Genomic DNA, 230,686 nt, shown 5'->3' with positions numbered 1-230,686 from the left:
GCCGCCGGTATCGACTTCGGCGCGGCGGACGGCCCGGCCGATCTGATCTTCCTGATCGCGGCACCCGCCGGCGCCGACGACGCCCACCTGACGATCCTCTCCTCCCTCGCCCGTCAGCTGATGAACGCCGAGTTCACCTCCGCGCTGCGGGCGGCGGGCGACGCGGGGACGGCCGCGGCGCTGATCCGGGGGGATGCGACGCCGTCGGACCTGGAGGCGCGGAGCGCCGCCGCGGGCGCCGACGGCGCCCCGGACGCCGGGGGCGCGCCGGAAGCCGCCGCCGCTCAGGGCGCCGCGGGCGCCGCGGGCCCCTCCGAAGACACCGCCGCGGCGCCGGTGGCGGCCTCCGCCGGTGCCGCGGCGGGCAGTACGGCGCGCACACCGGACGCGAACGCTGAAGTCGCGGCCGCAGAGGACGTGAGCGCAGAGGACGTGAGCGCCGAGGAGGTGAGCGCCGAGGACGCGGGCGCCGAGGACGGGAGGGCCGCACGCGCGGACGTTCAGGACGCCGGCGGGCGCCCCTTCCGTGTCGTCGCCGTCACGTCCTGCCCGACCGGCATCGCCCACACCTACATGGCGGCCGAGTCCCTGGAGAGCGCAGGCCGCGAGGCGGGCGTCGAACTGGTCGTCGAGACGCAGGGCTCGGCCGGCTTCACCCGGCTGGACCGGGCGGTGATCGCGGCGGCGGACGGCGTGATCTTCGCCCACGATGTCGCCGTGCGCGACAAGGACCGCTTCGCCGGCAAGCCGATCGTCGACGTGGGCGTGAAGGCGGGCATCAACCGCCCCGCCGAACTCATCGCGGAGGTCCGGGACAAGGCGGCGCGCGGCGAGGTGAGCGCCCCGGCGCACGCGTCGGCCGGCACGCCGGTGGAGCGCGCTGGCGACTCCACCGAGGGCTACGGCACCAAGCTCCGCAAGTGGCTGATGTCCGGCGTCAGCTACATGGTCCCCTTCGTCGCCGCCGGCGGGCTGCTCATCGCCCTGGGCTTCGCGATCGGCGGCTGGCAGGTCAACAAGGCACCGTCGGTCATGGACCACTTCCTGTGGACGCAGACCGACAGCTGGGGCGCCCTGCTCTTCCAGATCGGCGGCGTCGCCTTCAAGTTCCTCGTCCCGGTCCTGGCCGGCTACATCGCCTACGGCATGGCCGACCGGCCCGGCCTCGTCCCCGGCTTCGTGGGCGGCGCGATCGCCCTGGACATCAACGCGGGCTTCCTCGGCGGCCTGGCGGCCGGTCTGATCGCCGGCGGCGTGGTGATGGCGGTCCAGCGGGTGCGGATACCCCCGGCGCTGCGCGGCATCATGCCCGTGGTGGTGATCCCGCTGATCTCCTCGGCGATCGTCGGCTTCCTGATGCTCGTCGTGATCGGCAAGCCCATCGCCTCCGCCCAGAAGGGCCTCACGGACTGGCTGGGCGGCCTCACCGGCGCCAACGCCGTCCTGCTGGGCGCCCTGCTCGGCCTGATGATGTGCTTCGACCTGGGCGGCCCGGTCAACAAGGTCGCCTACACCTTCGCCACCGCCGGCATCGCCGTCTCCGACCCCAGCGACTCCGCCATGAAGATCATGGCCGCGGTGATGGCGGCCGGCATGGTCCCGCCGCTGGCGATGGCCCTGGCCACCACCGTGCGCGGCAGGCTGTTCACCCCGGCCGAGCGTGAGAACGGCAAGGCCGCCTGGGTCCTGGGCGCGTCCTTCATCTCCGAGGGCGCGATCCCGTTCGCGGCGGCCGACCCGCTGCGGGTCATCCCGTCCTCCATGGTGGGCGGCGCGCTCACCGGCGCCCTGTCGATGGCCTTCGGCGCCACCCTGCGGGCCCCGCACGGCGGCATCTTCGTGGTCCCGCTGATCGGCAACCCCTTCCTCTACCTTGTCGCCATCGCGGCCGGCGTCTGCGCCACCACGGCCCTGGTGGTGCTCCTCAAAGGGATGCGCGGGCAGAGCCCCGTACCCACGGCCACCGACCCGGCCACCCCGGCGAAGGAGACCAGGCAGCCGATAGCGGCCTGACCACAGGACCACCACGGCGCCTTGTCCCTTTAGTTCGCTGTGAGTTGTTCACGCCACCTGCGAGATACGTCACGGTCCGGGACCGAAGTCCCGGACCGTGGTGTGTACTGGGGCCTATGCCTGAGCACGCCCCGACACTCCAGCTGATCGGCGTGGCCGTCCTCGCCGTGGCGGCCGTCGCGTGGACCGGCGTCCTGGTGCGCCTGCTGCGTCGTACGAGCCCCCAGGCCACCGCCCGGCGCCCCGCGGCGCCGCTCCCGGCCCTGCCGCGCCAGACTCGGGTCGGCCCCCCGCAGGAGTCCGTCGAGCTGACTCCCGCGGAACAGGACGCGTTCGCGGGCCTGGTACGACGACTCGCCAACGGCTGACGCCGAAGACGCTCGGCCGGCATCGGCGAGACGCGGGACGCCCCGGACCCGGCGGACACGGGACGTGCCCCGGCCCTGCCCGAGGGGTCACCCCTGCCGCGCCGCGCGCCGTTCCATCGCGTCCCGGGCCGCGTCCTCCGACAGGTACACCTCGCACATGTGCCGCCCGTCGGGCGTCGCCGTGTGCTCGACCTCCCACAAGGAGACCTCGCTGCCGTCCGGCAGCAGGAAGGCGTGCTGGTACAGCGTGTAGCTCAGCCCCGTCCGCCCGGCCCGCGCGGGCCGGCCGAACGCCTGCGTGATCTCGTACGCGGTGGCCGTCGCCAGCAGCGCCGCCGTCTCCGCGCCGGGACGGTCGGGGTTCTCCGCGCGGCGCAGCAGCCGGCGCCCGTGGTCCGCGGAGTCGTCGGAGACGAACACGTGCCGGGGCTCGGGGATCGCCCACAGCCGCATCAGCGAGGGCAGTTCGAAGTCCTGGGTGTCCGGGAGGAGCCCAAGCCGTCCCGTGGCGGTCTGCAGCTCCTCCTCGTCGGCGTACACCTCGTGCTCCGGGGCGCTGCCGGGCGCGGTGTTGTGCACGAGTTCCCACAGGGTGACCGCCGAGCCGTCGGCCAGCAGCCAGGTGTGCCGGTACGTCTCACGGTGCAGTCCCGCGCTGTGATAGGCGGAGTGCAGCGAACTGTCGTGCACCAGCACGCAGTCGAGGCGCCGTATCACTTCGTCAGGCAGCTCGAAGGAGTTCAGGGCACGGCCGAGGAGTCGCGCGAGATGCTCCTCCGGAGACTCGGGCGACTCGGCTGGTTCGTACGCTGCGGTCTCGTACGGAACGCTCAAGGCTTCTCCCGGCGTTGCTGCATGTCACCTTGTGGGTGCATACCGTAGCCCCTCGGTCGGACATCATGTCCGGGAACCGAGAAAACGTACGCCGGGAAAACGCGCGGGCCGCGCGAGAAGTTCCCGCGCGGCCCGTTCTCCTGTCAAAAGCCGCCGGTCAGGCGACACTTCCCGCGGTCCAGGCGCTCCACGACATGTTCCATCCGTTGAGGCCGTTGTCGGGGGCGACGGTCTTGTCGGGGGAGTTCTTCACGATCACGACGTCCCCGATGAGCGAGTTGTCGTAGAACCACTTGGCCGACGTGTCGCCCTGCGCTCCCTGCACGTCCGCGAGGCCGACGCAGCCGTGGCTGGTGCCCTCCCGTCCGAACGGCGGGTTGCCCTGGTTGTACCAGTAGTTTCCGTGGATGAACGTCCCGGACGACGTCAGCCGCATCGCGTGCGGCACGTCCGCGATGTCGTACTCGCCGCCGAAGCCGACCGTCGAGCCGTTCATGCGCGTCTGCACGAACTTCTCCGAGATCACCATCTGCCCGTTGTACGTGGTGTGCTGCGGGCTGCCCGCCGAGATCGGCACCGACTTGAGGGTCTTGCCGTCCCGCACGACCGTCATGGTCTGCGTATTGACGTCGACCGTGGAGACCTGCGACCGCCCGACGGTGAAGGAGACGGTCTTCTTCTGCACCCCGTAGGCGCCCTTCGCGCCCTCGACCCCGTCCAGGTCGATGTTCATCGTGACCTTGGAGCCGGCCTTCCAGTAGTCCTGCGGCCGGAAGTCCAGCCGCTGGTTGCCGAACCAGTGCCCGACCACCTGCTGGCCACTGCTGGTGTTGACCGTGATGTGCGACTGCACGGCCTTCTTGTCGGTGATCGCCTTGTCGAAGGTGAACGACACCGGCATGCCCACGCCGACCGTCGCGCCGTTGTCCGGCGTGTAGGTGCCGATGAAGCTGTTCGCCGAGGAGACGGTGGTGAAGATGGAATTCGCCGCCGCCGTGCGCCCCTCGGAGTCCTTCGCGGTCGCGGCTATCTGGTACTTCGTGCCCCGCTCCAGCTGCTCCTTCGGCTTCCAGGTGCTGCCGTCCGCGGATATCGCCCCGGGCACGGCCTGCCCCGACCCCGACTCGGTCATCTTCACCTCGGTCAGCTTGCCGTCGCTGACCTTCACCCCGGTGGCGTTGATGGACGCCCCGGTGGAACCGTCCTTGGCCGAGATCGCGATCTTCGCCGTCGACGTCTTCGGGGAGTTCTTGCCGCCCTTGCCGTCGTCGTTGTTCGCGTTGGCGCTGCCGCCACAGGCGGTCAGGGTGAGGGCGCCGACCATCAGGGCGGCACAGGCCCCCAGTGCGCGCCGCGCTGCAATGTCCGGCGTTGTCACGGGCTGCTCCAGGTTCGTGTGGTGTGGGTGATCCGTTCCGCTGCGTGAAGAAAGAGGGCGCGGACGCGGGAGAAGGTTCCCTGGAAGTCCGATGAACGCCATCACGTGACAGAACCGCGACAATCCACATCCGTCGGCGACCCGTCGCACCCGCACCCCTTCCCCAACCCCGCGCGGACGCACCGCCCCCGACCGCCGTGCCTACGGTCGGCTCGTCCCGTACAGCTCCTCGTACGACGGCCACGTCCCGCCCGGCCCGTCGGCCGGCTCCGCGGCGCGTACGGCCCGTACGATCGCCCGCGTCACCAGGTCCGCGCCGGCGGCCAGGATGTCGTTGAGCGCCAGGGGGTGTGAGTCGAGCGGGCGGGCGCCGGTCGCCAGCGCGAACACCGTGTCCCCGTCGTGCAGCAGGTGCACCGGCCGCACCGCGCGCGCGATCCCGTCGTGCGCCGTGCCGGCCAGCTTCTGCGCCTGCGCCTTGGACAGGCCGGCGTCCGTCGCGACCACCGCCAGCGTCGTGTTGAGCGGCGGCGGGGCGTTTCGGGTGGCCGCCTCGTCGAGGCGCCGGCACGCGGCCGCGTGCACGCGTTCCTCCGGGTACTCCACCCGCCCCTGCGACAACTCCCCGTACAGCACCCCCGTCTCGGGGGCCATCGCGGACCCCGCGGCGTTCGCGACCACCAGCGCCGCCACCGTGATCCCCGCGTCGAGCACCGTACTCGCGGTGCCCACCCCGCCCTTGAGCCGTCCGACGACGGCGCCCGTGCCGGCGCCCACGCAGCCCTCCGGTACCGGCGCGCCCGCCGCGCCCGCCGCCGCGGCCTCCACCGCGGCACGTCCCGTCGCCGCGTCGGGGCGCGCGCGGAAGTCCCCGCCGCGCCCCAGGTCGAAGACGCACGCGGCGGGCACCACCGGTACGACGTGCGCCGGATCCACTCCCACCGGCACGCCACGCCCGTGCTCCTCCAGCCAGGCCATCACCCCGGACGCCGCGTCGAGCCCGTACGCGCTGCCTCCGGTCAGCACGACCGCGTCGATCCTCTGCACGACGTTGCGCGGGTCTAGCGCGTCGGTCTCCTTGGTGCCGGGGCCGCCGCCGCGTACGTCCACGGCGGCGACGGCACCGCCCTCGGGCGCGAGCACGACCGTGGTGCCGGTGAGCCAGCCGTCGCCGCGGCGCGTGGCGTGCCCCACCCGCAGTCCGGCGACATCCGTCAATGCGTCAGCTGTCATGCACGTCAGTCTGGCCCAGCCCGGCGCTCCTCTTCGAAGGACTCAGCCGGCCGAGGCGGTGGCGCTCGCCGCGCGCTGCCGGCCGGCCATGCGCGCCGTCAAAATCACCCCGACCACCACCGCGGCCGCGGACACGAGTCCCGCCGCAAGCACCGCCCAGTCGCCGAGGAAGGTGCAGCAGATCACCAGCAGGGCCGTGACCGGCAGCACCAGTTGCTGGGCGAGGCCCACCTTGAAGTGGCGCGAGTGCAGGACCCACACGGTCAGCAGGTACAGAGCCGTCGGCAGGGTGACGGCGGCCGAGGCGGACAGGGTGGAGATGTGCGCCTTGCCGACCGCCTGTTCCACGGACACCTCCAGCCCCGCGCCGATCGCCGCCGCCGAGGCGAAGACCAGATAGTGGCCGTAGCCCCAGATGAACGCCCGCCCGCTGGTGCGCAGGTGACCGTGGATGGGGACCACGAAGTAGATCCACCACGCGGAGAAGACGATCAGCAGCCCGCCCGCCGCGATGGGCAGCAGTTCGGCCAGCGCGTCGTGCTCGTCCACGGCCGACTTCACGGCGACCGTGGCCGAGGCGATCGTCTCGCCGAGCACGATGATCGTGAACAGGCCGTAGCGTTCGGCGATGTGGTGCGGGTGCCAGGAGGTCTCGTGGTCCTTCTCGGCGTAGAGCGGCACGCACAGTTCCGCGACGGCCATCACGAGGAACACCCAGAGCCGCGCGGGCTCCGGCAGCACCACCAGCCCCAGCCAGCCCACCTGGCACAGCAGCACGCCGCGCGCGTACCGCAGTGCCGTGGTCCTCTCCGCGCCCGTGGCCGACCCCGCGACCCTCAGCCACTGCGCGGCCATGGCCAGCCGCATGATCACATAGCCGAGCCAGACCAGCAGGAAGTCGTGATCCGTGAAGGCCTTGGAGATGCCGGCCGCCAGGACCAGGACGCCGGCGATCTGCACCAGGGTGACGACCCGGTAGAGCACGTCGTCGTTGTCGTACGCCGAGGCGAACCAGCTGAAGTTCATCCACGCCCACCAGATGGCGAAGAAGGCCATCGCGTAGTTGAGGATGCCGTCGGCGGCGTGTCCCTCCGTGACGGCGTGCACCAGTTGCACGCCCGCCTGCGACACCGCCACGACGAAGCACAGATCGAAGAACAGCTCCAGCGGGGATGCGACGCGGTGCGCCTCGTCGCGCCCACGCGCGGTGAGCCGTCGGACGGGGCCTGAGGGCTGTGGCGCGCCCGAGGGGGCCGGCGCCTGACCGGAACTCGACGTCATGGTTCCCAGCACAGCAGAAAACCGCCACAAAATCTTGTGAACGGATTCACAAGGGTCCAGGGGGGTGAAGGGACCGGGTAAGACCCAGGTCAGACGGCCTTTGCCGGCGCTCGTACCGGTGAGGTCCCGCCCTTCCGGGGAACCGTCGGCCGGTGCCGGGGGAGAGCACTCCGCCTGGGCGCCGCGGCGCGAGCCGTACTCTGGGGGCATGAGCACCGCCCCCGAACCCGAGCCGCGCGCCCCGAAGCCCGCGCTGGTCTTCGACGACCCGCTGGACCAGCAGTCCTCGGACGACACCGACCGCGGGTGGGGCGACCGCGCGGACGGCGACAGCGCCGCCGACCTGAAGCGCTTCCTCGACGAGAAGCCGCCCCACCACCTCTGAGCCGTCCGCGCGAGCGCCGCTAGCGCTCGTCGTGCCCGGAGCCCCGCTGTGCGACCAGCGCGTCGCGGATCTCCTTGAGCACCTCCAGCTCGGTCACCTCGATGACCTCCTTGGTGCCCTCCCGCGCCGCCTTCCGCGCCGCCTGCCGGGCCAGGTACTTCGACATCGGCAGGACCATCAGGAAGTACACCACCGCCGCGGTGATCACGAAGGTGAGCGTGGCGCCCAGGACGGACCCCCACATGATCGGCACACCGCTCTTGACCGTGCCGTCCGCGGCCACCTCGCACGGGTCCTTCAGGCAGGAGCTGTAGTTGTCGAGGTTCTGCGTGCCGATCGCTCCGACCAGCGGGTTGATGATCCCCTTCACCAACGAGTTGACGATGTTCGTGAAGGCCGCGCCGATGACGACCGCGACCGCCAGATCGACGACGTTGCCGCGCATCAGGAAGGCCTTGAAGCCCTGCCAGACGCTCGCGTCCTTCTTCGCGTCCTTCTTCGCGCTCACCTGGGGGACTCTCCTCGCATGCACAGGGTGTGGAACAAAACGCTCCGCAACCTACGGCACGATGCGGCCGTTGTGTCCAATCCCGTAGCACGATCGAGGCACTTGACGGCAAGTCGCCGCGAGACCGCGTGAGTTGGTTCAGCACAGCGTCACCGCCAGGCGGGCTGTGGTACTCGCGCCGACCAGCCGGGCCGCCGTGGCCCGCGGCGCCGACAGCACCACCAGCGCCCCGCTGCCGGCCGCGGCGTCCAGCGGCTCCGGCACCTTCGTCACCCGCACGCCGCGCGCGAGGACCCGGGCGTCGCCGCCGGTGGACGGGTCCTCCGCGGCGATGACGTCGACGCGGTCACCGGGCCGGAGCAGCCGCACCGTGGCGGCGTCGGCGATGCGCACCGGCGCCGTCACCAGGTCGGCCGCCGCGGGCCGTCGTACGGGTTGCGCGATCCGGTGGCCCCGGGGCCGCTCCGCGCCGTGCGGTTCCGTCCCGCCGCGGGGTCCCGCGGCCACGAGCGCCGCCGCGGTCACCGCGAGGCCGGCCGCGATGGCCCGCCTGCGCCGCCGTACGAGCCGCTGGAGCCGGTACCGCCCGCCGCGCACCCGCACCGGATCGAACGGGGGTACCTCGCAGGTCGCCGGGGCGTCCGTGCCCGGCGGGCGCGGCAGACGGAAGGGAGGCGGAGGCTGGGGGCGAGCGGGCGGGCGAGGGGGAGGGGGGAGCGAGGAGGGGGCCGGGGCCGACGAGGGCGAAGGCATGGGAATCACCGCCTGCGACGAGGAATTCGGCTTGCGGTGCCACGATGGGGCCTCGCGCCGGATCCCGCCGGAGCCGGTGGATCACCGAGGGATTGTGGATAACTCGCTCACCCGAACGGGAAGTTCCGCAGGGTGTCCCACGCACCGCATCGCAGGGTGTCCCGTCCGGACTCCCCCCCCCCGAGGTTCCGGCCGAAGCGGCTCTCCTCCCCGCTCCGGCCCCTGATCAGCCCCGCCTGCGCCAAGGCAGCGAAGCCCCGGAACCGTACGGCCGCCGTTTGGGCCACAGCAGCCGGAGCCCCGGAACCGTAGGGCCGCCGCTTGGGCCACGGCAGCCGAAGCCCCATAGCCGTGCGACCTCCCCGGACGCGCCACGGCAGCCGGAGTCCCGGAACCGTACGGCCGCCCGCTTGCGCTACGGCAGTGGGAATCCCGGGTCCATCCCGCCGAGCGCGTTCGTGCAGAGGCAGTCCCGTGCTGCCGTCTCCGGCAGCGCGGCCACCGCGTCGAACAGCACGCCGCGCAGCCGGTCCACGTTGGCCGCGAAGACCCGGAGCACCTCCTCGTGCGAGACGCCCTCCCCGGTCTCGGCGCCCGCGTCGAGGTCGGTGACCAGGTTCAGCGACGTGTAGCAAAGCTCCAGCTCACGGGCGAGCGCCGCCTCCGGGTGGCCGGTCATGCCCACCACCGACCAGCCCTGCGCCTGGTGCCACAGCGACTCGGCGCGCGTCGAGAAACGCGGTCCCTCGACCACCACCAGCGTGCCGCCGTCCACCGGCTCCCAGTCCCGTCCGCGGGCGGCCTTCAGCGCGGCGGCCCGCCCGGCGGGGCAGTAGGGGTCGGCCACGGACACGTGCACGACGCTCGGCACGGTGCCGTCGGGCAGCGGCAGCCCGTCGAAGTACGTCTGCGCCCTGGACTTCGTGCGGTCCACCAGCTGGTCCGGCACGAGCAGGGTGCCCGGCCCGTACTCGGGTCGCAGTCCGCCCACCGCGCACGGGCCCAGGACCTGCCGCACTCCGACCGAGCGCAGGGCCCACAGGTTGGCGCGGTAGTTGATGCGGTGCGGCGGCAGATGGTGGCCACGGCCGTGCCGGGGCAGGAAGGCGACCCGCCGGCCGGCGACCTCACCGAGGAAGAGGGAGTCACTGGGCGCCCCGTACGGGGTGTCCACCTGGATCTCGGTCACGTCGTCGAGGAAGGAGTAGAAACCCGAACCGCCGATTACGCCGATCTCTGCGTTGGCCATGACCAGCACACTAGCGGGCCGCGAAACCGCTGCGGGAGCCGGTGCGGGAGAACGCCGAAGACCCTGCCGTCGTACGACGGCAGGGTCCGGGTGAGAGTTCTCAGGCGGCGGAGCTGCTGCTGGTGGCGCTGCTGCTGGCGGAGCTCGTCGAGGACGAGGACGTCGTCGAGGACGCCTTCGAGTCGGACGAGGAGCCGGCCGGCTTCGACGCCGGGGTGCTGCTCGACGTGGAACCGCGGGAATCGTTGCGGTAGAACCCCGAGCCCTTGAAGACGATGCCGACCGCGGAGAACACCTTCTTCAGGCGGCCCTGGCAGCTCGGGCATTCGGTCAGGGCGTCGTCGGTGAACTTCTGCACCGCCTCAAGGCCCTCGCCGCACTCGGTGCACTGGTACTGGTAGGTCGGCACTGTCTTCCTCCTGGCACTCTCACTCAATGAGTGCTAACGATGGTCCATAGTGACGTATTCCCGGGGATCAGTCCACCGTCACCGGGACGCGGTGACCGACGCCACGCGCGACCGTGCGGTTCCGCTGCTGCGCCACGAGCCGCGATCGCAGTGCCACCAGGGTCACCAGCGCGAGCACGGTGCCGGCCATCGGCACCAGGAACCCGGCGCCGTCCCACAGCCGGTCCTCCAGCTGCCCGGAGACCGTGACGGCGGCGGCCTGGCCGAGCGCGACCGCGCCGGTCAGCCAGGTGAAGGCCTCGGTGCGGGCGCCGGCCGGGACCAGGCCCTCGACCAGCGTGTAACCCGTGATCAGCGACGGCGCGATGCACATGCCGACCAGCAGGCCGAGAGCCGCGAGCAGCAGCACCGAGTGGGCCGTCCACAGGGCGGACGCCACCAGGGCGAGTGCCGCGTAGCCGACGACCAGGCGCTTCTGCGGGGCCACCTTCCAGGCGATGGCACCGCAGGCGATGCCGGACAGCATGTTCCCGGCGGCGAAGACGCCGTACAGGACGCCGTTCAGGCCGGGCTCGCCGATCGACTCCGTGAAGGCCGCGAGCGAGACCTGCATGCCGCCGAAGACCGAACCGATGCCCAGGAAGGTCACGACGAGCACGCGCACGCCCGGGACCCGCAGGGCCGAGGTGTGCTCCACGCGCGCGTGCCCGCTGCCGGGACCGACCGGCGGCTGCGTGCTCTTCTGCGCGGCGAACAGCAGACCGCCCACGAGGGTCAGCGCGCCCTCCGTGACCAGGCCCGCGGCCGGCGTCACGGTGGTGCACAGCGCGGTCGCCAGCAGCGGACCGAAGACGAAGGTCAGCTCGTCCGTGACCGACTCGAACGCCGCAGCGGTGGTCATCAGGGGCGAGCCCTGGAGCTTCACGCCCCAGCGCGCACGCACCATCGGGCCGACCTGCGGCACCGAGGCGCCGGTCGGGACGGCCGCCAGGAACAGCGCCCACAGGGGCGCGTGCGCCAGCGCGAGCGCGGTCAGGGACAGGCCGGAGACCGTGTGCACCAGGACGCCGGGGATCAGCACGGCGCGCTGGCCGTAGCGGTCGGCGAGGCGGCCGCTGTACGGGGCGAACAGCGCCATGGAGACGCCGGTGGCGGCCGCGGCGGCGCCCGCGGCGCCGTACGAGCCGGTGGTGTGCTGGACGAGCAGCACGATCGAGATGGTGAGCATCGCGAACGGCTGGCGCGCCGCGAAGCCGGGGAGCAGGAACGTCCAGGCGCCGCGGGTGCGCAGCAGCTGTCCGTATCCCGGGCGGGTCGATGCCGACGGGTTCTCCGCCGACTCGGTGGTGACCGTGGACGCCACGGCCCGTGCCTTTCTTCCACCTGGTAGCGCGCCCGTGCGGGGGCGCCGAGAGCTGTCCTCTTGCGCAGAACTGCGGTAGATACCGGTCGCTACAGAGGGCGTTCCGGCCGCCATACGGTCGCGCCAGCTCTGCATCAGGCAGAGTTGGTTCGATCAGGGTGCCTTGATACTACAGGGGCCAAGAGCTTGTGCACCTGTGAAAATGAGCACCGCCCGGCCTGTTCGCCTGTGATTGGCCCGGGTGTGAATCGTGCGAAATGCCCATGTAACGCGTACGTTCCCAGCTCGCGCACCCCTCGCCGAGACACGCCCCCGCGATGCCCGGCCGGCCACGCCCCCGCGCACCCCTCGCCGACCCACACCCCCGCGATGCCCGGCCCGGCCCCGTCCCCGCGACGTCCGGCCCGGCCCCGTCCCCGCGACGTCCGGCCCCGCCCGCGCGCACGGTCCCGCCCCCGGCCACCCGGTCTCAGCGCCCGCCGCCCGCCCCGTTCGTGCCGAGCCAGCCCGCCAGCTTGCCGCCGTGGGCCACCGCGCGCAGCCGGCGTTCGGCCGCGTCGCGCACCGGATCGGTGGCGACGACCAGCAGCTCGTCGCCGCGCCGCAGCACCGTCGAGGGCAGGGGCACGAACGATTCGTTCTCGCGGACGACCAGGGTGACGGCCGCACCGGGCGGCAGCCGCAGCTCGCTGACCTCCACGCCGTGCATCCGTGAGCCCTCGGGGATGGAGACGGACAGCAGGTGGCCGCGCAGCCGCTCCAGGGGTGCCGACTCGATGCCGAGGTCCGAGGCCTCGCCCTTCTCGCCCAGCCGCAGGGTGCGCGCCAGCCAGGGCAGGGTCGGCCCCTGGACGAGGGTGTAGACGACGACCAGGACGAAGACGATGTTGAAGATGCGGCGGCTGCCGGCGACGCCGTTCACCATGGGGATGGTCGCCAGGATGATGGGCACGGCGCCGCGCAGCCCGGCCCACGACATGAGGGTCTGCTCCTGCCAGGGCACCCGGAACGGCGCCAGGCTGAGCACCACGCTCAGCGGCCGGGCCACCATGGTCAGCGCCAGCCCGATGACCAGGGCGGGCCAGACGTCGTCGCCCAGCTCGTGCGGGGTGACCAGGAGGCCGAGCACGACGAACATGCCGATCTGCGCGATCCAGCCGAGCCCCTCGGCGAAGCCGCGGGTGGCGGGCCAGTGGGGGAGCCGGGCGTTGCCGAGCACCATCGAGGCCAGGTAGACGGCCAGGAAGCCGCTGCCGTGCGCCAGGGAGCCGGCGGCGTAGGCGGTGACGGCGATCGCGAGCACGGCGATCGGGTAGAGGCCGGACGCGGGCAGCGCCACGTGCTTGAGCCCCCAGGAGCCGAACCAGCCGACCGCGAGTCCCATGGCCGCACCGATGGCCAGCTCCAGGAGGATCTCGCCCAGCAGGACGTACCAGTGCTCCACCGGGCCGGCCGTGGAGAAGGCGACGACCAGGATGACCACGGGGGCGTCGTTGAAGCCGGATTCCGCCTCCAGCGTGCCCGTCACGCGCGCGGGGAGCGGGACCTTGCGGAGCACCGAGAAGACCGCCGCCGCGTCCGTCGAGGACACCACCGCGCCGATGATGAGCGCCTGCCGCCATTCCAGCCCGACCAGATAGTGCGCGCCCGCGGCGGTGACGCCCACGCTGATGGCGACGCCCACCGTGGCGAGCACCGCGGCGGACGCCAGGACCGGCCGGATCTCCTTCCACTTCGTGCCCAGGCCGCCCTCGGCGAGGATCACGACCAGGGCCGCGTATCCCATGACCTGGGTCACTTCGGCGCTGTTGAACTGGATGTCCCCGACGCCGTCCTGGCCCATGAGGATGCCGATCCCCAGGTACACGAGCAGGCTGGGGAGCCCGCTGCGCGAGGAGATCCGGACGGCCGCGACGGCGACGAGCAGGACGACGGAGCAGATGAGCAGCAGCTGGTTGAGGTGGTGAACAGTCAGCGGGCGTTCCTCCTCGGGTCTGAGCCGGGGATCTCCGGTTACTTCGTTACCTTACCTAACTCTTGACGCTTTCTTGACGTTCGTCAGGGCAAGATCGAACGCTCGTGCGCGCTGGTTCCCGACTCCGCGTCAAGCGGGAGAGGGCCCTGCGCCTATGGTTGCTCCAGCGCTCATTCAAAGTCACAGCCCGACCTGCCGCTCGCGTTAGGACAGCAAGGACAGCGATGCCCCCCAACACCACCGCCACAACGGGTGACACCGCCACCACGGGTGCCACGTCCGTCAAGTCCGGCAGGAAAAAGGGGCGCAAAGCCCGACTGATCGTGCTTGTACTGGTCCTCGCCATCATCGGCGGCATCGCCTACGGGGCGTACTGGTCGATCAGCACGGTCCGCGCCTCCTTCCCGCAGACCACCGGTTCCATCAAGCTCGACGGCCTGTCCGGACCGGTCGACGTCAAGCGGGACGGCTACGGCATTCCGCAGATCTACGCGTCGTCGGACGAGGACCTGTTCATGGCGCAGGGCTACGTCCAGGCGCAGGACCGGTTCTACGAGATGGACGTGCGCCGGCACATGACCGCCGGGCGCCTGTCGGAGATGTTCGGCAAGAGCCAGGTCGAGAACGACGAGTTCCTGCGCACCCTCGGCTGGGACCGGATCGCCCAGCAGGAGTACGACTCCAAGCTGTCGGACTCCACGAAGAAGTACCTCCAGGCCTACGCCAAGGGAGTCAATGCCTACCTCCAGGGCAAGGAAGGCAAGGACATCTCCCTGGAGTACGCGGCCCTGGGCTTCTCCAACGACTACAAGCCGGGCGAGTGGACCCCGGTCGACTCCGTCTCATGGCTGAAGGCGATGGCCTGGGACCTGCGCGGCAACATGCAGGACGAGATCGACCGCGCCCTGATGACGAGCCGGCTCGGCCCGCAGCAGATCCAGGACCTGTACCCGGCGTACCCCTACAGCCGCAACAAGCCGATCGTGCAGGACGGCCGGTACGACGAGCTGACCAAGGTCTTCCAGCAGGGCGCCGGCGCCGGCTCCACCCAGAGCACGGCCGGTGGCGCCAATACCACCCAGGGAACGACGGGCGGCACCACGGGCTCCTCCCAGGGCACGACGGGCACGACCGGCGCCTCGACGACGACCGGGACGAACCCGGGTCTCACGAGCCAGCTCGGCGGCCTCTACAAGGTCCTGGACGGCCTCCCCACGGCCGTCGGCGTGAACGGCCAGGGCATCGGCTCCAACTCCTGGGTGGTCGCCGGGAAGAACACCATCACCGGCAAGCCGCTGCTCGCCAACGACCCGCACCTGTCGGCGTCCCTGCCGTCCGTCTGGTACCAGATGGGCCTGCACTGCCGGACCGTCTCGAGCAAGTGCCAGTACGACGTCACCGGCTACACCTTTGCCGGTATGCCCGGTGTGATCATCGGCCACAACGCCAGGATCGCCTGGGGAATGACCAACTCCGGCGTCGACGTCACCGACCTCTACCTGGAGAAGGTCAGCGCGAACGGCTACCTGTACGACGGCAAGATCAAGCCCTTCAAGACCCGTGAGGAGACCATCCAGGTCGCCGGCGGCAAGGCCAAGACGATCGTCGTGCGCCAGACCCAGGACGGGATGCCGCTGCTGTCCGACCGGGACGACGAACTCGTCCAGGTCGGCAGGAAGGCCTCCGTGAACTCCGCCGCGCCCGACCGCGGTGACGGCTACGGCATCGCCCTGAGGTGGACCGCGCTCGACCCGGGCACCTCCATGGACGCCGTGTTCGCCCTCGACAAGGCCGGCGGCTGGAACGACTTCCGCGCGGCGGCGGCCCTGTTCGACGTGCCGTCGCAGAACCTGATCTACGCCAGCACGGACAACCACATCGGCTACACGCTGCCCGGCAAGATCCCCACGCGCTCCGCCAAGGACGCCGGCGCGCTCCCGGCGCCTGGCTGGGAGTCGAAGTACCGCTGGACGGGCTTCATCAAGAAGGACGAGCTGCCCTACGAGTACGACCCCGACCGCGGCTACATCGTCACCGCCAACCAGGCCGTGGTCGACCAGGCCGAGTACCCGTACACGCTCACCACCGACTGGGGCTACGGCACCCGCAGCCAGCGCATCACCGACCTGATCGAGTCCAAGATCAAGGGCGGCGGCAAGATCTCGACCGACGACATGCGGCAGATGCAGCTGGACAACAGCAGCGAGATCGCCAAGCTCCTGGTGCCCAAGCTGCTGAAGATCAACCTCGACGACCCGGAAGTCCGCCAGGCGCAGAAGCTGCTGGAGGGCTGGGACTACACCCAGGACGCCGACTCCGCGGCAGCCGCGTACTTCAACGCCGTGTGGCGCAACATCGTCAAGCTCGCCTTCGGCAACAAGCTGCCCAAGGAGGTGCGCGTCACGGGGCAGTGCCTGTGGGTCGACAAGATCGACAGCACCGGCCCGGTGGACGACGACACCAAGGTGCGCGAGTGCGGCCAGCGCGACGCCGACCAGGCGCAGCCGGACGGTGGCGACCGCTGGTTCGAGGTCGTGCGCACCCTGATGGACAAGCCCGACAGCGACTGGTGGAAGACCCCGAGGTCGGGCACCCGTCCCGCCGCGAACAACCGCGACCAGCTCTTCGCCCGGTCCATGATCGACGCCCGCTGGGAGCTGACCGCCAAGCTCGGCAAGGACATCGACACCTGGAGCTGGGGCCGGCTGCACCGGCTGTTCCTGAAGAACCAGACGCTCGGCACCGAGGGCCCCAAGGTCCTCCAGTACATCCTGAACCGCGGCCCCTGGAAGCTCAGCGGCGGCGAGGCGACGGTGAACGCGAGCGGCTGGAACGCCGCCGGCGGCTACAACGTCGTCTGGGTTCCGTCGATGCGGATGGTCGTCAACCTCGCCGACCTCGACAAGTCCAAGTGGATCAACCTGTCCGGCGCCTCCGGGCACGCGTTCAACGCGCACTACACGGACCAGACGGGCAAGTGGGCCAACGGCGAGCTGCTGCCCTGGTCGTTCTCGGGCAAGGCGGTGGACGGGAGCACGAGCGACACCCTCGTCCTCGAGCCCTGATCCTTCCCGGCACCTCCGGCGGCCCGGGACTCCGGACGGCCCACCACTGAAACGGCCCTCCACGCGCGCGTGGAGGGCCGTTTCGCATGCGGGGGCGCGAGCCGGGACGACGAAGGGTGCGGGGCTCCCGGTCAGGCCCCGGGGAAGCGGCGCACGGCGGAGGGTGTCACCACCGCGTGCACCGGCTTGTCGTGCGCCTCCGCCGGTACGCGCGCGACGACCTCGCTGTCGTACAGCAGCACCACGAGCCGGGGATGCGCGCCCGCGCGCTCCAGCCGGGCCAGCACACGGTCGTAGGACCCGCCCCCGCGGCCCAGGCGCATCCCGCGCGCGTCCACCGCGAGTCCGGGCAGCAGGACGACGTCCGCGGCCGTCACGGCGTCCGGGCCGAGGCGCGTGCCGGAGGGTTCGAAAAGCGCCATTTTTCTGGGGTGTTCGACCTTCGCGAGGGAGTCCGGGCCGGTGTACTCGCCCCAGTCCAGATCGTTGTCGGGCAGGAGGGCGGGCAGCAGGACGCGCACGCCCCGCGCGCGCAGCGCCTCCAGCAGCGCGAGCGTGCCCGGTTCGCTTCCCACCGAGACGTACGCCGCCACCGTGCGCCCATGCGCCAGCTCGGGCAGCTCCAAGGCGCGTTCCGCCAGCGCACGGCCCGCTTCGCGGACGTCATCCGCCGTCCACCTGCCCCTCACCCCGAGGAGCTGTTGTCGCAACATGCGCTTGTCAGGCTCGCCTGAACGTCCGACGTGTTCCACTGGTCGTTCTCGCACCCTTCTTAATGCAGGTCATATGAGGGTCAACCATCCGGAGCCACAGAAATGCAGCAAAGGCACCGGATATGGTGGCGGGCATGACTCAGTCCCACCCCAGGATCAGCAAGGCTGTCATTCCCGCAGCCGGTCTCGGCACCCGGTTCCTGCCGGCGACGAAGGCCACTCCCAAGGAGATGCTGCCCGTCGTCGACAAGCCGGCGATCCAGTACGTGGTCGAGGAGGCCGTGTCTGCGGGGCTCGATGACGTCCTTATGATCACCGGGCGCAACAAGCGGCCGCTCGAGGACCATTTCGACCGCAATTACGAGCTGGAATCGGCGCTCCAGAAGAAGGGTGACGCCGCCCGGCTCGCGAAAGTGCAGCAGTCGAGCGACCTGGCCACCATGCACTACGTGCGCCAGGGCGACCCCAGGGGACTCGGTCATGCCGTGCTGTGCGCCGCTCCGCACGTCGGCCACGAGCCGTTCGCCGTTCTTCTCGGAGACGACCTGATCGATCCGCGGGACCCGCTGCTGCGGCGCATGATCGAGGTGCAGGAGCAGCACGGCGGCAGCGTGGTCGCCCTCATGGAGGTCACGCCCGAGCAGATCCACCTCTACGGCTGCGCGGCGGTGGAGGCCACCGCCGACGGTGACGTGGTGAAGGTGACCGGACTGGTCGAGAAGCCGGACGCGGCGGACGCCCCGTCCAACTACGCGATCATCGGCCGTTATGTCCTCGACCCGCACATCTTCGGTGTCCTGCGCACCACCGAGCCGGGCCGCGGCGGCGAGATCCAGCTCACCGACGCCCTCCAGCAGCTCGCGCAGGACGAGAAGGTCGGCGGCCCCGTGCACGGCGTCGTCTTCAAGGGCCGCCGTTATGACACCGGAGACCGTGGCGACTATCTGCGTGCCATTGTCAGACTCGCGTGCGAACGTGAAGACCTGGGTCCTGACTTCCGGGCCTGGCTTCGCAGTTACGTAGCCGAGGAGATGCAGCAATCTTGAGCAGCGCCGTGACCCGCCCCGCCGGCCCGGACGACCTGTGGTCGGTGGACGACCACCTGGAGGACATCCTCTCGACCGTCCGCCCCCTCGAACCCATCGAGCTGCAACTGCTCGACGCCCAGGGCTGCGTCCTGGTCGACGACGTCACGGTGCCGGTGTCCCTGCCGCCGTTCGACAACAGCTCCATGGACGGGTACGCGGTGCGGGTCACGGACGTCGAGGGCGCCGGCGAGGAGTTCCCGGCCGTCCTGGAGGTCGTCGGGGACGTCGCGGCCGGCGCGGCCGATCCGGTGCGGGTCGGCCCCGGGCAGGCCGCGCGCATCATGACCGGCGCGCCGCTGCCGCCCGGCGCCGAGGCCGTCGTCCCCGTCGAGTGGACCGACGGCGGGCTCGGCGAGGGCCCGGTGAGCGGCATGCGGGCGCGCAGCCTGGCTCCCGAGGGAGCCGAGGGGCACGTGCACGTGTACCGCTCAGCCGAGGCGGGCGCGCACGTGCGGGCCAAGGGCAGCGACGTGCGGGCCGGCGACCGGGCCCTGGAGGCCGGGACGATCCTCGGCCCGCCCCAGATCGCGCTGCTCGCCGCGATCGGCCGCGGCACGGTACGCGTGCGTCCGCGCCCGCGCGTGGTCGTCCTGTCCACCGGCAGCGAGCTCGTGCAGCCCGGCGAGCAGCTGGCCACGGGCCAGATCTACGACTCCAACAGCTTCTCCCTCACCGCCGCCGCGCGGGACGCGGGCGCCATCGCCTACCGGGTGGGCGCCGTCGCCGACGACGCCGAGACCCTCCGCTCCACCATCGAGGACCAGCTCATCCGCGCGGACCTGCTGGTGACCACCGGCGGGGTCAGCGTGGGGGCGTACGACGTCGTCAAGGAGGCGCTGTCGTACGTCGGCGACGAGGACGTGGCGGGAAGCGGTGTCGACTTCCGCAAGCTCGCGATGCAGCCCGGCAAGCCCCAGGGCTTCGGTTCCATCGGGCCCGACCACACTCCGCTGCTGGCCCTGCCCGGCAACCCGGTGTCGTCGTACGTCTCCTTCGAGCTGTTCGTGCGCCCCGCCATCCGTGCCCTGATGGGCCTCACGGACCTGCACCGGCCCCGCGCGCGGGCCGCCCTGAAGGCGGACGAGGCACTCCGCTCGCCCAAGGGGCGCCGGCAGTTCCTGCGCGGGGCGTACACCGAGGGCGAGGTGACGCCCGTCGGCGGGACCGGTTCCCATCTGGTCGCGGCGCTGGCGCAGGCCGACGCGCTGATCGTCGTCCCCGAGGACGTGGAGTGCGTCGAGCCGGGCAGCGAGGTCGAGGTCGTGCTGCTCGGCTGACGCACGCGCGCGTACCCGTCCGCAGGACGATCCTGGTCCGCTGCGCGCGTCGGCTTGGCGGTAGCGTGTCGCGCACAGCAGGCCCGCGCTCCGCACCGCGGCGGGCCCGGACCGGGAGCGCCACACACCATGACTGTGCCTTCCCGGGGGGAGACCCCCGGACCCCCTGTGCAGGATCGGCTGACGCACATCGACGAGGCGGGCGCGGCCCGCATGGTCGACGTGTCCGGGAAGGACGTGACCGCGCGCACCGCCCGCGCCAGCGGACGCGTCCTCGTCTCGCCGCGCGTGGTCGAGCTGCTGCGCGGTGAGGGGATGCCCAAGGGGGACGCCCTCGCCACCGCGCGGATCGCCGGGATCATGGGTGCCAAGCGGACCCCGGATCTGATCCCGCTGTGCCACCCGTTGTCGGTGTCCGGTGTGAAACTGGATCTGTCGGTCGCGGACGACGCCGTGGAGATCCGGGCCACCGTGAAGACGACGGACCGCACGGGCGTCGAGATGGAGGCCCTCACCGCGGTGACGGTCGCCGCGCTCACCGTGATCGACATGGTCAAGGCGGTCGACAAGGGAGCGGTCATCACGGACGTACGGGTGGAGGAGAAGACGGGCGGCAAGTCGGGCGACTGGAGCCGGGCATGACACGGGACGACCCCCTGGGCGGCGCTCTGCCGGCGCCGTACGCCGCGCTGGTCGTCACCGCCTCCAACCGGGCCGCCGCCGGCGTCTACGAGGACAAGGGCGGCCCGCTGATCGTGAAGGGCCTGGAGAACCTCGGGTTCGCCGTGGACGGGCCGCGGGTGGTGCCGGACGGGGATCCGGTGGAAGCGGCGCTGCGGGCGGCCGTGGAGGCGGCCTACGACGTCGTGGTCACCACCGGTGGCACCGGCATCTCGCCCACCGACCGCACCCCCGAGGCGACCCGCGCGGTGCTCGACTACGAGGTGCCGGGCATCGCGGAGGCCGTGCGCGCGTACGGGCGGGAGAAGGTGCCGACCGCCGCGCTGTCGCGGGGCCTGGCGGGAGTGGCCGGCGGAACGCTGATCGTCAACCTGCCCGGGTCGAGCGGTGGGGTGCGGGACGGCCTCGCCGTGCTGGAGCCCCTGCTGATCCACGCCGTCGACCAGATCCGCGGCGGTGACCACCCCAGACCCGGCAGTGGGGGTGCGAGCTGAACAGCCTTTCCTGGCCCGTCGTGCTGGCGGACGGCGATGTCGTCCTCCGGCCGATAAAGCTGCGCGACCAGCGGGTCTGGCGCGAGGTGAACCGGCGCAACCGCGACTGGCTGCGTCCGTGGGAGGCGACCATCCCGCCGCCCACGCCGGCCGGGCCGATCGCGCACCGGCCGACCTACCGCCAGATGGTCCGGCATCTGCGGTCCGAGGCCCACGCGGGCCGGATGCTGCCGTTCGTCATCGAGTACCAGGGGCAGCTCGTCGGGCAGCTGACCGTGGCCGGGATCACCTGGGGCTCGATGTGCTCGGGGCACGTCGGCTACTGGGTGGACGAGGCGGTGGCCGGGCGCGGGGTGATGCCGGCGGCCGTCGCGCTCGTGGTGGACCACTGTTTCCGTACCGTCGGTCTGCACCGCATCGAGGTCTGCATTCGCCCCGAGAACCGGCCGAGCCGCCGGGTCGTGGAGAAACTCGGATTCCGCGAGGAGGGGCTCCGGCCGCGCTATCTCCACATCGACGGCGCCTGGCGCGACCATCTCGTCTTCGCGCTCACCGCGGAAGAGGTGCCCGACGGGTTGCTCGCGCGGTGGCACCGGGCACGCTCCCAGGGGGACCGGCACGCCGAGCGGCCGGCCGGTCCCGGAGACACGTCCGGAACCGCGGATCCGTCGCGGAATCCGCGGAACGCGCCGGGGAATCCCGTCGAGCGCCCGTAAATGGAATGCGTGTTCGAATTTGGTCGGCTGGTGACCGTCTCGGACCTCTTGAATTCGCCACTGTGTGGGTCCAGTGATCGCATCGGTCGAAAAAAATGCTGGAAATATCAGCCAGATCGTGCGACACACCGGCCCAATTGGCGGATGGCCTCACGCAAACCCCTCTACCGTGTGAGGCGTGAGCAGCAGCGGCCTCATCTACGCAGTCATTGTCGGGGCCTGGGCCGCCTACTTGGTGCCGATGTGGCTCCGTAGGCAGGACGAGCTGAACGAGGCCCGTCCGACGGAACGCTTCAGCACCGCCATCCGGCTGCTTTCCGGACGGGCGGGCATGGAGCGCCGGTACGCCAGGGACCTGCGGGCGCGCTCCGCCCAAGAGGGGGAGCCGGACGCCGGCGATCCGGACGCGGTCACCGACTCGGTGGACGTCCGGGCCTTCGCCGTGCCTCCGACCCGTCGTCAGGTCGGCACGGAGGCCGGGCCCGAGGTGCCCGGCAGTGCGGAACCGGTGCGCGACCAGAGCGCCACGCCGACCCCCAAGTCCACCTCCGCACCCGCACCGCAGCGTGAACCGGTGGCGCGGCGTGAGCCCTCGGCGCAGACGGCCGCGGCACGCGCCCGGCGCTCGAAGGTACTCGCACGCCGTCGGCGCACCACCGTGATGCTTTTCCTCGTCTTCACCCTCGGCGCGGTCGTCGCCGCCGTCGGCGGGCTCGCGTTCCTCTGGGTGCCCGGCGTGCCGGCGGTGACGCTCAGCGCCTACATCGCCTACCTGCGTGTGCAGGAGCGGCGCCGCTTCGCCTACCAGATGGACCGCCGGCGCGCCGAGGTCGCCGCCCAGCGCCTGCGCGAGCGCCAGCCGCGCCGACGCGCGTCCGCCGACGAGGGTGCGGGCGTCGACGAGGCGGACGAGGGCCAGGGCGCCGACACCGAGACCGGTCTGTCCACGCTCGCCGCCGACCGGCGCGCGCTCGTCGAGCAGACCGACCACGCCGAGTGGGTCGACCAGCAGCGGGAGCGGCGGCGGCGACCCGGTCACGGGGACAGCTGGGACCCGGTGCCGGTGCCGTTGCCGACGTACGTGACCGCGCCCGTCGCTCCGCGCGCCACCTCCGACGTGGATCTGGGGGCGCCCGACACGTGGAGTTCGGCGCGTTCCAGCGCGGTCGTGCCGGAACACGAGGCGGGCCATGCGCCGGAGGGCGAGGCGGGCGAGCCGGAGCCGGCGGCCGGGGACAAGCCGGCGGGCGGCCGCGGTGACGCGCTGCCTCGCGCACGGACGCGCTCGCGCGGTGGATCCGCCGGTGCGGCCTCGGCGCGCCGGGCGCGTGAGCGCGGACGCACACCGCTCTTCGACCAGTACGAGGAGGGGGACCGCCCCCGCGCGGCCAACGAATAGCCCCGTCCGCACGGTCGGCGAACGGGCCCCGTCCGCCGTCCCCGAGTCCGCCCGGCCCTGCCCGGCGCAGGCCCTCCCGGCCGGAGCCCCCGCCCCACCCGCTCCGGCCACCCCCGCCCTGACCAGTCAGGGAACGGATTTCCAAGCACCCCGATCGGGATGCTAAAGTTTCACTCGTTGCAAGGGCCTGTGGCGCAGTCCGGTAGCGCACCTCGTTCGCATCGAGGGGGCCAGGGGTTCAAATCCCCTCAGGTCCACGCACGACTGTTCCCGAGTCACATCGGGAATGGTGAACGAAGATCCCGCCGATCATCATGATCGGTCGGGATCTTCGTCGTTTACGGGGAAGGGCGGCGGAATGCGATGCCGCCCCCCAGACGGAAAGTGGCGTGGATCACATCACATGCCGCGGCCCTGTGTCCGCCGGGCATGATCTTGGTGCCGGCCGGTCGACCACGGGGGGATGACGGTGGAGATTCGCCATCTGGTGACGTTCCAGAAGGTCGCGGCGCTGCTGAGCTTCACGCGCGCCGCCGAGGAACTCAGCTACGCGCAGTCGAGCGTGACGACACAGATCCGCGCGCTGGAGACCTCGCTGGGAGTGGAGCTCTTCGACCGGCTCGGCGGGCGGATCCGGCTCACGCCCGCCGGGGAGAAGCTGCTGGAGTACGCGGAGCAGATCCTGGCGCTCGTCGAGGCGGCCCGCGCGGACGTGGCCGGCGGGGACGGCCCCTCGGGCACGCTGGCGATCGGCACGATGGAGAGCGTCACCTCGTACCGCATGCCGCCGCTGCTGGAGTTCTTCCACCACCGCTACCCGAAGGTGCAGCTCTCGCTGCGGCCGAGCCTGTGCGCCGAGACCCGGCACGCACTGCGCCAGGGCACCTTCGACATCGGCTTCCTCATGGAGCAGGAGACCCGGCATCCGGGGCTGGACTCGGTGGTGCTGGCCGAGGAACCGCTGGTGCTGGTCGCGGCTCCCGGCCATCCGCTGGCGCGGCGGCCGCAGCTCTCGCTGGACGATCTGCGGTCGGTGTCCGTCCTGGCGACCGAGGCCGGGTGCGCCTACCGCGACCTGTTCGAGGCGGAGCTGCGGGGGGTGGAGCACGCGCCGTTCCTGGAGTTCGGCACCATCGAGGCGATCAAGAAGGGCGTCGCGTCCGGGCTGGGTGTCTCGCTGCTTCCCACGGTCACCGTCGCCGCGGAGCTGGAGAAGGGCGAGATGACGGCGTTGCCGTGGGACGCCCCGTTCTCCGTCCGCACGCAGCTGGCGTGGCGCGGCGGCCGGCGGCTCTCCCGGGAGCTGAAGCTGTTCATCGACCAGGCGATGCGGTTGATGAGGGAGGACGCCGTACCGCCGGGCGCGCCACCGTCCTGAGCCGGCGGCGGCCGGTCAGCCGGCCGCGCACCGCCCGGCCTTGGCCTCCGGCCGGACCGCTGCGGCAGGTGCGGCAGGTGCGGCAGGTGTGGCAAGCGCGGTCGGGGCGGCGGCCGCGGTGGGTGCCGGTCCCCCTCGGCGGCCGGGGCGCCACCCCAGGTTGGTGCCCAGGGAGGCGGCCACGATCAGGGGGATGCCCAGGGCCTGGGTCCAGGTGACGTGGTGGCCGTAGACGGCCCAGTCGCAGATCAGTGCGGCGGCCGGGTACACGAAGGCCAGCACGGCGATCTTCGAGGTGGGCAGCTTCTGGTACGAGGAGTACATCAGGGCGTACATGACGCCGGTGTGGAGGAAGCCGAGGCCGGCGAGCCAGGCCCAGCCGGTGCCGAGGTGCGCGCTCTGGCCGAGCCGGGTGAAGGGCAGCAGCAGCGGGATGCCGAGCAGGACCTGCACCAGGGCGACGAGATGGGGCCGCACTCCGGTCACGCGCTTGGTGATGATCGTGGACAGCCCGTAGAAGAGGGCGGCCAGCAGGGCGTAGCCGAGGCCCACGAGGTAGGCGCTGTCACCGGAGAGGTCGGAGGCGGAGACGCCGGCGACCAGGACGAGCCCGAGGAAGGCGACGAGCAGCCAGCCCGCCTTCTGGCGCGTGATGCGGTCCTTGAAGAACAGGGCGCCGAGCAGGACCACGAAGAACGGCTGCGTGTGGTAGACGACCGTGGCCACCGAGATGGACGTCCTGCCGTACGCCTCGAAGAGGAACGCCCAGTTGAACACGATGAAAACGCCGCCTGCGGCGGCCAGGGCGAGCTTCCTCGCGGTGAAGCCGTGGTTCCTGAAGAAGCCGCGGAGCGCGCAGTAGACGCCGAGGAACAGGGCGCCGAACACGCACCGGTAGAAGACCACGTTGAACGGCGAGGCGCCGGACTCCACGACGAAGACGCCGATGGTGCCGGACAGCAGCATGGCCGCCGTCAGTTCGACCGCGCCGCGCGTCTCCCGGCGCGCGGGTGCCTCCGATGTGCTCATGCCACCCCTCCTGGGAGCCCGGTCCGCCGGCCGCCGTGCCGGCCGGCGCCAGACGAAGCTATGAGCTGGTACGGGGTCCGGTCCACGGCCTGCCGGGGAGTGAATCCGATGCCCCCATCGATGCTGTCGATGGGCCGCCCGAGCGGCGCCTTCGCCGGTGGGGGCGGGGACTCAGAGCCGCTTGGCGAAGCAGCGGCTCTCCTCGTACTCGCGGTAGTACCCGAACTTCCCGCACGGCGCGTAGCCGCACGAGGTGTACAGGGCGATGGCCTCCGGCTGCTTGGTGCCCGTCTCCAGGACCATGCGGATCCGGCCGGCCCGGCGGGCGTCCTCCTCCAGGGCGGCGAGGATGCGGCGCGCCAGGCCCCGGCCGCGCATTCCCTCCACGACGAACATGCGCTTGAGTTCGGCGTCGCCGTCCTCGTTGCCTTCGCCGTTGTCGTCCTGGCTGCGCCAGCCGCCGGTCGCCACCGGGCGGCCCTGCTCGTCGTACGCGATCAGGTACACGCCCCGGGGCGGGTCGAAGTCGGTGGCCGCCAGGGCCGTGGCGTCACCTCCGTCGCCGTAGCGCACGTGGTATTCGGCCTGGACCTCGTCGTTGAGCTTCAGGGCGTCCGGGTGATCGAAACGAACAGGTCGTATAATCATGCTGGGCATCGTACTTCTATGCAGAGGGATGGGGCTTTGCGGACCCCGACCAGTGTGCCGGTATCGTGCCCTGGTGCTGACTGTGACCTCGGTGAACGTGAACGGGCTGCGGGCCGCGGCGAAGAAGGGCTTCGTGGAGTGGCTCGCCGGGACCGACGCCGACGTCGTCTGCCTTCAGGAGGTGCGTGCCGAGCCGCACCAGCTGCCCGAGGAGGTCCGGCAGCCCGAGGGCTGGCACGTCGTGCACGCTCCGGCCGCCGCCAAGGGCCGTGCGGGCGTCTCCCTTTACACCAGGCGTGAGCCCGACCGCGTACGGATCGGCTTCGGCTCCGCCGAGTTCGACGGCGGCGGGCGCTATGTCGAGGCCGAGCTGCCCGGTGTCACCGTCGCCTCCCTCTACCTGCCCTCCGGCGAGGTCGGCACCGAGCGGCAGGACGAGAAGGTCCGTTTCATGGGCGAGTTCCTCGCCCACCTGAAGGAGCTGCGCGAGCGCGCCGCCGCCGACGGCCGCGAGGTCGTGGTCTGCGGTGACTGGAACATCGCCCACCAGCGGGCCGACCTCAAGAACTGGCGCGGCAACACCAAGAGCTCCGGCTTCCTGCCCGAGGAGCGGGACTGGCTCGGCCGGGTGTTCGCCGCCGACGAGGGCGGTTACGTCGACGTCGTCCGCGCCCTGCACCCGGACGCCGAGGGGCCGTACACCTGGTGGTCGTACCGTGGACGGGCCTTCGACAACGACACCGGCTGGCGCATCGACTACCACGTCGCCACGCCCGGCCTCGCCGGCAAGGCGGTCAAGGGCTTCGTGGAGCGCGCGGCCACGCACGCCGAGCGCTGGTCGGACCACGCGCCGGTGACCGTCGTCTACGACCTGTAGCGCCCTTGGTGCTCAGTCGCGTTTGCTCAGACGGCGGTCGAGCGCCAGGGAGAGTTCCGCCTCGACGACGCTGCGGGCCAGCGGGCGCAGGCGCTGGAGATCCTCCTCGGGGGCGTGGCGCAGGATGACGTCCGAGAAGAGCTGGGCCAGGGCCTCGGCGTGCTCGCGGACGCGGGCGGCGGCCGAGAGGACCTCGGCGAGCGGGATGCCCTCGCGGACCAGCGCGGAGGAGACGTCCAGCAGGCGCCGGCTGATGTGGACGATCTCGTCGCCGTCGGTGCCGATGTAGCCCAGTTCCATGGCGGCGGCGAGGTTCTCGGGCGTGACGTCGCCCTCGAAGCGGGCGGCGAGTTCCTCGGGCGTGAGGCGCACCGGCTCCTCCTCGGTGGGGGCGCCGACGCCGAGCAGGTCGGCGACGTCCCGGCCGTGGTCGAACGCCTCGGCGAGTTCGGCGATGCCGTTGAGCGTGTGGCCGCGCTCCAGCAGGGCGGCGATGGTGCGCAGCCGGGCCAGGTGGTGATCGTCGTACCAGGCTATGCGGCCCTCGCGGCGGGGTGGCGGGAGCAGCTTGCGCTCGCGGTAGAAGCGCAGGGTGCGCACGGTGATGCCGGCCAGCCGGGCCAGTTCCTCCATGCGGTACTCGCGCGGGGCGCCGGGGCGGGCCGGTTCCGGGTGTGTCCGCGGGCCGGCCGGCTCCGGTCGGGTCTCCGGGTGTTCTGCGTCCTCTGCCACGCCCGCAGCCTAAGGTGTACCGCCGGTAACTTCCTTCCCCCGCCCCCTACCGCTCGGTACGTGGCTGCTCTACAGTCCCATTGCGCCAGTGTTCACTGGCAGAGTTCCTAGGTGATGCGTGGAGGCTTCGGGATGGCCGAGCACGAGCATGTACGGGTGGCGGTGATCGGGTCCGGGTTCGGCGGGCTGGGGGCCGCCGTGCGGCTGCGCCGCGAGGGAATCACCGACTTCGTCGTCCTGGAGCGGGCCGACAGCGTCGGTGGTACCTGGCGGGACAACAGTTACCCGGGGTGCGCCTGTGACGTGCCCTCGCACCTCTACTCCTTCTCCTTCGCGCCCAACCCCGACTGGCCGCGCACGTTCTCCGGCCAGCGGCACATCCGCGCCTACCTGGAGCACGTCACCGACCTGTTCGGACTGCGCCCGCACATCCGCCTGGACTCCGAGGTCAAGCTGATGACCTGGGACAACGACAACCTGCGGTGGAACATCGAGACCACGCGCGGCTCCCTCAGCGCCGATGTCGTCGTCTCCGCCACCGGGCCGCTGTCCGACCCGAAGATCCCCGAGATCCCGGGGCTCGACTCCTTCCCGGGCAAGGTGTTCCACTCCGCCCGCTGGGACCACGACTACGACCTGCGCGGCAAGCGCGTCGCCATGGTCGGCACCGGCGCCTCCGCCATCCAGATCGTGCCCGCCATCCAGCCGCAGGTCGGCCGGCTCACCCTCTTCCAGCGCACGCCGCCGTGGGTGATGCCCCGGGTCGACCGTGCCATCAGCGGCGCCGAGCGCTGGCTGCACCGGCGGCTGCCCGTCACCGCGCAGGCCCGGCGCGGGCTGCTGTGGGGCATCCGGGAGCTCCAGGTCCAGGCGTTCACCAGGCACCCGGACGAACTCGGCCTCGTCGAGCGGCTCGCCAGGCGCAACATGACCCGCGCCGTCAAGGACCCCGTCCTGCGCGCCAAGCTCACCCCGGACTACCGCATCGGCTGCAAGCGGATCCTGCTGTCCAGCTCGTACTACCCGGCGCTGGCCCGGCCCAACGTGGACGTCGTCACCGGCGGGCTCAGCGAGGTCCGCGGGTCCACGCTCGTCGCCGCCGACGGCACGGAGGCCGAGGCCGACGCGATCATCTTCGGTACGGGCTTCCACGTCACGGACATGCCCATCGCCGAGCGGGTCGTCGGCAAGGAGGGCATCACGCTCGCGGAGTCCTGGAAGAACGGCATGCAGGCGCTGCGCGGCGCCGCGGCGGCGGGGTTCCCGAACTGGATGACGATCATCGGGCCCAACACCGGCCTCGGCAACTCCTCCATGATCCTCATGATCGAGTCCCAGCTGAACTACATGGCCGACTACCTGCGCCAGCTCGACGTCCTGGGGTGGTCCCCGGGCCCGCACGGCACCGGGGGAGGCCGCACCGCCCTGGACGCCCGGCCCGCCGCCGTCGAGTCCTGGAACCACAGGGTCCAGGAGCGCATGAAGCGGACCGTGTGGAACACCGGCGGCTGCACGAGCTGGTACCTGGACGCGAGCGGCCGCAACACCACCATCTGGCCCGGTACGACGACCGAGTTCCGGACCGCCACCCGGCGGGTGGACCTGGCGGAGTACGAGGTCATCCGGAAGCCGTCGGCGGAGAAGGTGGCGAAGGCGGGGGAGGCGGAGAAGGCGGCGAAGGGCGTCACGGACGCCACGGACGCCACGGACGTCAAGGGCGCCAAGGACGCCAAGGACGCCAAGGGCGTCGCGGATGCCGGGGCCGGGGAGGCCGGGGAGGCCGCCGTGGCGCTCAAGCGGAGCGGGGCCGGCGCATGAGCCGGCGCGCCTTTGGCACACCCGGCGCCTTGGGCGCCCGTATCGCCTCCGTCACCTCCGGCCCGTACGCCCCGCCGGCTCCCTCCCGCACACTCACCGCCGTCTCCGCCGACGGCGCCCGCCTGCACGTGGAGGAGCACGGCCCGCAGGACGCGCCCCCCGTCGTCCTCTCCCACGGCTGGACCTGCTCGACGGCGTTCTGGGCGGCCCAGATACGGGAGCTGGCGACCGATCACCGGGTGATCGCCTACGACCAGAGGGGGCACGGGCGCAGCCCCGCGAGCCCCGCGTGCACGACCCAGGCGCTGGCGGACGATCTCGAAGCGGTACTCGCCAAGACGCTGACGCGCGGGGAGAAGGCGCTGATCGTCGGCCACTCCATGGGCGGCATGACGGTCATGGCCGCGGCCGAGCGCCCCCGCCTCCGCGAACACGCGGCCGCCGTCCTGCTGTGCAGTACGGGCAGTTCGCGGCTGATCGCGGAGGCGCGCGTGGTGCCGCTGCGCGCCGGGAGCGTACGCAGCTGGATCACCGGGCACATCCTCGGTTCGCGCGCTCCTCTCGGACCGGTCACGCCGGTCACGAAGAGCATCCTCAAGTACGCCACCATGGGCGCCGGTTCCGGCCCGGACCAGGTGGAGGCATGCGCGCGGATCGTGCACGCCTGTCCGCGCGCCGTGCGCCACGCGTGGGGAGCCGTACTCGCGGCGCTCGACCTGGACCACGGCATACGGCGGTTGCACGCGCCCACCGCGGTGCTGCACGGCGCTTCCGACCGGCTCACGCCCTCTGTGCACGCCCATGCGCTGGCCGCCGCGCTGCCGCACTGCGTCGGCCTCACCGAGCTGACCGGCGTCGGCCACATGACCCCGATCGAGGCTCCCGAGCTGGTGACCGGCCGGATCCGGGAGCTCGTCACCACCTACGTCACCGGGACCGGTCCCGGTGACACGCACGAGCACGGTTCCATCCCCGCGCAGATCAAGGAGGGCGCATGAGCAGGGTCAGCCTCGAAGGACAGGTCGCCGTCGTCACGGGAGCGGCGCGCGGCGTCGGTGAGCTGCTGGCGCGCAAGCTGTCCGCGCGCGGGGCGAAGGTCGCGCTGGTCGGGCTGGAGGAGGAGGCGCTGAAGGAGGTCTCCGGACGCCTGCACAGCGAGAGCGCCTACTGGTACGCCGACGTGACCGACCACGAGACCATGGGCCGGGTCGCGCAGGAGGTGAAGGAACGCTTCGGGAAGGTCGACATCGTGGTCGCGAACGCCGGTGTGGCGACCGGCGGTCCCTTCGCCGACTCCGATCCGCAGGCCTGGCGGCGGGTGATCGAGGTGAACCTGATCGGTTCGGCGGTGACCGCGCGCGCGTTCCTGCCGGTGCTGGTCGAGAGCCGGGGGTACCTGCTCCAGGTCGCCTCGCTCGCCGCGATCACGCCTGCGCCGATGATGACGGCGTACTGCGCGTCCAAGTCGGGGGTGGAGGCGTACGCGCACAGTCTGCGCGCCGAGGTCGGCTACCAGGGCGTGCGCGTCGGCGTCGCGTACCTGTCCTGGACCGACACCGACATGGTGCGCGGCGCCGACCAGGACGACGTCATGCGGGAGCTGCGGCAGCGGCTGCCGTGGCCGTCGAACAAGACGTACCCGCTGGGGCCCGCGGTGGACCGGATCGTCGCCGGGATCGAGCGGCGTTCGGCGCACGTGTACGGGCAGTGGTGGCTGCGCGGCATGCAGGGCGTGCGCGGCTATCTGCCGGCGCTCATCGGGACGGTCGGGCAGCGCGAGATGAAGCGGTTCGCGCCGCGGCTCCAGGGAATGCGCTCCGGGCTCGTCGGCGCAGGTGGGGCGGCGGATGAGGCGGCGCGCGCCACGCACCGTAACTGATCGACATGCACTCCGTGTTGGGCCGTGTGAATCTGGTCGAGGCCCCAGCGAGGGGCCGAACCCCCCACCCACCACGGGAGTGAACCCACATGGGTATGAAGGACAAGTCGAGCCAGATGCAGAACCAGGCCAAGGGGAAGATGGACCAGGCCCGCGAGAAGGCCGGCCAGCGCGGTCAGCAGCCTGGCCAGCGCGGTCAGCAGAACCGCCAGGGCCAGCCGCAGCACGAGCGTGGCGGTCAGAACTTCCGTGACATCGAGGACACGGAGCAGCAGGTCGAGGACCGGTTCGACCGGGACTACGACGCCTAATCGCTGCGCTCGGCCTTGGCCGAATGACGTGGGGTGCCCCTCCTTGTGGGGGGCACCCTGCGTTTCTTGTTTTCTGGCGGTGGGGTTGTGGTGTGCCTTCTTTGGGGTGGTGGGGTTGTGTGTTGGGTGCGGGTGGGTGGGTTTTTTGCGCAGTTCCCCGCGCCCCTTGGGGGTGGTGCGGTTGTGGGTTTCGTGCGGGTGGGTGGGGGTTCTCGCGCAGTTCCCCGCGCCCCTTCGGCTGTCCTTCCCGCGCCCCTTTGGCTGTCCTTCCCGCGGTCCCTTGCCTATCGTTCCTCGCGGCCCATTTTCTGGCGTGCTCCTTGTTTCAGTGGGGTCTTGGGGGGAGCTTGGGGCGGGAGCGGTTGGGTACGTTGCTGTGGTCCGGGGGGGTTGCCGCGGGGGTGGACCGGAGGAGGTCCAGGGCCAGTCTGACGGCTTCGCCCAGTACGGGGTAGCGGCCCTCCGCCCAGTCCAGCGGCGTGCGCAGGACCTCGCGGTCGGGGGCGACGCCGTGGTTCTCGACGGACCAGCCGTACGCGTCGAACCAGGCCGCGTTCATCGGCACGGTGATGATCGTCCCGTCGCCGAGGCGGTGCCGCCCGGTCATGCCGACCACTCCGCCCCAGGTGCGCTGGCCGACGACCGGGCCGAGTTTCAGCAGCTTGAAGGCGGCGGTGATCATGTCACCGTCCGACGAGGTCGCCTCGTCGACCAGGGCCACCACGGGTCCACGGGGCGCGTTCGAGGCGTACGACACCGGTTGCGCGTCCCGGGTCAGGTCCCAGCCCAGGATCGTCCGGGTCAGTTTCTCGATGACGAGTTCGCTGATGTGCCCGCCCGCGTTGCCGCGCACGTCCACGATCAGCGCGGGCCGGGACACCTCCATGCGCAGGTCGCGGTTGAACTGGGCCCAGCCGGAGCCGCCCATGTCGGGGATGTGCAGATAGCCGCACTTGCCGCCGCTCAACTCCCGTACGACCTCGCGGCGTTTCGCCACCCAGTCCTGGTAGCGCAGGGGCCGTTCGTCGACGAGCGGGACGACGGCGACCCGCCGCGCCCGCCCGGAGTTGCCCTCGGGCGGCGTGAACGTCAGCTCCACGGTCGTACCGCCGGAGCCCGCGAGCAGCGGAGCGGGGCCGGCGACCGGGTCGACCGGGCGGCCGTCGACGTGGGTCAGGACGGCGCCCTCGCGGATTCCGGTGCCGGCCAGCGGTGAGCGGGCCTTGGAGTCGGAGGAGTCGCCGGGCAGGATGCGCTTGACCGTCCACCGGCCCTCGTGGTGCACGAAGTTGGCGCCGAGGAGGCCCTGCCAGCGGTGGTAGTGGGGCGGTCCCTCGTTGCGGCGGGCGGCGGTGACGTAGGCGTGGGAGGTGCCGAGTTCGCCGAGCACCTCGCGGAGCAGGTCGGCGAACTCGTCCGGCGAGGCCACCCGTTCGACCAGCGGACGGTACTGGTCGAGCACCACGTCCCAGTCGATGCCGCACATGCCCGGGTCCCAGAAGTAGGCGCGGATCAGGCGTCCCGCCTCGTCGTACGCCTGGCGCCACTCGGCGGGTGGATCCACCTCGTGCAGGATGCGGCGCAGGTCGATCCAGACGGACGTGTCGCTGTCGCCGATCTCGGTCGACGGCACCGCCCGCAGATCGCCCTCGTCCACCACGACCAGCCGGGTGCCGTCGCCGCTGACCGTGAACCAGTCCAGGTGGTCGACCAGTTCGGACTTCTTCGCCTTGGAGATGTTGAAGTACTCCAGGGTCGGACGTCCGCTGACGTCGGCCGGATTGACGAAGGTCTCGCCGAGCGCGCCGGAGATCGGCCAGCGCAGCCAGACCAGGCCGCCGCCCGCGACCGGGTGCAGCGCGGAGTACTTGGAGGCGATGACCGGGAACGGCGTGACCCGGTTCGCCAGCCCCTCCACCTCGACGGTCACCGTGCCGGCCTCGCCGGTCTCCTCGTCCTCCAGCGGGTCGAGCCCGCCGGCGGCCGGGCGGCCCTCCGGGCTGAGGGCGAAGGGGGAGGGGGTCGCCGAGGAGAGCGGCACGAGGTACGGGCGGCAGCCGAGCGGGAAGGAAAGGTCGCCGGTGTGGACGTCGTAGACCGGGTCGAAGCCGCGCCAGGAGAGGAAGGCGAGGTAGCGGCCGTCGCGGGTGAAGACCGGGTTCTCGTCCTCGAAACGGCCGTTGGTGACGTCCACGATCAGCCGGTCCTTGATGCGGGCCAGCTTGATCTGGCGCAGGGAGCGGCCGATGCCGGGGTGGGACCAGGCGAGCCAGGAGCCGTCGGGGGAGAAGGCGAGGTCGCGGACCGGGCCGTTGACGGACCGGATCAGCTCGGACACCCTGCCGCGCGACCCGACACCCGCCGCATCTCCACCGCCCGGCTCCGTGCCACCCGCGTCCGCCCCTGTGCCGCCCGGCTCCGAGCCGCCCGCGTCCGCCCCTGTGCCGCCCGGCTCCGAGCCGCCCGCGTCCGCCCCTGTGCCGCCCGGCTCCGAGCCGCCTGCGTCCGGCCCCGTGCCACCCGGCTCCGGCTCCGAGCCCCCCGCGTCCGGCCCTGTGCCACCCGGCTTCGGCTCCGTGCCGCCCGCGTCCGGGCCGGGGGTGCCGGGCGCGCCTGGGTTCGCGGCGTCGGTGCCGGCCGGCCCCGGCTCCTCGCCGGTGCCGCCGGACGCCTCGGCGGTCCCGGCCGTCGAATTCTCCGGACCCCCCGTGCCGGCCGGCCCCGGCTCCGCCGCTCCGGTCTCCCCCTCCGCCTCCCCTTCCGCCTCCCCTTCCTCCTCCGTCACGTCGATCAGCAGCAGCCGGCCGTCGTGCGAGGCGACGGCCAGTCGTTCGCCCAGTGGGTCGGAGACCATCTCCAGCACGCGGCCCAGCGTGCCGGAGGCCGGCCGGCGGGGTGCGCGGTCGCCGGTGGCGCGGGGGAGCTGGGCGATCTCGACGGCGTCCTCGCCCTCCGCGTCGGTGACGTACGCGATCTGCCCGGTGGAGCCCAGCATCTCCGGCAGCCGTACCCGGACGCCGGGCGTCTCGGAGATCGTCCGGGCCGGGCCGTCGCGGTGGGTGAGCCAGTACAGGCTGCCGCGGACGACGACCGCGCTGGCCCGGCCGGTCTCGTCCACCGAGACGCCGTCGACGTTCTGGGCGGCCGGCACCTGGTACGGGCGGCGGCCGGTACGCGGTCCGGAGAGCCGGACGTCGAGCCGGCGCGGTTCGCCGCCGGGGGAGAAGTCGTCCACCAGCCACAGGTCGCCCGCGCACTGGTAGACCACCCTGCTGCCGTCGCTGGAGGCGTGCCGGGCGTAGAAGGCGTCGTGGTCGCTGTGGCGGCGCAGGTCGGTGCCGTCGTGGGCGCAGGAGTAGAGGTTGCCGACGCCCTCGTGGTCGGAGAGGAAGGCGATCCGGCCGTCGATGAACATGGGGCAGGCCAGATGCCCGCCGATGTCCGGCAGGAGGCGCTGTCCGTGCAGCCACAGGCGGCCCATCGCGCCGCCGCGGTACCGCTTCCAGGAGGCCGGTTCGTGCGGCGGGGTACCGGTGAGCAGCAGGGTCTTGTGCTCGCCGCCGACGTCGGCGACCTGGATGTCGGCGACCGGGCCCCAGGGCAGCCGCCCGCCCGGGTCGGCGTCGGCGGAGACCTTGTAGGCCCAGGTGAAGTAGGAGAAGGGCTGGCCGTGGGAGGCCACGGCCAGGATGTCGCCCTCGGGGGTCCAGCCGCACACCTGGGTGTCGAGGCTGCCCCAGTACGTCAGCTGCCGCGCCGGGCCGCCGGCGTCGACGTCGACGAGGTGGATCTCCGGGGCGAGGCTGCGCCAGGTCGTGTAGGCGATCCGGTGGCCGTCCGGCGAGAAGCGCGGGTGGCCGGTCTTGGTGCGATCCGCGGTGAGCCGCCAGGCGCGGTCCGGGGCGTCGAGGCGGGCCAGCCAGAGGTCGTCCTCGGCCACGAAGCACAGCAGGTCGCCGCTGAGGTGGGGAAGGCGCAGATAGCTCACGTCCCCATGCTTTTCCGGGCAAACGGCGCCAGCAACTCGTGGCCGCCGGCAGCGGGGATCCACGCCGGCCTCGGGGACGGGGAGTCGGGGCGGTTCCGGGGTGGCGGCCGCGGGGTTTATGGGGCCTTCACCTTCGTGACCCAGCACACGTACGAAACGGTTTCGTTTCGCAGTGGGGCAGGGTATCTTCTTGGGTGTAAGAAGAAGGCTCCGGAGCGGGAAGGTGACGGGCATGACCGAGGCAGTCGCGGCTGCACGCCGCAGCCGGATCACGCCCGAGCGCGAGGCCGAACTGTACGAGGCCGTGCTCGACCTGCTCCGGGAGGTCGGCTACGACGCCCTGACCATGGACGCCGTGGCCGCCCGCACCCGGTCCAGCAAGGCCACGCTCTACCGCCAGTGGGGCGGCAAGGCCGAACTGGTCGCGAAGGCGGTCCGGCACAACAAGCGGGGCGGCACCGCCGACGAGGTCGACACCGGGTCGCTCAAGGGTGACCTGCACGCCCTCACCCAGAAGTCGGACGACTGTGAGATGGCGCAGAACGCCTCGCTGATGCGGGCCCTGGCCATGGCGGTCCACAGCAATCCGGATCTTCTGCAGGCGTTCCGGGAACACCTCATCGAGCCGGAGACGGCGGAGTTCCGGCGCGTGCTGCAACGCGCGATCGACCGTGGCGAGGTCCGTTCGGACAACCCCGCGATCGATTACGTGATGCACATGATGATCGGCGGTTTCGCCGCCCGCACGATGATCGACGACCAGCCGCCCACCCAGGCGTTCCTGCTGTCGTACATCGACGCCGTGGTCCTCCCCGCCCTCGGCGTCCCCACCAGCTGACACACCCTTCCCCAGCAAGCCCACCACCTGACGTCACCGCTCACGTCGTCGGGCTGATCACCCCTGCCCAGATGAACCCACGACCTGACCGGGAGTACGCCTCCGTGGCCACGTTCCTCTACAAACTCGGCCGGCTCGCCTTCCGGCGACGGCACTTCGTCGCCCTGATATGGGTCGCGCTGCTCACCCTCGCCGGGGTGGGCGCCGCCTCCGCGCCGGCCGCCGGCAACACGTCCTTCTCCATCCCGGGCACCGAGGCCCAGAAGGCCTTCGACCTGCTGGAACAGCGCTTCCCCGGGATGAGCGCCGACGGCGCCACCGCCCGGGTCGTCTTCAAAGCCCCCAGCGGCGAGAAGATGACGGCCGCCGACAACAAGGCGATCGTCGAAAAGGCCGTCAAGGAGCTGGGAAGCGGCTCCGAGGTCGTCTCCGTCGCCGACCCCTACACCGGGCACGCCGTCAGCAAGAACGGCACCGTCGCCTACGCCTCGGTGAAGTACAAGGTCTCCGGCATGGAGCTGGAGGACTCCACCCGGGACGCCCTGAAGGAGGCCGCGCAGCACGCGCGGGACGCCGGGCTGACCGTCGAGGTCGGCGGTGACGCGCTGACCGCGACGCCCGAGACCGGCTCCAGCGAGATCATCGGCATCGCGGTCGCCGCGGTCGTCCTCGTCATCACCTTCGGCTCGCTGCTCGCCGCCGGATTCCCGCTGCTGACCGCGATCATCGGTGTCGGTATCGGCGTCTCCACGATCACCGCGCTCGCCTCCGCCCTCGACCTGGGCTCGACGACCTCCACGCTCGCGTCGATGATCGGCCTCGCCGTCGGCATCGATTACGCCCTCTTCATCGTCTCCCGCTACCGCGCCGAACTCGCCGAGGGCCGCGACCGCGAGGATGCGGCCGGACGGGCCGTCGGCACGGCGGGCTCGGCGGTGGTCTTCGCCGGTCTGACCGTCGTCATCGCCCTGGTCGGCCTGTCCGTCGTCAACATCCCGATGCTGACCAAGATGGGCATCGCGGCGGCGGGAACGGTCGCCATCGCCGTACTGATCGCCCTGACGCTGATCCCGGCGCTGCTCGGCTACGCGGGCCGCAAGATCAAGCCGGCCGGCGAGAAGAGCAAGCTGCTCGGCGGCGGCCGCACGCCGAAGCAGCCGGGCCGCCCCAACATGGGCACTCGCTGGGCGAGCTTCGTCGTACGCCGTCCGGTCGCCGTCCTCCTGCTCGGCGTGGTCGGCCTCGGCGCGGCGGCGATCCCGGCCTCCTCCCTGGAACTCGGCCTCCCGGACGACGGCTCGCAGCCGGTCTCGACCACCCAGCGCCGCGCCTACGACCTCCTCTCGGAGGGCTTCGGGCCGGGCTTCAACGGGCCGCTGATGATCGTGGTGGACGCGAAGGGCAGCGCCCACCCCAAGGCCGCCTTCACCGAGGTCGGCGACGAGATCAAGAGCCTGAAGGACGTCGTCACGGTCACCCCGGCCGCGCCCAACAAGGCCGGCGACACCGCGACGATCACTGTCATCCCCGACTCCAAGCCGTCCTCGGCCACCACCGAGGACCTGGTCCACGCCATCCGTGACAAGGGCGCGGAGATCACCGCGAAGACCGACGCCGAGGTGCTGGTCACCGGCTCGACGGCGATGAACATCGACGTCTCGCAGAAGCTGAACGACGCGCTGCTGCCGTACCTGGCCCTGGTGGTCGGCCTGGCCTTCCTGCTGCTGATCGTGGTCTTCCGCTCGATCCTGGTCCCGCTGAAGGCGGCCCTCGGGTTCCTGCTGTCGGTGACGGCCGCGCTGGGCGCGGTGGTCGCGGTCTTCCAGTGGGGCTGGCTGTCCGGCCTGTTCGGCGTCGAGGAGACCGGTCCGGTCATGTCGATGATGCCGATCTTCATGGTGGGCGTCGTCTTCGGCCTCGCGATGGACTACGAGGTCTTCCTCGTCACCCGGATGCGGGAGGCGTACGTCCACGGCGAGAAGCCGAGCCAGGCCGTGGTGACCGGCTTCAGGTACGGCGCTCGGGTGGTGACGGCCGCGGCCGTGATCATGATGGCCGTCTTCTCCGGCTTCATCGGATCCAGCGAGGCGATGATCAAGATGATCGGCTTCGGTCTCGCCATCGCCGTGTTCTTCGACGCGTTCATCGTCCGCATGGCCATCGTCCCGGCGGTCCTCGCCCTGCTCGGCAAGCGGGCCTGGTGGCTGCCGAAGTGGCTGGACCGCGCGCTGCCCAACGTGGACGTCGAGGGCGAGGGGCTGCGTACGCTCGACGACCTCGACGAGGAGAAGGAGCTGGTACGCGCCTGACGTACCGCGCCTGACGCGTCGCGGCGGACGGAGAGCGGCCGGTGAGGGTGCCCGTGGGGACGGTGCAGCACCCTCACCGGCTTTCCGGCTGAAGGTCGCCCCGTCCGCCTGAGCCCTCTTCCTCACGCACGCCGTCAGGTGAGCCGGAGGCGGAACGTCGGGCAGACGTCGGGGTCGTCGTCCTCGTAGAGGTACGTCCGCTCGGAGTCCTTGGCGATCGACAGGCTGTCGAGGGTGTCGCCGTTCAGGAACGGTTCCGGTTCGGTGAGGGAGAGGCGGACCTGGCCGTACTCGCCGGGCCGGGAGCCTCCCACCACGTCCCAGGTGCCGGATCCGTCGAAGGTGGCGCCCAGTTCGCTCTCGTACCAGTCACCGGTCGGCCAGTGGTGGACGGTGACCGTCCCGCCGGTGCCCGTGTCCGACGCCTTGAGGGTGATCGTCGCGCCCTCGGCGTGCGCCTCTCCCGCATAGGTGCCGGCCAGTTCCCCGGACGTGGCGGACTTCGCCTGCCGGCCCATGCACGCCTCGACGGCGGTGGACGCGGAGGAACAGCCGGCCAGCGGGGTCAGGAGCGTCAGCATGGCCACGGCGGTCCACGCGCGTGCTGGTCCGCCTTCGTTCATGAGTGATCCTCCGAGGCCCGGCCGGCTCGCCGAGCGGACAGTGCGGGACGGTTCTCCGGCAAGACCCGGCACGTCATCATGACAGCGGACGATCACCGTCGGACGCCCGGGGCCCCGGCACGACGGCCTCCGGAGCCGGGTGGCGCGGGTGCGAAAACCTCGTGAGCGCGGCTCCGGCGATGCCGTAGCGTGCCCGCCATGACGACGACAGCCGACACCGACGCCGAAGAGTTCGGGGCCCACCCCCGGTTCGCCGAAGCGCTGCGGGCGCTGGGGCTGGAGGACGTGCTCGCCCGTACCCGGCGGTTCCCGGAGGCGACCCGGACCGCGGCCGAGGCCGCCGCCGCGATCGGGTGCGAGCTGAGCCAGATCTGCAAGTCCCTGATCTTCGCCGCCGACGGGGTGCCCGTGCTGGTCCTGATGGACGGCGCCTCCCGCGTGGACGTGGAGCGGGTGCGGGAGGAACTCGGCGCCCAGAAGGTCACCCGCGCCGACGCCGGCGTCGTCCGCGAGACCACCGGGTACGCCATCGGTGGCGTCCCGCCCTTCGGGCACCGCACGCGCACGCGTGTCCTCGCCGACCGCTCGCTGCTCGCGCACGAGCTGGTGTGGGCGGCGGCCGGAACGCCGTACACCGTCTTCCCGATCGAGCCCAGGGAACTGGTCGCGCTCGCGGGCGCGACGCCGGCGGACGTGCGCGAGCGGACCGCGTGACGCCTGTCGTCGCGACGGCCGTGCTGCTCGCCGCCGTCACCCATGCCAGCTGGAACGCCATCGCGCACCGCATCACCGACAAACTCGTCGGCTTCACGCTGATCTCCGGCGGCGGGCTGCTGATCGGGCTCGCGGCGACCCCGTTCGTCGCGTTCCCGGCGGCGGCCGCCTGGCCGTACCTGTTCGTCTCGGCGGCCGTGCACATCGTCTACTACGCCCTGCTGATGACCTCGTTCCGGCTGGGCGACTTCGGGCAGGCGTACCCCATCGCGCGCGGCAGCGCCCCGCTGGTGGTCACCGTGCTCGCCGCCGTCTTCGCGCACGAGGTGCCCGGCGCCTGGGCGGGCGCCGGCATCGCCGTGTCCTGCCTCGGCCTGACCGGAGTCAGCCTGTGGGGGCTGCGCGGCAGCCGGCCCGACTGGGCGGCGATCGGCGCCGCCCTGGCTACCGGCCTCACGATCGCCGCCTACACGGTCGTCGACGGGATGGGCGTACGGGCCGCGCACTCGCCCCTCGGGTACATCGCCTGGCTCATGGCCGTCCAGGGGGCCTTCGTGCCCGCGTTCCTGTTCGCACGCGCGCGGGGCGACACGGTACGGCTGCTCCGGCCGTACGCCGCCCTCGGCCTCGTCGGCGCCGCCCTGTCCGTCTCCGCGTACGCCCTGGTCCTGTGGGCCCAGACCCGCGCCGCGCTCGCACCGATCGCCGCGCTGCGCGAGTCGTCCATCATCGTCGGCGCGGCCATCGGTGCACTGTTCTTCAAGGAGCGCTTCGGCGCGCCCCGGATCGCGGCGGCGGGCCTGCTGGTCGTGGGGATCGGGCTGATGCTGCGCACGGGGTAGCGCGCGGCGGCCGTCTGCTGCGGGCCGTCGCCGTCCTGAGGCGCCGACATGACGGGCCGGGGTGCCTTGGCGCACCCTGGAAGCAGGGATTCTCGGAGGTGGTCGTGATGACGATGCACACCCCTGTCGGCTGGCATGTCGAGCTTGAGTTCAGGGAGGAGGACGACCTGCACACGCGCGCGGCGGCCCTGGTGCGGCTGCCCGACGGCACCGAGGTGCGGGCGCACGGCCGGGCCAGCAGGCACCAGGTCGACGCGAACCAGCCCCGGGTCGGCGAGGAGATCGCCGGTGCCCGCGCGCTCAACGAACTGGCCATGCAACTGCTGAGCAAGGCCCACGACGAGATCGACGCGGAGTCCGGACGGACCTCGCACCCGATCCACGTGTGACACGCCGGCGGGCACCGAGGGCGCCCGCGGATCAGGCGAGCGCCGTACGTACGGCTCGTACCAGCGCCTGCGCCCTCGGGTCCGCCGTCACGCTCTGCCGGAAGCCGTTGGTGACGTAGCCGAAGGCGATGCCGCTCTCCGGGTCGGCGAAGGCGAGGGCGCCACCGCGCCCCGGGTGGCCGAAGGAGCCCGGGGAGAGCAGCGGGGACGCGGCGCCGTGCAGCATGTAGCCGAGGCCGAAGCGGGTGTTGACCACCAGGACCCGGTCCGGCCCCGCGGACTGCTCGGCGCGGGCCAGTGCCGCGGTTTCGGGGGTGAACAGGCGGGTGCCGCCGTCCACCTCGCCGATGAGCGAGGCGTAGAAGCGGGCCAGCCCGTCGGCCGTGGCGATGCCGTTGGAGGCGGGCAGGGCGGCGGCGCGGTAGGCGGGGGCGTTCTCGTCGGGGAGCGGGGTGATCGCGGCGAACGCGCGGCGGGTGAGGGAGTCCGGGTCGGCGTAGGCATCGGCCACCGCGCGCTTGGGACGGGTCTTCAGCCCGCCCGCGGTCTGCGGCGCCGGTGCCGGGCCGACGCGGCCCACGCGCGCGTGCTCCGACTGCGGCAGGCCGAGCCACAGGTCCGCGCCGACGGGCCCGGCGATCTCGTCGGCTATCCACTCGCCGGGCGGCCGCCCGGTGACCCGGCGCAGCAGTTCCCCGGTGAGCCAGCTGTACGTCTGCGCGTGGTAGCCGTGGTCCGTGCCCGGCTCCCAGACCGGCGCCTGGCCGGCGACCGCCGCGGCGCCCAGGCCGGGATCGGCCGCCTCGGCCGGGGTCAGCGGGCGGTCCAGCACGGGCACGCCCGCGCGGTGCGCGAGCAGGTGCCGTACGCGCGTGTGCTCCTTGCCGGCCGCCTTGTACTCCGGCCAGTACACGCCGACCGGGGCGTCCAGGTCCAGCTCGCCGCGCTGGTGCAGGAGCAGCAGTGCGGCGGCGGCCACGCCCTTGGTGGCGGAGCGCACGATCTGCGCGGTCCCGGGCTCCCAGGGGGCCTCGCCGTCCACGTCCTTGGTGCCGGCCCACAGGTCCACGACCCGGTGCCCGTCGCGGTAGACGGCGACGGCCGCGCCCCGCTCCCCGAGCAGCGCGAAGTTCGCCGCGAACGCCTCCCCGACCGGCTCGAAGCCCTCGGCCACCGTGCCGTTCACGTCCACACTCACGCCCGGGTCCCTTCCCTCGCTTGCGACGACGAGTGAAACACAGGGATGCGGCCTTGGATTCCTTGGCCGGACAGTGATCTCGGCTACGGTCTGACGCCCACCCGGGCGCGGGGGCTCAGCCCAGCAGGATCGACACGTCGATGTTGCCGCGGGTGGCGTTCGAGTACGGGCACACCTCGTGGGCCGCGTCGACGAGCCCGGCCGCCACCTCCGGGTCCAGGATCGGCAGGGAGACGCTGAGGGCGACGGCGAGGCCGTAGCCGCGGTGCTTGTTCGGGCCGATGCCGACCTTCGCGGCCACGGTGGAGCCGGTGAGGTCGTAGCCCGCGCGGTTGCCGACCAGGATCAGCGCGTTGTGGAAACAGGCGCTGTAGCCGGCCGCGAACAGCTGCTCCGGGTTGGTGCCGTTGCCGTCGCCGCCCAGCTCAGGGGGCATCGCGACCTTCAGCTCCAGTTGGCCGTCCTGGCTGGTGACATAGCCGGCCCGGCCGCCGTGGGCGGTGGCCTCGGCGACGTACATGATCTTCGTCGGACGTGTGTCGACAGTGCCCTCGGTCATGGCCGGCCTCTCCCGAACAAGTGGTGCGCAAGTGTATTGTGCACAATGTACTGGCCGGTAGGTGGATCAGGGCAGGTGGGGGTGGATCCGGGGCGCCGCAGGAAGCGGCGCGCGGTACGACGGCCGCTACGACGGCTGCTACGGCGCCCGGTACGACGGCTGCTACGGCGCCCGGTACGACGGCCGAGACGGCACCCGGCGTCCGGCGCTCAGGATCAGCGGGCGCGCCTCGCCGCACTCTCCGCCCGCTCCGCGAGCTGCCGCAACTCCTCGCGCAACGCCACCACCTCCGTGGCGTCGAGCCCCGTCGCCGTGAGCAGCGCGCCGGGCACGCGCGCCGCGCGCTCCCGGAGTTCCTCACCGCGCCCGGTGCACGCCACCAGCACCGTGCGCTCGTCGTCCGCCGCGCGCTCCCTGCGCACCAGACCCGCCCCCGCCAGCCGTTTCAGCAACGGCGAGACGGTGCCGTAGTCCAGGCGGAGGGCGCGCGCCAGCTCCTTCACGCTGGTCTCCCCGCGCTCCCACAGCACCAGCAGCACGAGGTACTGCGGGTAGGTCAGCCCCAGGTCGTCCAGCAGCGGACGGTACGCGGCGGTCACGGCACGCTGCGCCGCGTACAGCGCGAAGCAGAGCTGGTCGTCCAGCAGCGGCGACCCGGCGCCCGCCCTGTCGTCTCGGTCGTGTTGACGCGTCACGCGCCCATTGTCACGGACGCGCCGGCTGCCCCGGAGCCCGCTCCACCGAGCGGGGATCGAAGCCGAACGGCAGCTCCAGCCGGTGCGCCCGCATCAGCTCCTCGTCGCAGAGCAGTTCGCCGGTCGGGCCGTCCGCCGCGATCACGCCGTCGCTGAGGACGAGCGAGCGCGGACACAGCTCCAGGGCGTACGGCAGGTCGTGCGTGACCATGAGGACCGTCACGTCGAGGGAGCGCAGGATGTCGGCGAGTTCGCGACGGGAGGCGGGGTCCAGGTTGGAGGACGGCTCGTCCAGGACCAGGATCTCCGGCTCCATGGCGAGCACGGTGGCCACCGCGACGCGACGGCGCTGCCCGAAGGAGAGGTGGTGCGGCGGCCGGTCCGCGAAGTCCTGCATCCCGACCCGCTCCAGGGCGGTGCGCACCCGCTCCTCCAGCGCGGCCCCCTTGACCCCGGCGGCGGCCGGACCGAAAGCCACGTCCTCCCGTACGGTCGGCATGAACAGCTGGTCGTCCGGGTCCTGGAAGACGATGCCGACCTTCTGCCGGATCGCGGCCATGTGCTGCTTGCCGACCGGCAGCCCGGCCACGGTCACCGTGCCGGTGCCGCCGCCCAGGATGCCGTTGAGGTGCAGCACCAGGGTCGTCTTGCCGGCGCCGTTGGGGCCGAGCAGGGCGACGCGTTCGCCGCGCGCGAGGGAGAAGTCCACACCGAACAGGGCCTGGTGGCCGTCCGGGTAGGCGAAGGCGAGGCCGGAGACCTCCAGCGAAGGCGCGGACGCAGCAGTACTCACAGGACCCATCCCAGCAGACAGACGACGAGAGCGGCACAGGGGAGTGCCAGGGCGTGCCGCCACTGCGCGCCCGACGCGGTCACCTCGTCGATGACCGGCATCGCGCCGGCGTAGCCCCGGCTCACCATGGCCAGGTGGACGCGCTCACCGCGCTCGTAGGAGCGGATGAACAGCGCGCCGGCGGACTTGGCGAGCACGCCCCAGTGCCGCACGCCCTTCGCCTGGAAGCCGCGCGACTCGCGGGCGATCCGCATCCGCCGCATCTCGTCGGTGATCACGTCACCGTAGCGGATCATGAAGGAGGCGATCTGCACGAGCAGCGGCGGCAGCTTCAGCCGCTGGAGCCCGAGCAGGAGTTCGCGCAGCTCGGTGGTGGCGGCCAGCAGCACGGAGGCGGCGACGCCGAGCGTGCCCTTGGCGAGCACGTTCCAGGCGCCCCACAGCCCGTTCACGCTCAGCGAGAGCCCCAGCACGTGCACCCGCTCGCCCTCCGCCACGAACGGCATGAGCACCGCGAACGCGACGAAGGGCACCTCGATCAGCAGCCGTCGGAGGAGGAAACCGGCGGGCACGCGCGCGTGGTACGCGACGGCCGCGAGCAGCACCCCGTACCCGGCGAACGCCCACATCGCCTCGCGCGGGGTCGACACGACGACCACCACGAACAGGAACGTGGCGGCGAGCTTGGTGTGCGGCGGCAGGGCGTGCACGGGCGAGTGCCCGTGCCGGTAGAGCCTGTGCGCGTGTCCGGCGCCCATGTCAGACGCCGGTGTTCACGGGGGAGGCGTCGGCGTCGCGCCGCCTGCGCAGCGCCCAGAACACCGCGCTGCCCGCGACGACGGTGACACCGACGCCGATCACGCCGGCGAGGCCGCCGGACAGCCGGGCGTCGGAGACGTCCTTGACGCCGTAGTCGGCCAGCGGCGAGTCGGCCGCGGCGTGCTCCTTCGCCTCCTTGTCGATCCCCTTGTCGTGTGCGACCTTCTCCAGGCCGTCGGGGCTGGCGGAGGCGTAGAAACTGACGAAGCCGGCGAGGACCAGGGAGGTGACGAGACCGGTCACCCACAGCGTGCGCCGCGACGTGCGCGCCGCCACGGGCGCGGTGGGCGCCGGGGCGTCCACCAGCGCGCCGTTCACCCGCAGCTGGAGCCGCTGGCGCAGGCCGCGCGCGCCGTGCACCAGGTCCGGGCGCACGGCGACGACGGCGCCGACCGTGAGCGCGGTGATGACCGCCTCGCCGATGCCGATCAGCACATGCACGCCGATCATCGCGGTCGCGACCTTGCCGATGGAGACGTCGGTGGTGCCGCCGATCGCGTAGATCAGCGTGAAGGCGACCGCTGCGGCCGGGACGGACACCAGGGCGGCGACGAAGGAGGCCACGGTCACCGAGCGCCGCTTGCGGGGCAGCACGGCGAGCAGGGCGCGGAAGACGGCGTACGACACGAGCGTGGTCACGATCGCCATGTCGGTGATGTTCACGCCGAGCGCGGTGAGGCCGCCGTCCGCGAACAGCACACCCTGCATGAGCAGCACGACCGACACGCACAGCACGGCCGTGTACGGGCCGACGAGTATCGCGGCGAGCGCGCCGCCCAGCAGATGGCCGCTGGTCCCGGCGGCGACCGGGAAGTTCAGCATCTGGACGGCGAAGATGAACGCCGCGACCAGGCCGGCCAGCGGCGCGGTGCGCTCGTCGAGTTCTTTGCGGGCGCCGCGCAGGCTCACCGCGAGGGCGCCGGCGGCGACCACTCCGGTGACCGCGGAGGTCGGGGCGTCTATGAATCCGTCAGGTACGTGCACCCGTCGATTTTAGGGCCTTGTTGCGAACGCTTTGCAAGAGAGACGGAGTCTCCAACTTTCGCCGGGCGCGTGCCGGAAAATGTGCGACTCTTGATGGAAAGCGGATGCACGACTTTCGCATAGGTCACGGTGCGTGAGAGGGCGGTCCGATGTCTGTAGTCGAGCAGTACGCGCGCGCTCATATCGTCACGGACGAGGAGGACCCGGGGGCCGTACCCGTCATGCTGCGGTACGACCCTGACAGTGATCCCCGGTCCGTCCGGATCGACCTGCCCGGACCGCACGAGTGGACCTTCTCCCGCGCGCTGCTCGAACAGGGGCTGCGGACGCCGGCCGAGAGCGGCGACGTCCGGGTGTGGCCCTGTGGCCGGGTGCAGGCCGTGGTCGAGTTCCACAGCGACCACGGTGTCGAAGTGGTGCAGTTCGAGTCGAAGGCGCTGGTCAGATTCCTGCGGCGGACGTACACCGTCGAGCCGGTGCGGACCTGATCGGCCCCGGCACCGTGAACCCGGCCGGCTCCCGGCTGCGGACCTGATCAGCCCCCGCAGGGTGAACCCGGCCGGCTCCCGGCTGCGGACCTCATCGGCAGCCGCGCCGCGGACCGGCTCGGCTCCCGCCGCGGACCCGATCAGCTCCCGCGCTTCAGCAGGGACGCCACGATGGGGCCGGCCGTGTCACCGCCGTGTCCGCCCGCCTGGACGACGCCGGCGGCGGCGAGGTCACCGCGGTAGGCCGTGAACCAGCCGTTCGGCTTCTTCTGCCCGTCGACCTCGGCCGAGCCGGTCTTCGCGCCGTAGTCCGGGCCGAGCCCCGACATGGCCTCCGCCGCCGTGCCGTACGCGGCCGTGTACCGCATCAGCTCGCGCAGCTGGGACAGCGTCTTGGCCGACATGGTGCGCGAGGCGGTGGCCAGCGTGCGGTGGTCGACGGAGGGCGCCACCAGGTACGGCTGGTGGAAGGTGCCCGACTGCACGGTCGACGCGACCGAGGCCATGTTCAGCGGGTTCATGCGCACCCCGCCCTGGCCGATCAGTGAGGCCGCCATCTGCGCCGCCGACTGCACCGGCACCGAGCCGTCGAAGGTGGGCACGCCGATCGCCCAGTTGTTCATCGACAGCCCGAAGACCTGCTGGGCCTGCTTGGTCAGGTCGTCGTCGTCCAGCTTCTTCGCCTGGCTGATGAACGCGGTGTTGCAGGAGCGGGCGAAGCTCGCCTTGAACGTGCCGCCCTTGATCTCGAAGTCGTCGTCGTTGTGGAACTTCCAGCCGCCGTAGGTGACCGTCTTCGGGCAGGGGTGCTGCTTGTCCACCGACGTCAGGCCCTTGTCGATCAGCAGCGACGACGTGATGACCTTCATCGTGGAGCCGGGCGCGAGGGAGCCCTGGAAGGCGGTGTTGAAGCCGTGCCCGCTGTTGGCGACCGCGAGGATCTCACCGGTCGAGGGCCGCATGACGACCACGGAGGCCCGCGCGCGCTTGGCCACCTGCTGCTCGGCCGCCGCCTGGAAAGAGGGGCTGAGCGTCGTCTTCACCGTGCCCGGGGTGCCCTTGCTCAGCTCCACCAGCGTCTTGTCGGACAGCTTGGCGGCCTTGGCCTCCTTGCCGCGCACCACGCGCAGCTCGACGCCCGCCGTGCCGCCCGCCTGCTTGCCGTACTTCTCCCGCAGCCCGTCCAGCACCGTGCCCAGGGACGGGTACTTCGCCGCCGTGATGCCGCCGCCGTCGCGGTCCAGCGCCTTGACGGGCGGGGTGCCGGACTCGCCGGTCACGAGCCTGTCACCGTCCCGCAGATCCGGGTGGACGACGGCCGGGCGCCAGTCGACCAGCGGCTCGCCGTCGCTCGCCCGGCGCACGACGGTGAGCGAACTGGTGTAGGTCAGCGGCTTGCTGAGGCCCTTGTAGGCCACCGTCGCCTTCACGGAGAACGGGACCTTGGCGCCCTTCGCCGGCTGCGGGGTGAAGGCGACGTCTTTGAGGTGGGCGCCCTTGGCGTAGCCGGTGAGCAGCTTGCCGGCCGCGGACGGCTCGTCGGTGGCGGCCGCCGCCTCGGTGACCTTGCCGTGCTGCCAGGCGGTGAGGAAGCGGGAGGAGGCCGTGCGGACCTCGGTCGCGGTGAGCGGGCCGGTCTTCACGCTCTTGTGACCGGCGGCGGAACCCTCGTCGGCCGCGGCTCCGCCGTCGTACAGCGCGTAGACGCCGAACCCGGCGCCGCCGACGACGACGGCGATCATCCCGCCGAGCACGGCGGGTCTGTTCTTCCGTCGCTCGGCGACGCGCCTTCTCTTGCCCACAGCCTCAGTTCCTCCGCGCCTTTCCCAGGGTCTTCGCAGCCCTCACACTCCCCAACGACTGCAATCACCTTAAAGTCCCCGTCTCCCCGGGTGATGTCAGCCCGCGTTCCGTAGCACGCTTGCGACAATCGGCCCGGCCGCGTCGATGCCGTGCCCGCCGTCCTGGACCAGGGCAGCCGCCGCCGCGTCGTTGCGGTAACCGGCGAACCAGCTGTCCGACCTGGCCTCCCCGTCGACCTCGGCCGAACCGGTCTTCGCGCCGACGTCTCCGCTCAGCCCGGCCATCACGCCCGCCGCGGTGCCGCTGCGCGCGGTGCGGTTCATCATGGCGCGCAGTTGCCGCACGGTCCCCGGCGACAGCCCACGCGCGCGTGCCGGTTCGCGGCCGTCCAGCTTCAACGGCACGACCACCGGCTGACGGAAGGCGCCGGTCATCGCGGTCGCCGTCACGGACGCCATGTTCAGCGGGCTCATCTGGACCTGGCCCTGACCGATCAGGGCCGCGGCCGTGTCGGGGCCGCCGGCGGCCGGCACCCGGCCGTCGAACGAGGGCACACCGATCTGCCAGTTGTTCCGCCCCAGGCCGAACCGGTCCTCGGCCTCCCGGGTGAGGGAGTCCACCTTCACCTCGTCCGCGAACTTGATGAAAGCCGTGTTGCAGGACCGGGCGAAGCTGTCGGCGAGGGTGGCGTGCCCGTCCGGCGCCAGGCCCTTGAGGTTGTGGAAGGTCTGGCCCTCCGACATGGCGTCAGGCGGGCAGGGCGCCGGTCCGTTCGCCGTGGTGAGGCCGCTGTCGATGAGGGTCGCGGCGCTGATGATCTTCATGGTGGAGCCGGGGGCGCGCTCCCCGAGGAGGGCCGCGTCGAAGGCGTCCCGGCGGTTGTTGGCGATGGCGAGGATCTCGCCGGTGCTCGGCTTGACGGCCACCACGGAGGACTCGGGGTACTTCATGACGGCCGTCTCGGCCGCCGCCTGGGCGCTCGCGCTGAGCGTCGTCGGGAGCTTGCCGGCCTTGCCCTTGACCAGGGTGAGGAGCGTGGTGTCCGCGGCCTGGCTGCCGTCCGCCGCCGCCTGATGGCGTATCACCAGTTCCACACCGGGCCGGCCGCCGGTCTTGTCGCCGTACCGTCTTCGCAGTTCGTCCAGGAGCGGGCCGAGGGAGGGGTACTTCCGGCGCGTCAGCACCTTGCCGTAGCGGTCCACGGCCTCGATCTCCGGAGCGGCCGACTCGCCGGTGGTGAGCGTGTCCCCCTTGCGCAGCCGCGGGTGGACGACGGAGGGCTGCCAGTCGACCAGCGCGCGGTGCGAGGTCTCACCGCGTACGACGGTCAGCGTGCTCCGGTAGGTGAGCGGGTGGGACGTGCCGTGGTACGACACCGCCGCCGTCACCGTGAAGGGCACCGTGTCGCCCGTGGCCCTGCCGGGCGTGATCCGCACCTCGCCGATGTGCGCGGCGTCGCCGTAGGCCGTCATCAGCTCCTGGGCGGCTTCCGGATAGTTCGTGTACGACGCCGCGGTCGCCGCGTCGCCCTTCTCCCAGGCGGCGAAGAACGCCCCCGTCGCCTCCTTCACCTCGGAGTCGTCGGGCGGCCCCGTCTTCACGGCCGCCGCGCCTCCCGCGCCGCCGTCGCCGCTCGTCGCGGACGCGAAGTTGTAGACCCCGTAACCGGCGCCGCCCAGCAGCGTGACGCACACGCCGCCTATGACGGTCGCCTTGACCCCGTTGCGCATGGCGCGGGTACCCCTCCCGTTCAGCCTGTTGAACGCGTTCAAAACCGGTGTGCGGGAGCACTGTAAGCGGTTGCGGCGCCCGTGCTGCTGATGTTGTCCAAACCGTGACTCGAGCGCGGGCGCCCGGCCGAAGGCCTGACGCCGCCAGGCTGGCGGCTCCACCGGCCGGCCTCGGCCGGTCGGCCGGCTTCCAGGGGACGTCGAGCAGTTCAGTATGTCTGCAGATCCTTCAAGGGGACCCCGGTCGAACAGCGGTCGGTGTGGACACGTCCGGCTCGGCGGACGATCTCCGGTTGCCTGCCCAGCGCCTGGAGGTCGGCGCGTGCCGCGACCGCGCGGCGCCGCACCTCGTCACACAGTGCCGCGTCCGGCTTGTCCACCCCGTCGGCCAGCTGCATCGCGCTCAGTGCCCAATAGGCGCGGGTGTAGTGGGGCGCCTCTTTCCGGATGTACCTGTTCCGTTTTCCTTCCGACCCGATGATGTCGAGCGCTGCCTGGTATTCGCTGTTCATCCTGTGCAGATCCAGGTTCTGAGCGGCGACATCGGCCAGTACCCGATGCGCCTGAAGCGCCTCCAGCGGGTCCACCATGCGCAGTCCGCCCGCCCCGTCCGGCTCCATTCGAGCGGACAGCTCCAGCGCCTTACGGCCCATACGCTCCGCAAGTTCGAGGTCGGTGGTCGAAAGCGTCAGGAACAGCCCTGTCAGCCGGTAGGTCGAGGCGCTCACATGGAGTTTGTCCTGGCCGTACTGCGCGATCAGGGCATCGACCTGGCTGGCGAGGATGACGATCTCGTTCCTCGGATCGGATTTACTCGTACGGACGAGTTCGCTCATCTTCACGACATAGTCCGAGATCGCGCTCCGAGCCGCGTCCTGCCGCTGTGTGTCGGCGATGCTCACCGACGCACGGACGCCGTAGAAGGCGGAAACGGCGGCGATGAGAGCGGAGAGCACCGAGACGACGGTGTTGGCGGCCCCTGTCCTCGGGGAGGGCCGCCCGGCCGCCGAGACCGTTCTCGCGGGGTGCCCGACCGGTCTGACCCGACGAAACACCTCGACCTCCCTCGTCCTCCGGCGCATGCACGGCCGCCCGAGTCCAACCGTGACGTGTCGGGCCCGGTCGGGCCAGCCCGAGACGGCCAGGAGAGGTCGCGGGCGGGACGACCACGAGACGATGACCAGGGCGGCCCGGCATCCTGCCGGGCCGCCCTGGCGCGTGTACCCGGCTAGACCCAGGTGTCCAGCCACATGCGTGAGCGCCAGGAGTCGATGGGGATCGCCTGGCCGGTGTACAGGGGCCAGAAGTAGATGAAGTTCCAGGCGATCAGCAGTACCAGGACGCCCGCCGCCGTCGCGCCGACCACCCGGCGGGTGTCGCTGGAGCCCGGCGGGCCGACGATCGCGCCGATCATCATCGCCACCGCCAGACAGAGGAACGGCAGGAAGACGACCGCGTAGAAGAGGAAGATCGTCCGCTCCTGGTACAGGAACCAGGGCAGGTAACCGGCCGCGATCCCGCACGCGATGGCACCGGCCCGCCAGTCGCGGCGGAACGCCCAGCGCCACAGGACGTAGCCGATCGCGAAGCAGGCCGCCCACCACAGCAGCGGCGTGCCGATCGCCAGCACCTCCCGGGCGCACTTCTGGCCCGCGTCCGCCGGGCAGCCGTCGGCGCCGGGGGAGGGGGACTCGTAGAAGTACGACACCGGGCGGCCCAGCACGATCCAGCTCCACGGGTTGGACTGGTACGTGTGCGGCTGGTCGAGGTGGACGTGGAACTTGTAGACCTCGTGCTCGTAGTGCCACAGGCTGCGCAGCCAGTCCGGCAGGAACGACCAGAGGCCGCCCTTGCCGTCGGTGGCCGCCCAGTCGCGGTAGTAGCCGCCCGTGCCGTCGGTCGGGGAGAGGATCCAGCCGGTCCAGGAGGCCACGTAGACCACCAGCGCCACCGGCACCGTCGCCACGAAGGCCAGGCCGGTGTCGTACTTGAGAGCGGCGACGTACGGGCGAGAGGCGCCGGCCACCTTGCGGGTGCCGACGTCCCACAGGACCGTCATCACACAGAACGCGGCCAGGACGTACAGGCCGTTCCACTTCGTGCCGACGGCCAGGCCCAGCATGACCCCGGCCGTCCAGCGCCAGGGACGCCACCCGAAGCGGAAGGCGTCGGCGACCTGCGCGTTCGGCCGGACCCTGCCGTCCTCACCCACGGGCAGCGCGGCGGCCAGTGCCTCCCGCGCCCGGTCCCGGTCCACCACCAGACAGCCGAACGCGGCCACCACGAAGAACATCAGCACGCCGTCGAGCAGCGAGGTCCGGCTCATCACGAAGTGCAGGCCGTCCACCGCCATCAGCGCGCCCGCGAGGCAGCCCAGGAACGTCGAGCGGAAGATGCGGCGCCCGATCCGGCACAGCATCAGCACGCTCAGCGTCCCGAGCAGCGCCGTCATGAAGCGCCAGCCGAACGGGTCGAACCCGAAGACCAGCTCGCCGAGCCCGATCACGTACTTGCCGACCGGCGGGTGCACCACGTACGCGGGGTCCGTGGGGACCGCCAGCGAGCCGTGCTGCTGGAGCACCAGGTCGTTGGCGCCCTTGCCGTACTTGTCCCAGCTGACCTCGAAACCGCGGTGGACGAGCGCCCAGGCGTCCTTGGCGTAGTACGTCTCGTCGAATATCACCGCGCGCGGGCTGCCGAGGTTCCAGAAGCGCAGCACGCCCGCCAGCAGTGTCACCAGGAGCGGGCCGCCCCAGCCCGACCACCGCGTGATCCGTTCGGCGAGGACCGGCGGCACGCCGAGCGCCCGCCACAGCCGGGGGCTCGGCTCCGCGTACGGCGGCACCAGCCGGTCGCGTACGTCGCCCGTGGGCGCGTCCTTGGCCGGTACGTACCCGAATCGGCGCAGCCGCTGCTGCCACGACGGCCGCCGGTCGTGCGGTGCCTGGCCCTGCCGGAGGTCCATGGAGGACGCGGTACTGGTCACCGCGCCATCGTAGGGAACCGTTCTGTGCGAGTCCCGTGCATGTGCGGTACCGGTCGGGAGACGGTCGGATTCCCCCGTTCGCGGGCACCCGGAACGGGCCCCGGAACTCCTGGGAGGATGGGGGCGTGACTGGAACCCTTGTCCTGGCAGGTACCCCCATCGGCGACATCGCGGACGCGCCGCCCCGGCTCGCCGAGGAGCTGGCCGGCGCCGACGTGGTCGCCGCCGAGGACACGCGGCGGCTGCGCCGGCTCACCCAGGCGCTGGGCGTCACGCCCAAGGGCCGCGTGATCTCGTACTTCGAGGGGAACGAGGCCGCCCGCACCCCCGAACTGGTCACGGAGCTGCTGGGCGGGGCGCGCGTGCTGCTGGTGACCGACGCCGGCATGCCCTCCGTCTCCGACCCGGGCTACCGGCTGGTCGCGGCGGCCGTCGAGCAGGACATCCGGGTCACCGCCGTGCCCGGGCCGTCCGCGGTGCTCACCGCGCTCGCCCTGTCCGGGCTGCCCGTCGACCGGTTCTGCTTCGAGGGCTTCCTGCCGCGCAAGGCGGGCGAGCGGCTCTCCCGGCTGCGCGAGGTCGAAGGCGAGCGGCGCACGCTCGTCTACTTCGAGGCCCCGCACCGGCTCGACGACACCCTCGCCGCCATGGCCGAGGTCTTCGGCGCGGACCGGCGGGCCGCCGTCTGCCGCGAGCTGACCAAGACCTACGAGGAGGTACGGCGCGGTCCGCTCGGCGAGCTGGCCCGGTGGGCCGCGGAGGGCGTGCGCGGGGAGATCACCGTCGTGGTCGAGGGCGCGCCCGAGGCCGGCCCCGAGGAACTGGACGCCACGGAGCTGGTGCGCCGGGTGCGGGTGCGGGAGGAGGCCGGGGAGCGCCGCAAGGAGGCCATCGCGGCCGTGGCGGCGGAGGCCGGGCTGCCGAAGCGGGTCGTCTTCGACGCCGTGGTCGCGGCCAAGCGCGCCGGTGACTGACGGGGGGCTGGCGCCCGGGTGGTGCCGTCGGGTAACGCCGCCTCGGTGGTGCCGTCGGGGTAACGCCGCCCGGGTGGTGCCGCCCGGGCGGTGCCGTCGGGGTGTCGTCCGGGCGGCGCCGCCGGGGCGCCCGCGCCGGGCCTTCGTCCGGGTTCCCGTCGGGGCTTCACGCCCCATGGGAGAGCAAAGCGTTGGCGTCGATGGCAAAGCTCAGCCGGCTCATTCGAGTCGCTTGGGCAAGCGACGACCAAATCGCCTCCAACACTCGACAGCCCTGGTGCATTCACGCCACGAGAGGCGTCCACTGGTCGAAGGGACGCACCCGTCCCTCGCCCCAGGGTCCCCCGGGGAATCCCCGGGCCGGGGCGCTTGTCCAGCGGACACGAGGAGCTGGCATGAGTGACATAGCAGGGCAGACCGGCCTCCGCGGTACGGCCACAGCCGTCGTTCACGAGTCGTATTCGTTCGCCTGCATGCGCTGCGGGCACGGCTGGGAGCAGTCGTACGCGATAGAGCACCACACGGACGCCGAGGGGGCGGAATTCGTGCTCTACGTGACCGACGGCCGGGTCGTGCCGTCCCCGCTGAGCCGGCCCAGCTGCCAGAACTGCGACGGCCACATCGTGCGGATCATGCGCGCGGGCCAGGTCTCCTCGGTGCGCGGCACGGGCGACCGCGGGCACCACCGGGTGCCGGCGGCCGGTCCGGTCGAGGCGCCGCAGGTGCCGGGCGCGCAGCCGCAGGGGGCGGCGGGCGGGGAACCGCGGGGGGCGGGCACGGAACCGCGGGTGGCGGGGCCGGCCAAGGAGCCGCACCACTGGCACCTGTCCGATCTCCTGCACCCTTTCCAGCGCAAGGCGGGCTGAACGGATCACCGGTCCGCGAAGGCATGCCCCTTTCGTAGGATCGGGGCATGCCTTCGAACGCCGGCCACCGCTCCAAGGGCGACGACAAGAACGCGGCCCCGCCGCTCCCGGCACCCCTGCGGGTGCCCGTCGCCGACTCCCACACCCACCTGGACATGCAGTCCGGCACGGTCGAGGAGGGCCTGGCGAAGGCCGCTTCGGTGGGCGTCACGACCGTCGTCCAGGTCGGCTGCGACATCGCGGGCTCGCGGTGGGCCGCCGAGACCGCCGCCGCTCATGAGAGCGTCCACGCCACCGTCGCCCTCCACCCCAACGAGGCCCCGCGCATCGTGCACGGCGATCCCGACGGCTGGTCCCGGCAGGGCGCCCGCGCACCGGGCGGCGACACGGCCCTGGACGAGGCGCTCGCCGAGATCGACCGGCTGGCCGGGCTGCCGCAGGTGAAGGGCGTCGGCGAGACGGGCCTGGACCACTTCCGCACCGGCCCCGAGGGCAAGGCCGCCCAGGAGCGGTCCTTCCGCGCCCACATCGAGATCGCAAAGCGGCACGGCAAGGCGCTCGTCATCCACGACCGCGACGCCCACGACGACGTGCTGCGGGTCCTGAAGGAGGAGGGCGCCCCCGAGCGCACCGTCTTCCACTGCTACTCCGGCGACGCCGAGATGGCCGCGATCTGCGCCCGCGAGGGCTACTTCATGTCCTTCGCCGGCAACGTCACCTTCAAGAACGCCCAGAATCTCCGGGACGCCCTGGCCGTCGCCCCGCTGGAACTGGTCCTCGTGGAGACCGACGCGCCCTTCCTGACCCCGGCGCCGTACCGCGGACGGCCCAACGCCCCGTATCTCATTCCGGTCACGGTCCGCGCGATGGCCGCCGTGCGCGGCATCGACGAGGACGCGCTGGCGACGGCGCTGGGCGCGAACACCGCGCGCGCCTTCGATTACTGAGAGTGTATTGATCGTAACCGGTCGATAACGTCCGGCGGGACCCGGCTGGGGTCCTGTCGCGACGGTGTGTAGTCGCGCCGCTTTGGAGAGTGACGAGGGCTCCGCTAGGTTCTGGCCCCGATCCGGACCCCTCTGGCTTTCTGGAGCGTGTCGGCGTGAGCAAATCGCAGTACCAGACCTTTCAGGCCTACGGCCCCTATGCGCCGCCGGGCGAGCACGGCGGCGCGTGGCCCGGCCTGCACGACGCGGAGACGGTGGGCTACGGGGTGGCGTCGTACGGCGCGGTGCCGGGCGAGGCGGCCCCGCACCCGCACGACGCGACGGTGCGGGAGACGGCGTACGAGGACACCTACCGGCCCGCCTACGAGACCAGGGCGCACCCGCAGGCACCGGCGCACCCCCGCCCGGACGGACCGGAGCGCACCCTCGTGGACGAGGCGCTGCACCCCCGCGTGGACGAGGCAGCGCCCGCCTGCGTGGACAAAGTGGTGTACACCCGCGTGACCGAGCCGATGCACGCCCGCGGGGACGAGCGGGTGCAGGCCCGCGGGGACGAGCGGGTGCACAACCGCGGGGACGAGGCGGTGCTGCCCCGGCAGAGCGGCGGCGCGCCCGCCGAGGGCGCGCGCGAGCATGATCCGGATCCCGCGGACGGCGGGCACGCCGTGACGGGAGAGGCGGACGGGCCGGGTGCGCGGGCCGGGCTGAAGGGGCGGGCCGCGCGCAGGCGCCGGGCGCGTTCCGCCGAGCGCCCGGAATCCGCCATGCGTCGCCTGCTGCCGCAGGCGCTGGTCGTGGCCTTCCTCGCCGGCGGCACCACCGCCTTCGTCGCCGAGGACAAGGCGGTCGAGCTGAACGTCGACGGCAGGCAGCGGACCCTGCACACCTTCGCCGACAACGTCGGCGAGCTGCTCTCCGAGGAGGGCGTGCGCACGGGGACGCACGACGTGATCGCGCCCGCCCCGGGCGCGGCGCTCGCCAGCGGCGACGCGGTCGCGGTGCGGTACGGGCGCCCCGTGCGGCTCACACTGGACGGCCGCCGGCACGAGGTGTGGACGACGGCGCCCACGGTGGAGGGCGCCCTCGACGAGCTGGGGGTGCGCGCCGAGGGCGCGTACCTGTCCGCCTCGCGCTCCCAGCACATCGGGCGCGCCGGGCTCGCGCTCGACGTGCGCACCGAGCGCGCGGTCACGGTCATGGCGGACGGCCGGACCCGCACCATCCGCACCAACGCGGCCACCGTCCGCGAGGTGGTCGAGGAGGCCGGGATCACCCTGCACGGCCAGGACACCGTCTCCGTCGCGCCGGACAGCTTCCCGCGCGACGGGCAGACGGTGACCGTGCTGCGGGTGAGCGGGCGGCGGGAGATCCGTGAGGAGCAGATCCCGTTCGCGGTCGAGCGGAGGGGGGACCCCTCGCTCTTCAAGGGAACCGAGGTCGTCGCCCGGCCCGGTCGGCCCGGGCTGCGCCGCACCACCTACTACCTGCGCACCGTCAACGGGGTCCGGCAGAAGCCGCGCCTCGAGAAGACCGAGGTGGTGCGCAAGCCGCGCAAGCAGGTGGTGAAGTTCGGCACCAAGCCGCGGCCCGTCTCCGTGCACGGCGCCGACCACCTGAACTGGCACGGGCTCGCCGTCTGCGAGTCCGGCGGCCGGCCGCACGCGGTCGACCCCTCGGGGACGTACGGCGGGCTGTACCAGTTCGACGCACGCACATGGCACAGCCTCGGCGGCAGGGGACGCCCCCAGGACGCCCCGGCGGACGAGCAGACGTACCGGGCGAAGAAGCTGTACCTGAGCCGAGGCGCAACCCCCTGGCCACACTGCGGCTCCCGGTTGAGGGGATAGCCGACGGACCACCGCCCCGGCCACAGGGCAACCGCCCCGGCCGCAGGGCCGACGGGCCACCGCCGCGCGGCCTGCGGGTCGTCACCGCAGCCTGCGGGCAGTCGTGCCGCTTGGGGCGGCACGGGTGGGCGCAGGCGGCACCCCGCCGGCGCGGGCAAGCGACCCCACCCCGGCCCGTCCCCCACCCCGGGCGGTTCCCCACTCCGCCCAGCCCCTGCCAGCCTGCCCTCCGTCCCCCCGGGCCAGTCCCTCCCCACCAGGGCCCAGCCCCACCCGGTGCCCCCACCCCGGGCACCTGGCAACCCGCCGCTCCCCGCCCCCGTACCCTTGTCCCGTGAGCAGCCCCACCCCCGACGCCCTCCTCGGCCCCGCCGACATCCGTGAGCTCGCGGCAGCGCTCGGTGTCCGCCCCACCAAGCAGCGCGGCCAGAACTTCGTGATCGACGCCAACACGGTCCGCCGTATCGTCCGCACCGCGGACGTGCGCCCCGACGACGTGGTCGTCGAGGTCGGCCCCGGACTCGGCTCGCTCACCCTCGCGCTGCTGGAGGCCGCCGACCGGGTCACCGCCGTCGAGATCGACGACACCCTGGCCGCCGCGCTGCCCACGACCATCGCCGCCCGCATGCCGGAACGGGCCGACCGGTTCGCGCTGGTCCACTCCGACGCCATGCACGTCGGCGAGCTGCCCGGCCCCCCGCCGACGGCCCTGGTGGCGAACCTGCCGTACAACGTCGCCGTACCCGTGCTGCTGCACATGCTCGACACCTTCCCGAGCATCGAGCGGACGCTCGTGATGGTGCAGTCCGAGGTCGCCGACCGGCTCGCCGCCGCGCCCGGCTCGAAGGTGTACGGCGTGCCGTCCGTCAAGGCCAACTGGTACGCGGAGGTCAAGCGGGCCGGCGCCATCGGCCGCAACGTCTTCTGGCCGGCGCCGAACGTCGACAGCGGGCTCGTCTCGCTCGTCCGGCGGACCGAGCCGGTCAAGACCACCGCCACCAAGCGCGAGGTCTTCGCGGCGATCGACGCGGCCTTCGCCCAGCGCCGCAAGACGCTGCGGGCGGCCCTCGCCGGCTGGGCCGGATCCGCGGCGGCCGCCGAGGCCGCCCTGGTCGCGGCCGGGGTCTCGCCGCAGGCGCGCGGGGAGTCGCTGACGGTCGAGGAGTTCGCCCGCATCGCCGAGCACAAGGACGCGTACGAGGGGACCGGCAAGTGAGCGTCACGGTAAGGGTTCCGGCCAAGGTCAACGTCCAGCTCGCCGTGGGCGCCGCGCGACCTGACGGGTTCCACGACCTGGCCAACGTCTTCCTCGCCGTCGGCCTGTACGACGAGGTCACCGTGACCCCGGCCGACGAGCTGCGGATCACCTGCGAGGGCCCGGACGCCGGCCAGGTCCCCCTGGACCGCGGCAACCTCGCGGCGCGCGCCGCGATCGCCCTCGCCGAGCGCCGGGGCATCGAACCGGCCGTGCACCTCCACATCACCAAGGACATCCCGGTCGCCGGCGGCATGGCGGGCGGCAGCGCGGACGGCGCGGGCGCGCTCCTCGCCTGCAACACGCTCTGGGGCACGGGCGCCTCCCGGGCCGAACTCCTCGCCATCTGCGCCGAGCTGGGCAGCGACGTGCCGTTCAGCCTGGTCGGCGGCGCGGCGCTGGGCGTCGGACGCGGCGAACTGCTGACGTCCCTGGAGGTCGGCGGCACCTTCCACTGGGTGTTCGCGATGGCCGGGCGCGGGCTGTCCACGCCGGCGGTCTTCCGCGAGTTCGACCGCCTCGCGGAGGGATGCGACATCCCCGAGCCGGTCGCCTCCCGGGAACTCCTCGACGCCCTCGCCAAGGGGGACCCCGACGCGCTCGCGGCCGCCGTCTCCAACGACCTCCAGCCCGCGGCCCTCTCCCTCTTCCCGGAGCTGTCCGACACCCTCGCCGCGGGACGCGCGGCCGGCGCCCTCACCGCGCTGGTCTCGGGTTCGGGCCCCACGACGGCGTTCCTCGCCCGCGACCCGGAGTCGGCCACGAAGATCGCCGACGTGCTCCGCGCCTCCGGCACCTGCCGCACGGTCCGCACGGCAACGGCCCCCGCCCCGGGCGCCACCGTGCTGACCACGTCGGCCACGGCGTAGCACACCGGCACCGGCCGCACCGGCCCCGGCGGAGCACGCCGGGTGACCCGGCCGAAGTCCACGCCATGTACGGGCTGGCCGACAAGGGCGACCCGCGCTGTGTGGAGGCGAGCCGCCGCATCCGGGCCGGTACACAGCGCCGGGGCGACGACTGGATGCTGGACGCCGCCGACCGCCACGAGGAGCGCAGGGCCAGGGCGGAGGAGGCTTCCTCCGGCGCGCACTAGGCTGGGAGGCGCCCGAACCCCGCGCACAGGAGTGAAATGGCCGTCAATCTGGTCAATGTCGAGAACGTCAGCAAGGTGTACGGCACCCGTGCCCTGCTGGACGGCGTCTCGCTCGGCGTGTCGGAAGGGGACCGGATCGGGGTCGTCGGGCGCAACGGCGACGGCAAGACCACCCTCATCCGCATGCTCGCCAAGCTGGAGGAGCCCGACACCGGACGGGTCACCCAGTCCGGCGGGCTGCGTCTCGGCGTGCTCACGCAGCACGACTCCCTCGACCCCGCCGCGACCGTCCGCCACGAGGTCATCGGTGACATGGCGGACCACGAGTGGGCCGGCAACGCCAAGGTCAGGGACGTGCTGACCGGGCTGTTCGGCGGGCTGGACCTGCCGGGCTTCCCGAAGGGGCTCGACACCGTCATCGGACCGCTGTCCGGTGGTGAGCGGCGCCGTATCGCGCTCGCCAAGCTGCTGATCGAGGAACAGGACCTGATCGTCCTGGACGAGCCCACCAACCACCTCGACGTCGAGGGCATCGCCTGGCTCGCGCAGCACCTCCAGAACCGGCGCTCGGCGCTGGTCTGCGTGACGCACGACCGGTGGTTCCTGGACCAGGTCTGCACCCGCATGTGGGACGTGCAGCGCGGCGACGTGTACGAGTACGAGGGCGGTTACTCCGACTACGTCTTCGCGCGTGCCGAGCGCGAGCGGATCGCGGCCACCGAGGAGGCCAAGCGGCAGAACCTGGTCAGGAAGGAGCTGGCCTGGCTGCGGCGCGGGGCGCCCGCGCGTACGTCCAAGCCGCGCTTCCGGGTCGAGGCCGCCAACGAGCTGATCGCGGACGTGCCGCCGCCCCGGGACAGCAGCGAGCTGATGAAGTTCGCCTCCTCGCGGCTCGGCAGGACCGTCTTCGACCTGGAGGACGTCACCGTCCAGGCCGGCCCCAAGGTGCTGCTGAAGCACGTCACCTGGCAGCTCGGGCCCGGCGACCGGATCGGCCTCGTCGGCGTCAACGGCGCCGGCAAGACCTCCCTGCTGCGCGCCATGGCCGCCGCGGCCCGCACCGAGGGCGAGGAGCAGCCCGCGGGCGGACGCATCGCCGTCGGCAGGACCGTCAAACTCGCCTACCTCTCCCAGGAGGTCGCCGAACTCGACCCGACCTGGCGGGTCCTGGAGGCCGTGCAGCGGGTCCGCGAGCGCGTCGACCTCGGCAAGGGGCGCGAGATGACGGCCGGGCAGCTGTGCGAGACGTTCGGCTTCAACAAGGACAAGCAGTGGACGCCGGTGGGCGACCTCTCCGGTGGCGAGCGGCGGCGGCTCCAGCTGCTGCGCCTGCTCATGGACGAGCCCAACGTCCTCTTCCTGGACGAGCCCACCAACGACCTCGACATCGAGACCCTCACCCAGCTCGAGGACGTCCTCGACGGCTGGCCCGGCTCGATGATCGTCATCTCCCACGACCGGTTCTTCGTGGAGCGCACGACGGACCGGGTGTTCGCCCTCCTCGGCGACGGCACGCTGCGGATGCTGCCGCGCGGCATCGACGAGTACCTGGAGCGGCGGCAACGCATGGAGGAGGCGGTCGCGGCACAGGCCGCCGCCGCCACGCCCAAGCCGGCCACCACGGAGAAGAGCGCCGCGGACCAGCGGGCCGCGAAGAAGGAACTCCAGAAGATCGAGCGCCAGTTGGACAAGGTCTCCGAGAAGGAGTCCAGGCTGCACGCCCGCATCGCCGAGAACGCCACCGACTTCGCCAAGGTGGCCGACCTGGACGTCCAGTTGCGTGACCTCGCCCAGGAACGCGAGGAACTGGAGCTGCGCTGGCTGGAGCTGGCGGAGGACGCGTGACACGGGAGCGCACACCGTCATGAGCGGCGGTGTGCGCTGCGTCGCGTGGCAGTGGTGAAGCACGCCTTCGGGCCCAGGGGAGCGCGCGCGGCGTGATCCGGCCGCGCGCGCGGCCGTTGCGCGCGCCGCGTGAAGGGGGCGTGAAGGCGCGTAACGGCGGCATCACGGGCCGGTTCTCCCTTGGGAACAGCGGCGGACGCGGGCCCGTGGGCTGTCGGTGCCGGGTGATAGAAAGAGCCGTCTGAGAACAGTCTGAGAACGACCTTGGGTCTGTCACGACCCCCAGGGCGTGGCTAGAAATCAGTGAACGAGGGGGAGAGCGCTGATGAATCAGCCGCCCGACCAGCCGCCGCAGGGCGGGTTCGGAGCACCGCAGGAACAGCCGCCGCAGCCCGGCGGCTTCGGCGCACCGCAGACGCCACCGGCGACCCCGCCGGCCCAGGGCGGCTTCGGCGCTCCGCAGACCCCGCCCGCCCCGGGCGGCTTCGGTGCTCCCCAAACCCCGTCGGCCCAGGGCGGCTTCGGCGCGCCCCAGCCGCCCGCCGGCCCCCCGCAGCAGCCGCAGCCGGGCTACGGCTATCCCCAGCAGCCGGGACCGTACGCGGGCACCCCCGGCACCCCGGGCCCCTACGGCCAGCCGCAGCAGCCGGGCCCGTACGGCGCCCCGCAGCCCGGCTACGGCCACCCGCAGCAGCCGCCGTACCCGGGCATGCCCGGCACCGCGCCCGGCGGTCCGGTCGGCGGCGGGCCGGCCTCCCGCAAGAAGACGGCGCTGATCGTCGGTGCCGCGGTGGCCGCGCTGGCCGTCATCGGCGGCACGGTGTTCGCGCTCACCGGCGGCGGTGACGACGACGGCGGCAAGAAGAAGCCCGTCGCCGCGCAGAGCGACGACCCCAAGCAGTCCTCCTCCGCCTCCGCCTCGCCGTCCGCCTCCGGCGGCGGTGAGGACCCGGAGAACCTCAACGGGGGCCGCCAGGCCGGTGAGGCCAAGGTGCTCTGGTACAAGCCGGCGCCCGACGCCCCGGCGTCCGGCGCCGACGCGCCCGGCATGTGGGTCTCCGGCGACACCGCGGTGAAGGCGGCCTACAAGCAGGTCTTCGCCTTCAACGCCGGTGACGGCGGCACCGCCTGGGGACCCCTCGCCTTCCCGCAGAAGATCTGCTCGGTCACCCCCCAGAAGTCGGCCGACGACAAGATCGTCGTGGCCTACATGAACGGCGACGGCGACCGCGCCAAGTGCAACCAGCTCCAGCAGATCGACCTGCGCACCGGCACGAAGGGCTGGAGCGGCGAGGTCGCCGACGGCGGCCTGTTCGACAGCGCGCTCACCGTCGAGCTGTCGGTGAGCGGCAAGACGCTGATGGTGGGCCGATCCCAGTCCGGCACGGCGTACGACATCGACAGCGGCAAGAAGCTGTACGACAAGAAGCGGTACGGCCAGGCATGCTTCCCGGCCGCCTTCGCGGGCGGCACCGGCCGGCTGATCCAGGTGGCCTCCTGCGGTGTCGGCTCGTCCGACGAGCACGAGGAGATCCAGGAGCTGGACCCGGCCACCGGCAAGGTGCGCTGGACCCAGAAGGTCAAGAAGGGCTGGGAGGTGAGCCGGACCTACTCGGTCGACCCGCTCGTCGTCTACCTGACCAACCGGGACAAGAAGACCTGGAACATCTCCACCTTCACCAAGGACGGCAAGTTCCGCTCGGAGGTCACGGTGGACGAGAAGTTCGCCCCCCGCTGCGGCTGGGCGATCCTCGAACGCGAGCTCCAGGGCTGCCAGGGTGTTGCGGTCGACGCCGACACGCTCTACCTGCCCACCGACTCCACCGTCAGCGCCAACGAGGTCGTCGCCATCAGCCTCTCCAACGGCAAGGAGAAGTGGCGGGTCAAGTCCCCGGGTGACCGGCCGATGTCCCCGGTCAAGGTCGAGGACGGCAAGCTCATCGCGTACGTGCAGCCGTCGTACGACACGGGCGGCCAGGTGGTGTCGGTTCCGGTCGCTGGATCCTCCCACCAGACCACCCGGCTGCTGCAGAACCCGCAGGGCGCCGCCGACGCCGAGAACGCCTTCTACGACGGTGTCGTCGACTGGTCCGGCGGACGGTTCTTCATCTCCTCGGGCCGGCTGTCCGGAGACGACGACTCGAAGGAAAAGCTGATCATGGCCTTCGGCAACTGAGCCCGGCACACCGTTCCGGCCTCGACCCGCCCCCAGCCCCGTCCCTTCCGCCGTCCGGCCCCCCGAGCGTCACCGAGGTACCTCCGCCATGACCCAGCCGCCCCCGCCGCCACCGAACCAGCCCCCCGGCCAGCCGCCGCAGCCGCCGGCCCAGCCCCCGCAGCCGGGCTACGGCTACCCCCAGACCCCGCCCGCGCAGCCGCCGGCCCAGCCCCCGCAGCCCGGTTACGGCTACCCCGGCCAGCAGCAGAACCCGTACGCCCAGCAGCCGCCGGCCCAGCCCCAGGCGTACCCCGGCCAGCAGCCGCCCGGGTACGGCGCCCAGCCGCACAACCCCTACGCCCAGCCCACGCAGCCCGTGCAGGGCGTGCAGCCGGGGTACGGCTATCCGGGCCAGGGGCAGCCGCCGACCGTGGTGGCGCAGCCCCAGCCGGGGACCGGCGGCGGGCGGAACAACACCGTGCTGTTCATCGTCGTCGCGGCGGTCGTCGCCATCGCGCTGATCGTCGGTGGCGGAATCTGGTACGCCAAGTCCTCCGGGGACGACGGCAAGCCGCACGACACCGCCTCCTCCAGCGGCGGCTCGAACGGCACGGGCGGCTCCGGGGGCCCGGCCGGCGGTGGCGGCAAGGAGAAGGTGCCGGACGACCCGGCCTCCAAGGTGCTCTTCCAGGTCCCGCTGCCCAAGGCGGAGGACACCGTCGTCACCTCGGGTTCGTGGCTGACGGACACGGTGTACGCCAAGAGCGGCATCGCGGAGATCGTCGGCTACGACCCGGCCAAGGGCTCCAAGCTGTGGACGATCAAGCTGCCCGGCCCCGTGTGCGCGGCCAGCGGCCATGTCGACGAGGACGGCCGGACGGCGATCGCCTTCCAGCCGAAGATGCCCGACAAGGGCCGCTCCGCCGGCTGTAGCCAGGTGGCGGCGATCGACCTCGCCGCGGGCAAGAAGCTGTGGACGAAGTCGGTCAACTCCGGTGACTTCCCGATCACCTTCCAGAATGTGACGGTCGCTCAGCACACCGTCGCGGTCGGCAGCCTGGAGGGCGGCGCCGCGTTCGACATCGAGTCGGGCAAGGTGCTGTGGCAGCCGAAGCAGGACGACACCTGCTTCGACGAGGGGTACGGCGGCGGCACCCGGCTCGTCGCGGTGCGGCGGTGCGGCTCGTACGACAACCGGCAGCTGCACATCCAGACCATCGACCCGGCGAGCGGGAAGGTGATCTCCGAGTACAAGATGCCCGACGGCATCGAGTACGCGGCCGTCGTCTCCGTCGACCCGCTGGTGGTCGGGGCCAGCAGCGACAACGTCTCGGACTACTTCTCCATCGACAACAAGACCGGTCAGCTGCTCGCCCGGATCCCCGCCCCGAAGGACACGTACGGGGGCCGCTGCAACGGCCTCACCCAGATCGACGGCTGCCGGCAGGTCGTCGCCGGCAACGGCCGGCTGTACCTGACGACCGAGGAGCACGACGGCAAGGCCGAGTACTCCAAGACCAACGAGATCGTCGCCTTCGACCTGAAGACCGGCAAGCCGACCGGGCAGCGCGCCGAGGCCGGCGACGGCTACACGCTCTCCCCGCTGCGCATGGACGGCGGCAACCTGCTCGCCTACAAGTCGCCGCCGTACAACAAGGGCGGCCAGATCGTCAGCATCGACGGCGGTTCGTTCAAGTCGGCGACGCTGCTGGAGAACCCGGGCACCCGCAATGTGCACGAGGGGGAGACCAGCCTGCTGCCGGAGTACGCGGAGCTGCTCTACGGCAACGGCCGCCTGTACATGTCGGCCGTGTACGCCCACAAGCCGAGTGCGTACTCCAAGGAGTACCTGGTGATGGCGTTCGGTACGGACGGCTGACCGGCCGCCGGCCCCGTCGCCGGTCTCGCCCGAATGAGTGACTTGCCGAGAAGTGCCCCGGATTTCATCGATCCGGGGCACTTCTCGTCGGGAGGGGCAGCGCGACGTCGAACAAGCGTGTAGCTTCCGGGGGCATGAAGGGCGGGGGTGCCGGGGGACTGGGGGGTTGCTCTATGGGAGTGCGGCTCATCGTCGTCGACGACCATCGCCTGCTCGCGGAGGCGTTGGCGTCGGCGCTGAAGCTGCGCGGGCACCGGGTGGTCGCCGCGGCGGCGCCGGCGGCGGGTGCGGCGGACCTGGTGATCGCGCGGGCGCCCGAGGTGTGCCTGCTGGGCACCGCGGCGCCGGCCGATCCGGGGGTCTTCGACCCGGTGGTGAAGATCAAGCGGGAGCGTCCGCAGGTGGCGGTACTGGTGCTGGGCCCGGTGCCGTCGCCGCGCGGGATCGCGGCGGCCTTCGCCGCGGGCGCGTCGGGGTACGTACGGCACGACGAGCGGATCGAGGGGGTCGAGCGGGCCATCATGAAGGCCCGGGCCGGGGAGTCGGCGGTGGCGCCGCAGCTGCTCCAGGGTGCCTTCGGTGAGCTGCTCAATCCCGCCGCGCAGCCCGATGACGAGGCCCAGCGGCTGCTGGAGATGCTGACGCCGCGTGAGGTGGAGGTGCTGGTCAGGGTGGCCGACGGGGAGGACACGCGGCTGATCGCGGCCGGGATGGGGATCGCCCCGAGCACGGCCCGCACGCATGTGCAGCGGGTGCTGATGAAGCTCGGGGTGGGATCGAGGCTGGAGGCGGCGGCGCTGGCCGCGCGGACGGGTCTGCTGGACCGGGCGGGTTCCCTCCGGGGGGTCGGCGGAGCCGAACCGGACCTGCCCTAGCCACCCGCCCCCACGGCCGCGCACGCACCTCGCGCCCCGAAGGGGCGCGGGGAACCGCGCGGCCGGGCCCGTGGCCGGGAGTGCGCCCGGCGCTGTTGTGGTGCGGGGGCGGGCGGCGTACCCGCCACTGCGTGCACGGGAGGCGCCCCCGAGGGGCGCGAGGAACCGCGCGGCCGGCCCTCGCGCACCCGCAGCCGGAAACGTCCCTGTCGGCCCCCTGCCCGCGGCGGCCTTGAGGCACCCGCGGCCGGGGAACGCCTCTGTCGGCCCCCTGCCCGTGGCGGTGGACGGCGTTCTACTGCTCCGGCTCCTCCGGCAGCCCCTCGGGCGGCAGCGGCGGCGGGGTGGGCCGCAGCTTCAGCCAGGCCAGGAAGAAGACGCCCAGGAGCAGCATGCCGATGCCGGTCCACAGGTTGATGTTGACGCCCTCGGCCTTGTCGATCGCGGCCTGGGAGTCGGTGATGCCGGTGATCGTGACGATGACGCCGTAGACCACGAACAGACCGCCGATGATGCGGCGCAGGTCGAAGATGCGGGCCGCGGTCGCCGACTTGGTCTCCAGCTCGGTGACCTCCCGCTGGAGGTCCTGCTCGGTGTAGTGCGGCCGGCGAGGCTGCTCAGGATGCTCGGTCATGGTTTCCTCGATCCTCCCGCGTCAGAACGAGAACGGGATGTAGCAGGCGGCGGCCAGGACGACCGCGCCCCAGCCCAGCAGGGCCGGCTTGCGGTACCACGCGTCGTCGCCTTCGGCGGGCGGCTCGGACATGCCGGGGGAGCGGGTGCCGTAGACCAGCCCCTGGAGTTCCTCCTCCGGCTTCGGCCGGGTGAACAGGGACACCGCGACCATCACGACCGCGCCGGCGACGAAGCCCGCGATGGCGGAGACGAAGTTGGCGCCCTGGTCGGTGGGGATGGAGATGATGCCCTTCTTGTAGAGGACGAAGTAGTTGACCATCGCGGTCACGGTCCCGGCGAGCAGGCCCCAGAAGCCGGACTTGGCGGAGGCGCGCTTCCAGAACATGCCGACGATGAAGACGACGAACATCGGCACGTTGAAGAAGGAGAACAGCGTCTGGAGGTAGCTCATGATGTTGGAGAACGAGGACGCCAGGAACGCCGTGCCGACGGAGGCGGCGACGCCGATCGCGGTGATCAGGCGGCCGAACCGCACGTAGTACCCGTCCTCACGGCCGCGCACCACGTACTTGGCCCAGATGTCGGTCGTGAACACGGTGTTGAAGGACGACACGTTCGCGGCCATGCCCGCCATGAAGGCCGCCAGCAGGCCGGTGACCGCGATGCCGAGGACGCCGTTGGGCAGCAGCTCCTGCATCAGGTAGGGGATGGCGTCGTTGTACTGGTAGCCGGAGCCCGCGGTGCCGAACTTCGGGACGATCGCGGCGGCGACCAGTCCCGGGATCATCACCAGGAACACGATGAAGATCTTCGGGTAGGCGGCGATCAGCGGGGTGCGCTGTCCGGCGGAGAGGTTCTTCGCGGACAGGGCGCGCTGCACCTCGGCGAAGTTGGTGGTCCAGTAGCCGAAGGAGAGCACGAAGCCGAGGCCGAGGACGATGGTGAGCCAGTTGGCGCCCAGCGGGTTGGCGTGGCCGATCCCGGTGCCGCCCCAGGCCGTGGTGAAGTCGGCGCCGTGGCTCGCGGTGAGCTTGTCCGTCAGGCCGCCCCAGCCGCCGACCTTCTTCAGGCCGAGCACGGTGATCGGGATGAGCGCGGCGAGGATGACGAAGAACTGGAGCACCTCGTTGTAGATCGCCGAGGACAGGCCGCCCAGGGTGATGTAGGCGAGCACGAAGGCGCCGGCGACGACGATGGCGACCCACTGCGGCCAGCCGAGCAGGGCCTCGACGACGATCGCGAGGGCGTAGAGGTTGACGCCCGCGATGAGGATCGCGGCGAACGCGAACAGGATCGAACTGAGCAGGTGGGCGGCCCGGTCGAAGCGCAGCAGCAGGAACTCGGGGACCGAGCGGACCTTGCTGCCGTAGTAGAAGGGCATCATCACCAGGCCCAGGAAGACCATGGCGGGGATGGCGCCGATCCAGTACCAGTGCACGGTGTAGGCGCCGTACTGGGCGCTGTTCGCGGCCATGCCCAGGATCTCGGTGGCCGCCAGGTTCGCCGAGATGAAGGCGAGGCCGGTGATCCAGGCGGGCAGCGAGCGTCCGGAGAGGAAGAAGTCGAGGCTGGTCTTCACGGACCGGCGGGCTGCGAAGCCGATGCCCAGGACGACGACGAAGTAGATCGCCAGGATCGTGTAGTCGAGCCAGTTGGTGGGGAGCCGTAGCTCCGCCGCCAGTTGGATGGGGCCGTATGTGGGGGTTTGCATGAAGAACTCGCTTCGTCGCGCGAACTGATCAGAGCGGAACCTACGCCTCGATGTTCAGTTATTGAACACTTCTGTTGGGGTTCTTTGTTTGATTGTGATGATCCGAGGTGTTGTCGGGTTGTGGTTTGTTATGTTTGATTGTGTTGAGTCATTGGATGCGGGACGTAGAGGAGCCCGGCGTGAAGAAGACCTCGACCCGGCTGGCCGACGGTCGTGAGCTGATCTACTACGACCTTCGCGACGACACCGTGCGCGACGCGGCCGACCGCCGCCCCCTGGACCGCACGGTCACCACGTCCGAGATCCGCCGCGACCCGCTGCTCGGCGACCGCGTCGCCGTCGCCTCGCACCGCCAGGGCCGCACCTACCACCCACCCGCCGACGAGTGCCCGCTGTGCCCGACGCGCGGCGACCGGCTCAGCGAGATCCCCGACTCCTCGTACGACGTCGTCGTCTTCGAGAACCGGTTCCCGTCCCTCGCCGGCGACTCCGGCCGCTGCGAGGTCGTCTGCTTCACCTCTGACCACGACGCCTCCTTCGCGGACCTGACCGCCGAGCAGGCGCGCCTTGTGCTGGACGCGTGGACGGACCGCACCTCGGAGCTGTCGCACCTGCCCTCCGTCGAGCAGGTGTTCTGTTTCGAGAACCGCGGTCCCGAGATCGGCGTGACCCTGGGGCACCCGCACGGACAGATCTACGCCTACCCCTTCACCACCCCGCGCACCGCCCTGATGCTCCGCTCGCTCGCCGCGCACCGGGCGGCGACCGGCGGGGAGAACCTGTTCGACGCCGTACTGGAGCGGGAACGCGCCGCTGAGCGGGTCGTCCTTGAGGGTGAACACTGGGTGGCCTTCGTGCCCTACGCGGCGCACTGGCCCTACGAGGTCCACCTGTACCCGAAGCGCCGCGTGCCCGACCTGACGGCGCTCGACGAGGCGGCACGCACAGAATTCCCCCAGATCTATCTGGAACTCTTGAGGCGCTTCGACCGGATCTTCGACGGGCGCGAGGGAGGGGAGGACTCCGTGGGCGAGCCCCCGACGCCGTACATCGCGGCCTGGCACCAGGCCCCGTTCGGCACGCTGGACGAGTTCGACGGCGTGACCCGCGAGGACTTCGCGCTCCACCTCGAGCTTTTCACCATTCGCCGCACTTCCGGCAAGCTGAAGTTTCTCGCTGGTTCCGAGTCCGGCATGAACGTGTTCATCAACGACGTGCCGCCGGAGCGCGCGGCCGAGCGACTGCGAGAGGTAGCGAGTTCATGAAGTACCTGGTGACGGGTGGCGCGGGATACGTCGGCAGTGTCGTGGCCCAGCATCTGCTGGAAGCCGGCCACGAGGTCACCGTCCTCGACAACCTCTCCACCGGTTTCCGCGAGGGCGTGCCCGCCGGCGCCGTGTTCGTCGAGGGCGACATCCGCGACGCCGCCAAGTGGCTCGACCCCTCCTTCGACGGCGTTCTGCACTTCGCCGCGTTCTCGCAGGTCGGCGAGTCGGTGGTGAAGCCCGAGAAGTACTGGGACAACAACGTCGGCGGCACCCTGGCCCTGCTCGCCGCGATGCGCGAGGCAGGGGTGCGCAAGCTGGTCTTCTCCTCCACCGCGGCCACCTACGGCGAGCCCGAGCAGGTCCCGATCCCGGAGAACGCGCCGACGAAGCCCACCAGCCCCTACGGCGCCTCCAAGCTCGCCGTCGACCACATGATCACCGGCCAGGCCGTCGCCCACGGCCTGGCCGCGGTGTCGCTGCGCTACTTCAACGTGGCCGGCGCGTACGGCGCGTACGGCGAGCGCCACGACCCCGAGTCGCACCTCATCCCGCTGGTCCTCCAGGTCGCCCAGGGCCGCCGCGACGCCATCTCGGTCTACGGCGACGACTACCCGACCCCGGACGGCACCTGCGTGCGCGACTACATCCACGTCGCGGACCTGGCGGACGCCCACCTGCTGGCCCTGCGGGCCGCCGCCCCGGGCGAGCACCTGATCTGCAACCTCGGCAACGGCAACGGCTTCTCCGTCCGCCAGGTCATCGAGACCGTCCGCGAGGTCACCGGCCACCCGATCCCCGAGGTGGTGGCCCCGCGCCGGGGCGGCGACCCCGCGGTCCTGGTCGCCTCCGCGGACACCGCCCGGGAGAGGCTGGGCTGGAACCCGGCCCGCGCGGACCTCGCGGGCATCGTCGCGGACGCGTGGGAGTTCACGCAGCGCATCGCAAAGGAGCACTAGTGGGGGCACAGCAGGTCGCGGAGCGCTTCGCCGAGCTGTACGGGGCGGAGCCCGAGGGCGTCTGGGCGGCACCGGGCCGCGTCAACCTCATCGGTGAGCACACCGACTACAACGACGGCTTCGTCATGCCTTTCGCGCTGCCGCACCAGGCACTCGCCGCGGTCTCCCGCCGCGCGGACGGCCTCCTGCGCCTGCACTCGGCGGACGTCGAGGGCGGGATCGTGGAACGGCGGCTGGACGACCTCGCCCCGCAGAGCGACGAGAGCTGGACGGCGTACCCGGCGGGCGTGGTCTGGGCGCTGCGCGAGGCGGGCCACGCGATCACCGGCGCCGACGTCCACCTCTCCTCCACCGTGCCGACGGGCGCGGGCCTGTCCTCGTCGGCCGCGCTGGAGGTCGTGATCGCCCTGGCGCTGGACGACCTGTACGGGCTGGGCCTGCGGCGCTGGAAGCTGGCGCGCCTGTGCCAGCGCGCCGAGAACGTCTACGTCGGCGCGCCGACCGGCATCATGGACCAGACGGCGTCGGCCTGCTGCGAACAGGGCCACGCCCTGTTCCTGGACACCCGCGACCTGTCCCAGCAGCAGATCCCCTTCGACCTCGCGGCCGAGGGACTGCGCCTGCTGGTGGTGGACACCCGGGTCGAGCACGCCCACAGCGGCGGCGAGTACGGCAAGCGCCGGGCCGGCTGCGAGAAGGGCGCGGCCCTGCTCGGCGTCGACGCCCTGCGGGACGTCCCGCACGCCGGCCTGGACGCGGCGCTCGCCCGCCTGGGCGACGACGAGGAGGTCGTCCGCCTGGTCCGCCACGTGGTGACGGAGGACCACCGGGTGGAACGCGTCGTCGGCCTGCTCCGCTCCGGCGAGACCCGCGCGATCGGCCCCGTCCTCACCGAGGGCCACGCCTCCCTGCGCGACGACTTCCGCATCTCCTGCCCGGAGCTGGACCTGGTCGTCGACACGGCCCTCGCCGCGGGCGCCCTGGGCGCCCGGATGACCGGCGGCGGCTTCGGCGGCTCGGCGATCGTCCTGGCGGAGGCGACGGACGTGGACAACCTCTCCAAGGCCGTCGAGGAAGCCTTCGCCGCGGCCGGCTACACGGCCCCCCGGGTCTTCGAGGCGGTCCCGTCGGCAGGCGCCCGCCGCCTGCGCTGACCCCCCACCGCACCCCGCACCGGCCCCGCACGCCTCCTGCGCGTGCGGGGCCGGCGTCCTACGCCCCTTGCGCGTGCGCCTCCTGCGAGTGTGGGGCCGGCGTCCTACGCCCCTTGCGCGTGCGCCCCCTGCGTGTGCGGGGCCGGCGCCGTACCTCCGGATTCCGCCGGCTCCCGCACCTGGTCGCACTCCCGGGCCTTGCCGCCCCCGGACCTCGTCGTACTCCCGGACCCAGCCGCCCTCCTGCCTTCACCCCCCTGTCCGAACTACGGGCGGCGAAAGGAGACTTGACGGGAACAGGTAATGTGCGGGGCCGGTGCCGGAGCGACTGCCGGTGCGCCGGAAATACGGGGAGGCCGTCCATGGCATGGCAGGAGTGGGAGCAGCTGAAGGCCCAGGCGGCCGATCGGCAATCGCCGCAGATGCGGCTCAACCAGCTGGCCGACCAGGGGGGAGGCGGCGGCAGCCCGCAGGGCGACCTCGTCGTGGGGCACAAGGACCTCGAAGCGGTCGGCACGGCGGCCCACGACCTGTTCAACGACTTCACGACCTACAGCGGGCACGCGCGCGTGGCCTCGGAGGCGGCGGCGGGCGGCCTCAAGGGCGAAGGCTTCGCCCTGGGAGCCGCGCTGGAACACGTGGCGGAGCGCTGGACCGAGCAGTCCAAGTCCCTGCTCGACGCCTGCGCCCACATCTCGAACCACCTGCGCTACACCAAGAACCAGCACGACGCCGACGACTCCTACATCGCCGGGGCGGTCAGCAGCATCGCCACGCTCGACAAGGGCTTCGACGACCGGAAGGGCCACTGACGGCGATGCACCTCGACGCACTGCGCCACGGAAACTTCGCCAAGCTCGGTGAGGCGGTCACCGACTGGGAGCAGATGACGAAGAAGCTCGCCGACCTGCGCGAGGACGCCGAGAACAAGCTGAAGGCCAAGGCGGACAAGGCCAAGTGGGCCGGGGTCAACGCCACCGTCAGCCGCGAGTTCATCACCCGGACCGTCGCGGAGTTCACGGACGCGCACACCCAGGCCGACTCCATCACGAAGATCCTCCGCGACACACGCGGGGAACTCGTCGGCTACCGCACCCAGGTGAACGATGCGATCAAGCGGGCGAACGACCACGATCTGACGGTCGTCGACAACCATGACGGCACCTTCTCCGTCATGGGGAACACCCGGCCCGACTGGGCGTCCGACCCCAGCGGGAAGACCGGCGCGACGGACCAGAAGGTCGTGGACGCCTTCGCCGAGGAGATCCAGGGCATCCTCGCCAAGGCGACGGAGAGCGACGACAGCGCCGCGGAGGTTCTGCGGCTCCTCGTCGACCAGGCCAAGTACGGCTTCGCCGACGCCTCCTACGCGGACCGGGACGAGGCGGCCAAGGCCGTCGCCGCCGCCGAGAAGCTGGCGAAGACGGCCAAGAAGCCGGCCGACATGTCCCTGGACGACATCAAGGCCTTCAACAGCGCCATGGCGAAGTACCACGACGACCCGTTGTTCGCGGAACAGTTCGCGAAGGGGCTGGGCGCCAAGGGGACGCTCCAGTTCTGGACCGAGATGAGCTTCTCCCACGCCGGCGCGCGGGGCTCGGAACTCGACGCGATGAAGGACCTCCAGACCAACCTCGGCCTGACCCTGGCCACGGCGTCGTTCTCGGACTCGGACGGCATGCGCGCCTGGAAGAAGGACCTCCTCGCCGAGACGAACACCAACTTCCTTCCCGACAAGGCGTTCAGCCCGGTCGGCGCCCTCGGCTACCAGGTGATCAGCAGCCTCATGCGCAAGGGGCAGTACGACACCGAGTTCCTCGACGACTACCGCCAGAAGCTGTTCAAGGCGGACAAGGGAGCGGGCGACACCAGCACCCACGAGCTGTGGGTGAAGGGCTACGACGCCCTGGATCTCGTCTTCGGCGACGGGAACGGCCGGGATCCGCTGGAGGGCCTGTTCGACGGCCTCTCCCACAACCCGGAGGCGGCCGAGCACGCCTTCGAGTCCAAATCGGACCTCGACCACATGCTCGGCACCACCAAGTTCACGGACCGGGGCGAAGCCCTGGGGCGGGCCCTGGAGAGCGCGGTCACGGGAGTCGCCGCCGGCGACACGACCGCGGCGGCCCCGCCGCACAGCACGGACCAGGTCAAGATCATGGCCAACATCATGCAGGCGGTGGCCAACCCCGACGGGGGCGCGGACCTGGTGAAGAAGGGCCTGGGCGAGAGCTTCGGGGACATGGCGGCGGCTTATATGCCGGAGATCAGCTGCGCCATCAAGGGACCGGAATCCGAAAGCGTCTTCCTCTCGGGCAGCGAGTCCCCAAGAGGTCTCCATCTCCCGGATGTCATGCGTTTCCTTTCGGCCACATCCGCGGATCCCGCCGGTCGCGCCGGGATCATCTTCGGAGAAAGTATCTACACCGGAAGTCTCCTGCAGACGCACCTTTCGAACCCCTCCCTGTTCGACGGCGATCACGAACAGGTGATCACCGATATCGCCAGGAACGCCGGAATCATCGAGGGCATCGTCGGTCATTCTGCGGCGAACTCGGAAGTCGGCAAGGCGGTCGAGGGTGAGACGGACTACAACAACGCCTTGAAGGCGAAGGGCGACTTCGCCAAGACCTGGGTCGGGATCGGCCTCATGGGCCTGAAAGTCCCCGAGCGGTACGGCGGCGAGCTGATGGGGTCCGTGATCGGGGGAGGGGCCGGAGCCGTTGCCGGTGCTGCCGTGGACCGCCTGATCGAGGGCCAGCAGCTGGAGGGCGCGAAGGACTCGGCGTTGTACTACTCCAGCAAGGACCTGTTCGCGATGCGGGACTCGGTCAGTCAGCAGACGATCTGGTCGGTGGACGACGCTCTGGCCCGCAACCACACGCACATGCCGAAGGACGAGATCAAGGGCGCGGTCGGGCAAGCCGTCATCGACGGCTGGAAAGACAGCGACTACTACCTGAAACGCACGAAGGAGGATTATGGCTGAGAGGGCTTCGCGGCGGACTCGGATGACCTACTCTGCAAAGGGTTTCGTCATTGCCGCGGCGATCCTCGTCCTGGTGTGCGGTGGCCTCTTTCTGTTCTTCGTAAAAGGGCTGTATCTGCTTCCGGACAAGGTGTGCGAATCGTCCGTGCAGCGAGATGTCGTCATCCGGACTCTGCCGCGGGCCCGAGCGGCGGACGAATGGGCGGATCACACGGGTGCAGGGCGTGACTTCACGTTCGGGTGCCGCATATCCACCAGTGGTGACTCGATGCTGACAGGGAAGGTCGAACTGCGCGAGTCGTCGAAAGCGGCATGGGAAGAGGGCTACAGCAGCCTCGCGGGCACCGACGTCGTACGGACCTCGGCGGGCCGCGTGGCAGCGCTGGCGCAGATCGACCCTGACCACGGCCTCGCTTCCTTGTACGTGCCCTGTGACCCGAAGGACCCGGGGAAAGCCGGTGCCTCCGGGCCGCGTGCCCTGATCGCGGAGGCCGGTGTGGTCGGGAAGAGCCGGGCTTCGGGAGCGGACCTGCGGCAGGCCCTGACCGACTTCGCCTATCAGCTCACCCGGCACGCCTACGACCTGGCCGAGTGCAAGGAGTCCCGCGACTTCCCCGAGAAGCTGCCCCGCTACGAAGATCACTGATGCAACACCAAGGAGCGCCCGTGGTGGAGAAGAGCCGAAGGAGCCGGACACTGGCCTCCTGGGAGACATGGAAGGTGCTTCTTCTCTTCTTCGTGGCGCTCGCGGTCTTCTGCGGAGCCGGCTGGGCCTTCCTGAACAAGGGCCTCTATCTGCTCCCGGACGAGATGTGCGACGGCACTCTCGCGCAGGGCACGGTCAAGCAGGTGCTGCCGAACGCGCAATCGGCTGGAAGCGACTCGGACCGTCAAGGCAAGGGGGACCGCCTTCGCGTCTGGTGCAAGGTCACCACCAGCAACGACTCGCTGCTCTCCGGTCGGGCGCGGGTCGAGCCGGTCTCCCGCCGGGACTGGCTCGCGGGCTACCGGGAGTCCGGGCAGCAGCAAGTGGTCCAGATATCCGTGGGCGAGATCGGAGCACTGGCCCAGCTCGACCCGGACACGGGCGCCTCATCGGTGTACGTGCCCTGCACGCCGCCCGAAGTTCCTTCCTGCAACGCCTCCCAGCCCTACGCCGTCGTCGGTGAGGCGTGGGTCCACGGACCTGCCAAGGCCAAGGGGGCACCGCTTCGGCAGGCCTTGACCGACTTCGCCTACCAGCTGACCCGGCACGCCTACGACCTGGCCGAGTGCAAGGAGTCCCGCGACCTCCCCGAGAAGCTGCCCCGCTACGGGGATCACCGGTGAACGGCGACGGGATCCGCGCCGCCCTCGGCCGCCCGCTTTGCCCGCCCCCGCCCGAGCCCCCTGCCGTCCCGCGGTGAAGGGTGTCAGGGCAGGTGCTTGGTCAGGATGTACTCGGTGATGCCCGGCGGGTAGTCGGGGATCACGCCCACCACCTCGTAGCCCTGCTTCTTGTAGAACTCCGGCGCCTGGAAGTCCCACGTCTCCAGGCGGGACGCCGTGCAGGCGCGGTCGGTGGCGGCGATGCGCTCCGCCTCGGCGAGCAGGCGCGCGCCCAGGCCCGCGCCGCGGTGGACGGCGTCCACCCACAGGTAGCCGACGTGCAGCCAGGTCGTCCAGGTGTGGCCGACCAGCCCGCCCGCCACCTCCCCGGCGGCGTCCAGCGCCCACACGTGGAGAGGGACCTCCCGTTCGCCGGGCGTGCCGCGCAGAGCCGCCAGCACCGGGGACGCCGCCGTGTTGGTGTCCCGCAGCCGCGACCGGAGCAGATCACGTCGGCCTTTGTCGACTTCCGCCTCAATACGAAACATGCGGCACACCATAAACGTGCCGGACGGCCAGTTCTGTAAATCTCCTTCCGCTCCGTGCTCTCATCCGTACTCTGAGGAACAGCACCGGTGGGGGCCGGTGCCGCTCAGGGGGCGAGACAGGCGGGTTCGACGCCCGCGGTGGGGGTAGCAGTCTCCGCAACGGCGGCGGCCGAGCGGTGCGCATCCTTGTCCGCGGGTGTCGTCCCCGTGTCGGTCGTCGTTCTCCGGACCTTTTCCGGGCATTTCCGGACCGGCCTATTCCGGAATTTTCCGGACCTTGGTATCCCCTGCTCCACGCGGAGCCTGGGGAAGGGGGTTTCGTGGTTCGCATCCGAGTCCTGGTCGTCGACGACCACCGCATCTTCGCCGAGTCGCTCGCCGCGGCCCTGGCCGCCGAGCCCGACGTCGACGTCTTCGCCGCCGGCAGCGGCCCGGCCGCGCTGCGCTGCCTGGAACGCGCGGCCGGCGAGGGCCGCCGCTACGACGTCCTCCTGGTCGACGCCGACCTGGGCGGCAACCTGCCCGGCACCCGCCCGGCCGTGCCGGTGCGGGAGGGCAACGAGGAGGGCCTGGTCGACGGGATCTCCCTCGTCGCCGGCGTCCGCACCGCCCAGCCCGCCGTACGGATCGTCGTCCTCGCCGAGAAGGACGACCCGCGCCGCGCGGCCCTCGCCCTCCAGGCCGGCGCCTCCGGCTGGGTCGCCAAGGACTGCTCGCTCTCCCGGCTGCTGACGGTGATCCGGGGAGTGCTGCGCGACGAGACCCATCTCCCGCCCGCGCTGCTCACCGGGGTGCTGAAGGAACTGACGGCCGCCCGCCGGCACCGCACCGAGAGCGAGCGGCTGGTGGAGTCCCTCACCCCGAGGGAGCGGGAGGTGCTGCGCTGCATGGTCGCCGGACTCGGCCGCAAGGCCGTCGCCGAGCGGCTCTTCCTCTCCCCGCACACCGTCCGCACCCATATGCAGAACGTCCTCGGCAAGCTGGGCGTCCACTCCACGCTGGCCGCCGTCGCGCTGGCCCGGCGGGCGGGTGTGGGCCCGGTGGACCTGGGAACGGCCGGGCGGATCGTGCCGGAAGAGACGACGAACAGCGCCTGACCTGCCCGGGTGAGACGAACAGTGCCTGATCAACCCGCCTGATCGGGGCCCGGCGCGGACCGGCGCGAGGCGCGGGACGCAGCCGACGCGAGAGCCTCGGGCGAGCGCGATGAGCGCGGGGTGCCGACGGGTGGCGACGCCGCCGGGGGCGCCATGGTTGTCGGGTGCCGTCGGGTGGCGACGCCCGGCGGGGGCGCGATGAGTGCGGGGTGCCGTCGGGTGGCGACGCCCGGCGGAAGCGCGATGAGTATGGGGTGCCGTCGGGTGGCGGCGCCCGGCGGGAGCGCCCCCTTTCGGGAGCGCGCGCAAGCCCCGCGTCCTCGGCGGGATCCGCCTGGTGGGCGGGGCGCCCTAACCGGGGATGTTGTCGAACGGAGCGGTCAGCTGGCGCAGCAGGCCGGCCAGTTCCGCGCGCTGGGCCCGGGACAGCTCGGCGAGGATCGCCCGCTCCTGCTCCAGCAGGCCCGCCAGCGCCTGGTCCGCGCGATCCCGGCCCACGTCGGTCAGCCGCACCAGTACACCCCGCCGGTCGCTGGGGTCGGGCAGCCGCTCCACCAGGCCCTTCTTCGCCAGCCGGTCGATCCGGTTGGTCATCGTGCCCGAAGTGACCAGTGTCTGCGTCAGCAGCTGGCCGGGGGAGAGCTGGTACGGCGTGCCCGCGCGCCGCAGCGCGGTCAGCACGTCGAACTCCCAGGGCTCCAGCTGATGCTCGGCGAAGGCGAGCCGGCGGGCGCGATCCAGATGCCGGGCGAGGCGGCTCACCCGGCTCAGCACTTCCAGCGGCTCCACGTCGAGGTCCGGACGCTCCCGGCGCCACGCTGCGACCAGCCGATCGACCTCGTCCTCCATGGAGATCAGTGTAGTGGTTGTGTCGACATGAAGTCTCTTGATGTCGAGTCTCTTGACATCGAGAGAAACGGGCGGGGACAGTGGAGGCATGACGCAGCCCACCTGGGACCCCGCCCAGTACCTTCGCCACGCCGGCCACCGGGCCCGCCCCTTCGCCGACCTCCTCGCCCGGATCCCGGACCGGATCCCGGACCGGATCCCGGACCGGATCCCGGACCGGATCCCGGACCGGACCGAGGACCGGACCGAGGGCCGGACCGCGGACCCGACCGCGGACCGGCCCCGCATCGCCGACCTCGGCTGCGGCCCCGGCAACGTCACCGTCCTCCTCGCCGACCGCTGGCCCACCGCCCACATCACCGGGTACGACAACTCCCCCGAGATGCTCGACAAGGCCCACGTCGACCACGAGGGACCCACCCCCCGAGGCGGCAGGCTGGACTTCGCCCACGCCGACCTGCGCACCTGGTCGCCCGAGGAGCCGTACGACCTGATCGTCTCCAACGCCACCCTCCAGTGGGTGCCGGGCCACGCCGACCGCTTCGAGGGCTGGACCGCCGCACTGCGACCCGGCGGCGTCTTCGCCTTCCAGGTCCCCGACAACATCGACGCCCCGCTGCACGCCCTGATGCGCGAACTCGCCGCCGGCCCCCGCTGGCGCGCCCGCCTCGCCGACGTCCTGCGCCACACCGACTCCGTGCACACCCCCGGCGCCTACCTGGACCGCCTCGCCCGCCTCGGCTGCACCGCCGACGTGTGGCAGACCACGTACTTCCACGTCCTGCAGGGCGAGGACCCGGTCCTCGACTGGGTGAAGGGCACCGGCCTGCGGCCCGCCCTGACCGCACTCGCCGACGACCCCGAAGCGCGCGACGCGTTCCTCACCGAATACCGGGACCTGCTGCGCAAGGCCTACCCCGGCGCGCCGTACGGCACCGTCATGCCGTTCCGCCGGCTGTTCGCCGTGGCCGTGAAGGAGGGATGAGAACGCTCGTCGCCCGCCCGGAACCGGCCGCGCGCGAGCCTCAGCTCTTGCGGTGGCCTATCAGCCGCGGCTTCTGCTCCAGCCCGTCCAGACCGTGCCACGCCAGATTCACCAGGTGCGCCGCCACCTCCGCCTTCTTCGGGCGGCGCACGTCCAGCCACCACTGACCGGTCAGCGCGACCATGCCGACCAGGGCCTGGGCGTAGAGCGGGGCGAGCTTCGGATCAAAACCCCGGCTCTTGAACTCACGGCCCAGGATGTCCTCCACCTGGGTGGCGATGTCCGAGATCAGCGACGCGAAGGACCCCGTGGACTGCGGGATGGGCGAGTCCCGGACCAGGATCCGGAAGCCGTCCGTGTACTCCTCGATGTAATCCAGCAGGGCGAACGCGGCCTGCTCGCACAGCTCGCGCGGATGACCGGCGGTCAGCGAGCCGGTCACCATGTCCAGCAGCCGCCGCATCTCGCGGTCCACCACCACCGCGTACAGCCCTTCCTTGCCGCCGAAGTGCTCGTACACCACCGGCTTGGACACCCCGGCCTTCGCCGCGATCTCCTCGACCGACGTGCCCTCGAAGCCCTTCGCCGCGAAAAGGGTGCGACCGATCTCCAGCAGCTGCTGGCGGCGCTCCGCACCGGTCATGCGGGTCCGGCGGGTCCGCCGCGGTTTGTCGTTGCTGGAAGTGCTGCTGGAGTCGGTCGCCACGGCGTCAATCATGCCGCCTCTGCGGTTTCCCTCCGGCGCCGGGAGCCGCCGTCCCCGGTGTTGCGCCGCGAATCGATACGGGAGCGTGACGGCCAGCGCACGTCGTACGCCCAGCCGAGCAGCTCGAACCAGCGGATGAAACGAGCCGACGAATCGATCTGGCCGCGCATCACGCCGTGCCGCGCCGAGGTCGGGTCGGCATGGTGCAGGTTGTGCCACGACTCGCCGCACGACAGGACCGCCAGCCACCACACGTTGCCGGAACGGTCCCGCGACTTGAACGGCCGCTTGCCCACCGCGTGACAGATCGAGTTGATCGACCACGTCACATGGTGCAACAGCGCCACCCGCACGAGTGAACCCCAGAAGAAGGCCGTGCACGCGCCCCACCACGACATCGTCACCAGACCGCCGATCAGCGCCGGCAACGCCAGCGAGAGGGCCGTCCAGAAGACGAACTGGCGGGAGATCGCACGGATCGCCGGATCCTTGATCAGATCCGGCGCGTACTTCTCCTGCGGGGTCTGCTCCTCATCGAACAGCCAGCCGATGTGCGCCCACCACAGGCCCTTCATCAGCGCCGGAACCGTCTCACCGAACCGCCACGGAGAATGCGGGTCACCCTCCGCGTCGGAGAACTTGTGGTGCTTGCGGTGATCGGCCACCCAGCGCACCAGGGGACCCTCGACCGCCAGCGAACCCATGATCGCCAGCGCGATCCGCAGCGGCCGCTTGGCCTTGAACGAACCATGGGTGAAGTACCGGTGGAAACCGATCGTGATGCCGTGGCACCCCAGGAAGTAGAAGAACACCAGCAGGCCCACGTCGAGCCAGCTCACCCCCCGGCCCCAGGCCAGCGGCACGGCCGCCACCAGCGCCAGGAAGGGCACGGTGATGAAGAGCAGCAGCGTGATCTGCTCGATCGACCGCTTCTGCTCACCGCCCAGCGTGGCGGAGGGAAGAGCTGCGTCGGTGGCCTTACGGGCTTCGTCGATCACATCGGAACTTGAGGTCATGCGCGTCCCCTGTGGGGTCGAAGGTCGAGGGTCGAGTCAGACGCCGGGGCCGCCGGCACCGAACGGGAACTCGACGCTCTTCCCTACGGTTCCGTAACCTACGGCGACGTAAGTATGGCAGCGTGACAGGCGGCGGCAAGAGCCCCAGACCCTGCGCGTCCACATCGCCACCTATCCTTGGACTCGGTCGGACAGCGCGGTCCGCTGAAGTTTCCTTCCCGGACGCTCCGGCCCGTATGCGGCGCCCGCCGCGCGGCAGCCGGCCGGGTTCCCCTCCAGACGAGCTTCAACACTGCAAGGAGCCGCACCTGTGAGCAGTGCCGACGACCAGACCACCACGATCAGCAGCGAGCTGCGCGCCGACATCCGCCGGCTGGGTGATCTCCTGGGGGAGACCCTCGTCCGGCAGGAGGGCCCCGAGCTCCTCGAACTGGTCGAGAAGGTCCGCCGCCTCACCCGCGAGGACGGCGACGCCGCCGCCGAGCTGCTGCGCGGCATCGAACTCGAGACCGCGGCCAAGCTGGTCCGCGCCTTCTCCACCTACTTCCACCTCGCCAACATCACCGAACAGGTGCACCGCGGACGCGAGCTGCGCGCCCGGCGCGCCGCCGAGGGCGGCCTCCTCGCCCGCACCGCCGACCGCCTCAAGGACGCCGACCCCGAGCACCTGCAGCAGACCGTCCGGCACCTCAACGTCCGCCCGGTCTTCACCGCCCACCCCACCGAGGCCGCACGCCGCTCGGTCCTCAACAAGCTCCGGCGCATCGCCGCGCTCCTGGACACCCCCGTCCTCGTCTCCGACCGCCGCCGCCACGACACCCGCCTCGCCGAGAACATCGACCTCGTCTGGCAGACCGACGAACTGCGCGTCGTACGCCCCGAGCCCGCCGACGAGGCCCGCAACGCCATCTACTACCTCGACGAACTCCACGCCGACGCCGTCGGCGACGTCCTCGAGGACCTCACCGCGGAACTGGAGCGCGTCGGCGTCAAGCTCCCCGACGACACCCGCCCCCTCACCTTCGGCACCTGGATCGGCGGCGACCGCGACGGCAACCCCAACGTCACTCCCCAGGTCACCTGGGACGTCCTCATCCTCCAGCACGAACACGGCATCAACGACGCCCTCCAGACCATCGACGAACTGCGCGGCCTGCTCTCCAACTCCATCCGCTACGCCGGAGCCACCCCCGAACTGCTGGAATCCCTCGAAGCCGACCTCGGCCGGCTCCCCGAGATCAGCCCCCGCTACAAGCGCCTCAACGCCGAAGAGCCCTACCGGCTCAAGGCCACCTGCATCCGGCAGAAGCTCGAGAACACCAAGCAGCGCCTCGCCACCGGCACCCCCCACGAGACCGGCCGCGACTACCTCGGCACCGGCGAACTGCTGAAGGACCTGCGGATCATCCAGGTCTCCCTGCGCGCACACCGCGGCGGCCTGCTCGCCGACGGCCGCCTGGCCCGCACCATCCGCACCCTCGCCGCCTTCGGCCTCCAGCTCGCCACCATGGACGTCCGCGAACACGCCGACGCCCACCACCACGCCCTCGGCCAGCTCTTCGACCGGCTCGGCGAGGAATCCTGGCGCTACGCCGACATGCCCCGCGAGTACCGCGCCAAGCTCCTCGCCAAGGAACTCCGCTCCCGCAGGCCCCTCGCCCCGACCCCGGCACCCGTCGACGCCGCCGGGCAGAAGACCCTCGGCGTCTTCGAGACCGTCAAGAAGGCCCTCGCGGTCTTCGGCCCCGAGGTCATCGAGTCCTACATCATCTCCATGTGCCAGGGCGCCGACGACGTCTTCGCCGCCACCGTCCTCGCCCGCGAGGCCGGCCTGATCGACCTGCACGCCGGCTGGGCGAAGATCGGCATCGTCCCCCTCCTGGAGACCACCGACGAACTCAAGGCCGCCGACACCATCCTCGAGGACATGCTCTCCGACCCGTCCTACCGGCGCCTGGTCGCGCTGCGCGGCGACGTCCAGGAGGTCATGCTCGGCTACTCCGACTCCTCCAAGTTCGGCGGCATCACCACCAGCCAGTGGGAGATCCACCGCGCCCAGCGCCGACTGCGCGACGTCGCCCACCGCTACGGCGTCCGCCTCCGCCTCTTCCACGGCCGCGGCGGCACCGTCGGCCGCGGCGGCGGCCCCTCCCACGACGCCATCCTCGCCCAGCCCTGGGGCACCCTGGAGGGCGAGATCAAGGTCACCGAACAGGGCGAGGTCATCTCCGACAAGTACCTCATCCCGTCGCTGGCCCGGGAGAACCTGGAACTGACCGTCGCCGCCACCCTCCAGGCCTCCGCCCTGCACACCGCCCCCCGCCAGTCCGACGAGGCCCTCGCCCGCTGGGACGCCGCCATGGACGTCGTCTCCGACGCCGCCCACGCCGCCTACCGCCGGCTCGTCGAGGACCCCGACCTGCCGACGTACTTCCTCGCCTCCACACCGGTCGACCAGCTCGCCGAGCTGCACCTGGGCTCACGGCCCTCCCGCCGCCCCGGCTCGGGCGTCTCGCTCGACGGCCTGCGCGCCATCCCGTGGGTGTTCGGCTGGACCCAGTCCCGGCAGATCGTCCCCGGCTGGTTCGGCGTGGGCTCGGGCCTCAAGGCGCTGCGCGACACCGGCCTGGACACCGTGCTCGGCGAGATGCACGAACAGTGGCACTTCTTCCGGAACTTCATCTCCAACGTCGAGATGACCCTCGCCAAGACCGACCTGCGCATCGCCCAGCACTACGTCGACACCCTCGTCCCCGACGAACTCAAGCACGTCTTCGACACCATCAAGGCCGAACACGAGCTGACGGTCCGCGAGGTCCTCAAGGTCACCGGCGAAACCGAACTCCTCGACGCCCAGCCCGACCTCAAGCAGACCTTCACCATCCGCGACGCCTACCTCGACCCGATCTCCTACCTCCAGGTCACCCTGCTCAAGCGGCAGCGCGACGCCGCCGCCGCGGGCACCGCCCCCGACCCGCTGCTCTCCCGCGCCCTGCTCCTCACCGTCAACGGCGTGGCGGCCGGCCTGCGCAACACCGGCTGACCCGCACAGACACAAGGTGCCCCCGAGGTCGTACGACCCCGGGGGCACCCTCGTCCCACGGCCACCACAAGCCCGGCTACTGCAACGCCACGAACGTCACCGTCAGCAGCCCCGCCCCCGCAAGCGCCAGCACCCACGCCGGCCGGACCAGCCGCATCCCACCCGCGACCACCACCGACGCCAGCAGCAGCGCCCCGCCCAGCGGCACCCACGCGAACAGGATCCCCGCCGGACCGGACCGCACCGCGTCCCCGCCACCGGGCTTCAGCACCACGTCGTACGTCGTCCCCGCACGCACCGCGACCGACTCCTCGATCTCCACCCGCGTACGGGCCCGCGCCCCCGACGACCCGGGCGTGAACGGCCCGCTGCACACATCCCCCGCGCACTCCGTCACCCGGACCGTGCCCCGCTCGCGCCCCTTGGTCAGCATCACGTGCTGTGCGGTCCCCCAGGAACCCCACACCCCGGCGAACACGATCAGCGCGGCGATCGCACCCATCGCCGCGACCCGCCCGAACCGCAGCGCGGACACGGACGCCTGACGGGCGGTACTGGCTGTGGCAGGCATGGCCGGGATCATTGGCCATACCCCTACCACCGGTCAACTCGCGGGGGCGTCCTGGGCGGACAAGTCAGGAGTTGTACGTGCTCTGCGCCCGCTCCAGCCCCTCGATCACCAGACACTCCACCGCATCCGCCGCACGGTCCACGAACCAGTCCAGCTCCTTGCGCTCGGTGGACGAGAAATCCTTCAACACGAAGTCGGCCACCTGCATCCGCCCCGGCGGCCGGCCGATCCCGAACCGCACCCGGTGATAATCCGGCCCCATCGCCTTCGACATCGACTTCAGACCGTTGTGCCCGTTGTCCCCGCCACCCAGCTTCAACCGCAACGTGCCGTAATCGATGTCCAGCTCGTCATGGACCGCCACGACATTCGCCACCGGCACCTTGTAGAAATCCTTCAGCGCGTTCACCGGACCGCCGGACAGATTCATGTACGACATCGGCTTCGCCACGATCACCCGACGGCTCGCCGGCCCGGCCGGACCGATCCGCCCCTCCAGCACCTGCGCCTGCGCCTTCCCCGCCCGCTTGAACTTCCCCCCGATCCGCTCCGCGAGCAGGTCGGCCACCATGAAGCCGACATTGTGCCGGTTCATGCCGTACTCCGGACCGGGATTGCCGAGCCCGACGATGAGCCAGGGGCCGGTGGCGGGAGTGGTCACGTCGATGTCTCCTCATGCAAGGCAACAGCCGCTGCTCCCCCCAAGGGAAGCAGCGGCTGAAGCCGTATGGCTACCGCTGTGGGCAATCGCTCCGCACGGCGATGGTGGTCCCCCCGCTCGGGCGAAGCCGAGACCGGGGAAAGGTGGGCGCAGCCCGCAGTGCCGGGCGCCTCGAAACACGCTCACGACAGCCGCGGCCGAGCCGCCGGCCGGACTCAGGCCTCGGCGGCCTCTTCACCCTCGGCGGCCTCTTCGCCCGCGGTCTCCTCCGCCTGCGCGGCCAGGACCTGAAGGACGACGGCGTCCTCCTCGACGGCCAGGGTCACGCCGCCCGGGAGCTTGATGTCCTTGGCGTGGACGGAGGCACCGGCCTCCAGGCCCTCGACGGAGACCGTGACGGACTCGGGGATGTGCGTGGCCTCGGCCTCGACCGGCAGCGCGTTCAGCACGTGCTCGAGCAGGTTGCCACCCGGGGCCAGCTCGCCCTCGGTGTGCACCGGAATCTCGACCGTGACCTTCTCGCCACGCTTGACCAGCAGCAGGTCGACGTGCTCCAGGAAGCCCTTCAGCGGGTCACGCTGCACGGCCTTCGGAATCGCCAGCTCGCTGGCCTTGCCGTCGATCTCCAGGGAGATCAGGACGTTCGGCGTACGCAGCGCCAGCAGCAGCTCGTGACCCGGCAGGGTCAGGTGCACCGGGTCGGTGCCGTGACCGTACAGAACGACCGGAACCTTGTTGTCACGGCGGATGCGACGAGCCGCACCCTTGCCGAACTCGGAACGGGTCTCGGCGGCGAGCTTCACCTCGGACATGTGGATCACTCCTCGTAGAAACTGGAACGGACGTGGTCACCCGGCCACGAACGGCCTGCTACGAAGAGCGCGTCGATAACGGACCGCCGCGTCCGCATGAACGAACACGGCCTCCCTCGCCGAGCAACTGCGCCAGTCTACTCAGAGGGGGAGGCCGCACTCAAAAGGATCAACGGCTAACGCCGGCGACGACCGAGCAGAAACCTCACTGCTCGTCGAAGAGGCTGGTCACCGAACCATCCTCGAACACCTCACGCACCGCACTCGCAATCGTCGGAGCGATCGACAGCACCTTGATCTTGTCCAGATCACGGCCCAGCTCCGCCGGCGTCGGCAGCGTGTTCGTGAACACGAACTCACTCACCCGGGAGTTCTTCAGCCGATCCGCGGCCGGACCCGAAAGCACACCATGCGTCGCCGTCACGATGACATCCTCCGCACCGTGCGCGAACAGCGCATCGGCCGCCGCACAGATCGTGCCACCCGTGTCGATCATGTCGTCCACGAGGACACACACCCGGCCCTTGACCTCACCCACCACCTCGTGGACGGTCACCTGGTTCGCCACGTCCTTGTCACGCCGCTTGTGCACGATCGCCAGCGGCGCACCGAGCCGGTCACACCACCGGTCCGCCACCCGCACCCGACCCGCATCCGGCGACACGACCGTCAGCTTCTCCCGGTCCACCTTGGCGCCCACGTAATCCGCCAGAAGCGGCAACGCGAACAGGTGATCCACCGGACCGTCGAAGAACCCCTGGATCTGGTCCGTGTGCAGATCCACGGTCAGGATCCGGTCCGCCCCCGCCGTCTTCATCAGATCCGCGATCAGACGCGCCGAAATCGGTTCACGACCCCGGTGCTTCTTGTCCTGCCGCGCGTAACCGTAGAACGGCACGATCACCGTGATGGAACGAGCCGACGCACGCTTCAGCGCGTCGATCATGATCAGCTGCTCCATGATCCACTTGTTGATCGGAGCCGTGTGGCTCTGGATCAGAAAGCAGTCCGCACCACGAGCCGACTCCTGGTAACGGACATAGATCTCACCGTTCGCGAAGTCGAAGGCCTTCGTCGGGACGACCCCGACACCCAGCTGCTGGGCGACCTCCTCGGCAAGCTCGGGGTGGGCGCGGCCGGAGAAGAACATCAACTTCTTCTCGCCGGTCGTCTTGATCCCGGTCACAGCACAGTCTCCTCAGAGGTTGTCTCAGCCAGCCGGCTGCTCGGCGACCTCTCGGCTGGGCATGAGAGGCCGAATCAGCTGGTAAGGGTGCGGGCGCACACGTGCGGATGTGCACTTATCACGGTACGCCGTGTTTGGCGCACCCGTTTCCGGTCAGTCCTCGCCATCACCCTGCCGGGACGCCGCCTCGGCAGCCTTCGCCGCCGCGCTCCCCGGACGCTTCCGGGCCACCCAACCCTCGATATTCCGCTGCTGACCACGGGCCACGGCCAGCGAACCAGGCGGCACATCCTTCGTGATCACGGACCCGGCCGCGGTGTAGGCGCCATCCCCCACCGTGACAGGAGCCACAAACATGTTGTCCGAACCGGTCCGGCAATGCGACCCCACCGTCGTGTGGTGCTTGTCCTGACCGTCATAGTTCACGAACACACTCGCCGCGCCGATGTTCGAGTACTCACCGATCGTCGCGTCCCCCACGTACGACAGATGAGGCACCTTCGTGCCCTCCCCGATCGAGGCGTTCTTCGTCTCCACGTACGTCCCGATCTTGCCCTTCGCACCCAGCCGGGTCCCCGGACGCAGATACGCGAACGGCCCCACACCGGCCCCCGGGCCCACCACGGCACCATCGGACACCGTGTTGTCCACCCGCGCCCCCGCACCCACCCGGGTGTCCTTCAGCCGGCTGTTCGGACCCACCTCCGCACCCTCACCGAGCTGCGTCGACCCGATGAGCAGCGTGTTCGGGTGCACGACGACGTCCCGCTCGAAGGTCACCGTCACATCCACCCAGGTCGACGCCGGGTCCACGACGGTCACACCGTCCAGCATCGCCCGCGTCAGCAGCCGGTCGTTCAGAATGCGCCGCGCCTCCGCGAGCTGCACCCGGTTGTTGATCCCGGCGATCTCACGGTGGTCGCCGGCCACCGAGGCCCCCACCCGGTGCCCGGCCTCCCGCAGGATCCCGAGCACGTCCGTGAGGTACTCCTCACCCTGGCTGTTGTCCGTCCGCACCTTCTTCAGCGCGTCCGCCAGCAGCTGCCCGTCGAACGCGAACACACCGCTGTTGATCTCACGGATCGACCGCTGGGCGTCGGTCGCGTCCTTGTGCTCCACGATCGCGGTGACGGCACCCGTCGCGTCGTCCCGCACGATCCGGCCGTAGCCGGTCGCGTCCGGCACCTCGGCGGTGAGCACGGTCACCGCGTTGCCGTCGGCGTGATGCGTCCCGGCGAGCCGCGCGAGGGTGTCGGCGGTCAGCAGGGGCGTGTCCCCGCAGACGACGACCACGGTCCCGTCCACGGCACCGCCCAGCTCCTCCAGGCCCATGCGCACGGCGTGGCCGGTCCCGTTCTGCTGGGCCTGCACGGCCGTCCGGACGCCGGGGTCGATCTCGGCCAGGTGTGCGGTGACCTGCTCACGGGCGTGGCCCACGACGACGACCAGGTTCGCGGGGTCCAACTCACGGGCCGCGGCCAGAACATGGCCGACCAGGGAACGGCCGCAGATGTCGTGCAGGACCTTGGGTGTGGCGGACTTCATACGGGTGCCCTCACCCGCTGCGAGAACGACGACGGCGGCCGGGCGGATGGCGCTCACGGGGTTGCCCTTCGGCTTTGATGAGTGGGGGTGACAGCCGCAGGATACCGGGGGGACATCCGGGGGATATGAGTGCGGGCCCTGACTGTGCGGTCAGGGCCCGAACCGAGCAGCTCCGCCAGCTGGACTCGAACCAGCACTACAGGGATTCAAAGTCCCGCGGGCTACCAATTACCCCATGGCGGATGGCTGCGTCAGACCTTACCGGAGGAGGGCCGTGCCGTGATCCCTGAGGCGGCGTCCACCATGCCTGCCCACCAGCCCTCGATGCGTCGGTACAGGTCTGCTCCCTGCAAGACGCTGATCACGAGACAGCCCCGGTAGTTCTCGCCCACATTCTTGCGGACGGTCTTCGGATTGTGCTTCTTGATGGTGGTCCGCTGGAACGCGTGTGCGTCGATGCCGACAAGGCCGGCCCAATAGTGCTTGGCGCCCTCCACGTCGCCCGTCGCATGGATCATGACGCGACACCGGAGGCGTTCGCGTTCCACGCCCAGCAGGTCGAGCCAGGCGAGGTAGATCCGGATCACTCCCGGGTCGCTGTTGACGAACTGTACGTTCTCCCGTCGGGCATACGGCTTGTCCTTGGCGCCCTCGGCCCAGTACAGAGCGACGCCCGTCATGAACAGCTCCCGTTCCGACATGACGCCGATCTCTTCGGCGGCGAGCGCCTTGGTCTTCCGGCGTTCCTCGTCCCGCACCGCCAGTTCGTGCTCCCAGCGCTTCAGGGCCGCCAGCTTCGCTTGTTCCGACGGGTCCCGCCGTTCGGGCCTCGGCAGGTCTCGCACCCACAGCGAGATGGAACTCTTCGAGCAGCCCAGCGCCACCTGGATCTGATCGTAGGTCCAGCCCTGCATTCGCAGTTCCCGCGCCTTGCACCGCAGGTCGTCTTTCGCGTTGGGGCGCTTCGTCCACTCCGGCGCCGGCTCCCCTTCGAGCAACCGGTTGAGGATGTCGTTGTTGTCGACGTGCAGCCGGTCGCGGATCTGCCGCCGGCTCAGTCCGTCCCGTCGCAGTGCGACCGCCTGTTCTCGCAGGCCCTCGAAGTCGGCGTATTTGCCATATGGATGTGCCATGTGCATACCGTCCGGCCGGAATGGTCGCTTCCGGAGTCGAACGGGAAGGGTTCACCAGTTCGAGCGACGCTGGACGGTTTCGAGGCCATTCGATTACGGAGTGTGGTGTGTGGAGGTAGGCGAAACTCACCGGAAAAGCCGCACCCGTCGCCCGTAGGCTGGGGGCATGACCACGACGGGGGAAGACCACGAAAGGGCTCTGACCGGCCCATGGTGGTGGACGAGGTGGCGCAGTGCGGTGCTCGACGGGAGTCTCGCGGCGTTGTCCGCCGTGGAGTGTGCCGCGGAGGGCATTCCGTTTGCCCGCGATGCCGGAATCCCGGCGTCCGTGGGGATCGTGTTCGGGTTGATCGCCGGTTCGGTGCTGCTGGTGCGCCGGAAGTGGCCGCTCGCCGTGGTATTGGTGGCGATCGCGATCACGCCCGCCGAGATGGGCTTCCTGATGGGTGTCGTCGGCCTGTACACGCTCGCCGCGTGCGAGCTGCCGCGGCGGGTCATCGGGTCGCTGGCGAGCATGTCGCTGCTGGGCACGGCGATCGTGACGTTCGTGCGGGTGCGGCAGGACATGGCGCGTGGGGACCTGACGCTGGGTGACTGGTTCGTGCCGTTCGCGGCGGCCGCGACGGCGTTGGGGCTGACGGCTCCACCGGTGCTGCTGGGGCTGTACGTGGGGGCGCGGCGGCGGTTGATGGAGAGTCTGCGGGAGCGGGCGGATTCGCTGGAGCGGGAGCTTCAGCTGCTTGCGGAGCGGGCGGAGGAGCGTGCGGAGTGGGCGCGTAACGAGGAGCGGACGCGGATCGCCCGGGAGATGCACGACGTGGTCGCGCATCGGGTGAGTCTGATGGTGGTGCATGCGGCGGCGTTGCAGGCGGTCGCGCGGAAGGATCCGGAGAAGGCGGTGCGCAACGCCGCGCTCGTGGGGGACATGGGGCGGCAGGCGTTGACCGAGTTGCGGGAGATGCTCGGTGTGCTGCGGGCGGGGGAGGGCGTGGAGCGGCGTGCCGCGGCGGTGCCGTTGGCGGCGGTCGGTGAGGCGGCCGCGGAGGCGGCGTCGAGGGTGGCGGCCGTGGAGGCGGGGGCGGCGGAGGGGCCGTGTCTGTCCGAGCTGGAGGAGTTGGTCGGGCAGTCGGCTGCCGCGGGGATGGTGGTGGATCTGTCGGTCGAGGGGGAGGTGCGGCCGTATGCGGCGGAGGTCGAGCAGACGGCGTACCGGGTGGTGCAGGAGGCGTTGACGAACGTCCACAAGCATGCGGCGGGTGCGAAGACGCGTGTGCGGTTGGCGCATCGGGTGTCGGAGATCGCGATGCAGGTGGAGAACGGGCCGCCGCCGGAGCCTGCGTCGGCGTCGGCGGCGGGTCTGCCGTCGGGTGGGAACGGCCTGGTGGGGATGCGGGAGCGGGTCGTGGCGCTGGGTGGTGTGTTCGTGTCGGGGCCGACGGATGCGGGCGGGTTCCGGGTGTCGGCGGTGATTCCGGCGGTGTAGGGCCGGCTGCCGGGTGTTCTCGGGTGTTCAGCTCGCGGTGAGGCGTGCCGGCTGGATGCCGTTGATCAGGGTGGACAGGGCGTGGTCGATGTCGGGGCCGACGTACCAGTCGCCGGTGTGGTCGATGGTGTAGACGCGGCCTTCGGCGTCGATGGCGAGGAGGGCGGCGGTGTCGGTTTCCTCGCCGAGGGGGCTCAGCTCGGTGCCGAGGGCGCGGCCGAGGTCGCCGAGGGTGCGGGCGAGGTGGAGGCCGTGCAGGGGGTCGACGTGGAGGGTGGCGGGGGCGATCTGGCGGCCGGGGCCGGTGGGGGTGATGCGGAGGCCGCCGAATTCGGCCCAGGCTTCGACGGCGGCGGGGAAGACGGTGTGCCGGTGGCCGGCGGGTGAGGTGTGTTCGCGCAGGGTGTCGGCCCAGATCTCGGCCTGTTTTATGTCCCAGCGTCCGGGTTGCCAGCCGGCGGTGCGCAGGGCGGCGTCGACGGGTACGGGGAAGCGGGTGGTGGTTCCCCCGGGTCGGGTGGGGCCGGGGTGGGGGGAGGGGGTGCGGTCGGGGTGCATCTGCCCTTCGTTCGTCGTGCGCGTGCGCGTGCGGGTGCTCGTGGTGCGTCGTGCGCGTGCGGGTGTTTGCGTGGTGGTGCCGGTGGTGCCGGTGGTTGACGGGTGCTGTCGGGGTTGACGGGCGTGGTCAGTCTCCGGTTGCGGCGGGGTCGACGATGCGGACGCCGAAATGGGCGCTGAGGGCGGTGCAGGCGCGGCAGGGGGTGGCGAAGCTGCCGTGGAGGGGGTCGCCGTCCTCGCGTATGCGGCGGGCGGTGAGTTTGGCGTGCTTGAGTGCTCTGCGGGCTTCGCCGTTGGTCATGGGTTTGCGGGCGGCGCGTTTGCTGCGGGCGGCGTCGGCGGTGGTGATGTGCCGGGAGATGAGGATGGTCTCGGCGCAGCGGCCGGTGAAGCGGTCGCGTTGAGTGCTGGTGAGGGTGTCGAGGAAGTCCTGGACGAGGTGGTGCAGGGCGGGGGGCTGGTCGCTGCGGGCGGCGGTGCCGGTGAGGGTGGCGCCGCGGACGGAGAGGGCGGCGGCGACGGTGGGCAGGATGCCGTCGCGGCGGTGGCGGAGGGCCGGGGCGGGGGGTGTGTCGGTGCCGCTCCAGTCGATGCGAGGGTCGCCGGCCCGCACGTCGGTACCTCCGGTCTGCAACGCGTTCATGATCGTTTTTCCTCCCCGGGCATCCCCCCGAAGGACACAGGGTGCCAAATGCCGTGGCTGGTGCGGAAGCTGGGGCGCTGCGACACGCCCGTTCCGGGCAGGCCGTGACGGTGGGGTGACGGCTGGTCACGGGGGTGTGGGGAGGTTCCGTAGCGTTCGCCGGGATCCTTCTGGTCCGGCCGGGAGGGCGGGGGTCGCGGGGATGTGGTGGGCCGGTGACCGGGGTTCGTGTACCGCATAGGCTGTCGGCATCCGCGATCGACACCGCCGTTCAGGCCAGAGAGAACGCCGCAGGGGGCAACCGCCATGACGACAGGTCGGCTCGGGCTGGGGGCGCCGCCCAGCCGCCAGGCCGGGGCACAAGCCGCGCCGCCGAATGCGGCCTACGCCGGGCAGGTCGTGCACTTTCCGGATCCGGTCCGGGCGGCACGTCACCCGAGAGGGGTACGGGTCGATGAGGGTGGTTATCCGGATTTCTCGCCGTACGCGCGCGTGGCGGTGGAGATCGCCGAGCCGCCGGAGGGTTTCGGTGTCGACGAGTTGCGGCTGACGGACTACGTGTCGGCGAACGCCGCGCTGGCGGCGGCGGGGCACGAGTTGTGGGACACGGTGCCGGATGTGGCGACGCCGCACGGCTGGACGTGGCATCACGTGGTGGGTACGCGGCGGCTGGAGCTGGTTCCGGTCGAGGTGAAGGCGTTGCTGCGGCATCACGGCGGGCTGGCGACGACGGTGGTGGACCATGCCAAGCGCGGTACGCGGCCGTTGCAGGAGTCGCGGCCGGCGCATTTCGGGCTGCCGAAGTCGGGTGTGGCGGTGACGGAGGCGCAGGTGCAGGGGGTCGAGGAGGAGCTCGGCTACCGGCTGCCGGGTGCCTATCGCTCGTTCCTGAAGGCGGCGGGCGGTTGTGCGCCGGTCGGCACGGCCCTGGACGCCGAGTTGGGGCTGCTGGTGGACCAGCCGTTCTTCACGGTGCGGGACGAGGCGGCGGTAAATGACCTGGTGTATGTGAACAAGTGTCTGCGCGACCATCTGACGAAGGACTACCTGGGTGTGGGTTTCGTGCAGGGCGGGCTGCTCGCGGTGAAGGTGAAGGGCGAGCGGATCGGCACGGTGTGGTTCTGCGCGTTCGACGATGTGCGGGACGTGGATCCGTCGTGGTCGCCTGCGGAGCGGGTGGAGCGTCTGCTGCTGCCGTGCGGTGACGACTTCGACGCCTTTCTGTCCCGGCTGGCGGGCAGTCCGCCGGAGTTGGAGACGGTGGCCAATCTGATGGTGGACGGCGGTTTCGCCCGTGTCGTCCCGGTGTCTTCCGGCTCGGCGTCTTCCGGCCCGGTGGGGGAGTGAGCTACAGGCGATGGTGACCTACGCGCAGGCGCAGGAGCGCGCCGAGGAGTGGATCAACGGTGACGTGCCCGCGTACCAGCACCGTGAGGTGCGGGTGCGTGAGTTCGAGCTGGGGTTCGTGGTGTGGGGTGAGGACCGGGCGGAGGGTCCGCGTTCGGACGCGGGCGGCCAGCGGCTCGTCATCGCCCGGGACAGCGGGGAGGCGACGCTGTGGCCGGCTCTGCCGGTGGGTGAGGTGATCCGCCGGTACGAGGAGGAGTACGGCGGGGCCGTCGAGCCGCAGGATGCGGTTCCGGCGCCTGCTCCTGCCCGTCTGGACCTCAATCAGACGTCGTTCCTGCTGACGCCTCCGGAGTGGTTGCAGGAGGCCGCGGACAAGCTGGGGCTGGGTGACCGGCGGCCGGAGGACACGGCGGCGGCTTCGACTGGGCCGGCTTCGGGGTCGGGTGTGGCGCCGGGGGCGGCGGCCGGTGCGGTGCAGGGCGCGGGGTCGGCCCCGGCTCCGGGTGCGGGGTCAGGTGTGGCGCCGGGTGCGGCTCAGGGTGCGGGTGCGGTTTCTGACGGGGGCTCGGCTTCGGGCGGTGGGCCTGCTTCCGGCGGAGGCCCGGCTTCTGTCGGTGGGCCGGCTTCGGGTGGTGGGCCTGCTTCCGGCGGGGGCTCGGCTTCTGTCGGTGGGCCGGCTTCGGGTGGTGGCGCGGCTGGTGCCGGTGGTGGCGCCGCGCAGTGGGGTCAGGCCGCTGCCGCTGGTACGGCGCCGGGTGGCGCCTCCTTCGGCGGAGGCGGGTTGGCCGAGACGCAGGCCGGTGTGCCCGCGGGTGCGGCAGGCGGGGCGCACGCTGGTGCTGGTGCTGGTGCTGGTGCTGGTGCTGGTGCTGGTGCGCCGGGCGCCTTCGGTGTGCCCGGGGCTTCCGGCACCGGCGGTGCGCCGGGCGGCGCGGGTGCCGGCGCCGCGCCGGGGGCGCCCGCTCCGGCGGACGTGCCTTCGGGCGCCACGCCCTGGGCCGGCACCGACACGAACGCGGAATCCGGTGAGGACGACCGCTCCGTGCCGCTGCCCGCGACGGTGTTCGCGCCGCCGCTCGGTGACCTGGACGATGTGGCGCGCCCGCCGGCGGTCGCGCCGGACGCTCCGACGGCGTTGATGTCGGGCGGTAGCGGGCTGCCCGCCACGGCGATCGCACCGGCGCTCGACGTGTCGGGCACGCCGGGCTTCACCCCGGGCGCGCAGGGCGGTGTGCCCGGAGCACACACGCCCGGAGCACACACGCCCGGAGCACACACGCCCGGTGCACCCGGCACGCCCGGTGCGCCCGGCACGCCCGGTGCGCCCGTTCCTGCGGGGACCCCGGGCGCCGGTCAGAGCAGCACGCCCCCACCGGGTGCGCCGGCCTACGGCCATCCGCACGCGCCGGCGGTCCCGGGCACACCTCCGGCGGGCGTCGCGCCCTACCCTCCGGCGCACGGCACTCCGCCCGCGCCTCCCGCGGCCCCCGGCCCGCCGGGTGCCCCGCAGGGCAGCACGCCGCCTCCGCCGGGAGTTCCCCAGGGCAGCACGCCTTTGCCGGGTGTTCCCCAGGGCGCCGTGCCCCCTCCGCCGGGTGCCCCGCACGGCAGCACGCCGCCTCCGCCGCCGGGTGCCTCGCAGGGTGGTACGCCGCCTCCGCCGCCGGGCGCTCCGTCGTACGGCTACCCGCAGGGGCCCGGTGCTCCGCAGGGTGCCCCCGGGTACGGCTATCCGCAGGGGCCGGACGGTGCGCCCAACGCGCCGCAGCCTCCGGCGGGCCCGGGTGCGCCCGGCGCGCGGCCGCTCGCGCCGGGCGCCGGTGACATCGCGGACGCCGCGACGAGCAAGGCGGCTCCGCCGCCGAGGAAGGCGCGCGGTGGTGTGGGTGCGCCGCCTCCGCCGCCGGGCGCTCCCGGCACGCCGGGCGCGCGTCCGGCGGGTGCGACCCCGTCGCCGGCACCGGGTGCGCCGGCGGGTGGATACGTGCCGACGCAACTCGTGTCGGCGCTCGGGCCGGAGGGCCTCGAGGTGCCGGGCGATGCGAACGCGCAGGCCGGTCCGGGCGGTACCGACGGGGTGCAGGCGCCGGGCGCGCCGAACGCTCCGGGCGCCGCCCATCCTCCTGCCGCGCCTCCGGGCGCTCCGGGCGGTACGCCGCCGGGCGGCGTGCACCACGCGGCCACGGTGCTGGCCGACCCGAGCCGGCTGGGCGGCGCGCCGCAGCCGCCGGGCGTCCCGGGTGTTCCCGGTGCGATGGGCGCGGCGGGCGCCCCGGGCATGCCGAACCCGCCCGGTGCCCCCGCGGCCCCGGGCGCCCCGGGCATGCCTCCCGCGCCGGGCGCCCCGCAGCCTCCCGGCGCTCCCGGAGCCCCGCAGCCTCCGGGCGTCCCCGGCGCTCCTGGAGCCCCCGGCGCCCCGCAGTCGCCGGGTGCCCCCGGCATGCCCGGTGCCCCTGGCGCGCCCGGTGTCCCGGGTGCCGCGGGCGGTGCTCGCGGGGCCGTGCATCATGCCGAGACCGTGCTGTCCGCTCCGCCGGTGGCCGGACCCGGCGCGCCCCCGCCGCCGCCCGCCCCCGGCGCGCTCGGCATGCCGGGCGGCCCGGGCATGCCCCCGGGCGTTCCGGGCGCCACGCCGCCGATGCCGGCCGGCGCGATGCCTCCGCCGGGCGCGCCCGTGCCGGGGCAGGGTCCGGCCTACGGGTATCCGCAGCAGGGCCAGCCGACGGTCGGCCCGGGCTATCAGGCCGTGCTGCGCTACCGCGCGCAGGACGGCTCCGAGCAGCAGCTGATCCGGCGTTCGGCGCCGGGCACGCCGCACCCGGAGTGGCAGATCTTCCACGAGCTGCGGGCCATGAACGTGCCGCCGGACCAGGTGCTGGAGCTGCACACGGAGCTGGAGTCGTGCGAGCTGCCGGGTGCCTACTGTGCGCGGATGATCCGCGAGCAGTGGCCGCAGGCGCGGATCACGAGCATCGCGCCGTACGGTACGGACCACGCGAGCCGGCAGCAGGGCATGCACCAGTTGCTGGCGCACCAGGGCGAGTTGCACCAGGTGGCGGACGGTCCCGCGCGGCCGGCGCCGGTGCGGGCTCCGCTGCCGCCGGTGCAGGCGGTGCCGCCGGTGCCGCCGGAGGGGATCGCGCAGGAGCTGGCGGCGGCGTTCGGGCCGGGCGTGTTCCGGTTCGAGCAGCAGGCGGTGTCCCGGCAGGGCGTGCCGCCGATCGTGGCGCACACGCTGGTCGTGGCCGGGCTGCCGCTGGACATGGGCCCGTTCTTCTGGGCGCAGGCCCAGCCGGGCCGCCCGGTGCCGACGCTGGCGGAGCTGGCGGCCGAGCGCGGGGTGCAGCCGGCGGCGGACGCGGGGTCGTACCTCGTCATGGGCACCGACTTCGGCAGGGCGCTCTGTGTGCAGTACGGGACGGCGAACATCGTGGCCGTCCCGGTGGAGGCGGGCCCGGGTGGTGCGCCGGTGCCCCCGCAGTTCGTGAACAGCGGGCTGCCGGAGTTCGTGCGGTGCCTGGCGCTGCTGGGCCGGATGTGGCGGCTGCGGTACGGGCTGAACCAGGAGCAGGCGGGCCGCTGGACGGTCGACTTCCAGGCGCAGCTGGCCGCGCTGGACCCGGCGGCGCTCGGTTCGCCGGAGAGCTGGTGGTCGGTGCTGCTGGAGCAGATGTGGGACGGATTGCTGTAGGACGCATCCGTCCCGGGGTGCTGTAGCGCGCGCGCCCCGCCCGGCCGGGCGGGGCGCGTCCTCGGGCCCTTCACGCGCGCGCGTGAAGGGCCCGAGGCGTTTCCCGCGTGCGCCAGGGAGTCCGGGCGTCTCCCGCGCGCGTGAAAGCGGAAGGTGAGGCGTCTCCCGCGCGCGTGCAGGTTGAGGCGTCTCCCGCGCGCGTGCAGGCTCGAGGTGTCTCCCGCGCGTGAAGGCTTCAGGCGTCTCCCCCGTGTGACGGGCCCGAGGTGTTTCCCGCGGGGTCCGGTCCGGCATCGGCCGGCCTCCCGTGTGCCGTCGGCGTGCCGGCCGCCGTCCGGGACACCGGCGTCACTCGTGCGGGGGGAGCGTTCCCAGGCGTCCGCGTCCGCCACGCCGATGGCGAGCTGCGACGTTCCGAACGTGACGCGACTGCGGAGTGTCGCGTTATGAACACTTAGTCCGATCCATCAAGATATGCGCGAAATCATCCTGTCGTGTATGTCCGGTGGAGAGGAGTCCCCAGGGTGAGCAGCGCATCGATGCCGCCGCACGGCTTCGTGACCGTCCGGGGGCGCGGCTACCGCCCCGACCAGGTCGACGCGTACTTGGAGGCGCTGTCCGAGAACCGGGACGCCGCCTGGGAACGTGCCGCCCGGCTGACCGTGCTCGCCAAGGAGATGGAGGCGGACGCCGTACGGTTGCGCGAGGCCGTCGCGGAGCTCCAGCCGCAGACGTACGAGACGCTCGGGGAGGGCGCGCGGCGTCTCTTCGAGGCCGTGCGGGAGGAGGCGGCGGACCTCCTGGAACGCACGCGGCGCGAAGCCCGGCAGCGGATCGCGCAGGCCGAGGAGGACGCCGAGCGCCTGCATCAGGAGGCGCGGGAGGCGGCGGCCGCCCTCCGCGCGGAGGCCGACGGACTCGCCCAGCAGACGCTCCTCGCCGCGCAGGCCGAGGCCGAGGCCGTCCGTGTCGGCGCCCGGCGCGCCATGAAGACGGGGCGCGGAGAGGCGCTCGCCGCGGTGCGCGAGGCGCGCCAGTGCGCCACCGGCATGCTCGCCGAGCAGTCCCGGGAGTACGCGGGGCGCTGGGCCGCGGCGGAACGCGAGGAGGCCGAGCAGGCGGCCGTGCTGGACGCCCGGCACGCCGAACGGGCGCGCCGCGCCGAGGCCGCGCTGGCCGAGGCCGAGCGCGAACGCGGCGAGGCCGAGGAGTTCACGCGTACCTCCCAGGAGGAGGCACGCGCGCGTGCCGCCGAGATCATCGCCGACGCGCGCGAGCAGGAGGAGCGCATCGCCCTGGAGACGGAACAGGTGCTGCGTGAGCACGGCGACACCTGGGACGAGGTGCAGGCCCACATGGACTCCGTGCGCGACAGCCTCATCTCGCTGACCGGCAGAGTGGCCATGGAGTAGCGCGGCGGACGCGGCGTCAGTTTCCCCTCGTCGCCGCCCCCGCCAGGATCCGTCCCTCCACCGCCTCGTACTGGCGCCGCTGCCGCTCCGCCTTCGCGCGGCCCGACAGCACGGTGCCCAGCCAGCCGAAGAAGAAGCCGGCCGGGATGGAGACGATGCCGGTGGTGGTGAACGGGAACCAGTTGAAGTCGGCGCCCGGGAACGCGGATACGGGCGATCCCGAGACGAGCTTGGTGCCCGGCATGAGCAGCAGGACGGTCACCGAGCCGCCGATCAGCGTGCCCAGCACCCCGCCGCGGGTGTAGCGGCGCCAGAAGAGGCCGTAGACCAGGGCGGGAGCGAGGGCGGAGGCGCCCAGGCAGAAGGAGAGCGTCACCAGCGGCTGAAGGCTGTAGTGCTGCACCATGGTGGCCAGCAGGATCGTCGGCACCCCTATGGCGAGTGCCGAGACGCGGGCCAGGACCATCTCGCGGCGGGCCGTCATCTCCCGGACCCGGGCCGCGAACACGTCGTGCGCGAGGGAGTTGGCGCACGCGAGGATCATCCCGGCCACGGAGGCGAGCAGGGTCAGGAAGACGGCGGTGGTGACCATGGTGAACAGGAAGGTCTCCGCCGTGGACACGCCGGCGCCGAACACCGCGCGCGAGCCCAGCAGATAGGCGGTGTTGCCCTGCGGATCGGCCGCGGAGATCGCCGTACGCCCGAGCAGTGCCGTGGCACCGAACCCCACCACCGTGATGACCAGCACGAACAGCGTGACGAGCGACACGGCCCAGGACAGGGAGCGGCGTACCTGGCGGGCGCTGGAGGCGGTGTACATGCGCATGGTGACGTGCGGCAGGCAGGCGCCGCCGAGCACGACGGTCAGTTCCGAGGCGATCATGTCGACGCGGGCGGCGGGGGTGGTGCCGAACTGGAGGCCGGAGCGGAGGAAGGCGGGCCCGGTGCCGCTCCGGTGCGCCGCTGCGGTGAACAGGCCGCCCGGGTCCCAGTCGAAGCGGCGCAGGACCAGGACGGCGACGACGGCGCCGGTGCCCACCAGCATCACGATCTTCAGGATCTGGATGAGCGCGGTGCCCTTCATGCCGCCGATCGCGGCGTAGGCGATCATCAGGGCGCCGAGGCCGACGACGCACCCCGTCTTGAGGGACTCGTTGGTGAAGCCGAGGATGAACGCCATCAGCTGCCCGGTACCGGCCAGCTGGACCAGCATCAGCGGCAGCAGTGCGGCGATGGTCACCGCGCAGGCCGTGGCGCGCACGCAGCGGCCCGGCAGCCGGCGGGCGAGCGCGTCGCCCATGGTGAACCGGCCCGCGTTCCGCAGAGGTTCGGCCAGCAGGAACATCAGCAGCATCAGCGACAGCGTCGTGCTGAGGGCGAGGACGACACCGTCGTAGCCGCACAGGGCGATCACTCCGCTGGTGCCGAGGACGGTGGCGGCGGAGATGTAGTCGCCGGCGATGGCGAGGCCGTTGCGCAGCGGGGACAGGGAGCCGTAGCCGGTGTAGAACTCGGCCAGGTCGTCCCGGTCGGGGCCGGTCATCACGCACAGCAGCAGGGTCACCGTGGCGACGGTGGAGAAGGCGACCAGGGACATGGCCTGGGCGGAGTCGCTGAAGCCGGCGAAGCCCGCGCCGGGCGGGGAGCCGGCGGCGCCGGTCAGCGCGCCGGTCATCGCACCGCTCCACGGCGCGCGTCCAGTTCGGTCTGCCTGCGGATGCGGTCGACGAGCGGGTCGACGTGCCGGCGCGCGGTGTGCTCGTACAGGGCGATCGCGAGCCAGGTGACGGGGAGCGTGAGGAGGGCGAGCAGCAGGCCGGCCGGGATGCCGTCGGCGACGGTGCTCGTCATGACGCCGGGCGCGTACGCGGACAGGACGAGGAAGAGCGTGAAGTAGCCCAGCGCGGTGAGCGTGGCGGTGCGCCGTTGCCAGCGGTAGGCCCTGCGCAGTACGCGCAGGTCGCTGTGGTGGCCGAGGGGTTCGCGGGGCGGCCGGCGGGCCGGGCGGAGGGGCTCGGGGGGTTCGGGGGGCTGCCAGGGGTAGGTCGGCTGCGGCGGGTGCGACCGGTAGGGCGGCTGCGACGAGTACGTCGAGTGCGGCGGCTGCAACGGCTGTGACGGGTACGGCTGGTGTGCCGGCTGCGACGGATACGTCGGGGAGGAGGGTCGCGAGGGCTGCGGAGGGGACGGCCGGTGGTGCGGGGACGACGGGCGCGGCGGGTCGTGGAACATCCCGGGGCTCCTTGCGTGGCTCGGGTCCGTGGCGGCGGACCGCAGGGAGGTGGGGAACTGAGCCATGCACGCTACTCGGGGAGCCCGGGGTGCGCGGCGTTTTCACCGAACTGGCCGGTCGGTATGCGCTTACTTGCGCGACAACGGGTCCGGCCTGGGGTGATACCCGCGTTAACCGACGGCTGCGCGCCTCAGCCGGGCGGTACGCCTCCCCGGGGTGATCGGCTCCGCGGCCCGCCGTTCCACTTCCACCGCACACCCCTCCCCGTGCTTCCCGCCGCAAGCCGCCCCAGTGTCCCCCTGCGCCCGGCTCCGGGACGACGGCTTCCCGCGGGGCCGCGGCTTGACCCTGACGCGACGGAAGGGTGGAGCCTTGCCGCACCGAAGGGTGGAGGCGACCCCGAGAACGGCTCCACCCGACGGTGGAGCACTCCTAGGGGTACCTCCGTACTACGGCTCGGGGAGGGTTCGTCCCGACGGAGGACGAGACCGGCCGGGCTCGCTCCTTAACCTGGCTTTACGTCGCTGAGGGGGGCGGCGGGCCGCGCCGGCGGGGGCGGGCCGCACCGGTGGGGGTGGGGTTAGCCCCCCGGAAAGACGGGGCTTCGCACCAGCGCGCGGCAGCCCCGCCGACCGCGAGACTCATCGACGTACCCAAGACGACGTCCCGGCGCACCGGGACACCACCATCACCACCATCGACTTGCCGACCGACATAGGAGACATACCGTGACTTCGGCTGTGACCATTCCCGGGCACGGGGGCGATTCAGAAGGCGCGGCGCGGAGCGCCTCGATGAGGGGCGGCGGCCGGGTGACGGGTGGGCGCACGGCCGTTGCCGCGCGGGCGCGGCAGGTCGTGAAGGCGTACGGGTCCGGCGAGACCCGGGTCGTCGCCCTGGACCACGTCGACGTGGACATCGCCCGCGGCCAGTTCACCGCCATCATGGGCCCCTCGGGGTCCGGCAAGTCCACGCTGATGCACTGCCTCGCCGGCCTCGACACCGTGACCGGTGGTCAGATCTACCTGGACGAGACCGAGATAACCGGCCTGAAGGACAAGAAGCTCACGCAGCTGCGCCGGGACCGGATCGGCTTCATCTTCCAGGCGTTCAACCTGCTGCCCACGCTGAACGCGATCGAGAACATCACGCTCCCCATGGACATCGCCGGCCGCAAGCCCGACCGGGCCTGGCTGGACCGGGTCGTGGAGACCGTCGGGCTCGCCGGCCGCCTCAAGCACCGGCCGACCCAGCTCTCCGGCGGCCAGCAGCAGCGTGTCGCCGTGGCCCGCGCGCTCGCCGCCCGCCCGGAGATCATCTTCGGTGACGAGCCGACCGGAAACCTCGACTCCCGCGCGGGAGCGGAGGTCCTGGGCTTCCTGCGCCGCTCGGTGGACGAACTCGGCCAGACCATCGTCATGGTCACCCACGACCCCGTGGCCGCCTCCTACGCCGACCGCGTCCTCTACCTCGCCGACGGCCGGATCGTCGACGAGATGTACCAGCCGACGGCCGATCAGGTCCTCGACCGCATGAAGGACTTCGACGCCCGGGGGCGCACGTCATGACCGTCCTGAAGACCTCACTGCGCAACTTCTTCGCGCACAAGGGGCGCATGGCGCTGTCGGCGACGGCGGTGCTGCTGTCGGTGGCGTTCGTGTGCGGCACGCTGGTGTTCACCGACACGATGAACACCACCTTCGACAAGCTGTTCCAGGCGACGTCCTCGGACGTGACGGTCAGCGCCAAGAACGCCTCCGACACCGGCGAGACCACCTCCCGCACCGGCAAGCCGCCGGTCGTGCCGGCCTCGGTCCTCGGTGCGGTCCGCAAGGCCGAGGGCGTGAAGTCGGCCGAGGGCACGGTGTTCTCCACCTCGGTGACCGTCGTCGACGGCGACAAGGACAAGCTGTCGCCCAGCAGCGGCGCGCCCACCATCGTCGGCAGCTGGAACGGCAACGACGCCCGCACCATGGAGATCACCTCCGGTACGGCCCCCAAGGGCCCGGACCAGGTGATGGTCGACATCGACACCGCCGACAAGCACCACCTGAAGCTCGGTGACGAGATCGGTGTGATCACGGCCGTCGACACGCACCACGCGCGCGTGTCCGGCATCGCCGCCTTCAAGGTCACCAACCCCGGCGCGGCGATCTTCTACCTGGACACGAAGACCGCCCAGCAGACCCTCGTCGGCCGGACCGGTGTCTACACCAACGTCAACGTCACCGCCGCCGCGGGCGTGACCGACGAGCAGCTGAAGCAGAACGTGACCGCCGCCCTCGGGCACGGCTACAAGGTGCAGACCGCCAAGGAGGTCGCCGAGGCCAACCAGAAGGACGTCCAGAGCTCCCTGGACGTCATGAAGTACGCGATGCTCGGCTTCGCCGGGATCGCCTTCCTGGTCGGCATCTTCCTCATCATCAACACCTTCTCCATGCTGGTCGCCCAGCGCACCCGCGAGATCGGCCTGATGCGCGCCATCGGCTCCTCGCGCAAGCAGATCAACCGGTCCGTGCTGATCGAGGCGCTGCTGCTCGGTGTGATCGGCTCCGCTCTCGGCGTGGGCGCCGGTGTCGGCATCGCGATCGGCCTGATGAAGCTCATGGGCCTGATGGGCATGCACCTGTCCACGGACGACCTGACCGTCGCCTGGACCACCCCCGCCCTCGGTCTGCTCCTCGGCGTGGTCGTCACCGTCCTCGCCGCCTACCTGCCCGCCCGGCGCGCCGGCAAGGTCTCCCCGATGGCCGCCCTGCGCGACGCGGGCGCCCCGGCCGACGCCAGGGCCGGTGCCGTCCGGGCCGTCATCGGTCTGCTCCTCACCGCGGCCGGCATCTGGAGCCTGTACGCCGCCGCCACCGCCGACAAGGCCAAGACCGGCTCCGGCTGGCTGGGCCTGGGCGTGGTGCTCACCCTGATCGGCTTCGTCGTCATCGGCCCGCTGCTCGCGGCCGGCCTGGTCCGTGTCCTCGGCGCGGTCATCCTGCGGATCTTCGGCCCCGTGGGCCGGATGGCCGAGCGCAACGCGCTGCGCAACCCGCGCCGCACCGGCGCCACCGGCGCCGCCCTGATGATCGGCCTGGCCCTGGTGGCCTGCCTGTCGGTGGTCGGCTCCTCCATGGTGGCCTCCGCCACCGACCAGCTCGACAAGACCGTGGGCGCCGACTTCATCATCATGGACGACAACGGCAAGGAGATAAACGCGCGGGCGGTCCACGCGATCAAGGGCGCGCCGGGTCTGGAGCGGGTCACCGAGTACAAGCTCCTGGACGCGACCCTGACCACCCCGGACGGCCGTGTCTCCGAGGGCGAGACGATCAACGCGGCCGACCCGACCTACCCGAAGGACCTGCGGACCGAGACGGTCGCCGGCAGCCTCGCCGACGCCTACGAGCCCGACTCGATGTCCGTCTTCGAGGGCTTCGCGAAGAAGCACCACCTGAAGCTCGGCTCCACGGTCGCGGTCGACTTCGCGGACGGCAGGACGGCCAAGCTGACGGTCCGGGCGATCACCAGCGACGACACCGTCATCGACAAGGGCGCGATGTACACGTCCATCGCCACCGCGGCCCGGTACGTGCCGGCCGACCGGATGCCGCTCGACGACCTGGTCTTCGCCACGGCCAAGGACGGGCAGGAAGCCGCCGCGTACAAGGCCCTCAAGGCCGCGCTGCACGACGACTTCCCGCAGTACACCGTGCGCGACCAGACCGACTACAAGCAGGAGCTGAAGGACCAGATCGGCCAGATGCTGAACCTGATCTACGGCCTGCTGGCGCTCGCGATCATCGTCGCGATCCTCGGTGTGGTGAACACCCTGGCGCTGTCCGTGGTCGAGCGGACCCGGGAGATCGGCCTCATGCGGGCCATCGGCCTCTCCCGCCGCCAGCTGCGCCGCATGATCCGCCTGGAGTCCGTGGTGATCGCCGTCTTCGGCGCCCTGCTGGGCCTCGGCCTCGGCATGGGCTGGGGCGCGACCGCCCAGAAGCTCCTCGCCCTGGAGGGCCTGAAGGTCCTGGAGATCCCCTGGCCGACGATCACCGGGGTCTTCATCGGCTCGGCCTTCGTGGGCCTGTTCGCCGCGCTGGTCCCGGCGTTCCGGGCAGGCCGGATGAACGTGCTGAACGCCATCGCGACGGATTAGCCGATCGCCATCGCGACGGATCAGCCGATCGCCATCGCGACGGATCAGCCGATCGCCGTCGCGACGGATCAGCCGAACGCCGTCGCGAGGGAGTGGCCGAACGTCATCGCGCGGACTGGCCGAGCGCCGTCGCGACGGAGCAGCCGCCCGGCCCGGGCCGAGGCCCGGGCCGGGCCGGGGCCCACCGCACACGGGGGTTGCGGGGGACGACCCGGCGCCAGGGAGTCTTGGGGGACTTCCTGGCGCCGGGTTCTTTGCTGCGTGTGCTGTGCGTGCCATGTGCGCCGTGTGTGCTGTGGGGGGGGCTCGGCGGTCCGAACGGGGTGCGGGCGGGCGCGGTTCCGGCGCCGGGGCGCGTGCAGCGGGGGCCCCGGTGGTTCACGTCGGGTGCCGGGTGGGCGCCGGTCCAGGGCGCAGCCCCGGAGGGGCGACGGCAGCGCAGGGCACCGAACGGCGGAGGTTGTCCACAGCCTCCGGCACCGCCCGGCCCGGCGTCGTAGGCTGGAGACCCCCGGCCCGCCACCCGCGTCGGGCTGTTCGCGTTGCCCACACCCGGACGGAAAGCCTCCTCCATGAGCCTGCACGGTCTGCTCGACGCCGTCATCAAGGACCCCGCCCTCGCGGAAGCGATCACGGCGGCGACGGACGGCAACCGCATGCACGTCGACCTCGTCGGCCCCCCGGCGGCCCGGCCCTTCGCCCTCGCCGCCCTGGCCCGCGAGGCGGGCCGACCGGTCCTGGCGGTGACCGCCACCGGCCGGGAGGCCGAGGACCTGGCCGCCGCCCTGCGCTCCCTGCTGCCCGAAGAGGGCGTCGTGGAGTACCCCTCCTGGGAGACCCTCCCGCACGAGCGGCTCAGCCCGCGCAGCGACACCGTGGGCCGCCGCCTCGCCGTCCTGCGCCGCCTCGCCCACCCCCGCCCCGACGACCCCGAGACCGGCCCCGTCTCCGTCGTCGTCGCGCCCGTGCGCTCCGTCCTCCAGCCGCAGGTCAAGGGCCTCGGTGACCTGGAACCGGTAGCCCTGAGGACCGGCCAGAGCGCCGATCTGAACGACGTCGTCGAAGCCCTCGCGGCCGCCGCCTACGCGCGCGTGGAGCTGGTCGAGAAGCGCGGCGAGTTCGCCGTGCGCGGCGGCATCCTGGACGTGTTCCCGCCCACCGAGGAACACCCCCTGCGCATCGAGTTCTGGGGCGACGACGTCGAGGAGATCCGCTACTTCAAGGTCGCCGACCAGCGCTCCCTCGAAGTCGCCGAGCACGGCCTGTGGGCCCCGCCCTGCCGCGAACTGCTGCTGACCGAGGACGTCCGCGCACGCGCGCGTGCCCTCGCCGAGGAGCACCCCGAACTCGGCGAACTGCTGAACAAGATCGCCGAGGGCATCGCCGTCGAGGGCATGGAATCCCTCGCCCCGGTCCTCGTCGACGACATGGAGCTGCTGCTCGACGTGCTGCCCAAGGGCGCGATGGCCGTCGTCTGCGACCCGGAGCGGGTCCGCACGCGCGCCGCCGACCTCGTGGCGACCTCGCAGGAGTTCCTCCAGGCATCCTGGGCCGCCACCGCCGGCGGCGGTGAGGCCCCGATCGACGTCGGCGCCGCCTCCCTGTGGTCCATCGCCGACGTCCGCGACCGCGCGCGCGAGCTGGACATGATGTGGTGGTCGGTGTCGCCGTTCGCGGCCGATCTCGAACTCGAGGCGGACACCCTCAAGCTCGGCATGCACGCCCCCGAGACCTACCGCGGCGACACCGCGCGTGCCCTCGCCGACACCAAGGGCTGGCTCGCCGACGGCTGGCGCACGGTGTTCGTCACCGAGGGCCACGGCCCCGCCGCACGCACGGTCGAGGTGCTCGGCGGCGAGGGCATCGCCGCCCGCCTGGACGTCGATCTCGGCGACCTGAGCCCGTCCGTCGTCCACGTCTCCTGCGGCTGCATCGACTACGGCTTCGTCGACCCGGCGCTCAAGCTCGCCGTCCTCACCGAGACCGACCTCACCGGCCAGAAGGCCGCCGGCCGCGACGGCGCCCGGATGCCGGCCCGCCGCCGCAAGACCATCGACCCGCTCACCCTGGAGCCGGGCGACTACATCGTCCACGAACAGCACGGCGTCGGCCGCTACATCGAGATGGTGCAGCGCACCGTGCAGGGCGCCACCCGCGAGTACCTGGTCGTCGAGTACGCGCCCGCCAAGCGCGGCCAGCCCGGCGACCGGCTGTACATCCCGACCGACCAGCTGGAGCAGATCACCAAGTACGTCGGCGGCGAGGCCCCCACCCTGCACCGGCTCGGCGGCGCGGACTGGACCAAGACCAAGGCCCGCGCGAAGAAGGCCGTCAAGGAGATCGCCGCCGACCTGATCAAGCTGTACAGCGCGCGCATGGCCGCCCCCGGCCACGCGTTCGGCGGCGACACGCCCTGGCAGCGCGAGCTGGAGGACGCCTTCCCCTACGCGGAGACCCCCGACCAGCTCACCACCATCGCCGAGGTCAAGGAGGACATGGAGAAGTCGGTCCCGATGGACCGCCTGATCTGCGGCGACGTCGGCTACGGCAAGACCGAGATCGCGGTACGCGCCGCCTTCAAGGCAGTACAGGACGGCAAGCAGGTCGCCGTCCTCGTGCCCACGACCCTGCTGGTGCAGCAGCACTTCGGCACGTTCTCCGAGCGGTACGGGCAGTTCCCGGTGAACGTGAAGGCGCTCTCCCGCTTCCAGACCGACACCGAGGCCAAGGCCGTCCTGGAGGGCCTGAAGGACGGCGCGGTCGACGTCGTCATCGGCACCCACCGCCTGTTCGCCTCGGAGACCAAGTTCAAGGACCTGGGACTGGTCATCGTCGACGAGGAGCAGCGCTTCGGCGTCGAGCACAAGGAGCAGCTGAAGAAGCTCCGCGCCAACGTCGACGTGCTGACCATGTCGGCCACCCCGATCCCGCGCACCCTGGAGATGGCGGTCACCGGCATCCGCGAGATGTCCACGATCACCACCCCGCCGGAGGAGCGGCACCCGGTGCTGACCTTCGTCGGTCCGTACGAGGAGAGGCAGATCGGCGCGGCCATCCGCCGCGAGCTGCTGCGCGAGGGCCAGGTCTTCTACATCCACAACCGGGTCGAGTCCATCGACCGCGCGGCGGCGAGACTGCGCGAGATCGTCCCCGAGGCGCGCATCGCCACGGCCCACGGCCAGATGTCGGAGTCGGCGCTGGAGCAGGTCGTCGTCGACTTCTGGGAGAAGAAGTTCGACGTACTGGTGTCGACCACGATCGTGGAGTCCGGCATCGACATCTCCAACGCCAACACCCTCATCGTCGAGCGCGGCGACAACTTCGGCCTCTCCCAGCTGCACCAGCTGCGCGGCCGCGTCGGCCGCGGCAGGGAGCGCGGTTACGCCTACTTCCTGTACCCGCCGGAGAAGCCGCTGACGGAGACCGCGCACGAGCGCCTGGCGACGATCGCCCAGCACACCGAGATGGGCGCCGGCATGTACGTCGCGATGAAGGACCTGGAGATCCGCGGCGCGGGCAACCTGCTCGGCGGCGAGCAGTCCGGGCACATCGCGGGCGTCGGCTTCGACCTGTACGTCCGCATGGTCGGCGAGGCGGTCGCCGACTACCGGCGCCAGCTGGAGACCGGCGGGGCCGAGGAGGAGCCGCCGCTCGAGGTCAAGATCGAGCTGCCCGTCGACGCGCACGTCCCGCACGACTACGCCCCCGGCGAGCGGCTGCGCCTCCAGGCCTACCGGGCCATCGCCTCCGCGAACTCCGAGGAGGACGTCAAGGCCGTCCGCGAGGAACTCACCGACCGCTACGGCAAGCTGCCCGAACCGGTGGAGAACCTGCTGCTGGTGGCCGGGTTGCGGATGCTCGCCCGCGCGTGCGGCGTCGGCGAGATCGTCCTTCAGGGCACCAACGTCCGCTTCGCCCCGGTGGAGTTGCGCGAATCGCAGGAGCTGCGGGTCAAGCGGCTCTACCCGGGCACGGTCATCAAGCCCGCCGTGCACCAGGTGCTGGTCCCGCGCCCGAAGACCGCGAAGGTCGGCGGCAAGCCGCTGGTCGGCCGCGAACTGCTGGCCTGGGTGGGCGAGTTCCTCACCTCGGTCCTGAGCTAGCGTCCGATGGGCGGGGGCAGGGAGAGCAACACGGGCAGGGGCAGGGGCAGGGGGCGGGACGCGCGTGCGGATCGGTGAGCTGGCCGCGGCGACCGGAACGACACCGCGCGCCCTGCGCCACTACGAGCAGCAGGGCCTGATCACGTCCGCGCGCGCCGCCAACGGCTACCGCGCGTACGACGCCCGTGCGGCGGTCCGTGTCCGCAACATCCGCCGGCTCCTGGAGGCGGGGCTGACCCTGGACGACGTACGGGTGTTCCTGCCCTGCCTGGACGGCGACGTGACCGCCGGCCCCGCCTCCGCCAAGGGGCTGGAGGTCGCCCGGGACCGGCTGGCCGTGCTGGACGCCCGCATCGCGTCCCAGACGGCGGTCCGGGACCGACTGGCGGCCGCACTGAGCCAGGCGGACAGGACTGCCTGACGGCCCCGGGACCCTCGGCCCTCCGGGCCCCGCCCAAACGCACCGGAACTTCCGGGCTTCGGCCCTCGGTTGACCCCGCTCTGGTATGCCCGGGCTCCGGTCGTCGGTTTGCCCCGCTCCGGTACTCCGGGCTCGGGTCTACGAGGTTTGCCGGTCTCGTGCCGGTCACCGGTGGCACCCTCCGGCGTGTGCACCGGAGGTGTCGGTCGCCGGTGGCACGCTCCGGCGTCTGTGCACCGGAAGGTCGGTCACCGGTGGCACGCCCCGGCGGGGGGCGGTTCCGGGAGGCCGGCGGTCAGGCAACGACCGCGCCGCCGTCCACCGGCAGCACCACCCCCGTCACGAACGACGCCTGCGGCGAGGCGAGTCCGGTGATGGCCCAGGCGACCTCCTCGGGGCGGCCGATCCGGCCGAGCGGGGTGTGGTCGAGCTGCCACTTGCGCAGGCCGTCCAGTTGCTCGGCGGTGAGCCCGGAGTGGTCGGCGATCGGTGTCTCGATCGCGCCCGGGGCCACCGCGACCACCCGGATGCCGTGCGGCGCCAGTTCCACCGCCCAACTGCGGGTCAGCACCTCCAGCGCCGCCTTGCCCGCCGCGTACAGGGAGTTGCCGGGCCAGCCCCGCTGGCCCACCGAGGTCGTCACGTTCACCACGACGCCCCGGCTCTCCTCCAGCGCGGGCAGCGCGGCCTGGGTGAGCAGCACGGGCGCGAGCAGGTTGGTATCCAGCAGCGGCCGTACCGACGCGCGCGTGTAGCCGCGCAGGGAGTCGGTGGTGACGACGGCCGCGTTGTTGACGAGCACGTCGAGCCGGCCGTACCACTCCAGTGCGGCCCGTACGACCTGCGGGGGCCCGTCCTCGGCGGTGAGGTCCGCGGTCAGCGGCGTGATCCCGGGGTGCCCTTCGGCGGTCTCGACCAGGGGTGCGGCCCGGCGGCCGACGGCGACGACCCGGGCGCCCTCGGCGGCGAACGCGCGGGCGGTGGCCCGTCCGATACCGGTGCCGGCGCCGGTCACGAGGACGGTACGGGGCCCCCGGGAGGAGCCGGTCTGGGAGGAGCTGGTCTGGGGAGGGCTGGTCCGGGAGGAGCCGGTCCGGGAAGGGCTGGTCCGGGGGCGGTCGGTCTCAGAGAGGCCGGCTTGGGAGGGGCTGTTCTCGCTCATGCCGGGATCGTCGGACCCTGCCGCCAGTGACAAGGTCAAGTCCGCCCACAGGTCTAGGGGCTCGCGGGCTCGCAGACTCACGGGCGCGCAGACTTACGGGCCCGCGGACTCACGGGCTCGCAGACTCACGGGCCCGCAGGTGATGGTTTCCCGGGGCCAGGGGGGCTGCGGAGGCGGCGCGCGGGGCGGCCTCCCACCTTTCGTGCCCCCCTGCGCGGCCTCATATCCCCTCCGATGCGCCTGCCTTGCCCCGTAAACAACCCTTTGCGCTCTATCTGCCCGCCGACAGAGGGAAGTTACGGTGGAGAGTGGAACACTCCGCTCGCACGTGAGGGGCGGGCCGGGCGAGCAAGGAGGACGTACCGTGACGCGTCTGAGGGACGGAGCTGCCACCGCCGTGGCCGTGCTGGTCACCGTGACCGGATGCACGGCCGACCAGACCGAGGGGACCTCCGGCCCGCAGCGGACCGGAAGCGGGGGCGCGGCCCTGGCCGCCGCCGGCTCACTGACCGTCAAGGGGCGCGCGTCGAAGACCGGTTACTCCCGTGACCGCTTCGGATCCGCCTGGGCGGACACCGACTCCAACTCCTGTGACACCCGCGACGACATACTCAAACGCGATCTGAAGCAGGTGAAGTTCACCGGCGGCACCTGCAAGGTCTCGTACGGCCTGCTGAAGCCCGACCCCTACTCCGGCAAGGAGATCACCTACCGGCGAGGCCGCAGCCAGGTCGACATCGACCACGTCGTCGCCCTCTCCGACGCCTGGCAGAAGGGGGCCAAGTACTGGGACCCCAGCAAGCGCATAGCCCTGGCCAACGACCCGCTCAACCTCATCGCGGTCGACGCGAGCACCAACCGAGGCAAGGGTGACGGCGACGCGGCCACCTGGCTCCCGCCCGACAAGGCGTACCGCTGCACCTATGTCGCCGCCCAGGTCGCGGTCAAGAAGAAGTACGGCCTGTGGGTCACCGCCGCCGAGCAGTCGGCCATGAAGAAGGTCCTCGCCGCCTGCCCGGCCCAGAAGCTCCCCACCGGCGGCAGCCCGACCAAGGCACCCGAGCGTTTCCGGGCCCGCTGACCTGCTCGTACGAGCAGGCGACACCCTGGGTAAATCGCTACCGGGCCCGGTGTGTTCCGCCTACCGTGACCGTCATGGACATCAGGGTGAGCAGCCTCGCCGAGCGGCCCGACCGGCTGCCGGCGGTGCTCGGCATGGTCGACACATGGCCGGAGTTCGTCACCAACGACCCCGTGGGCAACACCCACTACGGTCGCATCCCCACCGAACTGCCGGACTACGCGCTGTTCGCCGAGGACGAGCACGGCCAGGTCGTCGCGCACGCCTACAGCGTGCCGTTCGCCCTCGACGTGGAGGGCCGGCGCACCCTGCCGGCCCGGGGCTGGGACCAGGTCCTCGCGTGGGCCTTCGCCGACCTGCGCCGCGGCACCCGCCCGGACACCGTGAGCGCCATCTCGGTCACCATCGCCCCGCACGCCCAGGGCCACGGCCTGTCCGGCGTCATGCTCTCGGCGATGCGGGACAACGCCCGCGCCCGCGGCTTCCGCGAGGTCGTCGCCCCCGTCCGCCCGAACGCCAAGCACCGTGAACCGCGCACCCCGATGACCGAGTACGCCCACCGGGTCCGCGCCGACGGACTGCCCGAGGACCCGTGGCTGCGCGTCCACGCCCGGGCCGGCGCCACCATCGACTCCATCGCCACGGCCTCCATGACCGTGACCGGCTCGCTGGAGGAGTGGCGGCGCTGGACCGGGCTGCCCTTCGACACCGCGGGCGAGGTCGAGGTGCCCGGCGCGCTGGCCCCGGTCCGCTGCGAACCGGACCGCGGGTACGCCGTCTACGTCGAACCCAACGTGTGGATGCGGCGCCCCCTCTGACCCCGCGCCGGCCCCGGCCCGGCGTCAGCTGCCCGGCGCGTCCAGGTCGCAGAAGCCCGCGATCTCCTTGGCGTCCTGCCCCTTCCCGGACATCTTGGTCCACGTCCCGGCCGGCATCGCCACGGCCGCGTCCGTGTCGGCCTTCGACTCGCCCTCGCTCTAGGCCCGCAGGAAGGCCTCGTCGTACTTCATGCAGACGGTGCCGCCGGTCCTGACGAGTTCGGTCCGGTGCGGCGGGTGCGGTGCGCCGGGGTGCGGGGACGCGTGACGGCGCGGGTGGCGGGGCGGCGTCGGCGGCCGGCCCGGGGCCGGCGCGGGGCGGTCCCGCGCCGGGGACGAGCGGACGGGTCAGGCCTTCTTCCAGTCGCCGCAGTCGTTCGTCTTGAAGTAGGCGTCCGACGGGCTGATGGTGACGACGGCCGTGCCGCTGACGTTGTTGTTGGCGATGATCGAGTTCAGCCCGTGGTCGGCGTCCTTCGTGCGCTCCCAGTAGCAGGAGTCGTCGGCGTTCCCGGTCGACTTGTAGGTGCCCGGCGCGATGTCCGTACCGACCTTGAACATGCCTCCGTCGCCGTCCATCGAGGACGCGGGCGTGCCCTTCGCCTTCGGGTCCACGGCCTCCCAGTCCTTGCAGCCGCTGGACTTGAAGATCTTGTCGCTGGCCTTGACGGTCACGTAGCTCGTGCCGCTGACGTTGTCGTTGGCCAGCAGGGAGTCCATCTCGCCCGAGGCGTCCTTGGCACGTTCCCAGTAGCACATGTCGTCGGTGTTGCCGGCCGTGCGGTACGTCCCCGGCTTCACGTCCGAGCCGACCTGGTACTCGCCGTCGCCCGCGATGGCGGCCTTCTTCTCCTCGGCCGCCTTGCCGCTCCCCGAGTCCTTCTTGGTGCCGGACTTGTGCTGGGCCGACGCCGAAGAGCCCTTGCCGCCGCCGCCGGAACCGCCGTCCTTGCCGTCGCTGCCGGCGTTCGCGGACACGGCCCCGATGACGACGATTCCCACGACGGCACCGAGCGCGACCTTGGCCTTCATACCCATGACGAAACCCTCCCCGAATGCGGCGGCCTCCCCCTCGGTGGCCGCTCGTTCGCTGGGTCAATAAGAGCAGAGCCTGTGAACCGAGTCAACACAGTTCACGCATTAAGATCAGTACACGCTCGAGAATCCATGAGTCCTGTGCACGCCGGTATGCTCGGTGCACACACGGGACGAGGGGAGCGGGGCCGGTGCAGGACAACGCGACAGAGGTGACCGCGGCCGGAATCGCGCGGCTCGCCGGAGTGGGCCGTGCCGCTGTCAGTAACTGGCGGCGCCGGCACGCCGACTTCCCCAAGCCGGTGGGCGGCACGGAGAGCAGCCCGTCGTTCGCGCTCGCCGAGGTCGAGGCCTGGCTGCGCAAGCAGGGCAAACTCGCCGAGGTCCCGCTGCGCGAACGCGTCTGGCAGCAGCTCGCCGGCCACCCGGAAGGCCCGCTGACCGCCCTGGTCCACACCGGCTGCGTGCTGCTGCTGATCCATGAGCGGCCCACCGTCTGGCTGGACGCGAGCGCCGGCTCCGACGCACGGCTGGCCGCGATGCTGCCGGGCGCGCTGGACCAGGTGCTGACGCCGCGCTTCGGCGGTGCGCCGGGCGGCACGGTGCCCGACGGTCCGTCCCGGCGTGCCGTGGGGGCTGTGAACGGACCGCTTCCCGTGAACACGGGTGGCGAAGGCGGCAGTGTGAATCCGACGCCTCAGACGCCGGGTGTGAATTCCGCGGCCGACGTCACCGGTGTGAACGCGGCACTCACGGCGCCTGCTGTGAACTCCTCACCGACCTCACCGCCTGTGAACACCCCGCCAGCTGTTCACACCGCACCGACCATTCACGACGCATCGGCCGCCGCCCACCCCACCGCAGCCGCAGTCACCCCCCAATCCTCCGGGACCACACAGAACGCATCGACCGGACAGGCCGCCCATGCCGTCGATGCCGCCCATGCCGCTGCGGCCACCCCGGCGGCATCGGCGGCAGCGGCGGCCTCGTCCCCTTCGGTCACCCCCGCCACCCCCACTCCCGCGGTCCCCACCCCCACCGGCCCCCAGCTCCTGCCCTCCGCCCCCCTCCTGCGCGGCGCCGCCGAGCTGGCCGCCGAGGCCGGAGCCCGGCAGACGTTCGAGTTCCTGCTGGGCCGGCACCTGGACGCCAACCCCCGCCAGTACACGCTCACCCCGGCCGACCTCGCCGGTCTCATGGCCGACCTGGCCGGCCCGGCCCGTACCATCCTGGACCCGGCCTGCGGCACCGGCGCCCTGCTGCGCGCCGTGGACGCCCGCCCCGAGCAGGAGCTGTACGCCCAGGACGGCGCCCCGGAACTCGCCGCGCTCAGCGCGCTGCGGCTCGCGCTGCACAGCAGGGCCACCGTGCGCGCCGCCGCCGGCGACACGCTGCGCGCCGACGCGCACCCGGGGCTGCGCGCCGACGCGGTGCTGTGCCATCCGCCGTTCAACGAGCGCAACTGGGGCCACGACGAACTCGCCTACGACCCGCGCTGGGAGTACGGCTTCCCCGCGCGCACCGAGTCCGAGCTGGCCTGGGTGCAGCACGCGCTGGCCCGGCTGGCCGACGGCGGCACCGCCGTGCTGCTCATGCCGCCGGCCACCGCGTCCCGCCGTTCCGGGCGCCGGATCCGTGCCGACCTGCTGCGCCGGGGCGCGCTCCGGGCCGTCGTCGCGCTGCCGGTCGGCGCGGCACCGCCGTACAACATCCCGCTGCACCTGTGGGTGCTGCGCCGGCCGGACCGCGCGCCGGCCACGCCCGAGGTGCTGCTCGTGGACACGGGGCGGTTCGCCGGGGAGGGGCGGGGCGGTCCGGACTGGGCCGCGGTGCGGGAGGCCGTGCTGGACGCCTGGCGTTCCTTCGCGCGCGAGGGGCGGCTGGCGGAGCGGCCGGGGCTCGCCCGTTCGCTGCCGGTCATCGAACTCCTCGACGACGATGTGGACCTCGCTCCCGCCCGTCATCTGCCGCCGGCCGCGGTCGCCGACGGCGCGGAGCAGCTGACGCAGGTGCGCGAGCGCCTGGGCGCGACCCTGCGGCTGACCGCCGACCTCACCCCGCCCCCCGCCGACCCGGCACCGCCCGTGCGCTGGCCGCTGACCACCGTCGGTGAACTCGCGCGCGGGGGCGCGCTGGTGATGCGCACCGGCGGAAACGGCGGCCACGCGCGCGTGCCGGTGCTCACCGACCACGACGTGCTGGCCGGAACGGCACCTTCGGGCACGCTGCCCGAGAGCGAGGAGGAGGCCGTCCTGACCGAGCCGGGCGATGTCGTCGTACCGGTGCTCGGCGGGGGCTCGGTGGCGCGCGTCATCGACGACGCGACGGGAGGCGCCGCCCTGGGGCGCAACCTCGTGCTTCTGCGCCCCGATCGCACGGCCCTCGACCCGTGGTTCCTCGCCGGGTTCCTGCGCGGTACCGCCAACAACCGGCAGGCCAGCAGTTACGCCTCCACGGCGACCCGGCTGGACGTGCGCCGCCTCCAGTTGCCCCGGCTCCCGCTGGAGGAACAGCGGCGCTACGGCGCGCGCTTCCGAGCACTCGACGAGTTCGAGCGGGCGCTCAGGCAAGCGAGCCGGCTCGGGGAGCAGCTCGTGCGCGGGATGTACGACGGGCTCACCGACGGCACGGTCGCGCCCGACTGACCTGGTTGGTCCCGCTGATCCTTTTGATCCCGTTCCGGTCACCGGACAACGGTTCGGTACAACCCGGACCGCGTGTCCCCGCCGGGCCATATGCTCGAAGCGACATTCGCACACCCGGCGTTGTCCGCCCCCGCGGACCGCGCCGGGCGGGCACGTACGCCCATTTCAGGCATCGGGAGCAGCCATGCAAGGCCACGGCTACGGACAGCCGGTGAAGCAGCCGCCGCACACGGCGTGGCTGGTTTTCCTGCGTGTGCTGTTCGTGGCGCTCGGATTCCTCACCATCGGGTTCATGGCCTGGGCGATGATGCTGCGGCTGGCGGTCGTCACGCGCCGGTCGCGGGACTGGGGGCTGTTCGTGGCGGTGCTGGCCGCCGACATCCTCAGCATCACGCTGGTGGCGGTCGAACCGGGCGACGAGATCCACACCACGGGCGGCTGGCTGGGCCTCCTGCTGCTGCTCTGCACGCTCGTGGGCACGATCGCGTACTACCTCGCCGCGGACACCCGCCACTACCTGTTGCAGCAGCAGGCGTACCGGGCGCAGCACCCGGCCCCGGCGTACGGCTACCCGGCGCCCGTGAACCCGTACGGCGCGACGACCGTGCCGATCCCGCCGGCCACGCACGGGACACCCACCGTGCCGCCGACGCCCCCGGTCACGCCGCACACGCCGCCCCCGATGACGCACACGACCGGGCCCCAGCCCCCGCTGACCACCCCGCCGCCGCAGCGTCCCGCGCCCGCCCGGATCGACCAGGTGCGGGCCGAGCTGGACGAGTTGAGCGACTACCTGCGCAGGCAGGACGGCCACGAGGGCGGACGGTGACCGTGGCGACAGGACGTGTCGTCGCCGGCCGGTACGAACTGTCCACCCTCATCGGGCAGGGCGGCATGGGCCAGGTGTGGACGGCGTACGACCGGCGGCTGGACCGGCGCGTGGCGGTGAAGCTGCTGCGCCCCGACAAGGTGGCGGGCCAGGAGGCGGACGAGCTGCGCCGCCGCTTCATGCGCGAGTGCCGGGTGACCGCGCAGGTGGACCACCCCGGCCTGGTGACGGTGCACGACGCGGGCAGCGAGGGCGAGGAGCTGTTCCTCGTCATGCAGTACGTGGACGGCGCCGATCTCTCCGACCACCTCGCCGAGCACGACCCGTACCCCTGGCAGTGGACGGTCGCGGTGGCCGCGCAACTGTGCGCGGTGCTGAGCGCCGTGCACGCCGTGCCGATCGTGCACCGCGACCTCAAGCCGCGCAACGTGATGGTGAAGCAGGACGGCACGATCACCGTCCTCGACCTGGGCGTGGCCTCGGTGATGGACACCGACACCACCCGCCTCACCCACACCGGCTCCCCGATCGGCTCACCCGCCTACATGGCGCCCGAGCAGGCGATGGGCGGCGCGGTCGGCCCGTACACCGACCTGTACGCGCTCGGCGTGCTGATGCACGAACTGCTCAGCGGCGAGGTGCCGTTCGCCGGCTCGACGGCGCTCGGGGTGCTGCACCGGCACCTGTACGAGCCGCCGCTGCCCGTGCGCCGGCTCCGCCCCGAGGTGCCCGAGGCGCTCGAAGTCCTGGTGCTGCGGCTGCTGTCCAAGGACCCGCAGCACCGGCCGGCGTCCGCGCAGGAGGTGTACGAGGACCTGGCGCGGCTGCTGCCCGCGCGCGGCACACCCACCGGGGCGCCGCTGGATCCCACACGCCCGTTCCTGCGTCCGCACGCCCCCTGGCCGGACCGCGCGCGGACCCCCGCGCCCCAGCCCGCTCCCGTGGCACCGGCACCGCCGGTGGCCGAGAAGCCCGATGTGGCCGCCGCCGTGGACGAGGTCAAGCGCCTGCTGGGCGAGGGCCGCATCACGCAGGCCGTGGACATCCTGGGCGCGATCCTGCCCGCTGCCGCCGAACAGCACGGCGAGCAGTCCCCGGTCGTGCGCACCCTGCGCAAGCAGTACGCGGCCACCCTCATGGACGACGGCCAGTACCGGCGCGCGCTGCCCGAACTGCGCCGTCTCGCCGACGAACGCGCCGCCGAGGCAGGGCACGCCGACCCGCAGTCGCTGCGCTACCGCTACGAGGCCGCGCAGTGCCTGGAGCAGCTGGGCGAACCGGCGGCGGCGCTCGCCGAGTACCGCGCGCTGCTGCCGTACTACGAGAACCAGTACGTCTCCGGGGACCCGCGGCTCGCCCACGAGGTCCGCCGCCGCATCGGCCATCTGCTGCTCGCCCTCGGCGACCGGCCGGCGGCCCACGACACGCTCGCGCGGCTGGTCGTGGACGTCGAGCGGCTGCACGGACCCGGTGATCCGCTGGCCGTGGAGGTCCGGCGGACCCTTCAGTGGCTGGGGCAGGTGCGCGGCTAGATTTTGCCGGGCCCTGGGAGATTCTTGTGTGTTACAAGGGCTTGTGTTTCCCGGCGGCAGGCCCGGCGCTCGATACCTTGCGCACGTTTTCGGCAAGCACGTTGTCGCCGAGTGTGCCCTTGCCGCACACGCTTTCGTCAGGCACGCACGCGCGTGGAACCGCCGTGCACGATCAGGGGTGGGATGCATGGCCGGTCATCGGCAGTCGAAGAAGCGCAGGTACGTGACCTGGGCGGTGGCCGGCACGGCCGTCGTCGCCGGGGCCGGCATCGCCGCGCAGACCTCCATGGCCGCCACTGCCTGGCCCGCGCAGAAGACCTTCACCGGCCGCGCGTTCGACACCTGCACCGCGCCCTCGCTGTCCGCCATGAAGGCCTGGCACACCGGCTACTACGGCGCCGCCGCCGTCTACGTGGGCGGCAAGAACCGCGGCTGCGCCCAGCCCAACCTCACCGCCTCCTGGGTAAAGTCGGTCAACTCCCTCGGCTGGAAGCTCATCCCGATCTACGTCGGCGCCCAGCCGCCCTGCCAGACCAGCCGCAGCCCCGAGAAGCTGACCGCCTCCACGGCCGCCTCCCTCGGCGCGAGCGACGCCAAGGACGCGGTCGCCAAGGCATCGGCGCTCGGCATGAAGGCAGGCAGCCCCGTCTACCTCGACATGGAGCCGTACGACATCACGAACAAGGCGTGCAACGACGCCGTGCTCACGTATGTGCGCTCGTTCATGAAGACGCTGCGCGGCAAGACCTACCGCGGCGGCTACTACGGCTTCACCAGCTCCAGCGCCAAGGCGATCGCCACCGCGCCGAACAAGACGGACCTGCCGGGCAACCTCTGGTACGCGCTGTGGGACAAGCAGTACACGACGACCGCGGACTGGCCGTGGGGCCCCACCCAGTTCACCGGCCACAGCCGCGCCCACCAGTACATGGTCAACAGCAAGGAGACGCGCGGCGGGGTCACGCTGACCGTCGACCGGGACGCCTGGGACGCGCCGGTGGCCGTCGTCGGCTGACCCGGCGGCCCTCCGGCGCGGCGCGGCGGTGCCCGAAGCGCGCGTGAATCGTTGGTCGAATGGGTTGGCCGGAGCCTGCCCACTGCCTACCATCGATCACCGCAAGACTTTGTGCACCGTCGCACAATCTCCCCCTGGAGGTCTCCTTGCACCGCCGCCGTCGCACCGCGCTCGTCCTCGCCGCCGCGATCGCCGCCGCGGCACCCCTGCTGACCGCCTGCGGAAACGATGCGCACCCGGGTGCCGCGGCCGTCGTCGGCGGGCAGCGGATCACCGTCGCCCAGCTGGAGAGCCGGGTCGACGAGGTCCGCCAGGCGCAGCGGGCCGCGGTGCCGGACGATACGCAGTACCAGCAGGTCGTCTCCTCCACGAGCAGCCTCACCCGCGACACCCTGCACAACATGGTGCTCGACCAGGTGCTGCATCGTGCCGCCCGGGACCAGGGCGTGACGGTCACCCGCAAGGAGATCCAGCGGATGCGGACGGACCTGGAGCGGCAGGCCGGCGGCAGCAAGGGCCTGGAGACGGCCTGGCTGCAGAAGTACGGCATCGCCCCGGGCCACCTCGACGACAACCTGCGCCTCCAGCTGGAGGCGCAGAAGCTCGCCGCGAAGCTCGGCACCGACACCAGCCAGCCCGCTTTCTGGCAGGCCCTGTCCAAGGCGTCCGGGGAACTCCACGTGGACCTCAACCCGCGCTACGGCTCCTGGGACGTGCAGAAGAGCAGCCGGGTGGACGCCAAGACGCCGTGGGTGCGTGAGGTCACGACGGCGGGCGACGAGCTGACGGCGTAGCCCGGCCGACGGCGCGGGCCCGCTCGCGCACCGGGGCCGGAACGGTACGGCACCGGACGGCCGCCCACACCGGACCGTCGGCCGACACCGGACCGTCGGTCCACAGCGCACTGTCGGTCCACAGCGGACCGTCGGCGTACACCGGACCATCGGTCCACAGCGCACTGTCGGCTCACACCGGACCGTCGGCCGACAGCGCACTGTCGGCCCACAGCGCACTGTCGGCCCACAGCGGACCGTCGGTCCGCACCGCGCTGTCGGTCATACGATCACACGATCCCCTCGGCCCTGTGGATAACGTGATCCGCTCTCCCGTGCCGTGGGCTACGTTCGGATCGTGAACGAAACCAGCCCCGCAGCCCGTCCCCACGCCGGCCCGGAAGCCGCCCCCGGCCGCATCGTCCTGCTCACGACCAGCCACCGCGTCGCTCCCGGCCTGCTGTCCTGGCCCGCCTGGCAGGCCCTGCGAGGCGCCGACGCCGTGCTGTGCGCGGACGGCGCGCATCCGCAGCTGCCGTACCTGCGTGAGGCCGGGATAGCGGTGGCGGAGACGTCCCCCACCGCGCAGGAGCTGGTCGACGCCTGCGCCGGCGGACGGACGGTGGTGGTCGTGGCGACCGGTGAGGGCGAGCCGGCGCTCACCGACGGCCTCGCCCGGCTGGCCGGCTCCGGCCGGGTCGCCATGCCGGAGCTGGAGCTGCTCCCCGCCTCCTACGACCTGCCCGGCGCCCGTCTGCTGGACCTCGTCCAGGTCATGGACCGTATCCGCGCCGAGTGCCCGTGGTCCTCCCGGCAGACCCACGAGGGACTGGCGAAGTACGGCATCGAGGAGGCGTACGAGCTGGTCGAGGCGATCGAGGCCGGCGACCGCCCCGAGCTGCGCGAAGAGCTGGGCGACGTCCTCCTCCAGGTCGTCTTCCACTCCCGGATCGCCGAGGAGCACCCGGACACGCCGTTCTCCATCGACGACGTCGCAGGCGGCATCGTCGCCAAGCTCATCCGCCGGCACCCGCACATCTTCGGCGACGAGCGGGCCGAGACCCCGGAGGACGTCAAGGAGCACTGGCTGCGCACCAAGGCGGAGGAGAAGAAGCGCACCTCGGTCACGGACGGCGTCCCGCTCGGCCAGCCGGGCCTCGCCCTGGCCGCCAAACTCGCCTCCCGCGTCCGTACCGCGGGCCTGAAGGTCCCCCTGCCCGAGGGGGAGGGCATCGGATACGAACTCCTCGCGCTGGCGGCCCGCGCCGAGGCGGACGGCGTCGACCCGGAGGCGGCGCTGCGGGCGGCGGCACGGGTGTACCGGGACGCGATCAGGGCGGCCGAGGACCCGCGGACGACGGCCGAGGACCCGCGGACGGCGGACGGCGAGGAGGAGGACGAAGGGTAGGCGGATCGCCTTACGGCATCTCCGAATCCCCTTTCGTGTCAGTACCGTTGAAGCACGGCGTGGTCACGAGGGGCGGGGGGCGTGCGTGAGGCGGGGGACGGATCTGGCGGGCGTCGGGGCCGAAGTGCTCGCGGCTGGGCTCGGCACCGACGAGTGGGACCGGGTCCGGAGACGCTTCTCGCGCTGGTTCACGGGCCAGCGGGCTCCCATCTACGGATGGGAACTGCTCCAGGTCGGGAAGACCTCCCCCGGTTCCCGGGAGCCGCTTCAGGCGGTCTGGGCTCCACGGCTGCGCACCACTCTCGCCGACGCGGTGGACAAGAACGCCGCGGCCTGGCAACTGCGGGAACTGATCCGCGAGCTGACTCCCCTCCTGGACGGGCCGCCGGGCCCCGCGCCGGCCCCCGCCCTGGCGGAGGAAGCTGGACCAGCCCCCGCCGGGTACCTGGTGGAGGATGCCGGACCGACCCCCGCCGGGTACCTGGGCGAGGACGCCGGACCGACCCCCGCCGGGTACCTGGGCGAAGACGCCTGGCCTGACTCCGTGCGGCACGTGGCGGAGGGACCCGGGCCGGCTCCCGTCCGGCACGTGGCGGAGGATGCCGGACCGACCCCCGTCGGGTACCTGGCGGAGGATGCCGGACCGACCCCCGTCGGGTACCTGGTGGAGGATGCCGGACCGACCTCCGTCGGGTACCTGGTGGAGGATGCCGGACCGACCTCCGTCGGGTACCTGGTGGAGGATGCCGGACCGACCCCCGTCGGGTACCAGGGCGAGGACGCCTGGCCCGACCGCGTCCAGCTCGTGGCGGAGGAACCTGGGCCGGCTCCCGCCCGGCACCCGGTGGAGGCTCCCGAGACCGGTGCCGCCCCGTACCCGAGGGAGGTTCGCGAGCCCCGGCCCGAGTTGGAGCCTCGGCCCGAGTTGGGGCTCCGGCCCGAATTGGGGCCCGGGCCCGAGTTGGGGCCTCGGCCCGAGTTGGGGCCCGGGCCCGAGTTGGGGCCCCGGCCCGACTTTGAGCCCCGGCCCGAGTTCGGGCCCGGTCCGGAGGCGCCCTCGCGTGCGATGGCGGCTCCCTCCCCGGAGGGGCCTGCGCCGGTCATCGGGGACCATGTCGATTTCCGGCAGGCGGACATCCACGGACCGGTCATCGGAGTCCAGATCCAGCACGCCTACGGTGCCCGGCCGCCGATCGCCCCACCCGGCCCGGAGGAGTGGCCGGCGGCCACCGCACTGGAGCCGCTCGCGCACGGGGTGTGGCCGGCCCGCCGGATGAAGGGGTGCCCGCCGCTGCCGCCCTACGTCCCGCGGGAGGCGGACGAAGCGCTGCTCGCCGCCCTGGCCTCCGCGGCGGCGGACGGCGGCCTCGTGGTGGTGCTGGGGGAGCCGTTCGCGGGCAAGTCGCGCACGGCGCTCGCGATGCTGGCGGCCGCGCTCCCGACGGCTCGGGTGTACGCACCGGACGCCGGTGCGGACCTGCGCGGCCTGCCCGACATGCTGCGCGGAGCCGCGGAGCCCCGCGTGCTGTGGCTGGACGACCTCGACGGCCACCTCGGCGAGGGCGGCCTGGAGCCGAGGCTGCTGGCGCGGCTGGCCGGGCTGAGGGCGGTCGTACTCGCCACTCTGCGCGAGGACGCCTACGACGAGTACCGGCAGACCCCACGCGGCCGGGTGCTGGACCTGGGGCAGATCGTGGAGCTGCCGCGGGAATGGACGGACGCGGAGCGGGCGCGCGCCGCCGAGCCGGCGGACCCGCGGCTCAGGGAGGCCGCCGGGCTCAGCGGACCGGAAGGGATCGCGACCCACCTCGCCGTGGAACCGCGGCTGTGGGCGGACTTCCGGCGCTCCGGGCGCAAGCACCCGCGCGGACAGGCGCTGGTGCGGGCGGCGATCGATCTGGCGCGGTGCGGGCTGCGGGGACCGCTGTCCCAGGATCTGCTCGTGGAGGTCGCCGAGGGCTACGGGCCGCCGGCCGGGACGGAGCCGGAGACCGTCGAGGAGGCGCTGGAGTGGGCCGCCCGGGAGCGGCACGGGGTGCTGCCGTTGCTGCGGCGCGAGGGGCCGCGGGCCTGGGCGGCGGCGGGCCCGCTGGTGAGCGCGGCCCGGTACGACGAGAAGTTCCCGCCGGTGGACGGCGCGCTGTGGCAGCGGGCGTTGGACGTCGCGCGGACAGGAGAGGGGTACGACGTCGAGCTGGTGTCCACGCTGGCGGGCGCCGCGTTCGAACGGGCGGTCGAGGGCGGGGACAGAACGGCGATGTACCGGCTGGGGCTGCTGGAGGAGTCCCTGGGGCGCCACGAGGAGGCCGAGAGCTGGTTCTTGCGGGCGGCCGAGGCCGGAGTGCCGGAGGCGGCCGGACACCTGGGCCGGCTGCTCGCGGAGCGTGGGCGGAGCGGGGAGGCGGAGCCACTCCTGGAGCAGGCCGCGCAGGCGGGGGACCGCGACGCGGCGACGCTGCTCGCCGAGGTGCTGGTGGGCCGGGCCGAGCGCTGGCTGCTCACGGCACAGCGGCCGAGGGGGGCGCACCTGCTGGCGGACCTGCGGTTCTGTGTGGCGGACCCGGAACTGACCTTTGGCCGCTACGACTTCGCCGCCTCCCGGGGGTACCCAGGCGTCGCGCGCGGCCTCGGGATGTACCACCTCGTGGTGAACGAGCGCGTGCTGGCCGAGGTGTGGCTGGAGCGCGCGGCGCATGCCGGTGACGAGACGGCGGCCGGGATCCTGGAGGCGCTCCAGGCCGCGCCGCCGCCGCTGAGCGAGGCCGAGGAGTACTTCGCCCAGTTCGCCGCATCGGAAGGCTATCCACTGGACTTCGCCCATCACGGAGTCGTCCTGGAGAGGCTGCACCGTCCGGAGGAAGCCGTGGAGCAGTACCGGACCGCCTACGAGAACGGCGACCCCTACGGCGCCTACCGGCTCGGTGCCCTGCTCGACCGGCAGGGCAGGCCGGAAGAGGCCCGGCAGTGGTACTGCAAGGCGGCCGACCTGGGGCACTACGCCGCCCGCAAGGCCCTCGGCGAGCTGCCCGACGGTCCGGATACCGTCGAGGAGTGACCGACCAGCCCCACCCCGACGGACCTCACCCCGACCGGCCCGCGCCCGACGAGCCGCAGCCCGCCCCGGCCCAGTCCCGGCCCGCGCCCGATGAGCCCCGGCCCGCGCCCGACGAGTCGCAGCCCGCGCCCGACGAGCCGCAGCCCGCGCCCGACGAGCCGCAGCCCGCGTCCGGCGAGCCCCGGCCCGCCCCGCACCAGCCCTGCGCCCCCGACGAGCCCCGGCCCGCGCCCGACGAGTCCCAGCCCGCACTCGATGAGCCCCGGCCCGCCCCGGACCAGCCGGTCCCCGCCCTCTTCACGTGGGAGTTCGCCGCCGACCCCTACCCCGCCTACGCCTGGCTGCGCGAGCACGCCCCCGTGCACTGGACGCGGCTGCCGAGCGGTGTCGAGGCCTGGCTGGTCACCCGGTACGCCGACGCCCGGCAGGCCCTGGCCGACCAGCGGCTGAGCAAGAACCCGGCCCATCACGACGAGCCCGCGCACGCCAAGGGCAAGACCGGCATCCCCGGCGAGCGCAAGGCCGAGCTGATGACGCATCTGCTGAACATCGACCCACCGGACCACACCCGGCTGCGCCGCCTGGTCAGCAAGGCGTTCACACCGCGCCGGGTCGCCGAGTTCGCCCCCCGGGTGCAGGAGCTGACCGACCACCTCATCGACCGGTTCGCGAAGACCGGCTCCGCCGACCTCATCCACGAGTTCGCCTTCCCGCTGCCCATCTACGCCATCTGCGACCTGCTCGGCGTCCCGCGCGAGGACCAGGACGACTTCCGGGACTGGGCGGGCATGATGATCCGGCACGGCGGAGGGCCCCGGGGCGGGGTCGCCCGGTCGGTGAAGAAGATGCGCGGCTATCTCGCCGAGCTGATCCACAGGAAGCGCGAGGCGCTGCCCGCCGCGCCCGCGCCCGGCGAAGACCTGATCTCCGGCCTCATCCGCGCCTCCGACCACGGCGAGCACCTCACCGAGAACGAGGCCGCCGCCATGGCCTTCATCCTCCTGTTCGCCGGCTTCGAGACGACCGTCAACCTCATCGGCAACGGCACCTACGCCCTGCTCACCCACCCCGAGCAGCGCCGGCGGCTGGAGGAGTCCCTGGCGCGCGGGGAGACGGACCTGCTGGCGACCGGCGTGGAGGAACTGCTGCGCTACGACGGTCCGGTGGAGCTGGCCACCTGGCGGTTCGCCACGCAGCCGCTGACCATCGGCGGGCAGGACATCGCGCCGGGCGATCCGGTGCTCGTCGTGCTCGCCGCCGCAGACCGGGACCCGGCACGGTTCGCCGAGCCGGACGTGCTGGACCTCGGCCGCCGCGACAACCAGCACCTCGGTTACGGCCACGGAATCCACTACTGCCTCGGCGCGCCGCTCGCCCGGCTCGAGGGCCAGACCGCGCTCGCGACCCTGCTCACCCGCCTGCCCGACCTGCGGCTCGCCGCGGACCCGGCCGAGCTGCGCTGGCGCGGCGGACTCATCATGCGGGGACTGCGCACCCTGCCAGTGGAGTTCACGCCCACGGTCTGAGCGCGGTTCCCGGTTCCGGCCCGCCGCCCGAGCACGGCCGCTGGTTCACGCTCACGGCTCGAGCGGTTCCGGTGGAGTTCACGCTCACGGTTCGAGCGCGGTTCCCGGTTCCGGCCCGCCGCCCGAGCACGGCCGCTGGTTCACGCTCACGGCTCGAGCGGTTCCGGTGGAGTTCACGCTCACGGTTCGAGCGCGGTTCCCGGTTCCCGCCCACCGCCCGAGCACGGTCCCTGGTTCATGCCCGCCGCCCGGGCACAGCCCTGGAGCATGTCCACCGCCTGCTGGAGAACACCGCACAGCCCCTCCAAGGAAGATGACAAGCGTTCAACTCTGTGATCTTCACGTGATCTGTGCGGCATGAACTTGTGACAAGTGATCGTATGCCTATACGTTCACCCATCAGCGCGGCGGGCGGAAACATCCGCCGTGCCGCTCCTGCTGTCGCTCGAAAGGCTTCCGCATGCTCTCCGGGAACGGTCGACACCGTCGCCCCCGCCAGGCCCCAGCCCTCCTCGTCGCAGCCGGAGTGACCGGCTCCGCCATCGCCATCCCGCTCCTCGGCGCGGCGAGCGCCAACGCGGCCGACGGTACGACGTGGGACAAGGTGGCCGAGTGCGAGAGCGGCGGCTCCTGGAGCGCCGACACCGGCAACGGGTACTACGGCGGCCTGCAGATCTCGCAGGACGACTGGGGCAGGTACGGCGGCACCCAGTACGCGGACAGCGCCGACCAGGCCAGCCGCCAGCAGCAGATCTCCGTCGCCGAGAAGATCCTCGCCGACCGGGGCACCACCCCCTGGGCCACCTGCGCCCTGCTGTCCGGGCTGACCGAGGACTCGGGCTCGGCGGACGTCGACACGGGTGTCGGCGGCTCCGAGGACGGCGACGGCTCGGGCAACTCGCAGGAACAGAACGACAACAACGGAAAGTCCGACACCTCCGACACATCGGACTCGTCCGGTCTGCCGGATTCTTCACCCTCCACCGGCACCGACGGCGACGCCGACTCCGGCTCCCATGCCGGATCTTCCTCGGACAAGAACGGCAAATCCACCCCGAAGCCGGGCAAGGATGCCGACAAAGGCGCCGACTCCACCGAGACCAACACCCCCAAGTCCGACAAGTCCCCCTCGCAGGACACCGGAACTCCGCGGGAGACCGGCAGTACTCCCACGGCCACCCCGGACACCGCGACCGAGGACAACGCGCAGCAGGCGGCCGGTTCTTGGAGCCTGGTCGACACCGGGACCCTCGGCAACGGCGGACGCCACCGGGGCGCGAGCGCGGACGAAAGCATCACAAGCGGTCAGAACGCCACTAGTGCCGGCCGGCACGCCTCCCGCGAACCGGGCACCTACACCGTCCGCGAAGGCGACTCCCTCGTCTCCATCGCCGACTCCCTTGAGGTCGACGGCGGGTGGCACGCGCTGTACGCCCGGAACGAGAAGGCCATCGGCTCCGACCCGAACCGCATCACTGCGGGTCAGACCCTGGAAGTCGGGGGCGAAACGGGCGGGAAGTAGCGGGAGTTGACGTCCCACTTAACGCCCTAATGTCCGGTTTGGCGAAAGTGTGGGATGAGTCTCAGAAGCCCTGATCGTCTTTGAAATTCCGCCGATCGCGTGTCTACGGTCGAGGCCGCTCGTCACCGCGAGCCCCGGCATCCGCCACGCCGAATCCTGCCAGTGGTTGCCCGGGAACAGTCGTCGCGTCAAGCGCCGTAGGCAGGAGCGGGGGACCCAAGGTAAGTGCCGGGGCCAGCAGTTGAGGCTGGTACCGGCTGGGGGTGAAGCCGCATCTCGCGCAAGCGGGAGATGCGGCCGGGCAACTCAACCGGCCCGAACCCGACAGCTCACCTCGTAGGCGTCGGTGAGGGGATCGATCCATGCTGTTTACCGGCAAGGGCAAGCACCGTCGTCCGTCCAAGGCCGTCCGCGCCGTCGCGCTGGCCGGTGTCACCGGCGCCGCCGTCGCCGCCCCGCTCATGGCGGCCGGCAGCGCCTCCGCCGCCACCTCCGCCGAGTGGGACACGGTCGCCCAGTGTGAGTCCGGTGGCAACTGGGCCATCAACACCGGCAACGGCTACTACGGCGGTCTCCAGTTCTCCGCCTCCACCTGGGCCGCGTACGGCGGCACGCAGTACGCCGCCACCGCCGACAAGGCCACCAAGGGGCAGCAGATCTCCGTCGCCGAGAAGGTCCTCGCCGCGCAGGGCAAGGGCGCCTGGCCGGTCTGCGGCACGGGCCTGTCGAACACCCCCAACGGCGGCTCCGCCCCGAGCACCTCCTCGGGCTCGACCGCGGGCGGCACCACCACCCGCTCCACGGACCAGCAGGCCGCCTCCCGCTCCGCCGAGCGCCCCGCCGCGTCCACGAGCAAGAGCAAGAGCAAGACCGTCACCACCCCGACCGGCAAGAAGGTCGAAAAGGGCGACGGCGAGTACAAGGTGGTCACCGGCGACACCCTCGGCACCATCGCCGAGAAGCACCACGTCCAGGGCGGCTGGCAGAAGCTGTTCGAGCTGAACAAGGACATCGTCGAGGACGCCGACCTCATCTACCCGGGTCAGCAGCTGCACCTGAAGTGACATCCGGCCCCGGCCGGACCACTGGGCCCGCACGGCGGTGCGGGCCACCCCGAAGGCCCCCGTGAGGGTCACCCCCCGTCCCCACGGGCCCCCCGCCCCGGTGCGTGTTCCCCCGTACGCACCGGGGCGGGGCTTTTTTGCGCCCATCGGCACCCGAGTCCGCCGAAGCCTTTGTTTCGAGCAGAAACAAAAGGTACGGTCGGCTTGTCCACGGGGCGGTCGGTCGGTGGCCGACGCCCCCGGGACGGTTAGGCTCTAGTCGCAAGGCACACCAGCCCCGCACTTCCAGCGTCACATCCAAGAAGGAGATGCTCGTGCCGTCCATCGACGTCGTCGTAGCCCGGGAAATCCTGGACTCCCGAGGCAACCCCACGGTCGAGGTCGAGGTCGGCCTCGACGACGGCAGCACGGGTCGTGCCGCCGTCCCGTCCGGCGCCTCGACGGGCGCCTTCGAGGCCATCGAGCTGCGCGACGGTGACCCCAACCGCTACCTGGGCAAGGGCGTCGAGAAGGCCGTCCTCGCCGTCATCGAGCAGATCGGCCCGGAGCTGGTCGGCTACGACGCCACCGAGCAGCGCCTGATCGACCAGGCCATGTTCGACCTGGACGCGACCGACAACAAGGGCTCCCTCGGCGCCAACGCCATCCTCGGTGTCTCGCTCGCCGTCGCCCACGCCGCCTCCGAGGCCAGCGACCTCCCCCTGTTCCGCTACCTGGGCGGCCCGAACGCGCACCTGCTGCCGGTGCCGATGATGAACATCCTGAACGGCGGCTCGCACGCCGACTCCAACGTGGACATCCAGGAGTTCATGATCGCCCCGATCGGCGCGGAGTCCTTCTCCGAGGCCCTGCGCTGGGGTGCCGAGGTCTACCACACCCTGAAGAAGGTCCTGAAGAACAAGGGCCTGTCCACCGGCCTCGGTGACGAGGGCGGCTTCGCCCCGAACCTCGGCTCCAACCGTGAGGCCCTCGACCTCATCCTCGAAGCGATCAAGGAAGCCGGCTACGCGCCCGGCGAGCAGATCGCCCTCGCGCTCGACGTGGCCGCCTCCGAGTTCTACAAGGACGGCAAGTACCTCTTCGAGGGCAAGGAGCGCTCCGCCGCCGAGATGACGGAGTACTACGAGGAGCTCGTCGCGGCCTACCCGCTCGTCTCCATCGAGGACCCGCTGTTCGAGGACGACTGGGCCGGCTGGAAGATCATCACCGACCGTCTCGGCGACAAGGTCCAGCTGGTCGGCGACGACCTGTTCGTCACCAACCCCGAGCGCCTCGCCCGCGGCATCGAGGAGGGCACCGCCAACGCCCTGCTCGTCAAGGTCAACCAGATCGGCTCGCTGACCGAGACCCTGGACGCCGTCGAGCTGGCCCAGCGCAACGGCTTCAAGTGCATGATGTCCCACCGCTCCGGCGAGACCGAGGACGTCACCATCGCCGACCTGGCCGTCGCCACCAACTGCGGCCAGATCAAGACCGGTGCCCCGGCCCGCTCCGAGCGTGTCGCCAAGTACAACCAGCTGCTGCGCATCGAGGAGATCCTCGACGACGCCGCGGTGTACGCCGGCCGCAGCGCCTTCCCGCGCTTCAAGGGCTGAACACCGCGCCCGTCCGCCCCGCGGAGCACCGGGCACGGCAAGGGCTGACCCTCACCGGGCTACCGCTCAGCCAGTCGTACGTACGTCCCCGTACTCGGTCCCGTACCGTGTGCGGGGACGTACGCACGTGTGAAGCCCGGACACAAGGGGAGGCGGGAGATGGCCGTGAAGGACCGGGACCGGTTCTCCACCGCGACCAGGCTCAGGCTGCTCGGCGAGCAGACCGCGGCCCGCGTCTACCGCTCCCAGACCAAACGGCAGGCCCGCCGCTCCCGGCTCACCGGCCGCGCGGCGCTGCTCGCCCTGGTGGTGTGCACGATGGTCGTCGCGCTCGCCTACCCGATGCGGCAGTACGTCTCCCAGCGCGCCGAGATCGCCGAGCAGCAACGCCAGCAGGAGCAGGCCCGCAAACGCGTCGAGCAGCTGCGCGACCTCAAGGCGCGCTGGCAGGACGACTCCTACGCCGAGCAGCAGATCCGGCGCAGGCTGCACTACGTGATGCCCGGTGAGACCGGGTACGTGGTCGTCGACCCGGGCGCGGCCAAGCAGTCCCGCGCCGACCTCCGGGCCGCCCACCGGCCCTGGTACGCGAACGTCTGGGACGGCGTCGACAAGTCCGACGCCTCCGACCAGTGACCGGCCCGCCGGGCCGGTAACCGACAGAAAGCCAGTCTGAGAGCAGTCATGGAAACGCCTCCGCCGCCCACTCCGCGCACCGAGCCCACCGACGCGGACGTAGAGGCCTTCAAGCAGCAGCTGGGCCGCCCGCCGCGGGGCCTGCGGGCCATCGCGCACCGCTGCCCGTGCGGCCAGCCGGACGTCGTGGAGACGGCGCCGCGCCTGCCCGACGGCACGCCCTTCCCGACGCTGTACTACCTGACGTGCCCGAAGGCGTCCTCCGCCATCGGCACGCTGGAGGCGAACGGCGTGATGAAGGAGATGACCGAACGGCTCCAGCAGGACCCCGAGCTGGCCGCCGCCTACCGGGCCGCGCACGAGGACTACATCCGCCGCCGGGACGAGATCGAGGAGCTGTCGGGCTTCCCGAGCGCGGGCGGCATGCCGGACCGGGTGAAGTGCCTGCACGTGCTCGTCGCCCACTCCCTGGCCGCGGGCCCGGGCGTGAACCCGCTCGGCGACGAGGCCCTGGCGATGCTGCCGGAGTGGTGGCGCAAGGGCACCTGCGTGACCCCGTCCGGGCCGCCCGCCGGCGACGGCTGGCAGGTGGAGACGGCCGAGGACGGCACGGGCCACTTCGCGGCCCGGCCCATCGAGGAGGACGAGCAGTGACCCGCGTCGCCGCCATCGACTGCGGCACCAACTCCATCCGGCTGCTGATCGCCGACGCCGACCCGGCGACGGGCGAACTGACCGAGCTGGACCGCCGGATGACGATCGTGCGGCTCGGCCAGGGGGTCGACCGCACCGGCCGGCTCGCCCCCGAGGCGCTGGAGCGCACCTTCGCCGCGTGCCGCGAATACGCGGCCGTCATCAAGGAGTACGGCGCCGAACGCCTCCGCTTCGTCGCCACCTCCGCCTCCCGGGACGCCGAGAACCGGGACGACTTCGTGCGCGGCGTGCTGGACATCCTCGGAGTGGAGCCCGAGGTCATCACCGGTGACCAGGAGGCCGAGTTCTCCTTCACCGGCGCCACGAGGGAACTCGCGGGCCGCACCGACCTCACCCGGCCCTACCTGGTCGTGGACATCGGCGGCGGCTCGACCGAGTTCGTCGTCGGCGACGACCACGTACGCGCGGCCCGGTCCGTGGACGTCGGCTGCGTGCGGATGACGGAGCGGCACCTGGTGCACGAGGGCAAGGTGAGCGACCCCCCGGCCGCGGAGCGGATCGCCGCCATAAGGGCCGACATCGAGGCCGCCCTGGACCTCGCCGAGGAGACCGTCCCGCTGCGCGAGGCGCACACCCTGGTGGGCCTGGCCGGATCCGTCACCACGGTGTCCGCCATCGCCCAGGAGCTGCCCGAGTACGACTCCGCGCGCGTCCACCACTCCCGGGTCTCCCGGGACCGCGTGCGCGAGATCACCGAGTGGCTGCTGCGCTCCACGCACGCCGAGCGCGCCGCGGTCCCGTCCATGCACCCCGGCCGGGTCGACGTCATCGGCGCGGGCGCCCTCGTCCTGCTCGCGATCATGGAGCGGACCGGCGCCGAGGAGGTCGTGGTGAGCGAGCACGACATCCTCGACGGCATCGCGTGGTCGGTGGCGTAGCGCGGGGCGTGACGCGGTGGCGTGTCGCGGTGGTGTAGGTCTCTTTTGTTACTCACCGGTAGCCATCTGCTGAGCAGGTTGGATAACGTCTGAGCGGTGTCGAGGGCCCCCTTGAGGGGCCCTCACCCATGCCCGAACGGAAACCTTCGTGAAGTTCTTCACAAGGAATTCCCCCGCGCCGGCCCCCGGAGGCGGGTTCATTGCCCCTCCCGGGGGGTCAAAGGCCGTTTGAACACGTTCAGATGAACGGCGCGGGAAGGGCGTGGAGGGGGTTGTTCCGAGGGTGTCACGGCACCCTCACGAGGACCCTGCGAGCCCGGAGAGGCAGCTCACGCGGCATTGACAACGGGGCGAACCGCCCCGCGGTTCCCCCCGGCCCGCATGACCTGCGTCACGCGGGCCGCGGAGTTTAACACAGGCCCTGTCGATGCTTGTGAAGGGGCGCACGAGCGACCCCCGCACGGCGGGTGGATACTCGATGGCATGAGCACCACGGAGCGTCCCAGGATCCTCGTAGTAGGCGGTGGGTACGTAGGCCTGTACGCAGCTCGGCGCATCCTCAAGAAGATGCGCTACGGCGAGGCGACCGTCACGGTCGTCGACCCCCGGTCGTACATGACCTACCAGCCCTTCCTCCCCGAAGCCGCCGCCGGCAACATCTCCCCCCGGCACGTCGTCGTCCCGCTGCGACGCGTCCTGCCGAAGGCGGAGGTCCTCACCGGTCGGGTCACCACCATCGACCAGGACCGCAAGGTCGCCACGATCGCCCCCCTGGTGGGCGAGGCGTACGAGCTGCCCTTCGACTACCTCGTCATCGCGATGGGCGCGGTCTCCCGCACCTTCCCGATCCCCGGCCTCGCCGAGCAGGGCATCGGCATGAAGGGCATCGAGGAGTCCATCGGCCTGCGCAACCACGTCCTCGAGCAGCTGGACAAGGCCGACTCCACGACCGACGAGGAGATCCGCCGCAAGGCGCTCACCTTCGTCTTCATCGGCGGTGGCTTCGCGGGCGCGGAGACCATCGGCGAGGTCGAGGACATGGCCCGGGACGCGGCCAAGTACTACAAGAACGTGTCCCGCGAGGACATGCGCTTCATCCTCGTCGACGCCGCCGACAAGATCCTGCCCGAGGTCGGCCCCAAGCTCGGCCAGTACGGCAAGGAGCACCTGGAGAGCCGCGGCGTGGAGATCTACCTCTCCACCTCGATGGACTCCTGCGTCGACGGTCACGTGGTGCTGAAGAACGGCCTCGAGGTCGACTCCAACACGATCGTCTGGACGGCCGGCGTCAAGCCGAACCCGGCCCTCGCCCGCTTCGGTCTGCCCCTCGGCCCCCGCGGCCACGTGGACTGCGAGCCGACCCTCCAGGTCAAGGGCACGGACTACATCTGGGCCGCCGGTGACAACGCACAGGTCCCGGACCTCGTCGGCCGCAAGGCGGGCAACGAGAACGCCTGGTGCCCGCCGAACGCCCAGCACGCGCTGCGCCAGGCCAAGGTCCTCGGCGACAACGTGATCTCCGGTATGCGGGGCTTCCCGCAGAAGGAGTACGAGCACGCCAACAAGGGTGCGGTGGCCGGTCTCGGTCTCCACAAGGGCGTGGCGATGATCGTCATGGGCAAGGTGAAGATCAAGCTCAAGGGCCGCCTCGCCTGGTACATGCACCGTGGATACCACGGCATGGCGATGCCGACCTTCAACCGCAAGATCCGCGTCTTCGCCGACTGGACCCTGGGCATGTTCCTCAAGCGCGAGGTCGTCTCCCTCGGCGCCATGGAGAACCCCCGCGAGGAGTTCTACGAGGCCGCCAAGCCGGCGCCGGTCGCCGCCGCGAAGACCGAGGAGAAGGCCAAGGCCTCCTGACCCCACCGGTCGCCTCAACGATCGAAGGACCTCCCGCCATCCGTGGTGCGGGAGGTCCTTCGGCGTTCCCGGGCAGCGGTCCAATGGCCCATACAGCTGCTTTGCCCACCCATAACTCCATTGCGGGACTGTGCTGAGCGCCGTGCGGTGTTTACGTGGTAACCGGCATCCGGGATCGTCGTCTTGGAGGTGTGCGCCATGGCCGACGCCGCGTCGCGGCTGAGGAGTCTTGCCGAACAGATGCTGGGAGTCCCGCTCCCCGTGCGGGTGAGGGCCTGGGACGGATCGCAGGCCGGGCCGCCGGACGCGCCGGCGCTCGTCCTGCGCAACCGCCGTGCCCTGCGCCGCATCCTCTTCAAACCGGGCGAGCTGGGCCTCGCCCGTGCCTGGGTCTCCGGCGACCTGGACATCGAGGGCGACCTGTACGCCGTCCTCGACGCGATGGCGGGCCTGGTCTGGGAGCGCGGGGAGGACGCCCGCGGCCTCGTCCGGGCCGTGCGCGACCCCGCCGTCCGGACCGCCGCCCGCGACCTGCTGAAGCTGGCCGGTCCGCCCGTCCCGCCCGCCCCGCCGCGCGAGGAGGTCCGCAGACCCCGCCGGCACCTGCACACCCGCCGCTCGGACCGACGGGCCATCAGCCACCACTACGACGTCGGCAACGACTTCTACGAGATCGTCCTCGGCCCCTCCATGGTGTACTCGTGCGCCTACTGGGAGGAGGCCGGCACCCTGGAGTCCGCCCAGCGCGACAAGCTGGAACTGATCTGCGCCAAGCTCGGCCTGAAGGAGGGTCAGCGGCTGCTGGACGTCGGCTGCGGCTGGGGCTCCATGGCCATCCACGCGGCCCGCGAGCACGGCGTGGGCGTCGTCGGGGTCACGCTGTCCCAGGAACAGGCGGCGTACGCCCGCAAGCGCGTCGCCGACGAGGGGCTGACCGACCGGGTGGAGATCAGGGTCCAGGACTACCGGGACGTCGCGGACGGCCCCTTCGACGCGATCTCCTCCATCGGGATGGCCGAACACGTCGGCGCCGACCGCTACCTGGAGTACGCCCGCCGGCTGTACACCCTGCTGGGTCCCGGCGGCCGGCTGCTCAACCACCAGATCGCCCGCCGCCCGCAGCCGGACGAGTCGGACTACCGCGTGGACGAGTTCATCGACGCCTACGTCTTCCCCGACGGTGAACTCGCCCCCGTCGGCACCACCGTCACCCAGCTGGAGCGGGCCGGGTTCGAGGTCCGGGACGTGGAGCCCATCCGCGAGCACTACGCCCGCACCCTGCGCCGCTGGGTGGCCAACCTGGAGGCCGACTGGGACCGAGCCATCCGGCTCACCAGCCCCGGCCGCGCCCGGGTCTGGCGGCTGTACATGGCCGCCTGCGCGCTCGCCTTCGAACACAACCGCATCGGCGTCAACCAGGTCCTGGCGGTCCGCACTCCCGAGTCCGGCGCCTCCGGCCTCCCGCTGCGGACCCGCACCTGGCACGCCTGACCGTCGTCGCCGCACGGACACGACAAGAGGGGCCCCGCCGCCGCGGGGCCCCTCCGGTGTGCCGTACGGCTACTCGGCCTTGATGGCCGCCAGCATGTTCAGCCGGGCCGCGCGGCGGGCCGGCCACAGGGCGGCCAGGACGCCCACCGTGCCCGCCAGCAGCAGGAAGACAGCCATCCGGCCCCAGGGCAGGACCAGTTCGTACGTCGGCATCTTCGTGCCCAGCAGCTCACCGGCCGCCCAGCCGAAGAACACGCCCAGCCCGATGCCCAGCACACCGCCGAACAGGGAGATCACCAGGGACTCCAGGCGGACCATCCGCTTGATCGCCCGGCGGTCCAGGCCGATCGCGCGGAGCATGCCGATCTCCTGCGCACGCTCGAAGACGGACATCGCCAGGGTGTTGATGACGCCGAGCACGGCCACGATCACCGCCATGCCGAGCAGGCCGTAGACCATGTTCAGCATCAGCGTGAACATCTTCGCGATCTCGTTGGAGATGTCCTGCTTGTCCTGGACCTTGACCGCCGGGTTGTGGCCGAGCACCTTCTCCAGGGTGTCCTTGGCGGAGTCCGTGGCGCCGTGCGCGGTCTTGACCATGACCTGCATGTCGGCCGGGTCGGCCAGGTGCGGGGTGAGGACCTTGTTGTCGAGGATGATCCCGTTGAACATGTCGTTGCCCTCGTAGACCCCCGCGACCGTCAGCCGCCGCGCCTTGCCGTCCTCGAAGTGCGCGGTGAACCGCGAACCGGCCTTCCAGCCGTAGTCCTCGGCCCGGTCCTCGTCGACGACGACCCGGTCACCGCCCACCGCGAAGGATCCGTCGGTCACCTTCAGGTCCGTCAGCTCGCCGATGGCCCTGCCGTCGACGCCGGTCAGGAACTCCGTGCCGCCGTCGACGCGGGACTCCCCGTTGCGCAGCGGGCTGCTCGCGGTGACACCGTCGGCGGTGGCGATCTTCTGAGCCACATCGGGGGAGAGCGGACCGCGGTTGGCCATCGAGACGACGTAGTCGGCGCGGATCGCGGAGCTGGCCATCTTGTCGATCGAGGTCTGGAGGCTGCCCGCCATCACCGTCATGCCGGTGATCAGGGTCAGCCCGATCATCAGCGCGGAGGCGGTGGCCGCGGTACGGCGCGGGTTGCGCACCGAGTTCTGGCGGGCCAGCTTGCCCGACACCCCGAAGGCGCGCAGCACCGGCGCGGCGGCGGCGATCAGCGGACGGGACAGCAGCGGGGTCAGCACGAACACGCCGATGATGAGCAGGACCGCGCCGATGCCCATCGCGGCCTGGCCGGAGTCGGCGTTCATCCCGGTGCCCGCGAGGACCACGGCGACGCCCGCCGCCGCGAACAGCGAGCCCAGCGTGTTGCGCAGCACCAGCGACTTGGTGGTGGCCTTGGCGTGCACGCTGCTCATCGCCGCCACCGGCGGGATCTTCGCGGCCCGGCGGCCGGGCAGCCACGCGGCCAGCATGGTGATGAGGATGCCGACCGCCAGCGCGGTGGCCACCGTGCCGGGGCTGATCACCAGCGGTCCGTCGGGCAGGCTCGCACCGAAGGAGCCCAGCAGGGAACGCAGACCCGCGCCGATGCCGATACCGGCGGCCAGACCGGTCACGCCGGCGACCGCGCCGACCGCGAACGCCTCGATGAGCACCAACCGGGTGACCTGGCGGCGGGAGGCGCCGACCGCCCGCAGCAGGGCGAGTTCCCGGGTGCGCTGGGCGACCAGCATGGTGAAGGTGTTGGCGATGATGAACGTGCCGACGAACAGGGCGATGCCGGCGAAGACCAGCAGGGCCTGCTTGAGACCGCTCATCGACGAGGCGATCATCCGCGCCTGGTCGTCGGCGAGCTGCCGGCCCGTGGTGGTCTCCACGAGCTTCGCGGGCAGGGCCTTGTCCAGCTCGGCCTTGAGCGCCGCCTGGCCGGTGCCGGCCGCGGCCCGCACGTCGATCTCGTCGTACGTGCCCTTCTTGCCGAACAGGGCCTGCGCGGTCGGCGTGTCGAACAGGGTGAGGCTGCCGCCCGCGGCGACGTTGCCGTCGTCGGTGGTGAAGATGCCGCTGACGGTCGGGGTGAGGACCGGGCCGTCGACGGAGAGGCGCACGGTGTCGCCGACCTTGTAACCGGCCCGCCGCGCGGTCTCGGAGTCGATCAGCACCTCGCCCTTGCCGTGCGGGGCGTGGCCGCCGACCAGCGGGTAGCGGGGGTCCTTCGCACCCCAGTAGTTGCCGCCGGCGGACTGCCAGTCGCCGCCGACGAGCTTGCCGTCCTTGTCGGCGACGGCGGTGAAGCCGCTGACCACACCGGTGGCCGAGGCGGCACCGGGGACCCTGGCGGCCCGGTCGAGCAGGGCCTGGGTCAGCTCGGGGGCCTTGCCGACCTCGTCGCCCTCTGAGTCCTGGTACTCGGGCCGTACGGCGACGTCGACCCGTTCGAAGCCCTTGGCGGAGCTCTTCTGGTAGGCGTCGGAGATGGTGTTGGTGAAGACCAGCGTCCCGGAGACGAACGCCACGCCGAGCATGACGGCGAGCACGGTCATCAGCAGCCGGGTCTTGTGCGCGAGAACGTTGCGCAGGGCGGTGCGGAACATCAGCTGGTACGGCCCTTCGCGTCGAACTGCTTCATGAGGTCGAGCACGGAGTCGGCGGTGGGGCCGTACATCTCGTCGACGATCCGGCCGTCCGCGAGGAAGACGACGCGGTCCGCGTACGCGGCGGCCACCGGGTCATGAGTGACCATCACGACCGTCTGGCCCAGTTCCCGCACCGAGTTGCGCAGGAAGCCCAGCACCTCGGCGCCCGAGCGGGAGTCGAGGTTCCCTGTAGGTTCGTCGCCGAAGATGATGTCGGGCTTGGAGGCCAGGGCGCGGGCGACGGCGACTCGCTGCTGCTGGCCGCCGGAGAGCTGGGACGGCCGGTGGCTCAGCCGCCCGGACAGCCCGACCATCTGGATCACCGTGTCCAGCCACTGCTTGTCGGGCTTGCGGCCCGCTATGTCCATCGGGAGGGTGATGTTCTCCAGCGCAGTCAGCGTCGGCAGCAGGTTGAACGCCTGGAAGATGAAGCCGATCTTGTCCCGGCGCAACTTGGTGAGCTGCTTGTCCTTCAGCTTGCCCAGCTCCGTGTCGCCGATGCGCACCGAACCGGAGGAGAACGTGTCCAGCCCGGCCACGCAGTGCATCAGCGTGGACTTGCCGGAGCCGGACGGCCCCATGATCGCGGTGAACTCGGCCTGCCGGAAGTCGACCGAGACCCGGTCCAGGGCGACCACCCGGGTCTCACCCTGCCCGTAGATCTTCGACAGCTCCGTGGCGCGTGCGGCCACGGCGGTGGTCCGGCCGGCGGTGGGTGTGGTGGTCACGGGAGGGTGCTCCTGTCGGGACGACGTGTGTTCCTGGGGACTTCTCCATCGTCCCGGCGCGTGCCGCGCGTGTAGTCAGTCGCTGTTCCGGTTCCGAGGGGCGACTGGGGTCGGACGGGAGACCGTCGTGTCATACCTGGGGAGGACGGCCGACCCCGAGAGGGCGGCCGCGGCGCCGGACGGCGCATGGCGCGTCAAGAACCGGTGGACCGCCCTCGTTCGGGCGGTGAAATTCCGTCATTTCACGTACGCGCGCACTTCCGCCCCGTCAGGCTATTGGCAAGTGCGGATGGCGCGTTCCGCGGGCTGATGCACCCTCAGACGTCAATAAAATAAGACAACATCGGTTCACCCGCCCGCTGTTCGGGGGGTGGGTCCCGATAGGCTCGGAACCTCGTTGCGGAGCCCATGGCCTGCCCGGATGGTGGAATGCAGACACGGCGAGCTTAAACCTCGCTGCCCCTTCGCGGGCGTGCCGGTTCAAGTCCGGCTCCGGGCACTTCCACCTCTGAGGACGCGTCTGACGCGACCGCTCCACGAGGCCCCTTCGTCTTCACCTCTTGGACACTCCGTGAGCGCACGATGGTCCCGGGTGCCCGGGTATGGCGTACGCCCCAGGGGGAGGTGCCGCCGGCGTTTGGCCGGCCGCTGCGCCTCGTGTCGCCGAGGCGTGAGAGGAGCCCCACGGCGTCCGAGGACCAGGAGCTGACCGCGGCAGCGGCTTCCTGTACGAGGCGGGGACGCTCAAGAGCCCAGTACGCGAGATTCGCCGTCTCGCCCGCGTCGTCGTCCCGCAGCGCGCTGTGGATGAAGGGGTGCGCCCGGACGACCGGCTCGCGGCCTGGCCGGACAACCGCTCCGTGGCCGCCACAGGTTTTCCGCTCGGTTAGCCGCCCGTCCATGGCCGGGAATCGGACACACGCGTAGCGTGTTGCGCAGCAAGGCAGGGGAAAGATCCTCCTCAAGTATCATGGTCGATCCTTTGCCAATCCATTACCCTTGAGGCCAAGGCTGCACGCGGCAGTCATGGAGGAGTGAAATGAGGAGCAGTAACCCGGTCTTCTCGCGACGGGGGTTCAGCCGCGACAACGGCTACGCCGGCTTCAACACCGCACCGCAGGCCGGGTCCGCACAGGGCAACCCGTACGCGCAGAACCCGTACGCGCAGAACCCCTACGCACAGAACCCGTACGCGCAGGCGGACGTCCAGGCCGGCGCCCCGCCGCAGGCCCCGGCCACCACCGGCCGGATGACCATGGACGACGTCGTCGTCCGCTCGGCCATCACGCTCGGCACGGTCGCCGTCGGCGCCGTCCTCGCCTGGACGCTGCTGCCGGTCTCCGGCACCAGCTACGGCCTGGCCGTCGGCGCCGCCCTGATCGCGTTCGTGCTGGCGATGGTGCAGAACTTCAAGCGCACCCCGTCGCCCGCGCTGATCCTCGGGTACGCCGCCTTCGAGGGCGTCTTCCTCGGCGTCTTCAGCGAGATGTTCAACAGCCGGTGGAGCGGCGCGCCGTTCCAGGCGGTGCTCGGCACCATGGCGGTCTCGGGCGCGACCCTGCTGGTCTACAAGGCCGGCTGGATCCGCGTCACCGCCCGCTACGCCCGCATCGGCATCGCCATCGCGATGGCCTTCCTGGTGGTCATGGCGGTCAACCTGCTGCTGGTCGTGTTCGGCGTCGCCGACGACGGCGGACTGCGCAGCTTCGGACCGCTCGGCGCGCTCGTCGGCATCATCGCGATCCTGCTCGGCGCGTTCTTCCTGACCCTCGACTTCAAGCAGATCGAGGACGGCATCGCCTACGGCGCCCCGCGCAACGAGTCCTGGCTCGCCGCGTTCGGCCTCACCATGACCCTGGTGTGGATCTACGTCGAGATGCTGCGACTGGTCGCGATCTTCAGCAGCAGCGACTGACGCACGACACCGCCGGATACGGCAGGGCCCCGGGCAACGTGCCCGGGGCCCTTCGGCGTTCAGAGCAGCTTGCGCGCTGCCCTCCTCAGGTCGTACTCGTGGACGATCGCCTTGGCGTGGCCGTACGCCAGGTCGTACTCGTGCCGGAGCCAGCTGACCTTCTCCTCGAAGCGGAACAGTGCGGGGCCTTCTTCGACGGTGCGCAACCAGTCGGAGACCTCACGACCGGTGCAGTGCGGGATGCGGGCGAGCAGATTGCGGTGGGTCTCCTCGGAGAAGACGTGGGACATCGGCGCCTCCGAACGCAAAGGGGATGTAAGCCGGTCCTTCAGGTCACCGTGCCTGAGCGTTCGCGTATTGGCAACAGTGCGGCGCGTTACGCTCGGCAGGTGGTTGATACGACGCCCTTGACCCAAGCAGTGGATCACTTCGCCGACAGGCTGCGCGCGGCGCCGCAGAGCCGGCTCCAGCGCGGTGCCGCGGCGGAGGCCCTCGCGCTGGCCAACGAGTTGGCCCGCCGGGCCCAGGCCGTCGAGGAGCCCGGGACCGAGCCCCGGCGGATGCCGGACGCGGGGATGTTCGCCGCGGCCGACCAGATCCTGGTGGCCGCGCACGACTTGTCGCTCGTGCTGCGGAGCGACGACGAGGTCGCCGAAGCGGTACGGGTGGTCGAGGAGGCGCGGGCGAGAGCGGGGGTCTGAGGGCCCTGCCCTGCCCGTTCGAAGCGCCGGTCGGAGCCCGGTCCCGAAAGGCCGTCAGAAGGACGCGATGACCCTGTCGGCCAGGATGTAGACCATGTCCTCGCCGCAGGCGAACGTCAGCGTGTACGCACCGGAGATGCCCGAGCCGCCCAGGAGGTACGGGGACTCGCCCGACTCCAGCGCCGCGGCCAGGCGCTCCGCCGTCTCGCGGTGGCCCGGGGTCATGCACAGGGTGGTGCCGTCGGCGAAGACGTAGACGTCGAGCGTGCCCAGCGGGCCGGGACGGACGTCGGCGAGCTCGACCTGCTCGGCGGCCAGCTGCTCCAGGGTGGTCACGGTGCGCTCGTGGTCGTTCACGGCCGGCGACTGGACGGGAACGAAGTCCGGGTGCGAGGGGTGGCGGCGGCGGGCCGCGGCCAGTTCCGGGGACTCGCTGGGAGTGCCCCCCTGGACGAAGTCCTTGGGCGAGAACTCCTCGGCGTCGCCGGCCGGCTCGGACACCGGCTCCAGGCCCGCGAAGTCCGCCTGCCGGGGCAGGAACAGATCGGCCTCGGGCAGACCGAACAGCGACGGTGCCTCGGAGGCGTCACGGGCCTCCTGCGCCGCCCAGAAGGCGCGCGCCTCGGCCAGCTCGCGCTCCCGCTCCTCGGCGAGCGCCTCGGCCACGGCGGCGCGTATCTGGTCGGCGTCGGCGGCGCTACGGGCGTGCGGCAGCAGGGCACGCGTCGCGGCCGCCTGCTCCACGCCGAGCCGGTGCTGGAGCTCCGTGAGCTGACGGCGCAGCTTCAGGACGGTACGCAGGACGGCGACGCCCACGGCGCCGGTGGCTGCCGTGGTGAGCAGCAGGGCGATCGGCATGGCGCTCACTGACATACTCCCGGTTCAAGTCGACCCCCGACTTCCTACATCAGCTTGAAGGGCGGACTATCCAGCTGTCAGTGCGTAACGTCACGAAACGGACGGAACTTTCGGTTCGACGTTTCGTCGTGCGCCGTGCTGACCCGCGCTGACCTGCACTGATGTGGCAGGCGAGCGAGATAGGTCACATCCTGGGGGAGATTGGATCACGGAAAGGCCCAAAACCTTGGTGTTTCCCAGGTTCTGGGCCCTTCTGCGACGTAACGTGCATGGCCCGCTACGGACGGTGTGTCAGCTGAGGCGCTCGATGACCATCGCCATGCCCTGGCCGCCGCCGACGCACATCGTCTCCAGGCCGAACTGCTTGTCGTGGAACTGGAGGGAGTTGATGAGCGTGCCGGTGATGCGGGCGCCGGTCATGCCGAAGGGGTGGCCGACGGCGATGGCGCCGCCGTTGACGTTCAGCTTGTCGAGGTCGATGCCGAGGTCCCGGTAGGAGGGGATCACCTGGGCGGCGAAGGCCTCGTTGATCTCGACCAGGTCGATGTCGTCGATGGTCAGGCCGGCGCGGCGCAGGGCCTGCTGGGAGGCCTCGACCGGGCCGAGGCCCATGATCTCGGGGGACAGGCCGGAGACGCCGGTGGACACGATCCGGGCGAGCGGGGTCAGGCCCAGCTCGCGGGCCTTGGTGTCGCTCATGATGACGACCGCGGCGGCGCCGTCGTTCAGCGGGCAGCAGTTGCCGGCCGTGACCAGGCCGTCGGGGCGGAAGACGGGCTTGAGGCCGGAGACGCCCTCCAGGGTGACGCCGGCGCGCGGGCCGTCGTCCTTGCCGACCACCGTGCCGTCGGGGAGGGTCACCGGGGTGATCTCCCGCTCCCAGAAGCCGTTCTTGTTGGCTTCCTCGGCGAGGTTCTGCGAGCGGACGCCGAACTCGTCCATGTCCTGGCGGGTGACGCCCTTCCAGCGGGCCAGGTTCTCCGCCGTCTGCCCCATCGCGATGTACGCGTCCGGCACCAGGCCGTCCTCGCGCGGGTCGTGCCAGGTGGTGCCCTCCTGCTCGGCGACCGCGGCGGTACGGGCCTCGGCCTCGGCGAAGAACGGGTTGTGCGTGTCCGGCAGGCTGTCGGAGTTGCCCTTGGCGAACCGCGACACCATCTCGACACCGGCCGAGATGAAGACGTCGCCCTCGCCGGCCTTGATGGCGTGCAGGGCCATGCGGCTCGTCTGGAGCGAGGAGGAGCAGTAGCGGGTGATCGTGCAGCCCGGCAGGTGGTCCATGCCCATCTGCACGGCGACGATCCGGCCGAGGTTGTTGCCCTGCTCGCCGCCCGGCAGACCACAGCCGAGCATCAGGTCGTCGATGTCCCGCGGGTCCAGCTCCGGGACCTTGGCGAGGGCCGCCTGGATGATCGTGGCGGTCAGGTCGTCGGGGCGCAGGTCCTTGAGGGAGCCCTTGAAGGCGCGGCCGATCGGGGAACGGGCGGTCGAGACGATGACGGCTTCGGGCATCACGGCTCCAGTGGCGGAAATTTTCGGGCAGGGCAGGTGGGAAGTTACCCGGCCGTAGTCGAGAGGTCACCGGTGTCGCGGTGTGACACTGGCCGCAATTTACTAAGCGCTTGCTTGCCCGGCTCGGCCTTCCAGGGGCTCCACCCCTCGAAGCCCCAGACCTTCCGCCTACCCGCCACCCGCCACGACCGGCCGAAACTCCGGATGAAGCCCCCTCTGCCCGGCTTCCGCCCAAGCCGCCCCTACTCGGCGCCTCCCCAGCCGCCCGAGGTGTCCGGCCCCAGCCTCCGGCCGCCCGAGCCGGCCCCGCCCCCTCCCGGTCGGCCGCTGCGGCCCTCTCGCCGTTCGGCCGGCCGGGGCGGGTGGGCGGGTCAGAGCGACGGGGTCGCCGGCTCGGCCTCCGGCACCCGGCGGCGGCGCCGGCGCTTGAGCAGCGCCCACGGCCCGCGCGGCCCCGTCGGCATCGCCGCGGTGACCTCCGTGCCCGCCTCCGACGCCGCCTCGGCCGCGGCGCGGGCGACCGGCAGGAACCCCTCGCGGCGCGAGACGTCCGGCCGCTCCTCGTCCGCCGGCCACAGGCCCAGCGCGGCGCACACCGTGGGCAGCACGGCCATCGCCGCCGTGGCGTAGCCCTCGGCCGAGGGGTGGTAGTTGTCCGGCCCGAACAGCTCACGCGGATTCGCCTCGAACTCCGGGCCGAGCAGGTCGCCCAGCGACACCGTGCGGCCGCCCTGCTCCACCACCCCGATCGTCTGGGCCGCCGCCAGCTGCCGGGACGCCCGGCGGGCCAGCCACCGCAGCGGCTGCTGCACCGGCTCGATCGTGCCGAGGTCGGGACAGGTGCCGACCACCACCTCGGCGCCCGCCGTGCGCAGCCGCCGCACCGCCGTCGCCAGGTGCCGCACCGAACGGGTCGGCGGCATCCGGTGGGTCACGTCGTTCGCGCCGACCATGATCACGCAGATGTCGGGGACCGGTAAGACCGCGGACAGCACCAGGGCCACCTGGCGGTCCAGGTCGTCGGACTGCGCGCCGGGCAGCGCCACGTTCCGCAGCTCCACCGGGCGCTCGGCCACCGCCGCCAGCCCGGACGCCAGCAGCGCCCCCGGCGTCTGGCCCGACCGGTGCACGCCCTGCCCCGCCGCCGTGGAGTCGCCGAGCATGGTCAGCCGGAGGGGCTGTCCGCCGGGGATGTCGTACGCGTGTCCGTACACCCCGTCGGCCATCGGCACCCGGCCGCTGCTGCCGTTGCCCACATGCCGTCGCGCCAGCCGCACCTCCGCCAGCACCAGTCCGACCGCCGCCGCGCCGACCAGACCGACCCCGCCACCGCCGTACGCCGCCCCGGCCGCGATCCGCCGGGCCACCCTCGCCCTCGACATGCTCGTCATGCGTCGCCGCCACCTCCTCGTAGCCGTACAACCACTCCTTGCCCCGTACAGGCCGTGTGCCAATCTCGACGCTGAGTGAAGGGCCCTCCTCGCCACACAGCTGGCCTTAGGCTGGCGGCACCACTACGAACACATCTTTTTGCAGCGACCGGAGACAACGGTGCGATTCCACGACTCGATGATCAGCCTCGTCGGCGACACCCCGCTGGTGCGGCTCAACAACGTGACCAAGGGCATCCAGGCGACCGTCCTGGCCAAGGTGGAGTACTTCAACCCCGGCGGTTCCGTGAAGGACCGCATCGCCCTGCGCATGATCGAGGCCGCCGAACAGAGCGGGGAGCTCAAGCCGGGCGGCACGATCGTCGAGCCGACGAGCGGGAACACGGGTGTCGGTCTTGCCATCGTGGCCCAGCAGAAGGGCTACAAGTGCATCTTCGTGTGCCCCGACAAGGTGAGCACCGACAAGATCAACGTGCTGCGCGCGTACGGCGCCGAGGTCGTCGTGTGCCCGACCGCCGTGGACCCCGAGCACCCCGACTCGTACTACAACGTCTCCGACCGGCTCGTCCGTGAGACCCCGGGTGCCTGGAAGCCCGACCAGTACTCCAACCCCAACAACCCGCTCTCGCACTATCACTCGACCGGCCCCGAGCTGTGGGAGCAGACCGAGGGGAAGATCACCCACTTCGTCGCGGGCGTGGGCACCGGCGGCACCATCTCCGGCACCGGCAATTACCTCAAGGAGGCCAGCCAGGGGAAGGTCAAGGTCATCGGCGCCGACCCCGAGGGCTCGGTGTACTCGGGCGGGTCGGGGCGGCCGTACCTGATCGAGGGCGTCGGCGAGGACTTCTGGCCGACCGCCTACGACCGCACCGTCGCGGACGAGATCGTCGCCGTCTCCGACAAGGACGCCTTCCAGATGACCCGCCGCCTGGCCAAGGAGGAGGGCCTGCTGGTGGGCGGCTCCTGCGGCATGGCCGTCGTGGCCGCGCTGGAGGTCGCCGAGCGGCTCGGCCCGGACGACGTCGTGGTCGTCCTGCTGCCGGACAGCGGCCGCGGCTACCTCAGCAAGATCTTCAACGACGAGTGGATGGCCGACTACGGCTTCCTGGAGGACGAGGGCCCCAGCGCCCGCGTCGCCGACGTCCTGAACGACAAGGTGGCCGGCGCCATCCCCTCCCTGGTGCACATGCACCCCGAGGAGACCGTCGGCCAGGCCATCGAGGTGCTGCGCGAGTACGGCGTCTCGCAGATGCCGGTCGTCAAGCCGGGCGCCGGCCACCCGGACGTGATGGCCGCCGAGGTCGTCGGCTCCGTGGTGGAACGGGAGCTGCTCGACGCCCTGTTCAGCAAGCGGGCCTCGCTCGAGGACCCGCTGGAGAAGCACATGTGCGCCCCGCTGCCGCAGGTCGGCTCCGGCGAGCCGGTCGGCGACCTGATGCAGGTGCTGGGCACGGCGGACGCGGCGATCGTCCTGGTCGAGGGCAAGCCGACCGGCGTGGTCAGCCGTCAGGACCTGCTGGCGTTCCTGGCCAAGGGCGGCAACAAGTAGCGAACGGCCGCTCAACCGCTCGTGCCCGCGGTGGACTTGCGAGGAGACGCGGTTCGCGGAAGTGGAACGAGCGTGTCATGTGCGCGCAGCACACGCTTAACACGGGTCCGGCACATTAGTGGGTGTCGGCAGGGCGATGGGGGTTCCTCCCAGGCATCAAGCACTGGGGGAGGCTCCCCGTCCGGGCCGGCGCCGTACGGCGCCAAGGACCTCCGGAGCGGCTCCCGGACCTCCATGGACGCCACGGACGCGCAAGCCCGGCCCTGACCCGGCCCGCGTCCCGCGCGGGGACCGCCGTCGTCCCGCCCCCCGGCAACGGGGGTGCGGCGGTCCCCGCGGATCTCTTTTCCGCCGCTTCGCGGCCGGGGCGGCCCCGGTGGCGATCGGCGCGCTGTCGCCGGCGGAGGTCGCGGACGTCGTCGCCTACGCCGCGAGCCGGCCCCGGAACGTCAACCTCCGCCAGATCGTGGTGCTGCCGACCCGGCAGGCGTGAGTCCCGGACGGCCGGTCCGCTCCGTCGTCCTCCCGGTCAGCCGTCCTCGGCGGACCGGCCCGGGCCGCCGCGCCCGAGCAGTTCGGGGTTGAGGCGGACGGCCTGCACCGCGTTGACGCCGATGATGCCGATCCAGGTGACCACCATCCCGGCCAGCCCGGCGAGGGCGCCGGCGATCGCGGACAGCGGGATCGCCATGACCAGCGTGATCAGGGCGAAGCCGTAGCGCTCGGCCCAGGAGTCGGCCGACTTCGGCCGGCGGGACTCGCGTGCCGCCACCATCTGCCGCTCGGCCAGCTGCCGCCGCACCCGGCGGTCCACCGCGTCACCGATCCGGTGTTCGACCTTCTCCAGGAAGGAGTCCACCAGGGCGGAGTCGTAGTCGTCGCCCAGTTCCCTGCGGGCCCGCACGGTCGCGGCGAGGTCCTTCCTGAGGTCGGGATCCTTCCCGAGGTCGACGTCGTCACGCGGTTCGAGAGTGTTCATGCCGGTCAGCCTAGGGAGCGCCCGTCCGCGCCGCACTGGGGTCAGCCCCCCTTTCCGGGGCCGGACAGCCACCGGGTTCCGGAGCCGGGGCAAGCCATCGAGTCCGGGATCGGACAGCCACCGCGGCCCGGGGCCGGGGCACCTGCCGGGTTTGGGGCCGGGGCAGACACCGCGTGCGGGCTGGGGCGCCTGCCGGGTTTGGGGCCGGGGCAGCCGCCGCGTGCGGGCCGGGGCAGCCTCCGAGGCCGGCGCGGCCAGCCGGTTCGGTGGCGCGGGCAGGGGCGGGGCGACGTCGGTGGAGCGCCGTTCCGCCGGCCGGGCCATGCGTTGTGCCTCCGCCGGGCTGTATAACGGTATGCAGCGACACATTGTCTGAATAGGCCGCCGGTGTCTGCCGACGCCTCGGCGCTGTACTCTCCCGGGGCGTCGAGGAGATCTGGAGGGGGAGTACGTCATGAGCGCGAACGACAGCCCTGCGAACCGGTTGCAGGCGCTCTTCGAGGGTCACCGGCTCACGCCGACCCAGCGTCGCATCGCGCACAGCATGGTGCGCCGGGCCGCCGACGTGCCCTTCCTCTCCAGCGTGGAGCTGGCCGAACTGGCCGGGGTCAGCCAGCCGTCGGTGACCCGGTTCGCGGTCGCCCTCGGTTTCGACGGCTATCCCGCGCTGCGCAAGCACCTGCGCGAGGTCGTCCCGGCCGAACCGGCCGCCGAGGCCGGTGCCTACAACGAGTACCAGCAGGCCGTCGAGGCCGAGATCGAGAACCTCAGGCACCTGGCCGAGCTGCTCGCGGACCCACGCCCGGTCAAGCGGGCCGGCCGGATCCTCGCCGCCTCCCGCCCGCTGCCGGTGCTCGGGCTGCGCGCCGCCGCCTCCCAGGCGTACGGCTTCGCCTACTTCGCCGCCAAGGTCCACCCGGACGTCCGGCTGCTGCACGAGGGCGGCACGATGATCCAGGACCGCGTGGACGCCGCGGTCCGGGCCGGCGCCACCGCCCTGCTGTGCTTCGCGCTGCCCCGGCATCCGCGGGAGGTCGTGGACACCCTCGCCTACGCCAAGGACGCGGGCCTGACCGTGGTCACGGTCGCCGACTCGGCGTTCGCGCCGGTCGCCAAGCACTCCGACCTGCTGCTGCCCGCCGCGGTCGGCACCGGGCTCGCGTTCGACACCGCCTGCGCCCCGATGCTGCTCGGCCGGGTGCTGCTGGAGGCGCTCTGCGACGACCTGCCGGACGCCCAGGCCCGGCTGGAGGAGTTCGACGCCCGGGCGGCGACCCGCGGTCTCTTCGTCGAGTGACGGTCCCCGAGCTGTCCGTCGAGTGACGGTCCCCGAGCTGTCCGTCGAGTGACGGTCCCTGAGCTGTCCGTCGAGAGACCTGTCCCCGAGTTGTCCCGTCGAGTGACCGGTCCCCGCCGTTCCCAGGGGCTTCGCCGTACGGCGGCCCTCGCCGCTCGCGGGTTCCGCGGCGGGTGAACGGTTCCCGCCACTCGCGGGCCGTTCGTCGGATGACCCGTCCCCGGCGCTCTCAGATTCGTCTCACGTTTCGCCGCTAGCGTCCCGCGGGACGGATGCGCTGTGGAGACACGTGACACGGGAGGCCGACGTGACGCGCGGAGGACAGGGACTGGCTCGGGTGGCCGTCGTCGTACGGGCGGGTGCCGCCCCGCTGTGGTGGCTCGGAGTGGCCGCCGCGGGGATCGGTGCCGCACCGGAGGGACTGACCGGGCGCCGGATCGGCGTGCTGGCCGGGGCGGCGCTGTTCCTGATCGGCGCGGCCGGCGTGGCGCTGGTCCGCCGGGGCCGGTACGCCGCACTCGCCCGCGGGGCGGCCCGCGCGGGCAAGTACGACGTGCTCCAGGACCGGGCGGTGACCGTCCGCACCTGGCGCCGGGGTCACCGCTGGTGGCTGCTGCTGGGCTGGGCGGTCGCGTTCGGCTCCGCCTTCGCGGTGCCCGCGGCCGGCGGCATGCTGCTGGCCGGGCTCGGCGCCGGGCTGCGGCTGAAGGCCGCCTGGCTCGGGCGGCTGGAGCGGGACGGCGAGACGCTGCTGTGGGTGCGCGTCGACTGGCTCGACCGGCGCGGCGGGCGCCCGGCGGGCAGGGCCGTGAAGGGCCTGCGCGGTACGGGTGTCGCGGCCGGCGACGCGGCCCCGGGCGGGGCGCGCCGCCGAACCGCGGCCGTGGTCTGAGCCTCCGTCAGACCTCCAGGTCCTCCTCGATCTTCTTCAGCTGGTGCCGGGCCATCGCCAGGTTGGCCCGGTTCGAGTCCAGCGCGAGGTACAGGAACAGCCCGTTGCCGCCGCGGCTCTTGAGCAGGCGGATCAGGTGGTACTGGTCGGACAGGCTGATGAGGATGTCCTCGATGTCGCCCTTGAGACCCAGCATCTCCATCGTGCGCATCTTGGCGCGGATCACGTCGGTGTTGCCGGCGGCGGCCACGTTCAGGTCGAAGCTCTTGCTGCCGCCCATCGTGCCCAGCGCCATCCCGCTGGTGTAGTCGACCAGCGCGACGCCGGTGGCGCCCTCGATGGAGGTGAGGGCTTCCTTCAGTGCGGTTTCGGTGTTGGCCATGGTGATCCTCTCAACTGTCTGACGTGGTGCGTGTTTCGGCGGTCGTGGTGCGTGGCGCGCGTGCGGTGCGGGTCCGTGCGGGTGGGATCCGGGCGGCCGTGGGTACGGCCCGGGCGGCGGCCTCGGCGGCGTCCAGCAGCTCCCCGATGCGGGCGCCGGAGCGGCGGCCCTCCAGGTGCAGCCGGCCGACGTTGACCCGGTCCTGGGCGAGCAGCGTCAGGACAGCGGTGCGGCCTGCCGCGTAGGTGGCGATGTAGCCGCGCTCGCCGCGCACCAGCAGCTCCCGGAAGCCGCCGTTGCCGGTGGCGTCGGCGACGCGTACGGCGACGCCGAGTGCCGCGGCGGTGAGCGCGGACAGGCCCTCCGGGTCGACGCCGGGGGTGTCGTGGGCGACGACGAGCCCGTCGACGCCCGCCGCGAGCGCGCCGGTGAGCTGGGGTACCCGAGTGCGCAGCCGGCGCAGCTCGTCCAGGACGGTCTGCAGGTCGTCTTCGGCCACCATCAGGTGTCTCCTCTCGGCGGCGGGTTGCCGTTCAAAGCGCCTCCAGCGCATCCCTGAGCCTCTTCAGCAGCGCGATGTCGGGGTCGGTGGTGACCGGGTGGGGCGGGAGCGGTGCGGTGACCGGTGGCGCCGGTGCCGTCGGCGAGACGTGCCCGGCCGCGGTGAGCCGGCGCACGTCCACCAGCGTGTGGAACGCCTGCCGGCCCAGGTTCCGGGCGATGTCGGCGGCGGTGCGCAGGCCGTCCACGCGGTCCAGGACGGCCCGCTGCCGGGGCGCGACCGGTGCGGCCGGGGCACGGCCCGCTGCCGGGGTGCGGCCCGCGGCCGGGTCGGCGCGGATCAGCGGGGCGCTGTCGGCGGCCGGGTCGGGCCACAGCCGGTGCAGCAGCAGGCGGCGGCGCAGCGTCTCCCGCTCCAGCGCGACGACCGGGACCGAGGGCAGCGGGCCGAGCCGGGGCGCGGAGTCGTACCGGAAGCGGCCCGGGGTGCTGCTCGGTGCCAGTGCGAAGTACCCGGCGTCGTACAGCGCGTCCAGGTGGCACAGCTCCAGCGCGCCGGTGGGCAGCACCCCCGAGTCCAGCAGGAGTTCGGCCGCGTGCAGGGGGCCCGGGGTCCGGGCCGCGGCCCGCTGCCAGGCGGCGCCCGCGAGGGTGCCGTGGGCGGTGAGGAGTACGTCCAGGCCGGGGGCGTGGGGGCTCTCCGCGTGCACCACCCGCCCCTCGGCGAGGTACAGGACGCCGTGTTCGCGGACCAGGACGCCGGTGGCCCGCTCCTCGGCGAGCCGGGTCAGCATCGGGGACAGGGCGCGCGTGTTCTGCTTGTCCCGCACGGGCAGGGCCGGCGGAGTGGTTCTGACCATGGTCATCCCAGCACCAGCCGGGAAGCCATCTCGCCGAGCCGGATGCGGGCGAGCGCGAGGTTGCCCTCCTCGCGGCCGAGCCACAGGTGCAGGAACACGCTGCTGTCGAAGGACGTGTCCACGAACCGCAGCAGGTGGTAGCTGTCACCGTTGCTGATGATCACGTCCTCCAGCGGTGGCGGTTCATCGCCGTGTGCGGCGAAGGTGCCGTGTTCGGCGGCTATCCGGGCCAGTTCGGCGGCCTCGGCGGCGGTCGTCTCGTGATCGCCGCCGGGGGCGTCCCCGACCGTGCCGAGGGCCAGTCCGCTGGTCCAGTCCACCAGTGAGGCCCCCCGGGCACCGGGCAGCCTCATCGCTTCCAGTAGGCACTCGTCGATTCCGGGCACCGTGGCTCCCCTCCCGCCTGGGACTCCGGCTGAGTGACGTTGACACTACGCAACGTGTGCGCGGGGAGTGAGGCCTTTGGCATTTTCCGGTGGAACGTGCTTCCGGCGTACTAGTGTTGGTCAACTGAGGTGTGTCCAACCGCCGTTGAACCATTTGTTCGAGGGGCGGCCGGAGTGCGTCAACGGCGCTCAGGCGCCCGCAGGGTGGTGAGTGCGGACGTGTGCGCCCCGCCGGATTCCGCCACCACCTCGGCGACGGTCTGCGCCTCCCGCACGGTCGCGAAGACCGTGCCGCCGTCGCCGTCCGGCGCGTAGCCGTGGATGCCCGGCCGGGCGAGGGAGTTGTAGGCGTAGTGGTGGGCGAAGTAGTACGCGCCGGTGTCCAGCGCCGCCGCGTAGTCGCCCTGCTCCAGTGGCGGCAGCGCGCGCCCCTCGGCGAGCAGGTCGCCGGAGAAGCAGGCCGGCCCGGCGATGTCCTGCTCCACCTCCGGGCCCGCCTTCGGCCGCCCCGTGGCGTCGTACGCGGCGATCCGCAGCGGCCAGGTGCCCGGGGCGTACACGGTCCGCGTCGCCACCTGCACCCCCGCGTGCGTCACCGCGATCCGCCGCCCGCCCGCGGTCTTGGCGTACTCCACCCGGGCCACCACCGTTCCGTGCTTGGCCAGCAGCGACCGCCCGAACTCGGTCACCAGCCCGTACCGCCCGTCGAACAGCCCCGGCACCCGCCCGGCCAGCAGCCGGGCGTACTGCGCGTACGACGGTGTCGTCCCCTCCGACGCGAGGTTCACCGGCAGCCCGCCGCCGATGTCGACCGTGTCGACCTGCCGCCGTCCGGCGGCGGCGTTGATCTCCTCCGCGAGCGCGTACACCTCGGCCACTCCCTGGGCCAGCAGCGACAGCGGGATGCCCTGCGAGCCGGTGTGCGCGTGCAGCCGGGTCAGCCACGGCCGCTGCGTGTACGCCCGGACGACCCAGGCGCGCGCCCCCTCGTCCCGCAGCGCCACCCCGAACTTCGAGGTCCGCGTCGCCGTCGAGGTCGCCCCGATCGTGCCGCCGCCGATCTGCGGATTGACCCGGAGGCCGAGCGGGGACCGGGTGGGCGCGGACCCGACCAGGGCGTCCAGGCGGTCCAGCTCCTGCGGGTTGTCCGCGTTCACGGCGATACCGAGGGCCAGCGCCTCGCGCAGTTCCGCCGGGGTCTTCGCGGGCGAGTCCAGCACCGTCCGGGCGGGCGGCACCCCGGCGGTCCGGGCCAGCGCCAGCTCGCCGGGGCTCGCCACCTCCGCGCCGATGCCCGCCTCGTGCAGCAGCCGCACCACGGGCACCAGCGGGGTCGCCTTCACCGCGAAGGCGTGCAGCACCGGGGTGCCGGGTGCCGTGACCGCGTCGAAGGCCGCCCGCAGGTCCGCCGCCGCCCGCTGGATGCCGACGACGTCCAGCAGTCCCACCACGGCCGCGTCCGTCCCGAGCAGCCCCTGCTCGACCGCGGCCCGCACCGCCCGGTCGCGGCGGGCGGCACGCTCCCGTGCCTCGCGATCCATGTCGTGTTCCACGGCTTCCCCGTCCCGTGTCGGCTACCGGTGCCTCCAGCCAAACACCCGCGACGCCCGGATGGAGCCGCCCCGGCGTATTGACTAGCTCTATTCAGCGAGTCAGGATGTGAATAGACGTAGGCATGGAGGAGGCAGACGATGTCGGGACCCCGCCCCGTACGAGCACCGCGCGGCACGGAACTGAGCACCCTGGGATGGCAGCAGGAAGCCGCCCTGCGGATGCTCCAGAACAACCTCGACCCCGAGGTCGCCGAGCACCCCGACAAGCTCGTCGTCTACGGCGGCACCGGCAAGGCCGCCCGTGACTGGCGTTCCTTCGACGCCATGGTCCGCACCCTGCGCACCCTCAAGCAGGACGAGACCATGCTGGTCCAGTCCGGCCGCCCGGTCGGCGTGATGCAGACCCACGAGTGGGCCCCGCGCGTCCTGATCGCCAACTCCAACCTGGTCGGCGACTGGGCCAACTGGGAGGAGTTCCGCCGTCTGGAGCAGCTCGGCCTGACCATGTACGGCCAGATGACCGCGGGCTCCTGGATCTACATCGGCACCCAGGGCATCCTCCAGGGCACCTACGAGACCTTCGCCGCGGTCGCCGCGAAGAAGTTCGACGGCACCCTCGCCGGCACGATCACGCTCACCGCCGGCCTCGGCGGCATGGGCGGCGCCCAGCCGCTGGCCGTCACCATGAACGACGGCGTCGCGATCTGCATCGACTGCGACCCGCGCGCCATCGAGCGCCGCATCGAGCACCGCTACCTGGACGTGAAGGCCGACAGCCTGGAGCACGCCCTCCAGCTGGCCACCGAGGCCCGCGACCAGCGCAAGCCGCTCTCCATCGGTGTGCTGGGCAACGCGGCCGAGCTGGTCCCGCAGCTGCTGGCGATGGGCGCCCCCATCGACATCGTCACCGACCAGACCTCCGCCCACGACCCGCTGTCCTACCTCCCGGTCGGCGTCGCCTTCGAGGACATGGCCGACGCCGCCGCCAAGGACCCGGCCGGCTTCACCACCCGCGCCCGCGAGTCCATGGCGAAGCACGTGGAGGCCATGGTCGGCTTCATGGACGCCGGCGCCGAGGTCTTCGACTACGGCAACTCCATCCGCGGCGAGGCCCAGCTGGCCGGCTACAGCCGGGCGTTCGCCTTCCCCGGCTTCGTGCCCGCCTACATCCGCCCCCTCTTCTGCGAGGGCAAGGGCCCCTTCCGCTGGGCGGCCCTGTCCGGCGACCCGGCCGACATCGCGAAGACCGACAAGGCGATGCTGGAGCTGTTCCCGGAGAACGAGTCCCTGGCCCGCTGGATCAAGATGGCCGGCGAGCGGGTCCACTTCCAGGGCCTGCCGGCACGCATCTGCTGGCTCGGCTACGGCGAGCGCGACAAGGCCGGCGAACGCTTCAACGACATGGTGGCCTCCGGCGAGCTGGCGGCTCCGCTGGCCATCGGCCGCGACCACCTCGACTGCGGCTCCGTCGCCTCGCCCTACCGCGAGACCGAGGCCATGCTCGACGGGTCCGACGCGATCGCCGACTGGCCGCTGCTGAACGCCATGGTCAACGTGGCCTCCGGCGCGTCCTGGGTCTCCATCCACCACGGTGGCGGCGTCGGCATGGGCCGCTCCATCCACGCCGGCCAGGTGACGGTGGCCGACGGCACGAAGCTGGCCGGCGAGAAGATCCGGCGCGTCCTGACCAACGACCCCGGTATGGGTGTCATCCGGCACGTGGACGCCGGCTACGACATCGCGGAGTCGGTCGCGCAGGAGCGCGGGGTCCGGGTGCCGATGCGCGAGGGTGACCAGGCGTGACCTTCCACAGCATGTGGGCGGAGCTGCTGCCGATCGGCCGCAGCTCCGCCTCCGGCGGCTACCGCCGCTTCGCCTGGACCGCGGCCGACGCCGACTGCCGGGCCTGGTTCCGGGAGCAGGCCGAGGCACGGGGGCTGGCGTACGAGGTCGACCGCAACGGCAACCAGTGGGCCTGGCTCGGGGACCCGGCCGCAGGGAACGCCGTCGTCACCGGGTCCCACCTGGACTCCGTCCCGGACGGCGGGGCCTTCGACGGGCCCCTCGGGGTCGTGTCGTCCTTCGCCGCCCTGGACGAACTGCGCGGCAGGGGAGTGCAGTTCGACAAGCCGCTCGCCCTCGTCAACTTCGGGGACGAGGAGGGCGCCCGGTTCGGTCTCGCCTGTGTCGGCTCCCGGCTCACCGCGGGGCAGCTGACCGTCGAGCAGGCCCACCGGCTCACCGACGGCGACGGAGTCACCCTCCCCGAGGCCATGGAGGCGGCCGGATACGACCCCGAGGCCATCGGGCCCGACCCCGAGCGGCTGGCCCGGATCGGCGCCTTCGTGGAGCTGCACGTCGAACAGGGCCGCGCGCTGGACCTGTCCGGCGACCGGGTGGGTGTCGCCAGCGCCATCTGGCCGCACGGGCGGTGGCGGTTCGACTTCCGCGGGGAGGCCAACCACGCGGGCACCACCCGGCTGGCCGACCGCCGCGACCCGATGCTGTCGTACGCCGAGACCGTGCTCGCCGCCCGCCGCGAGGCCGAACTCGTCGGCGCCGTCGCCACCTTCGGCAAGATCTCCGTCGAGCCGAACGGCGTCAACGCCATCCCCTCCCTGGTGCGCGGCTGGCTCGACTCGCGCGCCGCCGACCAGGACACCCTGGACACCGTCGTCGGCGGCATCGAGAAGGCGGCCCGCGAGTACGCGGACGTCCACGGCATCGACCTCGACGTCGTCCGGGAGTCCTTCACCCCGGTCGTCGAGTTCGACCACGCCCTGCGGGACGAACTCGGCCGCATCCTGGGCAAGGACACCGGTCTGAAGGTGCCGGTCCTCGGCACCGGTGCGGGACACGACGCCGGGATCCTCTCCGGGCACATCCCGACCGCCATGCTGTTCGTACGCAACCCCACCGGGGTCTCGCACTCCCCGGCCGAGTTCGCGGCCGAGGACGACTGCGTGGCCGGGGTGCGCGCACTCGCCGACGTACTGGAAGGGCTGGCTTGCAGGTGACCACGCGGACCTACTGGCTGGAGCACGCCTGGCTCGGCACCCACGTCGAGCCGGGAGTCGTGGTCGAGGCCGCGGACGGCCGGATCAGCGCCGTCCGCACCGACTCGCCCGCCCCGCCGCCCGGCGCGGAGGTGCTGCGCGGGCTCACCCTGCCGGGCCTCGCGAACGCCCACTCGCACGCCTTCCACCGGGCGCTGCGCGGCACCGTCCAGGTCGGCTCCGGGACCTTCTGGACCTGGCGCGAGGTGATGTACTCCGTCGCCGACCGGCTGACCCCGGAGACCTACCACGCCCTGGCGCGCGCGGTGTACGCCGAGATGGCGCTCGCCGGCATCACCTGTGTCGGCGAGTTCCACTACGTGCACCACGCCCCCGGCGGCACCCCCTACGCCGACCCCAACGCCATGGGCGAGGCGCTGATCAGCGCCGCCGCCGAGGCCGGCATCCGGATCACCCTCCTCGACACCTGCTACCTCTCCTCGGGCTTCGGGGCGCCGCCCGGCGCCGAGCAGCTGCGGTTCTCCGACGGCGGCGCGGAGGCCTGGGCCGAACGCTGTGCAGTTCTCAAGGAACGGGACCACGCGCGGATCGGTGCGGCGATCCACTCCGTACGGGCGGTGCCCGCCGAGCAGCTGGGGACCGTGGCGCGCTGGGCCGAGGAGCGGCGGGCCCCGCTGCACGTGCACCTGTCGGAGCAGACCGCCGAGAACGACGCCTGCCTCGCCGCCCACGGCCGCACCCCCACCCGGCTGCTCGCCGACCACGGTGTCCTCGGGCCGCGCACCACCGGCGTGCACAACACCCACCTCACCGACGAGGACATCGCCCTGCTCGGCGACGCCGGCGCCGGCACCTGCATGTGCCCCACCACCGAGCGGGACCTGGCCGACGGCATCGGTCCGGCCGTCGCCCTCCAGCGGGCCGGCTCCCCGCTCTCCCTCGGCTCCGACAGCCACGCCGTCATCGACCTGCTGGAAGAGGCGCGCGCGATGGAGCTGAACGAGCGGCTGCGCACCCGCACCCGGGGCCACTGGACGGCCGCGGCACTCCTGCGGGCCGCCACCGCCGACGGTCACGCCGCCCTCGGCTGGGCGGAGGCCGGCACCATCGAGCCGGGCGCGCTCGCCGATCTGACGACGGTCGCCCTGGACTCGGTCAGGACGGCCGGGCCGCTGCCCAGGCTGGGCGCCGAGACGGCCGTATTCGCGGCGAGCGCGGCGGACGTACGGCACACGGTCGTGGGCGGCCGGCACGTCGTACGCGACGGGGCGCACACGCTCGTGCCGGATGTGCCGCAGGCGCTGGCCGCCGCCGTCGAAGCCCTGCGGGGCTGAGGAACGCCGACCCCCACGAGGACGACATCATGAGCAGCAGCACCGTCATCACCAACATCGCCACCCTGGTCACCAACGACCCCTCCCTCGGCGACGGTTCCCCCCTCGGTCTGATCCAGGACGCGGCCGTCGTCATCGACGGTGACCGCATCGCGTGGACCGGTGAGTCAAGCAAAGCACCCGCCACTGACAACCGGGTCGACGCGGCCGGCCGGGCGGTGCTGCCGGGCTTCGTGGACTCCCACTCGCACCTGGTCTTCGCGGGCGACCGGACGCAGGAGTTCAACGCCCGTATGTCCGGCCGCTCCTACACGGCGGGCGGCATCCGCACCACGGTCGCGGCCACCCGGGCCGCGAGCGACGCGGAACTGGAGGCGAACCTCACCCGGTACCTCGACGAGGCCCTGCGCCAGGGCACGACGACGTTCGAGACGAAGTCGGGCTACGGCCTCACGGTCGAGGACGAGTCCCGCGCGCTGCGCCTCGCGGCGAAGCACACCGACGAGGTGACGTACCTCGGCGCGCACATCGTCTCCCCGGACTACGCCGACGACCCGGCGGCCTACGTCGCCCTGGTCACCGGCGAGATGCTGGACGCCTGCGCGCCGCACGCCCGCTGGATCGACGTGTTCTGCGAGAAGGGCGCCTTCGACGGCGACCAGGCCCGCGCGATCCTGACGGCCGGCAAGGCCAAGGGCCTGTACCCGCGCGTCCACGCCAACCAGCTCTCCTACGGCCCCGGCGTGCAGCTGGCCGTCGAGCTGGACGCGGCCAGCGCCGACCACTGCACCCACCTCACGGACGCGGACGTCGACGCCCTCGCGAGCGGCCGTACCGTCGCGACCCTGCTGCCCGGCGCCGAGTTCTCCACCCGCGCCGAGTGGCCGGACGCCCGCCGCCTGCTCGACGCGGGGGTCACGGTCGCCCTGTCCACGGACTGCAACCCGGGCTCGTCCTTCACGTCGTCCGTGCCCTTCTGTATCGCGCTGGCCGTGCGCGACATGCGGATGACGCCCGACGAGGCGGTCTGGTCGGCCACGGCGGGCGGTGCGGCCGCCCTGCGCCGCACCGACATCGGCCGTGTCACCCCGGGCGCCCGCGCCGACCTGACCCTGCTGGACGCCCCGAGCCATGTCCACCTGGCCTACCGGCCGGGAGTGCCGCTGGTCAGCGGGGTGTGGCGCAGGGGCGTACGCGTCGTCTGACGGGCTGTCCGCGTCGCCCGACCGGCTGCCCGCGCCGCCCGACCGGCTGCCCGCGTCGCCCGACCGGCGGTCGGCAAGCCGGGCCGGCGGTCGGCAAGCCGGGCCGCCGGTCGGGAAGCACGGCCGGGCCCGGTGTGCCGCACGGCGCCGTCGGCCGGCGCGGTGCGCCGGTCAGGCGGGCTCCGCCGCGGAACCACCGGAAACGCTCCCGACCGCGCCGCCCGCTCCCGTCCCGGCGTCCGCTCCCGTCCCGGCGGTTGTCCCGCTGTCCGCTCCTGCTCCGGCGGCTGTCCCGCCGTCCGCTCCCGTCCCGGCGGCTTTCCCGCTGTCTGCTCGTGCTCCGGCGGGCGTCCCGCTGTCCGCTCGTGTTCCGGCGGCTGTCCCGCCGTCCGCTCCAGTCCCGGCGGCCGCTCCGCCGTCCACCGCCCGCCACCGCTGGTCCATCGCCGTCCATCGCCCGCCACCGCTGGTCCCGTCGCGGTCCCCGCCCGCCACCGTTGGTCCCGTCGCGGTCGGTCGGACTGTCACCGTTGGTCCCCTCGCGGTCGGTCGGACTGCCGCCGTTGGTCCCGTCGCGGTCCCTGCCCGCCACCGACCGTCCCGTCGTGGTCGGTCGGTGCCGCCGCCGTTGGTCTCGTCGCCGACAGGCGGCCGCCACCCGCTGGGTCGCCGTCAGCCCGCCCGCCACCTCTGGTCCCGTCCGCCGTTCAGCGGCCGCAGGGCCACCCCGTACGAGCCGTACGGGGTCACCGCCGTCTCGATGGCGATGTACGGGCGGATCGTGCCGTCGGGATCGACGGTGAAGCGGAGGTTGTCGCCGTTGCGGCCGTAGACCGCGTCGCACTCCCAGATGCCCACACCCCGGTCGACCGAGCCCCGGCTGTCCAGGCAGAAGTCGTCGTCGGCCGCGGAACGGAGCACACCCAGCCAGGGGTCGACGCGCCAGCGCTGCGTGGGGGAGGAGGAACAGGGGGCGGTGAGCACGTCGTTGCCCTCGAACAGGTCGCCGTCGCGGATGTCCAGGCACCGGTCCGTGGCGAGGTTGACCACCTGGGCGAAGGCGGTGCCCGGCGGGGCGGGCGGGGGCGTCGGGCGGGGCGTCTCGCGGCGGGGCGACGGGGACGGCCGGTGTGAAGCGGGCGTGGGAGACGGGGACTTGGCGGTGGAGGCCGGGGAGGCGGAGGGAGAGGGAGAAGGCGACGAGGACGTGGACGGTGACGGGGACGGGGAGGGGGACGGGGTGACGGAGACCGTGGCCGTCACCGTCACCGGAGGGGGCGCGGGGGTCGCAGCCGTCGGCTCCTGGTCGTCGGCGTGCCCCGGGGCGAGCAGGAAGACCAGGAGCGGGGTCAGGGCCACGCCCAGGGCCACCGAGGTCAGCAGGACGCGCCGCCAGGCCGGCCAACTCGCCTTCTCCGCCAGGGCGGGCAGGGGCGCGGGCGGCTCCTCCTGGCGCAGGTACGCCGATCCGGACCACGGCAGCAGGCCGTCGGCCAGGGTCTGGCGCGGCGCATCCCGCAGGGCCCGCAGGTCTTCGAACGCGGCCGTGCAGTGCGGGCAGCGCGCCATGTGGGCGTCCAGGTCGGCGCTGTAGCGCGGGGCGTCCGGCCGTACCGCCTGCTCGATCAGCCGCCGGAAGTCCGCGCAGCGGGGGTCGTCCGAGGCGGCCAGCCGGTGCTGGAGGCAGGCCCGGGCGAGGGCTTTGACGGCCTGGGGGGTGCCGTAGGAGACGTCCGCGCGGCTCAGGCCGAGGAAGGCGGCGGTGCGCTCCGCGGGTTCCGCGTCCAGGACGCCGTACCAGAGCAGTCCCTGGGTGTGGGACGGCAGCGACTGGAACGCCGGCAGGAGGGGCGGGGTCGGGCCCTCGGGCCGGCCGGCCGTGCTCAGCACCAGCAGCAGTCCCGGGTCGACGCCCGCGGAGCGTTCGTCGCGCGCGCGGTCCGCCGCCAGCCGGGCGGTGAGCAGCAGCAGCCGGTGCCGCAGGGGGACGGCGGGGTCGATGCCGCGGGCGGCCTCGCGGGCCGCGGTGGTGATCGCCTCCGCCGCCAGCAGGCGGGCCACGGCCTCGCTCGCCGCGCACAGCCGGGCGTAGGCGAGGACCGACGGCTGGTGCCTGCGGCGCAGCTCCTGGAGCGCCGGGTACGCCGTGGGGCCCGCGGTCCGCAGCAGTTCCGTCAGCCGTGCGTCCGGGGTGTCCTCGTGACCCCCGCCCGCCTCGGCCTCGTCCCCGTCAGCCATGCAGCACCCTCCGTCTTGCGAACACGTCCGGCCCACCGGCCAGTTAGGGGGGACATAGTGGTGGAGGTGCCGGGCCCTGGAAAGGCGTTTCCCACGGTAACCGCATAACGGTTGGGGCGCCGGGTACCCACCAGCCGGTGTGGTGGGTCCCGGGCGCGGCGAAGCGGCCCGGCGCTGTCGCCGGGCCGCTTCCCGCAGGCCGTTCCCGTGGTCCGCCGTGACGGCCCGTCACGGCGGTGAGCCGTCGGGGTCCGTCGCCACGGACCGGGTCTCCGGGCCGTCGGCGTGGACCGGTTCTCCGGGCCGTTGTCACGGTCCGGGCCTCCGGGCCGTTGTCGTGGACCGGGTCTCCGCACCGCTGTCACGGTCCGGGTCCCCGGACCGCCGTCACGGTCCGGTTCTCCGCACCGTTGTCACGGTCCGGACGGAGGTCACTCGTCCAGGGCCAGCCCCTTGCGCAGCCGGACCAGCGTGCGCGACAGCAGCCGGGACACGTGCATCTGGGAGATGCCCAGCTCCTCGCCGATCTCCGACTGGGTCATGTTCGCCACGAAGCGCAGCGAGAGGATCTTCCGGTCCCGGGAGGGGAGTTCGGCGATCAGCGGCTTCAGCGACTCGATGTACTCGATGCCTTCGAGCCCGTGGTCCTCGTATCCGATGCGGTCCGCGAGCGCGCCCTCGGAGTCGTCCTCCTCGGGCTGGGCGTCCAGTGAGGAGGCGGTGTACGCGTTCGAGGCGGCCATGCCCTCGACGACCTCGTCGTTGGAGATGCCGAGGCGCTCGGCGAGTTCCGTGACCGTGGGGGCGCGGTCCAGCTTCTGAGCCAGCTCGTCGCCCGCCTTGGCGAGGTCGAGCCGCAGCTCCTGGAGCCTGCGCGGGACGCGCACGGACCACGAGGTGTCACGGAAGAACCGCTTGATCTCGCCGATGATGGTCGGCATCGCGAAAGTGGGGAACTCCACACCACGCGAGAGTTCGAAGCGGTCGATCGCCTTGATCAGGCCGATGGTGCCGACCTGGATGATGTCCTCCATCGGCTCGCTGCGGGAGCGGAAACGGGAGGCGGCGAACTTGACGAGCGCGAGGTTCAGCTCGACGAGGGTGTTGCGGACGTACGAGTACTCGTGCGTCCCCTCCTCCAGCGACTCGAGCCGCTCGAAGAGTGTCTTGGACAGGGCCCGCGCGTCGACCGGGCCGATCTCGTCGTACGGGGGGATCTCCGGGAGACCCTCGATGGGGTCGAGGAGATCGATGGGATGATCCAGTTGATCCGGTGGGGGTGTCGACGTCGCGATCGGGGTATGCGATGCGTCGAGCCGGGGTGACATGGGTGTCCTCCATCGTTCTCGGCATATGGCTGCCGAAGCCAATACGTGCACTGCGGTGTGCGGGCGCCTCCGAAGCCGGCGTGTCGGGATGTGTGTCCTTACTAGCCCTACCCGTTGCACCGAGCGGGTCGCAAGTGCGTTCTGTGCCTCTATGTCCGATTGTGTGCGGATGTTCGGGTGTCGGAGTGCGCATGGAAGGCGTAATGTTCGAGGGCATCAGCAGCCACGACCTCGGGAGAGAGACGGCATGGACCACGGGACGGTCGGCAGCGCACAGTCGGGCCGGCTTCTGGTGGAGGTTCGGGAAGAGGGCTCCAGCGCCGTTGTGACTCCGGCGGGTGAGCTCGATCACCACACCGCCGATCTTTTGCGCGAGCCCCTCGACGACCTTCTGGCCAAGGGCTTCTCGCGCCTCGTAGTGGACTGCTCACGCCTGGAGTTCTGCGACTCCACGGGGCTGAACGTCCTCCTCGGTGCCCGTCTGAAGGCGGACGCGGCCGGCGGCGGGGTCCACCTGGCCGGCATGCTGCCGGTGGTGGCCCGCGTGTTCGAGATCACAGGGGCCGAGGCGGTCTTCACCGTCCACGACTCCGTGGAGGCGGCCCTGGCCGACGGTGCGGACTGATCCGCCGCTCCCTCCCGCCCGGCCCGGTCCCGCACCGGACCCCGTCGGCGTTGTGTGTGTGACGCCGAACACGGGGGTGTTCAGCCGGATCGGTCGGGCAGGAGAGGGCAGAAGAAGGCAGGAGGCGTTCTGCCGGCCGTCGGCCGCCGGATCCCGCGGGGGACCGGTGGGCGGCCCGGACGGGGCGCACGGACGAACGACCTGGACAGAACGCGCGTCCGGCGGACGGGTACGGGATCCCGGCCGGCCGACGGGCGGACGGCGCCCGACCGGCGGCCGGACGCCGTGACGACCGGCCGGTGCGGACGACGCCCGGCCCTCGACCGGACTGCTGCCGGACTGTCGACCGGACTTTTGAATCATGAACTGGTGAATCGGTGAGGTGAAGCGCTGATGAGCACCACCCGGCCATACTCGCCGGGCGACCGCGGCCCGGAGCCCAGCGGCGCTTCCGGGGCGTCCGAGGGGGCTGAGCCGGCCGTCGGCGCAGCCACGGGGGCAGCCGCGCCGTCCGTGCCGACCGGGGGCGCACCGCAGGCCCAAGGACGGCAGGTGCGCACACTCCGGCTGGAGGGTGAGAGCGGGGTGGTCCCGCTCGCCCGCGACTTCAGCCGGCAGGCGCTGTACGCGTGGGGCTGGCTGCCGGCCGCCACCGCTGATCAGCGGGCCGCCGCCGAGGACGTGCTGCTCGTCGTCTCCGAACTGGTCACCAACGCCTGCCTGCACGCCGAGGGCCCCGACGAACTGCTGCTCGCCTGCGACAACAAGGTGATCCGGATCGAGGTGTCCGACCGGGGCACCGGCCAGCCGGCCCCGCGCAACCCGCACCGCGCCGGGCGTCCCGGCGGCCACGGCATGTTCATCGTGCAGCGGCTGTGCCTGGACTGGGGCGTGGTCCGCGTCACTGGCGCACCGGGCAAGACGGTGTGGGCGGAGCTGGGCGCGCCCGCCTGACCGCCCCGGCGGCCCCCGGGCCCCCGTCTCCACTCCGACACCCCGTCACGCACGCCGGACCGCCACAACTCCGGCGTGTGACGCGTCTTCCTTCCTCGCGACCCCGGGCGTACCTTGACGGCCGAATCTGATACGCCGTCAGGAATGAATGGGGTGGACCGAACGTGTCGTACCCGAAACGAACCGCCGCGCTCGCGTCCGCCGCGGCCCTGGCCGGCTCGGCGGTGCTGCTGGCCGCACCGGCTGCCCACGCCGACGTCGTCGACGTCAACTACCGCTGCCAGACGCCCATCGGCGTCAAGAGCGCCGTCTCGCCGATCGACATCAAGGGCGTCAAGAGCGGCAGCGGCTACCGGATCACCATGTCCTGGCAGAAGGGCGTCTCCTCCAGCCCGGTCGAACTGGGCAAGGGGGCGATGAGCCCGAGCGCCACCATCAGGCTGGGCGGCGCCGACAGCGGCGCGCTCGCGGTCAGCGGCCCCGCCAACTCCACTGCCATCCCCGCCAACACACCCATCAAGATCAGTGACTTGAGCGGCACCTACACGCCGAAGAAGAGCGGCAAGGTGACCTTCACCGCGGGCACGCTCACCATCAAGGCGCTCGGTACGACGACGACCTGCACGCCGACCAACAGCCCCAAGGCGTCCCTGACCCTGGACGTGACGGCGGCCGGCGGTTCCACCGGCGACACCTCCGGCTCCGGCGGTTCCGGTTCGGGTTCCGGCGGCGGCTCCGGTTCCGGCGGTTCCGGTTCCACCGCCGGCTCCGGCGACTCGTCCACCGGCGGGCAGCTCCCGCAGACCGGCCCCGAGGACTCCGCGGTCGCCCTCGGCACGCTCGGCGGCACGGTCCTCCTCGCCGGCGCGGCGGGCGCCCTGTGGCTGACCCGCCGAAGCCAGACCGCCCGCCGCTGACCCCGCCCGCCGTCGACCCCGCCCGCCGTCGACCGCCGGCCGCCGCCGAGCGGCCCACCGCCGGGCGCGGCCTGCTACTGACCGACCGCCGCTGACCGACCGCTGCTGACCGGCCCCCTGTCCGGCGCCGCCCGCCCAGCGGCCCCCTGTCCGGTGCCGCCCGCTGAACCGTCCGGCCACCACCGCTGGAGCCGCCCATGCCGCCCGCCGCACGCGCCCTCGGCCCGCCGCCGCGCACCCCCCGCACCCCCGGCACCCGACGCACTCCGAGCGGCACCCCGCGCACCCCCCTCGCGCTCGTCACCCTGCTGACCGCCGCCCAGCTGGCCGTCGCTCCCTCCGCCGTCGCGCAGCCCGCTGGCGCGTTGGCCGGTGGGTGGGGGCTTGCGCCGTTGGGGGGTGGGCGTCCTGCGTTCTACGCCGAGGGCACTGCGGGGGCGGTCCTGCGGGACACGGTGGCCGTGACCAACCGGGGCCGCGCCCCGGTCTCGGTCCGGCTGCGCGGCTCCGGCGTCCCGGCGGTGTTCGCCCGCAGCGGCCTGCGGATCCCGGCCCGCACCCGCGCCGAGGTGCCCTTCACGGTGACGGTGCCCCGGGACGCCGGGCCCGGCGACCGTACCGGCGCGATCGTCGCGCGGGACGCGCACGGCCGTACCGCGACCGTGCCGGTCCGGCTGCGCGTCGGCGGCCCCGCGCTTGCCGCGCTGACCGTCGAGCACCTCGCCGTACACCCGGACCGGATCACGTACGAGCTGGTCAACCGCGGTACGACCGTCCTCGTGCCGAGGCTCGCGGTGCGCGCCGACGGCGTCTTCGGCCGGGTCCTGGACCGCGCTCCGCGCACCCTGCCGGTCCGGCTGCCGCCCGGCGCCCGGCGCACGCTCAGCGAGCCGTGGCCCGGCCGGCCGGTGCTGGACGAGGTGCGGGTACGGCTGACGGTGACCGCGGCGGGCGGGGCGCGCGACACGGCGGACACGTCGGCCGCGTTCGTACCGTGGGGCGCGGTGACCGGCGGCTCGGCGGCGGTGGCCGCCGGTGCGGCCGTACTGCTCCGGCGGCGGCGCGGGCACCGGACGCCGACCGCGCCCCCGCCCGCCGCGGCCGAGCCGACGGGAGCGGTGTCGTGAGGCGGATCGCGCTGCCGGCGGTCGCCGCGCTGCTGCTGGCCCTGGCCCTGACCCTGGCAGCACCGGCCGGCCCGGCCGGTGCGGCGGACGGACCCGCCGTGAGACTGTCGGCGACCCAGGCCGGCACCGGCGGCTCGGTCACCGTAAACGGCACCGGCTGGCGGCCCCGCACGCTGCTGATGATGCTGGTGTGCGGGCGGGCCACCCCGGACCGGGGCGTCATCGGCGGCACCAACTCATGCGCCAACGGCGACGGCCGGGCGGTCACCACCGACGGCGACGGCCGCTTCAGCCGGCGACTGCCGGTCACCGAACCGCCCGTGCCCTGCCCCTGCGTGGTCCACGTGGCCACCGTCACCGGCGCCAGGGCCGAGGCGGACACCGTTCTGGAGGTCGCCGGACACCCCGTGGCCCCGCTGCCCGCCGAACGCTCCGCCGGCCGGCTGGCCGTGCTCTCCGACACCCGACTGACCGGATCGGGCGGCCTGCTGACCTGGTTCGGGGCACCGCCGGACCGCACCCTGGTCTTCACCGTCGGCAACACCGGCACCGGCGCGATCGAGAACCCGGTGTTCCAGGTCGGCACCGCGCACGGCGTCTTCGCCCCCGAGTGGGACGAGCGGCAGTGGCACGGCACCCTGGCGCCCGGCAAGAAGGCGCAGATCAGGCTGCCGGTCGAGCTGTCGGCCGGGGCGCACGGCGACTACACCGTGACGCTGAAGTACGCCGGCCGGGTACTCGCCGAGCAGCCGTGGGGCGTGGGCCGGCCATGGGGTGTGACGCTGTTCTGGATCCTGCTCTGCCTGGTCGTCCCGGCCGCGCTGTTCCGTATCGGCATGGGCGTGGTGAACCGGGTCCGGCCACGCCGTCCGGGCCGCGCCGGCCACCGGCGACGCCTGCCCCGGCCCGCCGCCCCGTCGCGCCCGCCCCGGCCCGCCGCCCTGTCGCGCCTGCCCCGGGCCGCCGCGCTCCTGCCCCTGCCGCGCTCCCGCACCTCCGGGCCCCCGACCCCGCCGGCCGGCCCGGCCGACCCGACTCCGACCCTGCCGTGGTTCACCCCGGACTCCGCTCCGGACGGCCCGGCCGGCCGGTCCTCCGCACCGCACGACGACAGCCCGACGAGTCCTACGACTCCCACCACGAAGGGACCCACGTGAGCATGCGAAGGAGAGGCACAACGGCCGGGAGCACGGGCGCCCTGCTGGTGCTCTGTGCGGGGTGCGTCCTGCTGGGCCCGGCGGTGGCCCCCGCCCAGGCGGCCGAGGTGTCGTACGCCACCCACTGCGTGCCGCCCGCGGGCATCGACCCCGTCGACGGCACCACGAAGGTCGAGATCACCGCGCCGGCCACGGCGAAGGTGGGCGACACGGTGGACATCGGGTGGAAGTTCGTCCAGGCCGCGTCCAAGAACCCGGACATCATCGACCTGCCCGCGAACTCCGTCCAGCCGTCCGGCGTGCTGAAGGCCGCCGGTGCGCAGACCGCCGACGTCGCGCTGCGGGGCCCCAGGGAGAACCCCGCGATCCCCAAGGGCGGCGCCATGGTGCTCTCCGACATGAAGGGCACCCTGAAGCTGACCGCCGCGGGCGAGGTGACACTGACCCCGGACGCGTACACCGTGAACGCGATGTCGACCGACACCAAGTGCACACCCAAGGAGACCGTGCAGAAGGCGGCGACGATCCAGGTGACGGCGGGCGGCGGCGGCACGTCCAGCGCGACGCCCACCCACTCCGCGACACCCACCGGGCCGGCCACCCCCACGCACACGGCCACCGCCACCGCCACGCCGACGGCGACCGGCGGCACCGGGCAGACCGACTTCACCGGCAAGGAGGTGCAGGTCCCGTACGCCTGCAAGACCCCGATCGGCGACAAGAGCGCCACCTCGCCGGTGCAGATCAACGCGAGGAAGAGCGGCGGGAGCTACGCCCTCACCGTGCAGTTCAAGAAGTCGGTCATGGACAGCCCCGCCGAGATCCCGAAGGACTCCGTGAAGCCGTCCATGGAGGTGGTGCTGGGCGGCGCCGACAAGGGCACCGTGCATGTGGAGGGGCCGACCAACGCGAGCCCCGTCAAGGCCGGCGACCCGATCGAGATCCCCGACCTCACCGGCACCTACAAGCCCGGGGCGAGCGGCTCCTCGACGTTGTCGCCGGGCGTGCTGACGGTCAAGGCGCTCGGGACGACCACGACCTGCACGCCGAAGAAGACCGAGGTCTCGCTGACCCTGGACACCACCGGGCAGCCCGGCGGGGCGGCCGGCGGTACGTCGACGTCGGGCGGCTCCTCGACGTCGGGCGGCTCCTCGGCGTCGGGCGGCTCCGCGGGCGCGGCCGCGACCGGCGACGACGGCGGCCTGGCCGAGACCGGCGCGTCCGACCACGGCGCGCTCAAGGCCCTGGGCCTGGTGGCGGGCACCGCCATCCTGCTGGGCGGCGCGGTGTTCACGTTCCTGCCGGGACGCCGAACACGCCGGTGAGTCATGTCCCGCCGCGACGCCGAATAAGCCGGTGACTCCTGTCCCGCCGTGACTCCGAATACGCCGGTGACTCCTCTCCCGCCGCGACGCCGAGCGGCCCCGACACCACCGGCCGGCGGTGCCGGACCCGGGCGAGGACCGTGCCGGATCCGGGTGAGGACCGTGCCGGCTCCGGGGAGGACCGTGCCGGACCCGGCGAGGACCGTGCCGGACAACGCGGAGGGCCACCGCACCCCAGGGGTGCGGAGGCCCTCTACCGACCGGGTCCCGTCGACTAGTTGACGTTGCCCATCATCTGCTTGACCTTGTTGCGGTACATCCACACCGCGACACCGGCGACCACGGCGAGCCCGGCCTCCAGGGCGACGAAGCCCATCTTGTCGAGGTTGACGCCCCCGACGGCCGGGTTCGACAGCAGGGCGGTGACGGAGTCGCCCGCGGTCACCGCGAGGAACCAGACGCCCATCATCTGGGAGGCGTACTTCTTCGGCGCCATCTTCGTGGTCACGGACAGACCCACCGGGGACAGCGTCAGCTCACCGACGGTCTGCACGAAGTAGATCGCGACCAGCCACATCGCCGCGGCCTTGTGACCGCCCTCGGCGATCGACAGCGGGGCGAGGAAGACGAAGAAGGACGCGCCGACCAGCACCAGGCCGGAGGAGAACTTCACGATCGTGCTCGGCTCCTTGCCGCGCCGGTTCAGCCACAGCCACAGCCAGGCGAAGACCGGCGCCAGGGCCATGATCATGACCGGGTTGACCGACTGGTACCAGGAGACCGGGAACTCCCAGCCGAAGACCGAGTTCTTGGCGCTCTTCTCGGCGAACAGCGACAGGGTCGAACCACCCTGGTCGTAGATCATCCAGAAGACGGCGGCGGCGACGAAGAACCAGATGTACGCCGACACCTTCGAACGCTCGGCGGTGTCCAGGTCCTTGTCCCGGCGGATGCGGGCGATGACCAGGATCGGCACGATCAGACCGATGAGGGTGAGCGGGATCAGCGCCCAGTTCAGGGTGAAGTGACCGGTGCCACCGACGATGCCGTAGAAGACCACGGCGACGGCCAGCCAGATCAGGCCCTTGCGCAGCGTGGCGGACTTCTCCTCGGCCGACAGCGGGGTCGGGACCTCGCTGCTCTTCGGGTTCAGGTGGCGGCCGCCCAGCAGGTACTGGACCAGACCCAGCGCCATGCCCAGCGCGGCCAGCGCGAAGCCCAGGTGCCAGTTGACGTTCTCACCGACGGTGCCGATCACCAGCGGGGCGACGAAGGCACCGAGGTTGATGCCGATGTAGAAGAGCGTGAAGCCACCGTCGCGGCGCGGGTCCTCCGGGCCGTCGTAGAGGTGGCCGACCATCGTGGAGATGTTGGCCTTCAGCAGACCCGAACCGATGGCGACGAGAACCAGGCCGACGTAGAAGCTCGCGGCGGCGGGCAGCGCCAGGCACAGGTGGCCCAGCATGATGATCATGCCCGAGACGGCGACCGTCTTGCGGGGGCCGAGTACACGGTCGGCGAACCAGCCGCCGGGCAGCGCGAGCAGGTACACGAGAGACAGGTACACCGCGTAGATCGCGCTGGCCGTGCCCGCGCTCAGGTGCAGGCCACCCGGGGCCACCAGGTACAGCGGGAGCAGAGCCCTCATGCCGTAGTAGGAGAAACGCTCCCACATCTCGGTCATGAAGAGGGTGGCCAGTCCGCGGGGGTGGCCGAAGAAGGTCTTCTCGGAACCGGGGGTGCCCGGGCGGACCGAGTCCTTCGTCAGGCTGGACGCCATGGTCGTTCCTTGCTCGTCGGGACGCGCGGCTGGAGCGTTGCGCGCCCGGTGGGGGTGCGGCCGGCACCGGCAGGTCGGACGTCCACCCCCACGCCCAGGGGGAGTCCGCTCCGGATCACGGAGTGGCGGACGGCGACCACCGGGATCCACGCCCCACGACGCGTCGTCGCGTCCGGAGCCCGGCCAGAGGTCATTCCTTTCAAGGCTGATCTTGATCAGCCCGCACGCAAAAGAGACCTTCAGCGTCCAATGCCCGCCAAAGGTCCCCGGTGTGTACTACAGGCGTTCAGGTCACCATACGGCAGGACACTGCCGGATATGGAAGGACTTGAGACCGGGATCACAGGTGTCGCGGGAACCGCACGCCCGGGTTCGAAGGTCCCTTCTACGATCGCATCCCCAGGTCAATGGTTCGTACCAGCGAGACGCGAAGGTAAGAATCCGCGGAACCGATCACACCTCGGCACCGCACGCGGGCGGTCTACCATCACCTCATGACCCGTGTACTGCTCGCCGAGGACGACGCGTCCATCTCGGAGCCGCTGGCCCGCGCCCTGCGCCGCGAAGGTTACGAGGTCGAGGTGCGCGAGGACGGCCCCGCCGCGCTCGACGCCGGAATGCAGGGCGGTGTCGATCTGGTCGTGCTGGACCTGGGCCTGCCCGGAATGGACGGCCTGGAGGTCGCCCGCCGGCTGCGCGCCGACGGCCACACCGTGCCGATCCTCATCCTGACCGCGCGGGCCGACGAGGTGGACACCGTCGTCGGTCTGGACGCGGGCGCCGACGACTACGTCACCAAGCCCTTCCGGCTCGCCGAACTGCTCGCCCGGGTACGGGCGCTGCTGCGGCGCGGCGCCGCCGAGCCGCAGCAGCCGCCGGCCACGCACGGCGTGCGGATCGACGTCGAGTCCCACCGGGCCTGGATGGGCGACGAGGAACTCCAGCTGACCGCCAAGGAGTTCGACCTGCTCCGGGTGCTGGTGCGGGACGCCGGCCGCGTGGTCACCCGGGACCAGCTGATGCGTGAGGTCTGGGACACCACGTGGTGGTCGTCGACCAAGACCCTCGACATGCACATCTCCTGGCTGCGGAAGAAGCTCGGCGACGACGCGGCGAACCCGCGGTACATCGCCACGGTGCGCGGGGTCGGCTTCCGATTCGAGAAGAGCTGAGCCCGGTCCTCAGCGATCACCACGGGTAACGGAGCATGCGCCGACGTCTCATCCAGTCCACCCTCGCCGTCGTCCTCGTGGTGATCGCCGTCTTCGGGATCTCCCTGGTGATCGTCGAGACACGGACGATCAGCAACAGCGCCCAGGAGCGGGTGGAGTCCGAGGCGGTCCGGCTGGCCAGCATCGTGGACAGCCGGATCCTCGCCGCGGAGAACGTGAACGCGGACGTGCTCCGCAATCCCGTCAGCAAGGACCAGTACGCGGTCATCAGCATGCCCGGCAGGGCGCCCATCGAGATCGGCAGCAAGCCCGAGGGCGACACCATCCACTCCACGCAGCACGGCGAGGAGGGCGAGACGGTCACCGTGCAGGAGCCCCGCTCCGCCGTGACCCGCGAGGTCGGCCGGACCCTGCTGATCATCGGGCTGGTCGCGCTGCTCGCCGTGGTGGCGGCGGTGCTGCTCGCCGTACGGCAGGCCAACCGGCTCGCCTCCCCGCTGACCGACCTGGCCGAGACCGCCGAGCGCCTCGGCTCCGGCGACCCCCGCCCGCGGCACAAGCGGTACGGCGTCCCCGAGCTGGACCGGGTCGCCGATGTGCTGGACTCCTCCGCCGAGCGGATCGGCCGCATGCTGACCGCCGAGCGGCGCCTCGCGGCCGACGCCTCCCACCAGCTCCGCACACCGCTCACCGCGCTGTCCATGCGGCTGGAGGAGATCACCCTCACCGACGACCCGGACACGGTGAAGGAGGAGGCCACCATCGCGCTGACGCAGGTGGAGCGGCTGACCGACGTGGTGGAGCGGCTGCTGACCAACTCGCGCGACCCGCGCACCGGCTCCGCGGTCTCCTTCGAGCTGGACGAGGTCATCCAGCAGCAGCTCGCCGAGTGGCGGCCCGCCTACCGCAGCTCCGGCCGGGCCATCGTCAGCTCCGGCAAGCGGCACCTGACGGCGGTGGGCACGCCGGGCGCGGTCGCCCAGGTGCTGGCCGCCCTGATCGAGAACTCGCTCATGCACGGCGGCGGCACCGTCGCCCTGCGCACCCGGGTCACCGGCAACCAGGCCGTGATCGAGGTCACCGACGAGGGGCCGGGAGTACCGGCCGACCTCGGCGCGCGGATCTTCGAGCGCACGATCAGCGGACGGAACTCCACGGGCATCGGTCTGGCCGTCGCCCGGGACCTCGCGGAGGCCGACGGCGGCCGCCTGGAGCTGCTCCAGGCACAGCCCCCGGTGTTCGGCCTGTTCCTCTCGCGCACGCCCCCGGCCCGGAAGGCGGACGAGGACCGGCCGACGGTCCGCTGAGCGCCCGCCGGGGGGCGGGGCAGCCCTCCGAAGGGGCGCTGGAAACGGCGCGAAGGAGCGCGGGGAACGGCGCGAAGGGGGTGCGGGTCAGCGCCCCGAAGGGGGCGCGGGGAACGGCGCGACCGGCCACGACGCCGCCGCAGACGACCGACCGCGGAACGACCCGGCGGTCCGCTTCCCTACGGCACGCGCTGGCTCGGCGCCGGCCGCCCCGACTCCTGCTTGAGAATCGATTCCGCGCTCGCCACGGTCTCCCGGGCCGGCAGCGTACGGAACACCCAGGTGCGGTACGACCAGAACCGGAACAGGGTCGCGACGCCGATGCCGACGAACTTGAAGACGTTGCTCTGGAGCGGGCTGTCCCAGCCGAAACCGTAGGTCGCCAGGTACAGCACGCCGTTCTCGATCACCAGGCCCACGGCGCTGAACAGCAGGAACAGCGTGAGTTCCTTGGTGCGCCCGCCCTTGTCGCGGTCCCGGTACGTCCAGTACCGGAAGCCGACGTAGTTGAAGACGATCGCCACGACCGTCGCGATGATGCTGGCGCGCACCACCGGCAGGTCCGAGACGTGCCGGACCAGGTTGAACACACCGAGATTGACCAGGACGCCCGCGCCGCCGACGGCGCCGAACTTGACCACCTCGCGTACGAGCCGTTGCAGCCCCGAGGAACGAGGTTCCATGGCTGTGCAACTCCCGTCGGTAGGTTTCGTCAACCCCGCCATGCTAGCCGGGCGGGCGCGCCGCTGCCTGTGGACCTGGCCACTGCCCGGAAACAGGTCGGAAAGAGGGGGGAAAGTGCCGGGTAAGAGATCGTGAGAGGGACGCGATCCGGACGCCCCGGTGTGGCCGATACGCTAGGGGTGTGACGTTCCCGGTAGTCGGCATGGTCGGCGGGGGGCAGCTCGCGCGTATGACGCACGAAGCGGGCATCCCGTTGGGCATCAGGTTCAAGCTTCTCAGTGACACCCCTCAGGATTCCGCGGCGCAGGTCGTGAGCGATGTCGTCATCGGCGACTATCGCGATCTCGACACGCTGCGTGAGTTCGCGCGCGGTTGCGATGTGATCACCTTCGATCACGAACATGTACCCACCGAGCACCTCAGGGCCCTCGAGGCGGACGGCATTCCCGTGCGTCCGGGACCCGACGCGTTGGTGCACGCCCAGGACAAGGGCGTGATGCGCGCGAGACTCGACGCGATCGGCATCCCGTGCCCCCGGCACCGGATCGTGAGCGACCCAGAGGACGTCGCGCGGTTCGCGGCCGAGGGGGACGGCTTCCCGGTCGTCCTCAAGACGGTCCGCGGCGGCTACGACGGCAAGGGCGTGTGGGTCGTGGCGAGCGTCGAGGAGGCCGCCGACCCGTTCCGGGCCGGTGTCCCGGTCCTCGCCGAGGAGAAGGTCGACTACGTCCGCGAACTCGCCGCCAACGTCGTCCGCTCCCCGCACGGCCAGGCCGTCGCCTACCCGGTGGTGGAGTCGCAGCAGGTGGGCGGCGTCTGCGACACCGTGATAGCCCCCGCGCCCGACCTGGACGAGGACCTCGCCCTGCACGCCGAGCGGATGGCCCTGACCATCGCCAAGGAGCTGGGCGTCGTCGGACACCTCGCCGTCGAGCTGTTCCAGACCCGCGACGGCCGCGTCCTCGTCAACGAACTGGCGATGCGCCCGCACAACTCGGGCCACTGGACCCAGGACGGCGCGATCACCTCGCAGTTCGCCAACCACGTCCGCGCGGTCCTCGACCTGCCGCTGGGCGACCCGCGCCCGCGCGCCAAGTGGACCGTGATGGTCAACGTCCTGGGCGGCGACTACCCGGACATGTACTCCGCGTACTTGCACTGCATGGCCCGCGACCCCAAGCTCAAGATCCACATGTATGGCAAGGACGTGAAGCCCGGCCGCAAGGTCGGACACGTCAACACCTACGGCGACGACCTGGACGACGTGCTGGAGCGCGCACGTCACGCAGCCGGATACCTGAGAGGCACGATCACCGAATGAGCCCTGTTGTTGGCATCGTCATGGGGTCGGACTCCGACTGGCCCGTCATGGAGGCCGCGGCCAAGGCCCTGGACGAGTTCGAGATCGCCTACGAGGTCGACGTCGTCTCCGCGCACCGCATGCCCCGCGAGATGATCGCGTACGGCGAGCAGGCGGCCGACCGCGGCCTGAAGGTGATCATCGCGGGCGCGGGCGGCGCCGCCCACCTGCCCGGCATGCTCGCCTCCGTCACCCCGCTGCCGGTCATCGGCGTGCCCGTGCCGCTGAAGTACCTCGACGGCATGGACTCGCTGATGTCCATCGTGCAGATGCCGGCCGGCGTCCCCGTCGCCACGGTCTCCGTCGCCGGTGCCCGCAACGCCGGTCTGCTCGCCGCCCGGATCCTCGCCGCGCACGACGAGGAACTGCTGCACAAGATGCGCGACTTCCAGCAGGACCTCAACGACCAGGCCACCGAGAAGGGCAAGCGGCTGCGCGCCAAGGTCGAGGGCGCCGGCGGCTTCGGCTTCGGGAAGTGACCGCCGTGGCCGCGCTGGACGAAGCACGCGCGCTGCTGCGCGAGTTCCCCGTGGTCGACGGGCACAACGACCTGCCCTGGGCACTGCGCAAGCACGCCGGCTACGACCTCGACGCCCTGGACATCGCCGGCGACCAGCACGAGCACCTGCACACCGACCTGCCCCGGCTGCGCGAGGGCGGGGTCGGCGCCCAGTACTGGTCGGTGTACGTGCCGAGCGAGCAGCCGGAGCCGGTCGCGGCCACGCTGGAGCAGATCGACTGCGTCCGCCGGCTGCTGGCCCGCTACCCGGCACAGCTGGCGCCCGCGCTGACCGCCGCGGACATGGAGGCGGCGCGCCGGGACGGCCGTATCGCCTCGCTGATGGGGGCCGAGGGCGGCCACTCCATCGCCAACTCGCTGGGCACCCTGCGCGGCCTGTACGCGCTCGGCGTGCGCTACATGACGCTCACCCACAACTCCAACGTGGACTGGGCCGACTCCGCGACCGACGAGCCGAACGTGGGCGGCCTGTCCGCCTTCGGCCGCGAGGTCGTCCGGGAGATGAACCGCCTCGGCATGCTCGTCGACCTCTCGCACGTGGCGGCGACGACGATGCGGGACGCGCTGGACGCCGCCTCCGCCCCGGTGATCTTCTCCCACTCCTCCGCCCGGGCGGTGTGCGACCACCCGCGCAACATCCCCGACGACGTGCTGGAGCGGCTGCCCGCCAACGGCGGCGTGGCCATGGTGACCTTCGTACCGAAGTTCGTGCTCCAGGCGGCGGTGGAGTGGACGGCCGCGGCCGACGAGAACATGCGCGCCCACGGCCTGCACCACCTGGACACCAGCCCCGAGGCCATGAAGATCCACCGGGCCTTCGAGGAACGTACCCCGCGCCCGGTCGCCACGGTGTCGACGGTGGCCGACCACCTGGACCACATGCGCGAGGCGGCCGGCATCGACCACCTGGGCATAGGCGGCGACTACGACGGCACCGCGTTCACCCCGGACGGCCTGGACGACGTCTCCGGTTACCCGAACCTGCTCGCCGAGCTGCTGGACCGCGGCTGGTCCAAGGCCGACCTGGCCAAGCTGACCTGGCAGAACGCGGTGCGGGTGCTGGGCGCGGCGGAGGACGTGGCCCGGGACCTTCAAGCCACACGCTCCCCGTCCCTCGCCACCGTCGAGTCGCTGGACGGCACGGCCGGCTGACGGTCCAGGGCGGGGTAGTCGTTGTAGCCGGCGGCCCCGCCCACGTACATGAAGTACCGGTCCCGGACCGGGTTGAGCGGGGCGCCGCGCCGCAGCCGCTCCACCAGGTCCGGGTTGGCGAGGAACGGCCGGCCGAGCGCGACCAGGTCGGCGCCGGCCGCCAGCATCTCCCGGGCGGCCCCGGCGACGGCCCCGGTGGTGAGGTCGGTCAGCTCCGGGTTGCCGATCAGCACGCCGGGCCAGTCGGCGCGGATCCGCCGGTACCAGCCGGCCTCCGGTGCGGAGCGCACCAGGTGCAGATAGGCGAGGTCCAGGCCCTTCAGGCGGTCCAGAAGCGCGGCGTAGAGGCCCTCGGTGTCCTCCTCCAGGACGCCGTTGACGGTGGAGCCGGGGGAGATCCGGATACCCACCCGCTCGGCGCCGATCGCGTCGGCCACCGCCTCGGTCACCTCCCCCGCGAACCGCACCCGCCGGCCGACGGAGCCGCCGTAGGCGTCCGTGCGGCGGTTGGTGTTGTCCGCGAGGAACTGGTGCAGCAGCATCCCGTTGGCCGAGTGCACCTCCACGCCCTCGAAGCCCGCCTCGACGGCCCGGCGGGCCGCCGCGGCGAAGTCGGCGACGGTGGTCCGGATGTCGTCGGCGGTCATCTCGCGCGGGACGGCGGCCGGCCGGTGACCGCCCGGCGTGAAGATCGTCTCCGGCAGCGCCAGCGGGGAGGGCGCGACCGGGGTCAGGCCGGTGGTCGCCGGGTGGCCGACCCGGCCGCCGTGCTGGAGCTGGAGGAACATCCGCCCGCCGGCCGCCCGGACCGCGTCGGTGACCCGCCGCCACCCGGCCACGTGCCGGTCGGTGTGGATCGCGGTGATGTCCGGGTACGTCTGCCCGACCGCGTTCGGCGTCGACCCCTCCGCGATGATCAGTCCGGCCGAGGCCCGCTGCGCGTAGTGGGTGACCATCAGGTCCGTCGGGGTGCCGTCGGCCTCCGCGCGGTTGCGGGTCAGCGGAGCCATCACGAGGTGGTGGGGGAGTGCGAGCCGGCCGAGCCGGGCCGGGGCCAGGAAGTCCGTTGTCTGCGTCATGCCCGCACGGTAGAACTTGACACTGATGTCAGATTCAAGCCTGCTCAGGGCGGAGGCCCCGGCATGAAGATCGGCGAACTGGCCCGGCGCACCGGCGTCAGCGAGCGCTCCCTGCGCTACTACGAGACCCAGGGGCTGCTGGCCAGCGACCGCACCCCCGGCGGACACCGCGAATACCCCGAGGCGGCCGTCGACCGGGTCATCCGCATCCAGGAGCTGTACGCGGCCGGACTGCACAGCGAGAAGATCCGCCAGCTGCTGCCCTGCATGCGCGACCGGGACGGCGGCCCCTCGGCGGTCGCCACCCCGAAGCTGGTGGCCGACCTCACCGCCGAACGCGACCGTATCGACCGCCTGATCGCCGACCTGGCCCGCTCCCGGGAGACGCTGGACGACGTGATCCGCACCGCCCGCGAGAGCTGACCGGCGTACCCCCGAACGCCCCACTCACCAGGAAGGTTCCGTCCGCTCCGTGCGACCGTGTCGGTACGCCAGCCGCAGCACGCCGCAGCTCACGACCGACGTAGCCCAGGACGACGTACGGAGCCCTGCCATGGCCGACCTTCAGGACGACATCCCCACCACGACCGAGGTCGGCGAGGACGACATCCTGCCGGACGCGCCGCCCCCCGTACCGGTGTCGCTCGACGGCGCGGCGCCCCATCCGGAACAGCCGGCCGCGGAACTGCTGGCGCAGGCGCACGCCCTGCTCGCCGAGCACCCGGTCGCCGACGGCTACAGCGGCCTGCCCTGGGCCCTGCGCCATCTGCCCTGGTACGACCTTCAGCTGGGCGAGGCCGCCGTCGACACGGACGTGCCCCGGATGCGCGAGGGGCATGTGGGCGCGCTGTTCTGGTCGCTGCACCTGCCCGAGGGGCCGGGCGGCGGGCGCGCGGTGTCGGCGGCCCTGGAGCAGCTGGACCTGGTGCGCACGGTCGTCGAGGCCCACCCCGAGGGGCTGCGGCTGGTGCGCACCGCCGGTCAGATCATCGACGCCCGCAACTGCGGCCGGGTCGCCGTCGTGCTGGGACCCGCGCCCGGGGCCGCGGTGGAGGACTCCCTCGGCATCCTGCGCATCCTGCGGGACCTCGGCCTGCGCGTCCTCACCCTCGCGGGCACCGCCTGGGCCGGGGCGTCGGGGCTGACCCGGTTCGGGGAGGAGGTCGTGCGCGAGATGAACCGGCTCGGTGTGCTCGCCGACGTCACCGGCGCCTCACCGGCCACCGCCGAGCGGACCCTCGCCCTGTCCAAGACCCCGGTGCTGTGCACCCGGTCCGCCGCCCGCGCCCTGCGCCCCCACCCAGCCAACCTGCCCGACGAGCTGCTCGTCGCCCTCGGCGCGGCCAAGGGCCTGTGCATGGTGCCGCTGACCGCCGAGCAGACCGGTCCGACCGTCCCGGACGTCGCCGACCACCTCGACCACGTCCGCGACGTGGCCGGCCCCGAGTGCGTCGGCCTGTCCGGCACCTACGACTCCGGGGTCGTCCACCCCCGCGACCTCGCCGACGCCTCCCGCTATCCGCACCTGATCGCCGAGCTGCTGCGGCGCGGCTGGTCCGAGGCCGAGCTGGCCCTGCTGACCTGGGGCAACGTGCAGCGGGTGCTGCGCAGCGCGGACTTCACGGCCCGGGCCGCACAGCACCGCCGGGACGCCTCGACCGCACGGATCGGCGACCTCGGCACCCCCTGAGGCACGGTCACGCTCGATCCGGCACAGGCGGAAAGGGGTGCGCGGCCGGGTCGGCGTGCACATGGACCGGTGGCCTGGACGCCCTTCGCGGCACGGTCACCGTTCGATCCGGCACAGGCGTCAAGGGGTGTCCGGCTGGGTCGGCGTGCACATGGACCGGTGGCCTGGACGCCCCTCGTGGCACCGTCACCGTTCGATCCGGCACAGGCAGAAGGGGTGTCCGGCCGGGTCGGCGTACACCTGGAAGTCCTTCTTCTCGCGGTCCTCCAGGTCCAGCGGGCGGGCGCCGAGCGCGAGCACCCGTTCGTGCGCCGCGTCGACGTCCGCCCAGGTGGAGCCGGCGTCGAAGTCGAGATGGAACTGCTGGCCGTTGCGGTCCGCGCGCGGCCACTCCGGCGGGGTGTGCCCCTCGGCCCGCTGGAAGGCCAGCCGCGGCCCGTCCGGGACCTGAAGGACGACCCAGTCGTCGTCCTCGGCCCGCGGAACGCCCCCGGCCACCGCCGCGTAGAAGGCGGCCAGGGTGTGCGGGTCGGGACAGTCGAGCACGACGGAACGGAATCGGGCCACGGACGCCATGGTGGGTTCTCCTGTTCTGTTCAGCAGGCGCAGAGACAGAACGGGTGCCCAGCGGGATCGGCGTAGACACGGAAGGTCCGGGACCGGTCCTCCGCGTCCAGCGGCCGGGCGCCCAGCTCCAGCACCCCCTTCTCGGCCGCGTCCAGGTCCTCCACGGTCAGGTCCAGGTGGAACTGCTGGGAGCGGTCCGCCGCGGGCCACTCCGGCGGCACGAACCCGGACGCCTGCTGGAAGGCCAGCGCCTGCCCGCCGGGCACCTTCAGGTCCACCCAGTCCCCGTCCCCCTCCACCGTGCCGCCCAGCACCGCGGCGTAGAAGCCGGCCAGCGCACGGGGGTCGGGACAGTCGAGCACCACGACACCGAGCTTGGCGAGAGCCATGACTACCTCCAGGTGTTACCCATAGGAATGGGTTACCGGTAACGGTTACTGCATACTCCCGCACAAGAGGTAACGTCGCAAGCATGAGCGAGAGATCGGCCGCTCCCGGCGGCCTGGCCCTGGTCGAGTCGCTGGTGAACACGCTGGACATCGAGACGGGCGCCGACTCGCTGGACACCCCGGAGGGCCGCGGCCGCCTCGGGATCACGGAGGCGGGGCTCGCCGAGGCCCGGGAACTGCGCGAGTCGCTGCGGGCCGCACTGCTCGCCCACGCCGGCCACCCGCCGCACCGCACGGTGACCCCGCTGGGCACACTGCTGGCGCGGGCACCGCTGTACGTCGCCGTCGACGACCACGACGGCTCGGCCCGCCTCACCGCCGCCGACGCGGGCGCACTGCTCTCCCAGGTCGCCGCCGCGGTCGCCGAGGCGCTCGTCGCCGGCACCTGGACCAGACTCAAGGCGTGCGAGGCCGACACCTGCCACTGGGCCTACTACGACCGCAGCCCGGCCGGCCGCGGGCGCTGGTGCTCGATGCAGGTGTGCGGGGCCCGCGCGAAGATGCGCCGGTACCGGGCGAGGGAGCGGTGAACCACGCGACCTTCATCGGCCACGTATGTGCCCCGTGGTGCAGAATGCGGACAGACGCCGGTTCGGCCGACTGAGCCTCGGCCGAACCGGCGTCACCTGTTTCCCGTGCCGTTACGCGGTCGGCCGGCCCATCGCCCGGTACGTCCAGCCGGCCCGCCGCCACAGTTCCGGGTCGAGGGCGTTGCGCCCGTCCAGCAGCAGCCGGGCCGCCGCCGCCTCGCCGAGCGCCGCCGGGTCCAGCTCGCGGAACTCCTGCCACTCGGTCAGGTGCAGCACGACATCGGCGCCCCGGACGGCCGCCTGTGCGGAGTCGGCGTAGCCCAGCGTCGGGAAGACCTTGCGGGCGTTGTCCATGCCCTTCGGGTCGTACACCGTCACCTGGCCGCCCTGAAGGTGGATCTGACCGGCCACGTTCAGCGCGGGCGAGTCACGGACGTCGTCCGAATCCGGCTTGAAGGTGGCGCCGAGCACCGCCACCCGCTTGCCGAGGAACGATCCGCCGCCGAGCGCCTCACGGGTCATCTCCACCATCTGGCCGCGCCGGCGCATGTTGATGGAGTCGATCTCGCGCAGGAAGGTCAGCGCCTGGTCGGCGCCCAGCTCGCCCGCGCGGGCCATGAACGCCCGGATGTCCTTGGGCAGGCAGCCGCCGCCGAAGCCGATCCCGGCGCGCAGGAACTTGCGGCCGATCCGGTCGTCGTACCCGATGGCCTCCGCGAGCTTCGCCACGTCACCGCCGGCGGCCTCGCACACCTCCGCCATCGCGTTGATGAAGGAGATCTTCGTCGCGAGGAAGGAGTTCGCGGCCGTCTTCACCAGCTCGGCCGTCGGGAAGTCGGTGACGACGAACGGGGTGCCCTCCTCCGTCGGCGTCGCGTACACCTCGCGCAGCAGCTTCTCCGCCCGCTCGCTGCGCACGCCGACCACGATCCGGTCCGGGTGCAGGGTGTCCTGCACGGCGAAGCCCTCACGCAGGAACTCCGGGTTCCAGGCCAGCTCGGCGTCGGCGCCCGCCGGCGCGTGCTCGGCGAGGTAGGCAGCCAGCCGGTCGGCGGAGCCCACCGGCACGGTCGACTTGCCGACCACCAGGGCCGGACCGTGCAGATGCGGGGCGAGAGAGGCGACGGCGGCGTCGACGTACGACATGTCACAGGCGTACTCGCCGTGCTTCTGCGGCGTGTTCACGCACACGAAGTGCACATCGCCGAAGGCGCCGACCTCGGCCCAGTCCGTGGTGAACCGCAGCCGCCCGGTGGCCCCCTCGATCCCGGCCACGTGCCTGCGCAGCAGCTCTTCCAGGCCCGGCTCGTACATCGGGGTCTCGCCGCGCTCCAGCATGGCGATCTTCTCGGGCACGACATCCAGGCCCAGCACCTCGAAGCCCAGCTCGGCCATGGCCGCGGCGTGCGTGGCGCCGAGGTAGCCGGTGCCGATCACGGTGATCTTCAGGCTCATGGGTGCTCCAGATCGGGTACGTCGGTGATGCGGAGCCGAGCATAGTCGGGCCGCCCACCGGGCAATTTCCGGCTGTCGCGTACCTCACGTAGGCGTCCCGCAGGAAGCCCTTTAAAATTTGAGTTACTTAACGGTAATTAGCGTCAGTATCACTGCGTCTTTGGAGCGTGAGAGACCGTGGCCGGATCGGCTGACTTCGACCTGTACCGCCCGTCCGAGGAGCACGACATGCTCCGGGACGCCGTTCGCTCCCTGGTCGAGGCGAAGATCGCGCCGTACGCCGCGGCGGTGGACGAGGAGGCCCGCTTCCCGCAGGAGGCCCACGACGCCCTCGTCGCCAACGACCTGCACGCCGTGCACGTCCCCGAGGAGTACGGCGGCGCCGGCGCCGACGCGCTCGCCACGGTCATCGTGATCGAGGAGGTGGCCCGCGCCTGCGTCTCCTCCTCCCTCATCCCCGCGGTGAACAAGCTCGGCTCGCTCCCGGTGATCCTCTCCGGCTCCGAGGAGCTGAAGAAGAAGTACCTGGGCCCGCTGGCGAAGGGCGACGGGATGTTCTCCTACTGCCTCTCCGAGCCCGAGGCGGGCTCGGACGCGGCCGGCATGAAGACCAAGGCCGTCCGCGACGGCGACCACTGGATCCTCAACGGCGTGAAGCGCTGGATCACCAACGCCGGCGTCTCCGAGTACTACACGGTGATGGCCGTCACCGACCCCTCGAAGCGCTCCAAGGGCATCTCCGCCTTCGTCGTCGAGAAGTCCGACCCGGGTGTCTCCTTCGGCGCCCCGGAGAAGAAGCTCGGCATCAAGGGCTCCCCGACCCGCGAGGTCTACTTCGACAACGTCCGCATCCCCGCCGACCGCATGATCGGCGAGGAGGGCACCGGCTTCGCCACGGCGATGAAGACCCTCGACCACACCCGCATCACCATCGCCGCCCAGGCGCTCGGCGTCGCCCAGGGCGCCCTCGACTACGCCAAGGGCTACGTCCAGGAGCGCAAGCAGTTCGGCAAGGCGATCGCCGACTTCCAGGGCATCCAGTTCATGCTCGCGGACATGTCCATGAAGATCTCGGCGGCCCGCGCCCTCACCTACCAGGCCGCCGCCGCCTCCGAGCGCGGCGACGCCGACCTCACCTACCTGGGTGCCGCCGCCAAGTGCTTCGCCTCGGACGTCGCGATGGAGGTCACCACCGACGCCGTCCAGCTCCTCGGCGGCTACGGCTACACCCGCGACTACCCGGTGGAGCGCATGATGCGCGACGCCAAGATCACCCAGATCTACGAAGGCACGAACCAGGTCCAGCGGATCGTGATGGCCCGCAACCTGCCGTAACGGCGCGCGGTTTCCCGCCCCTGGTGAAAGGCGCCCTTCGGGGCGCCTTTCCGTTGTCCCGGGGCACCTGCCGACCGGTCGGTCACATGCGGGGGCGGGCGCTGGGACGTAGGACGGAAGCACACGGGGCCCGCCCCGGGTCCCCGCCTCCGAGGAGGAGCCATGACCCAGTCGCAGATGATGCCCGCCCTCACCCAGCAGATGCAGGACTGCATCGAGGCCTGCATGAGCTGCCACAGCATGTGCGAGGAGACCATGAGCTCCTGCATGCAGAAGGGCGGCCAGCAGCAGATGCAGATCATGCGCGCGCTGATGGACTGCTCCGAGACCACCCGCATGTGCGCTGACATGATGATGCGCCGCTCGCCCATGTCCGCCGAGATGTGCGCGCTCTGCGCCAAGGTGTGCGACATGTGCGCCGAGGCGTGTATGTCCATGCCGGACGACCAGCAGATGATGCGCTGCGCGGAGGCGTGTCGCCGCTGCGCGGACACGTGCCGGGCGATGGCGGGCGCCGGCATGTGAGGCCGTCCCTGCCGAGAACGGACAAGGGCACCCGCGCGGGTGCCCTTGCTCCTGCCGCGACGGCCGGTCAGTTGCCGGAGACCGTCACCTTCTCGTCGTTGTTCAGCTGGTCCACCAGGGTCTTCACCTTCGCCTTGTCCCAGACGAGGTTGCCGCCGGTGGAGCCGGAGATCGGCATGTTCATCGAGGTGCCGTCACCGCTGTTGACGCCCTTCATCGCCCAGAACATCGAGGCCAGGTCCCACAGCGACATGTCCTTGTCGACGATCAGCGAGTCCAGGCCCGCGCCCATGACCGGGTAGAACTTGAACGGGTTCAGGATCGTCGACGGCGTCGCCACCTGGTGGGCCAGGGCGGCCAGGAACTTCTGCTGGTTCTTGGTGCGCTGGAGGTCGGACGCGGCGAACGCGTGCCGGGTGCGGACGAAGGCGAGGGCCTGCTGGCCGTCCAGGGTCTGCTTGCCGGACTTGAAGTCGGCGCCCGACCACTTGTCCTTGAAGCCCTTGTCTATGTCGATCTCGACACCGCCGACCGCGTCCACGATGTTCGCGAAGCCCTGGAAGCCGATCTCCACGTAGTGGTCGATGTGCAGGCCGGTGTTGGACTCGATCGCGCGGACCAGCAGCGTCGGCCCGTCCTCGGCGTAGGTCGCGTTCAGCTTCGCGTGCCGGCCCTGCGCGGGGTAGACCTTCCCGGACGTCGACCCCTGGTACGACGGGACCACCACGTCCGAGTCGCGCGGCAGCGAGATCAGCGTGTCGCCGCTGTCACCGACGTGCAGGATCATCATCGAGTCCGTGCGCTTGCCCTCGGCGCCACCGGTGTGCAGCTTCTTCTCGTCCTCCTTGGACATGCCCTCACGGCTGTCCGAGCCGACGATCAGGTAGTTCGTGCCGTCGCCCGCCTCCGGCCGGTCGATGACCTTGGACAGGTCCACCTCGCGGCGCAGCTTGGAGTCGGCCCAGAAGTAGGTCGCGACCGACGTGACGACCAGCACGGTCGCCAGCGTGATCGCCGTCCACTTGATGCGGCGCCGCCAGTTCGGCGCGGGGCGCGGTGCGCGGCCGGGCACGCCCGCCGGGTCGCCCGGCCCCCGGCCGCCGGGGCTGCCGTAGACCTGGCCGGTGTTGTAGCCGCTGTCGTAGTCGTCGTATCCGTCCCCGTGCCCCTGGCCGTCGACGTACGACGGCTGCTGCGGCACGCCGGCCCCGTACGGCGGCGCCGCCGGGCCGGGGTCGCCGTACGCCGAGCGCGGTCCGGGCGGTACCGCCGGGCCGCGCTGCACCTGACGCATCACGCGGGCCCCCTCCGGCTGTGCGCCGGCACTGCCGCGTCCGTAGCGCGGGCCGCGGTTGTTGTCGGACCATCCCTCGGGCCAGTCATTCATGCGCCCCAGTGTGCAGGGCGGCGCAGTGTGCTCCACAAGGGCTGTCGGAAAATCAGGTCGGTGCTGTTGCGAAGACGACACAAATTCCGCGAATGAGCCGTCGGCATAAGGTGGAGGGCATGACAGACCAGGCCACGGAAGTGGAACCGGACATCTCGGGCAAGCCCACGTCCGCCTCGCGCACCACCCTCAGCCACATCATGACCCACAACGACACCAACCTCCTGGGGACGGTGCACGGCGGTGTGATCATGAAGCTCGTCGACGACGCGGCGGGCGCCGTGGCCGGCCGGCACTCCGGAGGACCCGCCGTCACCGCGTCCATGGACGAGATGGCGTTCCTGGAGCCGGTCCGCGTGGGTGACCTGGTTCACGTCAAGGCGCAGGTGAACTGGACCGGCCGGACCTCCATGGAGGTCGGCGTGCGGGTCCTCGCCGAGCGCTGGAACGAGTCGACCCCGCCCACCCAGGTCGGCTCGGCCTACCTGGTCTTCGCGGCCGTGGACGCCGACGGCAAGCCGCGCCGGGTACCGCCGGTGATACCCGAGACCGACCGCGACCGCCGCCGCTGCCAGGAGGCGCAGATCCGCCGCACCCACCGTCTGGCCCGCCGCCGGGCGATCCGCGAGCTGCGCGAGAAGAGGGCGGCCGAGGGCTTCGAGGACTGAGCGCCCCTAGGGAAGGCGCGCGGGGCCCGTCGAGGCGGGGCCTCGCGGTGGGACGCGGTCGGCCACGACGGCGCCGCAGAGGCGACGGCCCGCCGCGGCCCTCACGGCGGAGCGCTCAGCGGATCGCCTCACCGCCGCCGCGGACGATGCCGCCCTCGTGCCGCGGCACCCACCGGGGAGCGCTCAGCACGTGACCTCGTTGCCGCGCACCACGCTCTGCTGCGGCTGGGCCGGGTCGTCGAAGCGCACCTTGCGCACGCTCTTGAAGTCGGCACCGGCCGTCACCTTCAGCAGCGGTCCCTGGCCCGGTGCCGGGCGCAGCTCGCTGCCCGGCAGGGCCGCCGCCAGGGAGTGGGCGGAACGGTCCCAGCGGGGGTCGTAGGAGATCACCGTGTGCGGCACGTGGGCGGGGGCGGTCACCGGCCGGCGGGTGGTGGCGAAGCCGGTCGCCGCGAGCGCCGCGTCGATCCGCTTGGCCAGCCCGGCCGTACCGGTGCCGTTCGCCACCTGGACCCGGATGGTGTCCGGGGCCACCTCCACCGGCACCGGAGCCGCGCCCCGGCCCCGGCGCGGGCGGTCCGCGGTGAGCGCCTTGTCGTCACGCAGCGCCCCGAACAGCCGGTCCGCCTTCGCCTGGTCCCACCTCAGGGTCGAGCCGATGCCCTTGACCTGGTAGTTCATCTGCCCGATGGGCACGGTGGTGAACTCGGAGGCGGACGGTGAGAAGCTCCGCATCGCGCGCCCGAGGTCGAGCAGCTCGTCGGTGCCGAACCCGGCGTCGGCGCGGACCGAGCCGAGCACCGCCCGGGTCACGTCCCGGAACCGCATCGGGTTCAGCAGCACCCCGGAGGAGGTCGCCTTCTCGATCAGCGCGGCCAGGAACCCCTGCTGCCGCTTCATCCGGCCGAGGTCGCTGGCTCCGTCGACGTGCCGGGCGCGCACGTACTGAAGCGCCTGCCCGCCCTGGAGGGTGTGCGTGCCGGCCGCGAGGTCCAGCCCGGTGTACCGGTCCTTCAGCGGCGCCGGCGTGCAGACCTCGACCCCGCCGAGTACGTCCACGGTCTTCATGAAGCTTGTGAAGTCGACCTCCAGATAGTGGTCGATCTTCACATGGGTCATGTTCTCCACCGTGCGGATGGTCAGCTGGGGGCCGCCCTCGGCATAGGCCGCGTTGAGCTTGACCGGGTGCGGTCCGTGCCGCTGCCCCGAGTTCTGGTCGACGTGCGAGGGCATCTCGGCGTAGGAGTCGCGCGGCAGGCTCACCACGGTGGCCCGCTCCCGGTCCTCCGAGATGTGCACGATCATCATGGTGTCGGTGCAGTGGCAGGGCTGCCCGCCCAGCCGGTAGGTGCGCCGGTCCTGCTCGCTGACCTTGTCCCGGCCGTCCGTGCCGACCAGCAGGACGTTCATGCCGTGGCCGGCCTGGGGCCGGTTCTTCATGTCCTTGAAGGCGTCGATCCGGGCGATGCCCGCGTCCAGGCTGCTGACGACCGCGTGCCCGATCCCGGCGGAGGCGAGCACCACGACCGACAGCGTGGTGAGCGCCCGCATGGCCCAGCGTGGTCGCCGTGGCGGCCGGACGGACCGCACGGGCCGCACGGGCCGCCCGGCTGGGCGCGGTACACGGCGGGGCGGCTGCGGGCGGCGCTGCGCGGGCGCCGGGGACCGGGGCGGGCTGGACAAGGGATACACCTCCGGACGAGGCCGTACGCGGGATCCGGGAGCACAGTAGGCCGATACGATCTCCAGCCCGCGCCGCAGGCCCGGCGGCGCGCACCCGTGTCCCCCGTTCGCGGTAACGTGAGGCCCCTATGAACGCCAAGTCCGACGTGCGGCTCCCCGCAGTGTCCGTGATCATGCCTGTCCTCAACGAGGAGCGGCATCTGCGCGGTGCCGTCCAAGCGATCCTCGCGCAGGAGTACGCCGGCGAGATGGAGGTCGTGATCGCCCTCGGTCCGTCCACGGACCGCACGGACGAGATCGCCGCCGAGCTGGTTCGTGAAGACCCGCGCGTGCACACCGTCCCCAACCCGACCGGCCGCACCCCCGCCGCGCTGAACGCGGCGATCAAGGCCTCCCGGCATCCGATCGTGGTCCGCGTCGACGGCCACGGCATGCTCTCGCCGAACTACATCACGACCGCGGTCCGCCTCCTGGAGGAGACCGGCGCGCAGAACGTCGGCGGCATCATGCACGCCGAGGGCGAGAACGACTGGGAGCACGCGGTCGCCGCGGCCATGACCTCGAAGATCGGCGTCGGCAACGCGGCCTTCCACACCGGCGGCCAGGCCGGCCCCGCCGACACCGTCTACCTCGGCGTCTTCCGGCGCGAGGCGCTGGAGCAGCAGGGCGGCTACAACGAGGAGTTCATCCGCGCCCAGGACTGGGAGCTGAACTTCCGCATCCGCGAGGCGGGCGGCGCGATCTGGTTCTCGCCCGAGCTGAAGGTGTCGTACCGGCCGCGGCCGTCCGTGCGCGCGCTGGCCAAGCAGTACAAGGACTACGGCCGCTGGCGGCACGTCGTCGCCCGCTACCACTCCGGCTCCATCAACCTGCGCTACCTGGCCCCGCCGACGGCGGTGTGCGCGATAGCGGCGGGCCTGATCGTCGGTGCGGCGCTGACCCCGTGGGGCCTCGTGATCCCGGGCGGCTACCTGGCCGCGATCGTCGCGGGCTCCGTCCCGGCCGGCAAGGGGCTGCCCCTGAAGGCCCGGCTGCAGATCCCGGTGGCCCTCGCCACCATGCACCTCTCCTGGGGCTGGGGCTTCCTGACCAGCCCGAAGTCGCTGGCGAAGAAGGTCATCGCCTCCCGGCGGCCCGCGGTCCTCGACGCCGTCCGAGCCACGCGCGAGAGCTAAGCACGAGAGCACCACGCACGAGGGGCCCCTCCCGTCGGGAGGGGCCCCTCGTCGCGTTCACCGGGCTACCACTGGTAGACGCTGTACACGTCCATGCACTTCGTCGTGTCCGAGCCGTTGACGGCGTCGGAGTTGGCGGGCAGGTCGCCGGCCTTCGGCTTGGACTGCTTCGGGTACGACGCGCCGGTGCGCCAGTCGGCGCCGACGACGACCGTGACCCCGGACACCGCGGTGGACTTCTGCACCGAACTCACCGGGATCCCCAGCGCCTTGGCCACGGCCTGGGCGTCGCCCTCCAGGTCCGCGCTCGGGTAGCGCACGACCGTCTTGTCCTCGGCCAGGCTCCCCGAGGTGTCGGCCTGCGCCCGGGTGTAGCCCTTCTGCACGAGCACCTGGCCGATCGCCGACGCCCGCTGCTGGACCGCGGCCTCGGTGGAGGTCCGGGTGGCGTTCTGCACCAGCACTCCGAGCCGGGCCGCGTCGAGCGAGGGCTTCTTGGCCGGCTTGTCCTTGCCCGCGGCCTTCCCCGGCTCCGACTTGCCGCCGTTCTTGTCGAACGCCACGTCGTCCTGGAGCATCTGCCACATCTTGTCGGCGTTGGGCTTGTCCGGCACGACGTGGTTGCCGTTCTCCGGGTCCTTCAGGTTGGGCATGGTCACCGAGGTGATCCGGTCCGACGGCACCGACTTCATCTGCATGCCGAGGTCGTAGAGCTTCTTGACGGTGCCGATCTCCTCCGACACCTTCAGCGACTTGGTGGCCGCCTCGGCCAGGTCCATCAGCCGGCCGGTGTCGGTGAACACGTTCTGACTCTTCAGCGTACGGATCATCGAGTTCAGGTACATGTGCTGGGCGCGGGCCCGCATCAGGTCGTCGCCCCAGGCGTGCCGGGTGCGCAGCCATTGCAGGGCCTGCTCGCCCTTCACCTTGTGGGTGCCGTGCCTCATCTTCAGTCCGGACCCGCCGGGCACGTCCGGGGTCGGGTGGTCCCAGACGTTCTGCTTCACGCAGACGTCGACACCCCCGATGGCGTCCGCCATCCGCACCACGCCCGCGAAGTCGATCGTCATCCAGTGGTCGATGTAGACCCCGGTGAGGTTCTCCCAGGTGAGCAGCGTGCAGCCGGCGCCGCCGCGGGCCAGGGTGATGTTGATGATGTCGTTCGTCGGCGGGTAGACCTTGCCCGTCTCGGGGTCCGTGCACTTGGGGATGTCCACCCGGGTGTCCCGCGGGATGCTGACCATGGAGGCGCTCTCACGGTCCGCCGAGAGGTGGATGAGCATCTGCACGTCCGCGAGCGGCGGGTCGCCGACATGGTCCCTGCTGCCGCCGAGCTTCAGGTTCGCCGCGGAGTTCCGGCTGTCGGAGCCGATCAGCAGGATGTTCAACGGGGTCTGGCCGGCCGCGTTGGGCGCGGTCCTGCGGGCCTTGGAGTCGTCGCCGTTGGCCCGCGCGCCCTTCTGGATGTTGCCGTTGAGGTGAACGTAGTACAGGTAACCGGCGCCCGCGGTCCCGAGTATCACCACCGCCAGCACGATCGCCGACCAGCGCAGCACGCGCCGTCTGCGCCGCCGCCGGTCGTTCTTCGCGCGTCCTGTCCGTCGTCCCCCGCCGCGCCGGCCGGAACGTGCCGGTGTTTCCGAAGTCTTCGGCTTGAGGGACATCGTGTCCTCGACCGCCGGAGCCTCCCCGCGCACCTCGCTCTGCGCCAAACTTCCCGCCCTCCCCACCCTCGCGCCAAGCAACGGGCCCGCCCCGCGTCCGGTTAGACGCACGACGGGCCCTTTGGGTTACCTACGAGGCGCACTGAACCTTGTCTGCCGTCGACTTGTTGACGTCCGGTGCCTTGGTCGGCGGCGTGAGGGAGATCCCCGCTCCCTTGAAGTCCTTGCCCAGGGTGAGCGTCATCGCCGGCAGCCCCTGCGAGTTGGTCACGCTCTTGCCCGGTTTCAGCGCGGCCCCGGACAGGCCCATGATCGCGGCCAGCCGGCGGGCCTGGGCCGCCTGGTCGGGCGCGTACTCCAGCGTGGTCTTGGTCAGTTCGTCCGGGGCGTTGCCCACGTTCTCCGACTTGGTCACGCCCTGGTTGTTCTGCAGCCAGCTCAGCTCCGCCTGGGCGCTGCCGTCCGCGGCCCCGCCGTTGAGGATGCGCACCCGCACCTCCGAGGCGGGCGCCTTGGTGCCCTTGAGGCGGGCGGCCTGGGCGCTCTTCTGCGCCTTCTGCTTCTTCTTCACCTCGGTGAAGGAGACGTCGCCCTGGATGGCCTCGAAGACCTGCGGGGCCAGAGCCGGGTCGACGATCACCGTCTTGTGCACGACACCGTCGGCCGGGTTGTCCTTGACCGGCACCGTCGTGAAGGTCAGGTTCTTCGGGTTGAGCTTGCCCAGCTCCAGCCCCAGGTCCTTCAGCTTGCCGATGCTGTCCAGCTTGTCGTCGACGGTCAGCGCCTTGGTGCCGGCCTCCGCCAGCTTCAGCATCTTGGTCGGGCTGGTGAGCGTGGCGTTGCCCTTCAGCTTGCGCATCAGCGCGCCCAGGAACTGCTGCTGGAGCCCGATGCGGCTGAGGTCGCCGCCGAAACCGACGGAGTGCCGGGTGCGCACGAACGCCAGCGCCTGCTCGCCGGAGATCTTGTGCGTGCCCTTGGACAGCTTCAGATGGGAGTCCGGGTCGTCGATGTCCTTGGCCAGGCAGACATCGACGCCGTCGACCGCCTCGGTCAGCGTCTTGACCGCGTTGAAGTCGGCGACCATGAAGTCGTCCGGCTTGATCCCGGTCAGCTCGGTCACCGTGCGCATGGTGCAGCTCGGCGTCCGGCCGTCCTGCCCGAGGCTCGTGTTGAAGCGGACGCCCTGCGTGCCCGGGATGACCTTCTCGCTGCCGTCGTCCTGCTGGGTGGGGCAGTCCGGGACGTCCACGATCATGTCGCGCGGGATGCTCAGCGCGGTGGCGTTGGAGCGGTCCTTGGAGAGGTGCAGCAGGATCGTGGTGTCGGCGTGGCCGACGCTGCCCGCGTCGCCGTAGCCCTCGTTGCCCTTGCCGGTGCGCTTGTCGGTGCCGATCAGCAGGATGTTGATCGCCTCGTCCTTGCGGAAGCCGCCGGTGCCGGCGCCGTCGTCGGACACGGACGTGATGTTGTCGTTCAGGTGCTTGATGTAGAGGTAGCCGGCGGCCGTCACGGCGACCAGCACGAAGGCCATGGACCCGCCGGTCCACAGCAGCACCTTCTTCGCCCTCGACTTCTTCTTCACCGGGCGCCGGGCGGCGCGCCGCCCCTGGGGCGCCTCCGGTTCGCCGCCCCCCTTGCGCCGGGCCGAGCGCGGCTGCGGCACCTCGGCGCCGCGAGCCCGGGGCGTCTGCCGGCTCTCCCCGCCTGCTTGCCGGGTCTCCCCGCCCGTGCGCCGGGCACGGCCGTCCGCCGCGCCGCCGCCGTCCCGGGGGGACGGTCTGCGCGGTCCCGGTACCGGCGACTGCGCTGCGGAAGGGCTCAGTCGCAGTTCGTATTCGCCGGTGTTCGGATTGAGCACCCACTGGTCTGCGGGATCGATGTTGTCCGCCCGCCCACGGCCTTGCGCGTCCACGGTTGTCCGAATCCTCCGTCGGGGCCACGCGGCGCCTTCCCCCTCCAAGGCGCTCGGGTCTCGGTGAATCAGTGCACGACCCCAGGTCGGACCTTGTGGCCAGGTGCACCGGATCGCTCACACTATCCGCCCAGTTCAGCGTCGAGCGACGCCGGTGACAAATTCCATCTGCCTACAACCGGGCAATCCCCCTCATTTTCTGAACGGAAGTTCGCCGAAGTGGTGCGCGCCTTACTCACAGGTGTGTTCGGAGGCGGTGTACCCGCGGAACGTCGGGGCGGGCGAGGGGCCGTCCTGGCCGCCCGATCCTGTGTCCTCCCCGGGAACTTTCTGTGAATCCTCCGGGATCACCACCACGGACCGGTCGGCCCGCAGCCGGTCGAACAGCTTCTCCGCCTCCGGCTCCACGAGTTGATCACGGTTGGCGTCGTAGACGTACGACTCCCTCGGGACGGTCAGGAACCGCACGCGTTCGGTGGGGATGTCGCGTAGTCCACGCACCAACTGGTACAAACCGCGCAGACTGGCCAGTTCCGGGTCGGTGGTCAGCGCGGAGGTCGCCGCGTCCAGCAGCGGATACAGCTTCACCGGGTTCAGCAGGACGTCGGTGCTCTGCACCTTGTTGACGAGCGCGCCGAGGAACCGCTGCTGCCGCCCCATCCGTTCGGTGTCGCTGCCGTTCCCGAGCGACTTGCGGGCGCGTACGTACCCGAGCGCCTGCTCCCCGTCCAGCGTGACCCTGCCCGCGGGCAGCCGCAGTTTCGCCGCCTTGTCGTCCACGGGCTCCTTCAGGCACACCTCGACGCCGTCGACGGCGTCCACCATCTCCTTGAACCCGCTGAAGTCCACGACCATGTGGTGGTCGATCCGGATGCCCGTGAGCTTCTCGACGGTCCGGATCGTGCACGCCGAACCCCCCACCTGGAAAGCGTGGTTGAACATCGCGAACACCGGGTCGCTGCGCCTGCCGTCCTCCTGGAGGCAGGAGGGGACGTCCACCATCAGGTCCCGGGGGATCGAGACGGCGGTGGCGCTCTCCCGGTCGGCGGCCAGGTGCAGCAGGATCGTCGTGTCCGACCGCTGGCCGACGATGTCCTTGCCGTACTTGCGGTTGCCGTCCCCGGCCCGGGTGTCGGACCCGATCAGCAGCAGGTTCAGCGCGCCCCGCACCAGCGCGGTGGGCCGCTCCCGTTCGTACCGCGCGAGTTCGGCGGCGGCGGCTTCGTCGGCGGTGATGTTGGAGCTGAGCTTGGCGTAGGCGGCCCAGCCGGCGCCACCGGCCACCACGAGGACCGCGGCCGCCCCCAGCGCGGAGTACCGCAGCCGGCGCCGCCGCCGGCGTCGTATCAGCCCGTCCCCGGTGGCAAAGGCGCCCGCCCGGGAACCGGGACCGACGGGCTTGCCTGCGGTGTCGGTCACGGTGGAGCCATCCCCTCATGGCGTACGAGCGTCGCGTCCTGCACTTACGACGATGGCGGGGGAGGGGGCCCCGCAGCGCCCTTTGCTACTCCATCCGGGGGACGGCGGCGGGGCCGGGGGGGCTGGTCTACCGCCGGACCGCGGTCACCCGCTCGCTCTCGATCCGCTTGGCCAGCGCTTCGTCGTCCGCCCGCTCCGGATGCCGGCACAGCACCACGGACCCGCCGACGGCCAGCGGCGCGAACAGACCCGCGCTGAGCCCGTCCCAGGTGTCGTACGGCAGTGCGGACAGCAGCCTCGACCCGGGCCCCGTCAGCCCGAGTTCCCCCGCCTCCGACGAGGCCCGCTCGACGACCTCGGCCCCGCTGAACTCCCGCCCGGCGACGATGAGCGCCGGCTCCTGCGGGTCCACCGGGGCGAACGGGGCGAACCGGTCACCCTGCCCCGGCACCTCCACGGCGTAGTCGACGAAACCGGCCGGGGTCTGCGGGAAGCGCCCGCCGAGGGGCCGCAGCGCCAGCGCCACGCGCTCACCGGTGCACGCACGCGCCGCGTCGAGCGAGTCCGGGCCGCTCACGACGACGTCGGCCGCCGCCGGGTCTCCGGCGACGTCCGCGATCGCGCCCACCGAGGAACAGGCCAGCAGCCACACCGCCGTCTGCCAGTGCGCGGGCAGCAGCAGCGCGACGCGGTCGCCGGGTCCGGCGGACAGATCGCCCTGGAGGAGGTTGGCGGTCTTGGCCACCCAATTGGCGAAGGTGGCCACGGACAGTTCGACACGTTCGCCCGTGGCATCGTCGTAGAAGGTCACCAGCGGGCGGCCGGGGTCCGCGGCGAGCGCGGAAGTCAGCAGGTCGGCAGGGGTGCGATCGGTGGCGTTCACCCGGCACAGCGTACGCGCGGGCGGGCGCGCGCACGGGGTGGTGGGGCCACCGGTTCGGCGGAACGTGTTCCGACGGGGCGTCAGTTCACCGATGGACATATATGTATGCCTATGTCCAAGATCATGCACATGCGCGGATTCCTCACTTTCTCCCCTGGTGCCTCCCCACTCGCCGCCTGCTCGGTCGGTGCCGCCTGCGCCGTGGTCCTGGCGCTCGCGCCGGCCCCGGCCGCGGCCGCGACCGCCGCGACCGCCGCGACCGCCGCGACCGCCGCGACCGCCGCGCCCGGGCGGACGGAGCGGTCCGCCGGTGCGGGCCGGCCGGCCGGGGCCGGGATCCCGGGCAGTACGCGGTCGCTCCCGCTCGTCCCGCTCTCCCGCGAGCGCGTCCTCGGCGCGGCGCCGGCGCAGGGGCTGTACCGCACCGGGCTCGACCGGTTCGCGCTGGTCGGCGTCGTCTGGGACGACCCCGGCAGTGAGCTGCGCGGCCGGGTGCGGGTGCGGACCCGGTCCACCGTGACGGGGGAGTGGTCCGGCTGGCGGGACGTCGAGGCGCACCACGCCGACCACGGCGCGGACCCGGGCACGGCGGAACGTTCCTCCCGGCGGGTGCGCGGGGCGACCGCACCGCTGTGGGTGGGCGATTCGGACGGCGTGGACGTCCGGGTGCGGCCGACCGGCACGGGCAGCGAGAGCGGCGAGGACAGCGAGGACAGCGAGGACAGCGAGAGCGGCGAGGGCGGCGAGGGCGGCGAGGGCGGCACGGCGCTGCCGTCGGGGCTGCGGCTGGAACTGGTGGACCCCGGGGAGGACACGGGGAAGGCGGCGGACACGGCGAAGGCGGGGCAGGCGGCGGACAAGGGGGAGGCGGCGGACAAGGGGGAGGCGGCGGACGCGGGGGAGGCGCTGTCCGCGAACCTTCCGGCCGACGATCCGCCCCGCACCGAGCTGGACACCGAGGCCGCCATCGCCGCCTCGGGCGCCAACTCCGACATCACCGCGTTCGGCGCCACCGAGATCCCGGAGCTGGACCAGGCGGCCACCGAGAGCGAGATGACGCGGCTCCAGGGCCCCTCGCGGGCGAAGCCCCACATCGGGCCGCGCCCGCGGATCGTCACCCGCCGGGGCTGGGGCGCCGACGAATCACTGCGCGAACACGGGTTCGTCTACACGAAGAAGATCAAGGCGGCCTTCGTGCACCACACGGCCACCGGCAACAAGTACACCTGTGCCCAGGCCCCTTCCGTCATCCGCGGTATCTACCGCTACCACGTCGAGAGCATGGGCTGGAGGGACGTCGGCTACAACTTCCTCGTCGACAAGTGCGGAAACATCTACGAGGGCCGGGCCGGTGGCGTGGCCAAGGCGGTGCTCGGCGCGCACACCCTCGGATTCAACTCCGACAGCATGGGCATCGCCGTGATCGGCACCTACGGCGCGAACAAGCCGGCCGGCGCCGCGGTGACGGCCGTCGCCCGGCTCACCGCGTGGAAGCTCGGGCTCTACGGCGTCGATCCGAGCGGGAAGACATATCTCACGTCGGCCGGTGGCAACCTCTACCCCAAGGGGAAGAACGTACGACTGAACGTGATCTCCGGCCATCGGGACGGGTTCGCCACCGAGTGCCCCGGCAAGCGGCTCTACGCCAAGCTCGGCTCGGCCCGCTCCAGCGCGTCGCGCTACCAGGGGCGCTGAGACCGGGGCCCGCGGTCACCGCCGTCGGGCGACGGCAGGGCGGCTCGTGGGGGGGGCAGAGCGGGGCCGGCCCGGGGCGGTCGGGGGAAACCGCACACCGATCTCGCGTGACACCGCGCGGCCATCGGGGGCGTCGTCGCACGGTCTGCATACACTGACCGGCCGAAACGAGAGTCAACGAGTAGTTCGGCCGGTCCCGGCAGGAAGCAGAGACGACAGGTGACAGAAGCGATCCTCCTGGTCGGCGGCAAAGGCACCCGGCTGCGACCGCTCACGGTGCACACGCCCAAGCCGATGGTCCCCGCCGCGGGGGTGCCGTTCCTCACCCACCAGCTGGCGCGGGCGCGGGCGGCGGGCGTCGAGCACATCGTCCTCGCCACCAGCTATCTGGCCGAGGTCTTCGAGCCCCACTTCGGCGACGGCTCCGCGCTGGGCCTGCACCTGGAGTACGTGACGGAGGAGGAGCCCCTCGGCACGGGCGGCGCCATCCGCAACGTCGCCGCGCGCCTGCACTCCGGCCCCGACGACCCGGTGCTGATCTTCAACGGCGACATCCTCACGGGCCTGGACATCCGGGCCCTGGTCGACACCCACGAGTCGACGGGCGCGGACGTCTCCCTGCACCTGACGCAGGTGACCGACCCGCGCGCCTACGGTCTCGTCCCCACCGACCCGACCGGCCGCGTCCTCGCCTTCCTGGAGAAGCCGCAGACCCCGGAGGAGATCGTCACCGACCAGATCAACGCGGGCGCCTACGTCTTCCGCCGCTCGGTCATCGACACGATCCCGGCGGGCCGCCCGGTCTCGGTGGAACGCGAGACGTTCCCCGGCCTGCTCGCGGCCGGCGCCCATCTTCAGGGCATGGTCGACTCCACGTACTGGCTGGACCTCGGCACCCCGGCCGCCTTCGTCCGCGGCTCGGCCGACCTCGTCCTCGGCCGTGCACCGTCCCCTGCCGTCCCCGGCCGCTGCGGCGACCGCCTCGTCCTTCCCACGGCCCGGGTGGCACCGGACGCCAAGCTCACCGGCGGCACGGTGGTGGGCGAGGGCGCGTTCGTGGCGGAGGGTGCGCGGGTCTTCGGCTCGACCATCCTGCCCGGCGCCGTCATCGAACCCGGCGCCGTCATCACCGACTCCCTCATCGGCAGCCGGGCCCGCGTCGGCGAACGCTCCGTCCTCACCGGCGCGGTCGTCGGCGACGGCGCGGTCGTCGGTGCCGACAACGAGCTGCGCGAGGGCGTACGGGTGTGGTGCGACGCCCGCATCCCAGCGGGGGCGGTGCGGTTCTCCTCCGACCAGTAGACGCGCCGCCGGTAGACGCGCTGCCGCTAGACGCGCCGCCGGTAGGCGTGCCGCAGCCGCCCGCACGCCCGCCGCGTCCGGCCCGCACGCCCGCCGCGTCCGGCCCGCACGCCCGCCGCGTCCGGCCCGCACGCCCGCCGCGTCCGGCCCGCACGCCCGCCGGGTCCGGCCCGCCCGCCGGGCTCGGCATGGCCGCCGGCCCCGGCACTGCCACCGCACCCGGCACTGCCACCGCACCCGGCACTGCCACCGCACCCGGCACTGCCACCGCACCCGGCACTGCCACCGCACCCGGCACTGCCACCGCACCCGGCACTGCCTCCGCACCCGGCACGGTCGGCTTCGGGAGCCCCCTCCCGTAGACGCCTGCTTATGCATCCGAGCGTTGTGGCCATGGTCGTCGCCGTCCCGCTGCCGTTGACTGATCACATGACCACACAGCGCGGCACGGAACCGACAGACCGCAAGACCCTCGTCATCGGCGGCACCGGCAAGACCGGACGGCGCGTCGTGGAGCGGCTGGCCGTCCGCGGCCTGCCGGTGCGCGTCGGCTCACGCTCCGGGGAGCCGCCCTTCGACTGGGAGGACCCCGGCACCTGGGAGCCCGCGCTCGACGGGATCGCGGCCGTCTACGTCACCTACCACCCCGACCTGGCCTTCCCCGGAGCCGCCGAGGCGGTGGGCGCGTTCGCCGAACTGGCCGTCCGCGAGGGCGCGCGCCGCCTGGTCCTGCTCTCCGGCCGCGGCGAGGAGGGCGCGGTGCGCAGCGAGGACCGGCTCAAGGCGTCGGGGGCGGACTGGACCGTCGTACGGGCCAGTTGGTTCGCCCAGAACTTCAGCGAGAGCTTCTTCCTCGAACCGGTCCTCGCCGGGGAGCTCGCGCTGCCCACCGCGGACGCCGTGGAACCGTTCGTCGACGCCGACGACATCGCGGACGTCGTCACGGCCGCCCTCACCGACGACCGGCACACCGGCCGGACCTACGAGGTGTCGGGGCCCCGGCTGCTGAGCCTGCACGACGTCGCCGCCGAACTGTCCGGGGCCACCGGACGCGAGATCAGGTACGCCCCGGTCTCCCTGGACGACTACCGCCAAACGCTCGCGGAGAACGGCCTGCCCGCCGAGTTCGCCGACCTCTTCCATCTCCTCCTCGACGGGCGCAACGCCACTGTCACGCAGGGCGTGCAGGAGGCTCTCGGCCGACCGCCCCTGGACTTCGCCGAGTTCGCCGGGAAGACCGCCGCCACCGGCGTCTGGTCCGGCTGACGGCTCCCCGCCCGCCCCCTCTGCGACAGTCGTCCCATGGATGTTCTGGCCGGCCTGCTGCAAGGCCCGAAGGCACGCGGCGCGTTCGTACTCAGGTCGGTGTTCCGGCCGCCCTGGTCACTTCGCGTCGAGGACCGGGCTCCCGTGTCCCTCGTCACCATGGTCCGCGGCGACGCCTGGGTGATGCCCGACAGCGCGACGCCGGTCCTGCTGAGGCCGGGCGACCTCGCGGTCCTGCGCGGGCCCGACCCGTACACCATCGCCGACGACCGGGGCACTCCCGTGCGCGTGATCGTGGGCCCCGACCAGCGCTGCACCACCGTCGACGGCACCGACCTCACCGACTCGATGGCGCTCGGCGTGCGCACCTGGGGCGAGGCCGACGCACCGGACGCCTCCGTCATGCTCAGCGGCACCTACCAGGCACCGGGCGCGGTCGGCCGCCGCCTGCTCGACGCCCTCCCCGCCCTCCTCGTGCGCACCGCCGAGGGCACCGACGACCCGCTGATCCCCCTGCTGGCCCAGGAGATCGCCCGCGACGAACCGGGACAGGAACTCGTCCTGGACCGCCTGCTCGACCTGCTCTTCGTGGGCCTGCTCCGGGACTGGCTCAGACAGCCGGAGAACGGCGTCCCCGCCTGGTACAGCGCGCAGTCCGAGCCGGTCGTCGGCCCCGCTCTGCGTCTGCTGCACGACGACCCGGCCAGGCCCTGGACGGTGGAGTCGCTGGCCCGCGAGGTCGGCGCCTCCCGGGCGGCCCTGGCCCGCCGCTTCAGCGAGGTCGTGGGGGAGCCGCCGATGGCCTATCTGGCCCAGTGGCGTCTCACCCTCGCCGCAGATCTGCTGTGCCGGCCGGACACGACCCTGGCCCAGGTCGCCCACCAGGTCGGCTACGGCAGCGCGTTCGCGCTCAGCTCGGCGTTCAAGCGCGTGCGAGGCGTGAGCCCGCAGGAGTACCGGGCGAACGGCGGCGCGCCGGCGGTGGTCGCCCGGCCGGCGTCGACCGGGACGGTCGTCCTGGCCCCGGCGGCCCGGCCGTCACCCGAAACCCCGAACCTCCGAACCCAGTGAGGACCCGATCATGTCAGTGGATCCGCGCGGCTCCGGCGGCGCAGCCGGCGTGCTGCTGACCGTCGCCTGCGCAGCGATGGGCCTGTTGTCCGGCCTGTTCTACGCCTACGACCTGTCGGTCATGCCCGGGCTCTCCCGGCTGGACGACGCCGCCTATCTCACGGCGATGCGGAACTTCAACGACGCGATCGACAACAGCGGTCCGTTCGCCCTCGTCTTCCTCGGCGCCCTGGCCGCCACGGTGTGGGCCGCCGTCGCCGAGCACCGGCGGGGGCGCAGGGCCGCGGCCGCGTGGGCCGCCGGGGCCGGTGTGCTCTACCTGGCCGTGCTGGTGCTCACCGTCTCGGTGAACCTTCCCCTGAACGGCGAACTCGCCCGTCTCGGCGACCCGGCGAAGGCCGCGGACCCGTCACTGGTCGACCGGTTCGAGGGCGTCTGGTCGGCCGCCAACCTGGCGCGCACCGTACTGACCACGGCCGCGGTGGCCTGCCTGGCCCAGGCGCTGCGGCTGCACGGCGCGGCCGCCGCCACCTCACCGCAGGCCGGCCCGGACCTCACAGCCTGCCGATGTCACCGACCGGCATCCGGGGGGCCCGGCGAGGCGGCACCCGCCCGCTCAGCAGGACCAGCCGGGCCGCCCGATGCCGCTGGCCCGCGTACGGCTCCAGCAGACGCAGCATCTCGGCGTCGTCCGCGTTCCGGTTCCCGGCCAGCGCCCATCCCACGATCCCCGGCAGATGAAGGTCGCCCACGGTGACCGCGTCCGGCGCGCCGTGGCTGCGCTGCACCACCTCGGCCGACGTCCACGGCCCGATCCCCGGTACGACCTCCAGCCGTGCCTGCGCGGCGGCCGGCTCCATACGGGCCGCCTCCTCCATCCGCGCGGCGACCCGCACGGCCCGCAGGATCGTCGACGCCCGTTTGTCGTCGACGCCGGCCCGGTGCCACTCCCAGGAGGGGACCAGCGCCCAGGTGCGGGGCTCCGGCATCACGTACATCCGCCCGGGCGCGGGCCCCGGCGCCGGCTCCCCGAACCTTCGCACGAGCGTCCGCCAGGCCGCGTAGGCCTCGACCGTCGTGACCTTCTGCTCCAGCACCGACGGGATCAGCGACTCCAGGACGAGACCGGTCCGGGCCAGCCGCAGTCCCGGCCGCCGGTGCCGGGCCAGTGCCAGCACCCGGTGCCGGGGCACGAACGCGTCCGGGGCGTCGGCCGCGCCGAGCAGTGAGGGCAGCCCGTCCAGCAGCCATGCGGCGCCCGGGCCCCACGCCTCGCCGAGCACCTCACCGCCGTACACGCGCACGCGCAGCGTGCCCGGTCCGGCGGGCGTACGGCAGGCCCGCCACACGGATCCGTCCGGAGTGGCCCGGAACGTGGGGTCGGCGGGCCCGCGCCGCAGCGGCCCGAGGGTCAGCCCGAGGTCCAGCGGCCCGTCCGGTACCCACCGCCGCACCCGCGCGGGTGCGGCCGCCTGCCGGGGTATCCCGGCGGCGGCCCCCGCGGGCACGGAGGCATCCCCGCCGCGCACGGTGGCGCGGGTGGGGCGCGGGGCGAAACGTCCTGCCACTGATGAGGTCCTTGGAGAGGTGCCGGAGCTTTCCAGTCGAGACTAGGCCCTCTCGTTCGGATCATGCCGGGCTCGCTGATCCGGCCTGATCCAAACGAAAGCCCCTAGCTAGGAGGTCGCCGGGGTGTCTCACCTCACTTCGACGAACGCCTCCGCGTCCCGGGCCGGCCGTGGCCGCGGCTCCTCCGCGGGACGGCCGACCGCCACCGCGCCCATCGGGTCCCAGTCCGCCGGCAGCTCCAGCACCTCGCGCACCACGTCCCGGCAGAACATCGTCGACGACACCCACGCCGAGCCCAGCCGCTCCCCGGCCAGCGCGACCAGCAGGTTCTGCACGCCGGCGCCCGTCGCGACCACGAACATCTCCCGCTCGGCAGCGTCCCGCCGGGCGTCCCCGTAGGTGTGCGAGCCGTCCATGACGAGGCAGGGCACGATCAGGTAGGGCGCGTTGCGCAGCACGTCACCGCGCCGGATCCGCTTGGCGACGGACTCCTCGCTCTTGCCGTCCCGGCGCAGGTCGGCGATCCAGGCGTCGCGCATCGCGTCGAGCAGCCGTACCCGCGACTCCGCCGACTCCAGCAGCACGAACCGCCACGGCGTGGTGTGGTGCGGGGCGGGGGCGGTGACCGCCGCGGCCACCGCGCGGCGGACCGCGCCGGGGTCGACGGGGTCGTCGGTGAAGGCCCGTACGGTGCGGCGCTGGGTCACGGCCTCCCGGATCGCCTCGGACGTGCCGAGCCGGAACATGTCGTCGGCCGCGTTGCGCACGAGCGCCCGCGCGCCCTCGTCGGCAGCGCTGCCGCCCGCACGGCCGGCCTCGCCGGTACCGCCGCTGCCGCCCGCACGGCCGCCCTCGCCGCCGTCCGGGTCGGGCGCGGGACGCACGACGTGGGGGAGTCCGCGGACCACGGCCACCGGGCGTCCGGCCGCCTTGCCCTTGACCAGGTCGCCGGCGGCGGCCAGTTCGTCCGCGGCGGCGACGACGGTCGCGCTGAGCGGGTTGCCGTACGCGTCCGTGCCCCCGCGCAGATCGTCCAGCACGTGCACCCCGGCGGCACCGATCGCCACGTCCGTGAGCCCCGCGCGCCAGGGGCGCCCGAAGGTGTCGGAGACGAGGACGCCGACGTCGACGCCGAGGGCGTCGCGCAGTCCGGCCCGGATCGCGCGCGCGGAGGCGTCCGGGTCCTCGGGCAGCAACAGCACCGTCCCGGCAGGGGTGTTGGAGGCGTCGACCCCGGCGGCGGCCATCACCAGCCCCTGCCGGTTCTCCACGATGCGCAGCGTGCCCCGCCGGGCCACGAGCCGGACCGTCTCCGCGTCGATCGCGGTCTCCCGGTCGGCCGCCTGCACGATCCGGCCCTCCGCCTTGGAGACGATCTTGGAAGTGACGACCAGCACGTCCCCGTCGGCCAGGCCCGGCTCGGCCGCCGCGATCAGCTTGGCGATGTCGTCGCCCGGCTGCACCTCGGGGATGCCGGACAGAGCCCAGACCCGGTACTCCGGCCGCTCGCCCGCCCCGGCGGGCGCCGTTGCGCTCACGCCTCCCGCACCTCCTCGGCCAGCGCGAGCGCCTCCCGCGCCATCTGCGCGGCCGCGTCCACGTCGGTCATCATCAGCGGTACGGCCCGGCAGCGGATGCCGTCCGCCTCGACCCGCTCGACCACACCCGCGTCCACGGTGTCGACCAGCCAGCCGTCCAGCAGCCCGGAGCCGTAGTGCTCGGCGACCGCCGCGGCCGTGGACTCCACGCCGACCGCGGCGAGGACCTTGTCGGCCATCCCGCGCACGGGCGCGTCCCCGACGATCGGGGAGAGGCCGATCACCGGTACGCCCGCGTCGGCGATGGCCTCGCGGACGCCGGGCACGGCGAGGATCGTGCCGATGGAGACGACCGGGTTGGACGGCGGGAAGAGGATGACGTCCGCCTGGGCGATGGCCTCCAGCACGCCCGGGGCCGGCTTGGCCTGCTCGGCGCCGACCGGGACGACCGCCGCGGCCGGAACGGAGGCGCGCAGCCTCACCCAGTACTCCTGGAAGTGGATCGCCTTCCGCTCGCCGTCCACCTCGACGGCCACGTGCGTCTCGACCCGGTCGTCGGTCATCGGGATCAGCCTGACGCCGGGCTTCCAGCGGTCGCACAGCGCCTCGGTGACCGCGCTCAGCGGATAACCGGCGCCCAGCATCTGCGTCCGCACGATGTGCGTGGCGAAGTCCCGGTCACCGAGCCCGAACCACTCCGGCCCGACCCCGTAGGCCGCCAGTTCCTCCTTGACGCGGAACGTCTCGTCGGTCCGCCCCCAGCCCTGCTCCTCGTCGATGCCGCCGCCCAGCGTGTACATCACCGTGTCCAGGTCCGGGCAGACCTTCAGCCCGAAGAGGTGGATGTCGTCGCCGGTGTTGCCGATGACCGTGACGTCCGCGTCCGGCACGGCTTGCTTCAGACCGCGCAGGAAACGGGCACCGCCGATGCCGCCTGCCAGAACCACAATGCGCATGGAAACAGTGTGTCAGTCCCCGGGCCGACTGGCTGAGGGGTGGTGGCCGGCGGGCGGCGGGACACGTCTCGCGGGGCGGGTCCGAGCAGGCGTCAGACGGTCACCGGACGCGCCTCGCAGTGCGGAGAGGCGTGCATGGGCATCTCGGTCAGGCCCGGGTGGTACACGTGCAGGCTGACCGCCGGCTCCAGCGCGTCGTTGACGACCTCGTGCACGTACCCCGGCGCGAACACCCGCTGGGCGCCCGCGGCCAACGTGCGCGTGCCCCGTCCGGTGCGCTCGGTGAGGCTGCCCTCCAGGACGGTGAGCACGCCGGAGGAACGCCCGTGGTCGTGCCGCCCGCTGCCCTGCCCGGGCACCCAGGACAGCAGCCACACCTCGTAGCCGGGACCGGTGCGCAGCCGGTGGTACCAGCGGGTGGTGGCGTCGTACCGGACGAGGTGCGCCCACTGGTCCCGGTCGGCGGCGATGGAGCGGGCCAGCCCCACGAACTCGGCGACGGTGGCCGGGTGCTCGCGCGGCGGCTGGAGCAGGTGCGGGACTTCGAGGATGTCGCCGGCGATCTGGAGATCGTTGTCGCTGTTCATCGGGATGCGGTGGTCCTCGGCAGAAGAGTGGGGGGCTGGAGCTGGGGTGGCGCGTATCGGTCCGCCCGGGTCACGGGCGGGCGGGGTGCCCTGGACGAGGCGTCAGGGAGCGGGAAACGCGACCGAGCCGGGATGGGCTCGGGAACAGCCGGAGCGGGCTCGGCTCAACAGCTGGGACAGCAACAACAGCTACAGCGCGCGCGGGCGGCACCGAGGGACCCGGCGGTGCGGGTCGAGGTGAGTGCCAAGTTCGCGAGCATGCCCACTAGGACACCGGTTCACACCCGCACTGTCAACTCGACGCCCGGCATGTGGGACATGTTTCACCTCATCCGGTTCATCTGTCAGGTGAAAGGTTTGTTCTCGGGGGTGCCGGGACACATGGGGCACATCCGAGCGCTAGAGCCTTGCGGAACGCGATCGAACACGGAGGCGTCTTGCTCCGTACAGAGATCTGTACGGGGGTTCGGCCGCCCTCGCGGGTCCGGCTGCGTGTCGAGGTTTATGGCGATTTGAACACTTTCCGCACGGCCTTGGTTCCGCAGAGTGAATAACGGGCCCAATAGCAGATCTCGGCTTGACTCGCCCGGAGCAGCACACTTGTAATTTCACTCGTGTCGTTCAGCCGAAATCGGTAACGGCTACGCACGGGGACGCGAAAGACAGACGAGGGGCGCACATGACCGAGCTGGTGCAGCAACTGCTGGTCGACGACGCGGACGAGGAACTCGGCTGGCAGGAGCGCGCGCTGTGCGCCCAGACCGACCCCGAGTCCTTCTTCCCCGAGAAGGGCGGCTCCACCAGAGAGGCGAAGAAGGTCTGCCTCGCCTGCGAGGTCCGCTCCGAGTGCCTCGAGTACGCCCTCGCCAACGACGAGCGCTTCGGCATCTGGGGCGGTCTGTCCGAGCGTGAACGCCGCCGCCTGAAGAAGGCCGCCGTCTGAAACGGCCGCACGCGCGCGTACGCGGAGACATACGCACGCGTACCCACGAAAACGTCACGAACGGCCCGTCGCCCATGGGTTATCCACAGGCGGCGGGCCGTCATCATGGCCAGCCGATAGTGTGGTCGCTCGTCCGAGACGCCCCGCTGTCCCCTCGACGCACGAGGAGGCACAGGCGTCCACCGCAGTCCACCGAACCGGGGCCCGTACCTCGATGTCCGTGCACAGCCATGCGGCAGCCCGACACGACGCTGCCACCGCCGTGTTTGACCCGTCCCGCCCGCCCGAGTTCCCGCGTCATGTGGTGACCGCGGTCCTCGTCTCCCACGACGGCGCCCGCTGGCTGCCCGACGCGCTCGCCGGGCTGCTCGGCCAGGAGCGCCCCGTCCAGTACGCGGTGGCCGCCGACACCGGCAGCGCGGACCACTCCGCCCAGCTGCTCACCGACGCCCTCGGCGACGCGAGCGTGCTGCACCTCGCCCGGCGCACCGGATTCGGCCAGGCCGTGGAGGAGGCGAGCCGCACCGCGCCCGTCCTCACCCCGCAGGAGCTGCCGTACCTCAAGCGCCCCAGCGGCTGGGACCCCGTCACACGCACCTGGCGCGACGACGCCTACGACATGCCCGAACTGCCGCACGGCGAGCCCATCCAGTGGCTGTGGCTGCTGCACGACGACTGCGCACCCGAACCCGACGCCCTCGCCCAGCTGCTCCGGGTCGTCGACAACGAACTCGAACTCGGCCGGGCCGACGTCGCGGTCGTCGGCCCCAAGCTGCGCGGCTGGTACGACCGCCGCCAGCTGCTGGAGGTCGGCGTCTCCATCGCCAACTCCGGCCGCCGCTGGACCGGCCTGGACCGCCGCGAACAGGACCAGGGCCAGCACGACCACGTCCGCACCGTGCTGTCCGTCTCCACGGCCGGCATGCTCGTCCGCCGCGACGTCTTCGAACAGCTCGGCGGCTTCGACCGCCGGCTGCCCCTCATGCGCGACGACGTCGACCTGTGCTGGCGCGCCCACATGGCCGGCCACCGCGTCCTGGTCGCCCCCGACGCCGTCGTCCGGCACGCCGAGGCCGCCTCCCGCGAACGCCGTACCGTCGACTGCGCCGGCCGCACCACGGCCTCCCCGCACAAGGTCGACAAGGCCGGCGCCGTCTACACCCTGCTCGCCAACACCCGCACGGCCGCGCTGCCCTGGGTGCTGCTGCGGCTCGTCCTCGGCACCGTCCTGCGCACCCTCGCCTACCTCGTCGGCAAGGTCCCCGGCCAGGCCGTCGACGAGATCCGCGGCCTGCTGAGCACCCTGCTGCGGCCCGAGCGGATCATCGCCGCCCGGCGCCGCCGCGGACCATCACAGATCGACAAGGGAGAACTGCGCCAGCTGCTCCCGCCGCCCGGTGCCACCGTCCGGGCCACCGTGGAACAGATCGCCGGCAACTTCGCCGGCGGCCGCGACAGCGACACCTCCTCGGCCGGCCGGCACGGCGGCGCCGTGGAATCCGGGCCCGGCGGCGACGACGCCGAGTTCCTGGAGGTCGAGCAGTTCGCCCGGCTCAAGCGGATCGCCCGCAAGCCCGGCCCGGTGCTCTTCCTCGCGCTGCTGCTGATCTCCCTCGCCGCCTGCCGTGCCCTGCTCGGCGGGGGCGCGCTCGCCGGCGGCGCCCTGCTGCCCGCCCCGGCCGACGCGGGCGACCTGTGGTCGCGGTACCTGGACGGCTGGCACCCGGCGGGCACCGGCGGCACCCCCTCCGCACCGCCCTACCTGGCCGTCGTCGCGACCCTCGCCTCGCTCCTGTTCGGCTCCACCGGACTCGCCGTCACCGTCCTGCTGATCTGCTCGGTGCCGCTCGCCGGATGCACCGCCTACTTCGCCTCCCGGCCCCTGGTCACCTCCCGGCTGCTGCGCGCCTGGGCCGCCGTCGCCTACGCCTTCCTGCCCGCCACCACCGGAGCCCTGGCCGGCGGCCGCATCGGCACCGCCGTCCTCGCCGTGCTGCTGCCGCTCATCGCGCGCGCGGGCATCGCCGCGAGCGGCCTGGCCAACCGCTCCGGCGCACGCGGCAGTTGGCGCGCCACCTGGGCCTACGCTCTGCTGCTGACCGTCACCACCGCGTTCACCCCGATCGTGTGGCCCATCGCGCTGCTGCTCGGCCTCGGCGTGCTCGTCCTGCGCCGCCGCGACCTCGTCGCCCACGGCCTGCGCTTCCTCGCCCAGCTCGGCACCCCGCTGCTGATCCTCGCCCCCTGGTCGCTGACCCTGCTCCCGACCGGCTTCTTCCAGGAGGCCGGCCTGGAGTACGGCCCCTCGGCCGCCTCCGCGCTCGACCTGCTCGGCGCCGCCCCCGGCGGCCCCGGCACCGTCGACGGCCTGATGCTCATCGGCATCGTGCTCGCCGCGCTCGCCGCGCTCCTGCGCTCCGAGCGACAGCTCGGCATCCGCACCGCCTGGGCCGTCGCCCTGACCGGCCTCGTCTTCGCGGTCCTGTCCAACAAGTCCGCCTGGGCCGGACCGGCCACCCTCGTCTACGGCATCGCCCTGCTGGCCGCCGCCGCCCTCGGCGCCGACGGCGCACGCGCACGCGTGGCCGAGCAGAGCTTCGGCTGGCGCCAGCCGGTCGCCGCCCTGATCGCCTTCGCCTCGGCCGCCGGCCCCCTGCTCGTCGCCGCCGGCTGGATGATCGGCGGCGCCGACGGTCCGCTGGAGCGCCGCACCCCGGCCCAGGTGCCCGCGTTCGTCGCCGAGGACTCCACCGGCGGCGACCAGGCCCGCACCCTGGTCCTGGACAGCGACTCCACCACACGCGTGCGCTACAGCCTGGTCCGCGGCGCCGGCGCCCGCATGGGCGACGCCGAACTCACCGCCGCCGAGGACGGGAACGCCCACCTCGACAAGATCGTCGCCAACCTGGTCGCCGGCTCCGGAGCCGACCAGGCCGACGAACTCGGCGGCTTCGCCGTGCGATACATCCTCGTCCACAAGGGCGCCCCCCGCGAGGTCGCCCGAGTCCTCGACGCCACCCCCGGCCTGACCCGGCTCAGCCAGCAGAACGGCAGCGCCCTGTGGCGCGTCGACCAGGAGGTCGCCCGCGCGGCGATCGTCGCCGCCGACGGTTCGGGCACGGCCCAGCCGGTCGCCGCCGGACCGGTGGAGATCCACACCACGGTCCCCTCCGGCTCCGGCAGCCGCGTCCTGCGCCTCGCCGACAGCGCCGCCGACGGCTGGACGGCCACGCTCGACGGCAAGCCGCTCACCCGCACCACGGTCGACGGCTGGGCCCAGGGCTTCCAGCTGCCCGCCACCGGAGGCAGGCTGGACATCACCTACGACGCCCCGGTCACCCACACCGCCTGGCTCTGGGCGCAGGGCGCGCTCGCCGTCGTCCTGGTCGTCCTCGCCCTGCCCGGCCGCCGCCGCGACGTCGACGACGACCTGCCCGAGGCGGAGCCCGTGCCCGCCGAGGCCACCGCCGGAGAGGGCCGCCGCGCCCGCCGCCTGCGCGCCCAGGCCGAGGAGGCGGCCCTCGACGAGCAGCCCGGCACACCGCCGCCGCCGGACCAGCCCCCGGCCGCCGTACCCCACCAGCAGCCGTACGACGCGGGGGTTCCCCAAGGCGAGGGGAACCAGGACTGGGGAAGGGAAGAGGCCGCCTATTCGCAGGCCGGGTACACCGGTTACGGCACCGACCCGTACCAGACCGCGACGGACTACGACCAGCAGACGTACCAGTCCGACCCCTACCAGGCGGCCCCGTACGACCCGTACGCCTACGGCGGCACGGCCGACCCGATGCCGTACGACCCGTCGGCTTACGGGCAACAGGGCTACGACCCGGCGTACGACCCCGCTCAGGAGGACTACGACCAGGCCCAGCAGGGTTATGACCCGGCCCGGCAGGGTTATGACCCGGCCCGGCAGGGCTACGACCCGGCCCAGCAGCCCCACGGCACCGGCAGCCAGCGCCCCGACGGGAGCCAGCAGTGAACCGCACCACCCTGTCCCTGATCGCCGGCACGACCGCGCTGGCCGCCGTCACCGCGTTCGCCGCGTTCGACTCGCCGGCCGCCTCCGGAGCCGCCGCCCCCGAGGCGGCCGCCCAACTGCCGGTGGAGCGCACGAGCCTGCTGTGCCCGGCGCCGAGCACATCGGACATCGCCGACACGTCGTACACGTCGTTCACGCCCGTCACCAAGGGCGCCGCGAGCAACGGCAAGGCCCGGCTCCAGGCGGCCGGCGAGCAGTCGGGGGACGAGTCCGGCAGCGGGCAGAGCAAGGAAGGCAAGGGCGGCAAGGCGGGCGGGAAGAAGGCCGAGCAGCCGGTGCTCACGCCGAAGGCGCCGGGCACCCCGGTCACCGGCGACACGTCCGGCGCCGAGGCGTCCGCGCTCATCGGCACCGCCGACGGCGGGTTCGCGCCCGGCTGGACCGTCCAGGAGACCACCGAGGTCGCCGCCGGCACCGGCCGCGGACTCCAGGGCGTCAACTGCACCGGCGCCGACACGGAGTTCTGGTTCCCGGGCGCCGGCACGGCCACCGGCCGCACCGACTACGTCCACCTCACCAACCCCGACGACTTCGCCGCCGTCGTCGACATCGAGCTGTACGGCAAGGACGGCGCGCTCAAGTCCCCGCTGGGCGAGAACCTCACCGTCAAGCCGCACGCGAGCGACGCGATCCTGCTCTCCACGCTCACCGACGAACGGCAGCCCGATCTGACCGTGCACGTCAGCGTGCGCAGCGGCCGGGTCGGCGCCGCCGTGCAGGCCCTGGACGACAAGGCGGGCGGCGACTGGCTGGCCGCTGCCGCCGATCCGTCGGACAGCCTGGTCCTGCCCGGTATCCCGAAGGACGCCACCGACGTCCGCCTGATCGCCTTCACCCACGGCGACGACGACGCCGACCTGAAGATCCGCCTGGCCTCGCCCGACGGCCTGATCACCCCGGCCGGGAGCGAGACCCTGCACGTCAAGTCCGGTATGACGACGGCGGTCGACCTCGGCGACGTCACCCGTGGCGAGGCCGGCTCCCTGGTCCTCACCCCCACCGACCAGGCGGTCCCGGTCGTCGCGGCCCTCCAGGTGGTCCGGGGCAAGGGGGACAAGAAGGAGACGGCGTTCATCCCGGCCACCGCCGCCGTGGGCTCGCGCGCCACCTCGGCCGACAACAGGGCGAAGAGCACGACCCTGGCCCTGGCGGCACCCGGCGGCACGGCCACGGTCAAGGTCACCGCCTCGGCGGGCAGCGAGGGCGGAAGCCCGGTGACCAAGACCTACACCGTCAAGTCCGGCACCACCCAGAACGTCGACGCCCCGGTCCCGGCGGGCCTGAAGGGCACGTACGCGCTCACGGTGGAATCCGTCTCCGGCGGCCCGGTATACGCCTCCCGCACCCTCGCGGTCACCGACGAAGGCGTCCCCGCCTTCACCGTCCAGACCCTCCCGAACGACCACGGCATGGTCGCGGTACCGCAGACGGAGGAGGACCTGTCGATATTGCAGAAGTAGGGGCCGGGCGGGCTCCGGGCAGGGAGGCCGAAGGCGTTCCGGCCCACACGGCCGGCCCTGCTCCGGGGTGGCTGACGGGCGGACACCGGACAGGGCGTTCCGGCCCACGGCCCGCCCTCCACGTCGGTGCCTAGTCCTCCCCGTACCGGGGGTCCACCGTCTCCGGCGTGAGCCCGAGCAGCTCGGCCACCTGCTCCACGACCACCTCGTGCACCAGTGCGGCCCGCTCGTCGCGGCCCTTGGTCCGGATCTCCACCGGACGCCGGTACACGACCACCCGGGCCCGCCGTCCGTCACGCGCGGGGATGATCCCGCCGAGCGGCACCGCCTCGTCCTCCCACACCGGCTGGTCACCCCGCCCGTCCAGCCGGGGCACCTCCAGCACGAGGAAGTCGATGTCGGCCAGCTGCGGCCACCGTCGCTCGAGACGCTCCACGGAGTCCTGCACCAGGTCCGCGAACACCTCGGCACGGCTGGCCGCCAACGGCACCTGCGGCGGTGCGATCGGCCCTCGCATGCCCCGCCCGTGGCGATCACGGCGACGGGGCCCGGGGCCGGTGGCACGGGGCGATACACGGTTGTCCATCACTGGTGAAGCGTAGTCCCCGTGCCCTCCGCCCGTCCGGCTCCACGCGGCAACCGGCCCCTGACCCCCGGTGTCGCAGGATGACCATTCCAGCCAAGGTCTGGCTCGTTTCCGTAACTCTCCAAGACCGACGAACTCAAGACAATTGACGGTGTTTATGCCGGATCGTGACCGGGCAAGATCCCTCAGGACATCCGCCGCAAGTCCGTCCATGCAGGTCAGCGTGGTTCATTCGAAAGGGTGTGTGGGGCGTTTCACAGCTCGACACGGTGGAGTGACCTGGTGGGGAGTCGTCGCGGCCCGCTCAAGAGTGCGGTACCGTCCAACGTCGTGAGCCCTGTACGTCGCTGTTCGCGAACCGCCTGCGGCCGACCCGCCGTCGCGACGCTGACGTACGTCTACGCGGACTCGACCGCGGTCCTCGGCCCGCTCGCCACCTACGCCGAACCCCACTGCTACGACCTGTGCGCCGAGCACTCCGAGCGCCTCACCGCCCCGCGCGGCTGGGAGGTCGTACGACTCCTCGACGGCTCGGCACCGGCCCGGCCCAGCGGAGACGACCTGGAAGCGCTTGCCAACGCCGTGCGCGAGGCGGCCCGCCCCCAGGAACGCGCGGCCGGCGCGGGCGGCGGCGGAGCCCGCGCCGCGGATCCCATGGAGGTCGCGCGCCGCGGCCACCTGAGGGTCCTGCGCTCCCCGGACAACTGAGCGCCACGGCCGAGCGCCACCCCTGCCAGGCGTGACGGTTCGCCCCGCCCGGGCGTTACGCGCGAGGGGCCCTCGAGCGTCCACCCCGGCGTCCGCGCACCTCCGCCTCGCCCCGACGGGTAGTTTGTGGGGCACCCATAGGAATCTCAGGAGGCTGGCTGTGGCTGCTGATCTGTCGCAGATCGTGAAGGCGTACGACGTACGCGGAGTGGTTCCGGACCAGTGGGACGAGACACTGGCCGGCCTCTTCGGCGCCGCCTTCGCGGAAGTGACGGACGCGTCGGCGATCGTCGTCGGCCACGACATGCGGCCCTCGTCCCCCGGCCTGTCCCGCGCCTTCGCACGCGGCGCGGCGGACCGCGGCGTGGACGTCACCGAGATCGGCCTGTGCTCCACGGACCAGCTGTACTACGCCTCCGGCGCGCTGGACCTCCCGGGCGCGATGTTCACGGCCTCCCACAACCCCGCCCAGTACAACGGCATCAAGCTGTGCCGCGCGGGCGCCGCCCCCGTCGGCCAGGACACGGGTCTCACGCAGATCCGCGAGCTGGCCGAGCGCTGGCTGGCGGAGGGCGCCCCGGAGCCCGCGGCCCGGCCGGGAACCCTCTCCTCGCGCGAGACGTTGGAGGATTACGGGGCGTACCTGCGCTCCCTGGTCGACCTCGCCTCCATCCGTCCCCTGAAGGTCGTGGTCGACGCCGGCAACGGCATGGGCGGCCACACGGTGCCCTCGGTCTTCGTCGGCCTGCCCCTGACCCTCGTCCCGATGTACTTCGAACTGGACGGCACCTTCCCCAACCACGAGGCCAACCCGCTCGACCCGGCCAACCTCGTGGACCTCCAGAAGCGGGTCCCGGCCGAGGGCGCCGACCTCGGCATCGCCTTCGACGGCGACGCCGACCGCTGCTTCGTCGTCGACGAGCACGGCGACCCGGTCTCCCCGTCCGCGATCACCGCCCTGGTCGCCGCCCGCGAACTGGCCCGCAACGGCGGCTCGGGCACCGTCATCCACAACCTGATCACCTCCCGCACGGTCCCGGAGGTCGTACGGGAGATCGGCGGCACCCCGGTCCGCACCCGGGTCGGCCACTCCTTCATCAAGGCCGAGATGGCCCGCACCGGCGCCATCTTCGGCGGCGAGCACTCGGCCCACTACTACTTCAAGGACTTCTGGAACGCCGACACCGGCATGCTCGCCGCCCTGCACGTCCTCGCGGCCCTCGGCGGCCAGACGGGTCCGCTGTCCGCCCTGGTCGCGCAGTACGACCGCTACGCCGGCTCCGGCGAGATCAACTCCACGGTCGCCGACCAGTCCGCCCGCCTCGCCGCGATCCGCGCCGCCTACGAGGGCCGCGCCGACGTCACCCTCGACGACCTCGACGGCCTCACGGTCGCCGCGGCCGACTGGTGGTTCAACGTCCGCCCGTCCAACACGGAGCCGCTCCTCCGCCTGAACGCCGAGGCGAAGGACGAGGCGACGATGACCAAGATCCGCGACGAGGCGCTGGCGATCATCAGGGGCTGAGCCCCCAGCCCATCAGCGGTACTCTGACCGGGCATATCCACAGACACACACCCGCCCTCCGAAGGGACACCCCATGGCGCTCGAAGCCGGCCTCCTGGAGATCCTCGCCTGCCCGGCCTGCCACGCCCCCCTGAAGGAGCAGGACACCGAGCTGATCTGCACCGGCCAGGACTGCGGCCTCGCCTACCCGGTCCGCGACGGCATCCCGGTCCTGCTGGTCGACGAGGCCCGCCGCCCGGCGTGACGAGGCCCCTCACCGCGTAGGACCTTAGGTCGTAGGACCCCAGGACTCCCGGCGAGTCGTAGGCCAGGACTCCCGGCGATCGGAGGCTGCCGCCCATGCTGGACGAATCGCTGCTCGACACCCCCGAGGGCCTCGCCGAGGCCGACCACAGAGGTCTGCTGCGCGGCGCGGCGGAGGCCGGCGCCCGCGTCCGCACCGCCGCCCGGCACGCCGCCGAGGCCGGCGTCGGCGACCTCAAGCCCGACGGCCGCCCCCGCGCGGTCCTCATCGCGGGCCCCGGCGCCGCCGCCACCCACACCGCCGACCTCCTCGGCACCCTGGCCGGCGTCGGCAGCCCCGTCGTCCGGCTCGCGCCCTCCGGCGTCGCCCCCGCCGCGGGCGCCCTGCGCTGGGAGCTGCCGGGCTGGACCGGCTCCGTGGACCTGCTGCTCATCGCCACCCCGGACGGCACCGAACCGAGCCTGTCCCTCCTCGCCGACCAGGCCTACCGCCGCGGCTGCTCCGTCGCCGGCGTGGCCCCGCCGAACACCCCGCTCGCCGAGGCGGTCGCCGGCGCGCACGGCCTGTTCGTACCGATGGCCACGGCACCGTACGACCAGGAGGAGCCGCTCGCCGCGTCCTCCCCCGGCGTCTTCTGGGCGCTGCTGACCCCGCTGCTGGCGCTGCTGGACCGGATCGGTCTGCTCACCGCCCCGCCCGACGCCCTGGAGAAGGTCGCCGACCGCCTCGACCACATCGCGGAACGCTGCGGCCCCGCCATCGCCACCTACAGCAACCCGGCCAAGACCCTCGCCGCCGAACTCGCCGACGCCCTGCCCGTGGTGTGGACGGAGGGCACCTCGGCCGGTCCGGCGGGCCGCCGGTTCGCCGCCGCCCTCGCCGAACTCGCCGGGCGCCCCGCCCTGGTCGCCGAACTGCCCGAGGCGCTCGCCGAACACAGCGCCCTGCTGGCCGGTCCGCTCGCCGCCAGCGCCGACCCGGACGACTTCTTCCGCGACCGCGTGGAGGAGCCGCCCGCGCTGCACGCGCGCGTGGTCCTGCTCCGCGACCGCCCGATCAGCGGCCTCACCGCCGCCCCCGCCGCCCGGGACGTGGCCCTCAGCCACGACACCCCGATCAGCGAGCTGGAACCGGAAGAGGGCGGCGAACTGGAAACCCTCGCGGAACTGATCGCCGTCACGGATTTCGCCGCCGTTTACCTGGCGCTCGCCTCGGGGGCCTGATCTGGCTCCTGGCCGACCGACCGCGCCGCCGGTGGCGCGAGGAGAGACGAAGGCGGCCGAGCCGCGTACGTACGGAGACAGAGAAGACACATGGACCGCCTCGACAACACCGTCCGCCCCTACGCCTGGGGCTCCGCCACCGCCATCCCGCACCTGCTCGGCGTCGAGCCGACCGGTGAACCCCAGGCGGAGATGTGGATGGGCGCGCACCCGGGCGCGCCCTCCCGCACCGCGCGGGGGACCCTCGTCGAGGTCATCGAGGCCGACCCGGAGCGGGAACTCGGCGCCCGCGCGGTCGCCGGCTTCGGCCCGCGCCTGCCGTTTCTCCTCAAGATCCTCGCCGCCGGCGCGCCCCTGTCGCTCCAGGTCCACCCCGACCTGAAGCAGGCCCAGGAGGGATACGCCGACGAGGAGCGGCGCGGCATTCCCGTCGACGCGCCGCACCGCAACTACAAGGACGCCAACCACAAGCCCGAACTGATCTGCGCGCTCACCGAGTTCGACGGCCTGTGCGGCTTCCGCGACCCGGTCCGGACCGCCGGCCTGCTCGACGGGCTGGGCATCGACTCCCTCAAGCCGTACGTCGACCTGCTGCACGCCCACCCCGAGGACGCCGCCCTGCGCGAGGTCCTCACCGCGATCCTCAGCGCAGACCCGCAGGAGATGGCCCACACGGTCGCCGAGGCCACCGCCGCCTGCACCCGCCTCGGCGGCGCCTACGCCCCCTACGCCGACATCGCCCACCACTACCCCGGCGACCCCGGCGTCATCGCGGCCATGCTGCTCAACCACGTCCGTCTCCAGCCCGGCGAGGCCCTGTTCCTCGGCGCCGGCATCCCGCACGCCTACCTCAACGGCCTCGGCGTCGAGATCATGGCCAACTCCGACAACGTCCTGCGCTGCGGCCTGACCCCCAAGCACGTCGACGTTCCCGAACTCCTCCGCGTCGTCCGCTTCGAGGCCGGCGACCCGGGCGTACTGCGCCCCGAGGCCTCCCCGGACGGCGAGGAGCTCTACGAGACGCCGATCGACGAGTTCCGGCTCTCCCGGTATGTCCTCCCCGCCGGCGGCGCCGCCCACGACCTCACCCGGGAGACCCCGCAGATCCTGCTCTGCACGGCCGGTGCCGTCCGGGCGGGCGAGCACGAACTGGGGCCCGGACAGTCGGTGTTCGTCCCGGCCGGCGAGAAGGCGGAGATCTCCGGCGCGGGCACGGTCTTCCGCGCCACCGTGATCGTATGACCAGGGCTGTGGACGGCCGGTTGATCATATGACCGCGGTTGTGGACGCCTGACGCACCGGTGCGCGGCAGGGCTGCAAGAATGGCCCACCGGCAAAGGCCGGGCAAAGCCGGGCGCCCGCGACGACGGACGCACGAGGGCGACAGAGGCCGACAGAGGCGAAGGGACAACGCGGACACATGAGCGCGTCAGGCGGTACCAAGGCGATCGTGGCGGCACTCGGCGCCAACCTCGCGATCGCGGCATCGAAGTTCGTGGCGTTCGCGATCAGCGGCTCCTCCTCGATGCTCGCCGAGGGCGTCCACTCGCTCGCCGACTCCGGCAACCAGTTCCTGCTCCTGGTCGGCGGCAAGAAGGCCCAGCAAGTGGCCACACCGCAGCATCCCTTCGGCTACGGCCGCGAGCGCTACATCTACGCCTTCCTCGTCTCGATCGTCCTCTTCTCGGTCGGTGGCATGTTCGCCATCTACGAGGGCTACGAGAAGATCAGTCACCCGCACGACGTCGAGCACTGGTACTGGCCGGTGGGCGTCCTCGTCTTCGCGATCATCGCCGAGGGCTTCTCCTTCCGCACGGCCATCAAGGAGTCGAACCAGCTGCGGGGCGGACTGTCCTGGTCGCAGTTCGTCCGCCGCGCCAAGGCCCCCGAACTGCCGGTCGTCCTGCTGGAGGACTTCGGCGCGCTCATCGGCCTGGTCCTCGCCCTCGGCGGCGTCGGCCTCGCCCTGATCACCGGCGACGGCGTCTGGGACGGCATCGGCACCGTCTGCATCGGTGTCCTGCTCGTCCTGATCGCCCTCGTGCTGGCCGCCGAGACCAAGTCGCTGCTGCTCGGCGAGGCCGCCGGCATCGAGGAGGTCAAGAAGATCGAGGCCGCGATCGTCGACGGCGAGACCGTGCCGCGCGTCATCCACATGCGCACGCTGCACCTCGGCCCCGAGGAACTGCTCATCGCCGCCAAGATCGCCGTCCGGCACGACGACACGGCCGCCGAGGTCGCCGGCGCCATCGACGCGGCCGAGGCCCGCGTCCGCGCCGCCGTCCCGATCGCCCGCGTCATCTACCTGGAACCCGACATCTACAGCGAGGCCGAGGCCGCCAAGGGCCCCGACCCGGAGGCCACCCCCGGCGGCCCGAACCCGCACCCCGCCGGCCCCTGAGCCCCCTCACGAACGCCGGCCCCTGAGCCCCCTCACGAACGCCGGCCCCTGAGCCCCCTCACGAACGCCGGTCCCTGAGCCCCCTCACGAACGCCGGTCCCTGAGCCCGCTCAGGAACGCCGGTCCCTGAGCCCGCTCAGGAACGATGGTTGCTGAGTCCGCTCGCGAACGTCGGTCACTGAGTCCGCTCGCGAACGACGGGGCCCGCCGATCCTTCGGCGGGCCCCGTCGCTTGTCGGCCCGACATCCCGGCCCGTCCGGCCGTCACAGCCAGCCGGCTGGCCCATCCGCCGTCACAGTCGGCCGCGCGGCCCACCCGCCGTCACAGCCGTCCGGCTGGCCCTGTCCGTCGTCAGGGCGGCCGCGCGGGCCCGTTCTCGCCACAGCCGCCCCGGCCGCGCAGGCCTCGTCGTCACCGCCGCCCGGCCGGTCCGATCCCTTGTCAGACCGGCCGCACCGGCCACGGCGCGGGCGGCACCTGCACCGGCCTCCGCCGCCGTACGGCCCACGCCCCGATTCCCAGCCCGATGCCGGTCAGGACGAGCACGCCTCCGACAAGCGTGAACGCGAGGAGCAGCGCCGGGGCCGTACGGTCGCCCGCCACCCGGCCCCGCACCGCGTCCGCGGACACCGTGCCGTCCTGCTCGTCGAGGTGGAAACGCGAGTCCTGGGAGTTCGCGCGGTAGTCGCCCAGCAGGAACAGCCGGCCCCGCGGGACCGTCACGTCGTACGGCTTGTGTGCGCCGTCCGCGTCGCCGCCGCGCACGTACGGCTCCTCGACCGGCCGCCCGTTCACGGTCACCCGCTCCCGCGAGCCCACGTGCGCGCAGCACACCACCCGGTCGCCGCCCACGCCGATGACCCGCTTCATCAGGAGTCCGTCGAGCACCCCGTAGGACTCCGGTGCCCTGAACATCACGACGTCGCCGCGCCGCACCTCGCTCCCGTCGACGTGCTCCCAGAAGACCCGGTCGCCCCGCTCGTACGTCGGAGACATGCTGCTGCCGCCCACGGTGGAGGCTCCGTACGCCGTCCGCAGACAGGCGAAGCCGCCGATCGCCAGTGCCAGACCCAGCGACGCCACCACGAGCGCCGCGATCCCGAGCCTTCGCCCTCTTCCCACCATGTCCCCTCCAGCCAAGCGGTCCGTCCGCGGCGCGGACAATAGCGGCCCGTCGTGAACCAACGGCACGAGCCCCCAGCCGACAGGGACGACAGGGACGCGGGTGCGGATGTGGGGCCGGGGTGGCGAGGCCGGGTGTGTGGAGCCGTGGATCCGATGCGGGGGAGGGGCTGAGCGAGTTCGGATGCGCTGGGCGCGGATGTGTGAGCTGGGTTGAGTGGGACCGGACTGGCGGAGCGCGGATGCTTGAGCCGGGATGTGTGGGGCCGAGTTAGCGAGTTCGGATGGGCGGAGCCTGATGTGCGGGCTGGGATGGGCGGGTCCGGGTGCGCGGAGCGCGGAGGCTTGGGTCGGGATGTGCGGGGCCGGGATGTATGGGGCCGGTTGAGTGAGTCCGGATAGGCGGAGCCTGCTGCGCGGGATGGGATGAGCGGGTCCGGGAGCGAGGAGCCCGGCTGCATGAGACAGGTTGCGAGCCCGGATGTGCGCGGCCCTGATGCGTGGGCGGTTTTGGCGCGCCCGGGTGCGCGGAGCCCGATGCGCCCGCTGGGACGAACGAGCCTGGACGTGCGGAGCCCGGATGTGTGGGCCCCGCACATCCCGGCCTCAGCTCACCCGACCTCGCCGAGCACGGCGAGTACCGCCCGCTCGTCCGGTGCCGTGAGCAGCCGCTCCCGGAAACCGGCGTCCATCAGCTTGCGGGACAACATTGCGAGGATCCGCAGGTGCTCGTCCCCTGCGGCCGCCTCCGGTACGGCGATCATGAAGACGAGCCGGGCCCGCGTACCGTCCGGAGAACCCCACTCGACGCCCTCCGCCGACCGTGCGAACCCGACGACCGGCGCCGTCACCGCGTCCGTCTTGGCGTGCGGGATGGCGATCTCCTCGCCCAGCCCGGTCGTCCCCTGCTCCTCACGCCGCAGCGCGGTCGCCACCAGCTCCGTCACGTCGGCGACCCGTCCGCTGCGCGCCAGCAGCTCCGCCATCTCCCGGATGGCGGCGTCCTTCTCGTCCGCCCCGAGTGCCACCCGCACGGTCCGCCCGGTCAGGTACCCGGACAACACCTCGGGCCCGGCCCCCACGACCTCTTCCTCCGCCCCCGTCTCCTCCACAGGGCTCAGCGGCGCAGTGGCCTTCCCCGGGGCCCCCTTTTCCGAGCCGCGCTCCGCCAAGACGGCATCTCCCGCGACGGCACCTTCCGCGACGGAACCTTCCGAGACCGAACCTTCCGCGTCGGAACCTTCCGAGACCGAACCTTCCGCACCCGAGGCCCGCATCACACCGCCCTCAACCGCTCCACCCTCGACGGCACCGCTCTCGACCGCACGGCCCTCGACGGCACCGCTGTCGACCGTACGGCTCTCGACCGGACGGCCCTCGACGGCACCGCTCTCGACCGTACGGCCCTCGACGGCACCGCTGTCGACCGTACGGCTCTCGACCGGACGGCCCTCGACGACACCGCTCTCGACCGTACGGCCCTCGACGACACCGCTCTCGACCGTACGGCCCTCGACGGCACCGCTCTCGACCGGACCGCGGTCGACCGCCCCGCCCCCGACCGAACCACCCTCGACCGAACGGCCCTCAACCGCCCCGCCCCCGACCGGCGCGAGTTCCCGGTCCGCCTGCCCCGGTATGACCGCCCCGGAAGTCGCCCCGGAGGTCGATCCGGCCGGCACCGGTGCGGCCCCACCGGCATCCCCACCGGCATCCCCACCGGCGGCCTCGGCCCGCCCCCGGCGCCCGGTCACGTCCACCAGCGCCACCGTCGCCAGTGCCGTCACCACCGTGCCGATCACCACGGCCACGAAGAACATCGGCACCCCGCTCACCGCGCCCAGCACCGCCACGATCGGCCCGCCGTGCGGCACCGCGTCCTTCACCCCGGCCAGCCCCGCGACCGCACCGGCCACCGCGCCACCGAGCATGTTGGCCGGGATGACCTGCGCCGGCCGCGCCGCCGCGAACGGGATCGCGCCCTCCGAGATACCGAAACACCCCATGAACAGGGCCGCGAGACCCGTCTCCCGCTCCTGTTCGGTGTAGAGGCGCCGGCGCACCAGCGTGGCCAGACCCTGCCCGAGCGGCATCACCGGGATCGCCGCCGCACACATGCCCATCACCGTCTGGTTGCCGCTCGCGATGAGCCCCGCGCCGAACAGGAACGCCGTCTTGTTGACCGGCCCGCCCATGTCGAACGCGATCATCAGTCCCAGGATCGCGCCGAGCAGCACGGCGCTGGTACCGGTCATCCCACCGAGCCAGTTCGTCAGGTGCTCGAACACCCAGGAGATCGGCTTGCCGATGACATAGATGAAGAACAGCCCGAGCGCCGTCGTCGCCACGATCGGGATCACGATGATCGGCATGATCGGCTGCACGAACCTCGGCACCCGGACCTTCTTGATCAACAGCACCAGATACCCGCCGAGGAACCCGGTGACGATCGCCCCGATGAAGCCCGCGCCGGCCTCGGAGTCGTACAGCGCCCCGGTGTTGGCTATCCAGCCGCCGATCATGCCCGGCACCAGCGCGGGCCGGTCGGCGATGGCATAGGCGATGTACCCGGACAGGACCGGGATCATCAGCTGGAAGCCGATCCCGCCGACCGCGTTGACGTGGGCCCAGAAGGTGCCCTCCGGGATCACATAGCCCTTGGCCGTCGCATGGCCGCCCAGCGCCAGCGAGACCGCGATCAGCAGACCGCCGACGACCACGAACGGGATCATGTACGACACGCCGTTCATCAGTGCCTTGTAGACCGGACCCCGCTCCCGGCCGCCGCGCGACGGGGGCGCCGCCGGACCGGCACCGGCCCCGTCCACCCCGTGCACGGGCGCCGACCGCACCCGCTCGATCAGCTGCTCGGGATGGCGGATTCCCTCGGCGACCCCGACCGTGAGCACGCGCTTGCCCACGAAACGGCTCAGGTCCACGTCCTTGTCGGCGGCGACGATGACGCCGTCCGCGGTTCTGACATCGTTGTCATCGAGGACGTTCTCGGCCCCGATGGATCCTTGCGTCTCCACCTTCATCCCGATGCCCCGGCTCGCGGCGGCCTGCGCGAGCTTCTCCGCCGCCATGTACGTGTGCGCGATGCCGGTCGGGCAGGCGGTCACCGCCAGCAACCTCAACGGCTGCCGCTCGTCATCGCGGCCACCCGTGGCGGGTGGCCCGGCCGGACTGGTCACGTCGTTCTCCTCACGCTTCGTCGCGCGCGACGCCGCCCCGGACGCCTCGCGAGCGGAACCGGAGCTCCCGGTCCCCCTGCATCCTGCACCACCCCACCACCGGCCCAAAGACGCAAAAGTCCTGGTTCACGCCGGTCCGTCGGCCCTGGTTCCACGCTTTCCGCACAACCGCGGGCGCCTGCTCCCACCCCCCAGAACGCCTCGAATCCGACCGGAGGAATCAGTGGACGGACTGGGGACGACCGGCTGGTCCGGTGTAGCTTGGGACGGAGCCAGACGTCGCTGCTGATGGCGGTCGGGCGGTCCCACACGGACCGACCGAGGGAGAGAGGGCCTCCGACGGACTGCGCTGCGCGCACGTGGGCATGCCTGTGTCCTCTTCTCGGGCACCCCTGTGTCCGCCGCCGCGCAGACCAGCCGTACCCACCTCGACCCAACCCCGAGGAGCAGCTCGCAATGACCACTGTCGACAACCGACAGGACTTCAAGGTCGCCGACCTCTCGCTGGCCGAGTTCGGCCGCAAGGAGATCACCCTCGCCGAGCACGAGATGCCGGGCCTGATGGCGATCCGCAAGGAGTACGCCGAGGCGCAGCCGCTGGCCGGCGCTCGTGTCACCGGCTCCCTGCACATGACGGTGCAGACCGCCGTCCTCATCGAGACCCTGGTCGCCCTGGGCGCGCAGGTCCGCTGGGCCTCGTGCAACATCTTCTCCACCCAGGACCACGCGGCCGCCGCGATCGCGGTCGGCCCGAACGGCACGCCGGACGACCCGCAGGGCGTTCCGGTCTTCGCCTGGAAGGGCGAGACGCTGGAGGAGTACTGGTGGTGCACCGAGCAGGCGCTGACCTGGCCGGACAGCCCTACCGGTGGCCCGAACATGATCCTGGACGACGGCGGTGACGCCACCCTCCTCGTCCACAAGGGCGTCGAGTACGAGAAGGACGGCAAGGTCCCCTCCGTCGACACCGCCGAGTCCGACGAACACCGCGTCATCCTCGAGCTCCTGCACCGCACCATCACGGACGGCTCGCAGAAGTGGACCCAGCTGGCCTCGGAGATCCGCGGTGTCACCGAGGAGACCACCACCGGTGTCCACCGTCTGTACGAGATGCACCGTGACGGCACCCTGCTGTTCCCGGCGATCAACGTGAACGACGCGGTGACGAAGTCGAAGTTCGACAACAAGTACGGCTGCCGGCACTCGCTGGTGGACGGCATCAACCGCGCCACCGACGTCCTCATCGGCGGCAAGACCGCCGTCGTCTGCGGCTACGGCGACGTCGGCAAGGGCTGCGCCGAGTCCCTGCGCGGCCAGGGCGCCCGAGTGATCATCACCGAGATCGACCCGATCTGCGCGCTCCAGGCGGCGATGGACGGCTACCAGGTCACGACCCTCGACGAGGTCATCGACAAGGCCGACATCTTCGTCACCACGACCGGCAACAAGGACATCATCATGGCCGCCGACATGGCCAAGATGAAGCACCAGGCCATCGTGGGCAACATCGGTCACTTCGACAACGAGATCGACATGGCCGGCCTGGCGAAGATCCCCGGCATCGTCAAGGACGAGGTCAAGCCGCAGGTCCACACGTGGACGTTCCCCGACGGCAAGGTGATCATCGTGCTGTCGGAGGGCCGCCTGCTGAACCTGGGCAACGCCACCGGCCACCCGTCGTTCGTGATGTCCAACTCCTTCGCGGACCAGACCCTGGCCCAGATCGAGCTGTTCACCAAGCCCGACGAGTACCCGACCGACGTGTACGTGCTGCCCAAGCACCTCGACGAGAAGGTCGCCCGCCTCCACCTGGACGCGCTCGGCGTCAAGCTCACCAAGCTGCGCCCGGAGCAGGCCGCGTACATCGGCGTAGAGGTCGACGGCCCGTTCAAGTCGGACCACTACCGCTACTGATCCGGTGATCCATACGCCGGTGATCCCGTAGCCCGGCCGCCGGGGAAGTGCGCCGGTCCACCGACGCACTTCCCCGGCACCAGGTCCTCCGAGGCAGGCCCCCGCACCCCCGTGCCGGGGGCCTGCCCCTTTGGCCCCCCGACCTATGGCTTCCGGCCGGACCAGCCCGTCAAGACCCAGGACCCCCATGCCCCGCGGCCGCTATTCGCTCCATGATCCGCACGATCACACCCCCCTCGCAGACGAGCATTTCCAGTGCGCCCCCGGCCCGTCCGGCTGGCGCTATGTCTCCCGGCTGACCGGCCCCGCCGGCGACCAGCGCGGCTCGGTGGATCTCGCCCTCGACGACCTCGGCCGTCCCATCCGCCTCGAACTGCACGCAGGCGGCTGGCAGGTGCGCGGCGCCGCCATCGACGGTGTCACCTGGGTCCGCACGGACCCCACCGGCGCCCATGCCATCGAAGGCAATGTGCGCGCCCACGCCTTCACCGGCACGTCCCCCGCGTTCCTCGTCGCCACCGCCCGTCTCCTGCGCCTCACCCCCTCGTCCGCCGCGACCCGCGTACGCCTCGTGGCCTTCACCGACCCCGTCCTCGCCCCCCGCACCGTGGACCAGTCCTGGGCTCTGGTGAACAGCGAAGCACACGCCACTGACAACGGCCCCCTGACCGTGGACGAATACCAGGTCACAGCCCTGGACACCGGCGAACAGCACGCCGTCCACATCGCCGGCGACGTCGTTCTGTCCGCACCCGGCGTCGAGCTGGAGGACCTCAAGTCACCACCGTCGGCGTTCGACTGACCCGGCACCGTCAGCGGACCCGGGCTCGGCGACCGTCGCCTGACGGCACCTCTCCACGCCGCGGCGCGAGCCGCCCTACGCCGGCGGCGCGAACCCGGTCGCCGGTCGACCGGCCTGTTGCTGGTCGTCCTGCGCCGGCGAGGAAGCCAAGGGGGTCTGCGCCTGCCGGGCACCGTCCTGGTCCGGTGCCGGCCGGCCGGAATTCCCGGACCCCGGCCCCGCCACCGAAGGCGAGTACGAAGTCGACGAGGCAGGAGCCTCGTAGGAGACCGGGGACTGGTACGAGGTGGCAGGCGGGTGGGCGACCGGGGACTGGTACGGCGCGGCAGGCGGGTGGGCGACCGGCGGTGGGGGCGAGACGGGTGCGCTCCCCGGCGGGACGGCCGGCGGGGCGAAGCCGCCACCCGCCGCACCACTGCGACCGAACGCCAGTCGGGCCTCACGCGTCTGTCGCTCGTGCACCACGGCGGCCAGAAAGGCGGCCGGAGGCACATCCGACGGCACGGAAGCACCCGTACGAACCGCGAGTTCGACCGCCAGCCGTTGCGCCATACCCGCCGACACCTGCGGATCGAGCTGCTGCATCCGGGTCAGGTACTGCCGGACGGCGAGCCAGAGCCCGTCCGGCACCGCCGACAGGTCCAGCTCGGCGAACCGCCCCGCCAGCCACGGAGGCGGGGGCGGGACGAAGCCGGTGCGCCCGGCGGGTATCCGCTCACGCACGACCAGGGTGCCCGCGAACACATCCCCGAGCCGCCGCCCGCGCGCCGAGACCAGCGAGGCGATACAGGCCACCACCCCGAGCGTCATCAGGATCTCGACCACCCCGATCGCGCCCCGCACCAGCGCGTGCCGGAACCGGATCGGCCCACCGTCGTCCCGTACCACCCGAAGCCCGAAGGCCAGCTTCCCCAGGGAACGCCCGTGACTGAGCGTCTCGACGGCTATCGGCCCGCCGACCAGCACGAGCAGAAACGTCGCGATCGACAGCGCCACCCGCGCGGCCTCGTCCAGCGACGCCGTCGACGCCACCAGCACCATGATCACGACGATGTACGCGACCACCGTCACCACCAGGTCGAGCAGCACGGCCAGCGCCCTGCTCGGCAGCTTCGCGGGCCGCAGCTCGAGGGCCACCGCCTCGCCCGTCACCAGCTCACTCACGCCCGCCGCCTTTCCCTGGTCCGCCCCCTGAACCGCAAGTCTGCCAAGCTGTGGGCGCGTCACGGCGCAGTACGACAAGCTGACAGCAATCACGAGCGCCCACGACGAGCCGTGGACGACCAGTCGAGGAGCAGGCAGACCCGATGGACCTGGACGTCTTCGTCTCCGTACACCGAGCGGAATGGGACCGGCTCGACGCACTGCTCCGCCGTCGGCGCCGGCTCACCGGCGCGGAGGCCGACGAACTCGTCGCCCTCTACCAGCGGACCGCCACCCACCTCTCCCTCATCCGGTCCAGCGCACCGGACCCGCAACTGACCGGACGGCTCAGCCAGCTCGTGGCACGCGCGCGCAGTGCCGTCACCGGCACCCGCCGCGCATCATGGCGGGACGTCACGCGCTTCCTGGGCCAGGGGTTCCCGGCCGCCGTCTACCGCGCTCGCCACTGGTGGGTGCCCACGGCCCTCGTGTCCACGGTGATCGCGGTCCTCCTGGGCTGGTGGATCGGCACCCATCCCGAGGTCCAGTCGTCCATCGCGGCGCCCAGCCAGCTCCGTGAGCTGACCCGTCCCGGCGGCGAGTACGAGACCTACTACTCCAGTCATCCCGCGGCCGCGTTCGCCGCCCAGGTATGGACGAACAACGCTCAGGCGGCCGCGATGTGCCTGGTCCTGGGCGTCTTCCTGGGCCTGCCCGTGCTCTGGATCCTCTTCCAGAACATGCTCAACCTGGGCGTGGGCCTCGGCCTGATGTCCTCGGCAGGCCGCCTCGACACGTTCCTCGGCCTTGTCCTTCCGCACGGCCTGCTCGAACTGACGGCGGTCTTCGTCGCCGCCGGTACCGGCCTGCGCCTGGGCTGGACACTGATCGATCCCGGGCCGCGCACCCGGCGTGCGGCTCTCGCGGAGGAAGGGCGAGCCGCCATCGGCATGGCGATCGGCCTGGCCCTGGTCCTCTTCGTCTCCGGGGCCATCGAAGGCTTCGTCACCCCCTCCGGCCTGCCCACCTGGGCTCGCATAGCAATCGGGCTCGTGGCCGAGCTGGCATTTCTGGCGTACGTGTACGTCCTCGGGGGGCGCGCGGCGCGCGCGGGCGAGACAGGCGATCTTGATGCGACCGATCGCAGCGCGTCCGTGCCCGCGGCCGCCTGATGTGCATCCGACCCCTGTGAGCTGCTAGTCTCCTCTTCGCCCCGCAAGAGCCGTTGACACGGAGGGAGTGGGGAGGTAGATTCAAACAGTTGCCTAGAAGTGGACATGTCCCGAGGCAGCCGCTAGAATCTAATCGCTTCTTCAGAAGTCGTGAACGACGTTCCGAGAAGCAACCCCCCGATAACTCAGAAATGAGTGGCCGGTCAGACCGGCCAAGAACTTCTGATAAAGTCGGAAC

General features: G+C 72.2%; 190 protein-coding genes, 3 tRNA genes, 3 pseudogenes and 1 riboswitch (1 of these 197 cut by a window edge). Of the genes and pseudogenes, 116 read left to right on the top strand and 80 right to left on the bottom strand.

The window, feature by feature from the left end:
- Positions 1–2,013: the 3' portion of a PTS fructose transporter subunit IIABC gene (locus JK361_RS22405; protein ID WP_201821077.1), read on the top strand. It extends 243 nt beyond the left edge of the window; the window shows 2,013 of its 2,256 coding nt (coding positions 244–2,256); its start codon lies off the left edge, out of view; it ends in the stop codon at positions 2,011–2,013.
- A 116-nt stretch (positions 2,014–2,129) separates the two neighbouring features.
- Positions 2,130–2,381: a hypothetical protein gene (locus JK361_RS22400; protein WP_201821076.1), complete on the top strand. Its 252-nt coding sequence runs from the start codon at positions 2,130–2,132 to the stop codon at positions 2,379–2,381.
- An 87-nt stretch (positions 2,382–2,468) separates the two neighbouring features.
- Here the strand turns inward: JK361_RS22400 and JK361_RS22395 are convergent, their stop codons facing one another.
- The 4 genes from JK361_RS22395 to JK361_RS22380 all read right to left on the bottom strand — a co-directional run bounded on the left by JK361_RS22395 (position 2,469) and on the right by JK361_RS22380 (position 7,107).
- Positions 2,469–3,215, bottom strand: a complete 747-nt coding sequence (locus tag JK361_RS22395; RefSeq protein WP_201821075.1) for a DUF6227 family protein — start codon at positions 3,213–3,215, stop codon at positions 2,469–2,471.
- A 157-nt stretch (positions 3,216–3,372) separates the two neighbouring features.
- Entirely contained in the window at positions 3,373–4,593 is a 1,221-nt protein-coding gene (locus JK361_RS22390) for a L,D-transpeptidase (protein ID WP_201821074.1), read from the bottom strand.
- 201 nt (positions 4,594–4,794) lie between these two features.
- Positions 4,795–5,826, bottom strand: coding sequence for a P1 family peptidase (locus tag JK361_RS22385; protein WP_201821073.1), 1,032 nt, complete (start codon positions 5,824–5,826; stop codon positions 4,795–4,797).
- Between the two features lie 42 nt (positions 5,827–5,868).
- Entirely contained in the window at positions 5,869–7,107 is a 1,239-nt protein-coding gene (locus tag JK361_RS22380) for a low temperature requirement protein A (protein WP_201821070.1), read from the bottom strand.
- Between the two features lie 208 nt (positions 7,108–7,315).
- Here JK361_RS22380 and JK361_RS22375 point away from each other — a divergent pair, with 208 nt between their 5' ends.
- A complete protein-coding gene (locus tag JK361_RS22375; RefSeq protein ID WP_201821068.1) occupies positions 7,316–7,492 on the top strand; it encodes a hypothetical protein in 177 nt (58 codons plus the stop codon).
- A 19-nt stretch (positions 7,493–7,511) separates the two neighbouring features.
- On the opposite strand, the gene mscL is transcribed toward JK361_RS22375, so the two are convergent.
- The 6 genes from mscL to JK361_RS22345 form a co-directional block, all read right to left on the bottom strand.
- Positions 7,512–8,000, bottom strand: coding sequence for a large conductance mechanosensitive channel protein MscL (gene mscL / locus JK361_RS22370; protein ID WP_285440312.1), 489 nt, complete (start codon positions 7,998–8,000; stop codon positions 7,512–7,514).
- Positions 8,001–8,138: 138 nt separating this feature from the next.
- Complete coding sequence (locus JK361_RS22365; protein ID WP_372448731.1) at positions 8,139–8,597, bottom strand: hypothetical protein; 459 nt, start codon at positions 8,595–8,597, stop codon at positions 8,139–8,141.
- A gap of 571 nt (positions 8,598–9,168) precedes the next feature.
- Complete coding sequence (locus JK361_RS22360) at positions 9,169–10,002, bottom strand: S-methyl-5'-thioadenosine phosphorylase (protein ID WP_201821066.1); 834 nt, start codon at positions 10,000–10,002, stop codon at positions 9,169–9,171.
- A gap of 100 nt (positions 10,003–10,102) precedes the next feature.
- Complete coding sequence (locus JK361_RS22355; protein WP_201821064.1) at positions 10,103–10,411, bottom strand: FmdB family zinc ribbon protein; 309 nt, start codon at positions 10,409–10,411, stop codon at positions 10,103–10,105.
- A 67-nt stretch (positions 10,412–10,478) separates the two neighbouring features.
- Positions 10,479–11,774, bottom strand: a complete 1,296-nt coding sequence (locus tag JK361_RS22350; protein ID WP_201821062.1) for an MFS transporter — start codon at positions 11,772–11,774, stop codon at positions 10,479–10,481.
- 469 nt (positions 11,775–12,243) lie between these two features.
- Positions 12,244–13,749, bottom strand: a complete 1,506-nt coding sequence (locus tag JK361_RS22345) for a potassium/proton antiporter (protein WP_201821345.1) — start codon at positions 13,747–13,749, stop codon at positions 12,244–12,246.
- Between the two features lie 224 nt (positions 13,750–13,973).
- Here JK361_RS22345 and JK361_RS22340 point away from each other — a divergent pair, with 224 nt between their 5' ends.
- Positions 13,974–16,814 (top strand): penicillin acylase family protein, encoded by a 2,841-nt coding sequence (locus tag JK361_RS22340; RefSeq protein WP_201821060.1) that lies wholly within the window; start codon positions 13,974–13,976, stop codon positions 16,812–16,814.
- 131 nt (positions 16,815–16,945) lie between these two features.
- Here JK361_RS22340 and JK361_RS22335 read toward each other — a convergent pair whose 3' ends face one another.
- Positions 16,946–17,527 carry a 5-formyltetrahydrofolate cyclo-ligase gene (locus tag JK361_RS22335; protein WP_201821059.1) on the bottom strand — a complete coding sequence of 194 codons (582 nt, stop codon included), beginning with the start codon at positions 17,525–17,527 and terminating at the stop codon, positions 16,946–16,948.
- Between the two features lie 134 nt (positions 17,528–17,661).
- On the opposite strand from JK361_RS22335, the gene galU reads away from it, so the two are divergent.
- From galU to JK361_RS22295, 8 genes are all read left to right on the top strand, one after another.
- Positions 17,662–18,573, top strand: a complete 912-nt coding sequence (gene galU, locus JK361_RS22330) for a UTP--glucose-1-phosphate uridylyltransferase GalU (RefSeq protein WP_201821057.1) — start codon at positions 17,662–17,664, stop codon at positions 18,571–18,573.
- Positions 18,570–19,892 (top strand): molybdotransferase-like divisome protein Glp, encoded by a 1,323-nt coding sequence (gene glp / locus JK361_RS22325; protein WP_201821055.1) that lies wholly within the window; start codon positions 18,570–18,572, stop codon positions 19,890–19,892. The genes galU and glp overlap by 4 nt, the downstream gene beginning before the upstream one ends.
- Positions 19,893–20,021: 129 nt before the next feature.
- A complete protein-coding gene (gene moaC / locus JK361_RS22320) occupies positions 20,022–20,534 on the top strand; it encodes a cyclic pyranopterin monophosphate synthase MoaC (RefSeq protein WP_201821053.1) in 513 nt (170 codons plus the stop codon).
- Positions 20,531–21,067 carry a MogA/MoaB family molybdenum cofactor biosynthesis protein gene (locus JK361_RS22315; RefSeq protein ID WP_201821051.1) on the top strand — a complete coding sequence of 179 codons (537 nt, stop codon included), beginning with the start codon at positions 20,531–20,533 and terminating at the stop codon, positions 21,065–21,067. The genes moaC and JK361_RS22315 overlap by 4 nt, the downstream gene beginning before the upstream one ends.
- Before the next feature lie 20 nt (positions 21,068–21,087).
- Positions 21,088–21,783, top strand: coding sequence for a GNAT family N-acetyltransferase (locus tag JK361_RS22310; protein WP_201821048.1), 696 nt, complete (start codon positions 21,088–21,090; stop codon positions 21,781–21,783).
- 178 nt (positions 21,784–21,961) lie between these two features.
- Entirely contained in the window at positions 21,962–23,182 is a 1,221-nt protein-coding gene (gene sepX / locus JK361_RS22305; RefSeq protein ID WP_201821046.1) for a divisome protein SepX/GlpR, read from the top strand.
- 183 nt (positions 23,183–23,365) lie between these two features.
- Positions 23,366–23,439: transfer RNA gene (locus JK361_RS22300), tRNA-Ala, on the top strand.
- Positions 23,440–23,645: 206 nt separating this feature from the next.
- The gene (locus JK361_RS22295; RefSeq protein ID WP_236053377.1) at positions 23,646–24,560 is read left to right on the top strand and encodes a LysR family transcriptional regulator; all 915 of its coding nucleotides are present in this window, start codon (positions 23,646–23,648) and stop codon (positions 24,558–24,560) included.
- A gap of 15 nt (positions 24,561–24,575) precedes the next feature.
- Here JK361_RS22295 and JK361_RS22290 read toward each other — a convergent pair whose 3' ends face one another.
- Complete coding sequence (locus tag JK361_RS22290) at positions 24,576–25,589, bottom strand: DMT family transporter (protein ID WP_236053376.1); 1,014 nt, start codon at positions 25,587–25,589, stop codon at positions 24,576–24,578.
- Positions 25,590–25,760: 171 nt separating this feature from the next.
- Complete coding sequence (locus JK361_RS22285; protein WP_201821044.1) at positions 25,761–26,237, bottom strand: GNAT family N-acetyltransferase; 477 nt, start codon at positions 26,235–26,237, stop codon at positions 25,761–25,763.
- A gap of 73 nt (positions 26,238–26,310) precedes the next feature.
- On the opposite strand from JK361_RS22285, the gene JK361_RS22280 reads away from it, so the two are divergent.
- Positions 26,311–27,114, top strand: coding sequence for an exodeoxyribonuclease III (locus JK361_RS22280; protein ID WP_307787301.1), 804 nt, complete (start codon positions 26,311–26,313; stop codon positions 27,112–27,114).
- Between the two features lie 12 nt (positions 27,115–27,126).
- Here the strand turns inward: JK361_RS22280 and JK361_RS22275 are convergent, their stop codons facing one another.
- Positions 27,127–27,747 (bottom strand): MerR family transcriptional regulator, encoded by a 621-nt coding sequence (locus tag JK361_RS22275; protein WP_201821339.1) that lies wholly within the window; start codon positions 27,745–27,747, stop codon positions 27,127–27,129.
- Positions 27,748–27,978: 231 nt separating this feature from the next.
- On the opposite strand from JK361_RS22275, the gene JK361_RS22270 reads away from it, so the two are divergent.
- The 4 genes from JK361_RS22270 (at position 27,979) to JK361_RS22255 (ending at position 31,854) form a co-directional block, all read left to right on the top strand.
- Positions 27,979–29,664, top strand: a complete 1,686-nt coding sequence (locus JK361_RS22270; RefSeq protein ID WP_236053375.1) for a flavin-containing monooxygenase — start codon at positions 27,979–27,981, stop codon at positions 29,662–29,664.
- 29 nt (positions 29,665–29,693) lie between these two features.
- Complete coding sequence (locus JK361_RS22265) at positions 29,694–30,662, top strand: alpha/beta fold hydrolase (RefSeq protein ID WP_236053374.1); 969 nt, start codon at positions 29,694–29,696, stop codon at positions 30,660–30,662.
- Positions 30,659–31,543, top strand: coding sequence for an SDR family oxidoreductase (locus JK361_RS22260; RefSeq protein ID WP_201821038.1), 885 nt, complete (start codon positions 30,659–30,661; stop codon positions 31,541–31,543). Before JK361_RS22265 ends, JK361_RS22260 begins: the two co-directional genes overlap by 4 nt.
- 89 nt (positions 31,544–31,632) lie before the next feature.
- Complete coding sequence (locus tag JK361_RS22255) at positions 31,633–31,854, top strand: hypothetical protein (protein WP_201821036.1); 222 nt, start codon at positions 31,633–31,635, stop codon at positions 31,852–31,854.
- 325 nt (positions 31,855–32,179) lie between these two features.
- On the opposite strand, the gene JK361_RS22250 is transcribed toward JK361_RS22255, so the two are convergent.
- On the bottom strand, positions 32,180–35,842 hold the full coding sequence (locus JK361_RS22250) for a S41 family peptidase (protein ID WP_201821035.1): 3,663 nt from the start codon (positions 35,840–35,842) through the stop codon (positions 32,180–32,182).
- 232 nt (positions 35,843–36,074) lie between these two features.
- Between JK361_RS22250 and JK361_RS22245 the strand changes: the two genes are divergently transcribed.
- Positions 36,075–36,680, top strand: a complete 606-nt coding sequence (locus tag JK361_RS22245) for a TetR/AcrR family transcriptional regulator (protein ID WP_201821034.1) — start codon at positions 36,075–36,077, stop codon at positions 36,678–36,680.
- Positions 36,681–36,784: 104 nt separating this feature from the next.
- Positions 36,785–38,989: an MMPL family transporter gene (locus JK361_RS22240; RefSeq protein WP_201821337.1), complete on the top strand. Its 2,205-nt coding sequence runs from the start codon at positions 36,785–36,787 to the stop codon at positions 38,987–38,989.
- Positions 38,990–39,123: 134 nt separating this feature from the next.
- Here the strand turns inward: JK361_RS22240 and JK361_RS22235 are convergent, their stop codons facing one another.
- A complete protein-coding gene (locus tag JK361_RS22235; RefSeq protein ID WP_201821033.1) occupies positions 39,124–39,612 on the bottom strand; it encodes a hypothetical protein in 489 nt (162 codons plus the stop codon).
- Positions 39,613–39,810: 198 nt separating this feature from the next.
- Here JK361_RS22235 and JK361_RS22230 point away from each other — a divergent pair, with 198 nt between their 5' ends.
- From JK361_RS22230 to JK361_RS22220, 3 genes are all read left to right on the top strand, one after another.
- On the top strand, positions 39,811–40,326 hold the full coding sequence (locus tag JK361_RS22230) for a YbaK/EbsC family protein (protein WP_201821032.1): 516 nt from the start codon (positions 39,811–39,813) through the stop codon (positions 40,324–40,326).
- Complete coding sequence (locus JK361_RS22225) at positions 40,323–41,168, top strand: EamA family transporter (RefSeq protein WP_201821031.1); 846 nt, start codon at positions 40,323–40,325, stop codon at positions 41,166–41,168. Before JK361_RS22230 ends, JK361_RS22225 begins: the two co-directional genes overlap by 4 nt.
- A gap of 107 nt (positions 41,169–41,275) precedes the next feature.
- Positions 41,276–41,557: a DUF1876 domain-containing protein gene (locus JK361_RS22220; protein ID WP_201821030.1), complete on the top strand. Its 282-nt coding sequence runs from the start codon at positions 41,276–41,278 to the stop codon at positions 41,555–41,557.
- Between the two features lie 31 nt (positions 41,558–41,588).
- Here JK361_RS22220 and JK361_RS22215 read toward each other — a convergent pair whose 3' ends face one another.
- From JK361_RS22215 to JK361_RS22190, 6 genes are all read right to left on the bottom strand, one after another.
- Positions 41,589–42,749 carry a serine hydrolase domain-containing protein gene (locus JK361_RS22215; RefSeq protein WP_201821335.1) on the bottom strand — a complete coding sequence of 387 codons (1,161 nt, stop codon included), beginning with the start codon at positions 42,747–42,749 and terminating at the stop codon, positions 41,589–41,591.
- 121 nt (positions 42,750–42,870) lie between these two features.
- The gene (locus JK361_RS22210) at positions 42,871–43,314 is read right to left on the bottom strand and encodes an organic hydroperoxide resistance protein (protein WP_201821029.1); all 444 of its coding nucleotides are present in this window, start codon (positions 43,312–43,314) and stop codon (positions 42,871–42,873) included.
- A 215-nt stretch (positions 43,315–43,529) separates the two neighbouring features.
- Positions 43,530–44,009: a MarR family winged helix-turn-helix transcriptional regulator gene (locus JK361_RS22205; protein ID WP_201821028.1), complete on the bottom strand. Its 480-nt coding sequence runs from the start codon at positions 44,007–44,009 to the stop codon at positions 43,530–43,532.
- Between the two features lie 10 nt (positions 44,010–44,019).
- Positions 44,020–44,811: an energy-coupling factor ABC transporter ATP-binding protein gene (locus tag JK361_RS22200; RefSeq protein ID WP_201821027.1), complete on the bottom strand. Its 792-nt coding sequence runs from the start codon at positions 44,809–44,811 to the stop codon at positions 44,020–44,022.
- The gene (gene cbiQ, locus JK361_RS22195; protein ID WP_201821026.1) at positions 44,799–45,560 is read right to left on the bottom strand and encodes a cobalt ECF transporter T component CbiQ; all 762 of its coding nucleotides are present in this window, start codon (positions 45,558–45,560) and stop codon (positions 44,799–44,801) included. The genes JK361_RS22200 and cbiQ overlap by 13 nt, the downstream gene beginning before the upstream one ends.
- A 1-nt stretch (position 45,561) precedes the next feature.
- The gene (locus JK361_RS22190; RefSeq protein WP_201821025.1) at positions 45,562–46,605 is read right to left on the bottom strand and encodes an energy-coupling factor ABC transporter permease; all 1,044 of its coding nucleotides are present in this window, start codon (positions 46,603–46,605) and stop codon (positions 45,562–45,564) included.
- 149 nt (positions 46,606–46,754) lie between these two features.
- On the opposite strand from JK361_RS22190, the gene JK361_RS22185 reads away from it, so the two are divergent.
- Complete coding sequence (locus tag JK361_RS22185; RefSeq protein WP_201821024.1) at positions 46,755–47,093, top strand: SsgA family sporulation/cell division regulator; 339 nt, start codon at positions 46,755–46,757, stop codon at positions 47,091–47,093.
- Between the two features lie 140 nt (positions 47,094–47,233).
- Here the strand turns inward: JK361_RS22185 and JK361_RS22180 are convergent, their stop codons facing one another.
- The 4 genes from JK361_RS22180 to JK361_RS22165 form a co-directional block, all read right to left on the bottom strand.
- Complete coding sequence (locus JK361_RS22180; protein WP_201821023.1) at positions 47,234–48,895, bottom strand: penicillin-binding transpeptidase domain-containing protein; 1,662 nt, start codon at positions 48,893–48,895, stop codon at positions 47,234–47,236.
- A 96-nt stretch (positions 48,896–48,991) separates the two neighbouring features.
- Positions 48,992–50,626 carry a penicillin-binding transpeptidase domain-containing protein gene (locus tag JK361_RS22175; protein ID WP_201821022.1) on the bottom strand — a complete coding sequence of 545 codons (1,635 nt, stop codon included), beginning with the start codon at positions 50,624–50,626 and terminating at the stop codon, positions 48,992–48,994.
- A 209-nt stretch (positions 50,627–50,835) separates the two neighbouring features.
- Entirely contained in the window at positions 50,836–51,582 is a 747-nt protein-coding gene (locus tag JK361_RS22170; protein ID WP_201821021.1) for a hypothetical protein, read from the bottom strand.
- 272 nt (positions 51,583–51,854) lie between these two features.
- Positions 51,855–53,612, bottom strand: a complete 1,758-nt coding sequence (locus JK361_RS22165; RefSeq protein ID WP_201821019.1) for a dolichyl-phosphate-mannose--protein mannosyltransferase — start codon at positions 53,610–53,612, stop codon at positions 51,855–51,857.
- Between the two features lie 125 nt (positions 53,613–53,737).
- Between JK361_RS22165 and rsmI the strand changes: the two genes are divergently transcribed.
- The 11 genes from rsmI to JK361_RS22110 all read left to right on the top strand — a co-directional run bounded on the left by rsmI (position 53,738) and on the right by JK361_RS22110 (position 67,354).
- Positions 53,738–54,586 (top strand): 16S rRNA (cytidine(1402)-2'-O)-methyltransferase, encoded by an 849-nt coding sequence (gene rsmI, locus JK361_RS22160; protein ID WP_201821010.1) that lies wholly within the window; start codon positions 53,738–53,740, stop codon positions 54,584–54,586.
- Between the two features lie 395 nt (positions 54,587–54,981).
- Entirely contained in the window at positions 54,982–55,452 is a 471-nt protein-coding gene (locus tag JK361_RS22155; RefSeq protein ID WP_201821008.1) for a hypothetical protein, read from the top strand.
- 47 nt (positions 55,453–55,499) lie between these two features.
- Complete coding sequence (locus JK361_RS22150; RefSeq protein WP_201821006.1) at positions 55,500–56,399, top strand: TatD family hydrolase; 900 nt, start codon at positions 55,500–55,502, stop codon at positions 56,397–56,399.
- Positions 56,400–56,911: 512 nt separating this feature from the next.
- Entirely contained in the window at positions 56,912–58,246 is a 1,335-nt protein-coding gene (locus JK361_RS22145) for a resuscitation-promoting factor (protein ID WP_307787309.1), read from the top strand.
- A 334-nt stretch (positions 58,247–58,580) separates the two neighbouring features.
- Positions 58,581–59,462, top strand: a complete 882-nt coding sequence (gene rsmA / locus JK361_RS22140; protein ID WP_201821004.1) for a 16S rRNA (adenine(1518)-N(6)/adenine(1519)-N(6))-dimethyltransferase RsmA — start codon at positions 58,581–58,583, stop codon at positions 59,460–59,462.
- Positions 59,459–60,370: a 4-(cytidine 5'-diphospho)-2-C-methyl-D-erythritol kinase gene (locus tag JK361_RS22135; RefSeq protein ID WP_201821002.1), complete on the top strand. Its 912-nt coding sequence runs from the start codon at positions 59,459–59,461 to the stop codon at positions 60,368–60,370. Before rsmA ends, JK361_RS22135 begins: the two co-directional genes overlap by 4 nt.
- Before the next feature lie 65 nt (positions 60,371–60,435).
- Positions 60,436–60,597 carry a hypothetical protein gene (locus tag JK361_RS22130; protein ID WP_201821000.1) on the top strand — a complete coding sequence of 54 codons (162 nt, stop codon included), beginning with the start codon at positions 60,436–60,438 and terminating at the stop codon, positions 60,595–60,597.
- A 36-nt stretch (positions 60,598–60,633) separates the two neighbouring features.
- Entirely contained in the window at positions 60,634–62,442 is a 1,809-nt protein-coding gene (locus tag JK361_RS22125) for an ABC-F family ATP-binding cassette domain-containing protein (RefSeq protein ID WP_201820998.1), read from the top strand.
- A 325-nt stretch (positions 62,443–62,767) separates the two neighbouring features.
- Positions 62,768–64,618 carry an outer membrane protein assembly factor BamB family protein gene (locus JK361_RS22120; protein WP_201820997.1) on the top strand — a complete coding sequence of 617 codons (1,851 nt, stop codon included), beginning with the start codon at positions 62,768–62,770 and terminating at the stop codon, positions 64,616–64,618.
- A gap of 88 nt (positions 64,619–64,706) precedes the next feature.
- Positions 64,707–66,479, top strand: a complete 1,773-nt coding sequence (locus JK361_RS22115; RefSeq protein ID WP_201820995.1) for an outer membrane protein assembly factor BamB family protein — start codon at positions 64,707–64,709, stop codon at positions 66,477–66,479.
- 173 nt (positions 66,480–66,652) lie between these two features.
- Positions 66,653–67,354, top strand: coding sequence for a helix-turn-helix transcriptional regulator (locus JK361_RS22110; RefSeq protein ID WP_201820993.1), 702 nt, complete (start codon positions 66,653–66,655; stop codon positions 67,352–67,354).
- A gap of 295 nt (positions 67,355–67,649) precedes the next feature.
- Here JK361_RS22110 and JK361_RS22105 read toward each other — a convergent pair whose 3' ends face one another.
- Positions 67,650–67,988: a hypothetical protein gene (locus tag JK361_RS22105; RefSeq protein WP_201820991.1), complete on the bottom strand. Its 339-nt coding sequence runs from the start codon at positions 67,986–67,988 to the stop codon at positions 67,650–67,652.
- Between the two features lie 21 nt (positions 67,989–68,009).
- Positions 68,010–69,701, bottom strand: a complete 1,692-nt coding sequence (locus tag JK361_RS22100) for a sodium:solute symporter family protein (protein WP_201820989.1) — start codon at positions 69,699–69,701, stop codon at positions 68,010–68,012.
- A 179-nt stretch (positions 69,702–69,880) separates the two neighbouring features.
- On the opposite strand from JK361_RS22100, the gene galT reads away from it, so the two are divergent.
- From galT to JK361_RS22065, 7 genes are all read left to right on the top strand, one after another.
- Positions 69,881–70,966 carry a galactose-1-phosphate uridylyltransferase gene (gene galT, locus JK361_RS22095; protein ID WP_201820987.1) on the top strand — a complete coding sequence of 362 codons (1,086 nt, stop codon included), beginning with the start codon at positions 69,881–69,883 and terminating at the stop codon, positions 70,964–70,966.
- A complete protein-coding gene (gene galE, locus JK361_RS22090) occupies positions 70,963–71,925 on the top strand; it encodes a UDP-glucose 4-epimerase GalE (protein WP_201820985.1) in 963 nt (320 codons plus the stop codon). The genes galT and galE overlap by 4 nt, the downstream gene beginning before the upstream one ends.
- The gene (galK, locus tag JK361_RS22085; RefSeq protein ID WP_201820983.1) at positions 71,925–73,079 is read left to right on the top strand and encodes a galactokinase; all 1,155 of its coding nucleotides are present in this window, start codon (positions 71,925–71,927) and stop codon (positions 73,077–73,079) included. Before galE ends, galK begins: the two co-directional genes overlap by 1 nt.
- Before the next feature lie 362 nt (positions 73,080–73,441).
- Complete coding sequence (locus JK361_RS22080) at positions 73,442–73,891, top strand: hypothetical protein (RefSeq protein WP_201820981.1); 450 nt, start codon at positions 73,442–73,444, stop codon at positions 73,889–73,891.
- 5 nt (positions 73,892–73,896) lie between these two features.
- Positions 73,897–76,068, top strand: a complete 2,172-nt coding sequence (locus JK361_RS22075) for a hypothetical protein (RefSeq protein WP_201820979.1) — start codon at positions 73,897–73,899, stop codon at positions 76,066–76,068.
- Positions 76,069–76,336: 268 nt separating this feature from the next.
- Positions 76,337–76,714: a hypothetical protein gene (locus JK361_RS22070; RefSeq protein WP_201820977.1), complete on the top strand. Its 378-nt coding sequence runs from the start codon at positions 76,337–76,339 to the stop codon at positions 76,712–76,714.
- 20 nt (positions 76,715–76,734) lie between these two features.
- Positions 76,735–77,397: a hypothetical protein gene (locus JK361_RS22065; RefSeq protein ID WP_201820975.1), complete on the top strand. Its 663-nt coding sequence runs from the start codon at positions 76,735–76,737 to the stop codon at positions 77,395–77,397.
- Between the two features lie 83 nt (positions 77,398–77,480).
- Here JK361_RS22065 and JK361_RS22060 read toward each other — a convergent pair whose 3' ends face one another.
- A complete protein-coding gene (locus JK361_RS22060; protein WP_201820973.1) occupies positions 77,481–77,936 on the bottom strand; it encodes a GNAT family N-acetyltransferase in 456 nt (151 codons plus the stop codon).
- Between the two features lie 308 nt (positions 77,937–78,244).
- On the opposite strand from JK361_RS22060, the gene JK361_RS22055 reads away from it, so the two are divergent.
- Entirely contained in the window at positions 78,245–79,021 is a 777-nt protein-coding gene (locus JK361_RS22055; protein WP_222997073.1) for a LuxR C-terminal-related transcriptional regulator, read from the top strand.
- A 351-nt stretch (positions 79,022–79,372) separates the two neighbouring features.
- Here the strand turns inward: JK361_RS22055 and tamR are convergent, their stop codons facing one another.
- Complete coding sequence (tamR, locus tag JK361_RS22050; protein ID WP_201820972.1) at positions 79,373–79,870, bottom strand: MarR family transcriptional regulator TamR; 498 nt, start codon at positions 79,868–79,870, stop codon at positions 79,373–79,375.
- An 88-nt stretch (positions 79,871–79,958) separates the two neighbouring features.
- Between tamR and JK361_RS22045 the strand changes: the two genes are divergently transcribed.
- The gene (locus tag JK361_RS22045; protein ID WP_201820971.1) at positions 79,959–80,855 is read left to right on the top strand and encodes a methyltransferase domain-containing protein; all 897 of its coding nucleotides are present in this window, start codon (positions 79,959–79,961) and stop codon (positions 80,853–80,855) included.
- Positions 80,856–80,895: 40 nt separating this feature from the next.
- Here the strand turns inward: JK361_RS22045 and JK361_RS22040 are convergent, their stop codons facing one another.
- Positions 80,896–81,573: a TetR/AcrR family transcriptional regulator gene (locus JK361_RS22040; RefSeq protein ID WP_161294816.1), complete on the bottom strand. Its 678-nt coding sequence runs from the start codon at positions 81,571–81,573 to the stop codon at positions 80,896–80,898.
- On the bottom strand, positions 81,570–82,577 hold the full coding sequence (locus JK361_RS22035) for an acyl-CoA desaturase (RefSeq protein WP_201820970.1): 1,008 nt from the start codon (positions 82,575–82,577) through the stop codon (positions 81,570–81,572). The genes JK361_RS22040 and JK361_RS22035 overlap by 4 nt, the downstream gene beginning before the upstream one ends.
- A 310-nt stretch (positions 82,578–82,887) precedes the next feature.
- Here JK361_RS22035 and ppc point away from each other — a divergent pair, with 310 nt between their 5' ends.
- Positions 82,888–85,620, top strand: coding sequence for a phosphoenolpyruvate carboxylase (gene ppc, locus JK361_RS22030; RefSeq protein ID WP_201820969.1), 2,733 nt, complete (start codon positions 82,888–82,890; stop codon positions 85,618–85,620).
- A 76-nt stretch (positions 85,621–85,696) separates the two neighbouring features.
- Here the strand turns inward: ppc and JK361_RS22025 are convergent, their stop codons facing one another.
- The 7 genes from JK361_RS22025 to JK361_RS21995 form a co-directional block, all read right to left on the bottom strand.
- Positions 85,697–86,203 (bottom strand): hypothetical protein, encoded by a 507-nt coding sequence (locus JK361_RS22025; RefSeq protein ID WP_201820968.1) that lies wholly within the window; start codon positions 86,201–86,203, stop codon positions 85,697–85,699.
- 52 nt (positions 86,204–86,255) lie between these two features.
- On the bottom strand, positions 86,256–86,858 hold the full coding sequence (gene pth, locus JK361_RS22020; RefSeq protein WP_201821328.1) for an aminoacyl-tRNA hydrolase: 603 nt from the start codon (positions 86,856–86,858) through the stop codon (positions 86,256–86,258).
- A 209-nt stretch (positions 86,859–87,067) separates the two neighbouring features.
- Complete coding sequence (locus tag JK361_RS22015; RefSeq protein WP_201820967.1) at positions 87,068–87,664, bottom strand: 50S ribosomal protein L25/general stress protein Ctc; 597 nt, start codon at positions 87,662–87,664, stop codon at positions 87,068–87,070.
- Positions 87,665–87,869: 205 nt separating this feature from the next.
- A complete protein-coding gene (locus JK361_RS22010; RefSeq protein WP_201820965.1) occupies positions 87,870–88,850 on the bottom strand; it encodes a ribose-phosphate diphosphokinase in 981 nt (326 codons plus the stop codon).
- Between the two features lie 153 nt (positions 88,851–89,003).
- Positions 89,004–90,452 carry a bifunctional UDP-N-acetylglucosamine diphosphorylase/glucosamine-1-phosphate N-acetyltransferase GlmU gene (gene glmU, locus JK361_RS22005; RefSeq protein WP_201820964.1) on the bottom strand — a complete coding sequence of 483 codons (1,449 nt, stop codon included), beginning with the start codon at positions 90,450–90,452 and terminating at the stop codon, positions 89,004–89,006.
- 113 nt (positions 90,453–90,565) lie between these two features.
- Positions 90,566–90,638: transfer RNA gene (locus tag JK361_RS22000), tRNA-Gln, on the bottom strand.
- Positions 90,639–90,646: 8 nt separating this feature from the next.
- Entirely contained in the window at positions 90,647–91,528 is an 882-nt protein-coding gene (locus JK361_RS21995) for a hypothetical protein (RefSeq protein WP_201820962.1), read from the bottom strand.
- Positions 91,529–91,694: 166 nt separating this feature from the next.
- Here JK361_RS21995 and JK361_RS21990 point away from each other — a divergent pair, with 166 nt between their 5' ends.
- The gene (locus JK361_RS21990; RefSeq protein WP_201820960.1) at positions 91,695–93,011 is read left to right on the top strand and encodes a sensor histidine kinase; all 1,317 of its coding nucleotides are present in this window, start codon (positions 91,695–91,697) and stop codon (positions 93,009–93,011) included.
- Between the two features lie 27 nt (positions 93,012–93,038).
- On the opposite strand, the gene JK361_RS21985 is transcribed toward JK361_RS21990, so the two are convergent.
- Both JK361_RS21985 and JK361_RS21980 read right to left on the bottom strand, forming a co-directional pair.
- A complete protein-coding gene (locus tag JK361_RS21985; protein ID WP_201820958.1) occupies positions 93,039–93,569 on the bottom strand; it encodes an SUKH-3 domain-containing protein in 531 nt (176 codons plus the stop codon).
- A 127-nt stretch (positions 93,570–93,696) separates the two neighbouring features.
- Positions 93,697–94,212 carry a YwqJ-related putative deaminase gene (locus JK361_RS21980; RefSeq protein ID WP_201820956.1) on the bottom strand — a complete coding sequence of 172 codons (516 nt, stop codon included), beginning with the start codon at positions 94,210–94,212 and terminating at the stop codon, positions 93,697–93,699.
- A 306-nt stretch (positions 94,213–94,518) separates the two neighbouring features.
- Here JK361_RS21980 and JK361_RS21975 point away from each other — a divergent pair, with 306 nt between their 5' ends.
- From JK361_RS21975 to JK361_RS21965, 3 genes are all read left to right on the top strand, one after another.
- Positions 94,519–95,559, top strand: coding sequence for an SMI1/KNR4 family protein (locus tag JK361_RS21975; protein WP_201820954.1), 1,041 nt, complete (start codon positions 94,519–94,521; stop codon positions 95,557–95,559).
- A gap of 10 nt (positions 95,560–95,569) precedes the next feature.
- The gene (locus JK361_RS41355; RefSeq protein ID WP_372448730.1) at positions 95,570–99,253 is read left to right on the top strand and encodes an SUKH-4 family immunity protein; all 3,684 of its coding nucleotides are present in this window, start codon (positions 95,570–95,572) and stop codon (positions 99,251–99,253) included.
- 524 nt (positions 99,254–99,777) lie between these two features.
- The gene (locus tag JK361_RS21965; protein ID WP_372448729.1) at positions 99,778–100,665 is read left to right on the top strand and encodes a cellulose-binding protein; all 888 of its coding nucleotides are present in this window, start codon (positions 99,778–99,780) and stop codon (positions 100,663–100,665) included.
- Between the two features lie 16 nt (positions 100,666–100,681).
- On the opposite strand, the gene JK361_RS21960 is transcribed toward JK361_RS21965, so the two are convergent.
- Complete coding sequence (locus tag JK361_RS21960; RefSeq protein WP_201820952.1) at positions 100,682–102,340, bottom strand: sodium/solute symporter; 1,659 nt, start codon at positions 102,338–102,340, stop codon at positions 100,682–100,684.
- Positions 102,337–102,774 (bottom strand): DUF485 domain-containing protein, encoded by a 438-nt coding sequence (locus JK361_RS21955; RefSeq protein ID WP_236053415.1) that lies wholly within the window; start codon positions 102,772–102,774, stop codon positions 102,337–102,339. The genes JK361_RS21960 and JK361_RS21955 overlap by 4 nt, the downstream gene beginning before the upstream one ends.
- An 852-nt stretch (positions 102,775–103,626) precedes the next feature.
- On the opposite strand from JK361_RS21955, the gene JK361_RS21950 reads away from it, so the two are divergent.
- The 4 genes from JK361_RS21950 (at position 103,627) to JK361_RS21935 (ending at position 111,569) form a co-directional block, all read left to right on the top strand.
- Entirely contained in the window at positions 103,627–104,466 is an 840-nt protein-coding gene (locus tag JK361_RS21950) for an ABC transporter ATP-binding protein (RefSeq protein ID WP_372448728.1), read from the top strand.
- On the top strand, positions 104,463–107,045 hold the full coding sequence (locus JK361_RS21945; RefSeq protein ID WP_201820946.1) for an ABC transporter permease: 2,583 nt from the start codon (positions 104,463–104,465) through the stop codon (positions 107,043–107,045). The genes JK361_RS21950 and JK361_RS21945 overlap by 4 nt, the downstream gene beginning before the upstream one ends.
- A gap of 572 nt (positions 107,046–107,617) precedes the next feature.
- Positions 107,618–111,148: a transcription-repair coupling factor gene (gene mfd, locus JK361_RS21940; RefSeq protein ID WP_201820944.1), complete on the top strand. Its 3,531-nt coding sequence runs from the start codon at positions 107,618–107,620 to the stop codon at positions 111,146–111,148.
- Positions 111,149–111,212: 64 nt separating this feature from the next.
- Positions 111,213–111,569: a MerR family transcriptional regulator gene (locus JK361_RS21935; protein ID WP_201820942.1), complete on the top strand. Its 357-nt coding sequence runs from the start codon at positions 111,213–111,215 to the stop codon at positions 111,567–111,569.
- A 295-nt stretch (positions 111,570–111,864) separates the two neighbouring features.
- Here the strand turns inward: JK361_RS21935 and JK361_RS21930 are convergent, their stop codons facing one another.
- On the bottom strand, positions 111,865–112,731 hold the full coding sequence (locus JK361_RS21930; RefSeq protein WP_201820940.1) for an SDR family NAD(P)-dependent oxidoreductase: 867 nt from the start codon (positions 112,729–112,731) through the stop codon (positions 111,865–111,867).
- A gap of 364 nt (positions 112,732–113,095) precedes the next feature.
- Here JK361_RS21930 and JK361_RS21925 point away from each other — a divergent pair, with 364 nt between their 5' ends.
- Both JK361_RS21925 and JK361_RS21920 read left to right on the top strand, forming a co-directional pair.
- The gene (locus JK361_RS21925; RefSeq protein ID WP_201820938.1) at positions 113,096–113,812 is read left to right on the top strand and encodes an HNH endonuclease family protein; all 717 of its coding nucleotides are present in this window, start codon (positions 113,096–113,098) and stop codon (positions 113,810–113,812) included.
- 74 nt (positions 113,813–113,886) lie between these two features.
- Positions 113,887–114,630, top strand: coding sequence for a GNAT family N-acetyltransferase (locus JK361_RS21920; RefSeq protein WP_201820936.1), 744 nt, complete (start codon positions 113,887–113,889; stop codon positions 114,628–114,630).
- Positions 114,631–114,669: 39 nt separating this feature from the next.
- On the opposite strand, the pseudogene JK361_RS21915 reads toward JK361_RS21920, so the two are convergent.
- Positions 114,670–114,849, bottom strand: a pseudogene (locus JK361_RS21915) (hypothetical protein); the annotation flags it as partial.
- 129 nt (positions 114,850–114,978) lie between these two features.
- Positions 114,979–115,668 carry an Rv1352/Rv1906c domain-containing protein gene (locus JK361_RS21910; protein WP_201820934.1) on the bottom strand — a complete coding sequence of 230 codons (690 nt, stop codon included), beginning with the start codon at positions 115,666–115,668 and terminating at the stop codon, positions 114,979–114,981.
- Positions 115,669–115,856: 188 nt separating this feature from the next.
- Between JK361_RS21910 and JK361_RS21905 the strand changes: the two genes are divergently transcribed.
- From JK361_RS21905 to JK361_RS21830, 16 genes are all read left to right on the top strand, one after another.
- Positions 115,857–118,310: a type I restriction-modification system subunit M/S gene (locus JK361_RS21905; RefSeq protein ID WP_201820931.1), complete on the top strand. Its 2,454-nt coding sequence runs from the start codon at positions 115,857–115,859 to the stop codon at positions 118,308–118,310.
- A gap of 184 nt (positions 118,311–118,494) precedes the next feature.
- A complete protein-coding gene (locus JK361_RS21900; protein WP_201820929.1) occupies positions 118,495–119,139 on the top strand; it encodes a hypothetical protein in 645 nt (214 codons plus the stop codon).
- A gap of 38 nt (positions 119,140–119,177) precedes the next feature.
- Positions 119,178–120,671 carry a serine/threonine-protein kinase gene (locus tag JK361_RS21895; protein ID WP_262418671.1) on the top strand — a complete coding sequence of 498 codons (1,494 nt, stop codon included), beginning with the start codon at positions 119,178–119,180 and terminating at the stop codon, positions 120,669–120,671.
- Positions 120,672–120,858: 187 nt separating this feature from the next.
- Positions 120,859–121,686 (top strand): glycoside hydrolase domain-containing protein, encoded by an 828-nt coding sequence (locus JK361_RS21890; protein WP_201820927.1) that lies wholly within the window; start codon positions 120,859–120,861, stop codon positions 121,684–121,686.
- A 146-nt stretch (positions 121,687–121,832) separates the two neighbouring features.
- Positions 121,833–122,480, top strand: a complete 648-nt coding sequence (locus JK361_RS21885) for a SurA N-terminal domain-containing protein (protein ID WP_201820926.1) — start codon at positions 121,833–121,835, stop codon at positions 122,478–122,480.
- A gap of 337 nt (positions 122,481–122,817) precedes the next feature.
- Positions 122,818–123,867: a nucleoside triphosphate pyrophosphohydrolase gene (locus JK361_RS21880; RefSeq protein ID WP_307787300.1), complete on the top strand. Its 1,050-nt coding sequence runs from the start codon at positions 122,818–122,820 to the stop codon at positions 123,865–123,867.
- An 85-nt stretch (positions 123,868–123,952) separates the two neighbouring features.
- A complete protein-coding gene (locus tag JK361_RS42405) occupies positions 123,953–126,922 on the top strand; it encodes a tetratricopeptide repeat protein (protein WP_201820924.1) in 2,970 nt (989 codons plus the stop codon).
- A complete protein-coding gene (locus JK361_RS21870; protein ID WP_307787299.1) occupies positions 126,919–128,448 on the top strand; it encodes a cytochrome P450 family protein in 1,530 nt (509 codons plus the stop codon). Before JK361_RS42405 ends, JK361_RS21870 begins: the two co-directional genes overlap by 4 nt.
- 460 nt (positions 128,449–128,908) lie before the next feature.
- Positions 128,909–129,970 (top strand): LysM peptidoglycan-binding domain-containing protein, encoded by a 1,062-nt coding sequence (locus JK361_RS21865; protein WP_201820923.1) that lies wholly within the window; start codon positions 128,909–128,911, stop codon positions 129,968–129,970.
- A 183-nt stretch (positions 129,971–130,153) separates the two neighbouring features.
- Positions 130,154–130,328, top strand: a riboswitch (cyclic di-AMP (ydaO/yuaA leader).
- Positions 130,329–130,332: 4 nt separating this feature from the next.
- Positions 130,333–131,034, top strand: a complete 702-nt coding sequence (locus JK361_RS21860; protein ID WP_201820922.1) for a LysM peptidoglycan-binding domain-containing protein — start codon at positions 130,333–130,335, stop codon at positions 131,032–131,034.
- A gap of 314 nt (positions 131,035–131,348) precedes the next feature.
- Positions 131,349–132,629, top strand: coding sequence for a phosphopyruvate hydratase (eno, locus tag JK361_RS21855; RefSeq protein WP_201820920.1), 1,281 nt, complete (start codon positions 131,349–131,351; stop codon positions 132,627–132,629).
- Positions 132,630–132,788: 159 nt separating this feature from the next.
- Positions 132,789–133,265 carry an FtsB family cell division protein gene (locus JK361_RS21850; RefSeq protein WP_201820918.1) on the top strand — a complete coding sequence of 159 codons (477 nt, stop codon included), beginning with the start codon at positions 132,789–132,791 and terminating at the stop codon, positions 133,263–133,265.
- 48 nt (positions 133,266–133,313) lie between these two features.
- A complete protein-coding gene (locus JK361_RS21845) occupies positions 133,314–133,919 on the top strand; it encodes a DUF501 domain-containing protein (RefSeq protein WP_201820916.1) in 606 nt (201 codons plus the stop codon).
- Positions 133,916–134,857 carry a Ppx/GppA phosphatase family protein gene (locus tag JK361_RS21840; protein ID WP_201820914.1) on the top strand — a complete coding sequence of 314 codons (942 nt, stop codon included), beginning with the start codon at positions 133,916–133,918 and terminating at the stop codon, positions 134,855–134,857. Before JK361_RS21845 ends, JK361_RS21840 begins: the two co-directional genes overlap by 4 nt.
- Positions 134,858–135,340: 483 nt before the next feature.
- Entirely contained in the window at positions 135,341–136,720 is a 1,380-nt protein-coding gene (locus tag JK361_RS21835) for an NAD(P)/FAD-dependent oxidoreductase (RefSeq protein ID WP_201820912.1), read from the top strand.
- 198 nt (positions 136,721–136,918) lie between these two features.
- The gene (locus tag JK361_RS21830; RefSeq protein ID WP_201820910.1) at positions 136,919–138,211 is read left to right on the top strand and encodes an SAM-dependent methyltransferase; all 1,293 of its coding nucleotides are present in this window, start codon (positions 136,919–136,921) and stop codon (positions 138,209–138,211) included.
- A gap of 69 nt (positions 138,212–138,280) precedes the next feature.
- On the opposite strand, the gene JK361_RS21825 is transcribed toward JK361_RS21830, so the two are convergent.
- The gene (locus JK361_RS21825) at positions 138,281–140,809 is read right to left on the bottom strand and encodes an ABC transporter permease (protein WP_201820908.1); all 2,529 of its coding nucleotides are present in this window, start codon (positions 140,807–140,809) and stop codon (positions 138,281–138,283) included.
- A complete protein-coding gene (locus JK361_RS21820) occupies positions 140,809–141,579 on the bottom strand; it encodes an ABC transporter ATP-binding protein (protein WP_201820907.1) in 771 nt (256 codons plus the stop codon). The genes JK361_RS21825 and JK361_RS21820 overlap by 1 nt, the downstream gene beginning before the upstream one ends.
- A 415-nt stretch (positions 141,580–141,994) precedes the next feature.
- On the opposite strand from JK361_RS21820, the gene JK361_RS21815 reads away from it, so the two are divergent.
- Both JK361_RS21815 and JK361_RS21810 read left to right on the top strand, forming a co-directional pair.
- Positions 141,995–142,078, top strand: a tRNA-Leu gene (locus tag JK361_RS21815).
- Positions 142,079–142,618: 540 nt separating this feature from the next.
- Positions 142,619–143,494 carry a Bax inhibitor-1/YccA family protein gene (locus JK361_RS21810; RefSeq protein WP_201820905.1) on the top strand — a complete coding sequence of 292 codons (876 nt, stop codon included), beginning with the start codon at positions 142,619–142,621 and terminating at the stop codon, positions 143,492–143,494.
- Positions 143,495–143,553: 59 nt separating this feature from the next.
- On the opposite strand, the gene JK361_RS21805 is transcribed toward JK361_RS21810, so the two are convergent.
- Positions 143,554–143,784 carry a DUF4287 domain-containing protein gene (locus tag JK361_RS21805; protein ID WP_030653267.1) on the bottom strand — a complete coding sequence of 77 codons (231 nt, stop codon included), beginning with the start codon at positions 143,782–143,784 and terminating at the stop codon, positions 143,554–143,556.
- Positions 143,785–143,913: 129 nt separating this feature from the next.
- Here JK361_RS21805 and JK361_RS21800 point away from each other — a divergent pair, with 129 nt between their 5' ends.
- Positions 143,914–144,195 (top strand): hypothetical protein, encoded by a 282-nt coding sequence (locus JK361_RS21800; protein ID WP_307787308.1) that lies wholly within the window; start codon positions 143,914–143,916, stop codon positions 144,193–144,195.
- 54 nt (positions 144,196–144,249) lie between these two features.
- On the opposite strand, the gene JK361_RS21795 is transcribed toward JK361_RS21800, so the two are convergent.
- The 3 genes from JK361_RS21795 to JK361_RS21785 form a co-directional block, all read right to left on the bottom strand.
- The gene (locus tag JK361_RS21795) at positions 144,250–145,062 is read right to left on the bottom strand and encodes a hypothetical protein (protein WP_307787298.1); all 813 of its coding nucleotides are present in this window, start codon (positions 145,060–145,062) and stop codon (positions 144,250–144,252) included.
- A gap of 282 nt (positions 145,063–145,344) precedes the next feature.
- A complete protein-coding gene (locus tag JK361_RS21790) occupies positions 145,345–146,565 on the bottom strand; it encodes an acetyl-CoA C-acetyltransferase (protein WP_201820901.1) in 1,221 nt (406 codons plus the stop codon).
- Between the two features lie 371 nt (positions 146,566–146,936).
- Positions 146,937–147,956, bottom strand: coding sequence for an SGNH/GDSL hydrolase family protein (locus tag JK361_RS21785; protein ID WP_201820899.1), 1,020 nt, complete (start codon positions 147,954–147,956; stop codon positions 146,937–146,939).
- Positions 147,957–148,116: 160 nt separating this feature from the next.
- Between JK361_RS21785 and JK361_RS21780 the strand changes: the two genes are divergently transcribed.
- Both JK361_RS21780 and JK361_RS21775 read left to right on the top strand, forming a co-directional pair.
- On the top strand, positions 148,117–149,508 hold the full coding sequence (locus JK361_RS21780) for a cystathionine beta-synthase (protein ID WP_201820897.1): 1,392 nt from the start codon (positions 148,117–148,119) through the stop codon (positions 149,506–149,508).
- Between the two features lie 379 nt (positions 149,509–149,887).
- Positions 149,888–150,001, top strand: a pseudogene (locus tag JK361_RS21775) (short-chain dehydrogenase); the annotation flags it as partial.
- Positions 150,002–150,037: 36 nt separating this feature from the next.
- On the opposite strand, the gene JK361_RS21770 reads toward JK361_RS21775, so the two are convergent.
- Positions 150,038–150,487, bottom strand: a complete 450-nt coding sequence (locus JK361_RS21770) for a hypothetical protein (protein ID WP_201820895.1) — start codon at positions 150,485–150,487, stop codon at positions 150,038–150,040.
- Between the two features lie 454 nt (positions 150,488–150,941).
- Between JK361_RS21770 and JK361_RS21765 the strand changes: the two genes are divergently transcribed.
- Positions 150,942–151,784 (top strand): MurR/RpiR family transcriptional regulator, encoded by an 843-nt coding sequence (locus tag JK361_RS21765; protein ID WP_201820893.1) that lies wholly within the window; start codon positions 150,942–150,944, stop codon positions 151,782–151,784.
- A 307-nt stretch (positions 151,785–152,091) separates the two neighbouring features.
- Positions 152,092–152,676, top strand: coding sequence for a hypothetical protein (locus JK361_RS21760; RefSeq protein WP_307787297.1), 585 nt, complete (start codon positions 152,092–152,094; stop codon positions 152,674–152,676).
- 7 nt (positions 152,677–152,683) lie between these two features.
- Here JK361_RS21760 and JK361_RS21755 read toward each other — a convergent pair whose 3' ends face one another.
- The 5 genes from JK361_RS21755 to JK361_RS21735 form a co-directional block, all read right to left on the bottom strand.
- Positions 152,684–153,058: a hypothetical protein gene (locus JK361_RS21755; protein ID WP_201820891.1), complete on the bottom strand. Its 375-nt coding sequence runs from the start codon at positions 153,056–153,058 to the stop codon at positions 152,684–152,686.
- A gap of 10 nt (positions 153,059–153,068) precedes the next feature.
- Complete coding sequence (locus tag JK361_RS21750; protein ID WP_201820889.1) at positions 153,069–153,560, bottom strand: roadblock/LC7 domain-containing protein; 492 nt, start codon at positions 153,558–153,560, stop codon at positions 153,069–153,071.
- Positions 153,561–153,591: 31 nt separating this feature from the next.
- Positions 153,592–154,425, bottom strand: coding sequence for a transcriptional regulator (locus JK361_RS21745; protein WP_201820887.1), 834 nt, complete (start codon positions 154,423–154,425; stop codon positions 153,592–153,594).
- A complete protein-coding gene (locus JK361_RS21740) occupies positions 154,422–154,805 on the bottom strand; it encodes a hypothetical protein (RefSeq protein WP_201820885.1) in 384 nt (127 codons plus the stop codon). Before JK361_RS21740 ends, JK361_RS21745 begins: the two co-directional genes overlap by 4 nt.
- Positions 154,806–154,984: 179 nt before the next feature.
- Positions 154,985–156,346: a type III PLP-dependent enzyme domain-containing protein gene (locus JK361_RS21735; RefSeq protein ID WP_201820884.1), complete on the bottom strand. Its 1,362-nt coding sequence runs from the start codon at positions 156,344–156,346 to the stop codon at positions 154,985–154,987.
- Positions 156,347–156,496: 150 nt separating this feature from the next.
- Here JK361_RS21735 and hutU point away from each other — a divergent pair, with 150 nt between their 5' ends.
- From hutU to hutI, 4 genes are read left to right on the top strand one after another with little or no spacing between them, the layout of a single operon-like run.
- Positions 156,497–158,161, top strand: a complete 1,665-nt coding sequence (gene hutU / locus JK361_RS21730) for a urocanate hydratase (RefSeq protein ID WP_201820883.1) — start codon at positions 156,497–156,499, stop codon at positions 158,159–158,161.
- The gene (locus tag JK361_RS21725) at positions 158,158–159,375 is read left to right on the top strand and encodes an allantoate amidohydrolase (RefSeq protein WP_201820882.1); all 1,218 of its coding nucleotides are present in this window, start codon (positions 158,158–158,160) and stop codon (positions 159,373–159,375) included. The genes hutU and JK361_RS21725 overlap by 4 nt, the downstream gene beginning before the upstream one ends.
- Positions 159,372–160,709: a formimidoylglutamate deiminase gene (locus JK361_RS21720; protein WP_201820881.1), complete on the top strand. Its 1,338-nt coding sequence runs from the start codon at positions 159,372–159,374 to the stop codon at positions 160,707–160,709. The genes JK361_RS21725 and JK361_RS21720 overlap by 4 nt, the downstream gene beginning before the upstream one ends.
- 29 nt (positions 160,710–160,738) lie before the next feature.
- Entirely contained in the window at positions 160,739–161,914 is a 1,176-nt protein-coding gene (hutI, locus tag JK361_RS21715; protein WP_201820880.1) for an imidazolonepropionase, read from the top strand.
- A 672-nt stretch (positions 161,915–162,586) separates the two neighbouring features.
- On the opposite strand, the gene JK361_RS21710 is transcribed toward hutI, so the two are convergent.
- A complete protein-coding gene (locus JK361_RS21710; protein WP_201820879.1) occupies positions 162,587–164,152 on the bottom strand; it encodes a ricin-type beta-trefoil lectin domain protein in 1,566 nt (521 codons plus the stop codon).
- A 431-nt stretch (positions 164,153–164,583) separates the two neighbouring features.
- Positions 164,584–165,480 (bottom strand): RNA polymerase sigma factor SigF, encoded by an 897-nt coding sequence (locus JK361_RS21705; protein ID WP_201820876.1) that lies wholly within the window; start codon positions 165,478–165,480, stop codon positions 164,584–164,586.
- Positions 165,481–165,727: 247 nt separating this feature from the next.
- On the opposite strand from JK361_RS21705, the gene JK361_RS21700 reads away from it, so the two are divergent.
- The 6 genes from JK361_RS21700 to JK361_RS21675 all read left to right on the top strand — a co-directional run bounded on the left by JK361_RS21700 (position 165,728) and on the right by JK361_RS21675 (position 171,585).
- A complete protein-coding gene (locus tag JK361_RS21700; RefSeq protein ID WP_201820874.1) occupies positions 165,728–166,105 on the top strand; it encodes an STAS domain-containing protein in 378 nt (125 codons plus the stop codon).
- A 393-nt stretch (positions 166,106–166,498) separates the two neighbouring features.
- The gene (locus JK361_RS21695) at positions 166,499–167,059 is read left to right on the top strand and encodes an ATP-binding protein (RefSeq protein WP_201820872.1); all 561 of its coding nucleotides are present in this window, start codon (positions 166,499–166,501) and stop codon (positions 167,057–167,059) included.
- A 164-nt stretch (positions 167,060–167,223) separates the two neighbouring features.
- Positions 167,224–167,976 carry an LPXTG cell wall anchor domain-containing protein gene (locus JK361_RS21690; protein WP_201820870.1) on the top strand — a complete coding sequence of 251 codons (753 nt, stop codon included), beginning with the start codon at positions 167,224–167,226 and terminating at the stop codon, positions 167,974–167,976.
- A 197-nt stretch (positions 167,977–168,173) separates the two neighbouring features.
- Positions 168,174–169,103 (top strand): COG1470 family protein, encoded by a 930-nt coding sequence (locus JK361_RS21685; protein ID WP_236053368.1) that lies wholly within the window; start codon positions 168,174–168,176, stop codon positions 169,101–169,103.
- Positions 169,100–170,260, top strand: a complete 1,161-nt coding sequence (locus JK361_RS21680) for a hypothetical protein (RefSeq protein WP_201820868.1) — start codon at positions 169,100–169,102, stop codon at positions 170,258–170,260. The genes JK361_RS21685 and JK361_RS21680 overlap by 4 nt, the downstream gene beginning before the upstream one ends.
- Positions 170,261–170,262: 2 nt before the next feature.
- A complete protein-coding gene (locus JK361_RS21675) occupies positions 170,263–171,585 on the top strand; it encodes a hypothetical protein (protein WP_236053367.1) in 1,323 nt (440 codons plus the stop codon).
- Positions 171,586–171,859: 274 nt separating this feature from the next.
- Here JK361_RS21675 and JK361_RS21670 read toward each other — a convergent pair whose 3' ends face one another.
- Positions 171,860–173,365 (bottom strand): peptide MFS transporter, encoded by a 1,506-nt coding sequence (locus JK361_RS21670; RefSeq protein WP_201820866.1) that lies wholly within the window; start codon positions 173,363–173,365, stop codon positions 171,860–171,862.
- 494 nt (positions 173,366–173,859) lie between these two features.
- Here JK361_RS21670 and JK361_RS21665 point away from each other — a divergent pair, with 494 nt between their 5' ends.
- Entirely contained in the window at positions 173,860–174,537 is a 678-nt protein-coding gene (locus tag JK361_RS21665) for a response regulator transcription factor (RefSeq protein WP_030653180.1), read from the top strand.
- A 35-nt stretch (positions 174,538–174,572) separates the two neighbouring features.
- Positions 174,573–175,844, top strand: coding sequence for a sensor histidine kinase (locus tag JK361_RS21660; RefSeq protein WP_201820864.1), 1,272 nt, complete (start codon positions 174,573–174,575; stop codon positions 175,842–175,844).
- Positions 175,845–176,023: 179 nt separating this feature from the next.
- Here JK361_RS21660 and JK361_RS21655 read toward each other — a convergent pair whose 3' ends face one another.
- Positions 176,024–176,527 (bottom strand): GtrA family protein, encoded by a 504-nt coding sequence (locus JK361_RS21655; protein WP_201820862.1) that lies wholly within the window; start codon positions 176,525–176,527, stop codon positions 176,024–176,026.
- A gap of 182 nt (positions 176,528–176,709) precedes the next feature.
- Between JK361_RS21655 and JK361_RS21650 the strand changes: the two genes are divergently transcribed.
- Genes JK361_RS21650 through JK361_RS21640 form a run of 3 tightly spaced genes read left to right on the top strand, consistent with a single transcriptional unit; the run spans position 176,710 to position 179,560 of the window.
- On the top strand, positions 176,710–177,849 hold the full coding sequence (locus JK361_RS21650; protein WP_201820860.1) for a 5-(carboxyamino)imidazole ribonucleotide synthase: 1,140 nt from the start codon (positions 176,710–176,712) through the stop codon (positions 177,847–177,849).
- Positions 177,846–178,367, top strand: coding sequence for a 5-(carboxyamino)imidazole ribonucleotide mutase (gene purE, locus JK361_RS21645; RefSeq protein WP_201820859.1), 522 nt, complete (start codon positions 177,846–177,848; stop codon positions 178,365–178,367). Before JK361_RS21650 ends, purE begins: the two co-directional genes overlap by 4 nt.
- Positions 178,368–178,372: 5 nt before the next feature.
- Positions 178,373–179,560 carry a dipeptidase gene (locus JK361_RS21640; RefSeq protein ID WP_372448734.1) on the top strand — a complete coding sequence of 396 codons (1,188 nt, stop codon included), beginning with the start codon at positions 178,373–178,375 and terminating at the stop codon, positions 179,558–179,560.
- Here JK361_RS21640 and JK361_RS21635 read toward each other — a convergent pair.
- On the bottom strand, positions 179,500–180,639 hold the full coding sequence (locus JK361_RS21635) for an alkene reductase (protein WP_201820856.1): 1,140 nt from the start codon (positions 180,637–180,639) through the stop codon (positions 179,500–179,502). The genes JK361_RS21640 and JK361_RS21635 overlap by 61 nt on opposite strands.
- Before the next feature lie 63 nt (positions 180,640–180,702).
- On the opposite strand from JK361_RS21635, the gene JK361_RS21630 reads away from it, so the two are divergent.
- Positions 180,703–181,062 carry a MerR family transcriptional regulator gene (locus JK361_RS21630; RefSeq protein WP_201820855.1) on the top strand — a complete coding sequence of 120 codons (360 nt, stop codon included), beginning with the start codon at positions 180,703–180,705 and terminating at the stop codon, positions 181,060–181,062.
- A gap of 130 nt (positions 181,063–181,192) precedes the next feature.
- The gene (locus tag JK361_RS21625; RefSeq protein ID WP_201820854.1) at positions 181,193–182,329 is read left to right on the top strand and encodes a dipeptidase; all 1,137 of its coding nucleotides are present in this window, start codon (positions 181,193–181,195) and stop codon (positions 182,327–182,329) included.
- A 186-nt stretch (positions 182,330–182,515) separates the two neighbouring features.
- Here JK361_RS21625 and JK361_RS21620 read toward each other — a convergent pair whose 3' ends face one another.
- Positions 182,516–182,905: a VOC family protein gene (locus JK361_RS21620; RefSeq protein WP_201820853.1), complete on the bottom strand. Its 390-nt coding sequence runs from the start codon at positions 182,903–182,905 to the stop codon at positions 182,516–182,518.
- A 20-nt stretch (positions 182,906–182,925) separates the two neighbouring features.
- Entirely contained in the window at positions 182,926–183,285 is a 360-nt protein-coding gene (locus JK361_RS21615; RefSeq protein WP_201820852.1) for a VOC family protein, read from the bottom strand.
- Positions 183,286–183,368: 83 nt separating this feature from the next.
- Here JK361_RS21615 and JK361_RS21610 point away from each other — a divergent pair, with 83 nt between their 5' ends.
- Positions 183,369–183,875, top strand: coding sequence for a CGNR zinc finger domain-containing protein (locus JK361_RS21610; RefSeq protein WP_201820850.1), 507 nt, complete (start codon positions 183,369–183,371; stop codon positions 183,873–183,875).
- Positions 183,876–183,986: 111 nt separating this feature from the next.
- Here JK361_RS21610 and JK361_RS21605 read toward each other — a convergent pair whose 3' ends face one another.
- Entirely contained in the window at positions 183,987–185,330 is a 1,344-nt protein-coding gene (locus JK361_RS21605) for a UDP-glucose dehydrogenase family protein (protein ID WP_201820848.1), read from the bottom strand.
- 177 nt (positions 185,331–185,507) lie between these two features.
- On the opposite strand from JK361_RS21605, the gene JK361_RS21600 reads away from it, so the two are divergent.
- Together JK361_RS21600 and JK361_RS21595 are read left to right on the top strand one after the other, a co-directional pair.
- Positions 185,508–186,665 (top strand): acyl-CoA dehydrogenase family protein, encoded by a 1,158-nt coding sequence (locus JK361_RS21600; protein WP_307787296.1) that lies wholly within the window; start codon positions 185,508–185,510, stop codon positions 186,663–186,665.
- A 162-nt stretch (positions 186,666–186,827) separates the two neighbouring features.
- Positions 186,828–187,190 (top strand): four-helix bundle copper-binding protein, encoded by a 363-nt coding sequence (locus JK361_RS21595; protein WP_201820846.1) that lies wholly within the window; start codon positions 186,828–186,830, stop codon positions 187,188–187,190.
- A gap of 67 nt (positions 187,191–187,257) precedes the next feature.
- Here the strand turns inward: JK361_RS21595 and JK361_RS21590 are convergent, their stop codons facing one another.
- Complete coding sequence (locus tag JK361_RS21590) at positions 187,258–188,577, bottom strand: LCP family protein (protein ID WP_201820844.1); 1,320 nt, start codon at positions 188,575–188,577, stop codon at positions 187,258–187,260.
- Positions 188,578–188,696: 119 nt separating this feature from the next.
- Between JK361_RS21590 and JK361_RS21585 the strand changes: the two genes are divergently transcribed.
- Entirely contained in the window at positions 188,697–189,245 is a 549-nt protein-coding gene (locus JK361_RS21585) for an acyl-CoA thioesterase (RefSeq protein WP_251093664.1), read from the top strand.
- A gap of 183 nt (positions 189,246–189,428) precedes the next feature.
- On the opposite strand, the gene JK361_RS21580 is transcribed toward JK361_RS21585, so the two are convergent.
- Positions 189,429–190,928, bottom strand: a complete 1,500-nt coding sequence (locus JK361_RS21580; RefSeq protein WP_443732165.1) for an LCP family protein — start codon at positions 190,926–190,928, stop codon at positions 189,429–189,431.
- 128 nt (positions 190,929–191,056) lie between these two features.
- Here JK361_RS21580 and JK361_RS21575 point away from each other — a divergent pair, with 128 nt between their 5' ends.
- On the top strand, positions 191,057–192,103 hold the full coding sequence (locus JK361_RS21575; RefSeq protein WP_201820838.1) for a glycosyltransferase family 2 protein: 1,047 nt from the start codon (positions 191,057–191,059) through the stop codon (positions 192,101–192,103).
- 65 nt (positions 192,104–192,168) lie between these two features.
- Here the strand turns inward: JK361_RS21575 and JK361_RS21570 are convergent, their stop codons facing one another.
- From JK361_RS21570 to JK361_RS21555, 4 genes are all read right to left on the bottom strand, one after another.
- Positions 192,169–193,815, bottom strand: a complete 1,647-nt coding sequence (locus JK361_RS21570; protein ID WP_236053366.1) for an LCP family protein — start codon at positions 193,813–193,815, stop codon at positions 192,169–192,171.
- A gap of 82 nt (positions 193,816–193,897) precedes the next feature.
- Positions 193,898–195,682 (bottom strand): LCP family protein, encoded by a 1,785-nt coding sequence (locus JK361_RS21565; RefSeq protein ID WP_201820836.1) that lies wholly within the window; start codon positions 195,680–195,682, stop codon positions 193,898–193,900.
- A 231-nt stretch (positions 195,683–195,913) separates the two neighbouring features.
- Positions 195,914–197,101 carry an LCP family protein gene (locus JK361_RS21560; protein WP_201820834.1) on the bottom strand — a complete coding sequence of 396 codons (1,188 nt, stop codon included), beginning with the start codon at positions 197,099–197,101 and terminating at the stop codon, positions 195,914–195,916.
- A 127-nt stretch (positions 197,102–197,228) separates the two neighbouring features.
- Positions 197,229–197,984 (bottom strand): TIGR03089 family protein, encoded by a 756-nt coding sequence (locus JK361_RS21555; protein ID WP_201820832.1) that lies wholly within the window; start codon positions 197,982–197,984, stop codon positions 197,229–197,231.
- A gap of 111 nt (positions 197,985–198,095) precedes the next feature.
- Here JK361_RS21555 and JK361_RS21550 point away from each other — a divergent pair, with 111 nt between their 5' ends.
- The 5 genes and pseudogenes from JK361_RS21550 to JK361_RS21530 form a co-directional block, all read left to right on the top strand.
- Complete coding sequence (locus JK361_RS21550; RefSeq protein ID WP_201820830.1) at positions 198,096–199,679, top strand: peptidoglycan recognition protein family protein; 1,584 nt, start codon at positions 198,096–198,098, stop codon at positions 199,677–199,679.
- Between the two features lie 219 nt (positions 199,680–199,898).
- Positions 199,899–200,981: a mannose-1-phosphate guanylyltransferase gene (manB, locus tag JK361_RS21545; protein ID WP_201820829.1), complete on the top strand. Its 1,083-nt coding sequence runs from the start codon at positions 199,899–199,901 to the stop codon at positions 200,979–200,981.
- 429 nt (positions 200,982–201,410) lie between these two features.
- The gene (locus JK361_RS21540) at positions 201,411–202,247 is read left to right on the top strand and encodes an NmrA family NAD(P)-binding protein (protein WP_201820827.1); all 837 of its coding nucleotides are present in this window, start codon (positions 201,411–201,413) and stop codon (positions 202,245–202,247) included.
- 36 nt (positions 202,248–202,283) lie between these two features.
- Positions 202,284–203,318 carry an AraC family transcriptional regulator gene (locus JK361_RS21535; protein WP_201820825.1) on the top strand — a complete coding sequence of 345 codons (1,035 nt, stop codon included), beginning with the start codon at positions 202,284–202,286 and terminating at the stop codon, positions 203,316–203,318.
- Between the two features lie 10 nt (positions 203,319–203,328).
- A pseudogene (locus tag JK361_RS21530) lies at positions 203,329–203,796 on the top strand (anthrone oxygenase family protein); the annotation flags it as partial.
- A gap of 76 nt (positions 203,797–203,872) precedes the next feature.
- Here JK361_RS21530 and JK361_RS21525 read toward each other — a convergent pair.
- The 4 genes from JK361_RS21525 to JK361_RS21510 all read right to left on the bottom strand — a co-directional run bounded on the left by JK361_RS21525 (position 203,873) and on the right by JK361_RS21510 (position 207,968).
- Positions 203,873–204,886, bottom strand: coding sequence for a DNA-3-methyladenine glycosylase family protein (locus tag JK361_RS21525; RefSeq protein ID WP_201820823.1), 1,014 nt, complete (start codon positions 204,884–204,886; stop codon positions 203,873–203,875).
- A 129-nt stretch (positions 204,887–205,015) separates the two neighbouring features.
- The gene (locus JK361_RS21520; protein ID WP_201820821.1) at positions 205,016–206,425 is read right to left on the bottom strand and encodes a coenzyme F420-0:L-glutamate ligase; all 1,410 of its coding nucleotides are present in this window, start codon (positions 206,423–206,425) and stop codon (positions 205,016–205,018) included.
- Complete coding sequence (gene cofD / locus JK361_RS21515) at positions 206,422–207,381, bottom strand: 2-phospho-L-lactate transferase (RefSeq protein ID WP_201820819.1); 960 nt, start codon at positions 207,379–207,381, stop codon at positions 206,422–206,424. The genes JK361_RS21520 and cofD overlap by 4 nt, the downstream gene beginning before the upstream one ends.
- A gap of 92 nt (positions 207,382–207,473) precedes the next feature.
- Complete coding sequence (locus tag JK361_RS21510) at positions 207,474–207,968, bottom strand: cysteine dioxygenase (RefSeq protein ID WP_201820817.1); 495 nt, start codon at positions 207,966–207,968, stop codon at positions 207,474–207,476.
- A 679-nt stretch (positions 207,969–208,647) separates the two neighbouring features.
- Between JK361_RS21510 and JK361_RS21505 the strand changes: the two genes are divergently transcribed.
- The 3 genes from JK361_RS21505 (at position 208,648) to JK361_RS21495 (ending at position 214,413) form a co-directional block, all read left to right on the top strand.
- Positions 208,648–208,911 carry a WhiB family transcriptional regulator gene (locus JK361_RS21505; RefSeq protein WP_003975777.1) on the top strand — a complete coding sequence of 88 codons (264 nt, stop codon included), beginning with the start codon at positions 208,648–208,650 and terminating at the stop codon, positions 208,909–208,911.
- Positions 208,912–209,125: 214 nt separating this feature from the next.
- Entirely contained in the window at positions 209,126–212,893 is a 3,768-nt protein-coding gene (locus JK361_RS21500; protein WP_201820816.1) for a glycosyltransferase family 2 protein, read from the top strand.
- Positions 212,890–214,413 (top strand): DUF5719 family protein, encoded by a 1,524-nt coding sequence (locus JK361_RS21495; RefSeq protein WP_201820814.1) that lies wholly within the window; start codon positions 212,890–212,892, stop codon positions 214,411–214,413. The genes JK361_RS21500 and JK361_RS21495 overlap by 4 nt, the downstream gene beginning before the upstream one ends.
- 130 nt (positions 214,414–214,543) lie before the next feature.
- Here JK361_RS21495 and JK361_RS21490 read toward each other — a convergent pair whose 3' ends face one another.
- Positions 214,544–214,930 carry a metallopeptidase family protein gene (locus tag JK361_RS21490; RefSeq protein WP_201820812.1) on the bottom strand — a complete coding sequence of 129 codons (387 nt, stop codon included), beginning with the start codon at positions 214,928–214,930 and terminating at the stop codon, positions 214,544–214,546.
- 351 nt (positions 214,931–215,281) lie between these two features.
- Between JK361_RS21490 and JK361_RS21485 the strand changes: the two genes are divergently transcribed.
- The 6 genes from JK361_RS21485 (at position 215,282) to JK361_RS21460 (ending at position 221,100) form a co-directional block, all read left to right on the top strand.
- Positions 215,282–215,707 carry a DUF3499 domain-containing protein gene (locus JK361_RS21485; protein ID WP_201820810.1) on the top strand — a complete coding sequence of 142 codons (426 nt, stop codon included), beginning with the start codon at positions 215,282–215,284 and terminating at the stop codon, positions 215,705–215,707.
- 160 nt (positions 215,708–215,867) lie between these two features.
- Positions 215,868–217,232: a phosphomannomutase/phosphoglucomutase gene (locus JK361_RS21480; RefSeq protein ID WP_201820808.1), complete on the top strand. Its 1,365-nt coding sequence runs from the start codon at positions 215,868–215,870 to the stop codon at positions 217,230–217,232.
- A 73-nt stretch (positions 217,233–217,305) separates the two neighbouring features.
- Entirely contained in the window at positions 217,306–217,476 is a 171-nt protein-coding gene (locus JK361_RS21475) for a Trm112 family protein (protein ID WP_161287591.1), read from the top strand.
- A gap of 95 nt (positions 217,477–217,571) precedes the next feature.
- Positions 217,572–218,699: an SIS domain-containing protein gene (locus JK361_RS21470; RefSeq protein WP_201820806.1), complete on the top strand. Its 1,128-nt coding sequence runs from the start codon at positions 217,572–217,574 to the stop codon at positions 218,697–218,699.
- A 90-nt stretch (positions 218,700–218,789) separates the two neighbouring features.
- Positions 218,790–219,941 carry a mannose-6-phosphate isomerase, class I gene (gene manA, locus JK361_RS21465; protein WP_201820805.1) on the top strand — a complete coding sequence of 384 codons (1,152 nt, stop codon included), beginning with the start codon at positions 218,790–218,792 and terminating at the stop codon, positions 219,939–219,941.
- Positions 219,942–220,119: 178 nt separating this feature from the next.
- On the top strand, positions 220,120–221,100 hold the full coding sequence (locus tag JK361_RS21460) for a cation diffusion facilitator family transporter (RefSeq protein WP_201820804.1): 981 nt from the start codon (positions 220,120–220,122) through the stop codon (positions 221,098–221,100).
- Positions 221,101–221,542: 442 nt separating this feature from the next.
- Here JK361_RS21460 and lepB read toward each other — a convergent pair whose 3' ends face one another.
- Both lepB and JK361_RS21450 read right to left on the bottom strand, forming a co-directional pair.
- Positions 221,543–222,226 carry a signal peptidase I gene (gene lepB, locus JK361_RS21455; RefSeq protein ID WP_201820803.1) on the bottom strand — a complete coding sequence of 228 codons (684 nt, stop codon included), beginning with the start codon at positions 222,224–222,226 and terminating at the stop codon, positions 221,543–221,545.
- A gap of 608 nt (positions 222,227–222,834) precedes the next feature.
- Positions 222,835–225,417 (bottom strand): fructose-specific PTS transporter subunit EIIC, encoded by a 2,583-nt coding sequence (locus tag JK361_RS21450; protein ID WP_201820802.1) that lies wholly within the window; start codon positions 225,415–225,417, stop codon positions 222,835–222,837.
- 456 nt (positions 225,418–225,873) lie between these two features.
- On the opposite strand from JK361_RS21450, the gene ahcY reads away from it, so the two are divergent.
- Both ahcY and JK361_RS21440 read left to right on the top strand, forming a co-directional pair.
- A complete protein-coding gene (ahcY, locus tag JK361_RS21445) occupies positions 225,874–227,331 on the top strand; it encodes an adenosylhomocysteinase (protein ID WP_201820801.1) in 1,458 nt (485 codons plus the stop codon).
- A gap of 187 nt (positions 227,332–227,518) precedes the next feature.
- Positions 227,519–228,133: a hypothetical protein gene (locus JK361_RS21440; protein ID WP_201820800.1), complete on the top strand. Its 615-nt coding sequence runs from the start codon at positions 227,519–227,521 to the stop codon at positions 228,131–228,133.
- 75 nt (positions 228,134–228,208) lie between these two features.
- On the opposite strand, the gene JK361_RS21435 is transcribed toward JK361_RS21440, so the two are convergent.
- Entirely contained in the window at positions 228,209–229,297 is a 1,089-nt protein-coding gene (locus tag JK361_RS21435; RefSeq protein WP_201820798.1) for an RDD family protein, read from the bottom strand.
- Between the two features lie 143 nt (positions 229,298–229,440).
- Between JK361_RS21435 and JK361_RS21430 the strand changes: the two genes are divergently transcribed.
- On the top strand, positions 229,441–230,448 hold the full coding sequence (locus JK361_RS21430) for a stage II sporulation protein M (protein ID WP_201820796.1): 1,008 nt from the start codon (positions 229,441–229,443) through the stop codon (positions 230,446–230,448).
- The last annotated feature ends 238 nt before the right edge of the window (positions 230,449–230,686 follow it).

It is taken from the genome of Streptomyces musisoli (assembly GCF_016741855.1).
GTDB lineage: Bacteria > Actinomycetota > Actinomycetes > Streptomycetales > Streptomycetaceae > Streptomyces > Streptomyces musisoli.
Note: the sequence above shows the minus strand (reverse complement) of the source record. Positions and strands in the feature narration are given on the sequence as shown.

Coding starts and splice junctions, on each gene's coding strand:
- JK361_RS22400 (WP_201821076.1), top strand. CDS start 2,130: ATGCCTGAGCACGCCCCGACACTCCAGCTGATCGGCGTGGCCGTCCTC.
- JK361_RS22385 (WP_201821073.1), bottom strand. CDS start 5,826: ATGACAGCTGACGCATTGACGGATGTCGCCGGACTGCGGGTGGGGCAC.
- JK361_RS22380 (WP_201821070.1), bottom strand. CDS start 7,107: ATGACGTCGAGTTCCGGTCAGGCGCCGGCCCCCTCGGGCGCGCCACAG.
- JK361_RS22375 (WP_201821068.1), top strand. CDS start 7,316: ATGAGCACCGCCCCCGAACCCGAGCCGCGCGCCCCGAAGCCCGCGCTG.
- JK361_RS22360 (WP_201821066.1), bottom strand. CDS start 10,002: ATGGCCAACGCAGAGATCGGCGTAATCGGCGGTTCGGGTTTCTACTCC.
- JK361_RS22340 (WP_201821060.1), top strand. CDS start 13,974: ATGCCCCCCAACACCACCGCCACAACGGGTGACACCGCCACCACGGGT.
- JK361_RS22335 (WP_201821059.1), bottom strand. CDS start 17,527: ATGTTGCGACAACAGCTCCTCGGGGTGAGGGGCAGGTGGACGGCGGAT.
- galU (WP_201821057.1), top strand. CDS start 17,662: ATGACTCAGTCCCACCCCAGGATCAGCAAGGCTGTCATTCCCGCAGCC.
- moaC (WP_201821053.1), top strand. CDS start 20,022: ATGACTGTGCCTTCCCGGGGGGAGACCCCCGGACCCCCTGTGCAGGAT.
- JK361_RS22315 (WP_201821051.1), top strand. CDS start 20,531: ATGACACGGGACGACCCCCTGGGCGGCGCTCTGCCGGCGCCGTACGCC.
- JK361_RS22295 (WP_236053377.1), top strand. CDS start 23,646: ATGACGGTGGAGATTCGCCATCTGGTGACGTTCCAGAAGGTCGCGGCG.
- JK361_RS22290 (WP_236053376.1), bottom strand. CDS start 25,589: ATGAGCACATCGGAGGCACCCGCGCGCCGGGAGACGCGCGGCGCGGTC.
- JK361_RS22285 (WP_201821044.1), bottom strand. CDS start 26,237: ATGATTATACGACCTGTTCGTTTCGATCACCCGGACGCCCTGAAGCTC.
- JK361_RS22275 (WP_201821339.1), bottom strand. CDS start 27,747: ATGGAGGAACTGGCCCGGCTGGCCGGCATCACCGTGCGCACCCTGCGC.
- JK361_RS22270 (WP_236053375.1), top strand. CDS start 27,979: ATGGCCGAGCACGAGCATGTACGGGTGGCGGTGATCGGGTCCGGGTTC.
- JK361_RS22260 (WP_201821038.1), top strand. CDS start 30,659: ATGAGCAGGGTCAGCCTCGAAGGACAGGTCGCCGTCGTCACGGGAGCG.
- JK361_RS22255 (WP_201821036.1), top strand. CDS start 31,633: ATGGGTATGAAGGACAAGTCGAGCCAGATGCAGAACCAGGCCAAGGGG.
- JK361_RS22245 (WP_201821034.1), top strand. CDS start 36,075: ATGACCGAGGCAGTCGCGGCTGCACGCCGCAGCCGGATCACGCCCGAG.
- JK361_RS22235 (WP_201821033.1), bottom strand. CDS start 39,612: ATGAACGAAGGCGGACCAGCACGCGCGTGGACCGCCGTGGCCATGCTG.
- JK361_RS22230 (WP_201821032.1), top strand. CDS start 39,811: ATGACGACGACAGCCGACACCGACGCCGAAGAGTTCGGGGCCCACCCC.
- JK361_RS22220 (WP_201821030.1), top strand. CDS start 41,276: ATGACGATGCACACCCCTGTCGGCTGGCATGTCGAGCTTGAGTTCAGG.
- JK361_RS22210 (WP_201821029.1), bottom strand. CDS start 43,314: ATGACCGAGGGCACTGTCGACACACGTCCGACGAAGATCATGTACGTC.
- JK361_RS22200 (WP_201821027.1), bottom strand. CDS start 44,811: ATGGGTCCTGTGAGTACTGCTGCGTCCGCGCCTTCGCTGGAGGTCTCC.
- cbiQ (WP_201821026.1), bottom strand. CDS start 45,560: ATGGGCGCCGGACACGCGCACAGGCTCTACCGGCACGGGCACTCGCCC.
- JK361_RS22185 (WP_201821024.1), top strand. CDS start 46,755: ATGTCTGTAGTCGAGCAGTACGCGCGCGCTCATATCGTCACGGACGAG.
- JK361_RS22175 (WP_201821022.1), bottom strand. CDS start 50,626: ATGCGCAACGGGGTCAAGGCGACCGTCATAGGCGGCGTGTGCGTCACG.
- JK361_RS22155 (WP_201821008.1), top strand. CDS start 54,982: ATGAGTGACATAGCAGGGCAGACCGGCCTCCGCGGTACGGCCACAGCC.
- JK361_RS22150 (WP_201821006.1), top strand. CDS start 55,500: ATGCCTTCGAACGCCGGCCACCGCTCCAAGGGCGACGACAAGAACGCG.
- JK361_RS22145 (WP_307787309.1), top strand. CDS start 56,912: ATGCACGCCCGCGGGGACGAGCGGGTGCAGGCCCGCGGGGACGAGCGG.
- JK361_RS22130 (WP_201821000.1), top strand. CDS start 60,436: ATGTACGGGCTGGCCGACAAGGGCGACCCGCGCTGTGTGGAGGCGAGC.
- JK361_RS22125 (WP_201820998.1), top strand. CDS start 60,634: ATGGCCGTCAATCTGGTCAATGTCGAGAACGTCAGCAAGGTGTACGGC.
- JK361_RS22120 (WP_201820997.1), top strand. CDS start 62,768: ATGAATCAGCCGCCCGACCAGCCGCCGCAGGGCGGGTTCGGAGCACCG.
- JK361_RS22115 (WP_201820995.1), top strand. CDS start 64,707: ATGACCCAGCCGCCCCCGCCGCCACCGAACCAGCCCCCCGGCCAGCCG.
- JK361_RS22110 (WP_201820993.1), top strand. CDS start 66,653: ATGGGAGTGCGGCTCATCGTCGTCGACGACCATCGCCTGCTCGCGGAG.
- JK361_RS22105 (WP_201820991.1), bottom strand. CDS start 67,988: ATGACCGAGCATCCTGAGCAGCCTCGCCGGCCGCACTACACCGAGCAG.
- JK361_RS22100 (WP_201820989.1), bottom strand. CDS start 69,701: ATGCAAACCCCCACATACGGCCCCATCCAACTGGCGGCGGAGCTACGG.
- galE (WP_201820985.1), top strand. CDS start 70,963: ATGAAGTACCTGGTGACGGGTGGCGCGGGATACGTCGGCAGTGTCGTG.
- JK361_RS22080 (WP_201820981.1), top strand. CDS start 73,442: ATGGCATGGCAGGAGTGGGAGCAGCTGAAGGCCCAGGCGGCCGATCGG.
- JK361_RS22075 (WP_201820979.1), top strand. CDS start 73,897: ATGCACCTCGACGCACTGCGCCACGGAAACTTCGCCAAGCTCGGTGAG.
- JK361_RS22070 (WP_201820977.1), top strand. CDS start 76,337: ATGCTGACAGGGAAGGTCGAACTGCGCGAGTCGTCGAAAGCGGCATGG.
- JK361_RS22060 (WP_201820973.1), bottom strand. CDS start 77,936: ATGGTGTGCCGCATGTTTCGTATTGAGGCGGAAGTCGACAAAGGCCGA.
- tamR (WP_201820972.1), bottom strand. CDS start 79,870: ATGGAGGACGAGGTCGATCGGCTGGTCGCAGCGTGGCGCCGGGAGCGT.
- JK361_RS22045 (WP_201820971.1), top strand. CDS start 79,959: ATGACGCAGCCCACCTGGGACCCCGCCCAGTACCTTCGCCACGCCGGC.
- JK361_RS22040 (WP_161294816.1), bottom strand. CDS start 81,573: ATGATTGACGCCGTGGCGACCGACTCCAGCAGCACTTCCAGCAACGAC.
- JK361_RS22035 (WP_201820970.1), bottom strand. CDS start 82,577: ATGACCTCAAGTTCCGATGTGATCGACGAAGCCCGTAAGGCCACCGAC.
- JK361_RS22025 (WP_201820968.1), bottom strand. CDS start 86,203: ATGATCCCGGCCATGCCTGCCACAGCCAGTACCGCCCGTCAGGCGTCC.
- JK361_RS22015 (WP_201820967.1), bottom strand. CDS start 87,664: ATGTCCGAGGTGAAGCTCGCCGCCGAGACCCGTTCCGAGTTCGGCAAG.
- JK361_RS21995 (WP_201820962.1), bottom strand. CDS start 91,528: ATGGCACATCCATATGGCAAATACGCCGACTTCGAGGGCCTGCGAGAA.
- JK361_RS21990 (WP_201820960.1), top strand. CDS start 91,695: ATGACCACGACGGGGGAAGACCACGAAAGGGCTCTGACCGGCCCATGG.
- JK361_RS21985 (WP_201820958.1), bottom strand. CDS start 93,569: ATGCACCCCGACCGCACCCCCTCCCCCCACCCCGGCCCCACCCGACCC.
- JK361_RS21980 (WP_201820956.1), bottom strand. CDS start 94,212: ATGAACGCGTTGCAGACCGGAGGTACCGACGTGCGGGCCGGCGACCCT.
- JK361_RS21975 (WP_201820954.1), top strand. CDS start 94,519: ATGACGACAGGTCGGCTCGGGCTGGGGGCGCCGCCCAGCCGCCAGGCC.
- JK361_RS41355 (WP_372448730.1), top strand. CDS start 95,570: ATGGTGACCTACGCGCAGGCGCAGGAGCGCGCCGAGGAGTGGATCAAC.
- JK361_RS21960 (WP_201820952.1), bottom strand. CDS start 102,340: ATGACCGGCGCGCTGACCGGCGCCGCCGGCTCCCCGCCCGGCGCGGGC.
- JK361_RS21945 (WP_201820946.1), top strand. CDS start 104,463: ATGACCGTCCTGAAGACCTCACTGCGCAACTTCTTCGCGCACAAGGGG.
- mfd (WP_201820944.1), top strand. CDS start 107,618: ATGAGCCTGCACGGTCTGCTCGACGCCGTCATCAAGGACCCCGCCCTC.
- JK361_RS21930 (WP_201820940.1), bottom strand. CDS start 112,731: ATGAGCGAGAACAGCCCCTCCCAAGCCGGCCTCTCTGAGACCGACCGC.
- JK361_RS21920 (WP_201820936.1), top strand. CDS start 113,887: ATGGACATCAGGGTGAGCAGCCTCGCCGAGCGGCCCGACCGGCTGCCG.
- JK361_RS21910 (WP_201820934.1), bottom strand. CDS start 115,668: ATGGGTATGAAGGCCAAGGTCGCGCTCGGTGCCGTCGTGGGAATCGTC.
- JK361_RS21900 (WP_201820929.1), top strand. CDS start 118,495: ATGCAAGGCCACGGCTACGGACAGCCGGTGAAGCAGCCGCCGCACACG.
- JK361_RS21890 (WP_201820927.1), top strand. CDS start 120,859: ATGGCCGGTCATCGGCAGTCGAAGAAGCGCAGGTACGTGACCTGGGCG.
- JK361_RS21865 (WP_201820923.1), top strand. CDS start 128,909: ATGCTCTCCGGGAACGGTCGACACCGTCGCCCCCGCCAGGCCCCAGCC.
- JK361_RS21860 (WP_201820922.1), top strand. CDS start 130,333: ATGCTGTTTACCGGCAAGGGCAAGCACCGTCGTCCGTCCAAGGCCGTC.
- JK361_RS21850 (WP_201820918.1), top strand. CDS start 132,789: ATGGCCGTGAAGGACCGGGACCGGTTCTCCACCGCGACCAGGCTCAGG.
- JK361_RS21845 (WP_201820916.1), top strand. CDS start 133,314: ATGGAAACGCCTCCGCCGCCCACTCCGCGCACCGAGCCCACCGACGCG.
- JK361_RS21835 (WP_201820912.1), top strand. CDS start 135,341: ATGAGCACCACGGAGCGTCCCAGGATCCTCGTAGTAGGCGGTGGGTAC.
- JK361_RS21830 (WP_201820910.1), top strand. CDS start 136,919: ATGGCCGACGCCGCGTCGCGGCTGAGGAGTCTTGCCGAACAGATGCTG.
- JK361_RS21825 (WP_201820908.1), bottom strand. CDS start 140,809: ATGTTCCGCACCGCCCTGCGCAACGTTCTCGCGCACAAGACCCGGCTG.
- JK361_RS21810 (WP_201820905.1), top strand. CDS start 142,619: ATGAGGAGCAGTAACCCGGTCTTCTCGCGACGGGGGTTCAGCCGCGAC.
- JK361_RS21805 (WP_030653267.1), bottom strand. CDS start 143,784: ATGTCCCACGTCTTCTCCGAGGAGACCCACCGCAATCTGCTCGCCCGC.
- JK361_RS21790 (WP_201820901.1), bottom strand. CDS start 146,565: ATGCCCGAAGCCGTCATCGTCTCGACCGCCCGTTCCCCGATCGGCCGC.
- JK361_RS21785 (WP_201820899.1), bottom strand. CDS start 147,956: ATGACGAGCATGTCGAGGGCGAGGGTGGCCCGGCGGATCGCGGCCGGG.
- JK361_RS21770 (WP_201820895.1), bottom strand. CDS start 150,487: ATGAACACTCTCGAACCGCGTGACGACGTCGACCTCGGGAAGGATCCC.
- JK361_RS21765 (WP_201820893.1), top strand. CDS start 150,942: ATGAGCGCGAACGACAGCCCTGCGAACCGGTTGCAGGCGCTCTTCGAG.
- JK361_RS21755 (WP_201820891.1), bottom strand. CDS start 153,058: ATGGCCAACACCGAAACCGCACTGAAGGAAGCCCTCACCTCCATCGAG.
- JK361_RS21750 (WP_201820889.1), bottom strand. CDS start 153,560: ATGGTGGCCGAAGACGACCTGCAGACCGTCCTGGACGAGCTGCGCCGG.
- JK361_RS21745 (WP_201820887.1), bottom strand. CDS start 154,425: ATGACCATGGTCAGAACCACTCCGCCGGCCCTGCCCGTGCGGGACAAG.
- JK361_RS21735 (WP_201820884.1), bottom strand. CDS start 156,346: ATGGATCGCGAGGCACGGGAGCGTGCCGCCCGCCGCGACCGGGCGGTG.
- hutU (WP_201820883.1), top strand. CDS start 156,497: ATGTCGGGACCCCGCCCCGTACGAGCACCGCGCGGCACGGAACTGAGC.
- hutI (WP_201820880.1), top strand. CDS start 160,739: ATGAGCAGCAGCACCGTCATCACCAACATCGCCACCCTGGTCACCAAC.
- JK361_RS21710 (WP_201820879.1), bottom strand. CDS start 164,152: ATGGCTGACGGGGACGAGGCCGAGGCGGGCGGGGGTCACGAGGACACC.
- JK361_RS21705 (WP_201820876.1), bottom strand. CDS start 165,480: ATGTCACCCCGGCTCGACGCATCGCATACCCCGATCGCGACGTCGACA.
- JK361_RS21700 (WP_201820874.1), top strand. CDS start 165,728: ATGGACCACGGGACGGTCGGCAGCGCACAGTCGGGCCGGCTTCTGGTG.
- JK361_RS21695 (WP_201820872.1), top strand. CDS start 166,499: ATGAGCACCACCCGGCCATACTCGCCGGGCGACCGCGGCCCGGAGCCC.
- JK361_RS21685 (WP_236053368.1), top strand. CDS start 168,174: ATGCCGCCCGCCGCACGCGCCCTCGGCCCGCCGCCGCGCACCCCCCGC.
- JK361_RS21675 (WP_236053367.1), top strand. CDS start 170,263: ATGCGAAGGAGAGGCACAACGGCCGGGAGCACGGGCGCCCTGCTGGTG.
- JK361_RS21670 (WP_201820866.1), bottom strand. CDS start 173,365: ATGGCGTCCAGCCTGACGAAGGACTCGGTCCGCCCGGGCACCCCCGGT.
- JK361_RS21665 (WP_030653180.1), top strand. CDS start 173,860: ATGACCCGTGTACTGCTCGCCGAGGACGACGCGTCCATCTCGGAGCCG.
- JK361_RS21660 (WP_201820864.1), top strand. CDS start 174,573: ATGCGCCGACGTCTCATCCAGTCCACCCTCGCCGTCGTCCTCGTGGTG.
- JK361_RS21655 (WP_201820862.1), bottom strand. CDS start 176,527: ATGGAACCTCGTTCCTCGGGGCTGCAACGGCTCGTACGCGAGGTGGTC.
- purE (WP_201820859.1), top strand. CDS start 177,846: ATGAGCCCTGTTGTTGGCATCGTCATGGGGTCGGACTCCGACTGGCCC.
- JK361_RS21635 (WP_201820856.1), bottom strand. CDS start 180,639: ATGACGCAGACAACGGACTTCCTGGCCCCGGCCCGGCTCGGCCGGCTC.
- JK361_RS21630 (WP_201820855.1), top strand. CDS start 180,703: ATGAAGATCGGCGAACTGGCCCGGCGCACCGGCGTCAGCGAGCGCTCC.
- JK361_RS21625 (WP_201820854.1), top strand. CDS start 181,193: ATGGCCGACCTTCAGGACGACATCCCCACCACGACCGAGGTCGGCGAG.
- JK361_RS21620 (WP_201820853.1), bottom strand. CDS start 182,905: ATGGCGTCCGTGGCCCGATTCCGTTCCGTCGTGCTCGACTGTCCCGAC.
- JK361_RS21615 (WP_201820852.1), bottom strand. CDS start 183,285: ATGGCTCTCGCCAAGCTCGGTGTCGTGGTGCTCGACTGTCCCGACCCC.
- JK361_RS21610 (WP_201820850.1), top strand. CDS start 183,369: ATGAGCGAGAGATCGGCCGCTCCCGGCGGCCTGGCCCTGGTCGAGTCG.
- JK361_RS21605 (WP_201820848.1), bottom strand. CDS start 185,330: ATGAGCCTGAAGATCACCGTGATCGGCACCGGCTACCTCGGCGCCACG.
- JK361_RS21595 (WP_201820846.1), top strand. CDS start 186,828: ATGACCCAGTCGCAGATGATGCCCGCCCTCACCCAGCAGATGCAGGAC.
- JK361_RS21590 (WP_201820844.1), bottom strand. CDS start 188,577: ATGAATGACTGGCCCGAGGGATGGTCCGACAACAACCGCGGCCCGCGC.
- JK361_RS21585 (WP_251093664.1), top strand. CDS start 188,697: ATGACAGACCAGGCCACGGAAGTGGAACCGGACATCTCGGGCAAGCCC.
- JK361_RS21575 (WP_201820838.1), top strand. CDS start 191,057: ATGAACGCCAAGTCCGACGTGCGGCTCCCCGCAGTGTCCGTGATCATG.
- JK361_RS21550 (WP_201820830.1), top strand. CDS start 198,096: ATGTCCAAGATCATGCACATGCGCGGATTCCTCACTTTCTCCCCTGGT.
- JK361_RS21540 (WP_201820827.1), top strand. CDS start 201,411: ATGACCACACAGCGCGGCACGGAACCGACAGACCGCAAGACCCTCGTC.
- JK361_RS21535 (WP_201820825.1), top strand. CDS start 202,284: ATGGATGTTCTGGCCGGCCTGCTGCAAGGCCCGAAGGCACGCGGCGCG.
- cofD (WP_201820819.1), bottom strand. CDS start 207,381: ATGCGCATTGTGGTTCTGGCAGGCGGCATCGGCGGTGCCCGTTTCCTG.
- JK361_RS21510 (WP_201820817.1), bottom strand. CDS start 207,968: ATGAACAGCGACAACGATCTCCAGATCGCCGGCGACATCCTCGAAGTC.
- JK361_RS21505 (WP_003975777.1), top strand. CDS start 208,648: ATGACCGAGCTGGTGCAGCAACTGCTGGTCGACGACGCGGACGAGGAA.
- JK361_RS21500 (WP_201820816.1), top strand. CDS start 209,126: ATGTCCGTGCACAGCCATGCGGCAGCCCGACACGACGCTGCCACCGCC.
- JK361_RS21490 (WP_201820812.1), bottom strand. CDS start 214,930: ATGCGAGGGCCGATCGCACCGCCGCAGGTGCCGTTGGCGGCCAGCCGT.
- JK361_RS21475 (WP_161287591.1), top strand. CDS start 217,306: ATGGCGCTCGAAGCCGGCCTCCTGGAGATCCTCGCCTGCCCGGCCTGC.
- JK361_RS21470 (WP_201820806.1), top strand. CDS start 217,572: ATGCTGGACGAATCGCTGCTCGACACCCCCGAGGGCCTCGCCGAGGCC.
- manA (WP_201820805.1), top strand. CDS start 218,790: ATGGACCGCCTCGACAACACCGTCCGCCCCTACGCCTGGGGCTCCGCC.
- JK361_RS21460 (WP_201820804.1), top strand. CDS start 220,120: ATGAGCGCGTCAGGCGGTACCAAGGCGATCGTGGCGGCACTCGGCGCC.
- lepB (WP_201820803.1), bottom strand. CDS start 222,226: ATGGTGGGAAGAGGGCGAAGGCTCGGGATCGCGGCGCTCGTGGTGGCG.
- ahcY (WP_201820801.1), top strand. CDS start 225,874: ATGACCACTGTCGACAACCGACAGGACTTCAAGGTCGCCGACCTCTCG.
- JK361_RS21440 (WP_201820800.1), top strand. CDS start 227,519: ATGCCCCGCGGCCGCTATTCGCTCCATGATCCGCACGATCACACCCCC.
- JK361_RS21430 (WP_201820796.1), top strand. CDS start 229,441: ATGGACCTGGACGTCTTCGTCTCCGTACACCGAGCGGAATGGGACCGG.